Source organism: Companilactobacillus ginsenosidimutans (genome assembly GCF_001050475.1).
GTDB classification, from domain to species: Bacteria; Bacillota; Bacilli; order Lactobacillales; family Lactobacillaceae; genus Companilactobacillus; species Companilactobacillus ginsenosidimutans.
In genome coordinates this window covers 54481-285166 of record NZ_CP012034.1, presented here as the reverse complement: position 1 = coordinate 285166, position 230686 = coordinate 54481, and the positions used below count along the sequence as shown (strand labels likewise).

At 36.2% G+C, this 230686-nt stretch carries 250 protein-coding genes, 2 tRNA genes and 1 pseudogene (2 of these 253 running past the window's edge); 49 read left to right on the top strand and 204 right to left on the bottom strand.

Annotated elements, in window-relative coordinates; all coding sequences use genetic code 11:
- Window positions 1-1071: the 5' portion of a peptide chain release factor 1 gene (prfA, locus tag ABM34_RS01605; protein WP_048702662.1), read on the bottom strand. 27 nt of this gene lie to the left of the window's left edge; 1071 of the gene's 1098 nt are visible here — the first part of the coding sequence; it begins with the start codon at window positions 1069-1071; the stop codon falls past the left edge of the window.
- 14 nt (window positions 1072-1085) lie between these two features.
- Entirely contained in the window at window positions 1086-1667 is a 582-nt protein-coding gene (locus ABM34_RS01600) for a thymidine kinase (protein WP_048702661.1), read from the bottom strand.
- A gap of 147 nt (window positions 1668-1814) precedes the next feature.
- Between ABM34_RS01600 and ABM34_RS01595 the strand changes: the two genes are divergently transcribed.
- Window positions 1815-3152, top strand: a complete 1338-nt coding sequence (locus ABM34_RS01595) for a Mur ligase family protein (RefSeq protein WP_048702660.1) — start codon at window positions 1815-1817, stop codon at window positions 3150-3152.
- A gap of 365 nt (window positions 3153-3517) precedes the next feature.
- On the opposite strand, the gene ABM34_RS01590 is transcribed toward ABM34_RS01595, so the two are convergent.
- The 3 genes from ABM34_RS01590 to ABM34_RS01580 are packed head-to-tail and all read right to left on the bottom strand — an operon-like array spanning window position 3518 to window position 8159.
- On the bottom strand, window positions 3518-4486 hold the full coding sequence (locus ABM34_RS01590; protein ID WP_048702659.1) for a serine hydrolase domain-containing protein: 969 nt from the start codon (window positions 4484-4486) through the stop codon (window positions 3518-3520).
- Between the two features lie 60 nt (window positions 4487-4546).
- On the bottom strand, window positions 4547-6439 hold the full coding sequence (locus tag ABM34_RS01585; protein ID WP_048702658.1) for an ABC transporter ATP-binding protein: 1893 nt from the start codon (window positions 6437-6439) through the stop codon (window positions 4547-4549).
- Window positions 6432-8159 carry an ABC transporter ATP-binding protein gene (locus tag ABM34_RS01580; RefSeq protein WP_048702657.1) on the bottom strand — a complete coding sequence of 576 codons (1728 nt, stop codon included), beginning with the start codon at window positions 8157-8159 and terminating at the stop codon, window positions 6432-6434. The genes ABM34_RS01585 and ABM34_RS01580 overlap by 8 nt, the downstream gene beginning before the upstream one ends.
- A 100-nt stretch (window positions 8160-8259) precedes the next feature.
- Between ABM34_RS01580 and ABM34_RS01575 the strand changes: the two genes are divergently transcribed.
- The 3 genes from ABM34_RS01575 to ABM34_RS01565 all read left to right on the top strand — a co-directional run bounded on the left by ABM34_RS01575 (window position 8260) and on the right by ABM34_RS01565 (window position 9284).
- A complete protein-coding gene (locus tag ABM34_RS01575; protein ID WP_048702656.1) occupies window positions 8260-8934 on the top strand; it encodes a CPBP family intramembrane glutamic endopeptidase in 675 nt (224 codons plus the stop codon).
- Window positions 8934-9161 carry a hypothetical protein gene (locus tag ABM34_RS01570; protein WP_048702655.1) on the top strand — a complete coding sequence of 76 codons (228 nt, stop codon included), beginning with the start codon at window positions 8934-8936 and terminating at the stop codon, window positions 9159-9161. Before ABM34_RS01575 ends, ABM34_RS01570 begins: the two co-directional genes overlap by 1 nt.
- Window positions 9162-9211: 50 nt before the next feature.
- Window positions 9212-9284 (top strand) — tRNA-Glu (locus ABM34_RS01565).
- Between the two features lie 512 nt (window positions 9285-9796).
- On the opposite strand, the gene ABM34_RS13570 is transcribed toward ABM34_RS01565, so the two are convergent.
- The 30 genes from ABM34_RS13570 to ABM34_RS13025 form a co-directional block, all read right to left on the bottom strand.
- Window positions 9797-10147, bottom strand: coding sequence for a CsbD family protein (locus tag ABM34_RS13570; protein WP_417924677.1), 351 nt, complete (start codon window positions 10145-10147; stop codon window positions 9797-9799).
- Window positions 10148-10160: 13 nt separating this feature from the next.
- Complete coding sequence (locus ABM34_RS01555; RefSeq protein WP_029606488.1) at window positions 10161-10406, bottom strand: GlsB/YeaQ/YmgE family stress response membrane protein; 246 nt, start codon at window positions 10404-10406, stop codon at window positions 10161-10163.
- Between the two features lie 123 nt (window positions 10407-10529).
- Window positions 10530-11147 (bottom strand): restriction endonuclease subunit S, encoded by a 618-nt coding sequence (locus ABM34_RS01550; protein ID WP_048702654.1) that lies wholly within the window; start codon window positions 11145-11147, stop codon window positions 10530-10532.
- A 303-nt stretch (window positions 11148-11450) separates the two neighbouring features.
- A complete protein-coding gene (locus tag ABM34_RS01545) occupies window positions 11451-12611 on the bottom strand; it encodes a restriction endonuclease subunit S (protein ID WP_048702653.1) in 1161 nt (386 codons plus the stop codon).
- A gap of 269 nt (window positions 12612-12880) precedes the next feature.
- A complete protein-coding gene (locus ABM34_RS12900) occupies window positions 12881-13867 on the bottom strand; it encodes a peptidoglycan recognition protein family protein (protein WP_053084439.1) in 987 nt (328 codons plus the stop codon).
- Window positions 13868-13870: 3 nt separating this feature from the next.
- A complete protein-coding gene (locus tag ABM34_RS01535) occupies window positions 13871-14197 on the bottom strand; it encodes a hypothetical protein (RefSeq protein WP_048702652.1) in 327 nt (108 codons plus the stop codon).
- Window positions 14197-14493 (bottom strand): hypothetical protein, encoded by a 297-nt coding sequence (locus tag ABM34_RS01530; RefSeq protein ID WP_048702651.1) that lies wholly within the window; start codon window positions 14491-14493, stop codon window positions 14197-14199. The genes ABM34_RS01535 and ABM34_RS01530 overlap by 1 nt, the downstream gene beginning before the upstream one ends.
- Complete coding sequence (locus ABM34_RS01525) at window positions 14490-14876, bottom strand: hypothetical protein (protein ID WP_048702650.1); 387 nt, start codon at window positions 14874-14876, stop codon at window positions 14490-14492. Before ABM34_RS01525 ends, ABM34_RS01530 begins: the two co-directional genes overlap by 4 nt.
- A gap of 158 nt (window positions 14877-15034) precedes the next feature.
- A complete protein-coding gene (locus tag ABM34_RS01520) occupies window positions 15035-16573 on the bottom strand; it encodes a BppU family phage baseplate upper protein (RefSeq protein ID WP_048702649.1) in 1539 nt (512 codons plus the stop codon).
- Entirely contained in the window at window positions 16574-16831 is a 258-nt protein-coding gene (locus ABM34_RS13130; RefSeq protein ID WP_157023190.1) for a hypothetical protein, read from the bottom strand. It lies immediately after the preceding gene.
- 77 nt (window positions 16832-16908) lie between these two features.
- Window positions 16909-17658 carry an IS21-like element helper ATPase IstB gene (gene istB / locus ABM34_RS01515; protein WP_048702648.1) on the bottom strand — a complete coding sequence of 250 codons (750 nt, stop codon included), beginning with the start codon at window positions 17656-17658 and terminating at the stop codon, window positions 16909-16911.
- Window positions 17648-18889: an IS21 family transposase gene (gene istA / locus ABM34_RS01510; RefSeq protein ID WP_048702647.1), complete on the bottom strand. Its 1242-nt coding sequence runs from the start codon at window positions 18887-18889 to the stop codon at window positions 17648-17650. Before istA ends, istB begins: the two co-directional genes overlap by 11 nt.
- A gap of 264 nt (window positions 18890-19153) precedes the next feature.
- Window positions 19154-20137 (bottom strand): hypothetical protein, encoded by a 984-nt coding sequence (locus ABM34_RS01500; RefSeq protein WP_048702645.1) that lies wholly within the window; start codon window positions 20135-20137, stop codon window positions 19154-19156.
- Window positions 20134-21342, bottom strand: a complete 1209-nt coding sequence (locus ABM34_RS01495; protein ID WP_048702644.1) for a prophage endopeptidase tail family protein — start codon at window positions 21340-21342, stop codon at window positions 20134-20136. The genes ABM34_RS01500 and ABM34_RS01495 overlap by 4 nt, the downstream gene beginning before the upstream one ends.
- Window positions 21342-22181 (bottom strand): phage tail domain-containing protein, encoded by an 840-nt coding sequence (locus ABM34_RS01490; protein ID WP_048702643.1) that lies wholly within the window; start codon window positions 22179-22181, stop codon window positions 21342-21344. The genes ABM34_RS01495 and ABM34_RS01490 overlap by 1 nt, the downstream gene beginning before the upstream one ends.
- 2 nt (window positions 22182-22183) lie before the next feature.
- Window positions 22184-27199, bottom strand: coding sequence for a phage tail tape measure protein (locus ABM34_RS01485; RefSeq protein WP_048702642.1), 5016 nt, complete (start codon window positions 27197-27199; stop codon window positions 22184-22186).
- Window positions 27200-27430: a hypothetical protein gene (locus ABM34_RS01480; protein ID WP_048702641.1), complete on the bottom strand. Its 231-nt coding sequence runs from the start codon at window positions 27428-27430 to the stop codon at window positions 27200-27202.
- 14 nt (window positions 27431-27444) lie between these two features.
- Window positions 27445-27834, bottom strand: coding sequence for a hypothetical protein (locus ABM34_RS01475; RefSeq protein ID WP_048702640.1), 390 nt, complete (start codon window positions 27832-27834; stop codon window positions 27445-27447).
- 53 nt (window positions 27835-27887) lie between these two features.
- Window positions 27888-28541, bottom strand: coding sequence for a phage tail protein (locus ABM34_RS01470; protein ID WP_048702639.1), 654 nt, complete (start codon window positions 28539-28541; stop codon window positions 27888-27890).
- A gap of 1 nt (window position 28542) precedes the next feature.
- On the bottom strand, window positions 28543-28908 hold the full coding sequence (locus ABM34_RS01465; protein ID WP_048702638.1) for a DUF806 family protein: 366 nt from the start codon (window positions 28906-28908) through the stop codon (window positions 28543-28545).
- Window position 28909: 1 nt separating this feature from the next.
- Window positions 28910-29344, bottom strand: a complete 435-nt coding sequence (locus tag ABM34_RS01460; RefSeq protein WP_048702636.1) for an HK97 gp10 family phage protein — start codon at window positions 29342-29344, stop codon at window positions 28910-28912.
- Complete coding sequence (locus tag ABM34_RS01455) at window positions 29331-29684, bottom strand: phage head completion protein (protein WP_048702635.1); 354 nt, start codon at window positions 29682-29684, stop codon at window positions 29331-29333. Before ABM34_RS01455 ends, ABM34_RS01460 begins: the two co-directional genes overlap by 14 nt.
- Entirely contained in the window at window positions 29668-30015 is a 348-nt protein-coding gene (locus tag ABM34_RS01450; protein WP_048702634.1) for a head-tail connector protein, read from the bottom strand. Before ABM34_RS01450 ends, ABM34_RS01455 begins: the two co-directional genes overlap by 17 nt.
- A gap of 63 nt (window positions 30016-30078) precedes the next feature.
- Window positions 30079-31272 carry a phage major capsid protein gene (locus tag ABM34_RS01445; protein ID WP_048702633.1) on the bottom strand — a complete coding sequence of 398 codons (1194 nt, stop codon included), beginning with the start codon at window positions 31270-31272 and terminating at the stop codon, window positions 30079-30081.
- On the bottom strand, window positions 31262-31849 hold the full coding sequence (locus tag ABM34_RS01440) for an HK97 family phage prohead protease (protein ID WP_232298608.1): 588 nt from the start codon (window positions 31847-31849) through the stop codon (window positions 31262-31264). The genes ABM34_RS01445 and ABM34_RS01440 overlap by 11 nt, the downstream gene beginning before the upstream one ends.
- Window positions 31827-33026: a phage portal protein gene (locus ABM34_RS01435; RefSeq protein WP_048702631.1), complete on the bottom strand. Its 1200-nt coding sequence runs from the start codon at window positions 33024-33026 to the stop codon at window positions 31827-31829. Before ABM34_RS01435 ends, ABM34_RS01440 begins: the two co-directional genes overlap by 23 nt.
- A 222-nt stretch (window positions 33027-33248) precedes the next feature.
- Complete coding sequence (locus ABM34_RS01425) at window positions 33249-35117, bottom strand: terminase large subunit (protein ID WP_048702628.1); 1869 nt, start codon at window positions 35115-35117, stop codon at window positions 33249-33251.
- Between the two features lie 4 nt (window positions 35118-35121).
- Entirely contained in the window at window positions 35122-35604 is a 483-nt protein-coding gene (locus ABM34_RS01420) for a phage terminase small subunit P27 family (protein WP_048702627.1), read from the bottom strand.
- A 97-nt stretch (window positions 35605-35701) separates the two neighbouring features.
- A complete protein-coding gene (locus ABM34_RS01415) occupies window positions 35702-36223 on the bottom strand; it encodes an HNH endonuclease (protein ID WP_048702626.1) in 522 nt (173 codons plus the stop codon).
- Window positions 36198-36380 carry a hypothetical protein gene (locus ABM34_RS13025; RefSeq protein WP_083988242.1) on the bottom strand — a complete coding sequence of 61 codons (183 nt, stop codon included), beginning with the start codon at window positions 36378-36380 and terminating at the stop codon, window positions 36198-36200. The genes ABM34_RS01415 and ABM34_RS13025 overlap by 26 nt, the downstream gene beginning before the upstream one ends.
- A 378-nt stretch (window positions 36381-36758) precedes the next feature.
- On the opposite strand from ABM34_RS13025, the gene ABM34_RS13565 reads away from it, so the two are divergent.
- Window positions 36759-36842, top strand: a complete 84-nt coding sequence (locus tag ABM34_RS13565; protein WP_225418291.1) for a putative holin-like toxin — start codon at window positions 36759-36761, stop codon at window positions 36840-36842.
- Between the two features lie 732 nt (window positions 36843-37574).
- Here the strand turns inward: ABM34_RS13565 and ABM34_RS01405 are convergent.
- The 5 genes from ABM34_RS01405 to ABM34_RS01385 form a co-directional block, all read right to left on the bottom strand.
- On the bottom strand, window positions 37575-38009 hold the full coding sequence (locus tag ABM34_RS01405; protein WP_198141157.1) for a transcriptional regulator: 435 nt from the start codon (window positions 38007-38009) through the stop codon (window positions 37575-37577).
- Between the two features lie 69 nt (window positions 38010-38078).
- Window positions 38079-38297, bottom strand: coding sequence for a hypothetical protein (locus ABM34_RS01400; protein ID WP_157023184.1), 219 nt, complete (start codon window positions 38295-38297; stop codon window positions 38079-38081).
- A gap of 57 nt (window positions 38298-38354) precedes the next feature.
- Window positions 38355-38483, bottom strand: coding sequence for a hypothetical protein (locus tag ABM34_RS13470; protein ID WP_257719942.1), 129 nt, complete (start codon window positions 38481-38483; stop codon window positions 38355-38357).
- Between the two features lie 180 nt (window positions 38484-38663).
- Window positions 38664-39386, bottom strand: coding sequence for a nicotinamide riboside transporter PnuC (gene pnuC / locus ABM34_RS01390; protein ID WP_048702621.1), 723 nt, complete (start codon window positions 39384-39386; stop codon window positions 38664-38666).
- Window positions 39387-39494: 108 nt separating this feature from the next.
- Window positions 39495-40190, bottom strand: a complete 696-nt coding sequence (locus ABM34_RS01385) for an N-6 DNA methylase (protein ID WP_048702620.1) — start codon at window positions 40188-40190, stop codon at window positions 39495-39497.
- A gap of 268 nt (window positions 40191-40458) precedes the next feature.
- On the opposite strand from ABM34_RS01385, the gene ABM34_RS01375 reads away from it, so the two are divergent.
- Window positions 40459-40866 (top strand): hypothetical protein, encoded by a 408-nt coding sequence (locus ABM34_RS01375; RefSeq protein WP_048702618.1) that lies wholly within the window; start codon window positions 40459-40461, stop codon window positions 40864-40866.
- Window positions 40867-40932: 66 nt separating this feature from the next.
- Here the strand turns inward: ABM34_RS01375 and ABM34_RS01370 are convergent, their stop codons facing one another.
- The 16 genes from ABM34_RS01370 to ABM34_RS01305 all read right to left on the bottom strand — a co-directional run bounded on the left by ABM34_RS01370 (window position 40933) and on the right by ABM34_RS01305 (window position 48817).
- Window positions 40933-41271: a VRR-NUC domain-containing protein gene (locus ABM34_RS01370; protein WP_048702617.1), complete on the bottom strand. Its 339-nt coding sequence runs from the start codon at window positions 41269-41271 to the stop codon at window positions 40933-40935.
- Between the two features lie 273 nt (window positions 41272-41544).
- On the bottom strand, window positions 41545-42753 hold the full coding sequence (locus tag ABM34_RS01365; RefSeq protein ID WP_048706305.1) for a virulence-associated E family protein: 1209 nt from the start codon (window positions 42751-42753) through the stop codon (window positions 41545-41547).
- A gap of 22 nt (window positions 42754-42775) precedes the next feature.
- A complete protein-coding gene (locus ABM34_RS01360) occupies window positions 42776-43588 on the bottom strand; it encodes a bifunctional DNA primase/polymerase (RefSeq protein WP_048702616.1) in 813 nt (270 codons plus the stop codon).
- 65 nt (window positions 43589-43653) lie between these two features.
- A complete protein-coding gene (locus ABM34_RS01355; RefSeq protein ID WP_048702615.1) occupies window positions 43654-44229 on the bottom strand; it encodes a hypothetical protein in 576 nt (191 codons plus the stop codon).
- Window positions 44230-44231: 2 nt separating this feature from the next.
- The gene (locus ABM34_RS01350; RefSeq protein ID WP_048702614.1) at window positions 44232-44966 is read right to left on the bottom strand and encodes an AAA family ATPase; all 735 of its coding nucleotides are present in this window, start codon (window positions 44964-44966) and stop codon (window positions 44232-44234) included.
- The gene (locus ABM34_RS01345) at window positions 44967-45212 is read right to left on the bottom strand and encodes a hypothetical protein (protein ID WP_048702613.1); all 246 of its coding nucleotides are present in this window, start codon (window positions 45210-45212) and stop codon (window positions 44967-44969) included.
- The gene (locus ABM34_RS01340; protein ID WP_083988240.1) at window positions 45209-46579 is read right to left on the bottom strand and encodes a DEAD/DEAH box helicase; all 1371 of its coding nucleotides are present in this window, start codon (window positions 46577-46579) and stop codon (window positions 45209-45211) included. Before ABM34_RS01340 ends, ABM34_RS01345 begins: the two co-directional genes overlap by 4 nt.
- 3 nt (window positions 46580-46582) lie before the next feature.
- Window positions 46583-47062 carry a siphovirus Gp157 family protein gene (locus ABM34_RS01335; protein WP_048702611.1) on the bottom strand — a complete coding sequence of 160 codons (480 nt, stop codon included), beginning with the start codon at window positions 47060-47062 and terminating at the stop codon, window positions 46583-46585.
- 2 nt (window positions 47063-47064) lie between these two features.
- Complete coding sequence (locus ABM34_RS01330; RefSeq protein WP_048702610.1) at window positions 47065-47256, bottom strand: hypothetical protein; 192 nt, start codon at window positions 47254-47256, stop codon at window positions 47065-47067.
- Window positions 47257-47258: 2 nt separating this feature from the next.
- Complete coding sequence (locus ABM34_RS01325) at window positions 47259-47471, bottom strand: hypothetical protein (protein ID WP_048702608.1); 213 nt, start codon at window positions 47469-47471, stop codon at window positions 47259-47261.
- Window positions 47456-47632: a hypothetical protein gene (locus ABM34_RS13125; RefSeq protein WP_157023180.1), complete on the bottom strand. Its 177-nt coding sequence runs from the start codon at window positions 47630-47632 to the stop codon at window positions 47456-47458. Before ABM34_RS13125 ends, ABM34_RS01325 begins: the two co-directional genes overlap by 16 nt.
- A complete protein-coding gene (locus ABM34_RS01320) occupies window positions 47616-47822 on the bottom strand; it encodes a helix-turn-helix domain-containing protein (protein WP_048702607.1) in 207 nt (68 codons plus the stop codon). Before ABM34_RS01320 ends, ABM34_RS13125 begins: the two co-directional genes overlap by 17 nt.
- Window positions 47806-48111 (bottom strand): hypothetical protein, encoded by a 306-nt coding sequence (locus ABM34_RS01315; RefSeq protein ID WP_048702606.1) that lies wholly within the window; start codon window positions 48109-48111, stop codon window positions 47806-47808. The genes ABM34_RS01320 and ABM34_RS01315 overlap by 17 nt, the downstream gene beginning before the upstream one ends.
- A gap of 11 nt (window positions 48112-48122) precedes the next feature.
- On the bottom strand, window positions 48123-48248 hold the full coding sequence (locus tag ABM34_RS13465; protein ID WP_257719941.1) for a hypothetical protein: 126 nt from the start codon (window positions 48246-48248) through the stop codon (window positions 48123-48125).
- A gap of 12 nt (window positions 48249-48260) precedes the next feature.
- Window positions 48261-48602: a DUF771 domain-containing protein gene (locus ABM34_RS01310; protein WP_048702605.1), complete on the bottom strand. Its 342-nt coding sequence runs from the start codon at window positions 48600-48602 to the stop codon at window positions 48261-48263.
- An 11-nt stretch (window positions 48603-48613) separates the two neighbouring features.
- Window positions 48614-48817 (bottom strand): helix-turn-helix domain-containing protein, encoded by a 204-nt coding sequence (locus ABM34_RS01305; RefSeq protein WP_048702604.1) that lies wholly within the window; start codon window positions 48815-48817, stop codon window positions 48614-48616.
- A gap of 63 nt (window positions 48818-48880) precedes the next feature.
- Between ABM34_RS01305 and ABM34_RS01300 the strand changes: the two genes are divergently transcribed.
- Window positions 48881-49273 carry a DUF2513 domain-containing protein gene (locus tag ABM34_RS01300; protein ID WP_048702603.1) on the top strand — a complete coding sequence of 131 codons (393 nt, stop codon included), beginning with the start codon at window positions 48881-48883 and terminating at the stop codon, window positions 49271-49273.
- Window positions 49274-49506: 233 nt separating this feature from the next.
- Here the strand turns inward: ABM34_RS01300 and ABM34_RS01295 are convergent, their stop codons facing one another.
- Together ABM34_RS01295 and ABM34_RS01290 are read right to left on the bottom strand one after the other, a co-directional pair.
- The gene (locus ABM34_RS01295) at window positions 49507-50238 is read right to left on the bottom strand and encodes a phage antirepressor KilAC domain-containing protein (RefSeq protein ID WP_048702602.1); all 732 of its coding nucleotides are present in this window, start codon (window positions 50236-50238) and stop codon (window positions 49507-49509) included.
- A gap of 33 nt (window positions 50239-50271) precedes the next feature.
- Window positions 50272-50475: a helix-turn-helix domain-containing protein gene (locus tag ABM34_RS01290; RefSeq protein ID WP_048702601.1), complete on the bottom strand. Its 204-nt coding sequence runs from the start codon at window positions 50473-50475 to the stop codon at window positions 50272-50274.
- Between the two features lie 63 nt (window positions 50476-50538).
- Here ABM34_RS01290 and ABM34_RS01285 point away from each other — a divergent pair, with 63 nt between their 5' ends.
- Window positions 50539-50979: a hypothetical protein gene (locus ABM34_RS01285; RefSeq protein WP_048702600.1), complete on the top strand. Its 441-nt coding sequence runs from the start codon at window positions 50539-50541 to the stop codon at window positions 50977-50979.
- Here ABM34_RS01285 and ABM34_RS01280 read toward each other — a convergent pair.
- Window positions 50972-51151 carry a hypothetical protein gene (locus ABM34_RS01280; RefSeq protein WP_048702599.1) on the bottom strand — a complete coding sequence of 60 codons (180 nt, stop codon included), beginning with the start codon at window positions 51149-51151 and terminating at the stop codon, window positions 50972-50974. The genes ABM34_RS01285 and ABM34_RS01280 overlap by 8 nt on opposite strands.
- A gap of 257 nt (window positions 51152-51408) precedes the next feature.
- Here ABM34_RS01280 and ABM34_RS01275 point away from each other — a divergent pair, with 257 nt between their 5' ends.
- The 4 genes from ABM34_RS01275 to ABM34_RS01260 all read left to right on the top strand — a co-directional run bounded on the left by ABM34_RS01275 (window position 51409) and on the right by ABM34_RS01260 (window position 54575).
- Entirely contained in the window at window positions 51409-51744 is a 336-nt protein-coding gene (locus ABM34_RS01275) for a helix-turn-helix domain-containing protein (protein WP_048702598.1), read from the top strand.
- 3 nt (window positions 51745-51747) lie between these two features.
- On the top strand, window positions 51748-52146 hold the full coding sequence (locus ABM34_RS01270) for a M48 family metalloprotease (protein ID WP_048702597.1): 399 nt from the start codon (window positions 51748-51750) through the stop codon (window positions 52144-52146).
- 61 nt (window positions 52147-52207) lie between these two features.
- Complete coding sequence (locus ABM34_RS13380) at window positions 52208-53368, top strand: Ltp family lipoprotein (protein ID WP_232298606.1); 1161 nt, start codon at window positions 52208-52210, stop codon at window positions 53366-53368.
- 70 nt (window positions 53369-53438) lie between these two features.
- Window positions 53439-54575 (top strand): site-specific integrase, encoded by a 1137-nt coding sequence (locus ABM34_RS01260; protein ID WP_048702596.1) that lies wholly within the window; start codon window positions 53439-53441, stop codon window positions 54573-54575.
- Between the two features lie 147 nt (window positions 54576-54722).
- Here ABM34_RS01260 and ABM34_RS01255 read toward each other — a convergent pair whose 3' ends face one another.
- Together ABM34_RS01255 and ABM34_RS01250 are read right to left on the bottom strand one after the other, a co-directional pair.
- On the bottom strand, window positions 54723-55376 hold the full coding sequence (locus ABM34_RS01255) for a TVP38/TMEM64 family protein (protein ID WP_048702595.1): 654 nt from the start codon (window positions 55374-55376) through the stop codon (window positions 54723-54725).
- 93 nt (window positions 55377-55469) lie between these two features.
- Window positions 55470-55739 (bottom strand): hypothetical protein, encoded by a 270-nt coding sequence (locus tag ABM34_RS01250; protein WP_048702594.1) that lies wholly within the window; start codon window positions 55737-55739, stop codon window positions 55470-55472.
- An 805-nt stretch (window positions 55740-56544) separates the two neighbouring features.
- Between ABM34_RS01250 and ABM34_RS01245 the strand changes: the two genes are divergently transcribed.
- The 4 genes from ABM34_RS01245 to ABM34_RS01230 all read left to right on the top strand — a co-directional run bounded on the left by ABM34_RS01245 (window position 56545) and on the right by ABM34_RS01230 (window position 62782).
- Entirely contained in the window at window positions 56545-57831 is a 1287-nt protein-coding gene (locus tag ABM34_RS01245; protein WP_048702592.1) for a glycosyltransferase family 2 protein, read from the top strand.
- A gap of 16 nt (window positions 57832-57847) precedes the next feature.
- Window positions 57848-59584, top strand: a complete 1737-nt coding sequence (locus ABM34_RS01240; protein ID WP_048702591.1) for an ArnT family glycosyltransferase — start codon at window positions 57848-57850, stop codon at window positions 59582-59584.
- A gap of 312 nt (window positions 59585-59896) precedes the next feature.
- On the top strand, window positions 59897-61018 hold the full coding sequence (locus ABM34_RS01235) for a glycosyltransferase family 2 protein (protein WP_048702589.1): 1122 nt from the start codon (window positions 59897-59899) through the stop codon (window positions 61016-61018).
- A gap of 21 nt (window positions 61019-61039) precedes the next feature.
- The gene (locus ABM34_RS01230) at window positions 61040-62782 is read left to right on the top strand and encodes an ArnT family glycosyltransferase (RefSeq protein ID WP_048702588.1); all 1743 of its coding nucleotides are present in this window, start codon (window positions 61040-61042) and stop codon (window positions 62780-62782) included.
- A gap of 348 nt (window positions 62783-63130) precedes the next feature.
- On the opposite strand, the gene ABM34_RS01225 is transcribed toward ABM34_RS01230, so the two are convergent.
- Both ABM34_RS01225 and ABM34_RS01220 read right to left on the bottom strand, forming a co-directional pair.
- Complete coding sequence (locus ABM34_RS01225) at window positions 63131-63421, bottom strand: hypothetical protein (RefSeq protein WP_048702587.1); 291 nt, start codon at window positions 63419-63421, stop codon at window positions 63131-63133.
- A gap of 113 nt (window positions 63422-63534) precedes the next feature.
- On the bottom strand, window positions 63535-64647 hold the full coding sequence (locus tag ABM34_RS01220; RefSeq protein WP_232298605.1) for a serine hydrolase domain-containing protein: 1113 nt from the start codon (window positions 64645-64647) through the stop codon (window positions 63535-63537).
- Between the two features lie 267 nt (window positions 64648-64914).
- Between ABM34_RS01220 and ABM34_RS01215 the strand changes: the two genes are divergently transcribed.
- Both ABM34_RS01215 and htpX read left to right on the top strand, forming a co-directional pair.
- Window positions 64915-65466: a LemA family protein gene (locus ABM34_RS01215; protein ID WP_048702585.1), complete on the top strand. Its 552-nt coding sequence runs from the start codon at window positions 64915-64917 to the stop codon at window positions 65464-65466.
- Between the two features lie 13 nt (window positions 65467-65479).
- Window positions 65480-66388: a zinc metalloprotease HtpX gene (gene htpX / locus ABM34_RS01210; protein WP_048702584.1), complete on the top strand. Its 909-nt coding sequence runs from the start codon at window positions 65480-65482 to the stop codon at window positions 66386-66388.
- A 45-nt stretch (window positions 66389-66433) separates the two neighbouring features.
- On the opposite strand, the gene ABM34_RS01205 is transcribed toward htpX, so the two are convergent.
- Window positions 66434-67198: an NEAT domain-containing protein gene (locus ABM34_RS01205; protein ID WP_048702583.1), complete on the bottom strand. Its 765-nt coding sequence runs from the start codon at window positions 67196-67198 to the stop codon at window positions 66434-66436.
- A 208-nt stretch (window positions 67199-67406) separates the two neighbouring features.
- Window positions 67407-68762 carry an FAD-dependent oxidoreductase gene (locus tag ABM34_RS01200; protein WP_048702582.1) on the bottom strand — a complete coding sequence of 452 codons (1356 nt, stop codon included), beginning with the start codon at window positions 68760-68762 and terminating at the stop codon, window positions 67407-67409.
- A gap of 182 nt (window positions 68763-68944) precedes the next feature.
- Between ABM34_RS01200 and ABM34_RS01195 the strand changes: the two genes are divergently transcribed.
- On the top strand, window positions 68945-69745 hold the full coding sequence (locus tag ABM34_RS01195; RefSeq protein WP_048702580.1) for a DNA/RNA non-specific endonuclease: 801 nt from the start codon (window positions 68945-68947) through the stop codon (window positions 69743-69745).
- Between the two features lie 11 nt (window positions 69746-69756).
- Complete coding sequence (gene glyA / locus ABM34_RS01190) at window positions 69757-70986, top strand: serine hydroxymethyltransferase (RefSeq protein WP_048702579.1); 1230 nt, start codon at window positions 69757-69759, stop codon at window positions 70984-70986.
- A 49-nt stretch (window positions 70987-71035) separates the two neighbouring features.
- On the opposite strand, the gene yjeM is transcribed toward glyA, so the two are convergent.
- Genes yjeM through ABM34_RS01175 form a run of 3 tightly spaced genes read right to left on the bottom strand, consistent with a single transcriptional unit; the run spans window position 71036 to window position 74349 of the window.
- Window positions 71036-72550: a glutamate/gamma-aminobutyrate family transporter YjeM gene (gene yjeM / locus ABM34_RS01185; RefSeq protein WP_048702578.1), complete on the bottom strand. Its 1515-nt coding sequence runs from the start codon at window positions 72548-72550 to the stop codon at window positions 71036-71038.
- Window positions 72551-72582: 32 nt separating this feature from the next.
- Entirely contained in the window at window positions 72583-74013 is a 1431-nt protein-coding gene (locus ABM34_RS01180; protein WP_048702576.1) for a C69 family dipeptidase, read from the bottom strand.
- A gap of 9 nt (window positions 74014-74022) precedes the next feature.
- Window positions 74023-74349 carry a heavy metal-binding domain-containing protein gene (locus tag ABM34_RS01175; protein ID WP_048702575.1) on the bottom strand — a complete coding sequence of 109 codons (327 nt, stop codon included), beginning with the start codon at window positions 74347-74349 and terminating at the stop codon, window positions 74023-74025.
- Between the two features lie 135 nt (window positions 74350-74484).
- Between ABM34_RS01175 and ABM34_RS01170 the strand changes: the two genes are divergently transcribed.
- Window positions 74485-74556 (top strand) — tRNA-Gln (locus ABM34_RS01170).
- A gap of 117 nt (window positions 74557-74673) precedes the next feature.
- Here ABM34_RS01170 and ABM34_RS13460 read toward each other — a convergent pair.
- On the bottom strand, window positions 74674-74796 hold the full coding sequence (locus ABM34_RS13460) for a hypothetical protein (protein ID WP_257719940.1): 123 nt from the start codon (window positions 74794-74796) through the stop codon (window positions 74674-74676).
- Window positions 74797-75289: 493 nt separating this feature from the next.
- Between ABM34_RS13460 and ABM34_RS01165 the strand changes: the two genes are divergently transcribed.
- Complete coding sequence (locus tag ABM34_RS01165; RefSeq protein WP_048702574.1) at window positions 75290-76102, top strand: Cof-type HAD-IIB family hydrolase; 813 nt, start codon at window positions 75290-75292, stop codon at window positions 76100-76102.
- 37 nt (window positions 76103-76139) lie between these two features.
- Here ABM34_RS01165 and ABM34_RS01160 read toward each other — a convergent pair whose 3' ends face one another.
- From ABM34_RS01160 to ABM34_RS01115, 10 genes are all read right to left on the bottom strand, one after another.
- Window positions 76140-76748: a sugar O-acetyltransferase gene (locus ABM34_RS01160; protein ID WP_048706302.1), complete on the bottom strand. Its 609-nt coding sequence runs from the start codon at window positions 76746-76748 to the stop codon at window positions 76140-76142.
- Between the two features lie 47 nt (window positions 76749-76795).
- Window positions 76796-77032 carry a hypothetical protein gene (locus ABM34_RS01155; protein WP_048702573.1) on the bottom strand — a complete coding sequence of 79 codons (237 nt, stop codon included), beginning with the start codon at window positions 77030-77032 and terminating at the stop codon, window positions 76796-76798.
- A 207-nt stretch (window positions 77033-77239) separates the two neighbouring features.
- On the bottom strand, window positions 77240-77524 hold the full coding sequence (locus ABM34_RS01150; protein ID WP_048702572.1) for a hypothetical protein: 285 nt from the start codon (window positions 77522-77524) through the stop codon (window positions 77240-77242).
- A gap of 88 nt (window positions 77525-77612) precedes the next feature.
- On the bottom strand, window positions 77613-78035 hold the full coding sequence (locus tag ABM34_RS01145) for a nucleoside 2-deoxyribosyltransferase (protein ID WP_048702571.1): 423 nt from the start codon (window positions 78033-78035) through the stop codon (window positions 77613-77615).
- A gap of 81 nt (window positions 78036-78116) precedes the next feature.
- Window positions 78117-78575, bottom strand: coding sequence for a hypothetical protein (locus ABM34_RS01140; protein WP_048702569.1), 459 nt, complete (start codon window positions 78573-78575; stop codon window positions 78117-78119).
- 6 nt (window positions 78576-78581) lie between these two features.
- Complete coding sequence (locus ABM34_RS01135) at window positions 78582-79736, bottom strand: ABC transporter permease (protein ID WP_048702568.1); 1155 nt, start codon at window positions 79734-79736, stop codon at window positions 78582-78584.
- Window positions 79736-80419 carry an ABC transporter ATP-binding protein gene (locus tag ABM34_RS01130; RefSeq protein ID WP_048702566.1) on the bottom strand — a complete coding sequence of 228 codons (684 nt, stop codon included), beginning with the start codon at window positions 80417-80419 and terminating at the stop codon, window positions 79736-79738. Before ABM34_RS01130 ends, ABM34_RS01135 begins: the two co-directional genes overlap by 1 nt.
- Before the next feature lie 16 nt (window positions 80420-80435).
- The gene (locus tag ABM34_RS01125; RefSeq protein WP_048702564.1) at window positions 80436-81425 is read right to left on the bottom strand and encodes an efflux RND transporter periplasmic adaptor subunit; all 990 of its coding nucleotides are present in this window, start codon (window positions 81423-81425) and stop codon (window positions 80436-80438) included.
- Between the two features lie 182 nt (window positions 81426-81607).
- Complete coding sequence (locus ABM34_RS01120; protein ID WP_048702563.1) at window positions 81608-82090, bottom strand: GNAT family N-acetyltransferase; 483 nt, start codon at window positions 82088-82090, stop codon at window positions 81608-81610.
- A gap of 9 nt (window positions 82091-82099) precedes the next feature.
- On the bottom strand, window positions 82100-82837 hold the full coding sequence (locus ABM34_RS01115) for an NADPH-dependent oxidoreductase (protein ID WP_048702561.1): 738 nt from the start codon (window positions 82835-82837) through the stop codon (window positions 82100-82102).
- A 197-nt stretch (window positions 82838-83034) separates the two neighbouring features.
- Here ABM34_RS01115 and ABM34_RS01110 point away from each other — a divergent pair, with 197 nt between their 5' ends.
- Window positions 83035-83307 carry an ArsR/SmtB family transcription factor gene (locus ABM34_RS01110; RefSeq protein WP_417924667.1) on the top strand — a complete coding sequence of 91 codons (273 nt, stop codon included), beginning with the start codon at window positions 83035-83037 and terminating at the stop codon, window positions 83305-83307.
- Window positions 83297-83911, top strand: a complete 615-nt coding sequence (locus ABM34_RS01105) for a cation efflux transmembrane domain-containing protein (RefSeq protein ID WP_048702559.1) — start codon at window positions 83297-83299, stop codon at window positions 83909-83911. The genes ABM34_RS01110 and ABM34_RS01105 overlap by 11 nt, the downstream gene beginning before the upstream one ends.
- A 44-nt stretch (window positions 83912-83955) precedes the next feature.
- Here the strand turns inward: ABM34_RS01105 and ABM34_RS01100 are convergent, their stop codons facing one another.
- From ABM34_RS01100 to ABM34_RS01060, 9 genes are all read right to left on the bottom strand, one after another.
- A complete protein-coding gene (locus ABM34_RS01100; protein ID WP_048702558.1) occupies window positions 83956-84909 on the bottom strand; it encodes an aldo/keto reductase in 954 nt (317 codons plus the stop codon).
- 111 nt (window positions 84910-85020) lie between these two features.
- Window positions 85021-87018 (bottom strand): polyphosphate kinase 1, encoded by a 1998-nt coding sequence (gene ppk1 / locus ABM34_RS01095; protein WP_048702557.1) that lies wholly within the window; start codon window positions 87016-87018, stop codon window positions 85021-85023.
- On the bottom strand, window positions 87008-88381 hold the full coding sequence (locus ABM34_RS01090; RefSeq protein ID WP_048702556.1) for a DUF2252 domain-containing protein: 1374 nt from the start codon (window positions 88379-88381) through the stop codon (window positions 87008-87010). Before ABM34_RS01090 ends, ppk1 begins: the two co-directional genes overlap by 11 nt.
- Window positions 88382-88580: 199 nt before the next feature.
- A complete protein-coding gene (locus tag ABM34_RS01085) occupies window positions 88581-89297 on the bottom strand; it encodes a B3/B4 domain-containing protein (protein ID WP_048702555.1) in 717 nt (238 codons plus the stop codon).
- Window positions 89298-89308: 11 nt separating this feature from the next.
- A complete protein-coding gene (locus ABM34_RS01080; RefSeq protein ID WP_048702554.1) occupies window positions 89309-89803 on the bottom strand; it encodes a GNAT family N-acetyltransferase in 495 nt (164 codons plus the stop codon).
- A 2-nt stretch (window positions 89804-89805) separates the two neighbouring features.
- Complete coding sequence (locus ABM34_RS01075) at window positions 89806-90258, bottom strand: MarR family winged helix-turn-helix transcriptional regulator (protein ID WP_048702553.1); 453 nt, start codon at window positions 90256-90258, stop codon at window positions 89806-89808.
- Between the two features lie 100 nt (window positions 90259-90358).
- Window positions 90359-91027, bottom strand: coding sequence for a type 1 glutamine amidotransferase (locus ABM34_RS01070; protein ID WP_048702552.1), 669 nt, complete (start codon window positions 91025-91027; stop codon window positions 90359-90361).
- Window positions 91028-91038: 11 nt separating this feature from the next.
- Window positions 91039-91830 (bottom strand): hypothetical protein, encoded by a 792-nt coding sequence (locus ABM34_RS01065; RefSeq protein WP_232298603.1) that lies wholly within the window; start codon window positions 91828-91830, stop codon window positions 91039-91041.
- A gap of 3 nt (window positions 91831-91833) precedes the next feature.
- The gene (locus ABM34_RS01060; RefSeq protein ID WP_048702551.1) at window positions 91834-92301 is read right to left on the bottom strand and encodes a GyrI-like domain-containing protein; all 468 of its coding nucleotides are present in this window, start codon (window positions 92299-92301) and stop codon (window positions 91834-91836) included.
- Between the two features lie 257 nt (window positions 92302-92558).
- On the opposite strand from ABM34_RS01060, the gene ABM34_RS01055 reads away from it, so the two are divergent.
- The 3 genes from ABM34_RS01055 to ABM34_RS01045 all read left to right on the top strand — a co-directional run bounded on the left by ABM34_RS01055 (window position 92559) and on the right by ABM34_RS01045 (window position 95545).
- Complete coding sequence (locus ABM34_RS01055) at window positions 92559-93218, top strand: hypothetical protein (RefSeq protein ID WP_048702550.1); 660 nt, start codon at window positions 92559-92561, stop codon at window positions 93216-93218.
- A 213-nt stretch (window positions 93219-93431) separates the two neighbouring features.
- Window positions 93432-94367 carry a hypothetical protein gene (locus ABM34_RS01050; RefSeq protein WP_048702549.1) on the top strand — a complete coding sequence of 312 codons (936 nt, stop codon included), beginning with the start codon at window positions 93432-93434 and terminating at the stop codon, window positions 94365-94367.
- Window positions 94368-94384: 17 nt separating this feature from the next.
- Entirely contained in the window at window positions 94385-95545 is a 1161-nt protein-coding gene (locus tag ABM34_RS01045) for a hypothetical protein (RefSeq protein WP_048702548.1), read from the top strand.
- Between the two features lie 65 nt (window positions 95546-95610).
- On the opposite strand, the gene araA is transcribed toward ABM34_RS01045, so the two are convergent.
- From araA to ABM34_RS01020, 5 genes are all read right to left on the bottom strand, one after another.
- A complete protein-coding gene (gene araA, locus ABM34_RS01040) occupies window positions 95611-97035 on the bottom strand; it encodes an L-arabinose isomerase (protein ID WP_048702547.1) in 1425 nt (474 codons plus the stop codon).
- Window positions 97036-97062: 27 nt separating this feature from the next.
- Window positions 97063-97797 (bottom strand): L-ribulose-5-phosphate 4-epimerase, encoded by a 735-nt coding sequence (locus ABM34_RS01035; protein WP_048702545.1) that lies wholly within the window; start codon window positions 97795-97797, stop codon window positions 97063-97065.
- A gap of 12 nt (window positions 97798-97809) precedes the next feature.
- Window positions 97810-99411: a xylulokinase gene (locus ABM34_RS01030; protein WP_048702544.1), complete on the bottom strand. Its 1602-nt coding sequence runs from the start codon at window positions 99409-99411 to the stop codon at window positions 97810-97812.
- Window positions 99412-99434: 23 nt separating this feature from the next.
- Window positions 99435-100850 carry a sugar porter family MFS transporter gene (locus ABM34_RS01025; protein ID WP_048702543.1) on the bottom strand — a complete coding sequence of 472 codons (1416 nt, stop codon included), beginning with the start codon at window positions 100848-100850 and terminating at the stop codon, window positions 99435-99437.
- A gap of 208 nt (window positions 100851-101058) precedes the next feature.
- The gene (locus ABM34_RS01020) at window positions 101059-102138 is read right to left on the bottom strand and encodes a GntR family transcriptional regulator (RefSeq protein ID WP_083988236.1); all 1080 of its coding nucleotides are present in this window, start codon (window positions 102136-102138) and stop codon (window positions 101059-101061) included.
- 260 nt (window positions 102139-102398) lie between these two features.
- Here ABM34_RS01020 and ABM34_RS13560 point away from each other — a divergent pair, with 260 nt between their 5' ends.
- Window positions 102399-102485: a type I toxin-antitoxin system Fst family toxin gene (locus ABM34_RS13560; protein ID WP_417924666.1), complete on the top strand. Its 87-nt coding sequence runs from the start codon at window positions 102399-102401 to the stop codon at window positions 102483-102485.
- Window positions 102486-102805: 320 nt separating this feature from the next.
- On the opposite strand, the gene ABM34_RS01015 is transcribed toward ABM34_RS13560, so the two are convergent.
- On the bottom strand, window positions 102806-103747 hold the full coding sequence (locus ABM34_RS01015) for a LacI family DNA-binding transcriptional regulator (RefSeq protein WP_048702541.1): 942 nt from the start codon (window positions 103745-103747) through the stop codon (window positions 102806-102808).
- Between the two features lie 122 nt (window positions 103748-103869).
- Between ABM34_RS01015 and ABM34_RS01010 the strand changes: the two genes are divergently transcribed.
- Entirely contained in the window at window positions 103870-104238 is a 369-nt protein-coding gene (locus ABM34_RS01010; protein WP_048702540.1) for a VOC family protein, read from the top strand.
- Window positions 104239-104292: 54 nt separating this feature from the next.
- Here the strand turns inward: ABM34_RS01010 and ABM34_RS01005 are convergent, their stop codons facing one another.
- The gene (locus tag ABM34_RS01005; RefSeq protein WP_048702539.1) at window positions 104293-104850 is read right to left on the bottom strand and encodes a hypothetical protein; all 558 of its coding nucleotides are present in this window, start codon (window positions 104848-104850) and stop codon (window positions 104293-104295) included.
- A 173-nt stretch (window positions 104851-105023) separates the two neighbouring features.
- Here ABM34_RS01005 and ABM34_RS01000 point away from each other — a divergent pair, with 173 nt between their 5' ends.
- A complete protein-coding gene (locus tag ABM34_RS01000; RefSeq protein WP_083988235.1) occupies window positions 105024-105746 on the top strand; it encodes a VIT1/CCC1 transporter family protein in 723 nt (240 codons plus the stop codon).
- A 20-nt stretch (window positions 105747-105766) separates the two neighbouring features.
- Here ABM34_RS01000 and ABM34_RS00995 read toward each other — a convergent pair whose 3' ends face one another.
- The 5 genes from ABM34_RS00995 to ABM34_RS00975 all read right to left on the bottom strand — a co-directional run bounded on the left by ABM34_RS00995 (window position 105767) and on the right by ABM34_RS00975 (window position 109722).
- The gene (locus ABM34_RS00995; RefSeq protein WP_048702538.1) at window positions 105767-106168 is read right to left on the bottom strand and encodes a hypothetical protein; all 402 of its coding nucleotides are present in this window, start codon (window positions 106166-106168) and stop codon (window positions 105767-105769) included.
- A gap of 78 nt (window positions 106169-106246) precedes the next feature.
- Entirely contained in the window at window positions 106247-107137 is an 891-nt protein-coding gene (locus ABM34_RS00990) for a CAP domain-containing protein (protein WP_048702537.1), read from the bottom strand.
- Between the two features lie 69 nt (window positions 107138-107206).
- Window positions 107207-108271, bottom strand: coding sequence for a WxLIP family cell surface protein (locus ABM34_RS00985; protein WP_048702536.1), 1065 nt, complete (start codon window positions 108269-108271; stop codon window positions 107207-107209).
- Between the two features lie 80 nt (window positions 108272-108351).
- A complete protein-coding gene (locus tag ABM34_RS00980; RefSeq protein ID WP_048702535.1) occupies window positions 108352-108969 on the bottom strand; it encodes a WxL domain-containing protein in 618 nt (205 codons plus the stop codon).
- A 384-nt stretch (window positions 108970-109353) separates the two neighbouring features.
- Window positions 109354-109722 carry an iron chaperone gene (locus ABM34_RS00975; protein ID WP_048702534.1) on the bottom strand — a complete coding sequence of 123 codons (369 nt, stop codon included), beginning with the start codon at window positions 109720-109722 and terminating at the stop codon, window positions 109354-109356.
- A gap of 210 nt (window positions 109723-109932) precedes the next feature.
- Between ABM34_RS00975 and ABM34_RS00970 the strand changes: the two genes are divergently transcribed.
- Window positions 109933-110211, top strand: a complete 279-nt coding sequence (locus ABM34_RS00970; RefSeq protein WP_048702533.1) for a hypothetical protein — start codon at window positions 109933-109935, stop codon at window positions 110209-110211.
- Window positions 110212-110257: 46 nt separating this feature from the next.
- Here the strand turns inward: ABM34_RS00970 and ABM34_RS00965 are convergent, their stop codons facing one another.
- From ABM34_RS00965 to ABM34_RS00915, 11 genes are all read right to left on the bottom strand, one after another.
- Window positions 110258-111184 (bottom strand): alpha/beta hydrolase, encoded by a 927-nt coding sequence (locus ABM34_RS00965; protein WP_048702532.1) that lies wholly within the window; start codon window positions 111182-111184, stop codon window positions 110258-110260.
- 2 nt (window positions 111185-111186) lie between these two features.
- A complete protein-coding gene (locus ABM34_RS00960; RefSeq protein ID WP_470290495.1) occupies window positions 111187-111864 on the bottom strand; it encodes a DUF6198 family protein in 678 nt (225 codons plus the stop codon).
- A gap of 68 nt (window positions 111865-111932) precedes the next feature.
- Window positions 111933-112529: a TMEM175 family protein gene (locus tag ABM34_RS00955; protein ID WP_048702531.1), complete on the bottom strand. Its 597-nt coding sequence runs from the start codon at window positions 112527-112529 to the stop codon at window positions 111933-111935.
- Window positions 112530-112602: 73 nt separating this feature from the next.
- The gene (locus ABM34_RS00950) at window positions 112603-113556 is read right to left on the bottom strand and encodes a zinc-binding dehydrogenase (protein ID WP_048702530.1); all 954 of its coding nucleotides are present in this window, start codon (window positions 113554-113556) and stop codon (window positions 112603-112605) included.
- 15 nt (window positions 113557-113571) lie between these two features.
- Complete coding sequence (locus tag ABM34_RS12895) at window positions 113572-114432, bottom strand: NmrA family NAD(P)-binding protein (protein ID WP_053084437.1); 861 nt, start codon at window positions 114430-114432, stop codon at window positions 113572-113574.
- A gap of 86 nt (window positions 114433-114518) precedes the next feature.
- The gene (locus ABM34_RS00940; RefSeq protein WP_048702529.1) at window positions 114519-115064 is read right to left on the bottom strand and encodes an O-acetyl-ADP-ribose deacetylase; all 546 of its coding nucleotides are present in this window, start codon (window positions 115062-115064) and stop codon (window positions 114519-114521) included.
- 76 nt (window positions 115065-115140) lie between these two features.
- Window positions 115141-116250, bottom strand: coding sequence for an LTA synthase family protein (locus ABM34_RS00935; protein ID WP_417924665.1), 1110 nt, complete (start codon window positions 116248-116250; stop codon window positions 115141-115143).
- 180 nt (window positions 116251-116430) lie between these two features.
- Window positions 116431-116610 (bottom strand): hypothetical protein, encoded by a 180-nt coding sequence (locus ABM34_RS00930; RefSeq protein ID WP_048702527.1) that lies wholly within the window; start codon window positions 116608-116610, stop codon window positions 116431-116433.
- Window positions 116603-117292 (bottom strand): NAD(P)H-dependent oxidoreductase, encoded by a 690-nt coding sequence (locus tag ABM34_RS00925; protein ID WP_417924664.1) that lies wholly within the window; start codon window positions 117290-117292, stop codon window positions 116603-116605. Before ABM34_RS00925 ends, ABM34_RS00930 begins: the two co-directional genes overlap by 8 nt.
- Window positions 117293-117439: 147 nt before the next feature.
- A complete protein-coding gene (locus ABM34_RS00920) occupies window positions 117440-118768 on the bottom strand; it encodes an aspartate kinase (protein ID WP_048702524.1) in 1329 nt (442 codons plus the stop codon).
- Entirely contained in the window at window positions 118768-119979 is a 1212-nt protein-coding gene (locus tag ABM34_RS00915; protein WP_048702523.1) for a homoserine dehydrogenase, read from the bottom strand. The genes ABM34_RS00920 and ABM34_RS00915 overlap by 1 nt, the downstream gene beginning before the upstream one ends.
- A 110-nt stretch (window positions 119980-120089) precedes the next feature.
- On the opposite strand from ABM34_RS00915, the gene thrC reads away from it, so the two are divergent.
- Genes thrC through ABM34_RS00900 form a run of 3 tightly spaced genes read left to right on the top strand, consistent with a single transcriptional unit; the run spans window position 120090 to window position 122885 of the window.
- A complete protein-coding gene (thrC, locus tag ABM34_RS00910) occupies window positions 120090-121580 on the top strand; it encodes a threonine synthase (protein WP_048702520.1) in 1491 nt (496 codons plus the stop codon).
- Complete coding sequence (gene thrB, locus ABM34_RS00905) at window positions 121567-122448, top strand: homoserine kinase (protein ID WP_048702519.1); 882 nt, start codon at window positions 121567-121569, stop codon at window positions 122446-122448. The genes thrC and thrB overlap by 14 nt, the downstream gene beginning before the upstream one ends.
- A 2-nt stretch (window positions 122449-122450) precedes the next feature.
- Window positions 122451-122885: an ACT domain-containing protein gene (locus ABM34_RS00900; protein ID WP_048702518.1), complete on the top strand. Its 435-nt coding sequence runs from the start codon at window positions 122451-122453 to the stop codon at window positions 122883-122885.
- A 523-nt stretch (window positions 122886-123408) separates the two neighbouring features.
- On the opposite strand, the gene ABM34_RS13115 is transcribed toward ABM34_RS00900, so the two are convergent.
- Entirely contained in the window at window positions 123409-123561 is a 153-nt protein-coding gene (locus tag ABM34_RS13115; protein ID WP_157023174.1) for a hypothetical protein, read from the bottom strand.
- A gap of 502 nt (window positions 123562-124063) precedes the next feature.
- On the opposite strand from ABM34_RS13115, the gene ABM34_RS00890 reads away from it, so the two are divergent.
- Window positions 124064-125227, top strand: a complete 1164-nt coding sequence (locus tag ABM34_RS00890) for a cation:proton antiporter (RefSeq protein WP_053084436.1) — start codon at window positions 124064-124066, stop codon at window positions 125225-125227.
- Between the two features lie 81 nt (window positions 125228-125308).
- Window positions 125309-126265 (top strand): EamA family transporter, encoded by a 957-nt coding sequence (locus tag ABM34_RS00885; RefSeq protein ID WP_048702516.1) that lies wholly within the window; start codon window positions 125309-125311, stop codon window positions 126263-126265.
- Window positions 126266-126304: 39 nt separating this feature from the next.
- Here ABM34_RS00885 and ABM34_RS00880 read toward each other — a convergent pair whose 3' ends face one another.
- From ABM34_RS00880 to ABM34_RS00870, 3 genes are all read right to left on the bottom strand, one after another.
- The gene (locus ABM34_RS00880; RefSeq protein WP_048702515.1) at window positions 126305-126994 is read right to left on the bottom strand and encodes a GntR family transcriptional regulator; all 690 of its coding nucleotides are present in this window, start codon (window positions 126992-126994) and stop codon (window positions 126305-126307) included.
- A 141-nt stretch (window positions 126995-127135) separates the two neighbouring features.
- Window positions 127136-127798 (bottom strand): DPBB and LysM peptidoglycan-binding domain-containing protein, encoded by a 663-nt coding sequence (locus ABM34_RS00875; RefSeq protein WP_048702514.1) that lies wholly within the window; start codon window positions 127796-127798, stop codon window positions 127136-127138.
- A 262-nt stretch (window positions 127799-128060) separates the two neighbouring features.
- Window positions 128061-128771, bottom strand: a complete 711-nt coding sequence (locus ABM34_RS00870; protein ID WP_048702512.1) for a hypothetical protein — start codon at window positions 128769-128771, stop codon at window positions 128061-128063.
- Window positions 128772-128956: 185 nt separating this feature from the next.
- On the opposite strand from ABM34_RS00870, the gene ABM34_RS00865 reads away from it, so the two are divergent.
- A complete protein-coding gene (locus ABM34_RS00865) occupies window positions 128957-129427 on the top strand; it encodes a flavodoxin (protein ID WP_048702511.1) in 471 nt (156 codons plus the stop codon).
- Window positions 129428-129881: 454 nt separating this feature from the next.
- Here the strand turns inward: ABM34_RS00865 and ABM34_RS00860 are convergent, their stop codons facing one another.
- Window positions 129882-131864, bottom strand: coding sequence for a PTS sugar transporter subunit IIABC (locus ABM34_RS00860; RefSeq protein ID WP_048702510.1), 1983 nt, complete (start codon window positions 131862-131864; stop codon window positions 129882-129884).
- A gap of 236 nt (window positions 131865-132100) precedes the next feature.
- On the opposite strand from ABM34_RS00860, the gene ABM34_RS00855 reads away from it, so the two are divergent.
- Window positions 132101-134842, top strand: a complete 2742-nt coding sequence (locus ABM34_RS00855; protein ID WP_048702508.1) for a glycoside hydrolase family 65 protein — start codon at window positions 132101-132103, stop codon at window positions 134840-134842.
- Window positions 134843-135434: 592 nt separating this feature from the next.
- Here ABM34_RS00855 and ABM34_RS00850 read toward each other — a convergent pair.
- Window positions 135435-136223, bottom strand: a complete 789-nt coding sequence (locus tag ABM34_RS00850; RefSeq protein WP_048702506.1) for a Cof-type HAD-IIB family hydrolase — start codon at window positions 136221-136223, stop codon at window positions 135435-135437.
- A gap of 273 nt (window positions 136224-136496) precedes the next feature.
- Here ABM34_RS00850 and ABM34_RS00845 point away from each other — a divergent pair.
- Window positions 136497-137870: pseudogene (locus ABM34_RS00845) on the top strand (MATE family efflux transporter).
- A gap of 42 nt (window positions 137871-137912) precedes the next feature.
- Here ABM34_RS00845 and ABM34_RS00840 read toward each other — a convergent pair.
- The gene (locus tag ABM34_RS00840) at window positions 137913-138950 is read right to left on the bottom strand and encodes an alpha/beta hydrolase fold domain-containing protein (protein WP_048702505.1); all 1038 of its coding nucleotides are present in this window, start codon (window positions 138948-138950) and stop codon (window positions 137913-137915) included.
- 995 nt (window positions 138951-139945) lie between these two features.
- Here ABM34_RS00840 and ABM34_RS00830 point away from each other — a divergent pair.
- On the top strand, window positions 139946-141889 hold the full coding sequence (locus ABM34_RS00830; protein ID WP_048702503.1) for a PTS sucrose transporter subunit IIABC: 1944 nt from the start codon (window positions 139946-139948) through the stop codon (window positions 141887-141889).
- A 39-nt stretch (window positions 141890-141928) separates the two neighbouring features.
- Here ABM34_RS00830 and ABM34_RS00825 read toward each other — a convergent pair whose 3' ends face one another.
- From ABM34_RS00825 to ABM34_RS00540, 58 genes are all read right to left on the bottom strand, one after another.
- Entirely contained in the window at window positions 141929-143449 is a 1521-nt protein-coding gene (locus ABM34_RS00825; protein ID WP_157023172.1) for an ABC transporter permease/substrate-binding protein, read from the bottom strand.
- The gene (locus ABM34_RS00820; protein WP_048702502.1) at window positions 143442-144395 is read right to left on the bottom strand and encodes an ABC transporter ATP-binding protein; all 954 of its coding nucleotides are present in this window, start codon (window positions 144393-144395) and stop codon (window positions 143442-143444) included. Before ABM34_RS00820 ends, ABM34_RS00825 begins: the two co-directional genes overlap by 8 nt.
- A 196-nt stretch (window positions 144396-144591) precedes the next feature.
- On the bottom strand, window positions 144592-145161 hold the full coding sequence (locus tag ABM34_RS00815) for a cob(I)yrinic acid a,c-diamide adenosyltransferase (protein WP_048702501.1): 570 nt from the start codon (window positions 145159-145161) through the stop codon (window positions 144592-144594).
- Window positions 145162-145178: 17 nt separating this feature from the next.
- On the bottom strand, window positions 145179-145622 hold the full coding sequence (locus tag ABM34_RS00810) for a flavodoxin (protein ID WP_048702500.1): 444 nt from the start codon (window positions 145620-145622) through the stop codon (window positions 145179-145181).
- On the bottom strand, window positions 145615-146322 hold the full coding sequence (locus ABM34_RS00805; protein WP_048702499.1) for a uroporphyrinogen-III synthase: 708 nt from the start codon (window positions 146320-146322) through the stop codon (window positions 145615-145617). Before ABM34_RS00805 ends, ABM34_RS00810 begins: the two co-directional genes overlap by 8 nt.
- A 4-nt stretch (window positions 146323-146326) precedes the next feature.
- A complete protein-coding gene (locus tag ABM34_RS00800; protein ID WP_048702498.1) occupies window positions 146327-146929 on the bottom strand; it encodes a histidine phosphatase family protein in 603 nt (200 codons plus the stop codon).
- On the bottom strand, window positions 146926-147681 hold the full coding sequence (cobS, locus tag ABM34_RS00795) for an adenosylcobinamide-GDP ribazoletransferase (protein ID WP_048702497.1): 756 nt from the start codon (window positions 147679-147681) through the stop codon (window positions 146926-146928). The genes ABM34_RS00800 and cobS overlap by 4 nt, the downstream gene beginning before the upstream one ends.
- Window positions 147682-147691: 10 nt before the next feature.
- A complete protein-coding gene (gene cobU, locus ABM34_RS00790) occupies window positions 147692-148282 on the bottom strand; it encodes a bifunctional adenosylcobinamide kinase/adenosylcobinamide-phosphate guanylyltransferase (RefSeq protein WP_048702496.1) in 591 nt (196 codons plus the stop codon).
- A gap of 1 nt (window position 148283) precedes the next feature.
- Window positions 148284-149024: a hypothetical protein gene (locus tag ABM34_RS00785; RefSeq protein ID WP_048702495.1), complete on the bottom strand. Its 741-nt coding sequence runs from the start codon at window positions 149022-149024 to the stop codon at window positions 148284-148286.
- 9 nt (window positions 149025-149033) lie between these two features.
- Window positions 149034-150323 carry a glutamate-1-semialdehyde 2,1-aminomutase gene (gene hemL / locus ABM34_RS00780; RefSeq protein ID WP_048702494.1) on the bottom strand — a complete coding sequence of 430 codons (1290 nt, stop codon included), beginning with the start codon at window positions 150321-150323 and terminating at the stop codon, window positions 149034-149036.
- 15 nt (window positions 150324-150338) lie between these two features.
- Window positions 150339-151322, bottom strand: coding sequence for a porphobilinogen synthase (gene hemB, locus ABM34_RS00775; protein ID WP_048702493.1), 984 nt, complete (start codon window positions 151320-151322; stop codon window positions 150339-150341).
- Complete coding sequence (gene hemC, locus ABM34_RS00770) at window positions 151322-152260, bottom strand: hydroxymethylbilane synthase (protein ID WP_048702492.1); 939 nt, start codon at window positions 152258-152260, stop codon at window positions 151322-151324. Before hemC ends, hemB begins: the two co-directional genes overlap by 1 nt.
- A gap of 10 nt (window positions 152261-152270) precedes the next feature.
- A complete protein-coding gene (hemA, locus tag ABM34_RS00765) occupies window positions 152271-153533 on the bottom strand; it encodes a glutamyl-tRNA reductase (protein ID WP_048702490.1) in 1263 nt (420 codons plus the stop codon).
- 20 nt (window positions 153534-153553) lie between these two features.
- Entirely contained in the window at window positions 153554-153985 is a 432-nt protein-coding gene (locus ABM34_RS00760; protein WP_048702488.1) for a precorrin-2 dehydrogenase/sirohydrochlorin ferrochelatase family protein, read from the bottom strand.
- 2 nt (window positions 153986-153987) lie between these two features.
- Window positions 153988-155496 (bottom strand): cobyric acid synthase, encoded by a 1509-nt coding sequence (locus ABM34_RS00755; RefSeq protein ID WP_048702487.1) that lies wholly within the window; start codon window positions 155494-155496, stop codon window positions 153988-153990.
- Window positions 155493-156326 (bottom strand): energy-coupling factor ABC transporter ATP-binding protein, encoded by an 834-nt coding sequence (locus ABM34_RS00750; RefSeq protein WP_048702486.1) that lies wholly within the window; start codon window positions 156324-156326, stop codon window positions 155493-155495. Before ABM34_RS00750 ends, ABM34_RS00755 begins: the two co-directional genes overlap by 4 nt.
- 9 nt (window positions 156327-156335) lie before the next feature.
- A complete protein-coding gene (cbiQ, locus tag ABM34_RS00745; RefSeq protein WP_048702485.1) occupies window positions 156336-157016 on the bottom strand; it encodes a cobalt ECF transporter T component CbiQ in 681 nt (226 codons plus the stop codon).
- The gene (locus tag ABM34_RS00740) at window positions 157003-157335 is read right to left on the bottom strand and encodes an energy-coupling factor ABC transporter substrate-binding protein (RefSeq protein WP_048702483.1); all 333 of its coding nucleotides are present in this window, start codon (window positions 157333-157335) and stop codon (window positions 157003-157005) included. The genes cbiQ and ABM34_RS00740 overlap by 14 nt, the downstream gene beginning before the upstream one ends.
- Window positions 157325-158101 (bottom strand): energy-coupling factor ABC transporter permease, encoded by a 777-nt coding sequence (locus ABM34_RS00735; RefSeq protein ID WP_048702482.1) that lies wholly within the window; start codon window positions 158099-158101, stop codon window positions 157325-157327. Before ABM34_RS00735 ends, ABM34_RS00740 begins: the two co-directional genes overlap by 11 nt.
- Before the next feature lie 148 nt (window positions 158102-158249).
- Window positions 158250-158939, bottom strand: a complete 690-nt coding sequence (locus ABM34_RS00730; RefSeq protein ID WP_048702481.1) for a cobalt-factor II C(20)-methyltransferase — start codon at window positions 158937-158939, stop codon at window positions 158250-158252.
- Window positions 158932-159717 carry a sirohydrochlorin cobaltochelatase gene (locus ABM34_RS00725; protein WP_048702480.1) on the bottom strand — a complete coding sequence of 262 codons (786 nt, stop codon included), beginning with the start codon at window positions 159715-159717 and terminating at the stop codon, window positions 158932-158934. Before ABM34_RS00725 ends, ABM34_RS00730 begins: the two co-directional genes overlap by 8 nt.
- Window positions 159718-161115, bottom strand: a complete 1398-nt coding sequence (gene cobA / locus ABM34_RS00720) for a uroporphyrinogen-III C-methyltransferase (protein ID WP_048702478.1) — start codon at window positions 161113-161115, stop codon at window positions 159718-159720.
- Window positions 161112-161864, bottom strand: coding sequence for a precorrin-6A reductase (cobK, locus tag ABM34_RS00715; protein ID WP_048702477.1), 753 nt, complete (start codon window positions 161862-161864; stop codon window positions 161112-161114). Before cobK ends, cobA begins: the two co-directional genes overlap by 4 nt.
- 3 nt (window positions 161865-161867) lie before the next feature.
- The gene (gene cobJ, locus ABM34_RS00710) at window positions 161868-162599 is read right to left on the bottom strand and encodes a precorrin-3B C(17)-methyltransferase (RefSeq protein WP_048702476.1); all 732 of its coding nucleotides are present in this window, start codon (window positions 162597-162599) and stop codon (window positions 161868-161870) included.
- Between the two features lie 12 nt (window positions 162600-162611).
- Window positions 162612-163670, bottom strand: coding sequence for a cobalt-precorrin 5A hydrolase (locus ABM34_RS00705; protein WP_048702475.1), 1059 nt, complete (start codon window positions 163668-163670; stop codon window positions 162612-162614).
- Window positions 163657-164430, bottom strand: a complete 774-nt coding sequence (locus ABM34_RS00700; RefSeq protein ID WP_048702474.1) for a cobalt-precorrin-4 methyltransferase — start codon at window positions 164428-164430, stop codon at window positions 163657-163659. The genes ABM34_RS00705 and ABM34_RS00700 overlap by 14 nt, the downstream gene beginning before the upstream one ends.
- Window positions 164430-164996 carry a decarboxylating cobalt-precorrin-6B (C(15))-methyltransferase gene (locus tag ABM34_RS00695; RefSeq protein WP_048702472.1) on the bottom strand — a complete coding sequence of 189 codons (567 nt, stop codon included), beginning with the start codon at window positions 164994-164996 and terminating at the stop codon, window positions 164430-164432. The genes ABM34_RS00700 and ABM34_RS00695 overlap by 1 nt, the downstream gene beginning before the upstream one ends.
- On the bottom strand, window positions 164986-165588 hold the full coding sequence (locus ABM34_RS00690; RefSeq protein WP_048702471.1) for a cobalt-precorrin-7 (C(5))-methyltransferase: 603 nt from the start codon (window positions 165586-165588) through the stop codon (window positions 164986-164988). The genes ABM34_RS00695 and ABM34_RS00690 overlap by 11 nt, the downstream gene beginning before the upstream one ends.
- Window positions 165585-166718 carry a cobalt-precorrin-5B (C(1))-methyltransferase CbiD gene (gene cbiD / locus ABM34_RS00685; protein ID WP_048702470.1) on the bottom strand — a complete coding sequence of 378 codons (1134 nt, stop codon included), beginning with the start codon at window positions 166716-166718 and terminating at the stop codon, window positions 165585-165587. The genes ABM34_RS00690 and cbiD overlap by 4 nt, the downstream gene beginning before the upstream one ends.
- A gap of 4 nt (window positions 166719-166722) precedes the next feature.
- The gene (locus ABM34_RS00680; RefSeq protein ID WP_083988232.1) at window positions 166723-167382 is read right to left on the bottom strand and encodes a cobalt-precorrin-8 methylmutase; all 660 of its coding nucleotides are present in this window, start codon (window positions 167380-167382) and stop codon (window positions 166723-166725) included.
- 10 nt (window positions 167383-167392) lie between these two features.
- Window positions 167393-168346, bottom strand: a complete 954-nt coding sequence (gene cbiB, locus ABM34_RS00675) for an adenosylcobinamide-phosphate synthase CbiB (RefSeq protein WP_048702469.1) — start codon at window positions 168344-168346, stop codon at window positions 167393-167395.
- Entirely contained in the window at window positions 168347-169732 is a 1386-nt protein-coding gene (locus ABM34_RS00670; protein ID WP_048702468.1) for a cobyrinate a,c-diamide synthase, read from the bottom strand.
- 2 nt (window positions 169733-169734) lie between these two features.
- Window positions 169735-170802: a pyridoxal phosphate-dependent aminotransferase gene (locus ABM34_RS00665; protein ID WP_048702467.1), complete on the bottom strand. Its 1068-nt coding sequence runs from the start codon at window positions 170800-170802 to the stop codon at window positions 169735-169737.
- The gene (locus ABM34_RS00660) at window positions 170802-171320 is read right to left on the bottom strand and encodes an ECF transporter S component (RefSeq protein WP_048702466.1); all 519 of its coding nucleotides are present in this window, start codon (window positions 171318-171320) and stop codon (window positions 170802-170804) included. Before ABM34_RS00660 ends, ABM34_RS00665 begins: the two co-directional genes overlap by 1 nt.
- A gap of 21 nt (window positions 171321-171341) precedes the next feature.
- Entirely contained in the window at window positions 171342-171911 is a 570-nt protein-coding gene (locus ABM34_RS00655) for a cob(I)yrinic acid a,c-diamide adenosyltransferase (protein WP_048702465.1), read from the bottom strand.
- A 10-nt stretch (window positions 171912-171921) separates the two neighbouring features.
- Complete coding sequence (locus ABM34_RS00650) at window positions 171922-172701, bottom strand: inositol monophosphatase family protein (RefSeq protein WP_048702464.1); 780 nt, start codon at window positions 172699-172701, stop codon at window positions 171922-171924.
- Window positions 172698-173156 (bottom strand): EutP/PduV family microcompartment system protein, encoded by a 459-nt coding sequence (locus ABM34_RS00645; RefSeq protein WP_048702462.1) that lies wholly within the window; start codon window positions 173154-173156, stop codon window positions 172698-172700. Before ABM34_RS00645 ends, ABM34_RS00650 begins: the two co-directional genes overlap by 4 nt.
- Before the next feature lie 5 nt (window positions 173157-173161).
- Window positions 173162-173842 carry an ECF transporter S component gene (locus ABM34_RS00640; RefSeq protein WP_048702461.1) on the bottom strand — a complete coding sequence of 227 codons (681 nt, stop codon included), beginning with the start codon at window positions 173840-173842 and terminating at the stop codon, window positions 173162-173164.
- Window positions 173832-175475, bottom strand: coding sequence for an ABC transporter ATP-binding protein (locus ABM34_RS00635; RefSeq protein WP_048702460.1), 1644 nt, complete (start codon window positions 175473-175475; stop codon window positions 173832-173834). Before ABM34_RS00635 ends, ABM34_RS00640 begins: the two co-directional genes overlap by 11 nt.
- Window positions 175409-176341 carry an energy-coupling factor transporter transmembrane component T gene (locus ABM34_RS00630; RefSeq protein WP_048702459.1) on the bottom strand — a complete coding sequence of 311 codons (933 nt, stop codon included), beginning with the start codon at window positions 176339-176341 and terminating at the stop codon, window positions 175409-175411. The genes ABM34_RS00635 and ABM34_RS00630 overlap by 67 nt, the downstream gene beginning before the upstream one ends.
- Before the next feature lie 57 nt (window positions 176342-176398).
- Window positions 176399-176749 (bottom strand): BMC domain-containing protein, encoded by a 351-nt coding sequence (locus tag ABM34_RS00625; RefSeq protein WP_048702457.1) that lies wholly within the window; start codon window positions 176747-176749, stop codon window positions 176399-176401.
- Between the two features lie 14 nt (window positions 176750-176763).
- Window positions 176764-177939 carry an acetate/propionate family kinase gene (locus tag ABM34_RS00620; protein WP_048702455.1) on the bottom strand — a complete coding sequence of 392 codons (1176 nt, stop codon included), beginning with the start codon at window positions 177937-177939 and terminating at the stop codon, window positions 176764-176766.
- 28 nt (window positions 177940-177967) lie between these two features.
- Complete coding sequence (locus ABM34_RS00615) at window positions 177968-179095, bottom strand: 1-propanol dehydrogenase PduQ (protein WP_048702454.1); 1128 nt, start codon at window positions 179093-179095, stop codon at window positions 177968-177970.
- Window positions 179096-179108: 13 nt separating this feature from the next.
- Window positions 179109-180530 (bottom strand): aldehyde dehydrogenase family protein, encoded by a 1422-nt coding sequence (locus tag ABM34_RS00610; RefSeq protein ID WP_048702453.1) that lies wholly within the window; start codon window positions 180528-180530, stop codon window positions 179109-179111.
- Window positions 180530-181003 (bottom strand): GlcG/HbpS family heme-binding protein, encoded by a 474-nt coding sequence (locus ABM34_RS00605; RefSeq protein WP_048702452.1) that lies wholly within the window; start codon window positions 181001-181003, stop codon window positions 180530-180532. The genes ABM34_RS00610 and ABM34_RS00605 overlap by 1 nt, the downstream gene beginning before the upstream one ends.
- Before the next feature lie 2 nt (window positions 181004-181005).
- A complete protein-coding gene (locus ABM34_RS00600) occupies window positions 181006-181578 on the bottom strand; it encodes a cob(I)yrinic acid a,c-diamide adenosyltransferase (protein ID WP_048702451.1) in 573 nt (190 codons plus the stop codon).
- 11 nt (window positions 181579-181589) lie between these two features.
- Entirely contained in the window at window positions 181590-181865 is a 276-nt protein-coding gene (locus ABM34_RS00595) for a EutN/CcmL family microcompartment protein (protein WP_048702449.1), read from the bottom strand.
- On the bottom strand, window positions 181840-182355 hold the full coding sequence (gene pduM, locus ABM34_RS00590) for a PduM family microcompartment protein (protein ID WP_048702448.1): 516 nt from the start codon (window positions 182353-182355) through the stop codon (window positions 181840-181842). Before pduM ends, ABM34_RS00595 begins: the two co-directional genes overlap by 26 nt.
- A 29-nt stretch (window positions 182356-182384) precedes the next feature.
- Window positions 182385-183032, bottom strand: a complete 648-nt coding sequence (pduL, locus tag ABM34_RS00585) for a phosphate propanoyltransferase (RefSeq protein WP_048702447.1) — start codon at window positions 183030-183032, stop codon at window positions 182385-182387.
- Window positions 183033-183061: 29 nt separating this feature from the next.
- Complete coding sequence (locus ABM34_RS00580; protein ID WP_269464895.1) at window positions 183062-183340, bottom strand: BMC domain-containing protein; 279 nt, start codon at window positions 183338-183340, stop codon at window positions 183062-183064.
- 16 nt (window positions 183341-183356) lie between these two features.
- Window positions 183357-183800: a BMC domain-containing protein gene (locus tag ABM34_RS12985; RefSeq protein WP_064505390.1), complete on the bottom strand. Its 444-nt coding sequence runs from the start codon at window positions 183798-183800 to the stop codon at window positions 183357-183359.
- 3 nt (window positions 183801-183803) lie between these two features.
- Complete coding sequence (locus ABM34_RS00570; protein ID WP_053084435.1) at window positions 183804-184169, bottom strand: glycerol dehydratase reactivase beta/small subunit family protein; 366 nt, start codon at window positions 184167-184169, stop codon at window positions 183804-183806.
- A complete protein-coding gene (locus tag ABM34_RS00565) occupies window positions 184169-186001 on the bottom strand; it encodes a diol dehydratase reactivase subunit alpha (protein ID WP_048706284.1) in 1833 nt (610 codons plus the stop codon). The genes ABM34_RS00570 and ABM34_RS00565 overlap by 1 nt, the downstream gene beginning before the upstream one ends.
- 23 nt (window positions 186002-186024) lie before the next feature.
- The gene (locus ABM34_RS00560; protein WP_048702445.1) at window positions 186025-186558 is read right to left on the bottom strand and encodes a diol dehydratase small subunit; all 534 of its coding nucleotides are present in this window, start codon (window positions 186556-186558) and stop codon (window positions 186025-186027) included.
- A 17-nt stretch (window positions 186559-186575) separates the two neighbouring features.
- Window positions 186576-187289 (bottom strand): propanediol/glycerol family dehydratase medium subunit, encoded by a 714-nt coding sequence (locus tag ABM34_RS00555; protein WP_048702444.1) that lies wholly within the window; start codon window positions 187287-187289, stop codon window positions 186576-186578.
- A gap of 27 nt (window positions 187290-187316) precedes the next feature.
- A complete protein-coding gene (locus tag ABM34_RS00550) occupies window positions 187317-188981 on the bottom strand; it encodes a propanediol/glycerol family dehydratase large subunit (RefSeq protein ID WP_048702441.1) in 1665 nt (554 codons plus the stop codon).
- Between the two features lie 31 nt (window positions 188982-189012).
- Window positions 189013-189816 (bottom strand): propanediol utilization microcompartment protein PduB, encoded by an 804-nt coding sequence (pduB, locus tag ABM34_RS00545; protein WP_083988230.1) that lies wholly within the window; start codon window positions 189814-189816, stop codon window positions 189013-189015.
- Window positions 189817-189827: 11 nt separating this feature from the next.
- The gene (locus ABM34_RS00540) at window positions 189828-190115 is read right to left on the bottom strand and encodes a BMC domain-containing protein (protein ID WP_048702440.1); all 288 of its coding nucleotides are present in this window, start codon (window positions 190113-190115) and stop codon (window positions 189828-189830) included.
- Between the two features lie 397 nt (window positions 190116-190512).
- Here ABM34_RS00540 and ABM34_RS00535 point away from each other — a divergent pair, with 397 nt between their 5' ends.
- The 3 genes from ABM34_RS00535 to ABM34_RS00525 are packed head-to-tail and all read left to right on the top strand — an operon-like array spanning window position 190513 to window position 191814.
- The gene (locus ABM34_RS00535; RefSeq protein WP_048702439.1) at window positions 190513-191073 is read left to right on the top strand and encodes an NADPH-dependent FMN reductase; all 561 of its coding nucleotides are present in this window, start codon (window positions 190513-190515) and stop codon (window positions 191071-191073) included.
- Window positions 191066-191416 carry a BMC domain-containing protein gene (locus ABM34_RS00530; protein WP_048702437.1) on the top strand — a complete coding sequence of 117 codons (351 nt, stop codon included), beginning with the start codon at window positions 191066-191068 and terminating at the stop codon, window positions 191414-191416. The genes ABM34_RS00535 and ABM34_RS00530 overlap by 8 nt, the downstream gene beginning before the upstream one ends.
- 20 nt (window positions 191417-191436) lie before the next feature.
- On the top strand, window positions 191437-191814 hold the full coding sequence (locus ABM34_RS00525) for a DUF4430 domain-containing protein (protein WP_048702436.1): 378 nt from the start codon (window positions 191437-191439) through the stop codon (window positions 191812-191814).
- 47 nt (window positions 191815-191861) lie between these two features.
- On the opposite strand, the gene ABM34_RS00520 is transcribed toward ABM34_RS00525, so the two are convergent.
- On the bottom strand, window positions 191862-194132 hold the full coding sequence (locus ABM34_RS00520; RefSeq protein WP_198141154.1) for an ATP-binding cassette domain-containing protein: 2271 nt from the start codon (window positions 194130-194132) through the stop codon (window positions 191862-191864).
- A 515-nt stretch (window positions 194133-194647) separates the two neighbouring features.
- Window positions 194648-195991, bottom strand: coding sequence for an NCS2 family permease (locus tag ABM34_RS00515; protein ID WP_083988229.1), 1344 nt, complete (start codon window positions 195989-195991; stop codon window positions 194648-194650).
- 212 nt (window positions 195992-196203) lie between these two features.
- On the opposite strand from ABM34_RS00515, the gene add reads away from it, so the two are divergent.
- Entirely contained in the window at window positions 196204-197232 is a 1029-nt protein-coding gene (gene add, locus ABM34_RS00510) for an adenosine deaminase (protein WP_048702432.1), read from the top strand.
- A gap of 367 nt (window positions 197233-197599) precedes the next feature.
- Here the strand turns inward: add and ABM34_RS00505 are convergent, their stop codons facing one another.
- Both ABM34_RS00505 and ABM34_RS00500 read right to left on the bottom strand, forming a co-directional pair.
- A complete protein-coding gene (locus tag ABM34_RS00505; protein WP_048702430.1) occupies window positions 197600-199711 on the bottom strand; it encodes an ATP-dependent Clp protease ATP-binding subunit in 2112 nt (703 codons plus the stop codon).
- A gap of 13 nt (window positions 199712-199724) precedes the next feature.
- Window positions 199725-199946 (bottom strand): hypothetical protein, encoded by a 222-nt coding sequence (locus tag ABM34_RS00500; protein ID WP_048702429.1) that lies wholly within the window; start codon window positions 199944-199946, stop codon window positions 199725-199727.
- Between the two features lie 149 nt (window positions 199947-200095).
- Here ABM34_RS00500 and ABM34_RS00495 point away from each other — a divergent pair, with 149 nt between their 5' ends.
- A complete protein-coding gene (locus tag ABM34_RS00495) occupies window positions 200096-201808 on the top strand; it encodes a DUF6792 domain-containing protein (RefSeq protein WP_048702427.1) in 1713 nt (570 codons plus the stop codon).
- Between the two features lie 37 nt (window positions 201809-201845).
- On the opposite strand, the gene ABM34_RS00490 is transcribed toward ABM34_RS00495, so the two are convergent.
- From ABM34_RS00490 to ABM34_RS00470, 5 genes are all read right to left on the bottom strand, one after another.
- Entirely contained in the window at window positions 201846-202454 is a 609-nt protein-coding gene (locus tag ABM34_RS00490; protein ID WP_048702426.1) for a TetR/AcrR family transcriptional regulator, read from the bottom strand.
- 15 nt (window positions 202455-202469) lie between these two features.
- Entirely contained in the window at window positions 202470-203843 is a 1374-nt protein-coding gene (locus ABM34_RS00485) for an Nramp family divalent metal transporter (RefSeq protein ID WP_048702425.1), read from the bottom strand.
- A 256-nt stretch (window positions 203844-204099) separates the two neighbouring features.
- On the bottom strand, window positions 204100-204723 hold the full coding sequence (locus ABM34_RS00480; protein WP_053084434.1) for a L,D-transpeptidase: 624 nt from the start codon (window positions 204721-204723) through the stop codon (window positions 204100-204102).
- Window positions 204724-204941: 218 nt separating this feature from the next.
- A complete protein-coding gene (locus tag ABM34_RS00475; protein ID WP_048702423.1) occupies window positions 204942-206282 on the bottom strand; it encodes a glucose-6-phosphate isomerase in 1341 nt (446 codons plus the stop codon).
- Between the two features lie 49 nt (window positions 206283-206331).
- The gene (locus ABM34_RS00470) at window positions 206332-206961 is read right to left on the bottom strand and encodes a VanZ family protein (RefSeq protein ID WP_048702421.1); all 630 of its coding nucleotides are present in this window, start codon (window positions 206959-206961) and stop codon (window positions 206332-206334) included.
- 114 nt (window positions 206962-207075) lie between these two features.
- Between ABM34_RS00470 and ABM34_RS00465 the strand changes: the two genes are divergently transcribed.
- The gene (locus ABM34_RS00465) at window positions 207076-209223 is read left to right on the top strand and encodes an LTA synthase family protein (RefSeq protein ID WP_048702419.1); all 2148 of its coding nucleotides are present in this window, start codon (window positions 207076-207078) and stop codon (window positions 209221-209223) included.
- Between the two features lie 267 nt (window positions 209224-209490).
- Here the strand turns inward: ABM34_RS00465 and ABM34_RS00460 are convergent, their stop codons facing one another.
- Both ABM34_RS00460 and ABM34_RS00455 read right to left on the bottom strand, forming a co-directional pair.
- On the bottom strand, window positions 209491-210972 hold the full coding sequence (locus tag ABM34_RS00460) for a sensor histidine kinase (protein ID WP_048702417.1): 1482 nt from the start codon (window positions 210970-210972) through the stop codon (window positions 209491-209493).
- Between the two features lie 2 nt (window positions 210973-210974).
- Entirely contained in the window at window positions 210975-211724 is a 750-nt protein-coding gene (locus ABM34_RS00455) for a response regulator transcription factor (RefSeq protein WP_048702416.1), read from the bottom strand.
- Between the two features lie 97 nt (window positions 211725-211821).
- Between ABM34_RS00455 and ABM34_RS00450 the strand changes: the two genes are divergently transcribed.
- Complete coding sequence (locus ABM34_RS00450; RefSeq protein ID WP_048702415.1) at window positions 211822-212598, top strand: Cof-type HAD-IIB family hydrolase; 777 nt, start codon at window positions 211822-211824, stop codon at window positions 212596-212598.
- A gap of 35 nt (window positions 212599-212633) precedes the next feature.
- On the opposite strand, the gene ABM34_RS00445 is transcribed toward ABM34_RS00450, so the two are convergent.
- Together ABM34_RS00445 and ABM34_RS00440 are read right to left on the bottom strand one after the other, a co-directional pair.
- Window positions 212634-213629, bottom strand: a complete 996-nt coding sequence (locus tag ABM34_RS00445) for a zinc-binding alcohol dehydrogenase family protein (protein ID WP_048702413.1) — start codon at window positions 213627-213629, stop codon at window positions 212634-212636.
- Window positions 213630-213991: 362 nt separating this feature from the next.
- Complete coding sequence (locus ABM34_RS00440) at window positions 213992-214654, bottom strand: hydrolase (protein ID WP_232298601.1); 663 nt, start codon at window positions 214652-214654, stop codon at window positions 213992-213994.
- A gap of 388 nt (window positions 214655-215042) precedes the next feature.
- On the opposite strand from ABM34_RS00440, the gene ABM34_RS00435 reads away from it, so the two are divergent.
- Window positions 215043-215597: an NADPH-dependent FMN reductase gene (locus ABM34_RS00435; RefSeq protein ID WP_048702412.1), complete on the top strand. Its 555-nt coding sequence runs from the start codon at window positions 215043-215045 to the stop codon at window positions 215595-215597.
- 46 nt (window positions 215598-215643) lie between these two features.
- On the opposite strand, the gene ABM34_RS00430 is transcribed toward ABM34_RS00435, so the two are convergent.
- The 3 genes from ABM34_RS00430 to ABM34_RS00420 all read right to left on the bottom strand — a co-directional run bounded on the left by ABM34_RS00430 (window position 215644) and on the right by ABM34_RS00420 (window position 219785).
- The gene (locus tag ABM34_RS00430) at window positions 215644-218352 is read right to left on the bottom strand and encodes a glycoside hydrolase family 3 C-terminal domain-containing protein (protein WP_048702411.1); all 2709 of its coding nucleotides are present in this window, start codon (window positions 218350-218352) and stop codon (window positions 215644-215646) included.
- A gap of 123 nt (window positions 218353-218475) precedes the next feature.
- Entirely contained in the window at window positions 218476-219462 is a 987-nt protein-coding gene (locus ABM34_RS00425; RefSeq protein WP_048702410.1) for a 3-hydroxyacyl-CoA dehydrogenase, read from the bottom strand.
- A 125-nt stretch (window positions 219463-219587) separates the two neighbouring features.
- Complete coding sequence (locus ABM34_RS00420; protein WP_048702409.1) at window positions 219588-219785, bottom strand: hypothetical protein; 198 nt, start codon at window positions 219783-219785, stop codon at window positions 219588-219590.
- Between the two features lie 55 nt (window positions 219786-219840).
- Between ABM34_RS00420 and coaBC the strand changes: the two genes are divergently transcribed.
- Entirely contained in the window at window positions 219841-221043 is a 1203-nt protein-coding gene (gene coaBC / locus ABM34_RS00415; RefSeq protein WP_048702408.1) for a bifunctional phosphopantothenoylcysteine decarboxylase/phosphopantothenate--cysteine ligase CoaBC, read from the top strand.
- 29 nt (window positions 221044-221072) lie between these two features.
- Here the strand turns inward: coaBC and lpdD are convergent, their stop codons facing one another.
- From lpdD to ABM34_RS00355, 12 genes are all read right to left on the bottom strand, one after another.
- The gene (lpdD, locus tag ABM34_RS00410) at window positions 221073-221480 is read right to left on the bottom strand and encodes a prenylated flavin chaperone LpdD (RefSeq protein ID WP_048702406.1); all 408 of its coding nucleotides are present in this window, start codon (window positions 221478-221480) and stop codon (window positions 221073-221075) included.
- Window positions 221480-222055, bottom strand: coding sequence for a UbiX family flavin prenyltransferase (locus ABM34_RS00405; protein WP_048702405.1), 576 nt, complete (start codon window positions 222053-222055; stop codon window positions 221480-221482). Before ABM34_RS00405 ends, lpdD begins: the two co-directional genes overlap by 1 nt.
- Before the next feature lie 13 nt (window positions 222056-222068).
- Window positions 222069-223544 carry a UbiD family decarboxylase gene (locus ABM34_RS00400; protein WP_048702404.1) on the bottom strand — a complete coding sequence of 492 codons (1476 nt, stop codon included), beginning with the start codon at window positions 223542-223544 and terminating at the stop codon, window positions 222069-222071.
- Window positions 223545-223645: 101 nt separating this feature from the next.
- Complete coding sequence (locus ABM34_RS00395; RefSeq protein ID WP_048702403.1) at window positions 223646-224521, bottom strand: LysR family transcriptional regulator; 876 nt, start codon at window positions 224519-224521, stop codon at window positions 223646-223648.
- An 84-nt stretch (window positions 224522-224605) separates the two neighbouring features.
- Window positions 224606-224794, bottom strand: coding sequence for a PspC domain-containing protein (locus tag ABM34_RS00390; RefSeq protein ID WP_048702402.1), 189 nt, complete (start codon window positions 224792-224794; stop codon window positions 224606-224608).
- A 21-nt stretch (window positions 224795-224815) separates the two neighbouring features.
- On the bottom strand, window positions 224816-225010 hold the full coding sequence (locus tag ABM34_RS00385; RefSeq protein WP_048702401.1) for a PspC domain-containing protein: 195 nt from the start codon (window positions 225008-225010) through the stop codon (window positions 224816-224818).
- Between the two features lie 93 nt (window positions 225011-225103).
- Window positions 225104-225790, bottom strand: a complete 687-nt coding sequence (locus tag ABM34_RS00380; RefSeq protein ID WP_048702400.1) for a DUF4097 family beta strand repeat-containing protein — start codon at window positions 225788-225790, stop codon at window positions 225104-225106.
- Window positions 225791-225866: 76 nt separating this feature from the next.
- Window positions 225867-226433 carry a TetR/AcrR family transcriptional regulator gene (locus ABM34_RS00375; RefSeq protein ID WP_048702399.1) on the bottom strand — a complete coding sequence of 189 codons (567 nt, stop codon included), beginning with the start codon at window positions 226431-226433 and terminating at the stop codon, window positions 225867-225869.
- A gap of 427 nt (window positions 226434-226860) precedes the next feature.
- On the bottom strand, window positions 226861-227691 hold the full coding sequence (locus ABM34_RS00370) for a MetQ/NlpA family ABC transporter substrate-binding protein (RefSeq protein WP_048702397.1): 831 nt from the start codon (window positions 227689-227691) through the stop codon (window positions 226861-226863).
- Between the two features lie 136 nt (window positions 227692-227827).
- Complete coding sequence (locus ABM34_RS00365) at window positions 227828-228517, bottom strand: methionine ABC transporter permease (protein ID WP_048702396.1); 690 nt, start codon at window positions 228515-228517, stop codon at window positions 227828-227830.
- Between the two features lie 3 nt (window positions 228518-228520).
- Window positions 228521-229582 carry a methionine ABC transporter ATP-binding protein gene (locus ABM34_RS00360; RefSeq protein WP_048702395.1) on the bottom strand — a complete coding sequence of 354 codons (1062 nt, stop codon included), beginning with the start codon at window positions 229580-229582 and terminating at the stop codon, window positions 228521-228523.
- 4 nt (window positions 229583-229586) lie between these two features.
- Window positions 229587-230686: the 3' portion of a M20/M25/M40 family metallo-hydrolase gene (locus ABM34_RS00355; RefSeq protein WP_048702394.1), read on the bottom strand. The gene runs 238 nt beyond the window's last position; only the last 1100 of its 1338 coding nucleotides appear in the window; the start codon falls outside the window, past its right edge — the gene reads right to left on this strand; its stop codon occupies window positions 229587-229589.

Sequence of the window (230686 nt, the reverse complement as noted above, 5' to 3'; positions counted from 1 at the left end):
AATTTGCTCCAACTTCTTAGTTTGATCAAAAACAACTAGTGCATCGATGATTTCATCGAGCTCACCATTCATAATCCGATCCAACTTGTTTAAAGAAAGTCCAATACGGTGATCTGTTACTCGGTTTTGCGGGTAATTATAAGTACGAATACGCTCTGATCGGTCACCCGTACCAACAGCTGATTTACGTTGTTCATCATACTCACTTTGGTTTTCTGATTCATAATAATCATATACACGTGAACGCAAAATTTGCATAGCTTTCTCACGATTTTGTTGTTGTGAACGTTGATCCTGCATTGCAACAACGATCCCAGTTGGCAAGTGAGTCATACGTACAGCAGATGAAGTTTTATTAATATGTTGACCACCGGCACCTGATGAACGATAAACATCGACACGAATGTCTTTAGGATCAAGATCTAATTCAACCTCATCATACTCAGGCATAATTGCAACAGTAGCTGTTGAAGTGTGAACACGGCCAGCTGATTCTGTTGATGGAACTCTTTGAACACGATGAGCTCCATTTTCATACTTAAGCTTTGAATAAACTCGGTTACCAGTAATCATAACGGCAACGTCCTTATATCCACCGACCTCAGTCGCATTCTGGTCGATGATTTCAAAACTCCAGCCTTGTTTTTCAGCATATTTAGAATACATTCCCAACAAGTCTGCAGCAAACAAACTGGCTTCATCTCCACCAGCAGCACCACGAATTTCCATAATGATATTTTTGTCATCATTAGGATCCTTGGGCAACATTAAAATAGTGATATCGTGCTCAACTTTTTCAAGTTCTGCTTTTGATTCATTCAATTCGTCTTTTGCCAAAGCTTGCATTTCAGCATCGTCAGTTTCACGAAGAATTTCATCACTATCACTAATGCTTTGTTTTAATTCTTTATATTTCTTGAAAGCAGCAACGACATCTCTCATGTCGGCTTCTTCCTTAGATAATTTCATATATCGTTTAGTATCGTTGATAACTTCTGGATCACTCATTAATTCTTGTAATTCGCTGTATCTATCCAAAAGTCCTTCAAGTTGATCAAAAATTTTATCCACTTTAAGAATCCTTTCTAGTTATCTTTTACCATTGGAGGATGATTGTAATGGCGACGGCAAACTGGGTAGTAAGCTTCATTTCCACCAATTGCAATTTGATCTCCTTCATAGACTGGTTGTCCATCATGCATACGCATATTCATTGTAGCCTTTTTTTTGCAGAACCAGCAGATAGTTTTCATTTCTTCTAGTTTATCAGCATATAGTAGTAAATACTTCGATCCATCAAATAATTCATTACGAAAATCATTTTTAAGACCAAAAGCCATTACTGGTATACCTAAATCATCAACAACTTTCGTTGCTTGAATAACTTGTTGTTTAGTCAAAAATTGACATTCATCAATCAAGATACATGCTGCATCTGTATTCACATCTTTAACAATATCATAAAGATTTGAATCATGTTTTAAAGCAATCGCATCTGCTGACAGACCAATTCGACTCGAAATCTTACCTTCTCCAGATCTAGTATCTAGCACACTAGTCATCAAGATAACTGATTTACCCTGTTCTTTGTAGTTATGAGCAACCTTCAATATTTCTATTGACTTGCCACTGTTCATAGCACCAAATTTAAAAAATAATTGAGCCAAATTTACGCCTCCAAAAATATGTCCTTGAAGATTATACCCAAAACAAACGTTAATTAACACTAACTTTCTGTAAATTGAGGTCAAAATCGTCTAAAATATACTATATATATGCTAATATATTTTTAATAAATAAACTGAGGTTCACTAATGACACTTATATCTAGTTTCGCAACATTAACGGGAAAAACTTCCTATTTTATTTTGAGTAAACTTTTCAACGGTGGTTCTTCATACCCTGGAAAAATTGCTTACAAAATCGATCCCGATATTCTCGCTACTATTGGCAAGAATTATGAATTGATTATTGTCACAGGTACCAATGGTAAAACTTTAACCACTTCATTGATCAACAAAATGTTGGTCCAAAAGTATGACGATGTACTCACGAACCCAACAGGTTCAAACATGATTCAAGGTATTGTAACAAGTTTCATTACCCATCATAAAACTAGCAAGAAGCCTCTTGCAGTTCTGGAAGTTGATGAAGCAAATGTTGAAATTATTTGTCGATACATCAAGCCAAAATATTTTGTCCTAACAAACATTTTCCGTGACCAGATGGATCGCTATGGTGAAATTTATACTACCTATCAGAAAATCTTAAATGGTATCAAACTAGCCCCTGATGCAACCATCATTGCTAACGGTGATGCAGCTATTTTTTCATCAAAAGAATTACCTAATAAGGTTGTTTATTATGGTTTTACTGACAAAGGTTCGGAAGATATTGATATTAAAGCCCCAACCAATACAGATGGTGTTCTTTGTCCTAAATGTAATCACATTTTGCATTATCACAATATTTCTTATGCTAACCTTGGTAGTTATTTCTGTCCTAACTGTGGATTTAAACGTAACAAATTAACTTATCAAGTTACCGATATTTCAACCCTGTTGCCTAATAAAACAGAATTTGAAATCGACAATAACAAGTTTGAAATGAATATAGGTGGTAAATACAATATTTATAATGCTCTGGCGGCCTACGCTATTGCCTCAGAACTTGGAATAACAAAGGAACAAATTGCTAAAGCTTTCTCGTATGACGAAAAAGTTTTCGGTCGTCAAGAAACAATTAAGGTTGGCGACAAAGATGTGAACATCATTCTAGTTAAAAATCCTGTTGGTTTAAATCAAGTCATTGAAACCATTCTCAGTGACAAATCTGACTACAGTCTAGCTTTCTTATTGAATGCAAATTACGCTGATGGTATCGACACAAGTTGGATTTGGGATGCTAATTTCGAAGACTTCAACTTCGACAAGCTTCCACTGGTAATCACTGGTGGCAAGCGTGTCAAAGATGTTACTTATCGTTTCAAGATTGCTGGTCTAAATATGGACAAAAATGTTGAAACTGTTGAGATTGAGGATTTTGTTAAGCAGTTGCCTTCTATTCCTACTGAGAAGATTTATGTTTTGGCTACTTATACTGCGATGATATCATTGAGAAAAACGCTCAGTGATCAAAACTATATCAAGTAGACTTTGGGGTTTGCGTTCGATGCCGTCCTCCGTTAAGTTCCGCTGGGGCGTGGTCGCTGTGAACACGATTTCAAGCCTTCACAAGACCACTGAAGTCTTGAAACTCGGTTTTGTTCTAAACGAGCCCTTTGGCTCGCTAAGAACAATGCCACGGCTTGGCCCCCATCGGAACTTACCTGCGGACTGAACTAGTTTACTACTTGATTTGAAATTCCCCTCAACTATGCGTGCACTATTTCTTTTCTTGTAAGTCAAGATCTTAAAATAATTCAAATGAAGTTATTATCGATATAGGAATTGAAAGGGACAAATCTATTCTTTTGGAATGGATTTGTCCCTTTTTTGTTGAGCTTAAATTGGGTATTTTATTTATCATCTTCAAGAAATGAATTTAGTATTGTTTCTCTTCTTTCTAGAAAAATTTGGTTATGTTCTTTTGGATGTACTCGGTTGGTTAGCACTACCATTGCTGTCTGGCTTTTGCTGTCTAGGGCTATAAAATGACCTGTGTAGCCGGTGTGAAATAGGATGTGACCTGTTTCATCTGGTTTGATGTCCCAGCCTAGTGAGCGTCCTGGTGTTAGATTTGTGTAGTTTTTATATAATGGTTGGTATTTTGTCGTTAACATTATTTTTGCAAATTTCATTGTATCTGCTAGATTGGAGAACATTCCTGCTGATCCACAATGTTGGCCTAATTGTCTGGCTTTGGGGTCGTTTGGAATTCCTGTTAGTATTTGTCCATTTACTTTGTAAGTTGGCGTACAGCGGCTCTCTACTGGGTCAAACGTTGTGTCTTGCAGTTCCCATGGGTCTAATATTTGTTGCTCAATGGCTTTTTGCACTGGCTGCTTATAAATTTTCTCAATGATTAACCCTAATAGAATCATTCCTGTATCTGTGTATTTAACTTTTTTATCAAACGCACCTGTGACTGGTAGGTTCAATAACGCTTTTATTAACTCATCAGAATTCAACTGATCTCTGTTTGGAATATAACCATCAATGCCGGACGTATGAGTTAATAGGTGAAAAATTTCGACTCTGTGATCTTTGAACTCTGGTAGATATTTGTCAACTGGATCATGTAATTTCAATTTTTGTTCATCCATCAATTTCAAAATTAGTGGGACTGTTCCCATTATCTTGGTCAGAGATGCTAAGTCATATAATTCATCCCCTTGTAAACATTCTTTTTGGGGTTGCCATGATTTGTCTCCAATATAATTTGTTTCAATTGACTGTCCGTCAATGAATCCATAGCTTACTCCTGGTACTACTTGTTTATTCACCAAATTTCTAATTTGAGCATCTGTTTCTTCAAATTTTTTCATTATTAATTTTCTCCAACAAAAAAAGACATGCACTGCATGTCTTAAATTATACCAATTTATTTAAATTGCAACATTACCTGCGAATTGACTGTTGTAAAGATCGGCGTAGAATCCGTTCTTAGCCATCAATTCGTCATGGTTACCAGTTTCAACAATCGAGCCTTCATTCATAACGATAATTTTATCAGCGTCACGAATGGTCGAAAGTCTGTGGGCAACAACGAAACTAGTTCTATTTTGAAGAAGTCGTTCCATGGCATGCTGAATGTGGACTTCAGTTCTGGTATCAACAGATGATGTAGCTTCATCAAGGATAAGAATCTCTGGATCAGCTACAAACGCACGAGCAATTGTAATCAATTGACGTTGTCCTTGAGAAATATTTGAAGCTTCCTCATTAAGAACTGTGTCATATCCATCTGGTAATTGACGCACAAACGCATCCACATGGGCTGCTTTAGCTGCAGCATAGATTTCTTCTTCGGAAGCATCTTGATTACTATATTTCAAGTTATCATAGATTGTTCCAGTAAATAGCCATGTATCTTGGAGAACCATTGCATAGTGACTTCTGACATCTTCTCGACTCATATTTCTAATGTCACGGCCATCCAATTTAATCGAACCACCTTTGACATCGTAGAAACGTTCGAGCAAGTTGATGACGGTTGTCTTACCTGCTCCAGTTGGTCCAACGATAGCAATCATTTCACCTGGTTTAACTTCCAAATTGTAATCTTGCATCAACAATGGTTTACCTTCATAACCGAAGTCCATGTGATCCAAAATAACTTTCTTGTCAGTATCAATATCAGGTACATCAACTGAATCATTATTCATTTCAGGCTCATCAATTACTTCAAAAATACGTTCAGCAGAAGCAACTGTAGCTTGAATTGTGTTTGCCAAGTTAGCTAATTGCGTAATTGGTTGTGAAAATTGATTCATGTATTGCAAGAATGCTTGAATATTACCTAATGCAATACCACCATTGGCAACTTGAATACCACCAACCATTGCAATAAAGACATAACCCAGATTATTGATTAATGTCATCAATGGCATAATTATTCCTGAGATCAATTGAGCTTTCCATGATACCTTGTATAAGGTAGCATTTTCGGCGTCAAACTTTGCAAGAGCTTCTTTTTCATGATTGAAACTCTTAACAACAACATGTCCAGCATAATTTTCTTCAACTTGGTTATTTAACAAACCTAGTGACTTTTGTTGTCTAGCAAAGAATTTTTGTGATGAAGGTGCGACAAATCCAACGACGACTAAACTTAGTGGAATTGTTGCTAAGGCAATCAATGTCAGTTGCCAACTAATTGTTAGCATCATCCAGAGAACACCGAAGAAAGTTACCGTACTAGTAACAATCTGCGTGACACTTTGTTGCAAAGTACCCGCGATGTTATCCATATCATTAATTGCACGCGACATAATATCACCATTTGAATGTTCGTCATAATAACTGATCGGCAAACGTCTCATTTTTGATTTTAAGTCACGTCTTAACTTATAAACAGTACGCTGCGAGATACGTGTCATTACGAACTGTTGAATAAAACTAAATAGAGCTGATGCAAGATACATCAAGAATACAATTAAAATAATCTGTTTAATTTTATCAAAATCAATTGGGAACTGATCAACCTTAATACCAGCCTTTTGTTCAGCAACACCTTTCATAAAACCTTTGTAGATTTCAGTAGTTGCTTGACCAAGCACCTTAGGAGTCATAACAGAGAATAATGATGACAATATTGCCAAAATCAATACAATAATAACGCCCCAAATATAAGCTGACATATATGAAGCTAATCGTCGAACAGTTTTCCAGAAATTCTTTGGCTTGTCAGGTTTTGGACCCGCACCAGCAGGACCATGTCCATGACCGCCTGGTCCCATTTTTGGAGACTCAGTAGTAGTTTCTTTGTCTTTAGCCATTATTTGCCTCCCTTATCTGAGACTCAATAATTTCTTGATAAGTCTTGTTATTTTCCTTTAACTCATCATGAGTACCAAGACCTACCATATTACCATTATCAAGAACTAAAATATCGTCTGCATCGGCAACTGTCGAAATACGTTGACCAACAATAACAACGACACTTTCTTGAATTTTTTCATCAGCCTTAAGAGCTGTACGTAAGTTTAAGTCAGTCTTGAAATCAAGAGCTGAGAAAGAATCATCGAAGACATAAACTGATGCGTCTTTAACCAAAGCACGAGCGATAGCCAAACGTTGTTTTTGACCACCAGAGAAGTTATCCCCATCTTGCTCAACTTCAGCGTCCAGTTGTCCTTCAAGCTCTTTGACAAATCCGTCTGCTTGAGCAACTTCAAGTGCATGCCATATTTCATCGTCAGTAGCATCTGCCTTACCATAAAGCATATTGCTCTTGATTGTTCCTTTGAATAAAACAGCTTTCTGAGGAACCATAGATACTTGGCGATTAATATCCTCAGTGTTCAAGGCTTTGACGTCAGTTCCATTAATTCTTACGGTACCGGTTTCTGAATCGTAGAATCTTGGAATCAAATTAATCAAAGTACTCTTACCTGAACCAGTACCACCAATGATAGCAAGTGTTTGACCTTTTTCCATCTTAAAATTGATGTTAGTCAAAGCTAGCTTTTCAGCGCCCAAATATCTAAAGTTAACATCATTAAATTCAAGCGATGCATCACCTTTGATTTTTGCAGGTTTGGCAACTGTATCAATTTGGCTTTCTTTACTGAAAACTTCTTGGATACGTGCAGCTGAAGCTGAAGCACGTGGAATCAAAACAAATATTAATGATAGAATCATAAAACTCATCAATATTTGCATTGCATATGTCATGAAGGCAATCAAATTACCCACTTGCATAGTTTGTTGTGCAATATAATGTGATCCTAACCAAGTAATACCAATGTTGGTACCACTCATGATCAACGTAACAAATGGAACCATCATTGCAACAATTGTATAAACTTTGATAGCATTGTTAGTGTAATCATCATTAGCACCCTTAAAACGATTTTGTTCAAAGCTATCTTGTCTGAAAGCTCTTATGACACGGACACCTGTTAATCCTTCACGGAAAATCAAGTTCAATCTATCTGTCTTTTTCTGCATAGCTTTGAAAAGTGGAACAGCAAAGTACATAACTGTACCAACAACAATAACTAAAGCAGGAATAACAATAATGAAGATTTTTGTCATTTCGGCATTCTTTTGATAAGCCATGACCCCAGCACCAACTAACATAATTGGTGCCATAATCATCATTCTCAGCATCATGACAATAACATTTTGAATCTGCATAACATCATTAGTAGTTCTGGTTGTTAATGATGATGTGTCAAAAGCGTCAAATTCATCATGTGAGAAGAATAAAACTTTTCTAAATAAATCAGAACGTAATTTTTGTCCCAAACCTTGTGAGGCTTTGGAGGCCAAGTACACATTTCCAATCGAAGCAAGTACAGTTAATATAGAAATAAAAATCATTTTTATACCAGCTTGCACAATGTATCCGGTTTGTCCTTTTGCGATACCATTGTTAACGATATCAGATGTGATACTAGGCAAATATAGTGAGACAACAACTTGAACGATCATAAATAAAATCGAACCCGTTACTTGCCAAATATTTAGACGTCCTCGAACTATCTTAAACATTCATTCACTCCCTTTTCGAAGACCTAAAAGGCCATTCTAGTATTAAATCACTTATTGCGATAAAATTCTATATTAATAGAACAAATAAGGTGGACACTCATTGACTAATAAAAATATTCAACCTCAACCATTTACAAGTCTATTTCATATTATAGCCTTTATCATGCTATTTATTGTAGAGCAAATTCCATTATCAATATTAACTTTTACAAAATCTATGTTAGGGAAAAATTATGAGGCTTATCTAAAAATAGCTCCCATAATTTCACTTATATTAATGGCAGTCGCTGGTGCAATACTGTATTTGGTCTTCAAGCGCGCCCAAAAATTTGAAACTAAATCTTTCTCTACAAAAACTTGGATCACCATAATCATTGGAATCTTGGCTGCATTAGCAATCAATTATGGACTGCTACCTTTTATGCACGCACAAAATTCAAACGTGGATGCTTTAACTACCCTGGGACAAAATAGCAAAATATTATTAGTATTTTCAGTCTTAGTTATTTCACCAATTTTTGAAGAAATTTTATTTAGAGGAATCATGATGAACTGGTTCTTCAGTAATCGACCAATTATTTCTATGTTAATTAGTGGAGTTGTCTTTGGATTTGCTCACGCTCCATTTTCTCATAACATGGATTGGATATATGCACTTTCAAAAATACTTTTGGGTATCTTGCTTGCAGTCGTATATTATAGAACTAAAAATATTAAAGCTGATATAACAGTTCATTTCTTAAATAATTTCTTATCAATCGTGCTGGCCATCTAATGGATAATAATCAAAAAAAAGAATTAAATACTTCATTCAATAACACAATCCGAAACATCTTAGTTTATGCCATCTTAAGCATTGTCTTGCTAGCAACCGGAATGGTAACTCACTGGATAATCTTCGAGTATATCGCTTTGGCGGCAGTATTTATTACGATAATTTATGTCATTTACTTAGTATATTTATCCATACTTAAAATCAAGTTAAAAAATGGCCAAAAATAATATTGACACTTATCAACCTTTCAAGGTAAAATAAACGAGTATTGTTTGATTGCCCGTTGGTCAAATGGTTTAAGACGCCACCCTCTCAAGGTGGAGTTATGGGTTCGATTCCCATACGGGTGATATTTTAAGTATTTTATAACATTTTCATTTTTATAAAAGGGCTGTAAACGTTGAGTTTACGGCTTTTTTATTTTTTGCATATTCTAAAGCATTCTAGATTTTTATATAGTTGTCACACAAGTGTCACACAAATCACGCAAAAAAAAGACCCACACCTAAATTAATAGATGTGGTTTTTTATAATTGTTCAAATAAAAAAAGCCCGGCTTGACAACGGCACATGACAAGTTAGGCTTCTGAAATGGGCAAGACTACTGAGCGTTGTAGTCAAGAGATACGAAACATTCAAAACTTAATACAATTTTTTGTTACACATGGATTCGAGCTGTTCACACTTGGCATAGCTATCATTGCCGAGTTATTAATCGCAATTTTTATTCATTAGTCAGCAGTGCGGCAGATGTGGGATTGAGCCCCCGCATCTGCTTTTTTGTGTTTACACAATAACACATACTTTAATTTATATCCAATAAAAAACCACACCTAAATTAATAGATATGGTTAATTCAATATTACTTTTCAGACTTCTTGTTAATTTTTTCAGCAACCTTATCAACAATATTGTCGGTTTTTTCTTTGGCTTGTCCAACCTTTTCTTGAATCTTACCTTTTAGCTCTTTCTTATCATCGTCAGTTGCTTTTCCAACTGTCTCATTAGTTTTTCCTTTAATCATATCTTTTTTGCTATCAGTACTCATATTAACATCTCCTTTTGAATATATTCTTAATGAACCTTTTTTTTGCAATTCATCGCCAGCTTTATCAATACCTTTAGCAGCAACAATAGTTCCTCCTATAAGTACACCTCCGACGATCAATGTACTAACAGCCATGAAAGCAAAAACATTCTTTAATATACCCATGATATGATCCTCCTCAAGCTTTTTTTCTTACTACGAAGGATACAATCAATACAAGAATGATTGCTCCAATCAACGATGGAACGATTGCCATTCCTGCAAGTTGCGGACCCCATGATCCTAATATTCCTTCACCAATGAAGGATCCCACAATACCAGCTATTATGTTAGCAATCCACCCCATAGATTCTCCTCTATTGGTAACTGCGCCAGCGATTGCACCAATAACTGCACCTACTATTAGAACCCATAACCAATGCATAAAATCACTCCTTTTTATATTTATAACTTAGATGCTAATATATTGAGACTATTTTTGCAAATTATACACAAAAAAAGCCCACATCTAAATTAATAGATGTGGGTATTATTTTATTTATAGACCCTATACAAACATATTTTGTAAAAAGCCTTTTTTCTGTTTCTTAAGCAAGTCCAACTTACGTTGATGAAGGGTAATAGTGTCATCAAGTTGTTTGAAGAAGGTACCGATCTTTTGTTGTTCTTCAATACTTGGTACTGAGATAGGCATCTTAGCCATTTGTTTACCTGATACTTCTATAAATGTCGATCCAGCACCATTTATTTCACCGTAATGTTTTAATTCAGAAGTTCGAGAAAATATAAAATAGCTATTAAGCAAGTCTTTGTATGGAACAATTGATTGAAAGCCTTGATTAGTACACCCTTCTTTTGCAAGAATAGCAGTGTTTCCAATACCTGCACGTGATGTAAAGAGCACTGTTCCCACTGGTAATATATGAGCTGAACTTTTTTGTAAACCAAGTCCAGTGATCTTTTTTTGACTTTCATCGATATAAATCTGGTTACCGATTTCAACGGGTGAGTACCAATCAATATCACCGTTCCAGTATTCAGAAACATTAGTGCTTGGAGTTCCACCACCGATAATATCTGCGACTTCTCCCAACTTACGCTGTACCCAAGGATCAGTGAAGCCTTTAAATCTTAATTGCGGATATTTAGCTTGCTTATCCTTCATTATTTTTCCTCCGGTTTAATGTCTAAGGCAATTTGGATGATAAAATCCGTAGTGATTGCTTTTTGTGTAACTACTGCCTTAGCTCTGGCAAGCTAGCGAATTCGTCTTGGTTAGTAGTCACCGTCTTAAACAAATCAAGGATATCATAATTCCGTTAAAGGTGCTAAAGGCGCACTTACACATAGAATTTATTCTATGTTGTTTTAGACCCATTAAAAATCTGTATCAGAAGTCGCCGTTGGCGACAACAAAATCAAACTAATTTACCCAAGTTTTTGAGGGGTTATTTGATAGTTATAGCCCCTAAACAAACATCTTTTGTAGATACCCTTTTTTAAGTTCTTGGAGTTTTTCAAGCTTACGCTGATGAAGATCGATAGTGTCATCTAGCTGTTTAAAGAATGAACCTATTTTTTGTTGCTCTGAATTATTCTGAGGAATCGATAGTTTCAGTTCAGTCAACATGTCCATAACAATGTACGGAATATTTCCTGTACGAGCTTCCTGTTTTATTTTTTTAGGCAGCTTATTTCCAATTTCTGAAAATATAAAACTTCTATCTACTAGAAACTCTTGGAGCACATAAGTTCGTTGATAGGCATTGAACTTATTATCCGCTAAATGCATGTATCCAACTGTTGCTCCATTACCTGCAATTGTAATGGACGGTCCTTCAAACGCTGCTACATCGATCCTATATTTTTTAATTCCAGAAGTATAAAAATCATACTTGCCATTTTCAACCATTGCATTTGCATCTAATTTCCCGGTGCTTATTTTAGTAATATCTCCTAACTTACGCTGTTCCCAAGCGTCAGCAAACCCTGCAAATCTTAATCGTGGGAACTTGCTACCATTTTTAGGGAACAGTTTCTGCAAATAGCCCTGTTTAAGTTCCTTAAGCTTAGCTAACTTACGCTGATGAAGGGTGATGAGGTGGTCAAGTTGTTTGAAGAAGGTGCCGATTTTTTGTTGTTCATCTAAGTTAGGAACTAAAACTGATTGCTTCAAAAAATCCTTAGAGACCAAATTATTCATCATAGTCGCTTTTGTAGTAGACATTCTCAATTTTTGTCCCATAATATCTTCATAATGAATAAAATATTTCCAATAGTTCAAGTCATACTCCGATATAGGCCTAAAAACATCAAAAACATGAGAAACAATTCCGTCACCTATGGTATTTTCAACGAAGCGTCCATAAGCAAAGTTCTTGCTTTTATGGCCTTCAAAAGCAATATCACCTAGACGGAAAATGTTATACGTCTCCATATATTTTTCATCTGACTTCGAATCATTAGGTTTATAATACATATTTGCTACCGAAATTATTCGGTCTGATTCAAAAGATAAATCATTTTTTTCAATGACCTTCTTATACAAAGTCTTAAACGAACGCTGTACCCAAGGATCAGTGAAGCCTTTAAATCTTAATTGCGGATATTTAGCTTGCTTATCCTTCATTATTTTTCCTCCGGTTTAATGTCTAAGGCAATTTGGATGATAAAATCCGTAGTGATTGCTTTTTGTGTAACTACTGCCTTAGCTCTGGCAAGCTAGCGAATTCGTCTTGGTTAGTAGTCACCGTCTTAAACAAATCAAGGATATCATAATTCCGTTAAGAGGTCTAAAGGCACACTTATACCATATAAAAACAAATAGCCCCCAATATCTACATTATAGATATTGGAGGCTATTCTCTCAATGTTTTTGAGGGGTTATTTTGTAACCTTTTATCCCTTGAATCCAGAACCTTGCTGAAATTTAACTGGGATATATTCATCTGTGGATACTTGGTAGCACCAGCCAACGTTAGGTACCTTAAATAGTTCTTCACCGGTTGCCCATGAAGTGCCACCTTTAAATACTTGGTTGCTGTCTTTTATGCTTTGACCTTTAGAATTGTATGCATTAACTCCGTAACCGTCTAAATAGTTAATAACAATCTTGCCCGCCTTGTCAGTGACAGACTGTGGAATGTAAGTATCATTGCCGATTTTAAAGTATGCTTTTTTATCACGTACTAGAATATCAGCTGATTGCCATGCCGTGCCACTAAGGATATCAGTCCCAATATGAGGAACGCCTTTGCTACTTGTTGTGGTAAATGCTTTGAAGTAGTCAGCTGTCACAGTCACCACATTATTAATAGTGGCTTTCTTCTCTGGTTCGGGCTCGTCATCAAATCCGTTTGCAAGGTCATATGCTAACTGTGATTTAGTGATACCCATGCTTGCAAAGTAAGGATAAGGGTCAACGTGGTCGCCGCCAAAATTATTAGTTACCCATTGATGTGTCTTGATTCCATTGCCACCACTATCCAGAGTGAGTGGGATACCGTAAGCATTAGCGTAGTAGCGAGTTACTTCCACATACAACCGATAGGCTTCTCTAAATTGTTGCTTGTCTCCTGTTCTTGCAAACTCAATTTGTACGGGTGCATACGGGTTGGCTGTTAACGCTCCCCACGATACATAGCCTGGTTCACCAATTTGGTAAACTTGAGCCTTGCTATCCATATAACCTACGAAAAACTGGACGTAAGCATTGCCATAATTGTTGTGCATAAACTGTACTTCATGTAGTAACGCTTGTGGATCTCGCTTGTCGTTATTATTACCTGATTCGTGGAGGATAATAAAACGGTTAGAAGCTAGCCGTGTATCACCTTGGTAATCGCCTAGTGCGTATGTCTTATTAATGATATTAGGATTAAACATATTCTATCCTTTCATATCCAGATTTTTTTGTTCTTTAGTTGGTTTCCACTCGGTAGAATATCCACCAGCAACACCTTTGATACCAGTGAATAATCCTGCTGTGGAAGCACCAACTAGGAAACCAGCAAGGCAAGCCTTACCTAGTTCTTGCTCGTGGAAAATCAATCCAATAATCAATCCAGAAAAAATACCCACAGCCATTGCGATAAATGGCATGTAGGTATTTTTAATTTTAGTTTGTTTTAATGCTTGAGTAATTGCGTAAACAATCACCGCCATAATGACTAACTCCGCTGAGTTAATCAAGTTCATTCCCATAATATAATCCATTAATTTTCACTCTCCCAATCTTGAAATTTACTATTCAAGGCACTCATTTGCCTTGTTAGTTGATCAATGATTTTACTTTGTTCATCAATTTTCGCATTTAGTTTTATAACTTGTTCTTTCAACTCGTCCCGTTCATCAGTTATCTTATCTAATCTATCCCACATGATATCAGTGTGTTCAGCGTATACAGATTCATTTGAACTAGTGTTCTTTAACTTCTGTCCCCAAACACCAAACACACCCGACACGATAGCGCCACCGATAGCCGAGATAATAATCTTCAGCGTATCGTTCAATGTGATACGCCCCAAACGGATTCGACCATCACACGCAACACTATGAAACCTGTGATGATAGTTGTGTATCTGGGGATAGTAAAAGAACCAACTATATCATGTAGTAAAAAGATTATGAAATAGAAGGTCCAAATAAATAGAAGTGTAAATGTAACGACTGCCTTGTTTGCTTCCGTAAAGTGTTTGGACAATGATATGAGTGTGACATAGAATCCCACAATCATTAACACGATAGCAAACGGTGGGTCATCAACAAGTTTGACGAATACGGGCATGTGCGGAGGTTGATCAATAAAATTATTTTCTAACCCGAACAACATTCCTAGGATAAAAGTCTCCAATCCTGTGATAGTCCAGAACCTGTTCTCTCGCACGTATTTCATGTCGTCACCTTCTTTAGTAGACTTCTACAGAATCAATGAGTGGCAATACAGTGTAATTAGCAGAGCCCATATGTTGCCATAGATATCCATATCCAAACGTAATTTCTACGGTAATGTCTTCTAAAATGATCTATTTTTTCTTTCATATATGTCCACCGCTATACCACATCTTTTTGATTTACATATTCATTTGTAGAAATCCTTAAGCCATAAATGGTGTTACCATTATTATCAATACCACTAATAGAAGCGTCTACATGGAAAGTGCCACTAACTGATCTAGAAACATTTTGTAGACAATCATTATATAATCTTGGATTTGAGGCTGAAATAGTTACATCATTATAATTACCCTTGATAACTTTAGTCACATCATAACCTTTGATCCATTCATCAGTTGAAATTTGATAATAGTCTTCTCCGTTATAAGTTCCATAGTGTGACACCTGGAAATCTTGTCCTGCTGATATCGTTCTGCCAGGCACTCCTGATTTACTAATAACTTTTGAATCTCTAATAACACCAACTTTTTCCAGGTTAGAACTAGTTGCGTTTATTCCAGTAATAACAGTTGTACCAGTATTTCCTCCAGTATTTCCAGTTGTACCAGTATTTCCTCCACTACTTCCAGTTGTCGTATCACGACTATCAATATATTCATTTGTAGAAATTCTATATGCTGTAATATCTCCATAAGTCATAACCATATCAGCAGGATATGGGACCACAGTTAGAGATCTAGATACATCCTTGCCACAGCTATTATAAAGACGTGGTGATGTCGAAGAAGGTGTAACTGTAATAATCTTTGGTGTTACATACGTCACCTCATTTGAATACACCCATTCGTTTGTGGATACACGATAGACAGTTTTATTGTTTAAAATAGCTGAGATATCTGTTGCAAAATTTTCTCCACTATCTAAAGTACGTGAAACGGTCCCATTTCCAAGGTATGCAGTTACTGTACTTGGTATACCAACGAAAGAACCTGATGGTAATGACTGTTTATTAGTAACTTCTCCATCGCCGTTCAACTTCTTTAGCATTGCATCGATTTCATCTCTAGTATAATAATTTAATAATTGATCTTTAGTTACTATGTTATTCTTAGCAATCTGATCAGTAATATTATCAATTGCTTGTTTCAATCCATCATATTTATCAGTTGCTTCTTTTGAAATATCATTAAAGTAATTGATTGTATTTTTTACTTTTTCATCGACTTGAGAACTAAAAGGATCGCTGCCAATATTCAAATTATAAAAATCATTCGGTAAAACGTCTAAATTAAAATTGATTGTCGCAATAACTTGATCCTTGTTCTTAACCTCAATTACACAGCGTTTGTACTGTCCAGCAGTTGCCATCGCCTGTGAAGATAATGCAATCACAACTCTTCCTGCTTGCCACGTATCGCTTTGGTCTGCAGAAATTACTTTGATCTTATCTCCAGCATCTAAGCCATATAATGTTACAGATGAGTTATCCTTATCTAACTGATGAGGTTGGTTACCATCATAAAACCATAATTTCAATTGTGGACCATTTTCACCCTGTCTAAACCGCTTATTGAATGAATATGTAACTAGATCTACTTTATTTAAATCAATTTTGATATATCCATCTTTAGTGATATCAGGAGTTACTGGCAACCAAGTATCTTGATCCAAGATATCTTTAATATTTTCGTCCATTTATTTTTCCTCCTTGTAAATAAAAAGACTGGTATCAAGTTCGTTAATAAAATCATCAACGGCTTGCCAGTCCTTATTAAATATTTCTATATATGTTTTGTTTAATTCTAACTGCTTAGGTATTTCTAGATAAATATGTTTGAACTCATCATGAGTCACTAAATTAGCAACTCCTGCTTCGTTTAACATATCTATAGTGTTGTTCAATACTTCATTTAATAATTGATAATTATCATATGAATTATTGTATAATTTCACATCATCAAAACTATTTGTCAATAGCGGAATAAAAATGCAGGTTTATAGCGGTTAAAAATGTAGGTTTTTAGCGGTTTTTATTTCTTGATTAAATCGTTGTTTCTAAGACGATATGATTTACCTGTAATCTTGATGATTTGTGCATGATGCACTAATCTATCAAGAATTGCCGAAGCAGTTACTGTATCTTGGAGAATATCCCCCCAACTAGACAAGCTGGCATTGCTAGTAATAATTGTAGAATGTCGTTCATATCTATTGTTGATGAGCTGAAAGAGTAAATTGGCTTCTTGCTTTTCAATTGGTAAGTAACCAAGTTCATCAATTATTAAAAGCTCATAATTTGAATATCTTCTTATTTGTCTATCCAAGGTTCCCTTGTCATAGGCTTTTTTTAGTTTCAACAAGAGGTCATTACAATTGATGAATAAAGTTCTTATATCCTGTCTACATGCAGATACCCCAATGGCAGTTGCTAGATGAGTTTTCCCAACACCCGGAGAACCGAGAAATATCAAATTATCATGTCGCTCCATGAAGCCCATATTTTGAAACTCTCTAATTTGAACTTCATTGATGCTTGTTTGAAATCCAAAATCAAATTCTTCAATGGACTTTTTGACGGGAAAACGTGCTTTCTTGATAATCGAATCGATATGCTTTCTTTCATTGGCATGTATCTCTTCGTCAGTTAGCTTCAATAGTGATTCTGTTAGTGGTACAGTTTTATGGCCAGTTTCATCGAGGTACTCTGGCAGGTAGTTACACATATTGTTCAAACCAAGTTCTTGTAGATTATTCATTAATTCATGGTAGTTATCGCGCATTGTTGTTACCTCCAAATTCAATTGCATCATATTGAACCAAGTTATTCTCGATGTAGTTTCTTATCTCATCTTCAGATTTGTTTTTCTTAAGGTCAGATTGAAGAATCTCAATTGTATCTTCTTGTGTATAGTTGAATTTGTTTGAGGTTATCAAGTGCGATTTTATTAATGCTCCGTTATAATATATTTGTAATTGATCCCCATTATCGGATAAGCGAACTTCGACTGTCTTACCGATATATTGGGTGCTAACGGAATACTTACATTTACGAAATTGGACCATTGATTCAGAAGATACGATACGGGTAATATCGTCTTCGAAGTATGGATTAAGTAGGTCTGATGGTAGTTTATGTAAGTATTCTTTTTCTTTGTCATTCCATAGATCTATCGGTTTAATATCTGTCGCTTGTGAGATGTCATTGTTCAAACTATTCATAGTTTCATCAACTAACTTGATAACGTCATCATCAGTTTCAAACTCATAATTAAAAGCACGTAATCTCTCAGTTGTTCTAGCTAGTGCCTCGACACATCCTTTAGTTTGAGGTCTGAATGGTCGACAAGCAATTGGCTTGAAGCCTGCGTCTTTGGTAAAAGCAAGAAATCTAGAATTGAAGATGGTTTTATGATACTGACTCTTAGAATGGTCCACAACAATCTTCATATTGTCGAACCATATTTCTTTTGGAATGCCTCCAGTGTATTTAAAAGCTTCATTAAGACATTCGAACAAAGTATCCTGATTACGTTCAAAAGTGAGCGTCATGAATTTCATCTTTGAGAAGGGAAGAACATATAGAAAGATATTAAACTTGTGTGGCTTTCCAAATTTATCATAGAGAACCATATTTTCTTTCCAATCAACCTGAGCGGATAATGCAGGGGAATGTGTCACACGAATCGTGGCTTTCTTTGATCTCTTCCTTTTGAAGTCATGACAATAATCCTTAACCAAAGTGTATTTACCGGGATAACCTTGAGTTTGTATAAATTTGAAGATTGCCATCGCACTACATCCAAGTTCTAATTTGTCATCAATTATTGCAGTGTATGGATCTAACTTACTTTTTCGCTTCTTTACCATTTTGTTTGGTGGATTAGAAGCCTCGAGGTAAGCTTTTTTTATTGTTCGATAATCGGCATTGTAAGTACGGCCTAAAGCAGTGAAGTTAGGTTTAATATTTTCATTCACGTAGAACTCCATCCTTTCGCGAATATCATTTCTCATCAAATTGACCTCCAGGATCTTGATAAGAAAATGATACTAAAAAATGTAGGTAAACCGACAGTTTTAAACCGGCGATTACCTACATTTTATTACCGCTATTAACACTATTAACTAACTTTTTAAAGCTTGGTGTATAACTTCTATCAGTCATATATAAACTCTGCAATAACTTATATGCATTGCTAATATTATTAGAAATCTTGGTAAAGTTTTCATCATTATCATTTAGAAAATTAATATATGAGGTGTCTTCAGTAATTTTTATCATGCTGTGTAATAACTCCCGCAAATATTATAAGTTCTAGTTGCATCAAAAAGATCAATAGACCTAAGATAAAATTTTTTGCTATCCATAACAAATGATCCAGTTTGATCAGATCCTAACGACGAATCAAATCCTTGCCCAGTAAAAATAATTGCCTTATTTCTTGAAAACATAGATAGATCAGGCAAATATCCTTTCGGAATCTCAAAGATATCCTGTGCATATGTAATAGCTGAACTAATTAATACCTGAAAAACCACTAGCTTATCAAATTTCGTTAAGGTTGCTTGCCCTTTCCAACCGTTTAAGAAACTTTTTATAACAGTTGTTTCAGGGCTAGAACCACCTTTGCTCATTATTGCAGAATCAGTTTCGGTTTTTGTATAGTAATTATCTAATTTATCAGTAATAGCATCATTTATAGCATCAATCGTTTCAACTTTTGTAAGATATTGGCTTAGATCTGTAGTATTCTCATTTGATTGAGCAATTTTATTATCAACAGTAGCTTTGTCATAATAATTACTCATATCAGGTTTATACGCTGCGATTGCATCAGTTATTGCTTTCTTCATTTCCTCAGTAGTTGAGTAATTGGAGAAATCTACAGAAGAAATTTGTTTAATTAGTTCATCCACATTAGCTTTTGTGTAGTAGTTTGATAAATCTGCTTTTGGAATTTTATCGATGATACTGTCAATTTGTTCTTTGGTATAGTAATCGCTTAAATCGGTTCCTGTTGCCATAAGCTCTTTAACTTCCTCCTTCGTATAATAATCTTTTAAGGAATTCTTGATCGAATCAGAAAGTAATTGTTTAATTTCTTCCTTAGTAAAATAATCAGTGAGGTCAATATTTGTACTAGTGCCTTTAATTAGATTGTTTACGAACTTAGTCAGCCCTTCAACAGAATCATCATCGGCATGAGTTTTTGCATATGCCCGATTACCTTCAAAATCAGAGAGCTGCATTATTTTTGTCATTTAACCTCACCTACTTCCCATAACTTATTACTTTGATTATTTCCATTTGAATTATTCGTAATGTTACTAATCTTAGAATCAATTAAATTAGTAATTGTGTTTTTGGTACTATTTTCAAGATCAAAGTAAGTCTGAACCGTATTGTTAAAAGTAATCTGCTTGACCTGCTCAAAGTTGAGTAAGGCCTTTTTTATTCCCACAACTGTAACATTAGTATCTAAGTTCAACGGTTGAACTTTTAACAGAACACTTTCACCTTTAAAAAAATCATCGTCTCCATAATAGGTAGAAGTTAATGTGATCGCTGGTTCAGATTTCATCTGCGATAATGCTGATTTCTTAGCATCATCAGCGTTCTGTGATTTGTCGTCATTGATATCTTCTCCAGCTTTTTCTCCGAAACGAGCAATAGAATCCTCATCTCGCACTTCAAATGGTGGGAAAATATACTCTGGTTTACTTTCTGTAGTATCAGAATCGTTTTTCTTTGTGTCATCAGATTTAGTTGTTGAGTCATCCGAACTATTATCTGAAGTGTCAGTTTTAGTGGCTTCTTTTTGACTTGGATATACCATTGCAATGTTTTGTAACTCCGTAGTATCCGCAGATAATTTAACATCTGATGTATCGTGATAGTAATGAATTACTCTACCGTTATCCTTTTTAAATTCAGATTCAGACCATATATCAATATGCCGATTATCAAATGTATAAACCGACCCTTTCCATGAATCAGTAATTTTACTCAGCACATCTTTTAAGGAACATTTACCCATATTGTCAAATTGAACTGGCTGAAAATCTCCATGAATTTCATAGGTGAATCCACCGGTCTTTTGACCATTCTTAGTGACATAATCAAATAATCCTTTAGGTGTAAAACCAAATGAACCGTCCATACTTTCGTTGGTTCTAACATAGGTGCATTCATAACCAATGTGTGTGGCTTTAACATCTATAGTATGTGTTGAACCTGATAGTGTTGGTTCAGATGTTTTAATCACGAATTCTTGACCATCTGCGATTATATGATTCTCGTTAGTAAGTAGGCTAAAAGCTAACGAGTGATCATCAAAAGCTGTAAATGACAATTCATAGTTGCTATTTTTTTCCCAATCAATGATAAAAGTTTCAGGTTCGATACAATTATTCAGTAATTCTTCATACTTACCGGTACGTTCTTTAACTATTATTTTTTCGGTCATTAGAAATATAAGAACGGAAAACTAAATGTTATATCTGGATTGTCTAACCCAGATACAGTGAAATGATTATTTCCCTTGACCAGACTGATTGTTCCGTGGTCAGTGTCAATGCCACAAGAAGTATCATCTAAAAATGGATTGATACCATTAATAGTCAGCGTTTGGCCATCCGTTAATCCTTTCTTATAAGTAAAAGTTTCATTCGAAGTAGTATTAGTTAAAACCACATTATTTCCTGTACCGGTAATTTTAATCACTAGATCATGTCGTTGCTCCAAAGGCTGGATATCAACATCACTTGGATTATAAACATTAAAGTCATTAGATTTAAAATGATATGAGTAATCTTTGTCTCTTGGAAGATTTAACCCTATTTGGTAATTTCCATTGAATTTAAATATCTCATCTGAATTAACAATTGATTGTCTAAAACCTGACAAATTATTAAATGTGACTGAAAAACTCTTTTCTGCATAGTCCACTCTTGTCATCGTAAATGGTTGTGGATAGCAATAAACCACCAAAGCAGGGCTTACCGAACTCCGTAATCTCATTACCGCACGACTTGAAAATAGATCATAAATTTTATGTTCTAAAAGATCGAGCTCATATGCATTTCGAGCATTTATTAAAAAATCAGCTTGAACAGTTGTGGCATCGTAAGTAATGGCGCCTTGTTGTATCTGACCATCAATACCTGTTGGAGTATATGTATTCATCTTGGGTTTAGGAGTGCCATTAACCAAATTTAAAAAGGCAAACTGATGATTAGCAGTAATAGCTATCTCCGGTTCGCCTTGTTTTTTTATGTATAATGTCTGCATATTAGATACTTGCATAATTAATAGCCCGCCTGAAAGTCATGCATTCTTTTTGAACCTGCCATTTGTTGTAAAAAGCTGTCCATTCCTGAACCGCCGTTACCATTGCTAGAAACGATTGCAGAAAGAATATTTTTCAATAATGAATTCTGTTCTTGTGTAGCCATTAATTGGGACTGCATCGTGTCATTTAACTCATTGTTTTGATTTTCAGTGTTGGGTGTTGACTGACCTCCATTCATATATTGATTTGCTTTAACCATTAAATCTAAAGCTCTTTGCTTTCTATTCAGTGGGATAACTACTTCAGGCCCAGCCTCGCCAACGATTGCTTTGGTTTCTGAGGGAACGAAACCACCATTTGCCATACGCCTGTGACCTTGAGGTCCAGAATGCAACCAATCAATTTTAGATACACCCCAAATACTTGTTGGACCAATAGAACTTTGCCATGCACTGTTATTGAAGAATGCAAGCAACTGATCAAAAGGATTCATAATATTATGGTGTCCTTTGACAGCATAGTAGTTGAATGTTGGTGGCGTATATTGCAAAATACCGCGGGCTTCATTACCTCCAGAGTTAACATCATGAATTTGTTGAACGATATTACGACCACCAGACTCTGACTGGATAACTGCTTGCAACATCTTAATGAACGAAGCACTCGGGCTAACTTTCATCATTGCTGCTGCCGCCATAATCATTTTAGGATCATAATTACCACCCATTGAGAAATCTAGGTTCTCTAGTTGCTTTTTAAAAGGTCCAGAAATTGATTTCAGGAATCCATTTGATAACGCATTACCGAAGTTTACATTAAATTGACTTCCTGAGAACTTAGCTTTATCAAAGAAGCTCTTCTTTAGTAGTGGCATTGGGTCCTTTTTGATTTCATCTAAATGATCCAATAGGTACGACATCATATCTCCGGTTGCATCACCTTTACCATTGGCATGATGTGGAAGTGAATTAACCATGCTAAGAAATTGCTGAGACATACCATGTGGCATGATTGAAGTATCAGGGCTCAAATATCTTACTTCTTCTCCACCTAACCCAACAGGATAAATACCGTGTTCTTTGTCGTGCGCTAATTCAAATCCTTCTTCACCAACAACAGCAAGTCCACCAGGAGTTCCTGAAGTACCTGTTGCATATCTTGCAAGTGACAACGATTTGCCACCAAAGTCCTTGATGACAGTGTTAATTCCACCAATACCTTTGTTAATTTGATCAATGACTTTAGACATTTGTTTTGAAGCAATACCAGGTAGCTGATTAAATCCACCCTTAAATGAATTAACGACTTTATTCAACCAGCTCTTCCACTCGCTCATAAACGAATTTGTAAAGTTCTTCTCTCTTGACTTCAATTTGTTTGTATCGCTGTTAAACGTTTTAACAATAGTAGACATACGATTCTTTAAATTACTATTTGCACTCTTCCAAACATTATTCCAACTCTTTTGGAATGTTCTATCAAAAGATTTAAGACTCTTCTCAATACTCTTAGTTGACTTGTTGAAATTAGAAGCAAATGTGTTCTTCTTGGTGGCCTTGTTTGCTGTATCAATTTGCTTCTTTAGTACAGTTCCAATATTTGTTTTATTAAGAGTTTTTGTTAATGAAGTAAAATCCTTTTCTAATTTTCTAAAGGGGTTTGATTTACCATAGCTTTTAAGAAATTTATTGAGAGTGTTGAATGCTTTACCAACCTTATTAATTGGTTTTTCGAATTTAGTCCAACTTGGAATACTCTTCTTGATACTCTTGTCCAAATCCTTAATCTGCTCAGCTAATTTATTTTTCTTGAGATTCTTACTCATTTTATTCAAGTAATCATCTAATTTACTTTTCTTAACTGTACTTTCAAGTTTTGGTAAATCCTTATTCAGAGCAGCAAAGGCGTCTTTTTTGTTCATTGACTTACTAAATGAAGCGAGCGTCTTGAATGCTTTTCCAATATTGTTGATTGGTTTAGCTAACTTATCCCAATTTTTCGTCGACCCTTTAATGTTCTTGCTAATAGCCGTCAACTCTTTGTTGGGGTTATTTTTCTTCAAGAATTTCTTGAGGCCACTTAATGCCGTCTCATATTTCTTAATAGCAGGAACCATATCTTTAACATTCTTAATATCTTTTTTAGATACATGTGTGGTTGCAACATTCTCAATGGCTTCTTTGGTAGAAGTTTTGGAAGATTTAGATTTTCCACTCTTATAATCCTTAATCTTCTTATCCCATTTATCAAAAATTGCTTTTTGCTTCTCAAAATTCTTGGCAGCGTCTGCATCTGCCTTCTTTTGATCAAAGTGATTTTCAAGTAAATTACCAAAGTCCGCTTTTTTATTGGTGTTGTCCAAGTTTTCTTTGGCGTTCTCACGTTGCTGTTTCATGTATTCTAAGGATTTACTGTCGTAAAAGGTTCCATTTTTAAGCAAATTACTAATGCTAGGTGCAGCATGTTTTCCAATCTGGTCTCCAAGTTGTGAACCAATCATTGCTCCTGCAGGTCCACCCAGAACAGCTCCTATCCCGGTTCCAAGGGCTGTACCAATTGCACCACCGGTTGATTGAATACGTTCCTTAGGATTCTTGGCGTTTATTGCTTTAACAACATCAAATCCTACTTCCACGGCGCTCATACCTAAAGCAAACTTACCCATAGTAGATTTTCCCATAGCCATGATATTAGAACCCATCTGACTTGAAGAAAGCTTTGTAGAAAGTTTGTTGTTGAAACTTGTTGCGGTATTATCCGCTAAATTGCTTGCTTCAATTGGTAAGTCACTTTTTTTCAAAGATCCAGACAGTTTACTGAACAATCCAGTTATTTCGTTTAGTTTTAATGCAAAGTTGGACATTTTATTTACGGCCCATATAGCTGCAATCGACCCGCCAATTACCTCAACAGCATTCTTATGCTTTGCCAGATTAGTAACAAATTCATTCATAACATGTAAAGGATCTTTGGCTTTTTTCCCATTAGAAGAGACAAGGCCAAAAGCACCACCAATTACTTTTAATGTTCCAGCAAAAGTATTCCAAGCACCTTTAGCCAAATATCCAACGATTTTCCCTGTACTAGTTACGATTCCTTGAACATCTTCATGATGTTGACCTAAATAACCAAAAAAGGCCGCAACATTATCAGTCAAATGACCGACAGTTTTTCCAATTCCTTGAATATCTTTTTCAAATTCTTTTGAACCAGCACCTTTAGCGAGTTTATCGCCAATTTGAGTGATCGCAGGAAGAGCGTTAGAGGCGATTGTCATAGTAATAGAATCAAATGCTTGCTTTAATCTATTTAATGCAACTTTACCAGTCTTACTATTCTTTTCAGCCAACTTAGCTACATAGTTATTTTTTGATGACTCTTCAACTTTTTTATTCAACTCGCCTAGCTGCTTGGCATTATCAGCTAAAATCAATCCAGCTTGTTGTCCTGTTGTACCAAAAATACTGTGGAATAAATCGACTTTACTTTGTTTACTCATTCCTTGTGTATGTTCATTGAGCAGACCGAAAATGTCAGTCATCGACTTGAGCTTTCCATCTTGTCCTACGAAATCCTTGGTACTCAATCCCATCTGACCTAAAGCATCAGAAGCACCCTTAGTTGGAGAAATAAGACTATTAATTGCTTTTCTTAATCCGGTACCGGCCTTATCTGCTTCAAGACCATTATTACTTAAAATACCCATAGCACTTGAAGTTTCGGCTAAACTAAATCCTGCTTGATGAGCCGTTGATCCTACATAAGACATTCCAATTCCTAAATCAGAGAAATTGGTAGCTGTCATATCAGCAGCATATGCAAGATCATTAACCGCTGTCTTGGTATTCTTAATCATCCCTTTTGTGGAATCAGTTCTCATACCAAATGCTTCTAAAGTTTGCGAAGATACTTTTACAACGTCAGCAAAATCATCACCGGATGCAACAGAAGCTTGTAGTTCAGAGCGCATTGCTCCTAGTGCTTGTTTTGAGTCATAACCACGTTTTACAAGATCTTGATATCCTAAAGCAATTTCATTTTGAGATTTACCGTATTTCAGCGCATATTGCTGACCATCTTTTTGCATCTCAGCAACGTTTCTTGTAACTTCACTAACTTTTTCTCCACCAGTTACAAGTAAATTGCTAGTAACCTTAGTGGTATTTTGTAGTTCAGTAGCGTTTCGTGCTCCGCTTGCTAATGCAGCACCCAAAGCCGTACCCGCAAGTGTTGCAGTTAAGGCAAGATTCTTCAAATGAGAAGCTGTTTTTTTAATGGAGTCCCGAGTCATTGATAGAACTTGCTTACTTTTACCAACATTCTCTCTGAAACCAACAAAGTGTGTGCCAGCAATTCCCAATTGAGTGCCTAACTCACGATATCTTGAATTACTTCTACCTATTTCAGCACCAAGCTCATTGACACGAGTCTGTTGCTGTGAAAATTCTTTTGACGTTGATCCACTATACTTCTTAACGTTTTGAAGTTGTTTGGATTCTTTTTCATATAATGAATTTAATTCAGTAATTCGTTTCTTGAGAGCTTCTCTTTCAGTTGAATTGGCTTTGATACTTTGGCCTTCAGCTTTGTACTTTTCGATTAGACTATCCGTAACTGATTTAGTACGTTCAAGAGCATCTTTTTGTTTCATGATTCCTTGATTGTATAAGTCTAAAACGTTCTTAGCGCGTTCTTGTTGCTGAGACATGTTGCTCATTTGTCGAGTCGCATTGTTAATTTTACTGGCCAAATCGGAATACTTTTTAGACCCTTCAGATGTGGAGGTGTCCAAAAGCTTCATTTCATCTTTAAGTCTATTGATATAATTCTTCTGGCCTTCAATGGAACGATTAAGCCCGTCAACCTTTGACTTATATGCATTTTGGTAGTCGCCATTAGCTCTCAAAACTGCTTCATTTGCCTTCCACTCTGAAGTGAGTGCACGGACTTGGTCCTTCAACGACTTGATTGAGCCTTCCGACTGAATGGTATCAATATGAATACCAGTGTTTAATTGCATATCTTTTGCCATTTATTTTCCTCCCTTCTGAAAAATTGATGCAATCCCACCCGTTCGAATGAAATCGCCTAAATTCATTTGTCCAACGTCATTATTTGGATTTTCATTTTTTCTTTTTTCACTCATAACTTCTACAAGCAAAAAATAAGGCTGAGACTCGACAGTTTCGATGTCCCAACCCATGTTCTCCATTAAGCCTCGTTCAAAATCTAAGAATTCATTTAAAACCTCTGAAGGAGCCACATAATCTGACTCTTTTACTTTTTTGGGTCTGTATCATCATTAGTAATTAGATTTGAAATCTTAGCAGTAGTCGCAGCTACTTCTTCATTTGATAATTCTTCTAACTTTGTGAATTCAGCATCACTTAAATTCAAAGTTTCTTGAATGAACTCTAAACTTGCATTTATTTGTTCAATAGAAATATCTGTTAGACTTGCAGTCGCATCAACAATTGCTGAATAGTTATCTTCATTGCCAAGATCTGAATCTGCTAATTCTTTGTATTCATTCATTTTTACATGTGACTGTTTTTGTGTAAGTACGTCTTTCTTTTGAAATTCCAATGCTAGTCTGAAATTCTTGACTGACTTCTTAATAATGCGTTTCTTTCCTAAAAATGTAATTGTTGCTTGTGTCTTTGACATATTCTCTCCTTATCGTCTCACGTCTATCGTCTCTGTCTTTTTTTAGTTAATCACTATTTATTTGTTGGGGTATTTGAATCAGTACTTGGTAATGTCTTTGGTGAACTTGTAGCACCACCATCAGGGTTAGTTACCTTTTGGCCAAATACATCCATTTCATACTTATCAATATCAAAATCATCATCTTCAATAGCTTCAACATATGTTTTGCCATCGTTTCTGTCTACTGCAGTAAATGTTAAATTGTCTTGCGAATAAACAGTTGTATTTGTGTTTGTCTTTGGATCAACGTTACCTAAACTAAATCTTCCTTTGAGAAGTGCGATTCTAGCCTTGGCTTTTTCATTTTGTGCATCATGTGAAATCAGTTCAAATACACAATAAGGTGCTTCTGTGTCTGATGAAATTGTTTGATATCCATCTTTTGTATCCATTCCAAGAATTTTTGCACGAACAATTTTATCCATTGTATTTGCTACAAAGGCAACTGAGATATTTCCTGTACCTTTTCCTGGAGTCTTCCAAACTTGGTCCGATCCATTGATTGGAGTTGTAGTAGGTGCAATGTTTGTGATAGATGCACTAACCGTTGAACCAAAAGTTTTGCTATCTGGTCCGATATCAAAAATATTTTCTGGTTTGATTGTTTCATCATCAATCGCGTTATAAATACCAATTCTTACTCTTTCAAAACCTGATAATGCCATATTAAATTTCCTCCGTATGTTCGTATTTCATAGTTCTACTAAAAGCTCCCGTCACCGGATCAATATCTGGATAAGAGTCTATTTGGTAGAAGTATTGTTTTTCCAATATTTGATTAATTTTGTTTTGTGTATTTTCGTCATCCGTATCACCACGATAAAAAATTTGTATTTCTATCATTTGATCCTTAGCTGTACTGATATCACTTGCACGATTTGTAAAGATATCATGTATTTCAGATACTAGGACGACTGTGTTTTCAACATCCACATATTGTTGCGGAATGTTTTGAGCAAAAAAATTGGATGAATCAATTTTTAATTCATCCGAGTTTTTTTTTAATATATCTAAAATCACATTTGAGACCATGTTAATCTCCATTTAATTGTCTATAGACTTTCGCCTCAGCTTCTAAAACATCATTCTTACTCTCTTCAATTGAATGTTCTTGAAAATGAAGTCCTGGAATGTACTTAGTACTATGAGAATTTTTACCTTTCCCACCATGAGCCATATAGCCATCATTTAAAAATCGTGCTATATAGCCAGGATTTTCTTTATCATTCTTGAATCCAACAAAAGTGGCACCATCTTCAGATTTATATCTCATTGAAATCGATTTAGACAAATCTATCTTGGTATCTCTTGAATGTTTTCCCTTATGAAGAGAATTGTTCATATTTTTTGTAAGCAGTTGTTTATAAACTTCTGCACCCGCCTTTGTCATTGCTTTCTTTTGAGTTTCAGTTGGAATTAATTTACCTAGCTCGTTGTCTAACTGTTCTAAGCCTTCAACTAAATCCAATTTTGTCATCTCTTTTCAGACTGATAAGGTCATACGCATCAGCAATATTTTCAGAATCTGGGTTATAGTCTGTTATTTGATAACTCTGATGGTCTAATACTGCGTACTTAGCACCATTTAATCCCTTTGCTTGGTGACGTACGATTACTATTACATCGAAACTATCAGGGGTTCCAAGCAATGTGACTTTTTGATTCATAGTAAGTGTATATATACCACACCAAATGGTGTTGATAGGGGTTAATACTGGTTTGTTTGTATGCTGTGCAGTTTCTTTATTTCCTACACCACATAAGGAAAGACGTTTATTAAGACGGCTGAAATTAATTCTTTGAACCATTTACGCCACCTCGTTGCTCTAAATCAATATACTTGCCTCTAAGTTGTCCAATGATCGAATAGCTGACCAAGTCGACTTCACTGACTGCGTTTCCTACAATTGCCGAACGATAAGTATAATAAGAGCTTGCAATTGCAATAACTACCATTTCAAATTGATCTTTAATGTCGGCAAGCTCATAAAATCCTGTCATAATGCCATCATCATAACCAATAGCACCAATCACATAAGATTTGGCAGCGGAAATATTTCTCTTTAAAATTTCGTCATCTTCGTCTCCATCAACACGTAAACTGAGCTTAAGCGTTTGTAATAACTTATCGTCATTCATGAAGTGACCTCCTATTCAGCCTTAATAGTTGTTTCTTTATCATTTGATGTTAAAGAAATCTCACTAGGCTTTACTGGGTGTTGGAGTTGTTGTTCCAGCCAAAGTTAATAAGAAAGCACCTTCTGAATCAGTAACTTCCGTATCAAAACGAATATTACCGGCAAGAATTTGGCCGTATGTTGGATTATCTTGCCAACGAATAGTATTTTGATTTCTGTCAAAGAATGTAATAGCACGTGGGTCACCAATCCAAGCAATGGCATCACCAGATTTTCCAAGCAATGTATCAGGAATACGAACTAGGTCTAATCCTAATAACATTTTGCCTGTTCCTTGAGCAATATTATCTTGTAGTAAGTAATGACCTTGCTTGTCTTTTAATGTATCAACGGCTTGAATAAAGCTTGAAGTAGCGACAATCTTAGGCATATAAGCTGGGTCGAGCTTTACATTGAGAATTTCTTTAATTGAGTCTGTAATGTCATCTTTTGATGAAAGTGAAACAGGTGTAGCTGTCTTCATCTTTTCAGCAATTGCTTGATTAGTAGTATTCAAGATTTGTTTTTGGATATATTGACCAATAAGACCAGCAACATCAAAGTCTGTATCATCAATCATTTCTTGAGAGATTGGCAATTGTCCACGATATGTAGCTACCTTATAATCGATTGACTTGAAAGTTGGATTGGCTAGTGTTGGATTTTGTTCCAATTCTTCAACAGTATGGAATACGGCATCAACTTTATCCTGTACTGGATATGTTCCAGAAGCAGTTGTTACTGAGGTATTTTGTACAAATTGTCTCAAATCATATTGTGTTTGAACTGGTTGTTTGGGGTCATAAACAATATCCTTGGGAACGATAACTTCATTACCAACTTCTTTAACACCATCACGTTTTTCACCACGTGAATGAACATAGGCGTTTAGTGCTGAACGTACTTCTTCTTGTGGCTTAACAGTGATCTTGTTTCTTACTTCTTTATTTTGAAATGTCTTTTCTGGCATTGATCTTTTATCCTCTTTCTTTTTATCACCTTCATCAGATGATTTATCTTCATCCTCTGAATCTTTCTTATCATCATCGTTATTCTTAGTAATCATGTTCTTAGCACGTTCGATTTCTTTGGAATTTTCAAAATCTTTAGTAAGGCTTCTGATCTCTTCCATTTTTTTATCTTTTTCTTCTTGTGGTGCATCGCTTCTGATGAATTTTTCTGCTTCATCAATTTTTGTTTGAATTTCTTTAATATCCATATAATTTACTCCTTAATTTGATGAGTTCTAATTCAGAACCCAATGATTTAATTTCTTGTTGCTTAAATTTATCTAAAGAACGTTTTGATACAGTAGTTTCTTGATAGGCAGGCATTGGTGTAATAGACAATTCAAATAGATCATCAATCTCAGTAATGTGTCTAATAGCGGTGTCAGAAGTAGTATTTTGCCAGCTGTCATTTCTAATGGTGAATCCAAATGAGCAACCTTTTAAATTACCGTTTCTAACATTTTCTGAAACATCATTACCAAGCGTCGTATCAGGAATTTGGGCATTAAAAAACAGCCCTCTATCATCTACTTGAAGTGATAAAGTGCTGCTATCTGTTCTTGCTAAAATGTTGTCCCAATTGTGGTTATAAAGTAATTGAACCTTACTTAAATCAACACCATCTAATGCTGACCTATCAACATATTCAATAAATCCGCCTAAGTCTTCACTTGGTTGGTCAAATATAATTGCATAACCTGATAAATTATTACCATTACTCTCGGCACGCTTTTCAAGCTTAAAATCACTATTATTGGCTACTCTAATTTCCTTGATTTTGTTCACTATCATCACCACCCTTCTCAGTTACCGTTGTCTTTGTCACAACGGGTGGTAAAGGATTATCAGTTTCATTCATTGCCTCTACCGTCAATAAATCTGAATTGCTCTTAAGTAAAATATTTTGAGCGAGTTCCGAACTTATAACACCGTTCTTTACAAGATTGGATACTCTATTTTCCACTTGTTGGCCATCAATGTCAGATACTTGGTTAATATCGTAATCAATATTTCCGTTAAGTTTTAAACTGAGCTCAGATTGAACACCCCTTATATACCTACCGATAGTTTGTGAGTACTGAATAGCAACTTGTTCAATATTTGAATGTTCACTTTCTGTACCTAAATAATCTTGGGGAACTCCATATACTTTGGCAATCTGATCACCAGTCCAATCTGTAGAAGAAAGAAGCTTAGATATATCCTTATTAATTTCTAAAGATTGGTAATCTTCCAAAGCATCTAAAACGATTGTATGTCCGTTTTTAGATGTCTCTTCAAATTTATTCCTTACACTATTTCTAATTTTAGGGTTGCTTAAATCTCCACGGTTTAGTTTCAAAATACCCGATATATTAAGACCATTTTTCATCGCGTCTAAAGCTAGTCCCTTATTAGCATCTTGTAATTGAAGTTCCTTAGATAAAGCACTCAAGGGGGAGATTCCAACTAATCCCCCGTCAATACTCATGGTCTTCAAATGAATGATCTGTGAACTGGGAACATTATTCATATCTGGTTCTTGAGTATCAGGAAATGTTAAATCATAAGTTAAGTTCTCACCATCACCCGACTTGTAAATATTAACTTGAGATGGTTTCAGATACTCTAGATGGTCACTTCTGTTAGATTTATCACCCCAAATGTAGGCATAAGAATTTCCTGTTAGAAGCATTTGTGCATACATTGATCGCCAAAAAGCAAAGCTATTAGTTAAATGACTGGGATTAGTTAATACTTTTTTAGTAAAGCTATTATCCGTTTGAAAATGTACACTCGCCATATCTTCAGAAAGCTTATTTACAACCGCAAATACATCTGAGTATTTCAATGCTTTAGTAGCTGACACATAACCAGAGTTAAATACTAGCTGACCATTTCTCAATGAATAACCTAATTCATAATCTCCACTCCCCAACATCTGGTAAGGCTTACTTGTGGGTCTTAATGATCTGAATAACATGTGCTCACTTCCTTTCTACCGTTATTAAAATCATTTTTGGGGTTTATTTAATATGTAAGTGACTACGAACAAGCTACCAGCCACAACATAATTACCAATTAGACTTCCAAAATGATAAGAATTTACATCGATAATCACTAAAGCCAATAAAAAAAGCACGGTGTCTATGTTTGATAGAAACCAATGCTTCAAATTATTTAATATTTTCTTCATGTTGTTCTCCTAAAAACCAAAATCATCCGATTCCAAATAATCCTGGATTGCTTGGTCACTATATTTGCTAAGTGGATCATCACGGTCACGCATATCATTAAAGTAATACATTGCCTGATACATTGCGTCGATCAAAGCATCAACCACATCAATTTTCATTGATTGTTTTGATTTACCAATCTCCATACCAGCCTTATTTTCACCAACTTCCGCATTCAGAAGGGCCTTTTTCATGATCTCATCATCTAAATGTGTCACATTTCTGTGGAAAAAACTATCTTGAATATATTTGATAGATTCAGAAAGGTTATAACTAGTTTGTCTCAAAGGTTCAATCGGCCAATCAGTCTCATCATTTAGTGTTTGAATAAAATTATTAGTTCTCAATGCATCATAACCAAAGAACTTAACATTTAAATCCCTCTCTTGAACGTAATTAAGTAACCAATTGTATACTTGATCAAGATTAATTAGTCCACGCTCATTATTAGTGATTGTAGCGAACCCTAAATCTGCAAACTTTCGATATTCAATGCCATCAGATTTTTCTTTAGCCTCAATGGAACCAAGTAATTTCCAAGGAACAAAGGAATGTTGTTCAATGTGAAATAGGTTTTGTCCATTCGACCGATATGGATATATAAAGGCAAGAGCTGTGTTATCTGAAGTTAAACTGGCATCAAATCCAATATATACATCTCTACCATTAATATCAAAATCATCAATAATAGTTGAATCCCAATCTTCATTATCAATGTATGAATTAACCTTATGATCCAGCCAAATATTTAAATTTTTGTTTGCAAAACTAAATTCTTGTGAGTTGATACGTTTAATGTCTAATTCTCGCTGCAAACCAGAAATAAGCCCATCATGTTTATCTGGTAAATCCAGCAATGGATTACTCTTTACCCAGGTTTCAGGTTTATTGATTTCATCTTCACTATCCTGAGACCAAATAAGGGCCAATTGATGGTCGCCTTCTCGCTTATCATCTTGTTCCATAGCACGAATAACAACGTCTTCTTCTTGTTTGAAGGGAACAGTCGAGTCGGGGTAAGCAGTAGAAATTTGAATAAATTGAGAATTAGGTGTGTTAATTTGACCAGAAGTAATTTTGTCGGTTACCACGCTATGATTAGTTTCGCCAGCCTCATCGAATATAGCTGATAAGAAGTGATAACTATCAAACTTGCCTGACTCAGCAGACAATTGTAATAATCGATTATTCGTATTTCTTTGAATAACCCGATTAAACTGTACGTCCATGTCAGTTTTCTTCTTATATTCTTTAAATACTGGATTAGTAGTGGTCAATTGATTCATCATGGTTGAAATATAACCGTAGATTTTTTTGGCTTGCTCGGTAATGTTACTTGTAACCATTAGGTCTTGGTTATTCTTTCCGCTGGCCTCGATTAAATATGCATAACAAGCAATTATCGCACAAAGATAGGTTTTTCCTTGTGCTCTAGCAACAGACACTATGACTGAACTGTATCGCTTGTTCTTATTACTATCTCTCCAACCAAATATTTGACATAAGATAAAATTCTGCCAAGCCATTAATGCGACAGGCTTACCTGTATCGACATTGGGACAAATTTTTGCAAAGTTCATTACCTGCTTACACTTTGTCAAATCATAATAAAAAGGGAAATCAGACGTATTATTTTCAACACGTTTGAGATCCCTTAAATGTCTGTAACAAGCTAATTTAATATTATAACCAGTAGTCCTCTTACCGTTTAAAACTTCGAAACAGTATTTTGTTCCTTCATCTTGATATTTCTTCTGTATATCTGTGAAGTCATCATTGGAGTACTGCTTCAATAATTGTTTTTCTTTGTCGCTCTGTCTTAATTTTGTTAAGTCCATAACATTAACCACCAAACGCCTTCATCGCTTCATTAATATCTATATTGTTATCCGATTCCGTATTAGCGTTCTGTGAACGTGAATTATAATCGATACCTAAAATCATGCCTAGTGATCTTAAATTTTTTGTAGCTGTATCAGCAACGTTAACGGCTGGATTCTTTTTCAAATTCCCATTTGAATCCTCATATACACTTCCATATTTCTTTATAGCATTAACTGCATCACGATGTTCTTGATATTGCATACAAAACAATTCAAAGTTAGTACTGTCTAAGGATGTAACCATACCTACCTTATTTAATTCAGGAGCCAACTCTTTCCATAATTGTTTTGCATATTTCGGCAAGTGTGCAGGTGGTTTTTCATCAAGCTCATTTAATTTCTTATTTGCCTCTATTAGGGCCTCTTTATTCTTGTTCTGCTCTGGATGCTTTGGATCTACTACTGCTAAATTGCGCTTCCGCCCTGCATTTGGTTGCTTCATATCATCACCTCCTAGGTAAAAACTTTTGATTTTGGGGTTATTTTTTTAGCTCATGCCCACTGTGCGAGCTGTCTCCCTTGCGACAGTAGGCCGGGGGCTATTTTGAAAAATTGGGTAAGTCAGAAATATTTTTCAATAAAATATCTTTTTTAACTTTTTGCTTATCATTTCTATAACCAGTCTTATAAAATCCTTGTTCCCATTCCGTCTTTCGTCTATGGCATGAATAACAAATCGTTGACAGATTATCCACATCCGTTATCAAATCTGGAGCAACTTGACCAGGAACAATGTGATCTACCGTCTTGCTTGGTCTAATGATGCCGAACCTTAGGCAATACTGGCATAAGTAATTGTCCCTCGTTAATACATACTCACGTATCTTCTTCCATTGCTTTGAATGATAGAACGACTCACGTTGTCTTCGTTCTTCTGATTGACTACGTACTTGCTTGTTATAAGACTTGGTATGTCTCTTGATATGTTTACGTTGTTCTTCCTTACGTTGCTCATAGAGTTGTATATCGCTCTTATGGGCATCACAGAATACTTGTTCACGTGGTACTAATGTATGGCAACCAAGATGTTTACATCTACTCATCAACATTGGCAATACCATTGATGACACCAACAATAAGACTTAACACTACTTTAAGTATGATTGGTAAGAAGACTAACCACCATGACCACGTGATGAATGATAGCAGCTTAGCAACCACAAAGATGAGAGTGAGTAGTTCTAAAAAACCTATGTGCGATGTATTGTTATTATTCATATTATTTTCTGTCCTTTACAAATTGTTTATAATATGTGATTCCCTGATATGTATAAAAGATTGATGAAACAACAGCAATCAAAATAAATAAGATCTTCCCAATTATGCTATCTGTAGTTAGATAAAACATAAGAATCATTAACAAAGAAAGAGCCGAGCATATTACTGCCATTATAAAAAATTTTTTACTATCCATACTGTTTCCTCCAATAAAAAAGCACCGCTATAATTAGCGATGCAAAATAAAAAGCACTACCGGTTAAAGTAATGCTCTATGATATAATTTCGCTGTAGCAAGTTAAGATGGTGGCTAATCTTCATATAAAAATGAGGTGATGCCTATGATTAATAGTGAGTGTTACCTTGAGAAAGGTTAATATGAGCGTGTATCAAGCTTTAATGTTGATGATTTCATTTTCAACATTAACAGTTATCATACTAAAATTTAATCAAAAAAAATAACCGTCTCTTAACTTTGACAGGTTAAACAGTTATTTTTAGTTATACCTAAGTCACCGTCTTTAACGGGCTACCAGCCAATACCTATTCCACTAGGTGTTGGCTTTTTATTTACAACATTATTATGTAGTAAAGCAATAAATTAATCAAGTAATTTGGGTATTAATATCATAGGGTAAATAAAAAGCCACCCCCGTTAAGAGTGACTTAGTTAATACCGTGGCTACCACCACCACGGTTAATATTGGGATGGCAGGAATCGAGCCTGCATACTTGCTAGCGTATAGTATATCCACACCACTGGATACATCCCACCGAGGAGGATTCTATGATTAAGGGATGGATACACTCCCGGTATGTATATCCAATGAGGATCAGTGGAATCGAACCACTGTCGTACGCCAGTATCCCCACAATGCCACGCCGTTATCATAAGCAGGCATTAATAGCGTTGAGCTAGATTATTACGTGTTTACTCACGTTGTCGTTTTTTTAAAGATCGTTCTGCAGTTAGAGACAGGCTGTCTTTGTGTTAAATATTTTATTTTTTATTTTGGTTTTATAGACTATCCTTGTCTAGATCTGTTTCTTCGACTCTCTACTGATTAACATTCTGCATGCCTTTATTGAATCGTCGTAGTTAATATATATGAGAAGAAAGCCAGTATTTCGCTAACTTTCTATACTACTAATTTAACTCTTAAATAGGGTCTGTGCGTACGCAATTAGTACGGTTTAATAGGGATCATATAGTCCCATTTCTTTTGCAATTCTTCTAATCAATTTAGACTTCTTTTGGAATGCTTGAGTACGTCCGCAATATATTAGCTCGTCTTCAATCAATCCATCCATTTGATACTTTGGATGTTCCTTGAAATATAATTCTTCAGCAATGACATTAGTGTCGGCATCGCTATCAGCTAAGCTGATTTCTACTGCTTCTTGCTCACGTTCCAAGGCTTTTAGTTGCTTGTCCTCGTCAATAGTAATAAGCATCTGTTCTTGTGGCTTAGAAATCTTAGATGACTTGCCACCGCCTACATTTTCATCTTCTGACTTGGTTGGAAACATTAATTCTTCTCTTCTATCATGGATATATCTATCCATCTTAGGATAGTCACGTAAAATTTCTTCAATTCGTTTCTTCGTTCCTGATCTAATGATGCTCACCCTTCCTATTATTAACGCTCGAATTTCACTTAATCTGCTTGGAAAGACCAATTATTTTGCTTTCATTCATTAGTCTTCTACCCTTTCTAGCATTGGTTCGTATGCCGGATTAATTTCTAACCACTCCTCTTTGGTCTTTTTCTCTGCAGATGACTTAAGGTCTCCCCAGCGTAAATTGTCCTGTAATGCAGTGCAATAAATATACTGGCCTGCAGCTTTATCATGGACAACATATTTATTCTCTGGAAAAATAGCAGTTCCCATTACCGCGTTATTAATATCTGCCATGAAATCAAATTCGTCTTCATGTTCAATTATGATATATTTTGCCCACAAGTTTTCGAATTAACCGTTACCAGTTCCTACGTTTAACATATCCCGTATTGCATTCATTGGACTAAAATAATACACCCTAAGTTCTTTTAATTCTTTTAGTTCTTCTGCCGTGTAATCTAGCTTTAATTTATATTTCATTGTTATCCTCCAATCCATCTAGTGTCAGGATATGTAACCAAAATTCTGGGCGTATACAATCCTCGGTTAATTCGATTGGTCTACCAACTAATGTATAACCCGTGTTTAAATGTTCAGCAATACTCTTTGTCAATGAGGATTTTCCTGAACCAATCACCCCTGCTAACGCTATCACGGGCATTAAGCCTTTCTCTCATGGAACCATTTTGAACTTGTAAATGCGACCAAATCATTTAGCAAGTATAGAATATAAGTAAACATCAATACCCAGACTGCATGACCATGGAGAGCCGTTTGAATCCAAAGAGCTATTGACATTAATCCTTGGGCTAACCAGAAATAATATGTAGCTCTAAACTTCTTAAGAGTCAATACTGCACCTGTTAAACCAATTGTAGCTGCGATTGCATCTAATACGGCTTGTGGTGATTGTAATAGTGTGTCAATTCCATAGGTTATAAGTAAGAAGGCTAAAAAGATTAAACTTGTCAACAGCAGATCATGTCGTTTCATCTTACGCGGTTGAAATTCTGTCTTATTCCAACTGAATGAGAACATAATAGGCAAATCTAAAAGCATAACATAAAATGCTTGCATAATAATATCGGAATAGTTACCCGTTACGGACGCTACATAGATTAACATGATAGCCGATACGAACCCGAGAATGCCGTTGATAGGTTTGCCGTTTGTAATTGCAACTGTACATGTAAATCCGATAACACCAGCAACAGTTGAAGTAATGGCTAATTCATTTACTCCACCCATAAAACCTACTGTGATTAAGAAGATCCACCCAATAATTAAAAGGATATAACTCGGCTTACTCCAACCACTCATTTGCTGTTTATACCAACTTGGTTTTAATACGTGACTTGCATTTGATAGTCTAAAATTATTCATTTTCTTCCTCCACTTTATCGTCTTCTACGTCTTCCATAAATGGCAAAAATCTTGGGTCAATAGCTGTAACTCTAATTATCATTGGTTCGTTCATCATTATTCTCCTTATTATTTGAAAGATGATCGTTGCTTAATTGACTTGATAGTTCTTTCATCAAATACCTCCTCTAGGGTGTTCTCGATATGTTCTGGGTATCGTTCATCACTCCAACTATTTATTTTGAATTCATTTTTGACCATGTCAGAATACGGCATGATATTGATATCACTGAAAGCCAGTGCATCATCTTTAATGTTTTGGATAAAGAAAACTCCCTTACAATTTTCTCTGGATAGGCTATCTATTTGAATCACCGTGGCGTTCATTCCTCGAATCGCCATATTGAATAATAGAAATGGAATGGCTCTATCTGATAATTCTTCTAACGTATGGTAGTGTTCGCTGGGCTTGTAATCCCATGGCAATTGTTTGGTACACATCTGATAATAGTGATCAATAACAATACCGCCAGTTCCTGCAGCTGGTTCGAAATACATATCAGAATCATCATTGTCAGTTAGTTTGTTTATTAGCTTAGAAATACTTTGTGGTGTAAAATCCTGTTTCTTTTTCTTGCGGTCTGCTGCCTCATCTTGGAAGTACATATGAAACCAATCAAAGCTCATATCAGTTTCATAAGCTAAAAATGATTTAAACAGCTCGGTACGTTTAGTCTTGTCCAGCATAATAGACAAAAATTTTTCTGGTGCTTTCCACGAATCATCAACGCCTATTAGTTCGTTGATAGTGTCCGTTTTTAACATTCGCTACCCCCTAAAATTTCCCGTATAATTTCGTTACGTTGTTCTGCCGTTAGTTCTCTTTTGGCAGCTTTAAATATTTGTGGTGTCTCTCCGTAATGTTTGCTCATCCACACAATCGTGCTCTCAATTGAACAGCCATGGCATTCAAACATGTATTGCATATAGTTTTTGTAGACTTGTTTATCATTCACTGAAACCATATCCCACCAACTCTCTTTTTATTTTTTGTGTCATGTATAATAAGTCTAAAAACTTATCAGAGGTAAAAATGGAAAACTCAAAATTTTACGTTAAAAGAATATTGTCATACGTATATCTTCAACCTGAGAAATCAGTCTCTTCAATCAAAGTATTAAATAAATTTAAAACACTTAACATTGACCAGTTAAATTCGATATTAAAAGATATGAAAAATGACGGTTATATTGAATTTGATGATGGAACACCAATGTATGAGGTCGGTAAAGTTGATGACGATAAAAATAATAAAACTACTAACATCTCAAGCGAAAAGCACCACATAATATTGACATTAGAAGGTCAACAAATTGCCGAAGAAAGAAAATATCTTGCAATAAAGACATTAAGGCAAATGGTTCTTCATCCTATAATCAACAGCATCATTTCTACTATCATCGGTATTATAATCGGCTGGTTAGTTCGCCCTTTATTCTAAGTACATAAATAGCCAATAATTGCACCAAGTACAACGATAGTTATTAAATATATAAAATTACTTCTGTTAATACCCATACCCCACCAACTCCTCATCAATAATTTTTAATGCATCTTCTGGACTTCGAGCTATGCCGTGAATAATACCGTGATTGGTTAGCATGTAATGAAACTGCTTTTGATCTTCACGAGCCCGTCCGTTTTTATTTTTAACTTCTATGTAAAATACTTCGCCGTTGTTAAATTTAAATCCATATAAATCGGGGTGCCCTTGTGGCAGTCCCGTATCAAAATACCTACCCGTGTCAGTTCTGACCTTACCCACGTTTGTTCTAAAAATCATACAATCATGAGCGCCCACAGCTACACGGATATCATTTTGAATCGCTGCTTCTGATTTAGTCATTAATGTTCCTTTTCTTTAGTGCTTAATTAAGCACTAACTTAGCACTAAATTAAGCACTAACTTTCTTTACTGCCCCAAGGGATTAACCTCGTTTTTAAGCACTAAGCACTAAAAATTTCCTACCCCTGTATAGGGTATATATAGGGTACCCTAAATAATAATAATAATAATTAGTGCTTGTAGTGCTTAATGTTCTCTATATAGCTTGGTACTGTAGGGGTTTGGACTTAGCACTAAGACGTTTTTTAGTGCTTAGTTAGTGCTTTTTAGTGCTTAATTTTTGCGGTAACCCCTTTTTGGAGATGTTATGTACTTCCATCCCTCTTTGTTATCCATCACGTACTTTATCTTTTTAGATAATCTACGATTCTTGACAAGATTGTCTTCACCTAAATATTTACCGATTTGTTTGCTACTTACGAATTTTTCGGGATAGCTCTCCAAAAATTCTTCAATCTGTGCTTCTACTTCATCCACATACATAAATTCTTTACGGTGCTTAGACAGGATAGCTTCTTGTGTCTTAGTTAATCCAAATGTAAATCCATGCTGATAATATGAAACAAATTCGCCCCATAATTGATTGATAAGATCATCGTTCAAATCATCGAACGGGGTCTTTTTTTGTCTACTTGCATTAACTTTGACAGGAAGAAATCTACGCTCACCTGTTCGATCTTTCAGATATGTCATTTCATTGGTAGTTCTTGCTAGAACAAAGTTCTTGTCATATCGAATTGACTCGTGACCGTATGGCGGTCTGTATTCTAATTCTTGTGCTGATACAAATTTTTTCAGTGCTTCGAAACTACTGCTATTCGTGGCAGTCATTTCATCATCGTTAGCGATCAATGAACGTAACATGACACTGAAATTATCCTTGTCCTTAAAATCGGTGAACTGGTCTGTGTACCATTCGCGGGCCATCTTCTTCAAAAAGGTTGTTTTTCCTGCTCCCTGTCCACCTACTAAATCAAGCACGAAATCGAATTTCGTTTCAGGTTCGTATACTTTTGATACGGCACCAGTGAAAAAAATCTTAGTAATCAATGTTGTAACGTCTGATTTTTCAACTCCCAGAAAATCTGGGAGTAAATCGGCTACACGTTCTTTTCCATCCCACTCCGTATATACGAAGTCGAAATAATCACGTACAGGATTGTATCGCCTTTTACGGGCGTCGTTCGTGATGGCCATCTGTAGAAGATTGCGATTGAAAAATAAATCGTACTTGTCCTCAATGTACCTAAGAACTGATGGATCGTAGTCATCAAGCATTTGACCTTTATCAATGCTAAGTTCTGGGACGTCTTTAACTACTCCGATTTCATGAGTGAAGTCATTGAATGCAAACAATGCTCTTAACGTCTTATCGTGTTCTAGTATCAAACCAATGTTTTTGAGACTGTTAGTCTTGATTTTTCCATCTTTGTTCAATGAAAAATTTAATGGCATCTCAACGACTTTTTGACTTCTCTGCATTTCCTGCAGTTTTTTTGCGTTCTCACTTAAATTGTTGCTCAATGTTGTGTACGTCCTCCCTTCTTCTGATTTCTTTTTTTACCATTGACTCGAATGTTCTTTCAAACTCGTTGGGCGATAATGATTTTTCAGTATTGTCATTAGCCAATAACGCAAGCTGGTGGGCTGTTTCTACTTCTACATTCCGATACAGCAGGCCACCTATGAAACTTGCTAGGGCGTTGTTCCTGCCGCCCGTTTCGCCAAGTCCGTTTACGATCTCTTCAAACAATTCAGATGTTGCGGTTTTATCTGTTGAATACGTTTGTCCGTTGTACCGTTGCTTGCCTGCTGGCTTGCAATTAATTAATTCAATTAATTCACGGCTAGGCGTCACAATTGGGTTATGGTTCAACCATTCGTATTGCTTGCCCTTGTGAACGCTTGGAGCTATAACAATGTAGTTATTAACATGTGCCTTGACGTCAACGCCTGGTAACCAGCCTATGTTTTGAGATACTTCAATATCGTTACGTTTGAAATAAATCAACTGCCTGCCACCGCTTGCTGTTCTCTGCTCTAACGTTGGTATTAACAAATCTTTGTGTTCGTATTCATCAATAGACTTAAAACCGTCATGACCGTGTGCATCAGCTGTATCGATATCGATAACGAAAAAATCAGTTGTTCGTATCGCAATCTGTGCAAACGGGTATTTCTTCCACAGCTCTCGAATCTCTGGTTCAGTCAATGCAGGTTGATCAGCGAACTTTATCAATGGTTTTTTGTTTAACATAGGGAGTACGCTCAAACCCTTGTGAGCATAAGCCACTGCATAATTAACTAAATTTTTCATGTTTCATCCCCGCTTGGGCATTCCACCCATTTGGCATGTTTAAGTGATACTGCACTGATTAACTGCTAGAATGGACGTTCGCCATTCTTATCGATGGGTGCATCTGCATCTGTTGGAGCTGGTGCATTTCCAAATGGTAAATCTTCATCTTTAATTTCAGGAGCCGTCTCTTCAAATGGGTCTTCTTTAACTTCTTCAAATTCATAAGTCTTGTATGGATATGCAGGATTGTTCTTGTTTTCTTTAAGAGTTAGATCCATATTGAATTGTTTGCCTTCACCTTTTTGGAACTCGTTAACCATTTCTTGAATGTCATCCCATGCTTCGTCCGATAGTGCTACGCCTAGCACTGCTGCCAAACTCGCAATTGTTTTAATATTTCTATCAATAATGAAATCTGGTAAAGGTTCACCATTTCTCTTTGTTTCATCTAAACTAACGTTGATAAATTCATTTTGCCCACTGTGTTCCCCTTCAATTACTTGTGCTCTAACTGATAATTGACCAAATTTAGAAGGTGAAATTGCTTCTGTTAGCATGTGATACTTGCCTGCTGGTAGTCCTTCGTATCCATTGATTTTGTCATTCTTTGGGTCAAATCCTTGTGCTTCTAGTGCGTTCTTTCTATCTCTTAAACTCATATTTATTTACCATCCTTATTATTTGTTTGTGTTTGTGCGGGCATGTCTTTGACTAATGCTCCTGGTATTGCTGATAAAATTCTTAAAATCTGTGGATCATCAATTTCAGATTGTTTGTACTTGCGTCTTATATCAGTAACTGTTTGAATGTATCGAGTACCTAAGTGTTGAGTACGAATAACAATGTCACAGTTACCATTTACCACGTTGTAATACTTATCTTTCAACGCTGGTGCGGGTACTGGGTTATCGTTCGAGTCGGTTCTCATTACTTCACGGCTGATATAAACAACGTTCATTTTTAATGCCTTTAGATCGATAACCAATTCTTGAAGCATTGAGTTAAACATTGAATAGCCTTTACCGTACGGAATATCAGACAACGATTTAACATTGTTCTCCATGCATATTGCTTGCTCAATCAATACAGTCACATCTTCAATAACATCAATGACTACTGTCTTGAATGAATGCTGTTCCGTCCGCAAAGCTAAAATATATTTATCTAAAATATCAATGACTGATTCTGTGATCTTTCCTTGTGCGTTAACTTTGTTTTGCAATGCAATAGTAGGACGAGTACCAGAATTCTTTTCATTACCGTCAGTACTAAATACGATAGAGTCTGGAAAGTATGAAGCTAGGTAACTCTTACCAGACATGGTTGCACCCCAGATAAAGAAATTTCTAGGCGTGTTGTGTGGTTGGTGCGGTTCGTTCTTTGGTAGTATAGTCATTTATTTCCTCCTAATTGAATATTCATATAGTAATTTCAAGAGTTCTTTTTCATCTCTTCCAACGCCGTTAAACATCGTATTTATACGGCAATTAAGCATTAACGAAACCTTTGCAATTGGAAGTGGCGAATGACCTTTGTAAACCCACAATTGTTGATTTGGTCTTTCCGTATTACTTGTTCCATATTCGGTCCTGTACCCAAGGTTTTCTATATTCTCAATTAACGCTTCTGTACTACGCATCATTTGATAAATCCTCTTTTCTTTCCGTAGTAATAAATCCATCCTTTTTTGTAATTCTTGAATTCAGCAAATGCTTTTATCTCTGCCATATTCTTCAATTGGTTTGGCGTCTTATCTGCTACTTTGGCAGCTAGATTGTTGTTCATGATCATATGGGCTTTTCTTAACCGTTCCTCTTTAACTTTTTCAAGTTTGGCATCTTCTACTACTTCTAATTCCTTTTCCTCGGTCAATTCAGCACCACAGAAAGGACATTTATCACCCTTGCGGTAAAACGTCATGAAACACTTTGGACATACCGTCACTGATTTAACATCACTGCGGTCATTGCTACGGTTCGTTTTTTTTGAACCCTCAAGTTTCCATTCACGGTTTTCCGTAGGAAGTCCAAACCTATTCACATTGCCAACGTGGTCGATAATGATAGCTGTCTTGCCTTCACGTGGATTCATGCACCGCATAGCGAATTGCAGGTACAACGATAGTGACTGTGTGGGACGTAGCATAATTACACAATCCACGTTTGGAAGGTCAAGCCCTTCGGTAAATAATTCAGCATTGGTTACAACCTGTATCTTTCCGTTTCGATAATCTTGAATTATCTGGTCTCGCTCGTCCTTTGGTGTTTTACCACTGACTGAACGGGCTGTTATCCCATGATTATTTAATTCTTTCGCTAATCGTTCAGCACTAGCCACGTTGTAGGCATATGCAATAGCCTGTTTGTCGCCTGCTAGTTTCTGAAATGTCTTCACGGCGTTTCCATACACCTTAGGTTTGAACGCCTTAGCGATAGATTTTTCATCAAATTCACCGTTGCGCTTTACTTTCAGCTGATCAACATCCAATTGTTTTGGTGCATAATAATCGACTGGTGCCAGGAAACCATCACTGATCAAGTCTTTAATGGTATTGCCAAGTATCAAATCGTCAGCCACATCATCAAACCCGCTACCATCCAAACGGTAAGGCGTGGCAGTAAAAAGTAATTTCAATGCATTAGGAAACGTATCAAGTATTCTCATGTAGCTTTTAGCTTTAACGTGGTGCCCTTCATCAACAAAAATTATTGATGGTGGTTTTAACTTGTCTACGTGTCTTGTTATGGTTTGTACCATTCCAATTTTCGCCAATGGCATGTTCACGCCTTGTTGTTTGAATGTAGATATCACTTGGTCAACGATCTCTTTACGGTGGACAACAAACAAAATACGGTTACCCTTGTCTGTTGCACGGCGAGCGATTTCAGCCATGATTACCGTTTTACCCGTTCTTGGCGGTTGCTGAACGATTATGGAACGATTACCACGGTCGAAAGACTTATAAATATTGCTTATCGTTTTGAGCTGGTACGGTCTTAACTCAAACAATATTTATCTAATCCTTACAGACGAGCTAGTTTTCAATTCAGCACCTGGCACGTCTTTCCCTTCCTTTAAAAGTGACGAAATTCTTTTCTTATCCATAACCTGTTTGGTTTCAAATAGATAAGCGGGAATGTCATGCTCATCCACAATGCTTACTGAAGGATTGTTTTTCTGAATGTAGATAGTAAACTCTGGAGTTTTGATCTTAGGCGTGGAAGTTTCTTCCATAGCAATTTGCAAGTTCTCCTTTAGTCGCTTGCGATTGTTTGCAATGACATGAGCCCGTGCATTAAGGCGTTGTGCTTCTTCTTTTAGTGCAACTTCGTCCTTTGCCAGTTCCTTATCTACCTTTGCGTATCCGACAGCTTTGTCTTCAATGGCATCAGTGATACTGTCCATTGTGTCGTGATACAGTGTTGGATCTGAATCCTCTGCATACTCTAGTAATTTTTTATAATTACCAGTTAATTCATATAATGTGGCCATTTTTATCTCTCCTTGATTTCAACATGTTCGATTGAATATTCAACAAATCGATTAATAATTTGCCGAATTGGCATACCCGTTTCGGCCTTCAATTCAACAATTTTTTTATAGAGATCACTATCAATAAATACCGGTTTTGAATAATTTTCTTGTGCCTTTGGTTGTTTTTCTAATACTAATTTTTCTTCCTTCATATTTAACGTTCCTCCGTGTTATACTGTGAATGTATATTTATTTTATTTGTGTCCGTCCCCATTGCCGTGGTGATGGACTTTTTTATTTGGTGCAACTCGTTAGCTTGTTGAATGTACTCTGCTTTGTTCCGCTTCGTAGGCATCCAGTTATAAGCGTGTCTAGCTTTGTAGAATTCAATAGCTTTATCGATCAATACATCTAATTCATGTTCCATTGCTTTAACTCCTCCTTAGTACGGTTCATCTCGTCCACAAGTTTGAAATAATCGTGGACAACAGTACCGTATGTTAGTTTTTTCTTAACGATCCTGTCCCTAAATTCTTCCCATTGACATTTTGCATAATAGGCATCCGTCAACTTATCTATTGCGTTCATCTCTATAACCTCCTAAATATTCCATTGATACATCAAAAATCATTGCAAGCGTGTGGAAGTCATCAATCAACATTGGTACATCTCCACGCTCCCAGCCATGAATTGTGGAAGGACTGACATGAAAATATTCAGCTAATTGTTTCTGCTTTATAGATTGTTCTCTTCTTAGTTCTTTAATCCTGTTGTTCATTACCATCACCTCTCTCTGGTCTAGTTAGTGAACCGTATCGTGTTTCATCTTGTAGCCATTCATCAAAACCTGGCATAATAATCACATCCTTTGGTATAATTTTTAGGTGTTTATTTTTTAACAAAATTACTGAATATTCATGTGGCATGCTGACTGGTTCACCGTGTTTTTTTACTAGTTCCCAATCGCGATATTCCCCACATTCAATAATCTCTGGACTAAAAGTCAACATCATTTCTAGATGTCTAACTTTCTTTTTTAATTCTTTAATTTCATCTTCAGAATTCATGTTTTCACCTCCTAGAATCCAAAAATATGTTTCTTAATGTTTTCCCACGTTTTGTATTTAGTAAATAAGTACGTGATCAGACCAGTCAATACTCCAGTAAAAACTGGTAACCACACGATTATTGGTATAGAAATCATTACTTTGTCCTCCTATTGATTTATTTCAGCAAAGTGTTCCTTCATGAATTTTCTAAATCTACCAGGTTCAAAACTCCAATAACGACCGTTGTATTTCTCACCGTCCACAGGATCGTTCGATGAATAATGAACACAGCCTCCGAATTCAGTTGAAAGCTCTTTTTTATATCTAGGAACAAACAAAACTTTCTCTTTGAACCAATTGATATCGTGGTGGTAATGGTCCTTTAAATCTTTTGGAGTCCACCAGTAATCGTCATCTTTGAGTGCTTGATATTCTTCGAAATCAGCTTTACTGATGATCACTTTATCTTCTGGTATTTCCATTACTACAGTTGCCGTTATTTTTTGCATGTTCATACCTCCTACATTCCAAGAATTTTTTCAATTTGCTTTCGTAATTCTCTAGATTTAGGTGTCATGTCACCTTTGATTGCTCTATTGAGTTGTTGAGGATTAGCATTAATTTGTTCTGCAAGTTCTCGTTGTGTAATATGATTTTTAATAAGTGCAATCTTGATTGAACTTTCTAATTCATACGCAACTTCTGCAATTTTTTCTTCTGGCATACGATCAACTCCTTTCTATTGATATAATTTAATCAATCCATATATATTCGAGGTGAAATTATAATGCGTTTAAACCAGGATTGTGTTCGTGACGTTATGCTTTATATTGAAGATAAAGCTGTTTTTGGAAAATTCTTGTTCCTAGACGAATTTCTAGAAGCAAGTGAATTATCCAACTACGAGAAGGATACAATTAAATATGTTCTTGCTAAGTTAGACGAAACCAATTACTTAAAGTCATCTATTCAATGGGTGAACGGTGACATTTATTCATTTAGTACTGGCATGATTACTTGGAATGGTCATAAATTTTTAGACACAATTCGTGATAATAAGGTATGGAGTAAAACTAAATCCATCACCAAAGATTTCGCGTCTGTTTCTATTTCTTTGATTGAAAACATAGGATCAAAAGTTATTGCCGAGATGATTTTGAATCAAATGGGTAATCCTTAACTAGAAACACCCGACCGTCTATATATATGAATACTTTTTTTGAAGGCTTACATCCCGCTCGTTGTAGGTCTTCTTTTACGTTGTTCTTCTTCCATAAAACCAAAGACAAGTCGTTAGTATGACCGACGCTCAGCGGTATCCATTGGTTGAAAAAATTTTTATAAAAGTAAATGAAATCGTATCTTTTCACTGATAGGTCACCTGCTCCATCCATTAATTTGTTCATCAAACGTCTATAAGATTTTTAACTGCTGATCTGCAAGAAATTTATTTACGAAGTATTGTTGTCCTTTACCGGTAACCTTAGGTGTTTTAGTAACGACAGTTACCCCATCACCGTTAACGTGGCTCGATTCCTTGATCTTGAACAATCCCATTTCCATCGATTTTTGAGTTGGAGAATTATAATCTGCGCCTTTACGCTTGATTAAGTACCCGTTATCTCTCATCCATTGGAATAAACGTCTTGCACCTGTATCAACGCCATTTCCTTTGATGATTTTGGCAAGATCACCAACTAAGATAGTGGTATGTGATGTTGCTACCGAATCTGCAAATATCGCTTTGGGTTTCATTAGTTCAAGCTGTTCTTGTTGGTCGGCTGCTAACCGTAAAGCTTCGGCCATTGTTGACGGAACTTTAAAACCGCCAGTTTTTATTTGATCCTCCATCTTGTTAAAAGCTTCAATATATCGCATTTTGAATTTAAGAGCTTTCTTGCCTGTGAATCCCATTGCTAGCAATGTAAAACCATCTCGGCTCATGTAAATTACGCGGTATGGTTGTCTATTTTGAGGATGAATATATGTATCTTCATAAAATAGGTCTGCCCAATTTTCGGCCACCCCCTCTTTTAAGTTGTCGATCGCCTTTAATACATGCTTGTGGCTTTTATCAAACGTTTCCGCAACTTGTAAACTGCTAGTCACTGCTTGCTGATCTTTCATAATTACTAAGTTGTTCATTTCATTCATCTCCTTTTTTTATATTCGTACTGCCTATATACCGAGGACTTTTTCAATTTGCTCACGTAACTCACGTGACTTGGGTGTCATGTCGCCTTTAATAGCTCTATTCAATTGTTGTGGATTAGCATGAATTAGTTCGGCTAATTCTTTTTGAGTCATATCTCGATTCAATAATTCAACTTTGATTGATCGTTCAATGTCATATGCTACCTTTGCGAATTGTTCTTCTGGCATAAAAAAACATCTCCTTTCTGTTGTTATACTTTAGTTATCCCAAAATATTAGAGGTGAAATAATATGGATAAGATATTAACTGAGAAACAGTCTCAGATTTTTATATATGGTCTTTCATGGATTCAGAAAAATTCCAAATCCGATATAGAATTCGATCAGAGAAAAATTGTCTTTTGTTCAGAAGGCTTTGAGAATCGAGAAAACTCAAAAGCAGTGAATGAAACTAAAGGAAAACTTTTTGTTGCAGATTGGATTAAAAATATTAACAGCAGTAACTTTCCAGAACTGAATAGGTCCTTTAAGGAAAGTTTTGATCCGTTTGGTTTTAATGATGTTTCCGCGAATTATCCAGTTGTCTTTGAGAAGTTAAACAATTTGGTAAAAACATTAGACGACCCTTCAATCGATCCTTTTGTGACAAATATTGAATTCCTTGATATGCCTAAAACCGTTTTCAAGTTTTATGATTATCTCGGCACTATGCGTCCGGTTGGAATTATTTAGTTTTAAAAATAGGATTCAGATGTTGTAGTCTTTCTAAATCTTTTTGAAGTTCAGCAGAATCTTGCTGAGCTTTTTTTATTAGATCCATAAATTCGTTTCCATTTTGTAAAGCAATTTCCATTGATGCTCTTCCATATATGGAACTTTCTAAAGTAAATTCTTCATCATTCATATCTTTCACCTCCTCTTTGTTATTTGTTCATCAAGTTGTTGACCTTAATTAGCACAGGTGCTAATATGAAGACATACTAAATAAGCAATGAAAGACCTACTACTACCGCAATTCTCGCCAAAGTATTGTATCGGTGGTTGTCTGTTTTTGTTGCTCAATTACTTGATGAATTAATTATTGCGCACAAATGCTAATTTTACAAGTGTATTTACGCATTTGTGCTAATTAAATTCGTCAAACTTACGGAGAACATTGTTATGACAACGTTTGAACGAATTAAAAAAGTTTCAAAAGAACAGGGGTATTCCCTAACAAAACTAAATGACAAAGCTGGCTTAGGCACAAATTCCATATATCATTGGAAAACTAAAACGCCTAGTACTGAAAGCCTATCTAAGGTTGCTAATGTTTTACACGTATCTGTAGACTACCTATTGGGTAAAACGGATGATCCGGATATTAACGCTAAATCTAAAAAAGTAGATATTAAAGATGCTATGCAAGATGACTACACTATCATGAGCTATGGTGGTAGAGAAATACCACCGGAGGAATTAGAAATGATTAGACGTATCTTAGATGGGGGAAAATAATATATGAGTGATGTTACAACTTACTTACTGAATTACGCACTAGATAATCACATAGGATTCGAATTACTTAATGGAATAGATTCTGATTGGCCTTCCTTAGCTATACCAGAACGTAACATGATGTTTATTAATACGAATTGGTACAAGCAAGAGGAACTACCAATGGTGGTAGCTCATGAGATTGGTCATATGCTTAATGGTGATTCTTGCTATATGTATGACAAGTCTGGTGTGGGGAAAATTAATGCTGAAAGTGCTGCTAATAAAGTAGCCATAGATTTACTACTACAATATTGTAAAGATTATGATATCCACTTCAATAGCTATATTATGTTTCTACAGCAATTCTGTATTCCTCTAAGATATGAATATATAGTAAAGAAGAAAATGGTAATGAATTAGCTTTTAATACATCCCTTCTGATACGCTTATACTGATTAAATATATATTTATGGAGGAAATTATGAGTTTAAATATATTTGGAATGATACTTGATGTTGCTATCATTGCTATTCTTGCTTATGCACTTTTAAAATTTTACAAAGGATTAAACAACAATAAAATACCGTTTGTTGCTTTAGTAATTATTTCAATCATCTTGATTGTCCCGTTGTTCAAAGGAATTACAGCCAATGCAGAAGAGATTATTAATCCAAAGCCATTCTTATCTGTAGATACTAAACATATAAAATTGACCGGAACTAGTCAAAAAGGAATATTAACCGGCAAAACACTTTCGAATGCAATGGTCACGCTAAAGGATACTTACGGAGTCGATAAGAATATAAACGTAAAAGCAGATAATAAGGGTAATTTTACAGCTAAAAATTTAGACAATAATACTGATTATAAAATTGTATCTTCAAAAAATGGTAAAAAGTCAAATTCAGTAAAAGTTTCGGTAAGTGATATACCTGATTCTGCGTATACAAAGTTCCATATAAAAAATGCTAACGATGTGGGAACACTTACTTTAAATAATGGTAATGATAATACTGTTTCAGTGAGTGGAACTGCCTCACCACATTCAACTATTAAAATTACTGATCCTGATATGAACTATTCTGTAGTTAAAACTTTACATGTAAAATCTGATGGTAAATGGGCTACTACTTTAAATGGGCCTGGTACAGGGGAAAATGATAAAAAAGAAAAGGAATATGATTTTTCTGCAAGAGTGAAAAATAGAGCTACTAAAAATGATGACTCTATTTTTATTGAAAATCCTAATCATGAAAAGAAGAAAGACATTAAATCTAATACAGCAAAAAGTTCAGATTCTGAAACAAATGATTCATCTTCATCAAATGGTAAAGTTCCTACAGAATACAAGTTAGCACTACGCCGTGCTAATAGATATGCTAAAGTTATGAATATGTCACAACAAGGAATTTATGACCAGCTTACTTCACAGTTCGGTGATGGTTTTTCAGCTGAAGCTGCACAATATGCGGTTGATAATGTAAAGGTTAATTGGGATGAAAATGCTTTAAAAAAAGCTAAAGATTATCAAGACAAAATGAGCATGTCACCTAACGATATTCAAGAACAATTAACATCTCAATATGGTGAAGAATTTACTCAAGAGCAGGCTGACTATGCAATCCAGCATTTAAACGATTAATTAATTACAAAAGTGAATCCAAGTCTCACCGTAGGCTTATTTATTTTTACCAAAATTAGGAGGTGTGATTATGCAACTATATAAACGAAAAGCAAAATGGTCTTATCGGGTTTGGTATCGGGATGAGAATGGTAAAAAGCATTCAACATCAAAAAGTGGATTCGGTACAAAAAAAGAAGCCCAAAAAGCAGGCGAGGAAATTGAACTTAAAGGGTTACAATCTGGTATAACATCAAAAGAAAATGTTACTTTTTCCGATTATGCTTGGCACTGGATCAAGATCTACAAGAAAGATCATATAACACCCCACAGTTATTATATTTATAGTCAAATACCTAAATTAATCAATAAGACATTTCATGAAACAAAACTAAAAGATATTTCAAAAATGAATTATCAAACCATGCTTAACGAGTATGGAAAGGATCATGTTCGCGAAAGCGTATCAAAACTTAATAGTATAATTCGTGCAATGGTAAAGGACGCCGTAGAAGAGCGAATAATATACAGTGACTTTACGTACAATGTTAGTATAAGTTCACAGATTAAAAGTAAAAAACCTGATGCAAAATACATCAACGAAGATGAAGCCAAACGATTAAAAGAAAATTGCATGAAAAATTTAAACATGCATGCAATTGTCAATTACGAAATCATATTTGCGCTGCTAACTGGTTGTCGTATTGGTGAAGTATCTGGATTGACCTGGGACAATGTTCACTTTCGTAAGCAAACGGTATTCATTGAGCATGGCTTCAACTACGATCAAACTCAAACATTTAAAAAAACAAAAACAGAAACCTCAGAGCGAGAAATTAAAATATCCACAGAATTGATTTCTATACTTAAAAAATTAAAAAAGCAACAGCAGGAGCTTTTCATTAAACAAGGATATCGAGATGAGCGTAATTTAGTATTCCTAAATAGTAATCACAAAATAATTTCAGATAACGCAGCTAATAAAGCTCTTAGAGGCAAGCTAAGCAGTCCTGATGTTAATGCTGACAATATCATTACTTTTCATGGATTAAGGCACACACATGCTTCAATTTTGATTTCACACGGTGTTGATGTGTCTTATGTATCACAAAGATTAGGACACAAGAATATAGCAATCACGCTTAACACCTATTCTCACTTACTTCAAAAAGCAAAATTACAACAAGAAGAAAAAGCACTTAATGTATTAACGGAAAATTTGGGGTAATGTATAACGTCACACAAATGTCACACAAGCTGATTAGAAATACCGTAATATCAGTATTTACAGCCCCCTTAACATTCCCATACGGGTGATAAGTATCAAATCAATTAACTAAAAAGCGCCGTAAACATTGAGTTTACGGTGCTTTTTTTAATCACTAATTTTTTTAGTAACAAAATACACTATTGCTAACATGACAGCAATTACAATAACCAATAGTGCCAGTATCGTAAAATGACTTTCAATCAGTGCATTACCACCATAGGAATAAATAATTGCCATAGGAATACTGCCGAGTATAGTTGCAGTCAATAATTCATGCTTCTTTAGTTTCATATCGGTAGCCGTTAAGCTGATAACTGAGGTAGGAATCATGGGAATCATATAACCTATAATCACACCTAGCATAGGATACTTAATTCGACGAATCATTTTGACAATTCTAGGAGTATTCTTAGCATCAACTTTTTCATGAAGATAGGTAAAAATTCTTTGCGCTATCAAATTTCCCAGGACAATCCCCACTGAATTAATGATTGATCCGATTATCCCTCCAAAAACTACTCCTGTTAAAATTTCGACGACGGATACGGGAACTCCTGGTATTATGGAAAACCCAGCTAGAACAATCGTCAATAATATGGCATCAGTTGGAGTTTGTTCTCTTAATTCATTCAAAAAATCTAATCTGTTAAAAGCCGTCATGGCCGACCGAATTGTTTTGAATTCTCTCACACAAATAATAAGTACCAAAATTGCTAAGATAATTCCAATAATGATTCTTAGTTTTTTTGATTTTGTCATCAGTCGGCCCCCCTTCTAACGATATGTTTAATCATATAACTAAAAAAGCGCACACGAAAGTGTACGCTGAATTATTATCATATTAATAATCAATTAGCCAACATTATCCATATCATATGTGGCAATTGGTAAATTATTCATGCAAGTATGCATAAACCTTTTCAATTCTTGATCACTCAATAAGTTCATAACAAATATTTTGTGTGACTTCTTACAACAAATCATCTTGCCGGAACTTTGCTCGATATACATTGTCACAGTGGATCTATCAGTATTTCTAACCACTTGAAGCCTCAAGAATTTATCTTGGTTATAGTTTTTCGTAAATGCTTTCACGAATTGATCAGATTCTCTCATCATCATCGTCCTACTCCTTTATCCAAAGTTTTCGGTTTGAAATTATTGTTTTCTTTCACCTAAGTAAATAATATTATTAAATTTATTTACACTCTAATAATATGATATCTATAAGATTTATTTTATTCATTTTTCGTAAAAATAACTTGTATAAAATCGTGAATTTAAATCATGGCGTATATTCAGTTTCAAAATCTCAAATCTCATTAATAAACACCAATTTATCATTCCCAGTAAAAAGTATTAACCAAAAATAGTAATCTCATTCAATCAATAACGACTATTATTCAAGGTGTTCTCAGGAAGATCAGGAAATTCCCTTTCTCAAAACAACACTTTTTCAAGTTTGATCCATACTGAGAGCATTATTAAGAATTTGTTTGTAATTTCAAAATATTATTTCATGTGTTTCTCCCCAAAATACATTTTCTAGTCCTCTTATCAAAGAGGGCATTTTTTATTGGAAATTTTTTCTCTAAACTTCATATCGGTAAATTAACAAAATAAGCACCCATAACCTTACAAACAATTAATTGCGGATGGAAATTAATTTTCCTTCGACATCTGCAGTGAACATCCTCGAAATAACGGTCAAAATCAAAGCAATATTAAAACATAACCACCCCAAATACAAATATAATCAATTAACAAAAATAAACTTACAATAATATTCATTTTTAATAAACCCAACTTATTAATTTCAAAACTTTTTTACCTTCAATCGAATATAGAATGAGTTCAATCCTAAGTTCTGTATAAAAAATTTGAATTAGGATTAAATAAAAATCTTATACATATAATACTGAGGGTGATGAAAATCATACTTTTTACTAAAATTCTTTTATTGGTTTCACTAGTTACTTTCTTGTCTTACTTGTTATGGTTCTCAGTCTTCTACCTCGAACGTGTTAAAAACGTCAAATGTGATGTTGATCAAACACCATATGACTTATTCATCATGATTCCTCTACTAGACGAAGAAGATACCGTTCCAAGTTACGTTAAAACTATGATTCTTGAATTAAATAAACTTCAAGACAACATTAGTACGAACATTGTCCTCATAAACGATGGTTCGACTGATGATACTTTGAACAGACTTCATAAAGTGCAACAAGATGTTTATAGTCCAAATACTAAGGTTTATGTACTCAACCGTGAACTTCCTCATGCACGTGAAGGTAAAGGCAGTGCATTAAATTATGGAATCGACTTCATCACTAAGTTGCCTTCCAGTTATGACTCACAGCATACAATTGTCGGAATTGTCGACGCTGATGGATTCATTTCGGCAGAGCATATGAAGATGGTTATTGGAGCATTCCAAAATAATCACGTTGGAATGGTTCAAACAGCCGTTTCGATGAACAACACTTCTCACAATTGGTTATCCAAGATGCAAGACATGGAATTTCTTGGAGCCAATTCGTTCATGCAAGAAAGTCGTAACAAATTAGGTCAAGCGATTGCTTGTGGGAATGGACAATTCACAACACTAAAAATGGCAGACTCAGTTCGTTGGGGTAATTCTCTACTTGAGGATTTCGAATTTACAATTAGAGGACTACTCAAAGGATTCAAAACAATTTTTATCTCACAAGCGATTGTTTATCAGGAAGCTGTTAGAAAAGCACATCCCTTATTCAAACAACGTATCCGCTGGTGCCAAGGCTCAATGCAATGTTGGATCAAATATTCTGGAAAAATTTTAAAATCACCATTTATAAAAAATACTATCAAAATGGACATGTTATTATTCTTAACTCTTCCATTTTTCAGTATGGTTCTAAATGTCGCAAACAGTTTTTCTGCAATTCTACAATTCAACAATATATTCAATCAAAAACCATTGCCTGTGGTAATCGTATTTCTAACCGTTTTATTATTTACACTTTTTGTCTGGTTACTTATGGCATTGGAATATCACCAAAATACTGACCGGTTCTCACTCTTTCGGTGCGTAATCAGATCCTGGGAATGTATTATTTACAATTACATTCTTTCATTCATTCCCTACTTCGCATTCACATACCTAATGATGGGTAGAGTAAAGTGGGACAAAACTTCTCATGGTCAGACCGTAAAAGCATCAAATTAGACTGGAGGTAGAATTTATGAACCGTCCAGAAGCTCACTATCCACATAATGTAAATTCAAGATACAAACGTTATCGTTTTCGTAAACGGACCGTCCGCAACAGATTAATAAGTCCCTTAGGAATACCACAAAAACGAACTACAATAAATATTCCAGGAACAAATAAGAAGAGTAGAACACAAACAAAAGAACAGTCAATTCCATTGGTTCGTAGCAATAGTTTGGTTCAATCTCTGAAATTAATTGCGCAATCAATTAGTATCATTTCATCTATTGCACTGTTGATTTTGATGTCAATTGCAGTTTGGTCAACGAATACTTATATAACTAAAAATTACTGGGTCATCGTTTCCTTTGTACTTATCACACTGGGATTATTCGTAGGATCATATCTACTTTCTAACCGTATCCGAAAACAATCCTTTGTTATATTTGTAAGTGTATTACTAATTATTGCGTTACTAAAAATAGTATTTATTAGTATGTATGCATTACATCCCACTTCAGATTTCTTTAATTATCACTATTTTGCATTCGTCAAAGCCTCAGGACTAGATTGGTCTAAGAAATTGATTGGGACTAACTTATATTTCCCACATGTTTTAAACATTGCAATGCTCTTTTCAATCCCCTACTCCATCGTAGGAACGAACTTTGTAACATCACAAATTTTAAATATTGTCTTAACCTTGTTTGATGCAATTCTAATTTACAAATTAGGAACAAAAATTTTCAATCAGCAAGCTGGAATTTTTGCGGGATTAATCTTTTCTCTAATACCTGCTTACTTCCTATATTCAACCTTAAATGGCGCCGAACCAATGTTTATCACCGCATTCCTAGGTATGATGTGTGCATTCATCACCTTCATACAGCACGACAACGGCACTACGACAGGTGAATGGGTAGCAAGTTTTCGTAACTTAGCAATTCTCTCAATTATCACTTACATGATACGTCCGACAATTGGAATTTGGATAGTCGCAGGATTGATTTACTTATTCTTCATTAGATATCCCTACAAATTGGATAGAAAATTTAAATTCAAACGACTCGCCTACTTCGTGGGATTTGCAGCAGTATTTATGTTGTTCAGTATCTTTTCAACTAGCTTATTCTCACAAATGTACAAACTGCCTTTCTTGAACAATTCAGTTAATGACAGATACAGTTTAGCAACGGGAACTTCAGTTTCAACCCACGGCCAATATAATGGAAAGTATTACAACAAGTTAAGTAATGATTTGAAGGAATCAACCTCCACAGCTGAACTAAATAAAAAAGCAACCACCGATATGAACAAGCAAGTTAAAGCCAACGTGACTCAGTTAAATAAGTCTAACGGATGGTTGCCATTTTTAAGCGATAAATATGCTGCATTTTCAAATGAGAACTACGGCTACAATTGGATCTTATTCAATACTTGGAATAAGAATCCATATAAAAAAGCCTATATGTCGAGCAGAAATGCTTTAGTTGCATTCTCATCTATTTTCTTAGAATTTATGATTATCATAAGCATAGTAATTATGAGTTTGATTTTATTCTTCAGAAGGAAAATTGAAAATCGTATGCAGACTATCAATCATATTTTCTACTTGTCCCTTCTATTAGATGGATTTATCCTGGGATCAATGTTATTCGAAGTCCAAGGTAGATACCATGTAATTCTTTACATACCTCTGGTACTCATCCTAGGTGCTGGAGCCAAAATTCTGGGCGAACGTAGAAAGAAATTAACAGTTTTACTATAATAAAAATGCTTCGATTTGAGAAAATCAAATCGAAGCATTTTTTTACTGTAATTTTTTTGTATATAATAACAATTTATTTTGTAAAAAGGTATAGTTAATTCTTCACTCTAAGAGTAAAATAATAACGATGAATTATCATGTGATATATCAATTTTTAAGGGGGTAAAAATAATAGTGATCTTTACAAATGTTCTACTCATCCTCTCCTTAACGACATTTGTTTGTTACCTATTATGGTTTTTCATTTTTAACTTTGAAAGAGTCAGGAATGTAAATAGTACTAAACGTGAGACTCGATATAATTTGTTCATAATGGTTCCATTATTGAATGAAGAAAACACCATATTTTCCTACGTCAACAATTTAATTAATGAGTTGAACAACATCGATCAAACTATCACACCAAACATCGTTTTAATTGACGATGCATCTACAGATAATACCTTGGGCAACCTTCACACCATCCGTGAAGCGACCATGGGCATTCGCACAAACGTTTACGTCTTAGCAAGACAGTTTCCAAATGCACAACAAGGTAAAGGTGCTTCACTAAACTACGGTTTAGATTATATTTCAAATCTACCAAACCAGATGGATGAACAACACACCATCATTGGAATTATCGACGCTGACGGGTTTATGTCAGCCAAAGATATGACCGATATTATTGGTACTTTTGAAAACAACGATGTGGCCATGGTTCAAAGCGCTGTCGGAATGAATAGACGCGAATATAACTGGTGGTCAAAAATGCAAGACACCGAATTTTTAGGTGCCAACTCTTTCATGCAAGAAAGTAGAAATCGTTTGGGTCAAGCCATTGCCAGTGGTAATGGCCAATTTTTAACTTTAGAAATGGCACAGTCTGTCCGTTGGGGAAACTCGTTACTTGAGGACTTTGAGTTTACGGTTAGAGGATTATTCAAAGACTACCGAGCAATATTTTTGCCATCTGCAATTGTTTATCAGGAAGCGGTAAATAGTTTTAAACCACTGCTCCGACAAAGAATTAGATGGTGTCAAGGATCTATGCAATGCTTTGTCAAATACTTGAGCCGTATCATACATGCACCCAACATAAATACTGGTGTAAAAATCGACTTGTCATTATTCTTGATACTACCATTTTTTAGTATGCTACTTAACTTCGCCAACATCTCATCAATCGCAGTCCAACTTGGAAACGTGTTTTTGAGAAAATCAGTTCCAGTTATGATTGTTTTTTCAATCGTTATTGTCTTCACTCTCATTATCTGGTTAATAATGGCTGTTGAGTACTATCAAAATTCACATGGCCTGTCGCTAACTCGCTGTATTTTTCGTGCATGGCAATGTATTTTATACAACATCATTTTATCTTTTATTCCATACGTTGCTTTTGCTTACATGATTACTGGAAAGAATTCATGGGTAAAAACAGTCCATGGTCAATAACTGCCACAGGGGGTGAGATTTATGAACAACCAGTTCAATCAATACTCACGTACTAACCGCCAACTCACTCGCGAGAGTTCTAGAAAACATTATCGTCATCAAAGAAACAGTTCAGTAAGTGCTGCATTATCACCAGGTTTTGGAATTAATACCCGCAGTGGTAAACACCAAAGCAATTCCGCCCCAACCAGGGAAAGTCTGCATATCCACTTTTTTGAAGATGCAACCAGGGATCAAATTAAAAAAATAGGACAGTACGTTGCTATTTTGGTTTCAATCTTCTTGTTAATATTTATGGTAGTTGCTAGTTGGAAAGGTTCTGATATGACAGGCCATTTAGGACTACCTATTTTCACAATGACCTTAGTCAGTGTCTTATTATTTGGATTTTCATATTTAACAGCATCTTACATGAGCAACAAATCATTTGTCTTTTTAGTTTTAGTTCTTTTAGCAATAGAATTGGTAAAAGTTTTCATTGTTCTAACCTATCAAATTGGACCAACTTCTGATTATTGGAATTATCATTATTTAGCTTACGCCAGAGCTTCAGGAATACCTTGGACTCGGCATTTAGTGGGAATTAATTCATCTTGGCCACACGTTCTAAATATCGCCTTCCTATATTCAATTCCTTATTCATTAATTGGGACTAACTTTGTAACCTCACAATTAATCAACATCGCTTTTACCTTTTTTGACGCACTACTTATTTATAAATTGTCCGCGTCAATAATTAATAAACAAGCAGGAATCTTTTCTGCTTTAATTTTCTCATTGATACCTGCCTATTTTATGTACAGTATCCTGAATGGTGCAGAACCAATGTTTCTAACCTTCGTACTAGGCCTGCTTGTTTCGTTTGACACTTTCATGAAACGCGATGAGTACACGACTAATCAAAGATGGCTGACCAATACATTAACAATGTTTATCTTAGCGATACTGGCATACATGGTACGACCTACAATCGCAATTTGGCTCGTTGCAGGATTACTCTTCTTGCTATTTAGACGAGATACAAGAAGAGTGTCACCGACTTTGCGTCTAAAGAGATATTCATTTTTCTTAGGATTCATGGCCGTTTTCTTTATTTTTAGCTCACTATCAGCAAATGTCTATTCAGGACTTTATGGAATGCAAATTGGTTCTAACAATAACTTGAATAAGTACAGTTTGGCGACGGGAACCTCTCCTTCAACCGATGGTGCGTACAATAAAGAAATATACGGAATCATGGAAAAGAATTATAAAAAATACCCTGATCCACATCAGATGGAAACCCATATCAACGCAGATTTGAATCGTCAAATCAATCAAAATGTTAGTACCCTGAATCATAGTGGTCATTGGGGAATTTTCTTAGATCAAAAATACACGGCTTTCTCAGCTGAAAACTACGGCTATAATTGGCTTTTGTACAATACTGCCAAAGGGAATAAACATACAGGCAATTTCTATTCAATGAAACAGTCACTAGTAACCCTTTCAGTTATTTTCTTTGAATTCATACTAGTACTTTGCATAATAACTATGAGTTTTATCTTATTGTTTGCGCCAATTATCCCAGATTCGGTAGCAATGCAAAACAAATTGTTCTACCTCTCATTATTGCTAGACGGATTTATTATTGGATCAATGATTTTTGAAGTCCAAGGTCGATACCACACAATCTTATATCTTCCACTAGTTTTGATTTTGGGATTAGGAATCAAGCTGCTTACCGAACGAGGTCATAAGCTGAACTTAAACTTAACGATTTAGTGTGAATAATACGCAATTGCGCTCTTTTAGGATAATTCATTTTCTCATGGAAACTTCGTAGATATATTGAATTGCAGAATTAATTGATTATACAAAAACTCCCCTGTCCATGTACATGAATAGGGGAGTTTTTGTGTTGGTAAAAAGGTATAACCTGTACTACCTAAAACTATGATTCTTTGATAAATGAATCTCATTTATCTATAACCATTATCGCTATTTTAGAAATATATGTCTACATTTTTAGCCTACTTTTAAATAAAATAATTTAAATATAATGAAAACGTAACAAAAAATATAAACAATGTTATAAACCTTATTATAGCGGGAATGATAACGCTATTTTATTCAAAATTTTACATAATTTGTGTCAAGTTCACTTGATTTTTCGCGAATGTAATATCCATCGAACGGCAATTTTTTAGAAGCTTCACTCAAAATCCCATCCACCGTGTTTGTGTTCATTGGTGAAATAGAATAAATCTTTTTGAATTCGTTATGAATTCCGCCATTTTGTTTAATAAATATTGAAGATTGATCCAAAGAATCGTTATTTACTACTTCCAGACTATTAAAAGTAGTCGCATCGTAGCCTTTTTTGAATTCAGAAATAAAATCGTTAAGTATCACCTTGTTCATAAATAACACCCCTATCAAAAATTATTATACGAACATACGTTTGCTTAATCAAACAAAAATCGAACATTACTTAAAATGATACTCAAGAAATCTTCAAATGTAAATTCAATTTTTTAATCAGTTAAGACCATTGAATAAATCTGTCTTGCCATTGGTTTGATATTATTTGCAAGTCGCTGATAGTTGCTCATCACTACAACCGCAGTCTTTCCATCATCTGAAATATGAATTACCGATTGATATCCATAACCCCATCCATTTGATTGGTGACTGTTATGATTATTATAAAATCCACCACCGTAAGTACTGATACTACCGGGGGTGAAGAGCACATCACGTGATTCCTTTGTTAAGAATTTTCCTGATACCAAATATTTTTCAGCCTTGTATAAATCTTCTGGTGACATAAATACTTGACCAGTACCCATTTCGTCTCTAGTCTCCCAAGGTTGAGTCATATAAGGATTGTTGTAATTTAGTCTTGGTGAAAGTGGATCGCGATTTGTATACCCTTGAGCTTTTTCAACTCCGTGACTAGGTCCGAATGCAAATACTGTGTGTTTTAAATGAAGCTTATCAATATATTCCTTAGTGAATACGTGTTTATAAGTCTTATGTGTAACCATTTCGACAATTCTGGCCAAAAATACGAAGTTGATTGGTGAATATTGCCACTTGTTCAACATCGATTTTGAAAAAGTAACCTCATGTGTATCAAAATCGACCAAACGGTCATCAGGCATTACACTTGATGGTCCATCATTTGGTAAGACCAATCCAGACGTCATATCCAACATCATTCTCAAAGTTATTTGGTTACTACCAGGTACTTCAGGTAAAAATTTTGATAGTTTATCATCCAAGCTTAATTTATGTTCTTGAACTAATTTCATAATTAGTCCTGCGGTTAAGCTTTTCTGAATGGAATCAATTTCATATGCCTTATTCTGACGGTTCTTTAGCTGTTCTTTATAATTAGCATCACCGACATTTTTCGAATAAATGGTCTTTCCACCTTTGACTACAAAAATTGATCCGCAAAAGTTATTCTTCTGGAGCATTCCATCAATCTCACTATCAAAATCAACTTGATCATTGTCGACAATCTCTGGTTGTCCAGACAGTTCAGTAGACGAGTCTGCCAAAACATTTTGTTGAACTATAAATGGCATTAATACGATTAATACACTCACTAATACTGAAGTAACTCTTATACTTTTTTTCATAACCAACACCCTTAGCTATAAAATTTTCTCGTGTCAAATAATAATGATACTTGAATAAAAATCATACTATAACTATCCTCTTTGATTAGATTGTATCTTGCTTGGAAATTTTATTTGAATTAATTTTCGATAGTTTTTTCATCATAAAATAAAACAAAATATTTATAACTAAAAATGGGAAATTATTTTTTAACTGCTCAAGACAGTTTTGATATTAAATTTAGGTTATATGGTAAAATGAATGCAACAAATTCAAAGGAGAATACAATGACCGCAACAATAATAATTATTGTTATATTAGTTTTACTAATCATCGCCTATGTATCAATGTACAACGGTTTGGTTAGATATCGTAACCGTGCCAAAGAATTCAGTTCACAGATTGATGTACAACTCAAACGTCGTACTGACTTGATTCCTAACCTTGTCGAAACTGTCAAAGGTTATGCAGCTCATGAAAAAGATACATTGAATAAAGTTGTTCAATCAAGAAACCAAGTTGTCAGCGCCAACTCACAACAAGAAAAAGCTGCTGCAGACAACGCATTAACTGGTGCTTTGAGACAAGTTTTTGCCCTATCTGAAAGTTATCCTGATTTGAAGGCTAACCAAGAATTCCAAAGTTTGATGGAAGAATTATCTAACACAGAGAACAAGATTTCATATGCTCGTCAAGCTTATAATAGTCAAGTTCAACAATATGACACAGCAATTGAAACTTTCCCACGTAACATCGTTGCTGGAATTCACAAGTTCCAAGCAATCGACTTCATTTCAGTTCCTGAAACTGAAAAAGAAGCTCCAAAAGTTAAGTTTTAAGTAGGAGAAAACCATGCTCTACCAGCAAATTGATAGCAATAAACGAAAAACATTTTTCATCTTTGCAATTTTCTTCGTAGTCCTTGCTGCATTAGGTAGTTTCATTGGGTATTTCTTTGTTGACAATATTTGGTACGGGATTATTTTTTCCTTAGTAGTTGCGTTGATTTATGCTTTAGTCACCTATTTTCAATCGACAAGTATTGTCATGTCGATGAACAATGCTAGAAAAATTAATTCCGCAGATGAAGCTCCAAAACTTTGGCATATTGTCGAAGATATGTCGATGGTTGCGGACATCCCTTTACCCGATATTTATATTATTGAAGATGACAGTCCAAATGCATTTGCAACTGGACGTGACCCTCAGCATGCCGCGGTGGCAGTTACTCGTGGATTATACAATATGATGGATCGTGAAGAACTTGAAGGTGTAATGGCACATGAAATTTCTCACGTTAAAAATTTTGATATCAGAGTTTCAACCATTTCTGTTGCACTTTCATCTGCAATCATTTTAATTTGTACATTGGTTGGTAATGCCTATCGTTTTGTTCTCCCATTTACTGACGACCGAGACCGTGGAAGTAGCTGGGTAGCAATTCGATTGGTCCTCTGGTTGGTTGGATTGGTCTTCATGATAATTGGACCTATCATTGCCAATTTGGTGCAATTAGCCATTTCTAGAAACCGAGAATACCTTGCAGACGTATCCGGTGCCAACTTAACTCAGAATCCGCAAGGATTAATTGACGCACTGACAAAATTAAAATATTACGACCAACCTATGAAAAAGGTAGACGATGCCAGTGCAGCTTTATACTTCAATGATCCAAAAAAGAAGAAAGATTTTGCCGACTGGTTCGATACCCATCCACCTTTGGATAAACGAATCGCCAGATTGAAAAAAGCTTTTGAGTAAAAAAATAAGTTTCTGTCCCTCAATTATAAGAGACAGAAACTTTTTTTATGCTTTATTTCGTGAACGATAATAAACAACTGCAGCAATCGCAACTACAAGAACTACAACACCTGAAGCAATTTCAATGTAATGTGCTTTGTTATTCGATTTCTTTTTAGCCTTATCTGGATAGATAACCGAAGAACCTGCGTTGGAATCTTTCTCTTTCTTCGGTGAATCTTTCTTATTTAGTTTAACTGGTTTCTTAATAGTAACCTTCTTCTCATCAGCATCTGCCTTTGTTGCATCTCCAGCATCTTTGTTATCAGCCGGTTGATTCCCATCAGCAGAAGCATTTCCAACATTGTTTGCATCAGCATTAGGCTGGTTAGCACCTTGCCCGCTATCTAATGCAGGAACATTTAGAAACTTCAGATAAACTAATGCATCCATATTAACGTTAGCTACCTTTACATCCAGGTGCATTGTAACTGGTATTAATTTACTCAAATTTGTGGTAGAAAATTTAAAACTGGCACCATGAGCATTATTAACAATTTGCCCATCCCCATTATTGATACTAGTATATGTCACCGGATGTGATCCAATCCAAGCCGGAACGGATGATGACATTGAAACATAATATTTTCCATCTTGAATTATTACATTAGCTGGCTTATCCATATACTGGTCAGCATGGCTAGTCTGTCCATTAGGCTGTAAAACTTGATATTGTAGTGACACCGCATCAGCCCTTCCAACAAAAACTAGACTGCTGATAAAAATAAGTGACGCTGCCAACAATGCAGATAGCAGTCCCTTTTTATTCATAATATTTATCCCTCTTAAAATAACTAATAAACTTATTTTACTAGAGTAATCCCTATTGTGAAAGTGCATTCACTCGTTAAATTTATAATTAAGCATAAAAAAAGAAGTTGAAAATATATTTTCAACTTCTGAACTTCCTATCATGTAAGGCCTTATCGAGTCATTTAAGTCATATGAGATTCATTTATCAATTAAATAAATTCGATAATTATTTATTTTCTTCTTCGACTGCTTTTTGTGCAGCAACATTAATAATATTCCATGGACGATCAAATCCTGGTTGGAAGAAGAAATCGGCATATTCGAGATCTTCGATTGTCAATTTAGCTTGAATAGCTACGGAAATAGCATTGATATTAGCTGTTACATCGGCTTTTGACATAATTTGAGCACCAACAATTTGATGATTTTCAGCATTATAAGTCAATTTGAAGTAAACAGTCGTATTCTCGGCTTCTGGAACGAATTTAGGTCTATATAAATCAGTAACGAAAACTGATTTCACATTAGCTTTATAAGCTTCTGCAGTTGCATCTTTAATTCCAGTTGACGCAAATTTATAATCAAATACAGTTAAAGCTGATGAACCAGAAATTCCGGGGAATTTTCTCGTTGGCTTTTCGATATTTAACGCAGCGATGCGACCTTGTCTACGTGCGTTCGTTGCTAATGAAATATGAGCTTCCCCATCAGTAGGTAAGAATTTAATATGAGTGGCATCACCAACAGCAAAAATATCTTTTTGACTTGTTTGCATATAATCGTCAGTTGAAATAGTGCCATCGTCATTTAATTGAAGAATTCCGCGCAACCACTTTGTATTTGGACGAATACCGGCTGCTTCAACAACTAAGTCAGCATCATAAGTACCCTTATCTGTTTCAACTTGTGCAACTTTGCCATCTTTACCAATAAACTTCTTAACACTTTCACCGACTGCTAAATTAACTCCATGATCTTGCATATTCTTGGCAAGAATATCAGTAAATTCTGGATCAAGATAAGTGCCCAATACTCTAGGCAAAATATCAATAACAGTTACATTCATACCTGCTTTTGCAAATACTTCGGTAGCTTCGTTACCAATATATCCAGAACCAATTACGACAACATTATTGATTGTTGGATCAACGGTTCTAGCCTTTAATCTAATTGCCCAATCGCGACCACGCATGGCATAAATATTTTGCAAGTCGCTACCTTCAACTGGAATCTGAGTTGGCACTGCACCAGCACTCAATACTAATTTGTCATATTTTTCTGTACGTGAAGAATTGTCAATTTGGTTAACAACCGTTACTTCGTGTTTATCTGGATCTATTTCAGTGATCTCTTGTTGCAAGAATACTGAAACACCCTTCTTTTCCATTTCTTCTGGTGTAGCATAACTAACACTATTCACCTTTTTAACTTTACCCTCTAGATACAATTGCATACCACAAGATAAGAATGACAAGAAGTCACCTTTCTCATACCACTGAATTTCTGTATCGGGATTTTTTTTGAGAAGTCCTTCGACCGTTTCGTACCCACCGTGAGATGAACCTACTACAATAACTTTCATATTGAAACCTCCTCGTATTTATAATTCAATCATAACTTTAAAAATATATTATTTCAAGCAAGTTGAATGCGAACGTATGGTCGTAATGTGATAAAATTGTTTTTGTTAAACATGTGGATATCAAGCATATATGAGGTATTCACATGACAATCTTGGTAAAATAACAGAGGGAGAAGTATCACATGTATATGTTAGCGTTAATCGTTTTAGGTATTATTATTTTACTTGCCACTTTTATGACAAAACCAAAAAAGCGTCAACGTAAAAAATTATTCACACTCGGAATTTTATTGGTGGTTGTTGGAGGTTCTGGAACTTATGAATCATACCAAAATAAGTCAAACAGTGATCAACAACAAGCTACCTCTTCCAATGTTAAATCAAACTCCCAGCTTGCTGATTTAAAATACAATGGAACACAAGAGGTAGAAGTAAATAATAATCAACCAACATTCTCACAACAGGACCTCAGTGTTCAAAAAGGCGCCTGGCAAAGCTTTGAAAATTTGGATAACTATAATCGTGCGATCCGAGCTGATGCACTGTTGAATAAAAGCTTGATGCCAACTGCTAAAAGAGAGCCACTGTATGTCAATCCAACTGGCTGGCATAACAAGAAGATTCATGGTGGATGGCTTTATAATCGTTCTCATTTGATTGGTTATCAACTTACCGGTCAAAACAACAATCCGAAGAATTTGATGACTGGAACACGTTCATTAAACGCTCCGGAAATGCTCAAGCATGAAGATGATATAGCATATTATTTGAAACAAAATCCAAGTAATTTTATTCGTTATCGAGTTCAACCTATTTATCGAGGAAACGAACTTTTAGCCCGAGGTGTTCAGATGATGGGGGAATCTATGGATACAAATGGTAACGTGGATAAACAAATATATTTTAATGTATACATTTTCAATGTTGAGAAAGGCGTCAATATAAACTATGCTGATGGTACAAGTGTTGTAAATAATAATTAAGGAGTGATTCAATGAAATACAGTAATGGTGATAAAGAAGTTTTTGATCTAATCCAAAAGGAAGAGAATCGTCAAAACCGTAACATCGAACTTATTGCATCTGAAAACATTGTTTCTGACAATGTAAGAAAAGCTCAAGGTTCCGTCTTAACTAACAAATATGCTGAAGGTTATCCTGGACACCGTTATTATGGTGGATGTGAATACATCGACCAAATCGAACAAATTGCGATTGACCGTGCCAAAAAACTATTCAATGCTGAATATGTTAACGTTCAACCCCACTCAGGTTCACAAGCTAATGCCGCTGCTTACCAAGCTGTTTTAAAGCCCGGTGACACAGTATTAGGTATGGATTTAAATGCCGGTGGTCACTTAACTCACGGATCACGAGTTAACTTCTCAGGTAAAATGTACGATTTCCATTCATACGGAGTTAACGATGAAGGATTCATCGATTACGATGATGTCCAAAAAATTGCTGAAGAAGTTAAGCCAAAGCTTATCGTTGCTGGCGCTTCAGCTTACAGTAGAATTATCGATTTCGATAAGTTCCGTAAAATTGCAGATTCAGTAGATGCTTTACTTATGGTCGATATGGCTCATATTGCTGGACTTGTTGCTGTTGGTCTACACCCAACTCCAATTGGTGTTGCTGATATTGTTACTACGACTACTCACAAAACTCTACGTGGACCTCGTGGTGGTATGATTTTTGCTAAACCAGAACTTGGTAAGAAGATTAATTCTGCCATCTTCCCTGGTACACAAGGTGGACCATTGGAACATGTTATTGCTGCTAAAGCAGTTGCCTTTGGTGAAGATTTACAACCCGAATACAAGACATACATGGAGCAAGTAAAGAAAAATGCTGCAGCAATGTCTGAAGTTATCAACAACGCTGATGACCTTTCAGTACTAACTGGCGGTACAGATAATCACTTGTTAAATGTTGTTCTTACTGAAACAGATATGAATGGTATGGAAGTTCAAAATCTTCTTGACTCGATTCATATCACTACTAACAAAGAAGCAATTCCTAATGACCCATTGCCACCAAAATACACATCTGGTTTACGTTTAGGTACACCTGCAATTACTTCACGTGGTTTTGATGAAGATGACTCTAGAGAAGTAGCTAGCATCATTGTCGAAGCTATTAAGTATCATGATGATGCTGATAAGCTTAAAGAACTTGACGATCGTACAAAAGCTCTAACAGATAAACATCCAATTAACTAATCACTCTAATCAAAAAGCCTTCAATCCAAAACGGATTGAAGGCTTTTTTCTAATTCAAATTCTTATTACGTTGTTTTCGTGCATATGCCCCATAAAGAATTAAAGCAATTGCACCGAATGCTACTGGTCCAAGAATTGTCCAGAAAGCATCCATATATTGATGTTCAATAATTGGTTCTAATAGCGTAAAGATAATTGCAAACAATACTACTAGGAATACCAAGATTGAAGTTGCCCACATAAACTTTTTATTTTTAAAGAATTGATATGGTTTTTCAATATCATCGTTAATACTAAAGAATGGAAATGCACCAACTAAGAATAAATATGGAACACTTGTGGCAACATTAGCCATCAAGGTCAAAATACCATACAAGTTCTTAGCATTACGGCCACCAAGAAAATCAACAGCTAAAATGATCACGATAACAAAAATAGCTTGCATCCACATAGCATTTGCTGGCATTCCCTTGTCATTTAATTTAGTAACACGCTTAGGCCAAAAATCCTTAGGAGTTCCCAGAATAAATGATTTGAGTGGTGAATAAATTAATACAAAGAAGGCACCCATGTATAGAATAAACATATCTAACGCAGTAAATCTTGCTAACCAGGCACCCAATACAGTAGCTGCTGAAGCACTCATACCGATGTGTGTTCCGAATGTATAACCAAGATTACTCATCATAACATAAGTAATATTACCTAAGTTAACACCGCTCTTACCGATTACGTCGTGCCAGTTAGCACTAATTCCCCAGAATAAAATTGTCAAAGAATACAAGACAGCAATAATTCCGGCGGAAATTAAAATACCACGTGGAAAATCACGTTTAGGATTCTTCATACTATCCGTGACACCACCCATGGATTCCATACCACCATATGCAAAGATTGCATAAACGATAAATGAAACCATTCCTATTGGTGACGAAAACTCTGGATTAGCTGATTGAACAAAAGTGCTAATACCATGAACAGGTTCTGCCATGTGAAAACCTGATAAGAAAATCATGGCAATACTAAGTCCAAAGAAAATAACATTTAAAATAATCATCATTGTTCCACCAAGTGATGAAATTTTAGAAATCTTATCCATACCTAGTGATGCAGTAAATGTAACAAAGATAATCCACAAAACAGCAAGTAAACCGATAGTTTGAGTTGATGTCAAGCTACCTAAATGCCAGCTCTGTGTCGTATCATGTCCAGCAAAAAATGTAGACATTGGAATCCAAACTTTTGAAGCGGTTGAAACTAACCAAACTTCCCATGAAGCTAACCAAATGAATGTCCCTGTGAAAGCTAATCTTGCGCCAACGGCACCTTCGATCCAAGAGTAAATACCACCCTTAGCTTCATTAAACGCAGAACCATATTCTGCCATCATAAATCCAACTGGCAGGAAGAAGAACACTGCCGCAAATAAATACCAAATAATACTTGCTAATCCCATTTGCTCATAAGCAACTGTAGTGTTAGCAAAACCAAATACTGACGTAAAAATCATCATGATCAGACCGACCATTGTGATGGTTTTTTTCGTCGAATTACTGTCATTCATAATTCAAAATTCCCCTATTCCCTCTTACAATATTATAAATTCATATCCGTTTTAAAATTCAATGATGAAAAATCGGTTGAGCTAGTAATCAGTTTGGCGATTAACTCCTTATATGAAGTTAATGCAGTTTCTGCCATTTTATTAGAAGCATCAGTTAAAAACTGTGGTAGTTGTTCTTCATCTTGACCTAATGCCTTAATATCAAAATCACGCAACATTTGACGTAATGTGATATTAATATTCTTTTGTGTATCTTGATACATCTTACCTAGTTCTTGATAATGGCCATCCAGCAATATACCAGCTAATTTGTATGTCCAATAAGCTGATTTGTCATCATATGGAAGTCCACCGATTTTGTACTCTTCAGGAGTATCATTTATTCCCATATAAAATGGCACATAAATACTTTGAGAAGAAACGCCCATAGAAAGCCACTGGATACATGCAATCTCTGGTTTCAAATCAGGTCTGGTTTGTAAAACATGCGATTCTTGAGTTTTTGCAAGGCTAATTGGACGATAACGTTTATTATTCTCAGACTTATTCAATGGATCAAATTCAGTACCTTGAAAATGCGAACTCAGATAATATTGGACATCATCAATACTCAACAATCGATTAGGTTTCTTGATAAATGAAAGCTCTTGGCTCTCAGGACTTTCGTCAGTCTTCCCTGAAAATTCTTGTTGCCCCCACCAAACTCGTGGTGTGCTATAAATAGCATCCGACATATCACTTGTTCCAAATATTTTTCTAAAGTTAAATCCTTCCGGATTTGGATTCAAATTATAATCATTAACAAATTCCTGAATATCACTTTTGAACATGAAATTATCTGTATCAGAAAAATCTATTTCTTGAATCGCCAATTGATTTGCGACAACAGCATAGCAGTCGTCAGGAATTCGTTGAGCAACCCAATAATGGCCAGAGCCATTTTCAAAATACCAAACTTCATTTTGATCAGAGAACAAAACACCGTTTGTTTCCGAAGTACCATGTTTTTCAACAATTTCGCCTAAACGCTTAACACCCTCACGTGCAGTCTTAACGTATGGCAACACCACAGTCAACATTGCCTCTTCACTAACCCCATTCTCAACTAAAGGATCAACTCCAAGAACAGTCTGATTGGAATATGCACTCTCAGTTGCACTCATTCCAACTCCATATTCGTTATATCCGTCCTCTTCAAATAATCCTTCCTCATCGGTCCACTCAGGAGTAGCAGTGTACTTATATCTAACGTCAGGAAGCTTCATTTCAAATCCATTATCTTTTGAAACAAATTTTTGATGTTCAGTAAACTTTTCAAATTCATGGACAACAAAGTGCTTTGGCCAAGATGGCTTCGCATCTTCATTGCGGCCAATCATTGTTGATCCACCAATAGAGGCCTTTTTACCAACTAAAATACTCGTACAAGCAGATAATGAATTCTTGTTATATTCTAATGTCATATTTTCACCTTACTTAAATTTTACAGCGGTACCATATGCAGCAACTGTTTCCATATCTTGACTAATAGAATCTGAATCAAATCTCATCATGACAACAGCATCAGCACCCATTTTCTCAGCATTTTCACGCAACCGACTAATGGCAATATCCCTAGCCTCTGTAAGTAGCTCCGTGTACGCCTTGATCTCGCCACCGACAATGTTCTTAAAACTAGCGCCAATATTTCTAACTACATTTTTAGATTGCGTAGTTAATCCAAATACTTCGCCAATAATTTCATAATCTCTACCCGGTATATTTTCAGTAGTAGAAACTAAAATTTTATTCTCATCCACGACATCACCTCATAATAGTTAATAACTCCAGTAAATAACATACCACACTGAAAACGCATAAAGTCATTGATTAAAGTTATTTAAGCTTGACATGGCCTTTTATTTTGAATACAATTTTTAAGTATTATTCATTAATGGGCAATCGCCAAACGGTAAGGCAGCGGACTCTGAATCCGCAATTTGTAGGTTCGAACCCTACTTGCCCAATTAATATGATGAAAAAAATGAATTTAACCACTGATAAGTTTATCAGTGGTTTTTTTTATTTACGCAAAATAAAAAAGCCACCGAATCGATCAGTGACCAAATTTATCTAATTATATTTTATAGGAACACTCCAGCTACTGAACCTAGTAATGATTCTACAAAGTATAGTGGGTTTGTAATTGAAATTGAATTAAATGGTGCGCCTGTTTCACTTGAAATTGTTGCTCCGTTATTATTCATATTTAATCCTCCATGGTTAAAATTTAAATAAATTATACCATAAATATCGCATATAAAATGATTTATTTGTAAACGATTACATTTTGTGCTTCTTCTACACAAAAAGCCCCTCGTATATCGAAGGGCTTTTTTGTAACTACCGGGAGTAAATTGTATTCTCTGATTGTAGTTCAGCCAGGACTATCTTCTGTTTTACGTCGATTTCCTTTACTGCTGGTTTGAATATATTTCTAATCATCGCGATGAGTTTCATGATCTCATATCCTTTCGGTGGGTACTATAAATCATCAAACTATCGCTCATTCAATAAAATAATATATCATATACCAATTAATATATTTGTGAATATTGCCTCTTTTGATAGTTTGTAGTCAAATTATACAGCATGCTATCAAATTTTAGCAAAACATTTTTTCAATAATAACTATGTTTTTTGAGACATATCATTTTGTATGGATTACACTATTTTATAAAGTATATTTTGGAGGAACTTATGACTTATAAGCTGATTGCACTGGACATGGATGATACTTTACTTACTACTCAGAAATCAATTTCAGATAAAAACAAGCAAATGATTAAACAAGCTCTGGCTAGAGGAATTAAAGTGGTTCTATGTTCCGGAAGAACACACAATGCTGTTATCGATTATACGAATCAACTCGGGATTACCGGCAAAGATCAATATATGATTACTAATGGTGGAGCAATTATAGAAAATATGGATCAAGAAATTTTATTTGAAAATTCATTGAGTAATGCTTTCTACCGTCGATTCGTTTCTTTCGTTAAGGAACATCATCTTCATTACAATGTAGTCGACAATCAAGCTAAAACATACACAAGTCCTGAAGAATGGTTTGATAAATATACGATTACCCAAGCATTCGAAAATGACGGTGGTCTCTACATCCGCGAACCTGATCAGCTACCCAATGATTTTGAAATTGTTAAAGCTATCATTAATGGCAATGAAGCAGAGCTTGATAACATTTCTCCCCTAGTTCATGAAACTTTTGATGATGAATATTTCGTTGTGAGAACAGGTGTTGGCTTCCTTGAAATCTTTCCAAAGGATGTCAATAAAGGAAATGCCGTTAAACATCTTGCAAGCATTTTAAATATTAGCCTAGATGAGATTATGGCGATGGGAGATCGTGATAACGATATTCCAATGCTTAAAGTAGCTGGAAAAGGTGTCGCTATGGCAAACGCCCAACCCGGCGTCAAAGCAGTTGCCGACCATGTAACAACCGACAACAATCATGATGGCGTAGGAAACGCCATTGAAAAATTCGCACTATAAAAATATGGTGTCACCTCAATAATGAGATGACACCATTTTAATTTTCAAAATATTGTTTCTTCTTATTCTCCCAATATGCCTTGTCTTCTTCATTTATCTCACGAAGCACATGGCAAGGGTTACCGACAGCAACAACATTATCAGGAATACTGTGTGTGATAATTGATCCTGATCCAATGACAACATTATCACCAATAGTTACTCCAGGATTAATAACTGCATTTCCACCGATCCAAACATTATTTCCAATAGTTATCGGTTGGCTGTATTCAAGTTGTTCATTTCGTACCGTGGCATCAATCGGATGACCAGCAGTGTAAATACTAACACGAGGTCCAAACATCACATTGTCTCCAATTTTCACCGGACAATCGTCAACAAATATCGCATCAAAGTTTGCGTAAAAGTTATCACCAATCGAAGTATTTAGTCCATAATCAGCATGAAATGGTGGCTCAATATAAACATTTTTACCAACCTCACCAATTAGCTCACGCAAAATTTTATCCCGAACATCCAATCCATCTTCCGTAGTAGCATTAAACAAACGATTCAGCTTACGGGCCCGCTTAGAGTCAGCATCCAGCTGAGCATCAGCAGCAATATACAAATCACCAGCAAGCATCTTTTCTTTCTGAGATCTAATAATAATTCCCCTCAATCAAAAAGGCTTCTACCGTGAGGTAAAAGTCTTTATTTTTTAATTAATTTAAAGATAAACGATATCAAAATATATGACAGAGTGAACCCACAAATAAATAGTGAGAAGAATGCCAAGAACCAGCTACCGTAAAGAGCGGCGTTAATTAAAACCTGACTATTGGCAATCACAAAAATCATCGCGATACTAAAACTCAACAAAATGTTGAGAATATTGTCGTTAACATAATTCAATAATTCTTTTTTCAAATCAAAACATTTAGCTTTCAATAAAAACACCCCACCTCACAACTTATTTATTAATGGTAGTGTATCACTTTCATAGGTAAAAATATAATAAAAATGAAAGAGGTTACAAAAATGTTAGATAAAATTATAATAAAAATGAAAGAGGTTACAAAAATGTTAGATAAAATTATTTGTAGGATCAGATTAATGATTGGATCCAACACGAAGTGTGGCAGTGAACCACTCTACCTAAGCCCTGACAGCTTCAATAACACCATCCTTAAAAAACTGAGCCTCACCAAAACCGCTATCCAAAAACACAAAATGCTTCCCAGCAAAATCAAAACTAATCCGACTATCAAATGCTCCACCTTGAGATAAATGTGAGACTTCCGACAACGGAATTTCCTCACGAATAGTTTTGTGCCAACCATTCATAAATGACAACGACAAAACACCATCGCTGAATTTGTATGATGCATATCCGTTAATTAGTTTGTCATTTTCATCAATAATTTGAATGTATGAGAACATAATAATCACTTTCCTTTTCCCTTATTTCTTAACAACATCAGTGTATTGTATGAAACGGGTTTTATAGCAAGTGATAATTTCAAATTAATTAATATTTCTTTCCAGAGAACTTAGAATCAAGTATTTGAATGGCATCATGATAAGTTGAATAATTATTAATATCCAAGAAATAATCCGATCCGGAAATCATGGCAGACAAATGACTCTTGTCATCATTATGCAAAATCACTACTGGTTTGTGTAGCTTCTCAGCATACGCCAATTCATAACCTACTCCGAGACTTGGATTTGTTGTATCAGCAACCATGACATCTGCCTCTTCAAGCCAAGCTATGTCTCGATCACGAATTTCCTTGTCGCTTAATTTTGTCTCACCTTCGGCAGTCAAATCTGTATTTCCGACATGTTCGGTCAATACATCATTGTCCTTCTTTAAGAACTTAATGATTTTTTTGTAGGTCTTGTCTTCATCTCTACCACCACGAATCGACGCTGCAAAATATATCTTCATGTTGTCTACCTCTTTTCACACATATTATACAAGTTATCCAATTAAAAACACCCCACGGAAATTTTTCCGTAGGATGTTTTTTTAAAATAGTGCAAGTACAAATAAGATAACTGTCCAAACACTAATATTTATTTTTGATTGACGACTGATTTCTAATGAAGTCCAGTTGATCCAACCTATTAATCCAAATTGAATTACACCGATTAATACATTAGCCAATGTATTTGTAACAGCTTGTGTTGATAACATAACGATTGTTTGTAAGATTGTTCCAATTGCAAAAGTGATTGCAATATTAACAATCAAAGTTTGATTGTAATCAACCGTTTCTTTTTTCAGAATCAACTTGTATACATAATACACAATTGCCAAATAAATTGCTGCAGCAACTAATGCTAAAAAGATTACCAAGAACTTGTTCATCTTTTCAAATCCAGTTGAAAGCACTAAGTTACAATATACCGCAGTAAATTGTGTAATCAATGCAATCAAGATAACGCCAATTAATGAGCTTCTCTTAACTTTATATAAAATTCCCATATGTGGTTACTCCTCTTTTAATAATCCAACTAGCGGTGATTTAGCAGCCTTATTTGATGGAATAAATCCAAACAACAACCCAACTGCACTTGAAACTATTAACGCTAATAAAATTGAATAAATTGTTATCACGGCCTTAAATGGCAAGAATGCATTAATGACCAGTACTGCCAAGTAACCAATGATGATTCCAAGAATCCCACCAATTACACATAAAACAATACTTTCAGTTAAAAATTGATTTCTAATATTATTACAAGTTGCACCAAACGCACGTCTAATACCAATTTCATTACGACGTTCAGAAACAGTGATATACATAACATTCATAACACCAATACCAGCAATCAATAATGAAATACCAGCAACAAGAGCGACAAAGTAAGTGATACTGTTCAACACTTTCGAGAATTCTTTCATACTCTTAGTAGGATCAACAATTCCATACTTACCTTGATGCTTGAATTCACCGTTGGCCTTGATTTTCTTCAAAGCAGCCTTGCCAACTTTTTTCTTGTTTTGACCATTTTCGAGCGTCAACTTAGCTAGATTCTTACTATTTTGAGAGTTGAAAATTCGGTTGTATGTACCCTTGGACATATAAACATTAGCATCATACTCATCCGCACCAAATGTCCCAGAAACAGTATAAACATCTTGACCGATGGTAACTGGTTTATTAATTGCCGAATCGCCGCCGAACAACTTTTTCGCCATTCTATTTGATAGCAAAATGTTTGTGGAATTAGTATCTGAAATTAGCGCATTCTTCTTTGAAGATGAAACTTTAGTTTTATCCTTAATCGAAGTAATCTCAGTTGATGCTTTCTTGTTTCGATAAGTTAGCTTTCCGGTAGTTGAATCACTATAGCTAGAAAGCTTAACGCTAGTCACACCAGGAACATCTTGTAATAAAGATGCATCCCCTTGCGTAAATCCATCTTTACTATTTGCATCATCAGATGAACTTGTATATGAAAGTGTAACTTTGTTTGAAGCATTATCCTTACCTAGACTCTTCGTAATACTTTGAGTGAATCCATCACCAACAGCTAGAATACAAATAACACTGGCGATACCAATGATAATTCCTAACATAGTCAGTAAATTACGATTCTTGTTTTTCCTAATTGAACGTAAAGCAATAGTTAGGTTTTCCATTAGCTATGCACCACGTCTTCCCCGTCATTGTACAAGTGACCATCATTTATATGGACGGTGCGCATCGCAAAATTAGCGACATCCTTATCATGAGTAACCATAATAATTGTAGTATCAAACGTTTCATTTAAATGCGTAAATATTTTCATTATTTCTAAGCTTGTTTTCGAGTCCAGAGCACCAGTTGGTTCGTCAGCAATAATAATACTTGGATTATTAACGATGGCACGCGCAATTGCGACTCTTTGTTGTTGACCACCAGATAACTCAGATGGCAAACTATTTTCTTTTCCCTGAAGTCCGACTTGTTCTATGACTTCATTGATAACATTCTTACGATCGGTAATAGTCTTATTCTTACTATAAATCAATGGAATCTCAATATTTTCGTATACTGTATACGATTTTAACAACTTGAAATTTTGAAATACGAAACCAATTTCATCCCCACGAACTTGAGACAACGTATCGTCATCTTTGTTCTTATAGTTTTCATTGGAGAGGAAATAGTCACCAGAATAATCATTATCTAGCAATCCTAAAATATTTATCAAAGTAGATTTACCAGATCCAGATGGACCCATGATTGCTAAAAACTCACCATCGGCAACATCTAAATTAACATCGGTTAGGGCTTGAAAATTGTTGGCGTAGGTTTTACCTACATTCTTAACTCTAAGCATAGATTCTCCCCCACTTCTATCTTAAGACGAGTTTCTGTCCGGCTTTAATACCAGAATGTGTGTAATAGAAATCTCCACTCTTATTCAAATCGAGATAAACTTTCTTTCTAACATCGCCATTCAATACTAAAACATAATCTTCGTCATGTACGGCATCCTTAGGAATCTTATATCCCTTTGAAGTACCCTTAATTTGAACGTGCATACCAAATGTTAGGTTTTGATCAGATGTAACTTCAAAGTGATAGTAGGAAACTGATGAGGTAGAAGTATATGGTGCTTTATCAACACCTGTAACTGTTCCATACATCTTGCTACCGTTATTCTTGAATACTTGGACATCGTCATTGTTTTTGACTGATGTCAATTCAAATTCATTAACGTTACCCAAAATAACTGGTTTGCCATAGACGGCGTAGTTGCCTTGTGAATCTTTAATTAAGGTACCAGAAATTGGAGCTGTAACTGTACGGTTAGCTTCAGCATTCAATTCAGCCAATTTACTTTGATCACTACTGATTTGAGAGTTGTTTGAAGCAATTTGTGCACTGTTATCTGTGCCAGTACTTACAGGCATTGGAGTTGTATCAGTTGAGTCAGTTAAACCATCAGAACTAAGTGAACTAGAACTCATTGAGCTAGTTGAACTAGCACTTTGAAGTGATGCGTTTGTTGCTGTTAGTTGTTGAATTTCAGCATTAACAGCACTGATTTGAGCTGACATATCTTTGTTAAATGTAAAGATAGTTTGTCCCTTTGTAACTTTTTGACCATTTTTCATTGGCTGTGAAGTCAGTGTCTCTTGACTCAATGGCTTGTCGCTGACACTTTGTTTCTCGTCAGGTGAAACTATACCACTGTAATATTGTTCCTCGCGGGATTGTACTGTGTAAGTCTTATATTCAACTTGTCCATTTTTGCCGTTGAATAATGAAACGACAACAATTGCTAGAACAAGAAAAAGTGTGCAGACACCCCAAATTGCGTAATCAATTTTTTTACTCATAATTTTCCCCATATCTTAAAATCTAAAAAGTCATGTATTCATTATATAGTTATTTGTTACTGATGTATCTATGAATTCGATTACAATTAAAACTTTCTCAACAAATACAGTTTTACGCTAATGACACAAAAAATAATTGAACAAATTGGCAAACAAAAAGGCTGACAATGATTGCCAACCTATCAAATGTATTTTTCCATATTATACCAAGTCTCGTTTGCATGATTTGAATCTGCAATTCCTCTATTTACAAAGCCATTCTTTTCGTAAAACGGTATTCGATCTTGCAAACAAGTCAGTGCGATACTTACACGTCCAGCAAGCTTTGTCTTTTTCTCAAATTCATCTAACAATTTACTGCCAATCCCCTGGCCACGAGACTCTGGTGAGACGGCAATTGTTAAAATCATTTGATGACCACCGTTTTTGGGATTCTGGGGAACATCTTCGTACATCCAATCTTCTATCAGACTTTCATTCGTTACTGGTCCACAGATGAATCCGACAAGTTTGCCATATTGTCGAGCAACTAGAAAGCTGTCGGGAATTTGTTTAATCCGTTGAGAATAACTTTCCTCTGTGCCTGCCTCTGCTTTATTAAATCCAGCACGTTCGATATCCATAATTTCTCTTAGATCACTCATTTTTACTTGTTCAAAATTCATAAATTACCTCTATTTTAATGCGAATCCCTGTCTCTTAAGAAATTCACCAACCTCTGGACGGCGAACTTCTTCAAAGAAGTTGACATTCTTACTCGTCCAGTTTGCTGCTTGAGCATTGCTATCGCGATTAGCATAGTATTCCTCAATTTGCTTGTCATAGCCTTCTATATCGGCAAATTTATGGACATCGTATTTATTAACACTGACTTGGTTTTCGAGTGGCATTCTAGGTTTTACTTGATTCTTATGGTTAGGAATACCGATTGTCATACCAAAGACAGGAAATGTGTATTTGGGTAAATTCAAAAGTTCAGCAATTCGGGCGACATCGTTCCTAACTCCACCGATGTAACAAATCCCAAGATCCATCGACTCAGCAGCAACTGCCATATCCTCTCCCGCAATGGTTGCATCGACAGTTGCAACTGTTAGTGCCTCCATATTTTCAATCCCCTTAAGAGATTTCCCGGCATTTTGAAGCATGATTGATTGACGGTACAAGTCAGCAACAAATACATAAAACACACCAGTTTTTTTAACATAAGCTGCACTATTAGTGATATCAGCAATTTCATTTTTAATTTCTTTATCAGATACTTCTATTATAGAGAAAGCTTGCACAAAGTTTGATGAAGAACCACTTTGAGCTGCTCTCAATAATTGTTGTTTTGTATCAGAACTCAACGCCTGATCTTTAAAATCACGAACCGAAACGTGTTGTTCCATGTTATGAATGGTTGTATTCACTGCTATTCCTCATTTCAAAATTTTAACGTAAAATTAGCTTACATCAACTTTGAAAAAAAATTAAGCGATAACTGTTTTAAATTTTCGAAACATATGATAATGTATTCATATGATATTTACATCATATGTTCTGGAGGCTAGTTTTGGACAATGTTAAATTAATTAATCAGGACTTATTGGTTGAATCCCAGAAAATCATGAAGGTCTTGAACAACCCCACAAGATTTCAAATGTTAAACGTTCTAGAACAACAAGAAATGAGTGTCACTGACTTGGTTGAACTACTCGGCATGGAACAATCAGCAGTTTCTCACCAATTGGCAATGCTGAGAGAATATCAATTAGTCAGTACGAATCGAATTGGTAAATCCAATTACTATAAATTAAATGACCCACATATTCTAGATGTTATTAATGAAACACTAGAGCATGCGGATCACGTCATGAGAGGTAAAAAACATGGTGAATAACCCCACACTTATCAGTCGCAGTTTGCGCATCGAATATTTTTCAACTGCATGGATGGCATTTGAATTTGCAGTTGGATTCTCATCAGGAATAGCTGCCGGTTCAATCTTGCTAATTGCATTTGGAATGGATAGCTTTTTAGAAATCATTGCCGGAAGTACATTAATTTGGCGACTGAGAAAAGAAGCCAATCATGCTTCCAAAGAGGAAATAGAAAAAACCGAGCGAATTTCATCCTTAATCGTCGGCTCTGTATTACTACTATTATCAGTTTATGTTGTTTCCGTTTCAATTTACAACTTAATCAATCATCAAGTAGCTGACACCAGTATTCCCGGGATGTTAATTGCAATCGCTTCTGTAATATTAATGCCAATTCTTACTTTGAAAAAACGTAGCCTTGGTAAACAAATTAATTCGGAAGCATTAATTGAAGATGGTATGTGTAATATAACATGTGCTTACATGGCGGCCACAGTTTTGGTGGGAGTCATTGTAACAGCACTATTTGGACTTTGGCGGATCGACTCCGTAGCTGCACTAGTATTGGTATACTTTATCGCAACTGAGGGCTGGGAATCATTGCAAAATGGATTAAAAAAATAGTTTCGCCGTCAAAAAAAGATTATCCAAACGGATAATCTTTTTTGTTATGGCAATGTATTACCTGCTGCAAAGTATACGTCGTACCATTCTTGCTTTGTGAGTTCTACATCAGCACCCTTGGCGCTATCAACGATGTGCTCTGGATTCATAGTACCAATGATAACTTGCATATTAGCTGGATGTCTCAAAATCCACGCTGCAGCAATACCATTCTTGCTGACACCATACTTATTGGCCAATTCATCTAGCTTTTTGTTAAGCTCAGGGAATTTGTCATTGCCGATAAATGTTCCTTCAAACATACCATATTGGAATGGTGACCACGTTTGAATTGTGATGCCCTTACGTCTTGAATACTCAAGAATACCACCGTCATGATCAATCGAACGTTCATCAGTCATGTTTGCATGAATTCCTGAATCAACCATTCCAGTGTGCATGATACTAAATTGTAATTGATTGATTAACAATTTCTGGTCAAGGTTCTCTTGCAAAAATTCAAATTGTTGTGGATTAAAGTTTGATACTCCAAAGTGTCTTACTTTTCCGGCAGTCTGCAATTCATCAAAAGCTTCAGCCACTTCTTCAGGTTCCATTAAGGGATCTGGGCGATGAAGAAGAAACGCGTCTAGGTAGTCAACTTGCATTCTTTCCAAAATACCATCAACTGCCTCTAGAATATGTTTCTTACCAAAATCATATCTTTTGCCAAAAACAAAACTTCCATGACTTCTTTCAGGATCAAAAACAATTCCACCTTTAGACTGGATAAATAATTTATCACGTGATACATCAGATTTCTTCAATGCCTCACCGAATACTTTTTCTGAATTACCCATTCCATATATATCTGCGGAATCAATATAATTAATTCCAGAATCAAATGCTGTATTTAGGGACTTTGTAGCATCTTCGACAGACAAAGCTTCCATTCTCATGATTCCGAGAGCAACGGCTGAAGTTTTCCAATTTGTGTTTCCAATATTTACCTGTTTCATTTGTAAGCTTCCTTTCATTAATACTTTTATATTAGTTCTATTCAACTAAATAAAGCGAATAATAAGCAACAAAAAGAGCTGAGAATTTTTCTCGGCTCTTCATTTTTAAAACTATTTAGAATATTTGCTCCACTTAAGTCGTTTCAACCATGTTTGTTGAGCTGAAATACCAAATGTCTTACGTTTCTTGAAATATTCACCATTACTATTTAAGTAATACGAATTTTCAGTATCGCGTTGGTACATTTTAATAATCTTAAGCAGTTTTTCTTTAGACTTTTTATCAACAATTGGCACGGCTACTTCGACCCTTCGATCAAGATTTCTAGTCATCATATCCGCTGAAGAAATCCAAACATCGGTCTGACTGTCGCCATATTGGAACTTGAAAATACGACTGTGTTCCAATAATTCACCAACAATACTTTTTACAACGATGTCTTCTTTTTCACCACATAGACCAAGCTTCAATGAACATGGACCTCTGACAATTAATCTAAATGGCAATCCTAATCGAGCTGCGCTATAAATTGCATTTATGATATCGATGTCGGTCAAGCCATTAACCTTCATAAATACTTCACCCTTACCGACACGCAAATATTCTTTTGTAGCGCGTTTGATATTATTCAAAATCATCGGTTTCAATTGATTAGGTGAAGTTACGAATAAATCATAATCTACTTCTTTATGCGTTTCTAATCGTTCAAAGAAGTTAGCTGCATCATTAACATAGGTTGGATCACTAGTGAAGTATGCAATATCTGAGAAAATATTTGCCGTCACTCCATTATAGTTACCCGTTCCAATTTGAACATATCCAACATCATTAGCGCCTTGAAGCACTAGACAAACTTTTGAGTGAACCTTGTTTAAACGGTCACCATAGAGAACATGAACTCCGGCTGACTTCAAAAGTTCCGAAACAAGTAAATTATGTTCTTCATCAAATCTAGCTCTCAATTCAACGACAGCTGTAACGTTAATACCCTTAGCTGCAGCTTTTTGAAGTAACTTGACTAATTGAGAGTTCTTCTCGGTCCGGTAAATCGTCATAGAAATATCAGTGGTCTTTGGATCATTGACCGCGGTTTCCAGATAATTTAAATAAGTTTTGTAAGAGTCATAAGGATATTCGAGCAACATTGGAGTTTTATCCAAGTATTCAAGAATATTCTTTGAGTCCTTCCACTGACGTTGTCTGAATGGAGGGAAAATCAAATTAGCTCGATTCTTGTAACGTTTGAATAATCCATCCAAATATTTCAGATCAACTGGACCAGGAATCTTGTAGACACTTTTCTTGCTGATTTCAAATAATTGAGCAAAATAACTTCTACCACGTGGTCCATCACACATAAACTCAACTCGAGTAATCTTACGAGGATCACGAGCATTTAAGTACTCAGTCATTTTCTTCAAATATTCAGCATCCGTTAACTGCTCGTCTAAGAAGTCATATTTCTTATTCTTGTCATATGTAACTCTAAAAACATAGCACTTCAGAACATCATACTTGCGAAAAATATCTTCAGCGACATTTAAAATCACATCTTCAAGCAAGATATAATGATTGTCGACACCAGTAGCAACTAGTCGATCAAATTCGTCTGGAATTGGGAACGTATAAGTGTGACCTTGTGACTGCATCAAAATATTTAAATTGTGACGGAATTTATGTAAGTTAGAAAAGTTTTCAACAACTAACTCATCTGCAATATTCTCGCGATAATAATCCGTAACATATTGTTTCTCAAAATCACTGAGGTCTTCAAATTTCATAACTTCAAAAATATTCTTATCTTTACATTTTTCAAGCAATAATGAATAAGCTTCATATTGTTTGGTAAGATTGCGGATATTGAATTCGTGTACTAAACTCAGAACCTCCGTGCCGGTTAACCCCGTTCTTTTTTCAATTTTCTTGCTACCAATCATGCTATGGATGTTGTGCATACGAACTCGGAAAAATTCATCAAGGTTGTTCGTCGCAATTGATAAAAACCTTAGCTTTTCAAGGATTGGTACGTTGGGATTGTATGCTTGATCGATTACTCGATTATCAAACAATAACCAACTTAAATCCCTATTATAATATTTACTTTTCATCTCTTAGATCCTTTTCGAAAGACTCAAAATCATATTCCACTTGTTTAACATAACTATTGGTAAAATTCATAAGCGAATTAGCAATATCTGCATATTCTTCTCCAAAACCAATAATTAGTGGAAAGTTTGGTGAATGTGAATGTGCTCTGGCTAACAAGATGACACAAACTTTTACATAGTCTTTGAAAGATTCAAAATCCAATTTATCTAAATTAATTGAAGACTTCATATCCTTGAATTGACGCATGTAGAAACTGTACTTCTTCGTATCGAAGGCACCCAAAAATGGATCAGATGCACTTTGCAAGATCAACTGACTGTCTACAATATTTTGTCCCTGACTAACGTCCTTGTCAGAATACAACTCATCATTATTGTAAATTGGTAGAGCCTGTTTTGCTTGAAGTACCAAGTAGTTTGAATCTAAATCCTGAAGTAAAATCAAATAACATAGAGTACCTACGCTACCTACTCCAACACTGTGGCGAACAACGTCAATGATATTAAAATCCTCAAGAAATAATCTAACATCACTACGTGCATTCTTCTTGTAACTCTTAAAGCCATCAACAACATTCTTGAAGTCCTTCTCACTGATGTGTTGTGTTACAGGTTTGTTCTCAACAAAACGACGTTCCCCGGCGTCATTAAGCTCGGTATACTTCTCAATGACTAATTTTGAGTTACTCTTTTGAGCCTTTTTAATACTTTTTGCAATCACCTTATTAAAGGACTCTTGGAAGTACTCTTCATTATCTTTTAATTTACCAAAGATTTCGGTAATATTTTGGAGCGTATTTGGTAAAATAAAACGTTTCATTTCGGAAATTTTTGTCATGTGTTTTAGTGTATCGAAATAAGTATCAACGACATCCAACAAAAATTCCTGGATATCACTTTCGTCAAAACCATGATCTCTTGATACTAAAAGTGCACTGACTAGTAGTCGCTTCAAATCATATTCCCAGTGGCCAAGATGAGCCTCATCAAAATCATTCATGTCGAATAATAATTGACCTTCTGATGAACCATAAAAACCAAAGTTTCCAATATGGGCATCCCCACCAACTAAAACTTTGATACCACTATTTTCATGACGTGACATGTCATAATGCATCACATCAACTGTTCCTCGTAAGAACGCAAATAAAGAACCGGACATTCGCTCTCTTTTTACAGCTAGCAATTCTGGTACCAATAATTTGTTCTTGATGTTCAAAATCTTGTGGATATTTCTTTTCTTTGGCTCAAATTGATTAAAGGCATCTGAGACAGTGGTGGCAAAGAAACGCCCCTTAATAATTAATTGCTCAGTGCTTTTAAATGCGTCAGTGTCCTGAAAAGTATATGGTGTCTGGCTCATACCCTCATCTCCTTGTAATCATTATACAATAGCTTAGGAAGATAACTATCTAGTTTAGTCATTTTTCTGCTATTAAAGTTTGCTATATTTGAATATATTTATTAAGCGTGTCTAAAATACATAATGCAATAAAAGAATATAACTCTTCTCAAAAAAATAACGTATCGTTCAGATACGTTATTTTCGTTATTTGTTATTATTATTTTTCAATTATTTCAGTTGCATTATCTATAGTAAGTTTACCAATTTCACCATCAACTTTGAAGTAATCTTTGCATAGATTTTTTAATTCAATGACAGCTTCATCAGCACGTTTAGCTTGTTCGTCATTAATTCCTTCAATTACCATGACTGCATTAGTAGTATCTTCAGTTAACATCGTACGTTGAGCCTCACGCCAGTTCATACAGCGACAAACAGCGCCAGTCTTATCGTAATAAATAATCTCGCCTTCAAGTGCTGGAGAATCCTCGTCGTCACCAAGTGGACGAAAACCTTCGCCCCCTTTTGCCATGCCAAGATGTAAATCACCATCCATTTTATCAACGTTCTCACCACCGCAAGGCATAGCGTATTTCAAAGAAACACTGTTGTATATGTCCACTAACGGATTAATTGGTGAAAATGTTTTACCTTGGGAAACTCTCTTTAGTAGAGCTTCAATCGAGGAACGAGCACCCTTCTTTGTCTTAAATTTACGAAGCGCCTCACGCCATTGATCTATAACCGGATTCAATCGGAATGTTTCATCCGTCAAAAACTTCTTAGATTCTTCAGTAGCATCGTCTAATAACTTTTGAAAATATGGATCATCATCTTCATTAACGTGGTTATCGATGCCTTCCAACCTTAAAATACTAATTTGTCCTTGTGGAAATAAGTCCCAAAATTCTTTGTCAATTACAATATTTTTCATGTTTTTCTCCATTAAAGTTTTTTCGTTAAAATATAATCAGTTTGCGGATCATCACCCAAATTAAAAATATGCTGGCTAATTCGCTCGAATCCCATCTTTTTATAGAAAGCTTTAGCATTTTCATTGTGCTCCCAAACACCCAAATTGATGTGGTCACAATGGTTTAATTTTGCTGCAGAAATGGCATGATCTAACAATATTTTTCCAAGTCCATATTTCTGAAAAGTTTTCTCAACATAAATTCGTTCAAGAACAAATTCGCCATCTTTGTAATTCTCTTTTAAATAGCCCGCAATATCTCCGTCAACTTTTGCTAAATAAAATTGAGAATTAATGTCATCCAGTTCCTTTAACAAAGTCTCTTGACTATATGCATCTTCCAAAAACTTGTTCATATTCTCTTTTGTATTGTACTCATCAAATGTGTCTGAAAAAGTCTGACGTGACACACGTTGAAGTGTCTTCAAATCATCTTTATCACACGCAACAATTTCGATTTTATTCATAATTAATAATTCCTCTTTGATCCGCCTTTGACTAATTTCCAGTCGTCATCAACGTTATTAGCAACACGTTCCATTAGCTCAAAAAGTTGATCCTGCTCAGCTTTGGAAAAGCCTCTCATTGCAACTGAGTTTGAATATCTTTCTTCACGCTGCAAAACTGGATAAACTGCTTCGCCCTTCTCAGTTGGATATATCATCTTGATTTTACGATTGATATGATCACTTCTACGTTCAATCAATCCTTTTAGTTCCAATTTTTGAATCGAACGTGCCGCAGTCGTCTTATCCACCTTGAGCATGTTAGCTAGTCGTTCCAAGATAATCCCTGGTGACTCGCATATCCTTACCAAATATAAATACTGACCTCGGCTGAGATCCATTTCCTTGAATTCAATATTTGCAATCGAGTCTAAAGCTCTTGATACTACACCTATTGGTCTCAAAATATCTTTCAATTTCGCACTCCTATCAAGCAATGACAATATAATAATTCTAGTTAGTTGCAATTGCAACTAAAATATAAATAAAAAAATAAGCTCGTAATTTGAGCTTATCTCAGGCTGTAATGTAGTCCAAAATTTTGAACAGTACAGTTTTGTTTTCAAGTGGCACTTTTTGATTAAGAACATCATCTTTAGACTGTCCAAAAACTGAATCGGTCAAATATGGATAATCGTTAACCACCATTTCACGCACGTTATCTTCCAAAGATTCAAGATGAAACTGTAATCCAACGACTTTATGATTCAATTCAAAGCCTTGATTCTTCAAACCTTCACTAGAAAATAACAGATTTGCATCCTTTGGCAGATTGAACATCTCTTCATGCCAATGAAGCACGTTCATACTTTTTGGAAGTCCAGAAATCACATCACTTTCAAGTGTAACTATTCCCCAACCGACTTCTTTTACAGGTGATTTACCAACTGTGTACCCTAAAGCCTTCGTAATTTGTTGTGCTCCAAAACATGCACCAAAAATTGGTTTGTTTTGCTTGATCAATTCACGAATCAAATCACGTTCAGCTAATACGTATTGATCATCATCATTAGGACTGCATGGCCCACCAAGAATTATTAATAAATCAGTTTCATCGGCAGTTGGCAAAATGCCATTGAAAAATCTTGGATGGTACGTGTAAACCTCATGTCCACCACGATGTGCCCATTCGGAAATAGCTCCAGGTCCTTCATCTGGAGTGTGTTGCAAAATATTAATACGCATATTCTCAACTCCTATATAATTCCGATAATTTTAATTACTACCATTGATATTAGTATATAAATTAAAGCTTGAACTAAAAATAATAATGAAAAAACTATTACGACAGATATTAATGAGACCATTTGAGCTTTCAAGTTTAAGAAAACCATGACGATGGAAACAATTGCTAAGACAATCATCCATGGTGTAACACCCTTAGTTACTGTACTGAGATCTTCGCTACTCAGGTCATATCCCGTACTTGCAATCATGACTGAGAGAACGAAATAAAGAATAATCATCGGCCATGATGCATTTGAAAAGACATTCGTAAAATTACTTATGACCGCTGACACAATCGTTGAGAGTGAGTTGAATTCAAAATCACCTGTTGTTTTTAAAACTGACGCAAAATTTAAAGTATTGTGCAATAACACTTTTTGTAAAAGGTAGAGGGCTATTGAACACATGTAATATGGTGCGAGTCCGATGAAAAAGTTCCCTAGTCTTTGATATACGTTGTGGTCGTTCCAGGTGTGTTCGACTGATCCGAGTGTCCCACTTTCTGCATAATGGAAATTTAATAATTGCATGTGTGTTACGCGGTGGCCAAATAGGAATGCAAACGATGCGTGGCCAAACTCATGTATTGCTACTCCTAGGCCACCAACTGCAAGTTGACTGTTTGGGCCAAGATCTGACACGAGCATGGACTTTGAAACATGACCTAACCATGAGGCTATTAACGCTGTTACGTAAGGCACGGCAGACATTGTTAGCATAAATCCGATTATCCACTTGAAGTAGTTATTCCATAAGTCCACTGACTATACCTCTTTTATTTGAATGTTATTTTTAGGAATGAGAATATTAAATTTTGAATAATCAGGGGTCATTTCGTAGTATTCCTCAATGTTGATTGCAACATCTCTCATTTCAGATTGATCAGCGATCTCCCTGCCATGTTCTTGCCAAATATTTTCTTGTAAGGTTTGGATGGATGTTGGTAACTTGCCTTCTCCAGAAAATTTACAGTATTCGCTACTATCAATCTCGAAATGGCTTAATCCGTCTATGGGATTGTCACCTTCTACTCCGATAATATAAGTAAATTCGTTTGGTTTCATGATGCTAATTCCAAAAAAGTGTGGCTTAGTTTCACTACTAGCTTCATACATTTGGTCAAGTTTTCCTGACTTAGTAGTTTCTTCCCACAGCTTTGAAATACCACTTCTTCCGGAATTTAAAATAGATGATTCTCCATTAAATGAAATAGTTCTCTTTTCAATATCCATAATCCACCTCTGCTAATGCCTAATTATAACAAAACTCTTAACAATAACAGAATTATTGAGCAATGCAATAGAAATTTTTCACAGAAAATGATAAACTATACTTAACGAAAAAATTAGGCAAAACTAAAATTATTAAAGAAAGCGAGTAATAAATGAAGAAGATACCCCTTATACTGACATTATTATTAACCATAATCACAATTTCAGCCTGTACCCAAAAGACAAGCTCGGAAAATGCTGCGTCCAAGAGTGAGTCGGTGATTGAATCCAAACCTCAAACAAACATTTCTGAGCGGGAAATTAATAATAATAAAATCAATTGGGATAAGGGTACCAGTTCTCTAAAAGTAGTCAAAGACAAATCAACCATTACTGATTTGGCCTCATTCCCCACTTCTCTCGACAAATTAAAAAAAGATAATGATTACGTTATCCAAGGTACAATTATCGATTTAGATGAAATGACAGATTACAACGAAAACGCTATGACCAAAGCTACTATATTAGTAGATAACGTAATCAGTGGTGGAAATGGAATCCAGGATCACACAATAAAAGTAGTGTTCACCGGCGGTGTAACCGAAAACAGCAAATCCCAACAAGTCTACGTCAATCGAGTTGACGCTCCAATCCCGGAAATTGGTTCAAAAATAATTACTGGTATTCGTACCAATCGCAGTCAAGACACGACTGATAAAAAATATGCTAAATATTTAAAAACTAATAAACTTGGCGGATCTGATACATTCAAAATCTCCGTTCCAGAATACAATATTTGGGTCAAAAATGACGGAGAAAAGAAGTATTCATTAAATAATCCAGAACTTAATGGCAAGAAAACATCTGACTCAAATAAAGAAATCGCTGACAAATTACAAAAGCTTACCGATATCTTGAATGATAAATATAATAAATAGTTTGTAACATATTTTTGTAAATTATTAGTCTAATAAATATAAAGCAGTTCATTCTAAAATAATAGAATGAACTGCTTTTTTGATTGTGTGGATGATATTTTTTTATGTTGAATTGGTGGTGTTCAAAGGAAAACGATTTATTTACTATAGAAAGTAATGCCAACATGAAAAATCTCACGTAAAAAAATCCGAATTGAAGGGATTAATCGTTTAATGAAAATTGCAGCCAACATTTTTACGACAATTTTTGGAGTTCTTCTAGTTGTTACTATTCTTAATAACGACACTTCATATGCTGTTAGTAATACAACTAATTTAAACAATAGAAATGTATTGCTGAAAAAATCCGATTTACGAACAAAAAACAACTCCAACCTTAGTTTGAAAGTACCAATTAATTTTCAAAGTTCCTCTCCTAAGTTATCCAAAGCATGGGAATTACCTGGTCTTTTTAGCAAACCTACTCCAAACCAGCCTGGAATCAGCCAAAAGGACAAAACAATCAATCCTATGCATGAACCTTCAATTCCACCATTCAATGTGCTTGGTTGGTATTTTAAAGCAGGATTCGCATTACAGCCAAGACAAATATATCACGTGCATATTGGTGATACATTTAAAATACGTACAATAATTGCAAAAAATAGTTTAAGTTTTATCGATACACGTTATCAGTGGTATCAGAGTGGAGACAATCAAATCTGGACCCCGATTCATGGAGCAAATCAGACAGATTATACATCAACCGCACAATCTGTCGGCTCTATGAATTATCAATTAACTGCTCAAGTGTGGCCTATGATGTTCAACTCCCTAATTTATTCAAAAATGGCAACTGTATACTTTGAACCAGATCCTATTCCAGCTACTGGAATCAGCAACACTACCACAGATTCCCATAATTTATACATTGATGATGAATTTAACAACCAATCAACTCTTGTGAAAGCCCATGCATTACCCGACAATTCAACTAGCGAAGTGACGTATGAATCTCTTAATCCTGATATTGCAACTGTAAATCCATTTTCAGGTGAAGTGTTTCCAAATAAGATAAAAAGTCCGGAAAAGCCACAATCCAGGCAAAGGTATCAAACTCAGGTTCAAAAACACCAACAGAAAATAATAATGAATACCACAGCTCAGTAATAATTAATGTTGGACATATGCTGACAGGTCCGGAGCAAACTTATTCAGGTGACTACGCTAAATATACTCTGAACGGTGATTTTGACAAATCGAAATACAAAATAGAATGGCATGGTATCAATGGAATTGTTCCACAAAGCGAATTAGGAAATGACTTAAAAAATTACGTAATTAAAAAAACAAAGATAGAAGATGATGGTAAAGAGATTTACGCAACAATTTCAGAAATTAACCCAAAACCACAATATGACCATTTACATAATCTCATTCCACCTCACGAAATTGTTACAAACCATGTTACTTTACACGTTAACAAATCCGCACCATTATTAAGCACAGATCACTTCATAAGAGAAAAGCCAAAATCGGATGGCGTAAATGAACTTACTTATCATGGTTCAAAACACCTTTGGCATGAACTTCACGTAATAAATTCAACTTCAAATGAATATGAGCCTGAAAACGGATGGACTGGCAAATTGTATTATTATTTAAGTAAAAATGAAAAAGTTGAAAATGTTTATAACATTGATGGTTTCACTAAGACAAAATTGGACTTCGATTCTCTCACTTTTGACAAGGCAAAAATAACATTACAAATTAATAATCTTAAACTTTCAAAAAAAGAATTATTGCAAATACAAATTCAAACAAGAGTTATAAACACGGATCAACCAACATTTAATTACTCGCCAGAATTAATTATCCCGACACCAGGTAACTCTGAATCGAATTTTACACAAAGATTTCAGGAAAACCGCGTTATCTTTAGTAACGGAAATTTAAAAATTTCTCCGTCGGAAATACATTTTGGAAAAATAAACTTAATTGAACCCACAATGATAGCACCTGATGAACACAATAGTTCAAATTTTGCTGATATTAAGGACACTAGGGTAAATAAAAGCGCTGTAAATATTTCTATTAAAGCTGATCCAAAATTCTATGATAAATTTGAAACCTACTTTGTCCAAAGCTTTCAACTAATTTTATTGGAAAATATGCCAATAGATTTATCAGAAAATTACACCGTCATTTCAAGTAAAGACGGTGATCAAATTAATTCTATTCCATGGTCAAGATTTGAACATTTAAGACTTTTTATCACAGATGGAAATATTCCCACTAATACATACCACACAACAATTACTTGGACTTATGGAAACGCTCCGTTATAAAACATTTAATTAACAAAAAAACTCACAAAATCAAATCCATGATTTTGTGAGTTTTTACCTTTTTCCTATTTAATATCTACATAAGTTAATCCAAACATCTTACTCAAGTCTGTAAGTTGTTCTGAATCAACGGCAAATGACAATACTGTATGGTGTCCACCACCGAGTGTTAACCAGCCTTCAGCACCTTTCTTCCAACCTTGTTTTGGTGTCCAAAGTTGTTTGGCTACTGGTAGGTATGGTGTCTCTTTTTCTGGTTTATTTCCGGATACATCGTATGACATTAGTTTGAATTCGTCACCGAAATCGGCCATTGTTACGTCAACTGCATCCCCTGTTGAACCTGTGAATACTAGTCTTGCTGGATCGTCTTTTCCACCGATGTCTAATGGGTGTACTTCAACTCTTGGTTTATCTGAAGCGATTGTTGGATCAACTTCTAGCATGTGTGAGCCGAGGATTGCTTCGTGTCCTTTACGTAGATCTAATGTGTAATCTTCCATGAATCCTGTTTGTTTGTTGTGGGCAATAATCTTCATCAAACGGTCTAAGGCAGCTGTCTTCCAGTCACCTTCACCGGCAAATCCATATCCTTCTGCCATCAACATTTGTACGGCTAGACCAGGTAATTGTTCTAGTCCACGTAAATCTTCGAAGTTAGTTGTGAATGCTGTGTATCCACGATCATCCATAAATTTCTTAATTCCGAAGTATTCACGAATTTGATATTTAGTATTGTGTTCGAACTTCTCGTCTCCATTATCTCCTGGGACAAAGTCATATTCCTTTTGAAGTTCGGCATATTTTGCGTCAATATCTGATTCAGAAACAGCGTCAACTTCGTCAGCTAATTCACCGATACTCCAGTAATCAACTGTCCAACCAAATTTAATTTGAGCTTCAATTTTATCACCATCAGTAACAGCAACATTACGCATCTTACCGGCAAATGAAACAACTTTGATATCGAATGATTCATTGTAACCAACTGCAACATCCATCCATTTAGCAATTTGTTTTTGAATGTCACCATCACCCCAGTATCCTGAGATAATCTTGTTATTCATACGTAAACGAGCATTGATAAAGGCATATTCACGGTCACCATGAGCTGATTGGTTCAAGTTCATGTAGTCGAGATCAATTGTGTCGTAAGGAATGTAATTCAATTTTTGAGTTGCTAAATGCAGCAATGGCTTTTGAAGTAATTTTGTACCACGGATCCAGTTTTTAGCTGGTGAGAATGTGTGCATCCATGTGATTACACCGGCAACTTTATCGTTGTAGTTAACTTCCTTCATAACCTTTGTAATGTTTTCAGCTGTTGTGGCAACCAACTTGAACTTAATAGAATATGGAAGTTGATTTGATGCATTTAATTGGTCAACAATTTCTTTTGCATCTGCTTCAACTTGTTTCAATGTTTCTGGTCCGTATAAAAATTGACTTCCTGTAATAAACCAAAATTCGTAATCTTGCATTTTTTTCATGATAAATTTCTCCCTCAAATTGTCTGTTTAATTTTCGACGTGTTCCGCATGTTCTTGTGACTTGGCATTATCTTGACCATAGTATGCATTCTTACCATGTTTACGGTAGTAATGCTTATCTAGCAAGTATTGTGGTACTCGGATATTGTCGCGAGTTAATTGTAATGCGTGGTAACTAATTTCTGCGGCTACTTCGAGAACCTTGGCGTTGTAGACTGCCTTGTCTGGAGTCTTACCCCAGGCAAATGGTCCGTGTTGACTTACTAAGACCGCTGGAACAGCATCGTGATCGATATTACGTTCGTTAAATGTTTTCACGATGACCTTTCCGGTATTTTCTTCGTAGGCATCTTCAATTTCTTGTTTGGTTAAAGGATCTGAAACGGGAACATCTCCGTAGAAAGTATCGGCATGAGTAGTACTTGCAGCTGGAATATCCATATTGGCTGAAGCAAATGACACTGCCCATGGTGAATGTGTATGAACGATTCCACCAATATCTGGGAATTCGTTGTACAAAACAGTATGAGTTGGTGTATCACTTGATGGATTCATTTCACCTTCAACAACTTCACCGTCAAGGTTAACAACTACCATGTCTGAAGGCTTCAATGAGCCATATTCAACACCTGAAGGCTTGATAACAAACATTCCCTTATCACGATCAATACCTGAGACATTTCCCCAAGTAAATGTGACCAAGTCTAGCTCTGGTAAACGCATATTTGCGTCATATACTTCTTGTTTTAATTTCTCTAACATACATATACCCTCTTAATCTTTAATCGTATTTCCGGCTTCAGCTTCAAATGGAAGTCCAGCAACATATTTCTCAGTAAATTTCTCATAACCTTTCACACCTTCAAGTTCAGGGCTTAAAGTCATGCTTTCTGGATTTTCGAAAACGTTGTGATCTAGATAATCATTCAAGTTTTGAACTTTATTATCCTTTGCATATAAGGCAAGAACTGCCATTCCCCAAGGGCCACCCTCACCAGCGTTTTCCATTACAGTGATAGGAATATTAAGAGCATTTGCTAAAACTTGTTGAGCCATAACTTGAGTTCTGAACAAGCCACCTTGAGCAATCATGACATCAGTACTGATATGTTCTTGTTCACTCAAGATATTCATACCAATCTTCAATGGAGCAAAGGCTGCGTACAATTGAGTCAAAATAAAGTTTGGAAGATTGAATTTGCTATTCGGCGTTCTAACGAATAATGGACGTCCAGCTTTAATATCTGTGATGTTTTCACCTGATTGGTAACTGTAATTAATTAAGCCACCAGCATCTGGATCTGATTTCGTAGCTTCAAGGAATAAGGCTTCATACAATTTGTCGGGTGTTAAGTTAACTCCCAATCTTGTAGCAAACTCGTTGAACAACCCCGCCCAGGCGTTAATATCTGATGAACAGTTATTAACGTGAACCATGGCAACTGGTGAGCCATCTGGTGTCATAACGATATCTATATCACGATGAACACTCTTTAAAGGTTTTTCTAAAACAACCATTGAGAAAGCCGATGTCCCGACGGAAATATTTCCGGTACGCTTTCTAACGGAATTTGTTCCGACCATTCCAGTTCCAGCATCCCCTTCAGGAGGTGCCATGACACTACCAGCTTGCAAATTGCCAGTTGTGTCTAACAATTTTGCTCCGGCGTCAGTCAATGTTCCGGCAATTTCACCAGCTTTTTCAACCTTAGGAAGAATGTCAGTAATATTCCAATCAAACTTTTTAACATTATCCAAATTACTAAACTTGTTAAGCATTTCTTCATTATAAGTACCAGTTGTCTGATCAATTGGGAATGCTCCAGAAGCATCGCCAATTCCAAGGACCTTGGCACCAGACAATTTCCAAGTAACATATCCGGCAAGTGTCGTAATAAAATCGATGTCTTTAACATGCTTTTCATCATTCAAAATAGCTTGATAAAGATGTGCAACACACCAACGCTGTGGAATATTGAAATCAAATTCCTTAGTTAATTGCTCAGCAGCATCAGCTGTAATATTGTTACGCCATGTTCTGAATGGAACCAATAGCTTATCTGATTTGTCGAAGGCTAAGTATCCGTGCATCATGGCACTTATCCCGATTGATTCAATATTTTTCAATGGATGATGATACTTGCTTTGAACTTCTGCTGCCATTTGAGAATAGCTGGTTTGGATACCTTGCCAAACTTGATCAATTGGGTAAGTCCAAATTCCGTTATCAAATTGATTTTCCCAAGTGTAACTACCTGAGGCGATGGTATTAAAATCTTCTGTTACTAATACTGCTTTGATTCTCGTTGAACCAAGTTCGATTCCTAGAGAAACATTACCTTTTTCAACTGCATTAGATATTTCTACTAAGTTCATCGAAATCTCTCCGTTTCAATTAATTAATCTTGAACTGTTGTTTCTTCAACAGATTCAATTTTTTTATCGTGACGATTTGTACCTTGCTCTTCAATTTCTTCTAGTGTGTGACCCTTTGTTTCAGGAACTCTAGTTCTAATGAATAGGACACCGAGTAAACAAATCACACCAAAGATTGCGAAAACAGCTTCTTGTGGCATTGTTGCTGTCATAATTGGGAACATTAATCCAACTAAGAATGAACCAATCCAGTTAAATGATGATGCAACACCTGATGCACGTCCACGGATTGCCAGTGGGAAGATTTCTCCGACGATAACCCATGTTAGAGGTGCCCAAGTGAATGAGTAAAAAGCTACATAGATACATAAGAAAACAACAATCATAATTGGATTCATATTTGGTATTAACATATTTAAAATTGCAGGAAGGATAAATGAAAGTCCCATAACTGTTCCACCGAGTGTTAACAATGTACGACGGTTGAATTTGTCAGCAATCACTAAGAATAATAGTGACCCAAGAACTAACAAAATACCTTGAATAATTGGCCACATCAACGCTGAACTTGCGGCACTACCAGTTGCCTTTTCAACGATTAATGGAATGTAGTAGAAAATTGCATTTGCACCTTGGAATTGTTGGAAGGCTGCGACACCAACACCAGCAATGACCAAGTAACGATATTTTCCACTGAGTAAATCTTTAATAGATGAATTCTTTTGTGCATTATCTTCGTCACTGGCAGTTTCTTGAATTGTCTTCAATTCTGCTTCAACTTCGTCAGCAGGACGAATGAATGATAATACTTGTTTAGCTTCATCCACTTTATTGCTTTTAACTAAGAAACGTGGTGATTCAGGAAGTTTCAAAACACCGAAGAATAGAATGATTGCTGGAACTGCAGCTAAACCTAACATCAATCTCCAAGCAAATTGTTCAGGTAAACCTTTTAGCAAGTAATCCATAATGTAAGAAAGTAACATTCCTGAACAAATCATTGTCTGGTTAATACCTGACAAACGACCTCTTAATCTGGCAGGTGACATTTCTGACATATAGGCTGGAACTAATGCTGATGCAGCACCAACAGCCAAACCTAGGAACATTCTGACGGCAATTAAATAATACTGGCCATCATTTGGAGCAAATCCAGAGAGGATCGATCCTACCGCGAAAACTAATGATGAGATTAAAATCATCTTTCTACGGCCTAACTTGTCCGACATACTTCCGGCAAGTGCACCACCAAAGATGGCACCGAACATAACAGCTGAAGTAATCCATCCGACTATTCCAGCTTGATTTTGTAAACCCCAATCGTGTTGCAAGAAAGGCAATGCCCCTGTCATAACACCGATGTCGTAACCGAATAATATTCCACCAAATGATCCAAAGAAATATATGAAACCACTTGGAATTTTTTTAACCTTATCCATCAGTTTCTCTCCTCAAAAAGCATAATTATTTGAAAGCACTTTCATAAGCTCAAAAACATCATATGACATTTGTACGTATAAATCAAGATACATTTTTCACATTATTATTATTTGTACGTATCAATATTGCTTGCAAATCTATTTACGATAACGTTTTCACGACAAAAAAACACCTGAAAAAAATTTTTTCAGGTGTTTAAATTTATATTTATTTATTGGCTGTCGATTCACGTAGAATCAATTGTGGGTCATATTTGATTGATTCAGGTTGGTGATCACCGTTCATGATATCAAACAGCATTTTAGCTGCATCTCGCCCCATCTTTTCCTTTGGATGTTCAACGGTACTAAGCTTTGGTGAAAGATATTGTGACAACTGATAATTATCAAAAGCAATCACTGATATATCTTCTGGAACTCTCATTTTGAGTGACCGAATCAGATCAATTATCTTGATAGCAAGTTGATCATTGTAACAAACAATTGCAGTTGGATGGTCTTCCCTGCGCAAAATACGTTCAATCTTAGTAAATACAGAATGCATATTATCAGATGTTTGGTACATAACAATTTCGCTTAAATAGGAGAATTTGCTGTGTTCTTGATATGACTTCACATAGCCGTTCATACGGTGAACTCCCTGGCCATCATCAATCTTAAAGATGCCAAGAATTTGTTCGTGTCCTAAATTAAACAGCGCATCGGTAACAACTTTCCCAGCTGAAACATCATTCATCTCAATATAAGGGAAATCTAAATCAGCATAATGTGAATTAATGAATATAGTTGGCAATCCAGATGTCTTAATTTGTTCGAACAAGTCCTTATTGGGATCACCAAGTGCACTTTGAGTAGGCTCAATAATTAGTCCTGAAAGATTGTTATCAAGCATTTTCTTGATACTTGCACGTTCCTTTTCCGGATCATTTTGAGTGTTACTAATTAAGACGGAATAACCTTCACCAGATACAAATCGATCAATACCGGTAATAATATTGGGGAAGATATAATCTGCAATGTGAGTTGTGATAACACCAATTTGTTTTTGTTCAAACGTCTGAGGTTCTTGTTGTTTTTGCCAATCGTCAACAAACATCCCTCCACCTTGGATTGTGAAGATATAATGTTCCGCTTCCAAATCACTGATAGCACGCCGGATAGTATAACGACTGACCTGGTAGGTTTTCATCATAGATGATTCGGTTGGTAATTTATCATTGAATGTATAAAACCCAGACAAAATCTTCTCTTTGAGATCTTGTTTCACCATTTCATATTTAGTCTCCAAATAAATCACCTTCCAAACAAATTTTATTTATATGGTCATTTTAGCATTTTTTTGTTCGGTAAACATACCAATTATTAAAATTTGTACGGACAAATGTTAAAAACAGTTAATCATTAAAGTATTATGTTGATTTATTGTTTAATTTATTTTGTATTAATATATACCGCCGGAATAAAATCTATTTGTACTTTACTTTAACTCTAGATGATACAATTAAGTGTTGCTGTTATAAGTCTGGCAATAGTTTGGAGGTGATAATAATGTTGCTCTCCGTTCTATGCTCGATATTTGCAGGGTGTATTGTGGCCCTATTCAGTTATTGGTTGAATAACCGGAAAAGCAAATGATTTTCAAAAACTCAACTGTAACAAAAAAGCCTCGGTACACAACTACCGGGGCTTTTTCAATACGTAAGTGTTCTCCGTCCTTACAAATTCAATATACCACATGAATCTATATAATTACACTCCAAATAAATTAAAACTGAATAATAAATCGTGAAAGGATTCGAACTATCTTGTCTTCCTCACTTGTTGCAGCATCAAAGGTAATATTCAGCTGAAAAAAAATCTCGGTAGCTACATACCGGGGCTTTTTTTGTGGATGTTGTTAATCTCTATACCACTGATAAACATACCACATGAATACATTTTAGAATACGACAACTCTATTTACGATTAATAAATTTTGAGGGTATACAAACTATCTTATCTTCCCCACTGGTGGCAACATCAAACGCTGCAGATCCAACTTTAGTCAATTGATGATCAATAGTTGAAAACTTTAATATTTGGCTTGGCAGCTGATTTTCTTGACCCATGAACGGAGGGACCTGCAACTGGTTATCAAGATAATATTGTCTTAAGCCCGTGGCGATATCATCGCTGTTTGCAAAAACAAAGTCAGGCTTTTCGCTACACTTATTGTAATATTCACCAGCTTGATAACCATTGTCATAAGTCGTCACATCATTAACAATTAACTTTGAATCTGGCATTTCACCGAATACTTGTTTATACGCGCGAATAGTTTTCTCACTAGTTGCACTGACGTGATAATCCCTATTCTGCATAATTCCAATTTTCTTATATCCTTGCTCCTTGACCCAACTCAATGCTTTTACATAAGTCGAAACTCGTGCGGTGTATGCGGCGGGAATTTTAACATTATTAGGGTTCTGACAACAGACTATTTGCCCATATTTCAAATACTTTGCTATTTCCTCCAGTGGCAAACCATGCGATGTGAAAATTAAAGCATCAAATGCTTTCCTTCGCAGCTGTTCTAAAAATTCTAGTTCCTTATTCTTATCATAATTTGATAGCAAAATAAGAACTCGATATCCCTGCTTATAAGCTTCTGCCATAATTCCATTCAATACTTGATTGAAATACGCGTGTTTGGTATATGGTAAAACTACTCCAATATTGTATGTTTTCCCTCGGCTTAAGTCTCTAGCAACATCATTTGGAACGTAGTCCATTTGTTTAATAACAGCCTCAATTTTTTCACGTGCATCATCAGATACGTAATTCTTTCGATTCAATACTCGAGAAACTGTTGAAACTGAAAAGCCTGACAATTTTGCTATATCATGAATATTTGTCATCTTGGACCTCCAAATAACTATCTTAATACCAATGTATCACAGTTCAATATATCTCCTAAAACGGGTTTCAGGTCAACCAATATTATTGTATTATTAATTCAAAATGTGAATGGAGTATGACTATGATCAAAAAATTTGAATTGATGCTATATGTTAATGATGTTGAGAAAGTCTCTAAGTTCTGGCAAGACGCACTTAATGCTAAGGAACTTGCCAAGAGTCCACCACCCGATGGTAGTAGCACGGTGAAACACTCAGTTTTAGATCAAGTAAATATCAACTTGTTCAACATCGACTTCATAAAAAAATATTCTCCAATGGTTTCACTTGAATTCCCTTCTATCATGTTAATGGCTGATGATTTGGAAAACCTTCATGAACAAATTAGTAAGTATTCGAGTGAAGTGTCAGACATTTCTGAACAAAGCGGAATGACAACATTCAACTTTGCCGACCCTGAGAATAATCACATTGCGATTGGTAAAATTTAATTTCATCAAAAAAAGGTGCCCGGGAAACTCAAAATTTCCAGGCACTTTTTCATATTAATATCTCAACCACAAATCATATTCTTGTTTAATTGACTGGTTCAAAAATGAATTCACACTGTCATCTACACCATTCTTCAGTGACCATTTAATAAATGTCATCACATTCATTGCATAAACCTGTTTAACGAAATCTACTGGCAAATCGTTCATTGGATTGGCATTCAATTGATTATCTATTGATGAACTAATAATCTTCTTAAATTCGGTTTCCAAGTCGGTAACGTTAGTATGTACATCTAATAACATTAGAATTTCAGCAGAATCTTGATTTAAGTACTCTATCAAATCTTTCAACGAATTCTCATTTTGAAATGATTCAACTTTTTCTGACATACCCTCAGTAAATATTTGTGTATAATATTTGTTTTCTTTAGTCAGTAAATCATATTTATCAACATAATGCTGATAAAAAGTTGAACGACCAATCAACGATTTGGCACAAATTTGTTTAACATTTATCTTGTCAAAGTCTTCCGTTTCTAGCAAATCATAAAATGAGTCTTTTATTAGATTCGTTGTTTTGATAACTCTCAAATCACTTGTATTCGTCATGGTATCCCTCAATTTTCTAATAATTTATCTAATTTCTTATGTTTTATATAGATATATTCTATTAATTTATAAAAAGTGTTCAAAAAATGTATTTTTATTCACAAATGTCCCTTGTTATGAGTATATCCAAAGTTATACTAAACGTAAATATTATAGGCGGGGGTAATAGTTTTATGAAAACTTTTTCTACTTCTGAAGATCAGTCACTGTCTCAGCGACTAATCCAGAAATTTCATTTATCAGAACAACTAAACATCATCCGTGCTGGGGTTTTAGGTGCAAATGATGGAATCGTTTCTGTCGCTGGTATCGTAATCGGTGTGGCTGGAGCCCAACAAAGTACAGCGGCATTATTTATCGCCGGAATTTCGGGAATGTTCGCCGGTGCCCTTTCAATGGGTGGTGGCGAATATGTTTCAGTCAGCACACAGCGTGATACACAAAAAACTATGACACGCATGCAAGATGAGTCCATCCAACGAAATTACGAGGGTGAATTGAACGGATTAGCTCATCACTACGAATCTGAAGGCTTAACACCAGCGCTTGCCAAAAAAGTCGCTGTTCAATTAATGGAAAACGATGCACTGAATGTCACATTGAAGTCAAAATGTAATATCGAGTTACAGCACTACTTCAATCCCTGGCACGCAGCTATTTCATCATTCTTATCATTTATTTTAGGATCATTACTGCCATTATTATCAATTACATTCATTCCATATCCATACAAAGTTCCCGGAACAATCGCCGCTGTAATATGCGCACTAACTTTTACGGGTTATGCCAGTGCAACACTTGGAAATTCTGACCGAATAAAAGGTGTCCTGCGAAACCTTTTAGTGGGAATTGGAACTATGACCGTCACCTATTTAATTGGTGGATCATTAGGTTAAAAAAACGAGCTGAGATTTAATTATCTCAACTCGTTTTTGTGCTTACTGATAAAAACACTATTTTGAATAATTAAGAATAACAGCACAATCATATTTAGCGGGATAAATACCAATAAAACAATTCTCGAAAAATCCATTGAAGAACTAGACATAATATTTTTCAATAAAATTGGCAACATCACAGCTACTTCCATGAATATGCTAAATGATAATACAGCAAAACTGCTGGTTCTACGCTCAAATATTGATGCAATTATGAATGGTGCATAGAGCATCATCAAGACAAATGTGAAAACAATCAGTAGTACTAAGCTTCCTGTTACCTGCATTCCACCCTTTGCCTGGTCAATGCTTGAAATAAATAGTGCAACTATCAACAATAAATAGCTGGCACTTAAAGCGATAATGTTTTTTAATCTCATTTTGAATTCTCCTTAAACATATTTTACCTGTCTTGAGGATAGTAAAAAAGACCGATTTCTTTGAAGTCGGTCTTTTACTTAAATATTTTGAATGTTTGCGTGATTAATTGGTGCCCATTCACTCGTTGATACACGATACCAATTATTTCCATATTGATCTGTGAAAACTTGGTCGGTGTACCAACCTGAATTTGGAGCTAAAGCACGATTAGATTTTTTACCACCAGATGGACTGCTATAAAGTGGTGTCAACGCAGTTGTTGTCACAACAGAATTGATTTTCTTTGCTCCATTAAAAATACCTGAATTGGTATTAGCCGTTGTAGAACTTGTCTGATGATAAGTTGAAGGATATTGATTACTCAAACCTTGCATTCTAGTGTAATCAGAATAAGCTTTTGCTCCATTGTAATTATCACCAACTTCAGTAGTTGTTGATCCGAAATCTTGTGCATAGAATAAATATCCATTTGATGGGTTTACTGATACTGCCACTCCGACATGTTTGAAATATGGATTCAACATGTTTTTACGGTGACCATAGGTTGCGACACCAGAATCATCGTACAAGTCCTCGATAATTTGCTTGGCAATTTCTGTTGGATCAGTAATTCTTGAATTGTACCAGTAACCAATATTTTCACCAGCAACACCAACATATGGTGCACCACTTTGATAATTGTAACCAGCGTGTTCATCCAGTGAATTTATATTGGCTAAATGATCAGCACGGCTTTGTGCCATCTTAGTTAATTCATAAACACCTGAAAGTGATCCAAGATTATTTTGACCACGTAGATTATTAAGCTCGGTTTTTATAGCTTTAGTAACAGCCTCTGTTTGAGAATTAGTTGCTGCTTGAGCAGTTTCAACTGGGCTTACATCCAACATTACGTTTGAAGAAACAACTGGAGTACCCAATAACAAAATAGCTGAAGCAAGAACAGCAAATTTAATCCGCTTTTTCATGATTTATCCCCTATAAATATTGATAAATAAATCATAACATTAATTAAAAAGTTTTTTCAAAACAATTCATTAATGACGGCGTCCACTACGCTGTAGTTTGAAGTTCCAAATTAATAACGCAATAATTGCTAATGCAGCAATCACAGCAAGTGTAACAATTAATCTATAGTTTGGTTGAGTTCTGGATACTGGTGCTTGTGCAGCAACCTTCTTCAACTTCTTTGACTCAGATGGAGTTATTGTAAAGTTCTTCGCCAAATTCCACTTCTGAGTTTTATTGTCTCCATTGGCAGCAATTCTCATAGTATATTTACCAGGTTTCAACGATTGATTTGCCGTATTAACTGGTAAGTTGAAATTGGAATTAGGAGCAATGGTTAAATTCTTTTTATCAGCTTCAATAATCTTTGTGGATCCATTTTGATCAGTAATTGATGCCTTAACCTCGCCTTCGTTAATCAAGGTTGGGGTATCATTTTGAAGCTGTGCAGCAACATCAACCTGACCATTATATTTACTTACATGTGCTTTAGTTAATTTCAAATCCGGCTTTACAGTATCAGTGTTTCTCTGAATTTGGAGGCCTAAAATATAAGCAAATTGATTTTGAACTGACAATTTTTGACCAGGAATAATTTTCGGCTTTTTTACTTGATTTTCCTGCATGACTCTAATTCCACCAAGTACCATTCCTTTAAAATTGGAATGTGGTACGTTCATTTTGAGAGTTACCTCCTTAGTGGAATTTGCCGGCACAGTAACTTTCTCAGGTGCAGGAAAAATCGATTCAATATCTAGTTGTAACGAAGAATCTGGTTTTAATCCGTGCTGAGAATAATCGACAATCCCATTATTGTTTGTGGTAGCTCGATTTACCTCGACCACATAAGAATGATCTTTGGAATCGGTATTATTTATTTTAATTTTCAAATCTTGTGAAGTTCCTGGCCTTACTTTCAAGTCAAAAAAAGAAACTTGTTTATTAATTTGATTATCAGGGATTTCGGCTTGAACAGTGTACTTTGCACCTTTGTTGGAATCAGTACTTGCCGCACTTACTTTTTTTGGACTACTGAATAGCGCTAAAAAAATAAATAAAACCCCAAAAATCCACAATGTCCATTTTCTTTTCATAATATTATCTCCATTTATTGAATAGAAAAAAAGGGAATCTCAAGTCTTAAAAGCTTGAAATTACCCCTCATTTCAAATAATTAGGTAGCTGGAGTTGTTGCACTCGATGATGTACTTGCCAATGTCCAAGTGATTGTTGATTCATATGTTCCTGGTAAGATTGTTTGTGCTGGAACAGCTAATGTAGCGGCGGTAGGTGAATAAGTATAGTCAAATTCACCAACACCTATTGGACTTGTTGAAGTTGATGTTGCTGACTCTACTTCAGCTGCTGTTCCCGAAATGGCCGCACTTCCGGCCATTGTTGGATTATCTGCGGTAGGTGAATTTGTGTCTGACTTAAATACGCCAGATCCACCACTTGTCAAAGTAAGCGCTGCGTTAGTTAATGTGAACGCACCCGAAGTAAACGGTGATGCACTTGCTGTAACAGACCATGTTCCAACAACACCAGGATTTGAAACACCCAATCCACTTGGTGATTGTGATGAGGTGTAGGTTGCTGCAGCCGTAGAAATTGTATTCGTGTTACCAAATACAAACGATGGTGCAGTTTCAAGTGCTAATGTACCAGGGGTTAAAGGTGTACTTGCAGTAGTTGTCGTGGTATCAGCCGCGCCAGCAATTCCAATGCCAGCGGTACTTGCAGCCATCAACAATGCACTAACGGCAGCTCCTGTTCTAATTAATTTTTTCATAGTAAAATCCTCTTGTTCCCTTGCCGACAAAAACGATTCCCCAGACGGTTCGGGACTTTCATTTAATGCCCATAAGGTTCGTTTAACTGTTAGAGGTTAATCTGATAAGTCGTTTGGGCTGTGATTCATGGCTTCTCAAAGTTGAGAGATTTATGAACCTCAACAGATGTTAATTGTGAAAGGTAGGATTGCATTCATACCTATTCACACCCTAATTTATAGAATCATCTAGTAATAAATTCAATGAAAAAGCACTATATTTCACATATAAAATAAACGTTTTCCAAATACAAATAAGCAATAGTAAAAACAAAAAAATATCGTATAAATTCACCAGTTTTATCTGATAATTTATACGATATTGTCAATTCTATTTATACGATATTAACGCCAAAATGTTGTAACTTCCATTTTATCCTTAATATTGAATTCTATAATACTTTTCAAGACCTCTTTGTGGACTTCTTGATCATTTCCAATTCTGAACATTTGCTTGCCATATGTGTAACCAACCTGATCTAATTGCGATTTGAACGTGTCTAGACACTGACCTTCAGGAGCAACCGATATGTGATTTTTTGAAACACTAAACCCGATGATAAAAGTTCCATGATCAGTAAACATAGGCTGATTCCAGGCTACTCGTGTTTCTAGATTGGGAAACTCTTTGTGAATCCATTTAAGAATACCAACTAGTCTTTTTTTCTGGTCATTCTCATCCAATTTCGATAAATAATCAGCAAATTCGTCCATAATTAACTCCTAAATTTTTCTCAAGTATAGCATATAATTAGTTATTATTTGGAAACGTTTTTATTAAACAAATTTAGCGCAAATCGGTTGAATACCTCATGATTTTTTTGTATATTTAATTTGAAAATGTCAAATATATATTGAACATTTTGCTATCATTTTTAATATACATATTGCAACATTTTTATATATCTTGTTGGAGGTTTCCCCATGAGAAAGAAGAATAGATTAGAACTCTTAAACTTGATTGATGATGTAATGTCAGACACTGAGGGTACTTCTTTGATCCCAGTGCTTGAAGCATTCCGTACAAAAATTATTGCTGGATACGACAATGGTGCTTTGCTCGATAAAATGTACTACAATATCCAACATATTTCTCTAAAAGATCGAAACGTTAACTCAGATAGAATTTATGATTTATTGCAATTTATCGACAAGAGTAATGTCTGGCATGATTTAGGCAAGCACCTTGTTAAATCTAGATAGTAACTCAAAAAACCGCTAATTCAAATAATTGGATTAACGGTTTTTTTTATAATTCTGACTGGCTTTCAAGTGAACCTTGTCCTTGCCAGTCTAATTGTTTTTCTAACCAGTCAATAATGTAATCAGCAATTTGTGGTTGATACCATTCAGACGTTCCATGTCCTGCACCGTGAACGACTGCATGAACAACTGAATTACCTTTTTCATCAAGAGCTGCGGCCATGTAATCTGCTTGTTTTTGAGAGACGATGACATCTTTATCACCATGCATTAATAGGAATGGTGGCAACCCTTCTTTAACATAACTCAAAGGACTAGCCTCTCTGGCACGTTCAGGATTGTCACAAATGCTGGCACTCAAATCGGTACCAAATGAAATCCCGTTTACCAACAAAGCTTCTGGTGAAGTTGTTCCTGCATGGAAATCTTCTGCACCATCAATTCCATCCCCAATTCTCAATAAATCAGAGAACCCATAGAGTGAAACTACAGCTTTAACTTTAGTTTGATCAACGTTCATTCTTGTTGGAAGTAAGTCTGAGCTTTCAGACGTTGCGCCTAAAAATTGTGACAAGTATCCACCGGCTGAATCACCTAATACAGCGATTCTAGTCGTATCAATATTGTACAAATCGGCATTGTCATACAAGTATTTCAAAGCGTTCTTGGCATCCAAAACTAGTGATGGAAATTGATCAGGAATTACTCGATATTCGGCTGCAGCAACAACCATCCCCACTTCAGCAAGTTTGGACCTTAATTGAATAAACTTATGATAATTTGCTTTCGTGAAACCGCCACCTGGGAAATATAATACTGCTGGCTTTTTTTGTTTGGTACGTGGAACCAAAATTGACATCTTCAAGTCTCGAACATCGATTCCCAAATTAACTTGCGAATATGTGACATCTTGATGTTCATCAATTTGTGGAACTGACATTTCAACATTTTCAAATCTGACTTCTTTATCCATAATTAGCTCCTGTTCTGAAATTTAACTGTAAAGTTATGCTTCAAACCTGGCCAGATGTATTTATCAGCCGTAGCAATTAATATCCCGTTGAAAATAATTGAGAATAACGTTGCAATATTAATTGAATAAATTTGGTGTGTGTAAATAAATGAGATCAACACCACAATGATCGGTGGAATAAAATCAATTACTTGAGATAAGGTCGCATTTCCCTTCAAATAATGAAATCTGAGGATGTTGGTTGTGTCGTCATTAGGGTGCATGATGATATTTGCCCGCTGATACAGTGATATTGCGATACAGAAGAAAACTATCCCTAAGATAGCGAAAAAGCCTCTAGCGACGATATTATAGTGTGGCATCCCTAGTTGATCAAAAATCCAAGTGAAAATATCGATGAAATATCCATAAAATAATACGAAGATAATTTGACCGACGAATCGTTTAATATCAATCTTGTGAATCAAAATTTGATTAGTCAAAGCATTTATTACACCAATAATTATCAACAAAACACCCGTATCGATGCCTAACCACTGATGCATATTAACGGCAGATGCTGTCCAAATACCACTACCCATATTTGATGAAATGCAAAGACCGTTGCCTAAAGCATTTAGAATTAAGCCTAAGACTAAGCCAATCAATCTAACTCCATATGAATTTTTGATATATCTCACTCCTAACTCTACTCATTTTACACACAATAAAAGTTCATTTTCAAAGAAAAATGAACTTTTATTTCGGATTAAAATAATTTATCACTATCTTTGTTGAATCTGGATCCGACAAAAATAATTTGAATTAATACCAATGCAAGTTGCAATGCTGGTATAAATATTAACGTTAGAACTAAAAGCACCAAATGGATTAATAGTGTTTTCCAATTGGTCATAAAACGGTAAATTCTCATACTGCGAATACTCTTGGCAATTTCAGGATGGCCAGCTTTCTCATTATCAGCAGCAATATAGTAAGTCAACAATGCATAAGTAATTGACCACAACGTGTAAATAATTGCATAAAAAATTTGTGGACCTCGTGAATTGATATGTTCACCAACCCAAGCCGTTGCGACTGGCAAAAATGAAGTCGCAAACATCCAGGCAATATTAGTCCAGAAAACCCGTTGAGTAACCAGTTTGGTTTTTGAAAACATGTAGTGATGATTATACCAAGCAGTTCCAATAAAGAAATAACCGATGGCATAAGAAACAATAAACGGAATGTCCGGAATAATTGCGCTAAGTTTGGTTGATTCAGGAACTTTAAATTCCAAAATCATGATGGTTAAAATAATTGCTATGATGGCATCTGTAAATGCCTCAACCCTACCTTTGTTCATATAAAAAATCCCCTTTGATTTTCTTGAAATAATTATATATATAATTATTAGAAAATAAAAGAGGATAGTTTTTTTATACTAATACAACAACTTTACCAATGCTTTGACCACTTTCGAGATAAGCATGAGCAGCATCAACTTCTGATAATTTATAAACCTTAGTAGGTGTTACATCAACATGCTTATCTTCAATGATATTGAGCATATCTTGTAACCAGCTTAACTTAACATCCCCAGATAAAAATGAAGTTAAATAACGACCAGTAGGAATATCTGTAATTGGATCAAAATCAGGAACAGTCCATTCCCCGCCGAGTTCACCAGTTGAACTGAGAATTCCGTTGACTGCCAACATACTCATCGAATCTCTGAGTGCTTGGGGTCCGATTAAATCAAGAATCTTGTCGAATTGTAAATCAGTCTGAATCGAACCATTTTTATCTTCGACAACATCGTCATAACCTTTGGATTTCATCAAATCGGTTTTTCCAAGATTACGAGTTGTACCAGTTACATGAATGTCTCGGTCAATAGCTTTAGCAAGTTTTGTTGCAGCCACACCAACACCACTAGTACCGCCACGAATCAACAGCGAATCGCCTTGTGTCAATTTCAAACCAGTCAAAGCACCATAGGCTGTGTAATAAGTTTCAGGAATAGCAGCGAGGTCTTTCCAACTCAAATTAGAGTTAATGGGATAGATTTGTTCATTTGGTAGCAATGTATATTCAGCATATCCACCATCAAAGGCACGTCCCATTTCGCCCATCAATGACATAACAGCTTGCCCTTTTGGCAAATGCTCAGAGTCTGTAGATTCTGCAATCTCGCCAACACATTCAATTCCCAAAATACGAGGAAATTTGACCGATGGTGAATCACCTTTTCTAGTAAAAATTTCTGAGTGATTAATACCAAAGCCCTTGACCTTGACCAAACTCCATCCAGGTTTAACTTCTGGAGTTGGTACATCTTTGTATTCTAAAACTTCCGGTCCACCCGGATTAGTAACAACAACTGCTTTCATAATAATCCCTCACTTTTATTTAGAATATTTCGACTTCAAAAATACCTTCAAATCGGTAGCTGGTTTTCCCATGATTATTTGATAATCGTCACTAACAATATTGAGAAAACCTTTGCCACCTGCATCATACATTGATGATAGCATGTGGCCTTCACCACCTTCATTGTAAGTATCAGAAAATTCTTGAAGAGTCATAGGTTGATAGCCAATTTCACTTCCTGAAATTTCAGACAACACCTTAGCTAATTCAGGCATAGTGTAATTTCTTGATTGTGATAACGTATAAATTCTTCCTGGAACTCGTAATTTAGATGTTGTGGCGACCTTCGCGAAAGCCTTGGCACTGTCTTCCAATGAAATAAATGATAATGCTTCATCACCCATAGGATAAATAACATTTTTACGCTCAATCAATTCTGGCAAATAAGGTACCAATGGATCAGCGTACAAAGCATTACGAATGATAGTGTAATTCAAATCAGTTTCCGCAAATCTTCGTGGCAAGTATCCGTAAAATGCCGACAAGTCGAAAGGATTGTTTACTTGGTCAGCAATGAATCCCATAGCAATAACATGACCAACTTGAGCGTGCTCGGCAGCAGTAATAACTTTTTCCAACTCACCAATACGGCTGTAGCTAGTGTGACTCTTACTTGGAACGTAAATGAAGACATCAGTCCCTGCAAGTAATTCTTCAAGACTTTCCTCGTCAAAAAAATCGAATCCTTTAACATTAAAGCCTTGCTCGACCAACTTTTTAGCCTTGCTGACCGTATGTACGCCAACGTGAATATCTGATGCTGGAACTAATTTTGCAAGTTCCTGTAGGATTTGTGATCCCAGATGACCAGTACCACCAGTAATAGCATATTTCAAAACAATCCCTCCTCTGTGTTGTTGTCTAAATTAACATTTAAATACTGTTGTATCAACTATCTTATACAAAAAAAGTGCCATTGGCACTAATATTTTAATTTATTCAAATAATCATTTGAACCATGATAGTTTTCGACGTAATCGGAATATGAGTCGTAAACACGATTATCAAAGCAGGTTAATAAGATATCCATGTCGTAGTCGTCGTTGTCAGCTAACCAATTACTTACAGTCGTCAAAGCGACAATAGCAGCTTCTGGCAATGGATAACCGTAGACACCCGTTGAAATTGCTGAAAAAGCAACACGATGCAAATCGTTTTCTTTAGCGACTAATAAAGAATTACGGTAACAATTTTCCAACATACGTTTATCATCAACTGCGCCCGAATAAACTGGTCCAACCGTGTGGATGACATACTTTGATGGTAAGTTGTAACCCTTAGTAATCTTAGCTTCTCCAGTTTCACAACCATTCAAAGTTTTACATTCTTCCAATAATTGTGGGCCGGCTGCACGATGAATTGCGCCGTCAACTCCACCACCACCAAGTAATGACTTGTTAGCAGCATTAACAATTGCATCATAAGAAACTTGCGTAATATCTCTAATTTCAAATTTTAAACTACTCATACTCTCATCTCCCATTTACTATTATTTTAATACTTTTCTATAACAAAAAACGAGTCTATTTAGACTCGTTTAATTACTATTTGGTAAAACCATCTTGTAGACTATAGCCTTTGCCAACAGTTAAATCATACTGAATCAACTTATAATCATTCAAAAGCTCTTTTTGTTTAGAAGTTAAATTATGATAACTAACTTTCTTACCAGTTTTCTTGTTCACATAAAGACTCTCAGAACCACCAACTGTGCACTTTGACATAGCAGGAGTATCCTCTTGAATTCTCGTCAACATCGCATAAAATGGCGTAACCTTTTGCCCCATCTGCTTGTATGCCAAAGGAATAAATCCATTGGGATCGGTAATAGCAGTGCTATCGCTCATCTTTTTAGTAGCATTATCGTGATTAATCGCGTATTTATTACTGAAAATAAAGTAATCAGTTTCATGTTCAACCACATTATTTTTAGAAATATCATTTCCATCATAAATGCCTGGCAAGTGGTCACCATAAAATACAACCGTAATGGGTTTCTGGATTTTATTAATATTTTCAATAAAACTTTGCGTTGCAGAATCTGTCAGATTGAGACCTCTAGCAAAATTTTTCAACTGACGTTTATTTTTCGTACTAGTAGCAGAACCCCCGACTTCAAATTTATTATCAGGATAATCATAATCATATGACATGTGATTTTGCATCGTTACCAAACTAATGAATTGGCCACCTTTGTGCTGATCAACCTGCCACAAAGCGTCTTTATAGGCGGAATCATCACTAATATAAGTCCCACCATTAACGGAATCGGTGTATTTCAATGCCAAATTTCCCGATGTGGTACTGTTCCTGAATGTTTGAAAGCCGAATTTCTGATAAACACTTGCACGATTATAAAATGTACCAATATACGGATGAATCGCATTTTTATACTTAAATTGATTGGTAATATTCTCTGGCTTGTCCTGTTTTTGAACTAGTTGAACATATGGAGATTGAAATGACTTCGAAAATTGATTGAATGCCAATCCAGTGAATGACATATACTCCATATTGGCAGTTCCCCCACCATAGCCGGAACTAAGCATCAATCCAGAAGTATTATCCTGTTTGATTTTTCGAACATCAGGTATTGGATCGTCATTCATCTTCACATTTGGAACACGCGCGGGAGATGGAGGAAGGAAATAGATTTTGGCTCAGTGGTGGGGTTATTCTTAGTGCGCGAAGCACACTTAGAATAAAATCGAGCTTGGAGATGATTGCGTTCTTTGCAATTAGCTTCAAGTCGATTCACCACGTTCCAGCCAAAAAATCTATTTCCTTCCGGAATCGACAGTGAACCGCAAATCAAACCAAATTCCTGCAGAGACTCACCAGGTGGAATGATCCCACAGCCTCCCATCCAGCTCACTTTGAATCTGTTCAGACCGCTTCTGTTGTTCCTTAATAACCGACTGCAAAGCAAACAAAAACGCACGATCCTCATAAGCAGGCTGTTGCTTAGCAAGAGCCTTAACTTGTTCAACTAACCAAATATTTTGATTACTCAAGACTATCGTCCTCCCCTTCTTTAATCATCTTCAAAGTGTCATTCAATTGATCCAAATTCTCAATCTGTTGTTGATAAGTATCCAAAATCAATTTTCCTGAAGTTTGACTATCTTCGGGAAGATTATCAACAAATGACTTAAGTCGCTTCTCAAACCAAGCTTGACGGTTATTCAATGAATCGGGGTAATCTTGACTGAGATATCTTTGATAATCCATCAACAACTGCATTTGTTGATTTTCAGTTTTATACCAATACTGATCAACTAATAGATAAGGTAATACTTTCATATGTGACCGTCTTGCGAAAGCTCGATATGGTGCTAAAACATCATCAAGAGTGATGTCTTCAATTCCACCAATCTTAAAATCTTTGGCCGGTAATCCTGTTGTCACGACAATACCTAATTCTTTGCCTTCAAGATGAAATTGTCCATCCCCATAAACAAAGTTACGACTCATTACTGTATCCAGCCACTTCTTAAATCCAGCCGGTGCGGCGTACCAATACAGTGGAAATTGGAAAATAACTCGGTCAGCTGACTCAAGCAGTTTTCTTTCTAAATCTACTTCAATACTTTTCAAACCTTCAACGTGATGCCAAATTGCATCAGTTAATTCAGATCCCTTTTTCAAAAATTGTTGGGTCTGTGAATTGCTTATATCTGGGTGTGAAACTACGATTAACGTTTTGATATGATCACCTTCAACATTCTTATTATCTTCAGAATACCAGTCTGTATGTCGAGATACAAAAAAACAAAATCCAAGCTGGATTTTGTCTACTGGAGTACTTTATATAGAAATTTTGGGGAGGAATAAAGTGTAATTCTATGCAGAAATTTTGCGATATCCGCGAAACATGGCTTCACGATAAATCTTCGCAATTGTCTTTTCGTAATCCTCATTGGATACACCGAAGACAACCTTGATGTCGCTACCTTCTTGAATTACTAAACGGACGTTTATCAAACTGTTGTCTAGATAGTCCAAAATTTTACCTGCGATGGCTGGACGTTTACTGAGTTCTAATGAAACTGCAGCAACAAGTGCGATATCTTGATTTACTTCAACTGAGTCTAATCCGCATGTGTTCTTAAGCTTCAAAACGATAGATTCAAGTTTGTTAGAAATATCTGCTTGTTGAAACAAGAAACTGAATGAGTCGTTTCCTGAAGGAACATAGTTGATTGAGATATGGAATTTTTGGAGGACTGCCAATACTTTTTGGAGTACTTCGATATGTTTATTAAGTTGATACTTTTTAATAGTAATAACTGTGTAATTTTTCTTTCCAGCAATACCTGTGATGAATTGGTCATCAAGGCGTTTGTCTGCTGAATCTACAACTAGTGTTCCACCCTCTTCAGGATGGTTTGTATTCAAAATTTTTGTAGGGATTTGTTTTTCACGGACAGGGCGAACTGCTTCTTCTTGGAAAACTCCGAATCCCATATATGTTAATTCTTGAAGCTCATCATATGTGAGAACGTCAATTTTCTTTGAATGGTCAACAATTCTTGGGTCTGCCATGAGAATTCCGGAAACATCTGTCCAGTTTTCGTAAAGGTTGGCATCTAATAATTTAGCTAAGATTGAACCAGAAATGTCACTACCACCACGAGGCATCAAGTGAATTGATCCATCGAGATTAGCACCATAAAATCCTGGGACAACTATTTGTTGGTATTTTTCATAGATTGAGTTCAAACGCACAGCTGACTCTTGATAATCAAAGTTATCTTCATCAAAAATCATAATATCTTTGGCATCGACAAAGTGATAGCCGAGGTAGTTTGCCATAAGTTTTGCTGTTAAATATTCACCCCGTGAAACCAGGTAGTCGTGTGAACATTCGTTTAAATTAGATTTAATTTCGTCTAAATCTTGTTCAATGTTGACGTCAAGATTCAAATCGTCACGAATCTTGAGAATGCGGGCACTAATGTGTCCGAAAATCGGTTGGTAGTCAATACCTTGTTTCAAAGCATCTTCAACCTTGATCAACATGTCTGTTACTTTGACAGGTTCAGCAGAACTTTTACCTGCTGCACTGACAACAACAACTTGTCGATCAGAATCACTATTAATTATATTTTTTACTTTTCTGAATTGGTTAGCGTCTGCTACTGAGCTACCCCCAAATTTTGCTACTTTCATTATGCGACAGCCTCCTGACTGCGAATGCTTCCTTTACTTGCTAAGCTACTATTGCTCGGTAAGCTAACCATAAATGATGAATCATCGACGTTTAATACGTCTTTCATGATTTCATGCATTTTTCCTACTGGGATTTGGTGAATCAGAAGGTATTCTCCTTCTTGTGTTGGTGCATATTCTGCGAATAGAGATTCAATATCAGCTTTTGAACGAACTAGGTAATCACCACTTGTAAGTTCAGGGCTGTACTCCATCTTTTGATCAAAATTACGTTTAAGGTGATCTTTTTCTTCTACAATATCTAAAATATCTTGAACAACGGCATTGGCTGTTGGGAACATCCCTGCACCTTGTCCGTAAAAGTCCAACTTACCAATCGTGTCACCGTTGAGTGAAATCAAATTGTAGTTGTCCGGTGTGTTTGCTTCCAATGTATGATTCAAGAATAATTTTGGTTCAACGACATAATCGAATTTGTTGCCTTGTTGATGTGTTGTACCAATCAACTTAACTGAGTAACCATTTTTTTCGAAAAATTTAACATCGTTTTTCTTGATATTTCTAATTCCAAAGATAGGAAGCTTGCTGCGATCTTTGATGTTAATGTTGTATGCAATGTCTGCACTGATACAAAGTTTGTTAGCAACGTCGATACCATCGATATCGGCACTTGGGTCAGCTTCGGCATATCCTAATTTTTGAGCTTGCTTCAATACTTCAGCAAATGATTGTCCATTACGTGTCATTTGGTCAAGAATGAAATTGCTTGTTCCATTGAAGATACCAGAAATTGAATTTACACTGTCAATACGAAGTGCTTTTTCCAATCCTTGAATCCAAGGAATACCGCCACCAACTGAAGCTTCAAAGTAAAATTTAACGTTGTTTTCGTTAGCTGCGTCTGTAAATTCTTTAAGATAAACAGCAATAACTGCTTTGTTTGCTGTGATAACGTGTTTACCATGTTGTAAGGCTGAAAGAATAAATTCATGGGCTGGTTCGATACCACCAAGAGCTTCAACGACAACATCTGTATTCTTGTCGTTCATGATTTCATCTATATCATCCGTCATTTCTGGTAGCACACGTTTCTTGTTTTTACGGATAAAAATGTGACTAACAGAGAGGTTTTGGGTTTGAACATTAGCCTTCTTAACTATTTCATATACGCCTTTTCCTACTGTTCCGAATCCTAAAATTGCGATTTTCATAGGTTTTAACCTCCTGTTAAAATTAATTGTGTTCATAAATCGTAAACACTTGTTTTTGAATTAAAAACAGGTTAACATATAGACATTCGAAATGCAAGGAGTTATAACTGATGAATAATAATTACACAAGTACAAGAGATAAGAATATAAGTATTTCAGCCAAGAATGCCATCAAAAAGGGATTTGCGGATGACGGTGGCTTGTTTGTATATCCAGAATTAAGCCAACTAAAGATCGACATTAATAAGTTGAATAATTTAAATTATCAACAAATAGCCGAAATAGTTTTGGAAAAACTTTTACCCGACTTCTCTATAGAAGAAATCAAAAACAGTATCGATCAAGCATATAGTATTAGTTTTGATACCACCGATATAACTCCCGTTGTAAATGTAGACAACTTCCACGTCTTGGAACTATTCCACGGACCAACAAGTGCCTTTAAAGACGTTGGTTTACAAATGTTGCCTCAACTAATGAAACATGTTTTAGATGAAGATAATAAAGTTATGATTTTAACTGCTACAAGTGGTGACACTGGAAAAGCTGCACTTGAAGGATTCAAGAATCTCGAGAAAATGAGCATCACAGTCTTCTACCCACACAACGGTGTCAGCAAGATTCAAAAGCTTCAAATGCAAACAACTAACGGTGAAAATACTGAAATCACAGCCATTGAGGGAAACTTCGACGATGCTCAAAGTAATGTTAAAAAGATTTTCAATGATCAAGAACTCAAGAAAGAACTTGGACCAAAAGTTAGCCTTTCTTCAGCCAACTCAATTAATATCGGTCGTTTGATTCCACAAGTTGTTTATTATTTTGACTCTTATATGCAACTGGTCAAAAATGGTTCGATTAATATAGGAGAAAAAGTAAACTTTACTGTTCCAACTGGAAACTTCGGCGACGTCCTCGCCGGCTTCTACGCCAAACAAATGGGCTTACCTGTTAATAAGTTCGTTGTCGCAAGTAATGAAAATAACGTCTTAACAAAATTTTTCCAAAGTGGTGTTTATGACCGCAATATGCCTTTCTTCCAAACTGTTGCGCCTAGTATGGATATCCAAATCTCGAGTAATTTCGAGCGTTTGCTCTACTACAAGAGTGGTGAGGATACTGGATATGTTAAGGGGTTGATGGACGAGCTGGAAAGTTCTGGCCGCTACCAAGTTTCTGATGAGGTGCTTGCTAGTATCAAGGAGGACTTCTTCTGTGGCTTTAGTACGGATGACGAGATTGAGGATTCGATTTCAGAGGTTTACAAGAAAGATAATTATTTGATGGATCCACACACTGCGGTTGGTTACAAGGTTATGCGTGACTATCAAAAGACTGGTGATGATACGCCGATGATTTTATTGAGTACTGCTAGTCCTTACAAGTTTGTCCGTGTGGTTGCGAAATCTATTTTGGATGATGTTCCTGAAGATGATTTCGAGGTTATGCAAAAGTTAAATAAGGTGACAAATATTGCTATTCCTAAGAATTTGGCTAACGTTTGGAACCTACCTATTCTTCACGACGATGTGATTGAAAAGGATCAAATGAGAGATTATGTGAAATCGAAAGTCGAGGAAGAGTTTTATGATAAGGATTAAAGTACCTGCCACAAGTGCAAACATTGGTGTCGGATTTGACTGTATGGGATTAGCCGTTTCACTATATTCCAACGTTGATTTCGAACCTAGCAAGAAGAAATTAGAAATTTACGGTTGTCCTGAAGAATTCCGCAACGAAAACAATTTAGTTTACAAAGCTTTCGTCAACACATGCGATTTCTTAAATGAACCGGTACCAAATGTTAGAATTACGATTGAAAATAACATTCCAGTCGCCCGTGGGCTTGGAAGCTCTGCGTTTTGTATCGTGGCTGGTATCAAAGGTGCTAACGATTGGTTCGATGCTCCACTCAGCAACGATGAAATTCTGGACTTAGCAACGAATATGGAAGGACACCCTGACAACGTCTCTCCTGCGATTTACGGCAAACTGGGTGTTTCATTCATCGATGAGAACAAAGACGTACAGACAGTTCATTTCAACGTAAATCCATCGCTTAGATTTGTCACAATGATTCCCAACTACGAAGTCAGCACTGATAAAGCTAGAGAAATCCTTCCAACGGAAATGAGCTATTCAGAGGCAATTTATCAAGTTGGACACGCCGTTGCCCTTTCAAAAGCAATGGAATTAGGAAACTTGAAATTGATTCGAGAATGTATCATCGACAAGATGCATGAACCCTACCGTTCAAAACTTATTCCGGACTATGAAAATGCCAAGAATATTTGTGAAAAAGCAAATGGTACAATGTATATCAGCGGAAGTGGCTCAACGATGATGGCAATCGTAGATAATGAAAAGAATGCTGAAAAAATCGTTGAGAACACAAAAAAAGACTTCCCAGATTGGAAAGTCTATCACCTAAATGTTGATACAAAGGGAGCAATTAGCGAGGTAATTTAAAATTGGAAAAATACTATATTGTTGACGGCTCGATCCTACCCGAATCATTCGATAAAGTCATCCGAGCAAGAAAATTAATCGAAAGTGGTAAAATCCATCAAGTCAGCGAAGCTGTAAAACAAGTTGGGATTAGTCGTGGAACGTATTACAAGTACAAAGATCTAGTCTTCCTACCAGAAGAAAATATGACAACCAGAAAAGCTTTGATCTCATTGATGCTAGAACATGAGCAAGGTTTACTTTCAAAAGTTTTAGTTCTGTTGTCAGATTCAAATGCCAGTGTGCTGACGATTAATCAAAACATCCCTATTCATGATTTGGCTAGTGTTGTGCTTTCTTTTGATATTAGTCATTTGAAGGGTACGATTGATGATTTGCTTGATGATTTGAAGCAGTTTGATGGGATTAGTAATGTGCAATTGATTTCGATTGAATAGGTTTTATAAGGTTTTATGCATAGAGTTCACTTGAAGTTATTTGTTTAGTTCTTTAGTTCTTTAGTTCTTTAGTTTGGTCCAGCCTTTGGCTGGGCTTTTTTTGGTTGTGGTTCACTGCCACCTTCCGGGAGGGATTATACAACGCTGGAACGCCATGGACATCAGTTTGAGCTTTTTTCAAAGACCGAAAAAATCTCAAACCTGAGTCTTTTCCTAACCCGGAGACATCCCCGGCTAAGGAAAACTTCATGGCTGAGCATTGTATAATCCCTCCCTCCAGGTTGTTTTGGATCAAAACTATCTTTTTTGTGGGTGGGCGGAAACTTGCAGTCTAAGTGATTTACCTGAGTGTTGTTCCTTGGCAATTACTGCACTATCCAGAATCAAAAAATTCAAAAGCAAGAATGCAAAATAATAATCTTTTAGCCTTTGCAAGTCTAATAGATACTGGTTGTCTTTATTTATTAAATTTTTGTGAGTGTTACGTTATAAAACTCATTGTATTAGATAGGCAATTTAGAACCTATTTTGGCCAAGCAATATACATTGCTAAAATCACTCCAAATGTTCCTACCAGATAACACATTCTTGCCATTGTGCTTTTCTTAATGTGGGTACCGGTGACTAAAAATACTAGTCCAACTATAAAAGCCACAACCATGAAAACAAAATCCATAGCTATCCTCCGTTTCGTAATTGATATATAAATTATCTTTTGCTATAAAGCTCTCAATTCTATAAATCAGTTGTAATTATTATTTATACTACTGTGAACTGATTCTGGATGTTCACCACATCACCAGTCGCAGGAGCTGAGAAATATTTATAGGCAGTGAAAGTGGTGTTAGAACGGACGATTCACCCGTTCTTACAGCACCGGGCGAGTTTGAAGACTTTCGCGAACTTCGAAAGGCTCCAAACCGAGGGGCGAGACCTTGGCTCGACCCGGTCCGCACAGCCAATAAATATTTCTCAGCTCCGGAGACGGCATACTTAGAGCACTTCTGCACTAAAGAACTTATGCACTTATGCACTTATGCACTTAATATTATTCTTCAAATTACAATAACGAATAAATGTGAACGAACCTTGAACAACCTGTGCATTTTTCGCATAAGTTTGGTTTATCAAACAAACTGTTATAAACTTTAGACGTTTACATCGAGAGGATAATAATTATGGAACAATTTTCGTTATTAATTACATTATTCGCAGCGCTAGTAACACCACTAATTCTAGCCCGCTTCAAAATCACACAAATGCCAAGTGCCATTTCCGAAATCATCATGGGAATAATCATCGGAAAAACAGGACTAAATCTTGTTCAACCTGATATGACCCTAAAATACCTAGCAAACTTAGGTGTCATCATGTTGATTTTCCTAGGTGGTATGGAGATTGATTTTACATTGTTCGAGAAAAAGGAGAAACTCAATAAAGAGCTATCTCCTTTAAGTATTGCTTCGGTGGCATTCTTAAGTATTTTAGTCATGTCGCTAGCTTTAAGTGCGATTCTTTATACTACTGGTATTTTTGATAACTTTATCTTAGCAACAATTCTATTCTGTACGATTGCAATGGGTGTTTTGATATCACTGCTCAAAGAGTCAGGACTACTTGAAAAGGAATACGGACAAACAATCTTACTAACGGCTGTTTTGGGTGAATTTATTCCCCTACTTGCTTTAACGATTTATTCTGCAATTATGCAAAAGAATTATATTTCAGCATTCGGATTGCCAGTCATTTTCTTAATAGCAATTTTCTTACTATACAGATTTAAGCCTGTTTATAAATTCTTTGATCAAATTGATAAATCTACTACTCAATTAGATATTCGTTTAGCGTTCTTTCTTATTTTTGCTTTGGTAACATTTGCTGAACAAATTGGTGCTGAGAGTATTCTAGGTGCTTTCCTTGCTGGTGCAGTTATGAAGCTTTTGCAACCTAAAGAAGAAACTCAAGAGAAATTGAGTTCTATGGGATATGGATTTTTCATACCTATTTTCTTCATCGTCACCGGGGTTAATTTGAATCTACGTGAGTTATTTGCTAATCCAAAAGCATTAACACTCATTCCAGTATTCTTGATAGCCTTCTTCTTATCAAAAGCTATCGTTTACTTTGTTTTCAAGCCAAGATTTGGAAAAAGATTGGCAAAGGCAGCCTCTGTTTTGACTGCCACTACTATTACTTTAGTTTTGCCCATTTTGGAAGTTGGAAAAAGCTTGAAGATCATCACTGAAACTCAGGCTGGAGCAATTACCTTAGCCGCAATTATCACATGTTTAGTTTGTCCAATTGTCTTCAATAGAACGATCAACGGACATAAGGCGGCCTAGTTAAAAAATATATTTACGTTTCATTGGAATTGATGTATACAATATGCATCATTCAAAATATTGAGATTGGGGATCAACCTTTTGGATGAGAAAGCTTTAACGCCGATTTCTTCTGCTAAACATTTGCGAAATAAGGGGATTATTCTTTCGTTAACTAGTCAAATACTTTGGGGAACAACTGGTAATGTTGCACAATATTTGTTCAGCACCACCCATATCACAGTTAACTGGATCATTAGTTTTAGAATGATTCTGGCTGGATTTATTCTTCTGGGATTTACTTGGATGACGAAAGGATTAAAGTACACTACTGCAGTTTGGCACGGGAAAAAGAGCGCAATTTCACTTCTGATTTTTAGTATTTTCGGAATGCTAGGAATTCAATTAACTTATTTTATGACAATTAAATATTCTAATGCGGCAACGGCAACTATTTTACAGTTTACATCGCCGGTTGTAATCATTGCCTACGTTGCTATTCGACATCGAAAATGGCCGTCATTTTTGGAAATGATTACGGTACTATTCGCAGTTGTGGGAACATTCTTGCTAATTACCCAAGGTGATTTGAGTACCTTGAGCGTTCCATTAACTGCACTTATCTGGGGACTCTTGTTAGCAGCGTCTAATTCACTATACATATTGATGCCAATAAAATTATTACATGATTTTGGTACCCTACCCATTGTCGCCTGGGCATTTTTTATTGGTGGAGTCATAATGAATTTTGTACAGCCAGCATGGGTTGGTGGGCCTCCTGTTTCATGGGCCAACTTCTGGATACTTCTGTTCATGGTTGTTCCGGCAACAGTTTTCGCATACATGATGGAATTATTAAGTATTCCGTTACTTCCACCTGTAACGATTTCGTTACTCCAGGCTGCTGAACCTATCTCAGCAACTTTGATTGCGGTATTTTTCATGGGCGTTAGTTTCAACTGGATTGGTGTCATTGGTATTGTTTTGGTTATCGGAACTGTCTTTGTTGAGGCAATTCCATATCATAAGAAACCAGTTATTAAACCAAAGAATGGTTGATGAACATTGCATACAAAACACAAAGAGGACTGATTTACATCAGTCCTCTTTTTCTTGCTCTTGATATGTATTAAATAATCGCATGGTCGTTAGCCAATCCTTAGTCATGGCAGCACTTGCTCTAGTGGCATTATGTTCCACTAGTGCTTTTAATAATGGATCATGTTGACTGGAAATATTTTTAGGTTGTGAAGTCGAATTGCCAAGCTTATTTATTAAATAGACTTCGTAACGATTGATATGTGCATATAACATTTCCGAAAATTGTGTCTCATATTCATTGTCAGCAATCTTCAAAATTTCTTGATGAAATGCTCGATCAGCTTTCAAAATTGTTTGGATCTTTGAATCATTGATTGCTGCACGATATTTTTTCTCAAGTGTGGCAATTTTTCTCAGACCATCTTCGTCAATTTTTGAGGCTGCTTGATTAGCAGCTAATCCTTCTATTACTGCCATTGGTTCAAACAAAGTTGAAATATCTTCATTATTGATTGGTGAAACTCTCGTAACTTTACCTGATGCCATGATGACAAATCCGTCTTGATTTAGCTTCAATAAAGCTTCTCTGATTGGTGCTCGACTAACTGAAATTGCTGCAGCCAACTCTACTTCAGCTAATTTCTCTCCTGGATTAAGCTCCCCTTGAATAATCCATTCTTTAATTTGATTATAAGCACGATCTTTTGCCGTTTGTTTTTCAAAAGGCTTTGATGTTGGTATTGGCATAATGATTCCCCCGTAACTATTGCATACAGTATATCATTGAACAAGTGATAAATAAGTTAAGCTTTTTTAAAGAAATAGTTAAAATGCACAAAAAAACCACATCTTTTTTGGATGTGGTCATCTGTGTTGAGTTTCTAAAAATTATCCTAATACTTGAACAGTTGCTGATGTAATTCCGTATGAAGGAATTGCGTTATTAGGCATAGCAACGTCTAATTGATATGGGTTGCTGTATGCAAAGTATCCTGTATCATTAACAGTTCTTGTTAATTGTGTACCATCAGCTAATGTGATAAGTAATCTTGTTCCCTTAGGGAAGATTGATAAGTTGGCAGCAACACCACCATAACCCATGCTTGAACCTAATACGGCTGGATCATAGAAACTGATCTTGAATGTTCCTGCTGATTGAGATGTGCTTGGAGCATATGTTTGAGCACTTTGTGTTTGGGCTGGTTGTTGTGCTTGTTCTTGTTGAACTGGTTGTGCTTCCTCTTGTACTGGAGCTTCTTCAACTGGTGCTTGTGTAGCTTGAACGTTTTGTTCTACTGCTGTTGTTGTTGGAAGTGTAACGATATCTCCAGGGAAGATAAGGTCAAATCCACCAACTACGCGGCCATTTGCTTGTTCCAATTCAGGAATTGTAACACCATTTGCGGCTGCGATACTTTTGTATGTGTCACCTGCAACTACAGATACGTGATTTGCATCAAGGGCGATTGCAGCCTGTGATGTACTTGTTTTGATACCGAAGGCTGTCAAAGCCATTGCACTTACAAATGCGAGTGATAATACTTTTTTCATAGATTTAATAACATCCTTACTTTTTTGATTAGCTCTTAGCTATGAGAGTAACTATAGCAGGTGAATGTTACAGCTCTACAGTTCTGATATTACAGTTAATGCTTATTATGTAACCTTAGTAATGTTATTGAAATCTAATTTCTCAAAACGGCTTAATGTCGGCTTTAACTGCCGTACCTTATTTTATTATTATGAAAATATGAAAATAAAAAAGCCCTAATATCGGGCTTTTACTGTATTATTACTAGTATTTTCAGAAAAATTAAGAGTTTTTTGGGTAAAATTTAGCTAATTCGTATGCCATATGGATCAATTCAAATGAGTGTTCGTTTTGTAAATTGGCAAAACTGAAGTCACCGGAGTTCAACTTCATCAATTCCATTATGTCTTGAAAGGCAATAGCCACTTGGTAATAATACATATTACCGACTGGCTCAAATCTGATGGTAACTTTATTTTTTGACCAAATTGGCGGTTCAGTTGGTAATTCATTTAACTTCTCAATGAATTTTGCATCGTCTTTATTCCAACTGGCAACACCATAATCTGCCTGGTTTATCTTGCCATTAAATCCCACACCATAGGCAACAGCCATTCCCAAAATCCAAGTCATCTTCTCAGGCATCATCAACTTTCGAGATAATGCGGCGACCAGATAAAGGGCGCTGACATATGGAGAATGAGCGTCACTCCCCTTTTTGTCTAAATCGTCCATAATTGTAAATGCATTGTCGAGATACATATTTTTCTCTTTTTGAGATCCGACTAACTGGTCAAGAGTCTCCTGCTCGAAAGTTTCGATCATTCCATGTTCTATCCATTCGCGAGTATTCTCGTCTTCTTTTCCAGTCATACTCATCAACATGGCATCTTTATCATTCTTTAGTAATTCAAGGACTTGCTGTGCATCATTGGTCCAAGGTAAAGCAAGCTCATCTTTTTTCATTACTGAATAGTAAGTAGTTTCTTGCATATTAGTCACTTCGTTTACAACTTGATTTTTTCTATACTTATAATATAGACCTTCGACTAGGCTTTAATGCAAGTAAATTTTTGAAAAAAGTTGTTAGTAGTGTACTTGAATGGATTCTGAAGAGTTCTACAATAGAGATGTAATCACTCATTTATGAATGATTAGTATTATTTAGGAGGGATTTTATGGCAAACGAAAGTGTCGTAGTATATTACTCCAACTCAGGCATTACCAAAAAAGCAGCTGAAAAGATTGCTTACAAGACTGATTCAGATATGATGGGTATTCATCCAAAGGATGCATTCCCTACTGACTACCAAGCCTTAACCGATTTTGTACAAGAAGAAATCGCTGATAATAAATTACCCGAATTGGACAAGAAATATGATGTATCGAAGTATTCAACTATTTTTCTTGGATTTCCAACATGGTATGAGCGTCCACCTTTATTAATTGATGAGTTTTTGAAGAAAACTAAGATTGCTAAAAAGGATATTATTCCTTTTACTACTAGTGGTTCTAGTTCGATTGATGTTAGTGTGCCTTTTATTGAGAAGATTTGTCGTAAACGTGGTGCTGTGCTTGTTGATGGGTTTACGGCTAATGATTCTTCAGATGTGGAGAAGTTCTTAAACGATTATTTGGAAAAGGAGTAATTGTTGGTGGTTCAATTCCGTTCTCCGGGTCGGCGTATTGCGGCCTGGAACGTACTGGGCACAATTTGAAGCCACTTCATAGTTCGAAGTGTCTCCAAACTTGGCCTTTTGGGTAAGTTGGGATAATTCCCCAACTAACCAAAATTTCAGTACTGAGGCCGAATACGCCGACCCTGCGAACTGAGTTTTATGCATACTCATTTATTTGTGGGGGTGGTGTTGTGGACTGGTTTTATCTGAGGTTCACTTCTAATCTCCATTAAACATTTAGAACCTAAATCAAGACCTTTTTTTAAGGTAAAGTACATTATGAAGTTCGGGACAGATTTCCAAAGACAATAAATCCGCTTCGAACTTTTTTTCTTGTTTCTTCTATATAAAGTAGTAAATCAAATTATGGTACAAAAAAATCGTCTTGCTTTCGCATTGACGATTTTTTTGAATCTATTGTTACTTATTTACTTACAGCTGGTTCACGGCTTCCTAATCTTACTTTTTCTACTGTGTGTACTTTTTGTTCAAGGTCATCTTCCTTGAATCCGAAGAAGTATGTCATTGTGAAGGAAACTATTAATGCGGCTGCTGATGCTATTAGGTATCCTGTGAAGCTTGAGTCTATTCCTTTTGGATTGATGAATGAGGCGAATCCGATTAGTGATCCGGCGAAGCCCCACATGTCAACGTGTAGTAGTCCTGTTAATAATCCACCTACGGCACCACCGATGTTGGCTGTCCAAAAGACTCTTCCGTATTTCAAGTTAATACCATACATTGCTGGTTCTGTAATTCCAGCGAAGGCTGAAAGTGTTGCGGCACCAGCAATTTGTTTGATTGCTAGGTTTTTCTTTGTTTTGAAGAATACTGCCATTACGGCGGCACCTTGGGCAACCATTGTTGCTGAAACGATGGCATTCAATGCTGAGTGTCCATCTGTTGCTATTTGGTTGGCAACGACTGGAATAACTGCCCAGTGTAGTCCGAAGATAACCAAGCATTGATAGAATCCACCGATTATTAATCCTGATAGTGCGGGACTGAAGCTTAGTAATGCCACGATTCCACTTGCTAGAAGTGAACTTAAGAATGTGATAACTGGTCCAACGATTACTAAGATAACTGCACTGACTACGAATACTTCAATTAATGGACTGACGATCATTCTGATTGAAGCTGAAATATATTTTTTCAACCATGGTTCAATTAATGAAGCTAGCCATGCGGCGGCAATCATTGGGAAAATTGAATATGTGTAATTTGCGACATGAATTGGAATACCAAAGAAGTTGGCATTAATTGTCATTTGACTACTTGCAGTTTTTGTTGCTAATTGTACTAATGTTGGATATGCAAGTACACCACCGATAACTGCAACGATGATCTGATTTGCACCTAAACGTTTTGCTGCGGTATATCCAACTAGTATAGGTAAGAAGTAGAATACTGAATCACCCATTGCGTTGATGATCATGTATGTATTACTTGTTGCTGATAGTGCGTGGAATGATACGAATAATGAAACTAATCCTTTTAGAATACCTGCAGCAGCAAGTAATCCGATGATTGGCATCATACTTGCGGTGATAACACCAATTAATGAACTGAAATAAAATTTAGTTTTTGGCCAAACACCCTTAGGTGCTTTACGCTTTGGTCCCTTTGGTGCTTCACCTTCGCCACCAAATCCTGGTCCTAATACTTTAACAACGGCATCGAATGCTTCTTCAACCTTTGGTCCTATAACTACTTGATATTGGCCTCCGGCTCTAGCTACTTCTAGAACACCATTTAGATTCTTGATTACATCGTCATTTGCCTTTTTATCATCTTTTAAATAAAAACGCACACGTGTAATACAGTGGATTACGCTGTCAACATTCTCAGCTCCACCAACATTTTTGACAATCTCTTTTGCAAGATCATCAAAATTAACTTTTCCACCTTTTGGTTCAGGTTGTTTAGCTGCTTCTTCGTCACCCATCATTTCGATTGTGGCAACTTGGGCCCCTACCATATTGTTTCCGACATCTGGCGTTACAGATTTTACCATCTTAGCAGAGTTGGTAATTGCTACGATAATATCTGTTGGTTTGCCGGCTTTCTTGATAGCATCAATATCCATTGTTGCCATCTTTTGTCCGGCGCTAACTATATCACCTTCATGGACATTGATTTCAAATGGCTCACCATTTAATTCAACAGTATCAACACCCATATGTATCAAGACCTCAAGCCCATTATTACCAGCAATTCCGATCGCATGCTTTGTTGGAGCAACTAGCATGATCTTACCTGCTAATGGAGCTTCAATCTTTGTATCTGTTGGAATGACGCCAAACCCGTCACCCATTGCCTTTTCGGAAAACATTGGATCATTGACATCAGTAATGTCTACAACCTTACCACTGGCAGGCGACAGAAGTATTTCGTCGTTTTTCATTAATAACACCCCCAAGTCCTGTATAAGACCGTTTTAGTATATCGCTTACATTTATAATTCTATATCAATGTAAGCGCTATTTGTTTCAGATTCAACAAATATTTTATACTTAATTTAGTTATTTTAAGTAGAAATATCGTTATATAGTTAATATCAAAATATTATTAATATAAACAATGGAATCAAATTGCTTATTTGGTATTGGAACTTTAAACTGGAATTGGGAGGTAATATTAATGAAACCGCTATATCTTACTGTTACTGATAAACACATTAGATATTCTTATGAGGATTCTGATGACGAATCTACTATTAATAAGACATACAATATCAACTCTGCCAGAACTTTAGGTGAAAACTTAGATAACTTTAAACTCAAGTTACCAAAGGACTTTGATGTTGTCGTAATTCTTAATCCAATTGATGTTGAATTACGTGATACTATCGTAAGCTGTGGTAATCAACCTATTGACATGGGATTAACAATGGAGAATTTACTCCACATCCCTACAGTTGGTGTGCATGACGTAGCAAGATTAGGTTTACAACAAGCTGTTTCGACTGAAATCGAGCATGCAGGTTGGCATTTGGAATATTACGGTTCATATTCAGGCAAACGTCAATATGGGCAAGAATCTATGCAAACCATTGGTAATGGATACTTTGGTTTACGTGGATCTTATGTAGAATCCAGAGCAAATGATAATTATTACCCTGGTACTTATGTTGCTGGTGTTTTTGACCAACTAACTACCAACATCAACAATCGTGATATCGTAAATGAAGATTTGGTCAATTTACCAAATGCTCAATTTATGACATTTAGTATTGATGACAGTGACCCATTTGAACTATCGCCAGACGTGATTGACAACGTTTATCGTTCACTTGATATGAGAACGGGTGTCTTCACAATTACAATGTTGATTTCTCTACCAAATGGTAAAAAGATCAAAGTCACTACTAAAAAAGCAGCTGATATGAAAAATTATCACAGCTACTCATTACAATATACTGTCCAACCACTCAATTTCTCTGGTGAAATGAAGATTTATTCAGAGATTGATGGTTCTGTTGAAAATACCAATGTCGAAAGATATCGTGCATTTAATGGTAAACACATCGTCGTTGATGACACTAAAGTCGATGGTGACCGTGCCCTACTTTTAGCACACACTAAGAATTCTAATGTAAATATTGCTGTCGGGACTAGAATTCAATGCCCTAACATCGATGGTACAGAATTAAATTCAAATAGATTCCAAGAGAAGATTTCTCAATCAATTGGTTTCCACGTGGTTGAAGGAAGATCATACACAGTTGAGAAAACTGTCAGCATTTACACTTCATTAGAAACCGATTCTTCACTGGAATTTGCTGTTAATGATCACGCTTATCACAAGAACTTTGCTGATGCTGTTGCTAACTCAATGAAATGTTGGCAAAAGATTTGGAGTAGCGAGGATATCCAATTGAGTGGTGACATTACTGCTCAAAAATTGATTCGTCTAAACGAGTTTGACACGACTGTTTCTGCACAACAACATGTCAACCAGCACCTTGATGCATCCGTTGGTGCACGTGGTCTAAACGGTGAAGCTTACCGTGGTCATATTTTCTGGGATGAAGTATTTATACTTCCATATTACACAATGCACTATCCAGATTTAACCAAGTCATTATTGATGTATCGTTATAATCGTTTAGGTGCTGCCAAGAAATATGCTGCTGAAAATGGGTATAAAGGTGCCATGTATCCTTGGCAAAGTGCGATGTATGGTGATGAACAGTCACAATCAATGCACTTAAATCCAATTACTAATCAATGGGATCCAGATAATTCAAGAAAGCAACGTCACGTTTCTTTAGCAATTGCTTACAATATTTGGAACTATTACAACATGACTCAAGACGATGACTTTATTAACAAATATGGTCTCGAAATGATGTTGAACATTGCCAAGCTTTGGATCAGTATGGCTGAATATGATTCTAAAACGAAGAAATATACAATTGAAAATGTTATGGGTCCAGATGAGTTCCACGAAGGTTATCCAGATGCCAAAGAATCTGGTTTGAAAAATAATGCTTACACAAACATTATGACCAGTTGGCTCTTCAGCAAGATTACCTATCTTCTTAACAAAGAACCACAAGCTAATATTGATGAAAACTTGAAACGTGCTGACTTTACTCAAGATGATATCGACAGTATGGATGGCATTGGTCATGATTTGAAGTTGGAATTCAACAAAGACGGAATTCTTGGTCAATTCGAAGGCTACTTCAAACTTAAAGACATTGACTTTGATTACTACAGACGTCAATACGGTGACATTTCGAGAATGGACCGTATTCTTAAAGCCGAAGGCGATTCACCTGATCAATATCAATTAGCAAAACAGGCTGATGCATTGATGGGATTGTATAACCTACGTGAAAGTACATTCATGGGAATTTTGAAGGATATGGGATACCCTGTTGAAAATCCAGAAAAATTCATTAAAGACAATGTCAACTTTTACCTACAAAGAACTACTCATGGTTCAACTCTTTCAAGAATCGTCTACTCGATGTTGGCTCTGAAGGTTAATGACAAAGAGTTGTCATGGAAGTTGTTCTACCAGGCATTAACGAGTGATTACTATGATATTCAAGGTGGTACGACTGCTGAAGGTATTCACCTAGGTGTTATGGGTGCAACTTTGAATGTTATCACTTCATACTTTGCCGGTGTCGACTTCAGAGGTGATGAGTTGGAAGTTGACCCTAACTTCCCTGATACTTGGAACACATTACAATTCAACTTCTTGTTTAGAAATATCCACTACTACTTCACAGTTTCAACTGATACGATTATTGTTAAAGCTGACCAGGATTCTCATATCCTTGTTCAAGGCGAGCAAATTGCATTGAATGCCGATGAAGAGAAAACTATTAATTATAATACTGGTAAGAAATTGGATTTTGCTAAATAGAGTAAAAACTGGAAAGATGTCTCGATTGAGATGTCTTTTTTTAATTAAAAAAGGTACAGTGCAAATTTTTGGTTTGTACTGTACCTATTATTTTTTATGTATTACTGGTCGATTCACTCGGGTCTTGCTTAAACGCGCAAATTGACATTGAAGACTGCACACAAGGCTGAAAAGACTGCGGGGGGATTTCGCCCCCACTTTAGTTGTGCTAAACATGCTGTAACGCTTTGCTTTAGTTTTGCTTAAACGCGCAAATTGACATTGAAGACTGCACACAAGGCTGAAAAGACTGCGGGGGGATTTCGCCCCCACTTTAGTTGTGCTAAACATGCTGTAACACTTTGCTTTAGTTTTGCGTAAACGCACAAATAAACACTGGATACTGCATATAAGCCGGACAAAGCTGCGGGGTGTTACGCACCCACTTTAGTTGTGCTAAACATGCTGTAACGCTTTGCTTTAGTTTTGCTTAAACGCGCAAATTGACATTGAAGACTGCACACAAGGCTGAAAAGACTGCGGGGGGATTTCGCCCCCTCCGTCTTTTCTGTCTTGTGCTCCGTCTTCAGGGCATGTCAATTTGCGCTCTGCTTTATATTAATTTCAACTCTCTCAACTCGAAATAAACTCCGCTGTGATTATTGTCTTCTTTTGTGATATACTTTGCGTTTGATTTTGCTACTGTTAGTCCATTTCTCATTGCTACTGGATTATCTACTTCTTTGAACATTGGGATGTCGTTGTTTCCATCTCCGAAGGCGTATGTTGGTAGACCTTCTAGGCCTGCGTGTTTGATTAGGCTTCTTATTCCGGCCGCTTTTGAGACTCCATTTAATACTACGTCTAAGCCTCTGGGATTATTTCGGTAAAAGGTTAAATCACTGCCGAATATTTCTTCGTATTTGGCTTGATGATCATTTTCACCTACTGGTGTATATACGAACGTAAAGTTTATTACATTATTTTTATAAAAATCTGGGTCGATTACTTCTTTTAGACCTAAAGCTTTATAATTGTCGGTTACCATCTGATTGCCACCTGTTACTGCACAACCTACGTTGTTGTAAAATGCTACTTCTTCATTAAAGTGGCTAGCAAATTGGACGATATTAGCGTTTATTTTTTGTGGGATTTCTTGGACATCGATTGCTTTTCCTTCGTAAACTACATAACTTCCGTTTGCGGTAATAAAGGAGTCAAACTTTCCTTTGTCGATTAAATCCTGAATTTCAAATTGATTTCTGCCTGTATCAATGACAGGCAAATAGTCATTTTCCCTGAGTAGGTCTAACGATAGCAAATTTCGATCAGATACATTTTTATCGTCGTCAAACAAAGTTCCATCTAAATCAAAAAAGACGACTCCCTTATAGCTTTTCATAATGTCATCCCTTTCTGATTAGGTTAAATGATTTGTGTTTGTGATAATTTAAAAAAATTATCCCATTCCCCTGCTTATGTTTTAGCATGAATCGGGACAAATTTCACTATTAACGCTCCCTTTAACCTTAACAGATATTTTTCTTAAAATCTTGATAATTAAAATAAATATTTTTAATTTCTTGTCTTAATTCTATTATTCAATACAATTTACAGCAAGTTTCATCAAACTAGTGTTAAAATATTCGAATGAAAAATGAAAGGAGGCTAGTCGATGATTGATCTAACAACTGGAAGACCTATGAAAGCTATCTTTTTATATACGATTCCGCTATTATTAGGAAATTTCTTCCAACAGTTTTACAGTTTCATTGATACATTAATTGTTGGTAAAACAATTAGTGTTGATGCTTTGGCTGCTGTCGGTGCCACCGGTGGACTGACTGCACTGGTAATTTGATTTGCACAAGGTATAACCAGTGGGCTGGCGATTTTGACCGCGCAAAGATACGGTGCTGGTGATATGCAAGGCGTTCGGAAAAGTTTTGCTTCTGGTATCATTATTTACCTTGGTATTACTGTAGTTTTCACGGTAATCGCCGTAATAATCGCCTATCCATTACTTGTAGTTATGCAAACACCCAAGGAATTGATACATGATTCATTCATTTTCCTTGAAATGATTTTTGCCGGAATATTCTCATTTGTTGGTTTCGACTTTTTAGGAAATACAATGCGTGCACTAGGAAATACTCGTGTTCCACTGTTCTTCTTAATCGTAAGCACTATCTTAAATATTGTGTTAGAACTTATTTTTATTTTAGTATTCCACATGGGCGTCGCCGGTGCTGGTTTAGCTACTGTTACCGCACAAACAATTACTCTAATTACTTTATATGTATATATTCGTGCTAAAATACCATATTTGATTTTGAGTCGAAATGACTTTGTGATTGATAAAGCTGAAATCAAGCACTTACTCGGTATTAGTATGCCAATGGGATTTCAATCATCGATTATTGCTATCGGTGCTATCATCCTCCAATTCATGCTAAATACTTTAGGTGCATCAGCAGTTGCAGCTTACACAGTCGCAGGTAGAATTGAACAGATTGCTACACTTCCTGCCATGAGTTTCGGTATCTCGTTGGTAAACTACACTGCCCAAAATCTTGGAGCAAAAAAATATTCAAGGATTCTCAAAGGTGTCAAAGATGGAATAGTTTTATCCGTTGGATCGAGTGCCACAATTGGTATCTTACTTGTCTTCTTTGGAAAAGATATTTCCAAACTATTCATGAGTGGTTACCAACCAAAGATTCTTAACTTAGTTCAAACATATTTCAACTTCAACGGAACAATGTATTTTGTACTATCAATTCTCTTTATCGTCAGATATACATTGCAAGGATTGGGTAATCAAAAGGCCCCAACCATTGCAGGTATTGCTGAATTGATTATGCGTATCTTCGCTAGTGTTGTTCTTATTAAAGCATTCGGATTCTTAGGAGCAGCAATGGCCAACCCTCTTGCTTGGATTGGTTCAACATTAGTTCTTGTTGGAACATGGAACTTAACTATGAAAGAATTGCGTAAACAAAGAACTCAATTGCACGACAGAGTTGAAGAAATTGAAGCTAAAAATTAAATGTACACAAAGAGAGATTGGATAAAATTCCAATCTCTTTTTTTATGCATGCAAAACGGCTTCCTTTAAAGCATCTTCACTAGCGGCAGATTTACCAATTAAGTTCAAGAAAGCATGTCCCATTCCACCGTATCTAATGAAAGTAACATCTCCACCAGCAGTTCCAACCTCTTCAGCAAATGATTCAGCTTGAAGTCTGAATGGATCAAACTCACCAATTAGAATTGTTACTCGCTTGAATAAAGTCGGATCCGCATATAATGGCGAAATAATTGGCGAATGCAAATTAACATCTCTACCATTCAAATAAAATCCTGTCATGATTCTATCAAGTTGCTTAAATTGCACATAATTAGCATGCAAATATTTTCGCTCACTAGGAATAATTGAAATTTTTTTGTCATCCCAGAGTGGTCCTTCAAGATTGGAACCATGAATTACAGTCGGATAAAATAAGATATGATTATCAATATCACAGACACCCAACTCATGAGCTAATTGACTGACACCAAGCGCAATTGAAGCACCGGCCGAATCCCCAGCAATAGTGATATTATCATTATCCCTAGTGACATCTGCAACCACAGCCAAACAATCAAGAATTGAAGAAGGAAATGGATGCTCAGGACAACGACCATAATCAACACTATAAATGATACCGTCAAAAGTTTTAGCCATAATTCTAAGCGGAATCTCAGTATCCTCAGCGTTTCCACCGTAATAAGCACCACCATGGACATAAACTAAAATTTTATTCGAATCTTCATTACCCTTTTTGAAAATTTTTAAGTAATGAACGGCCCGACCCATTTCCCGAGTTTCTTCATCGGTAACTTCAATATCATCAAAGTTAATTTGAGCATCGATATCAGCATGTGAACCAGCACGTAAACTCTTCAAATCCTTCGACATAACCGGGTTATCGCCCAGCTTTTTAACACTTTGAAGAACATTTGGATCATAAGTATGTGCATCCAAACGATCTTTGACAATGATTTTCACTCCATTGATATGTGGTATGTCTACGGGACCAATTTTATGAAGACGATGCAGTTCGGTTGAGTATTCGGTATCTAGCATGTTCATCTCTCCTTTTGTTGATATCTCAATTTAATTATTTATTTATTACTTTGAACAATTTCAATTATATTGTGATTTTGAGATGTATGCGGGTTAACAATCCTAAAGAAATTTGGTCAAAAATGAGTTGGTTTTAGTAGATGGTTCACTTCCGCCTTCCGGTAAAGTTCGGCGGGGGCCGTGGTCGCTGTGAACACGATTCCGAGCTTTTTCACGGACCGAAAAATCTCGGAACTCGGTTTTCATGTAAGCCTGCCCTTTGGCAGGCAAACATGAACGCCACGGCTCGGGCCCCCGCCGAACTTTACCTCCAGGCTGGATCTGAGGCTAACTCATTTTCTTGTATGGAAAACAAGCACCATTTGCTTTTTGAAGTTACTTTTAAATAGTAAATTCAAAGACAAAAACGGTGTTTCACTGATATCTTACAAATTATCAAGATGATTTAAATGGATTATTGGAGTGAACTGGTTTACCAACTTAGCACGAAGTGCGGCAGTGAACCTCACCACACACAAGAAGAAGATTTTTGATCCTCCCCAGTTCGCAGGTCAAGTGCTCTGGGGGGGCAGCCGTGGCGTTTGTCTTTGATTGCCATCGGGCAATCTTAGACAAAATGCGAGTCTTTAGATTTTTCGGGTTGTGACATCCTTATTGTTCGTAGGCGTAGCCAACTTTATGACTGTTGCGCATGAGCTTTAGCTCATACGTTCCCTTAAATCGCATCACAGCGTTCCCATCCTCCCAGAGAACTTGACCGGAGAACGACAGTGAACATCAAAAAACTGCATCCTATACTAAAAAATTCTTTGATTTCCAATCATTAAACCTGTAAATAAAATAAAAAAGTAATACGATAAAATAAGAGTAAAAAAACAATACAATTTTAGAAAGATAAATTAATTAACTGTGACAAAAAACTATCAAATTAATTTGATATTATTAATTTAATTGATAACAGTATTAATTATTTTCATTAATTAGGGAGGTTGACTATGGACTATAGCAAAGTTGCTGACACGATTATTTCTGCTATTGGCAAGAATAACTTTGTTGCCGCATCCCACTGTGCCACTAGATTACGTCTTATTGTCCAAGATGTATCTAAAATTAATCAAGAAAAACTGGACGCATGTCCGGATATTAAGGGAACTGTTTATATTGATGGCCAATATCAAATCATTATTGGTCCGGGACGGGTTGAGCAAGTTTATAGTCAGCTCATCAAAAAGACTCATCTAAAGGAAATGTCTCCAGATGAGATCAAAGAAATTAAGGTTGATAATAAAAAACCAAATATTATTGTTTCGTTTACTAAGTTAATGGCAGATATTTTTATTCCACTCATTCCTGCTATCGTTTCTGGTGGTTTACTACTTTCACTATTTACATTATTGACCGTACGTAACTTATTTGGTGCTAATTCTGTTGTCGACACTTTTCCGCAAATCAAGGGAATTGTTGGTTACATGCAATTAATTGGTATGACCCCTTATGTTTTCCTACCTGCACTGGTTGGATTTACTGCTACCAAGCGATTTGGTGGTAGTGCTTATATTGGTGCCATTATTGGTATGGCGATGATTATGCCGCATCTCTTGAACGGATCTGATTTAACCATGTTCATGAGTTCTGGTAAAATGACTTATTCAAATTTACTAGGCTCGTCATTTAAGCAAGTTGAATATCAAGGTCAAGTCTTTCCAGCAATCGTTATTTCCTGGGTTGCTGCTAATGCTGAAAAACTTCTAAAGAAAATTATGCCGAACTCAATGAATTATATTTTTACACCTATGATTACAATTTTTGTTGTTGGTGCTATTGCTTTCGCGGCTGTTGGTCCACTTATTACCAATCTATCTAACATCATTTTGCAAGGTGCCGTTGCAGTTTATAACTTCTCAGGATTTATTGGATCAGCAATACTCGGAATACTATATCCATTACTTGTAATCACCGGACTCCAGCAAAGTTTGCCAGCGATTGAAACTCAGATTTTATCCAATGCTAATCTAGGTGGTGACTTTATTTTCCCTATCGTCACAATTGCAAACTTGGCTCAAGCTGGTGCTTGTCTTTCAGTTCTATTCCTTTCCAAAAGTAAGAAACAACGTGGAGTTGCCACATCGTCTGGAATCTCCGCTTTAATGGGCATTACCGAACCTGCCATCTTCGGTGTTAATTTAAAGATGCGCTACCCCTTCTATTGCGGAATGATTGCCTCTGGTATTGCAGGTATCTTTATAGGATTAAATGACGTTGTCGGTAATACACTAGGTGTTACTGGAATTATTGGTTTCTTGTCAGTACCAACTGATTCGTATATTCCATTCATTCTATGTAGTTTATTCAGTATGGTACTTGGATTTGCAATTACCCTTATTTACGGAAAAATAACTGAATTAAGTAAAAAAGACGAATTGCACAAAGTTTCAAATGCCATGCTTGGTGCTCAAACTATTATCACACCAGTATCTGGTAATGTTATCTCACTGTCAGATACAAATGACGATGTCTTCTCAGCTGAGTTAATGGGTAAAGGAGCTGCAATTGAACCTACTGACGGTAATGTCTATGCTGTCGCTGATGGTACTGTAACAGTTGCCTACCCTACAAAACACGCTTACGGTATGAAAACAAAAGCTGGTGCCGAGGTGCTCATTCACATTGGTATCAATACTGTTAACTTAAAAGGTAAGTATTTCACTTCAAATGTTAAGCAAGGTGACATCGTCAAAAAGGGTGACGTTCTAGGAACATTTGATGTCGATGAAATTAAGTCAGCTGGATATGATCCAACTGTTATGCTTGTCATTACCAATACAAATGAATTTTCAGACATAGTTAAAATTGCTACCAAAGTTTCCAAAGGCGACAAGATCCTGGAGCTCACACCTCCAGATACAGCAGTTGCTGGACAACTTGTCGAACAATCTTAAGACACGCAAAAAGCGATACCCTTTCGGATATCACTTTTTTTATTTGTCTAATAATTTATGCTCAACTAAATAATCATGTGCAACTGTTTTAGCTTTCTTGTGTTGGAAAGTTACTTGGTAATTCATTTTCTGCATATCTTTAGTCGAAATCTTACCTGATAACTTATCCAAAGCTTTCTTCATATCTGGGTGTTCTTTTAGTGCTTTATTACGTACTAGGGGTGCTCCTTGATATGGTGGGAAGAAATGTTTATCGTCTTGAAGTACGACTAAATGATACTTCTGAACTTGTGGATCAGTTGTGTAACCATCTACCAAGTTGACTTTGCCTGAGGCGATTGCCTTATAACGAATACTTGGTTGCATGGTATTAGTATCGGCAAAATCAATATTGTACTGTTTCTTGATCCCCGGATAACCATCTTTTTGGTTGAAAAAGTCGATATCAAATCCAGCTTTTACTTGATCCTGGACAGCTCTCAAGTCAGAAATCTTCTTGAGATTATACTTCTTGGCAAAATCTTTTGAGACAACTAGTGCATAACCATTTTGATACTTCATTGGTGATAAGTAATCTAGGTTATCCTGCTGCTTTAGCATTGTTTTACCTTGCTGATAAATCTTGGTTGGATTCTTGCCATAATTTTGAGCTTTGACCAGTGTCTCCATGACAGTACCAGTAAATTCTGGATAAACATCGATTTGACCAGCTTTTAACGCCTTATATAAGAAATTAGTAGTACCAAAGTTAGCCTTCAATTCAACTTTTTGCTTGGGATTTTCTTGTTGAATCAAGTCTTTATACATGTTGATTAAAATCTCTGGTTCACTACCCATTTTACCTGCAATGGTAATTGTAGATAGTGGTTTACTAACTGAGGAATAAATCCCCCAGCCACCAAAAAGCACTAGCAAAGTGGCAAAGACGTACATAATTTTTTTAAATGATAATTTACCAATGAACCGAATTAATGCAGAGAAAATCAATGCTAATGCTGCTGACAAAACAGCACCAATTATTAGTAAGGCATTGTTGTTGGTTTCAATTCCCAATAAGATATATGTACCTAGACCGCCGGCACCAATTAAAGCTGCAAGAGTTGCCGTACCAATAATCATGACCATGGCAATTCTCAATCCTGAAACAATTAGTGGCATTGCTAAAGGCAATTCAATTCTTGTCAGTCTTCGATATTTCGACAAACCAAATGCATAGGCTGCCTCTTCTAAACTTGGATCAATCGAGGTGAAACCAGTGTAAGTATTTTGGAAAATCGGCATAACCGCGTAGACAACTAATGCAATTACTGCAGGAACTGTTCCGATACCTACAAACGGAATCAAAATTCCTAACAGTGCCAAACTGGGAATCGTCTGAAAAATACTAGTAATTTGTAATACTACTTCAGCTACCTTTTTGTATCTTCTCAAATATATTGCTAAAGGAATCGCTATTACAGCAGCAATTAATAATGAGATCAGTGAGATACTTAAATGTTGCCCAACTGAATTCAAGATATCTTGGTGCTGTGTTTTGAGGATATTCATCAAATTATTCAACGGCAGCCTCCTTGTTCTCGATGAAATCTAAGACATCATCGAGCTTGAGGATATAGTTTGCATCGTGAAATTCGACTGTCACTCTTTCATGCTTTCGCAAAGTAGCAATTAGTTCCGGTATTTCAGAGTCAAATTCGACTCTCGTTGCATTGCTAGGATTGTCCACCTTTTGACCATAACCTTGAATAATAATTTTACCCACAGTGGCAACCTCTTGATCTTGCACTTTTTCAAAAAAGCTTTCGACAAATTCATTGGCTGGTTTGTTCATTATTTCTTCTTGAGTCCCAACCTGCTGTAATTCACCATCTTTGATCACGGCAATTCTAGAACCTAGTCGCAATGCCTCTCTCATATCATGAGTAACGAAAACAATCGTCATATTGTAGTCAGCTTTCGAATGTAAATCCAAAAGGATGTCCTGCAATTGAGTTCTTGAAATTGGATCAAGTGCACTGAACGCTTCGTCCATTAAGATAATGTTTGGATTCGTGGCAAGTGCTCTAACAATACCAACCCGCTGCTGTTCGCCACCAGACAATTCATCTGGCATTCTAGTTGCGTATAAATCCGGATCCAAGCCAACTTGATTCAATAAATCTCTGGCACGAGCAATACGTTTTTCCTTAGGAACTTTCAATTCCTCCAGCTGAATGCCAATATTTTCTTGAATATTTAAGTTTGGAAATAGTGCAATGTTCTGTAATACATAGCCCATTCCTAAACGTAATTGTTGTAAGTCATAGTCGTTTATATTCTTACCATCGATTTCAATTTTCCCCGAAGTCGGTTTAATCAATTGATTTATCATTTTGACAGAAGTAGTTTTTCCACTACCACTGGGACCGACAAGCACGAAAAGCTCGCCGGCGTTGATGGTCAAGTCTAAGTCTTTCAAGACTGTCTGATCACCGTATACCTTAGTGACATCCTCGAATTTAATCATTTTAATCCCCTCAGAATTAATTGATACCTGAAACGAATATTTAATAAAGTAAATTAATAGTAACATACTGGTTTATCAGATTCATTTATAGACTCTTGAAATGTCAATCCATATTAGACTATAACTTCTATGACTCTGTTACGAGCTGACTAATAAAAAAGGAAACAAGCTAATTATGCCTTTCTCCTTTTGATTCTTATCTGAATACTGGTTTACTGTTACGATATTGAATATCTTCGACACCATCTAATACATTGGCGTATCTAGCAGCGGCAAAGAAGTAATCTGACAGTCTATTGATAAATTTCAAGACATAATCGTTAATAGGTTCGTCTTGAATCAATGAAACAATTTGTCTTTCAGCTCTTCTAGTTACAGTTCTTGTGTAGTGCAATGATGAAGCTGTTTTCGATCCACCAGGTAGAATGAACTTCTGCGTCTTGGGTACTTTTTCGGTATATTCATCGATTTTCTTTTCCAACCAATCAACATATTTGTGATCTTCTGTAAAAATAAATTCATGCTTTGTATCATTTTGTGAAATGGCTAAGTCAGTTCCACAGTCAAATAACAATTGTTGAATCTCAGTTAGTTCTTCAGCAAATACCTTTGTTTTATCACTTAAATTGGCGATATCCATACCAACTAGTGAGTTCAATTCATCAACTGAACCATAGGCAGTAACACGTTTGTCAGATTTAAACATGACGTCGTTTCCGATAATTCTAGTCTTACCTTTATCACCAGTTCTTGTATATATTTTCATTGATTTGCCTCGCAATATTATAATTTTGTTGATATTTCTTTCGCTACTTTAGCAATATTCATAATATCATACTCATCAGGTTCTAACTCAATTTTAAGACAATCGGTTGCTAACTTTGCACCCGTGGAAGCAAATTGTTTGTCGAATTTATCAACGGCAACATTATAAAACTTTCCATAGTATGTATCTCCAGACCCTAGGACGGTATAATATTTTCCGGTCAAATCTGTATCTGCTAGGTCTTCAAAAAAGTCCATTCCCTCTTCAGGCAATGCACCTTCATCATAGGTATATACACAGACAATACAAATATCATAATCTTGAAAATCAGATGGATCAGTCTGGCTCATCTCCGTTTCCACAGCATCGACTCCGAGTTCATCAAGCTGATCAGCCAAAATGTCGGCGACCATTTGATTATTTCCTGTAATTGTTGCATAAACGATCAGTGCTTTAGCCATTTATATTACCCTCCCTAGTCATTTTCAAGACAACCTGTTTCAAGACATTACGTTCGTGAGCAGGAGCGTACGCATCAAATCCTAGACTTTGCATCACCTTTTGAGTAGATGGTCCTAAAGTGTAGTATTTAGCAGACATAAATTGCATCGGGATAATTTCTTCGATTTCTTCAAAACGATAAAATGCCGAAGGACTCGTTATCAAAACCTTTGTAAAATCAGAACTACCAATTTTTCTTAGTGCTTTATCACGGTCCACATCTGTCCAAACATTTTTATATGCAAGAATATTATTAACATGCGCATTAACAAACAAATCAGCAGCAAGGTTACTTTTTAAAAATACAAGTTCGTTTTGACTGGTGAATTCATCGTCAAGCTTCTTAATTAATGATTGCCTATTTTCTACGTCAGAAATAATTAGGTTAGTAAAATGAAAGCTTCTTAACAGTTTAGCTGCTTTATCGCTCAGCACCGCAACTCGCTTATCGGTCGATATATCAGATTTTAACAATGCTTGTATTGCCAACATACTGGTGACAACGATGCAATCGGACTGGTCAATAGTTTTGTAGTCCGACTTGGTCCATTGTTGATACTCTATACGCTTCAATGGCAAAAAAAGCGGACTCCATTTATCGAGACCCGCTAACATTTGTTCATCAAATTTGTCTTCTGGATAAGTAATCAATGTTGCCATTAAATCACCCTACATTTCTTTGAATTAGCTTAAAATTTTGTCCGTCATCACTACTGAATTCGGTGTAATATCCGGCATCAAAGTGAATATTCCAAAATTCATGAGTGTCATTCAATAAGTATTGGTCAATCACTCGCAAGACACCGAGATGAGCAACCACTAAAATAGTTTGATAATCATTTTTAATACTATCATCAATAATTTGATTAATAGCTTTTTTTACATGATCAGAAAACTGATAAAAGTCCTGAGCTTCAGGTGGAATATAGTCAAAAGGTTGATTCAACCACTTCTGCCATTCGATCGGATAGGCCGCCTCTATCTCATTAGCATCTAGACCCTCCCATTTACCAAAACCTTTTTCGTTTAGATCAGGGAGTTGAATTACCTGAGTGTTCCCTGACAGACATGGTTTGATAGTTTGGAGTGTGCGAATTAAGCCACTGCAATATCCAATATCAAATTGCCACTTATTATTTTTTAACGTTGACGCCAAGTGATTAGCTTGATAAAGACCTTTTTGGTCAAGTTTTACATCGGAAGTTCCATAAAACTTTTTTTGTAAATTCCACTCTGTTTCACCGTGTCTAGCTAAAACTAATTTCATAGTTTTACCACCGCGGCGAAGATTATTAGAAATATTGCTTGGCAGATGCTGGCATAGGCACCTAAAGTGTCACCTGTGAATCCACCTAATTGCTTGTTGATCCAATGTTTATACACCAGTACGAATAATGCAGCCGCTACATATGCTATTAAGCCTTTCCAATTAAGGGCTAGAAAAATAACAATAACTGCAAAAATTTGACTACCAATAGCACGCCATGGAGCGATTTCTCCCCAACTTTTTAACAGGCCCTTTTCTTTCTTAGAATTAGTAATTCTAAGAAAGATAAGTGAAATACCAGTCTTGGTATTCATAATTGTGATTGCCGCGAGAAAGACATTTTGCAAAACACTTAAATGACCACTTATAAAATAAGTTGTGCCTATCATGATGAGATAATAATAAATTAATGCTAATGCACCCATCGTACCCAAACGACTGTCTTTCATTATTTCGTACATTTTTTCTTTGTTGCGAGAACTGAACATCCCATCAGCGGTGTCAGCTAAGGCATCAAGATGAAATCCACCAGTAATCATTCCATCAATAACTAAGAGAAATATCCAGCAAAGCCATGTTGGGAAAGCAAAGCTTAATCCCCAGAATACCAATGCTTCTAAGGCTCCTAATATTAGTCCGAAAAGCGTTAAGTATTGAATTCCCTTGTTAAATTTTTCTTGAGGTTCATCAATCGGTACAGGAATTGGAATTCGAGTAAAAAATTGTCCATATAAAATCAACGATGTTATCAAAGCCTTACCTCTACTTAATTTTTTTCGGAATACCACTGACAACAAACCAAACTTCATCTGCACAACTGGCAATTAGTTTGTTGGCATCTCCATAAATATCTCGTAATACACGTGATAGCTTGTTTGCAGGAACTATCCCTAACCCTACTTCATTAGTTACAACAACTAACGTCTTGTTGCGACGGCTATTAATTTCAATGATATTGTTCCACTGTTGCATGATAAGGCCGGAAACAATATCTATGTCTTTACTAGTCATATTTTCTACATAATCATCAAAATCCTTTGGATGATCCTCAACTTGAAGATTCACCCAGTCGAAAAATAAATTAGTAATCATATTGGTTGCATCGTCCAACAAAAAATATTCAATTTTCGAATTATCCATATAATGAGCAATGTGATGATATCTTTCTTCGGTTGTCCAAATATCAGAACGACGCTCTTGATGCCTGTGAATTCTGTCAGTCATTTCAGCATCAGAAAGATTGACCATTCCAGTTGCTATGTAACAAACTTCTTGATCACGACTATATAAATTTTCGGCAAACTCTGATTTGCCACTTCGAGAGCCACCGGTAACCATAATTAAATGTTCCATATTATTTCCTCAACCATGCGACATGTTTCAAATCTGGATTGAAACTAGAAAAACTTTTTTCAAGTGACTCATCGACAGCAACTAATAAAACTGTCGACGGACCGGCAGTCTTATTTATTTCGTCATGATCTATGTGTGAATCCAGTTCGAGCTTTGAATCATGAGTTTCAGTTAACACGCCAAGCTCATATTCGATTCCCTTTGACCCTACTGGAATCATATCTACTACGGAATTATTCTTTCTCAAATCAATGGCATCTCTAACTGGAAAAATTGAATGTAGATTAGCTAATACTTCATTACCCATATATGGATTTCCCAATTGAAATACCGAAAGATTTTTAAATGTTGATGGACTCTTATGACGAGCACGGCCAACCACGGTCACACTCACACTAGTCATTTGAATATCGAGGTTATCTTCTGTACTACCATTTATCGCAATATCAGGAAAGCCCATTTCAACCATGTCTTTTTTCATCTGAGCAATAATTCTCTTCCCAGTCGGATTGTATTCAACACTCAATGTGTCGACAACTGTCATAGGTTCGGCTCCATATGAAATCAGTTCCAGCATAGCTGTTCGTAACGTTAGTGAGACTGATATTTCTGGTGAACATTTGACGATGTCATATTCACGATTACCAAATCCAGCGCTGACATCACAGCTTACTACGATATCTTCTTGATCAGAAATAGGTGTAATAGTTAAATCTCGATATTGATGGCTTATTGTGGTCATAATTCCCTCTTATTTTTGGACATTAGCAAAAGCATCACTGAACACTTCAATTGTTTTATCAATATCAGCATCAGTATGTTTTGTTGAAATAAAGCTTGTTTCATAAGGTGATGGTGCAAGGTAAATTCCACGTTTAATGACATATTGGAAAAATCTTGTGAAGTACTCTTTGTCAGACTTTTGTACATCATCAAAGTTTTCAACTGGACCATTATTGAAGAAGTAGCCCCACATTGTACCGCGGTGGCGAATTGTAAATGGAACTCCATTTTTGTCTGCGGCTGCTTTAAGAGCCGTACATAATCTGTCTAATTTTGCTGACATGTCAGCGTATTTTTCTTCATTGAGTTGTTCCAAAGTCTTGATACCAGCCATCATAGCTAATGGGTTACCTGATAATGTTCCTGCGTGGTAAACCTTGCCATCAGGAGTAATATTCTTCATGATTTCACGTTTTCCCCCAAAAGTTCCAACTGGTAGTCCACCACCAATAACTTTCCCTAAAGTAGTCAAGTCTGGAGTGATGCCATACAAGTGTTGTGCACCCTTCATGTCACATCTGAATCCACTCATAACTTCATCAAAGATTAGCACTGAGCCATAATCTTCAGTCAATTTACGTAGTGTCTTCAAGAATGATTCGTGACCAGGAACAAATCCCATATTACCGGCAACTGGCTCAACGATAACACCAGCAATTTCGTCACCATGACGTTTGAATAAGTCTGTAATAGCGGCTTCATCATTATATGGAACTGTATATGTTTCGAGAGCAACGTTCTTTGGTACACCAGGAGAAGTATTGATATCAAATGTAGCCATACCAGAACCGGCATCAACTAGTAATGAGTCAGAGTGACCATGATAACAACCGATAAATTTAACAATTTTGTCGCGCTTAGTGTATCCACGAGCAAGTCGAACTGCACTCATAGTGGCTTCAGTACCTGAAGAAACCATGCGCATCATTTCCATTGAAGGAACAAATTTTTGAACTAACTTAGCAATCTTTGTTTCCAATAATGTTGGAGCTCCAAAACTTGTTCCTTTGTCGATTGTATCTTTCAATGCAGCAATAACTGTATCGTCAGCGTGTCCAAGAATTAATGGTCCCCATGACAAAACATAATCAATGTATGAATTTCCATCGATGTCATAGAGATTTTGATTTTTACCTCGTTCGATAAAAATTGGATCCATGTCAACGTTCTTATATGCACGGACTGGACTATTAACCCCACCTGGCATTAATTTAACAGCTTCTTTGTAAGCTGCAATTGAATTTTCAAAACTAGTCATTATTATCCCCCAAAATTATTTTTGATTATCTAAGTAGTTAGCAAAGTCTTTTGCAAAGTAAGTGATGATTAAATCAGCACCGGCACGTTTCATTGAAGTTAGTGTTTCATAAACGACACTTTGTTCATCAATCCAACCATTTTGTGCAGCAGCCTTAATCATTGAGTATTCACCTGAAACGTTGTAAGCAACTAATGGTAACTTAGTTTGATCTTTAACTTCACGCATAACATCCAAAAATGCCATTGAAGGTTTAACCATTACAAAGTCAGCACCTTCATTTTCGTCACTAATTGTTTCACGCATAGCATCCAAGCGATTAGCAGGATCCATTTGGTATGACTTTCTGTCACCAAATTTAGGTGAGGAATTTGCGGCATCACGGAATGGGCCATAGAAACTTGAAGCATATTTAACAGCGTATGACATGATAGGAACATTAATTAGGTTTTCGTTATCTAGTCCTTCACGAATTGCAGCAACATATCCATCCATTGCATTTGATGGTGCAATAATGTCAGCACCAGCTTTAGCTTGACTAACAGCAGTTCTAGCAATGTACTTGAGAGATTCATCATTTTGGACATATCCATCGCGGACAATTCCACAGTGACCTGTTGATGTATATTCACACATACAGCAGTCAGCAATGACAATTAAATCGGGATAATTTTTCTTAATTAGACGTGTAGCTTGTTGAACGATACCATCGTCACTCCAAGCACCAGTTCCGAATTCATCCTTATCTTCATCTTTTGGAAGACCAAACAAGATGATTGCTTGAATTCCATCATCAACAATTTCCTTGATTTCATCTAAGACCGAATCCATACCAAAGTGGAATACTCCTGGCATTGATGAAATTTCAGTTTTGCCATTCAATCCATCTTCAATAAATACAGGTTGAATCAAATCAGTTTTTAAAACATGAGTTTCTCTTACCAAATCACGCATAGCAGCGCTTGTTCTTAGACGACGGTGACGATCAAATTTAATCATTAGTTATTACTTCCTTCTATTTCTTTAATAATTTTTGTTGCCCCACTATTCAGCAATTCCTGTGCAACTTCATTGCCTAAATCGTTACTCTCAGAAACTGGCTTTGTAGCAGTCGTTTCATACCATTCAGATCCATCATAAGATGAAATCATTGCATGTAAGGTGACGTTTGAACCATCGACATGCGCATAACTTCCAACTGGGAAATTACAACTTCCACCAAAGGCTGCCAAAAGTTGTCGTTCCAACTTAACTGATAATCTCGTGTCAACATCATCAATGGATTTAATAATGCCATTTATCACTTCATCATCAGCTCGGGATTCTAACGCCAAAGCACCTTGCCCAGATGCAGGTAATATTTGGTCATGCAAGCTGAATGTATGATGACTACCAATATCAACTTGCAAACGGTTCTTACCGGCCTCAGCAACTATGACACCAAACAGATTAAGCTCATCAATTTTACGGATTCGTGTGTCTAAGTTTCCTCGAATTGGAACAACTTCAATATCAGACCTCAGATGATGGAGTTGAGCTGTCCTGCGTATACTGCTTGTGCCAATCTTGGCGCCCTTAGGAATATCTGCGATTGAGTGAAGTTCTTTTGTTGTAATCAAACAATCAAATGGAGAATCACGTTTAGGAATTCCCGATAATAACAAGCCTTCAGGAGTAGTTGGTAACAAGTCTTTTAAACTATGAACCGCAATATCAATTTTTCCATCAATCAATGATTGCTCAATTTCTTTAACGAACAAACCTTTTCCACCAATCATTTTAATATCAGTGGAATAATTTTTATCCCCTTCAGTCGTGATGTAGCACAATTCAAACTGTTTATCGGGATATTTTTTTTGCAACATGTTGATTACTAATTTTGTCTGACAAACTGCTAGCTTACTTTTGCGGGTTCCAACTTTTATTGTGTTTTCCAAAGCATTCTCCTTATGCATCTAGTTTAAAAATCACTTTTAATAAGTCTAAATATTTGTCAGCATCTTCAGAAGTTGAAATCTCTTTGATTTCTTTAATTGGCTCTTTCAACATCTGATTGACGATACTTTTCATATGTTTTCTAATTACCTTTTGTTCATGCTCATCTAAATCAGGCAATTTCTTCAACAAGCTGTCGTAGACATTTGATTGAATATCAACTGCCTGTTCACGCAATTGTCTAATGACCGGAACAACATTAAGTTTCTTCTGCCATAAAAAGTAATCCTCAACTTCATCGGGAACGTGCTGTTTTACTTCGTTGACCAGATGCATTTTCTCATCATGATTATCAGTAACAATTTTTGCCAATCCATCCATGTCAAAGTAATCGCAATTACTAATTTCTCTGAATGTACTTAAATTACGAGGCACACCAAGATCAACAAAAGTTATGTTGTTCAACTTCTCTTTGTTTTGATTAACCCATTCGGTTGAAAAAATAGGTTGTTTAACGGAAACAGCTGAAATAACAGCGTCCGAGTTGGTCAGTATATCTGGCAACTTGTCGAGTGGTTTAACTGCTACATCTAAGTCCATCTCATCAACGACTTTTTCAGCGCGAGAAACAGTTCTATTGACTAGAATAGTTTTCCCAAAGCCCATGGTTGATGTATTTAACAAGGCTTGTTGACTCATGGTCCCCGCTCCGATTATCGTCAGAGTTTTATCATCGAGTGTTTGTAAGTTTTCTTTTATCTGATGAATTCCCGCTTGAGTTGATGTTTCGGCATGCTCATTTATTTTGTATTCAGAATGTGTCCATTTTGCAAAGGTGATAACTTGTTGGAATAAATGATTGAACAAGACACCGACTGTATCAGCTTTTTGAGCAGTGAAGAAGGCATTTTTTACTTGGCCTAATATTTGGGCTTCGCCGACGTCTGGTGAATCTAAACCTGAAGCAACTTCAAATAAGTGACGAAGAGCTTTCTCGCCTGTTCTTAAAACTAAATAATCTGCTAATTGATCCATGTCAAAATCAAACCAATTTGATAGGAAGCGCTTGATGTAATACCGACTTGTGTGAACTTGATCGACAACTGCATAAATCTCAGTTCTTTCACAAGTAGATAAGATTACATCTTCAAGAATACTCTTCTCATCTGATAAAGCTTGATGAGCTTTTTCGAGTTCTTCCTTATCAAAAGTGATTTGTTCACGTAAATCAATTGGCATAGTTCTATAATCTATTCCCACGCAAACTATAAACATATTTATACTTCCAATACTGTTTAATTATTTCGTAACCATTCTTCTAATGCACGACGTTTTTGTTTTGTGGCAAACGGGTCCTTCCCATTGCTCGAAATTGAATAAACAAATCCGTCTTGTTCAACAGTTGAAACATTATAAAAATCTGAATTTTTTTTATTGCTTGTATTATTAACCAATTGATTAGCTGTAGCATCTTGATAGACTGCTTGATTTACTTCTGCATCATCTGTGCAGGCTAATATCAAGTCAGCATCTCGAATTAATGATTTTTTGTATCGAGATTCAACCCAATTAATTTTGTCTAAATCAAATCTGGAATCAATTTCAGGACTAATAACTGTCAGTTTGGGATTATCATTAATTAATTTTTTATATTTTCTAAAGGCAACTTTACCCCCACCAACAATTGTTACTGGACGATTGGTCAAATTAACCATAATTGGATACATAGTTATTCCACCTTTTCAGACGCATCCATAATTTCCAGAATGCGGTCAACATCAACGTTTTCAGTGAAAATTTTTGCTAATTCATCATATTGAGTTTCCTTGAAATCCTTCAATGAACCAACAATGTTCTTCAATGGTCCCAAGCCTTTGCTCTCACGAATCTGATTTAGGTAACCTCTGGTCCATTCGGGATTGTCGAAAATTCCATGAAGATAAGTACCGTAAACAGTCTTGTCATCATTTACAGCGCCATCCATATGATCGGTCTCATTACCATTTGTTTGATAAATATGAGCTAGTGGTTGAGTCCCCTCATCAAGAACTGTGCGCCCCATATGAATTTCATAGCCGTCAAGTTTAAGGTCACCAATAGTAGCTTTTGACTGAGTTGTCGTCTTGGTGTCTTCATAATAAGTTGTTGTATTTAGTAATCCAAGGCCAGCTTGTTCTTCGATATCTGACTCAACTTCATTAGCATCAATCAATTTTTTACCAAGAATCTGGTAGCCACCACAAACACCAAAAATGAAAGTTCCTCGACTGTGTAAAGCTTGGATGGCTGTGTCAAATTTTGTTTCTTTCAAGAAAGCTAAATCTTCATTAGTATTTTTACTTCCCGGAATAATGACCAAATCTGGTGTTCCAAGTTCATTGGCATTCGTAGCATATCGAACTGATACATCTGGATGCATTGCCAGACTGTTAAAGTCAGTGAAATTAGAAATCTTAGGCAGCACAACAACTACGATGTCCAAATCTTTTGAGACGTCCATTACTTTATTCTTGCGCGTTAAAGCAACACTATCTTCATCATCTATTTGAACAGATGAATATGGCATTACACCAAGAACTGGAACACCGGTAAGATCTTCAATCATGTCATTCCCGTTTTGAAGTAGTGAAACGTCTCCACGGAATTTGTTAATAATAATTCCTTTAATTCTATTTTGGTGCTTTTTAGGCAACAGTTTTATTGTTCCATAAATAGATGCAAAAACGCCACCTTTATCGATGTCAGCAACTAAAATTACAGGTGCGTCAGCAATATCTGCCATACCCATATTAACGAAATCGCGTTTATTTAAATTAATTTCAGCTGGACTACCGGCACCTTCAAGAATTACATCATCATATTCATTAGCTAGACTATTGTATGTATCAGTAACCTCACCACGAAGTTGTGGCTTGAATTCTTGATATTGTGCAGCACTCATGTCGCCAAGCACCTTTCCATTAACAACAACTTGTGAATCACTGTCGGTTGAAGGTTTTAACAAGATAGGATTCATTCTGACATCTGGCAAAATTCCGGAAGCTTCAGCTTGAAATACTTGAGCACGTCCCATTTCTTGTCCATCAGCAGTAATATATGAATTTAATGCCATATTTTGTGACTTGAAAGGAACGACTTTATCGCCTCTTTGAGCCAAATAACGACAAAGAGCAGCAACCATCCAGCTCTTACCTGAATCTGATGCTGTTCCTTGAAACATTATTGATTTTGCAGTCATAGTTTTTCTCCATATCCTGAAACATAATTCTTCAAATTTGTGTCTGCATACATTTGAGCTTGATTCTCATATAGAGGAAATCCAAGTTCACGATGCAACCTAACAATGTAAGGAACCTCTAATTTTGCTTCTTGAATTGCTTTATCGTCCTCAAAAACTTGTTCTTTCTTGCCTTCGGTAATGACCTTACCGTGACTAAGAACATAGAAATAATCACAAACCTCATACATAAAATTCATGTCATGGCTGGAAATAATTAAATGCTCGCCATCATTTAACATTTGTATGATTAAATCTTTCATACGTTCTTTACCATCAAAATCGAGTCCAGCTGTAGGTTCATCCATCAGAATCCATTTCGGCTTCATAACTAGAATCCCTGCAATAGCAACTCGTTTCTTTTGACCACCGCTCAAATATTGAACTGGTCGATCTCGTAAATCTTCAATATCTAAACTCTTAAATACCCAATCTAATCGTTCTTGAATAGTTTGTTCGTCTAATTTTAAATTACGTAAAACAAAAGCTACATCTTCTTGAACATTGGGATAAAAAATTTGATTGTCTGAATTTTGAAAAACCATGCCAATCTGCGTTCTCAGATGTCTAAGGCTCTTGTTGTTGTACTTCAGCTGTTTTCCATCAAAGAAAACATTTCCAGAAGTTGGTTTCTCAAGGCCAACAATATTTTTAAATAACGTTGACTTACCAGAACCATTTGGACCAACAAGTCCAATCGCCTGCCCAAACTTTCCGAAATCAATATTAATATCTTCAAGTTGTAGGGATTTACTGTCATATCCGAAATTCAAATGTTCCAACTTAATCATTTATTAACCTCATTTCAGATCAAAATCCCCGTTGAACAATTTCATCTCTAGGCTGTTTTGCATTGCTTCATATTTGATCATAACTTGCATAAAGAGCATCTTTAACAAAATGGAGACTGATTCAAGTGAATTCTTAAATCCCGAATAGCCTAGTCTCAGTTGTTGAGCATGAAATATTCGCATACATTCATCTAAGAAAATAAAGATGAAACGGTAAATCAACATTGTTTGTTCAACAAATAATTTTGGCAAATGTAACTGCAGCAATACTTTCATCAACTGCTGAAATGGAGTAGTTAGTGCCAAGAAATATGTACACACGATTGCTGTGAGTGCTTGAACCCCAAGCACCAATCCTTGATGCAGTGTAACTTTCGAAATACCTAAGTATGAGGAACCTACTGGAATTGACCAGAACATTACGCTTTGTTTAGCGGCAACTGTGACCACAATTCCAATAATACTAAGGATTAGAAATGGCAGGATTGGATAAAACCATTTCAAATATCGATGAACCGATACTTCGGTCACATAGATTGTGATAGTTGAAATTACTAACATTGTTAAAAATTTTAGCCAGATTATTGGTTGAAATGCTCCAACCAGACCGATAATGAATACCAGAATTTTCCACCATGCGTTATAAGTTGCGATTCGATTTTCATAGGCATATTTATCAATCACTAACATGATTTGACGTCTCTTCTTCAGCTAGTTGTTCAGCTTCACGTTGTGATTTGTTCTTACCACGAGCATATCCAAAAATATACGCAATGATACCAGTTCCCAAACTTCCTTGAAGTGTAAAGAGTAACGTTTCAATCTCACCAGATGGTGGTGTCCAGAGTGGATGTGCCCAAACTTTATAACTAGGGTCATTCTTTTTAATTTGTTCCGTACCTTTATCATCACTACCACCAAAGTGACCACTTTGAACAAATATCAATGGACCAGTGACGAGTAAAATCACTAATATTATCAAAATAATATTTTGCTTCTTATTTTTCATATAGTAATGTGCCCTCCTCTGACCAAAGCTTATTGCTGACGATCAAGTTGTAAACGATAACCGTTAGTAATCCTTCAGCAATTGCTAGAGGAATTTGCGTGACAGCGTAAATACCCATGAATTTCAACCAGGCACCCCAAAACCCATGATTTGGATCAGGAAAGACGATTGCCAACTGACTAGCTGTTGTCACGTAGGTGGATATATCGGCAAAAAATGCACAAAGAAAAATACTGATTTTTTTATTAACGTGTAATCTCTTACAAATAATTAACACGACGTAGCCGATAATTGGCCCAACTATAGTCATTGAAAATGCATTAGCACCTAAGGTTGTAAGTCCACCGTGAGCTAGCAACAGCGCTTGAAATAACAACACGATGACACCCATAATTACTAATACTCCAGGCCCAAACATTACAGTTCCCAAACCAACACCTGTTGGATGTGAAGACGAACCAGTTACTGATGGAAGCTTCAGTGAAGAGAGCACAAACACAAAAGCCCCACACAAGGCAAACATTAACTTCGTATTCTTCTGTCTGCTATCTTGTGTGATTTTTTTCAATCTATAAAGACCGTAAATAAAAAATGGAGCACTAACTGCATACCAGAAAATACACCATTTAGGGGGTAACATACCTTCCATGATATGCATGGCATAGACTGTTCCAGGTGCAATAGCAAAGCCGACAGCCATAACCAACATACATTGGACGGTAAAATCTTTGCTTAAAACTCCGATGCGACTAAAAACTTTTCTCATACATGTACCCTCAAATTGTGATTTTTTGAACACTTTATTAGTATGATTTAAAATTTTCGATATTACCAGAATATTAAGCTGATAAAGCTATAAAGTAAAAATATTAAACAAAAGGTTGATAATGCTTTCACATTTTAGTGAAAACGTTTTACTTTTTTATAATCATAGTCGAAAAATATGGAATTTCCGCTTGTTTTGTCAATTCTGAAACTTGGATAATATTTTCGTTTTCCATTGAAGCATTTGAAATGATTGTGGCATTATTTAACAAGCTTTTTTGATTTAATAAATCAAAAATCTCATCAAATTTTGCTGAAATCTTCATAATTACAATATTTTGATTATCGTCAATGAATTTGCTGATAACTTCTGTTGGTTTTGTTGCAGGTATTACAGTTAAGCTCTCTTCATCTAACATCAGTGGTTGTTTTAACGTAGCAGCAATTTGTGAAAAAGATGAAATACCAGCAACAATTTCAATCTCAATTTGAGATTCAACCAATTTTTGAATGTAGCTAAAAGTACTGTAAACAGATGGATCACCTAGAGTTAACATCCCAACATTTTTGCCAGACTTAACATCGGCAATTACTTCATCAGCCACTAATTGCCAACTTTTTTGACGCTCATCAGCATCTTTGGTCATTGGAAATTTGCGTTCTTTAATTTCAAGTGAGTCGTCAACAAAGGGTGTAGCAATCCTTAAAGCTGTACTCTTCATCCCTTTACGCGCAATCGGCGTATAGAGAATATCGAGTTCTTTGATTGCTTTAGTTGCTTTAACAGTCATCAAGTCACTGTCACCAGGGCCAACGCCGATTCCAAAAAATTTAGTCATTCTCAACACCTCTGATTGCATGACGCAAGTGTTTAGCAAATTGATTTTGAATGAATTCTGATTCACCTAAACCTACTAAATGAGTCTCAGTCGTGAATCCCTCTTTTTGTAAAATTGAATTCCATGAATGTTCATTATCTGAAGCCATATCTTTATTTGCGTGATTTCCAGCAACTAGCATGAATGGATATAAATGAACTTTTTTGATGCCATCTTGTTTCATGCGAGCCATTTCCATTTTTAGGTCAGACAAACTTTCAACAGTTCCTAGATAGTTGCGAGTTCCCATTAACATGTGATCTAAACAACCATACGCTGTAAAGGCAATATCCGTTGCTGTTCCATGTCCCATGAATAAGACACCTTCATCAGGTGCTAAAGATTTCATTCCAATCAAATAATCTTTGACACCACGATAATCAACTAAACTTGTCAATAGTGGTTTACCAATCACAAATTTTTCGAAGTCGTCTGCATATGATTTCAACGATTTAACGATCAAATGATATTCATGTCCAGGAATGATGTGGAGTGATTGAACGTACAATTCTTGATATCCAAGTGAGCGAATCTTCTCAATTGCAACCTGTGGTGTATCGATTGAAATGCCTTCATTTTCTTTAATCCGTTTCAATACAATGTTTGAGGTAAAGGCACGGAAAACATCAGCGTCTGGGAATTTCTTAGCAATTGCATTCTCAGTTGCCTCAATCGTCTTTTTACGAGTGTCAGCGTATGTCGTCCCGAAGCTGACAACTAAAATGGCAGTTTTTTTCATTTAAATTTTTCCTTCCAAAAGGTCATTAATAACTTCATTTGTTTTTGGTGTAACAAGTTTTACGTTGGTGAAACCCTGACTCAATAACAATTCTTGAACAGACTCACCCATTGCGAGAGCCTTAATTGATTTAATCGACTCAGCTTGTTCAACATCAATACTGTCCATCAAATCAGTCACAGCAACCTTGCTAATAAATAACATTTCTGTATAAGTGTCGAAATCTAAGTTGTTATTGGATGAAGTATTTCGTTGATAAATTTTGAAAAAGTTATCTTTTCCAAGGTTGTGTGAACCAGCTCCTCCGATGATTGCCACATTATCGAGCACTGCTAGTTCTTCTGCATCAATAACATCGTCGACAATAATTCCGGTATCCTTGATCATTTTGGCAAGCTTTGTTGACTTGACCAAAAGTCGAGTGTCCCCTATTGTTCTGATATCACGATTCTTCTCATTTAATTCATCGATGAATGTTTCAAAACTTGGAAAGTTTTCGAAGAAAATATTTTCATAATTCAAAATCTTTCCAATATCAAATATAGTCTTTTCATTGGTTCCACGACGATATGTGACAACACTAGCGCCATTATCACGAAGACCATTAATCAGTCGTTTTGAACCATTATCTGCTACTAATATTCTTTTACCGAAAAGTGGTAATACTGTATTGATTTCGTCGTGTAACTTCACGACATCCCCAACAGCGATGATACTTGGCGAACCAATTCCGGATTTCTGAACTTTTGCTTGGATATTATCCAAGTTTCCAGTCAAATCTCTTTGGCGCCACTGACTAGCCCACTGAATAATTGCTACAGGTGTATCTGCAGATTTCTCATTTTTTAAAAGTTGTCCGACAATCAAATCAAGATTTTCCATTCCCATCAAGAAAATCAGAGTTCCTTCTTGATGTGCAATGTTAGGCCAATCTAAACTGCCATTTTCTTTTTTTAAATGAGCGGAAATAACGTGGAAACTTGAAGCATAATCTCGATGAGTTACAGGAATTCCAGCAGCAGCTAATCCAGCAATTGCACTAGTTAAACCAGGTACAATTTCAAAATTTATTCCATTTACCTTCAAGAATTGTGCTTCTTCACCACCACGTCCGAGGACAAACGGATCTCCAGCTTTTAGACGAACAACTTTTTTCTCTTCAAGGGAAAAATCAACTAACATCTGATTGATTTGAGACTGCTTAACTTTATGATGATGAGGTAATTTACCAACATTTATTAGTTCAGCGTCTGAACTAGCATACGACAAAATAGAGGGATCAATTAGTCGATCAAACATGACTACATCAGCCTCTTGGATTCTTCTTTTGCCTTTAATAGTTAGCAGTTCTGGATTACCAGGACCTGCTCCAACTAGTGAAACTAAGCCATTACTCATGCTAGTTCCTCCATTTTCGTTTTTAAATCAGCCAGATTGTCAACTTCTACCGGATAATCTAGCTTAGGACGCTTGATGATATAACAAGGAATATTCAAATCTTGGCAAGCCTCAATTTTTTCATTAATACCACCCTGTTTGCCGCTCTCTTTAGTAACCAAAGCTGTCGCATTAGCGTGTTTGAGTAGTTCAATATTCAAACTTTTTTCAAAAGGACCGCGCATCCCATCAATTCGATCTGCTGGAACATTTAACCTCGTCAACTTTTCCATCACACGAGTAACAGGAAGCACTCTGACGTGAATTCGGTCAACCCCTAGTCTATCGATATAGTCCCCAATAGTATTGCTACCAGTAGTGAGATAAACGTTGCCAGTAGTCTTATTCAATGCATTACAAACTTGATCAATATCCTCCATCAAGACAATATTTTTGTCATTCTCATAAGTATTTTGACGCTCGAAGCGAATGTACTTGATACCTGTTTGATTGACAGCATCCATAGCATTTTGCGATGCAACTTTGGCAAATGGATGTGTGGCGTCAAGAATTAAATTGATGTCATTATTGTGAATGAATTCAACCAATTGATTAGTATCCATGGCGGCAACATTTACCTTATCATGATGTTTCAACGCTAAGTCAGCACCGTATTGTGAGACAACTGAAATAATAAAATCAACGTGACTCTCCTCCAAAAAATCAGCTATTTGTAGGCTTTCAGTAGTTCCACCCATCATTAAAATCATAAATTATAGCCTCTTTTCATAACCTCTAGGAGTAATCATTTTTCCATGTGATTCATAAGTATGTTTGTTTCCAACAATAACAATTGTTGTCATATTAATTTCAGTTTCATCTAAATCCTTGATAGTTGTGATTTTTTCAATCTCGTTCTCACGTGCGACGTCTTTACCAATACCAACCACTGTATCTTCGGACTTGTATTTAGTAATGATATTCAAGGCCTCACGTAACAATGTTGGACGTTCACGACTACGAGGGTTGTACAAACATATAACGAAATCAGATTTAGCAGCAGCGTCAATTCTGTCTTGGATAACATCCCAAGGAGTCATATGATCACTTAAACTAATGTGACAAAAATCGTTCATTAATGGCGCACCAAGTTGAGCGGCAGCTGCGATACTGGCAGTTACACCAGGAATAATTTTTACTTTAATATCACTATCACGCTTATCGACTAATTCTAAGATCAGTCCAGCCATACCATAAATTCCGGCATCCCCACTCGAGATAATTGCGACATCTTGCCCCTTCTCAGCTTCATCAATAGCTTTTTCACAGCGTTCAATTTCTCCACGCATACCATTACTAATAGTTGGTTTGTCACCAATCATGTCAGCAACGATAGCCAAATATGTTTTATAACCGACGATAACTTGAGCTTTATCGATGGCGTCAATAGCTTCTTGAGTCATTAATTCTCTTGATCCTGGTCCAATTCCAATAACGTATAACATATGATTCCTCCATTATTTATGGCTCAAGGCCATGGTGATTTCTTTTCCTTTAAATTGTTCAATTGAAACGACATTTCCACTGACAAAATTAGCTGACGACGAAGCCACATTTCCAACACCAACTGTTTTTTTAACAAACTCTGAAGATGGATAATTAATATCCACTTCGGATAATTCCTCAGCTGAATGAAATTCAGTTTCGGCATGTAATGTGTTGGCAAGATATTGAATAGCAGCTTCATTTTGTTTGACATCTATTGAAGCGATAACTGCAATTGAATCCCACGCTAAATGATGCATGCTCATAAATAATGCAAAATTTGTCTGCATCATTTCATAAGTAACATTCTTACGACAACCAACACCTAAAGCGTTCAACTTAGGAACGACATGAATAACATTGTCGTGTTTCTCAAAGTCGGTTTGATCTGAAACTATGACAATTGGTGCGTCATCAGATTCAGAAATTTCATCTTTAGGTATCTTTGTAAAGCCATTCAAAGTTGGAATTTCATTTAAGAAATAGTCTTCAACATACAAATATACTTTTTCGTGTTCAGCCAGTTTGCGATTAATTAGTTTGGTATTTTCTTTAAAATTGGGATACCAGGCATTAAGTCGTTTGGCCAACACATCGATTGAAGCCACCTTCTCAGTGTCCGTTGCCGTTGTTATTACTGGATCAGCACCTAATTGTTCAGAAAGTTGAGTCGTCCATTCATTGGCTCCACCAACGTGTCCTGACAATAAACTGATTACGTGCTTACCTAATTCATCGATTACTAAAACAGCTGGATCGGTCGTCTTGTCTTCTATGACTGGGGAAATTGTTCTAACTGCAATTCCCGTTGCCATAATTAAAATTAGACAGTCCATTTCTGTAAATAAGTTTTGAACAGTTGTTGTAAACTCACCTTTTTCGATTGAGACATCGACATTGGCATCAGCAATTCTTGATGGTGCGTAGAGTAAGACATCATGATCTGACAAAACTTTTTTCACAGAGGCACCTAGTTTAGTGCCTGTATTTGTAATTGATACTATTGCAATTTTTGATTTATTTTGTGACATCTTTCTTACCTTTTCTAAAGCCAGTAGTAAAGGTTGGGTCGTAGAGATGTGAGTAATTGTACTCGTCACCGAGGAACTCGCCGACCATAATTAGAGCAGTTCTAGTGATGTGAGCTTCTTTAACCTTGTCGCCAATATCTGCTAGCGTACCTTCAACAATTTTCTCATCTGGCCAAGTTGCTTTATAAATTACGGCAGCTGGTGTTGATTCTGGATAACCACCTTCAAGCAATTCACGGACAACTTTTCGGACACCTTGAACTGAAAGGAAAATTATCATTGATGTTTGATGTTTAGCAAATGACTGAATTGATTCTTTTTCTGGGACAGGAGTACGTCCAGACATTCTGGTAATAACGACACTTTGCGAAATCTTTGGAACAGTGTACTCAACACCCATTTGTGAGGCAGCTCCAAGAAATGAACTTACACCGGGTACGAAATCAAACGGTATGTCCTTTTTCTTCATTTCTTCAATTTGTTCACGGACTGAACCGTAAATTGAAAAGTCCCCAGTTTGTAAACGAACAACATCTTTACCTGCTTTTACAGATATATCCATGCGGTCAATGATTTCTGGTAGATCCATCTCAGCACTGTTGTAAATTTCTGCATCTTTTTTGCAATAGTCTAATAATTGCTTATTTACCAGTGAACCAGCGTAAATCACGACGTCTGCTGATTGTAATTTCTTGTAACCTTTTAAAGTGATTAAATCTGGATCTCCAGGACCCGCTCCTACAAAACTTACAATTGCCATTAGTTGTTTTCTCCCTTTTGTGCACTAATTATGATAGTTGGATTTTGTGGCTTGAAGTAGTGCCCTTTGCCAAGTTGATGCCATTTTGAAACAGCAACTTGGATGACATCTAAATCGATGAATTCTGATTTTTCCAAATACTGGATAGCTTCAAATGCGTTCTCGTTCAATATGAAATTCAAAACAAGCATCCCTTGATCATTCAAATGTTGATATGAATAATCAATTATCTTGGGAAGCTCACCACCAGATCCCCCAACAAATATTCCATCAAACTTTTTATTAGGTAAATCTGCTGGAGCATTCCCAACTTTCAAATCAATGTTTTGGATCCCGAAATGATTGATATTTTTTTGATTAATATCAATTGCATCGAGATTCTTTTCTAAAGCTGTTATTTGTAAATCTGGATATTCGAGAGCCGCTTGCATACTGACACTACCAGTTCCCGAACCAATATCTAAAAACGTCTTCTTGCCTTGTAATTGCAGTTTATCAAGACTAATGCTTCTAACTTCTGCTTTAGTCATTGGCACCTTTGTGCGAATAAATAAGTCATCCTTCATCGGTAATCAACACCACATTCATTTTGTATTTTCGATTCTTAATATCTTTTTCATTTGTTTTAGTAATAGTTTCGCCAAGGTAGCTTAAATTCTCACCAATAAAAATTGTTCGATGTTGTTGCCGTTGCTTGATCTCTTGGGCAATTTGATATGGTCCGATCTTGTCATCTGTCACCATGCAAATTGTTTTATGTTGCAGTAAAAAATCGAAATCAGGTATCCGACCATGGCTACTAGTTAAATAGCTATCATTCATCGGAATACCTACCCGGTTGAACAAATATTGAATTGAGCTAATTCCGGGAATTACTTCAACTTCTTGATTGTCGATCTCACGCTTGATCCAATTGGCAATGCCGTATAAATATGGGTCACCTGATGCAAGCAGCACAATATTTTGGTCAATATTTTTAAGTAAGAAATCTTTGAGCACCATCAATTTAGGCAATACCATTTTCTTAGCATCATCGATTTGAAAAAGTTCTAATTGTCTCTGACTACCAATCACTAAATCAGCATCCTCAACAACTCGAGAAACTTTGTTTATCATTAAATCTTCTGACCCTGGTCCAATACCGGCAACTGTAATCATTTCCAGTTCTCCTTAATATTCTCCAGACTGTCAGTAGCTGCTAGAAATTTTTGACCAGAGAAAATTACTGCATCAATTTCAACTTGTGGTTGTCTATGTGCTAGTAATTTCTCAGAACGATACTTAATTCGATCAACAATTTGTTGATAAACTTTTTGATAGCCAGCTTTGTCGATATAGTCAACCATTGAGATAGTCGTCAGACTGTTATAAACATCGTTGATTAATTGTTGAGGTGCTCCTAACAAAGCCAGATTTGCGACCATTATTTCTGCCCTGGCATCGGCATCTTTACTGTGTGTTGAAAAGATGCCACCAGCTACTTTGATAAACTTGCCTAAGTCACCAACCATTAAGACACGTTTAAATCCTAGACGCTGAACTTCATGCAGCACATAACCAACGAAGTTACTCATCTGAACTTGTTTATCTAGTGGTAGTCCGAGCACATTTTTAGTGAAATCTTCGCCATAGTTTCCCGGTGTCAAAATGATTTCATCATCGCCGCGTTCTCGATGAATATTCATTTCGATGGAAATTGAATGCTTCCAACTCTCTTCAGACATTGGTGTGACGATACCGCTTGTTCCTAAAATCGAAACGCCACCAACAATTCCCAATTTGGGATTGTAAGTTAATTTTGCAATATCAACACCTTCTGGCGCCGAGATAACGACATCAGCACCACGGTTTTCTCCGAGAATGTCTCGAACTGACTGCTTAATCATCTTTCGTGGAACTGGATTGATAGCTGCCATCCCTGGAGGGTTAGCCAAGCCTTTTTGAGTGACTCGACCAATACCTACGCCACCATCTAAAGTGACTTGATTATCATCCCTCAGATTGACTGTGGAATAGACAATCATTCCATGAGTTGCATCTTGGTCATCACCACCATCTTTTTTAATCCCGACTTTGGCTTTGTTTTCATCGAACTCAACACTTTCCAGTTGAAATTCAGCCTCTTGTCCATTGGCAGCATTAACAGTAATTTCCTCAAGTGGACTTTGGGTTAACAAAATTTTTAAAGCAGCGACTGAAGCAGCGGTAGCAGTTGTTCCCGTAGTAAAACCTTTTCGAAGGCGCTTACCGTTATAGTAAACGTAAACTTGTTCATTTTTTTCAACCATAAGACTAGTCTCCTTCGATAATATCTAGGTTGTACAAAATTGCATTAACTAATGCTGCAGCTAGGTTACTTCCACCTTTTCGATCAATATTTACGATTGATGGAATTTCACTTTCATCCAGAGCAACTTTACTTTCTTTAGCCTCAACGAAACCTACTGGGACACCGATAACAACTTTTGCATCTAGCTTACCTGCTTGTTGCATATCAATGATCTTATACAATGCTGTTGGAGCATTGCCGACAACAAACATTTTTTCAGTATCATCCTGTGCTGCTAACTTAATAGCTGCCATCGAACGAGTAATACCTCGGTCCGCTGCCAGTTTGAAGGTTGCTGGTTCAGCAATCAGACAATGATATTGAACGCCTAATTCTTCGAGCTTACGTTTATTGATTCCCGATAGCGCCATCGTTGTGTCAGTGTAAATTACACCTTGATGAGTTAAAACATGTTTAACTTTTTTGATTGCATCCCCTGTGAAACTCAATGTATCCAAGTAATCGAAATCGGCGGTTGTGTGAATTGCACGTTTGATAATGGCTGCTTCAATCTCAGAATTAAATTTATAATCAGGACGAGTTTCATTGATCTCGTCTTGAATCATTTCAAAACTTTTATCAGTTATTTTGTTGGGAATTTTAATGTATTTTCTATCTTTCAAAGTTATTCTCCTAAACGAAAATTAATCTTATTGCACAAAATACAACTAATGTAATACAAGCGGTAACATATAAAATCTGAATGGTCTTTCGTATATCAGCAACTGTGGCAGTCTTACCTGAATCGTTACCAATATAAGGTTTATCAACCACATCACCAAAATACACATGCGGACCTCCAAGCTGCAGATCAAGTGCACCTGCGACTACAGATTCAGGATATGCACTGTTTGGTGAGCGATGCTTATTGTGATCACGTTTTCCAACTTGCCAGGCCTCTTTAAAATTGAGTCTCATGACAAATGTTGTGAAGGTCATTAATACCCAGGTCAGACGTGCAGGAATGAAATTAAACACATCATCAATTTTGGCAGATGCTTCACCGATATTTTTAAAGCGCTTGTTCTTATAACCAACCATCGAATCCAATGTATTGACTGCCTTATAAATCATTGCCAGAACCGGACCGCCAATCAACAAATAAAATAAGGGAGCAATCACACCATCACTGGTATTCTCAGCAATTGTTTCAATGGTAGCTTTGGAAATTTCTTCCTCATCTAAATCATCAGTTGTTCGACCAACTATCATTGAAAGCTGGTGGCGAGCTGTTTTGATGTCTTCCTTTTTTAGTGACTTGATTATTTTCCTACCTTCAAATGCCAGTCCTTTAACCGACAAAGTTGTGTAAGCAAGATAAGTTCCAATAATCATATAGACCCAATAATTGAAATGAGCCAGATACATGATTAACCCCGTCACTAAACCAGTAACACCAACAACAGTGATCCAGAGGCAAATTCCCAGTTGAAACTGAACTTTTTCCGGATATTCATTGGATTCAATTTTTCTATCCAAATGGTCAATGAACTTACCAATCAATTTGACAGGATGTGGCCAACTGTATGGATCCCCCAAAATCAGATCGAGTATGAATCCGAAAATCGTCATCAAAATGATATTCATTTATAGGACTCCCATCGACTTAAAAATTGCCTTAGCTAACTCAACACTTTGGTAAAAATGAATGTGTAAGTAACTAGCAAACGTGTGCTTGTATTGATAACCACCAACCCAAGTACTGGCAAGTACGCCATCACGATATTTTTCCATCGTCAAAATTGTTTTCAATGACTCGGGCGAGTTTGGTTCGAAAGTCGAATGGTGAAATTCATGACCATATACAGTGGAACCCTTAATTCCGATGAAACAGTCTTGTTCAGGTATTGCCTGACAATATCCAAATTTTCTCAGTCGTTTAGTCATATGGCTTGAACCATCAAAAATTCCAGCCATTTCATGTCGACTACCATCTTCATTGTTCAAGTCTTTACCCAAATACATCAATCCACCACATTCAGCAAAAATAGGCTTACCAGCATTTGAGAAGTCACGAATTTGTTGCTTCATCGAAGTATTGTCGGCTAACTGTTGCGATTTTTCTTCAGGATATCCACCACCCAGCCATAACGCATCTACATCGGGCAAAGATTTGTCAGCAACTGGACTGAATGGGACAAGTTTTACTCCAAGATTTTCCAGCAATTCTAAATTATCTCGATAATAGAAATTAAAAGCTTCGTCCTTAGCAATTCCTATGGAAATTTTGTTGGGATGAAGCTTATTTATTTCATTTTCAAATGTACCTTGATACTCGAGTTTACTGGAACTAGCAAGTTTTAAAATGGCGTCTAAATCAATCGTTTCAGAAACGATTTTTGATAATCCTTGAATCTTTTTATCAACTGAATCGACTTCATCATCAGGTACTAGTCCCAATTGTCTTGAAGGTAATTCAAGTTCTTTATTAAATTTCATGTATCCAAGTACTGGAGTATTAGGGCAATAACGATTAACAGCAGCTTTGATTAAGTTAAAGTGATTTTCACTCATAACATTATTGATGATTACGCCAGCAATATTTACTTCCGAATCAAAGTCCACAAAACCCTTAACCACGGCCGCAGTTGAGGTTGAAATAGATTTTCCACTGACAATTAAAATCACTGGTAAGTCTAATTTTTTTGCCATAGAGGCTGTTGAATGAGCATCCTTATCGCTGCCTAATCCATCGTATAAACCCATAACGCCTTCGACGATACCAAGATCGATATCCTGAGTATCTTTTTCAAACAAATACTTCAAGGTATCATCGTCAGGAATTAAATAATCATCGACGTTACGTGATGCATGGCCAGAAACACGACTATGAAATTTCGTATCAACATAGTCAGGACCGACTTTGTAAGGCTGGACTGAATACCCGCGTTGCACTAACGCTGAAATAATTCCTAGCGTTGCACTAGTTTTACCAACACCACTCGTTGCCCCTGCAATTAAAAATTTCTTCATAGTTAACTCCTAAATAGATCTTGTAATTGTCTAACTAATTGCTGATTTTCTTCATGAGATTTCACAGCAATTCGATAGTAACCATTTTCTAAGCCGAGATAGTTGTCACAATTTCGGATTAAAATACCCTTATTAAGCAACTCTTTGTATAAATCAACGGAATCACATTTCAATAAGTAATAGTTAACTGCAGAGGGATACATCTTAATTTGAGAAATGTTAGATAATTCCGATTCTAAATATGACTTTTCGGCTGACAACCAATTTGCAGTAGCTTTGGCATATTCATTATCATTAAACACTTCAGGTCCTAATTCAGCAGCAAATGTGTTGACCGACCAAGGTTCACAGTAATCCACTAAAGTATTTAGAAATTGTTTATTTGGCAACAAAGCCATACCTAAACGTAAGCCTGGAATTGCAAAATATTTTGTTAAAGATTTGATAATTACAACATTGTCGTCTTCGTCAATTTTATCGACAAAAGTGTAATCAGATTTCTTGGCAATAAATTCGTTGAAAGCTTCATCAACAATCAACCAAATACCGCGATCCTGGCAATAATGTGCTAAGTGGTCGATGGCAAATTTACTGACCAACGTTCCACTTGGATTATTTGGATTACATAGACAAATCGTATCGATTTCGTGATGATTATTTAAGTAGTCGATAAATTTGTTCATATCTAAGTTAAAATCATTTTCTTCTTGAAGATAATAATGAAGTACTTCCGCCCCACTTTTAGAAAATGCATGCTCGTACTCTCCAAAAGTTGGTGCCAACAATAAAGCATGTTTTGATTCCAAGATTTCAATGATATTAAAAATCAAATCAACTGAACCATTACCGACCCATATTTTCTCAGGATCATAATTATAGAGATCACCCAAATCTTTACGCAAATTCTTATATTCGACATCTGGATAGTAAATCAAGTTTGGAAGTGACTTTTTTATACTACTAATTAGTGTTTCTGGAACGCCCAAGGGATTAATATTTGCACTAAAATCAACAATTGGAACTGTTGAAGATAGCTCTCGACCGTATCCTCCATGCTTAACTTGAGACATTATTTTTTGTCCTCACTTTTGAAAATATCCAAAATTCTTGGGAAACGTTTCTTCAATAAAATGAATACTACTTCAGCCAAAATAATGTTGACGATTGCTGCAATTGTGAGTGGAGTAAAGTAAACATAAACTGCTTGTTTTAAAATTGGGTATAACAAAACTAATTCCAAAGGAACGTTTAATGCGTATGCTACAACATCGGAAAGAATAATATATTTCCAATCCAATGCACGTTTACCACGACGAATTAATGCATAAACTGCCATTGTTACCATCATGCAAAAACCAATTATTAAATGAACTGGTAAAGTTAATGGAAATCCTGATAAAAGCGCTGACACTAAATGTCCAAATAATCCTAGAAAGGCACCAGCAACAGGTCCTAATGCTAAGGCTCCAAAAAAGGCTGGAAATGAATCTAAGGCTACTGAACCCATTATTTTGATATTGGCACCTACGATACATAAAGCTAAAATAATTGCGGTAAAAGTTAATTTCTTAATACGTGTGTTGTTCATATGGTGCTCCCCTAAAATTTATTATCTAAAAATAATTTTACTGTTACGATATTCAACTTCATCGCTGCCCTCTAAGACATTCGCATAACGTGACAAAGTGAAAAAACAATCTGACAATCGATTAATGAATTTTAAAACCTCTTCGTTGATAGGTTCATCTTGCATCAAATCAACAATTGAACGCTCCGCTCTTCTGGTGACAGTTCGATCAACATGGAGATTCGATGCCGTCTTACATCCCCCTGGCAATATGAACTTCTGAACTTTCGGTAATTCTTTTGTATATTCATCAATTCTCGATTCCAACCACTCAGTTGCGTGGTTGTCTGCAGTGAAAACAAAAGGCCGCTTAGTCTGAGTTGGCGACTTAGCTAAATCAGACCCGCAGTCAAATAGTAGCTGTTGTATCTCGAATAATTCTTCACGAAATACCATTGTTTTTTCAGATAAATCAGAAATTGTTAAACCTACAAAAGAATTCAATTCATCGATTGTTCCATATGATTCAACTCTTTTGTCTGACTTATATAGGACATCGTGTTCAATAATTCTCGTCTTACCTTTATCGCCTGTTCGGGTGTAGATTTTCATATTTGGACTCCTAATAAGCTTGAATTTTTCTAATATCACGATAAGTTTGTGGATTAGCAACCATAATGTGGTTCACTTTGGCAAGGTTGATTGAATTACCATTAACACTACTAATTCTGTAACCTAGTGCTTGAACTAAAACATTCCCAGCAGCTATATCCCAAGGATTTAATGAAGCTAAATATGCGATATGTTTACCAGTAATTACTTCGACAAACTCTAATCCGGCACTACCCATAACTCTGATTCCAGCACTGTTCTTGGCAATTCGAATTTCTTCGAAGGCATTCTTCAAGAATTGACGCCAAGAAACACCAACCAATCCCTCTCTTAAAGGTAAGTCGACAGCAGGATTTAATTTAGTGTCATTACAATAGACACCAGTTTCCATTCCACCCCAGTACAACTCATTATTCATAACGTCCATAATACCGGCACACAGGGGCTCCCCGTCGTAATAAACACCAATCATAATTGCAAAACAATCGTGCTTTTTAACCAAGTTAAGTGTTCCATCAATTGGATCAACGAAAAATACTAATCCATTATTGATTTGGGAATAATCTTTTTCCTTTTTCTCTTCACCAATTATTAGTGATTCTGGATACTTATCGGAAATATTTTTGTCGAGCATTTGTTCAACTGCGTCATCAATACTAGTAACTAAGTCATATTCACCTGACTTAGAACGAATATCATTAATAGAATTTAGATGCTCATGGACATATTTATTTGCCGACAAAATCCAAGTTGTGATGTCATTCAATACGTCTTTTTCTGTCGGTTTCATTTTTTAACCACATCCTCTTTCAAGTAATCAATTAAAGCTTGAATCTCATTTTCTGGAGATGGATCCTCCACATTGGAAATATAAAAAATCTTATGAGCGCCTGCTAATATCAACTGATTCTTGGCAAACTCGATATCAGAATCCTTTTCTGCCAAATCAATTTTGGTGACAACACCAATTGATGGTTTTAAAAACATCTGTGCGAATCCCGGAGAAAATACCTGGCGGTGGTCAATAACACTTTGCATCATTACCACGACATCAGAAGCATTTGCGGTCACATTCAAGGCTGAGTACATACGGCGATGCTCAGTAAACTCACCTGGTGAGTCAATCAAGTTATTAAAATATTCAATTGCCTGAGTTTTATCGTAACTACGCTTCTCATTCATCATTACTTGTTTGAAAGTAGTTTTACCGCAGCCCACGGCACCAACCAAAAATGCTTTTTTCATATTTCTCACTCCTGCTGATTATTAAATAAATCATACTTAGCCCGGTATCTTTGAAAGATCTTCATCCAGGCTTTTCCTAATAGCAGTAACAAAACTGCTGTAAATATTGCATGTGTGACATCAAACGGAAAACTAGCAACTAATGCGGCTATTGAACTTTTGGGTGTAATCGGTTTCACAAAGCCTAAAATAAAATAGATATCCATTATCCAGCCATACAAGAATCCAGATACAAATCCCCACGCTGTTATTACCCAAATAGAGACTTTTTTATTCGCCATTAAACCGGAAATAATTCCGACAATTCCCAGTGAAAACATTTGCCAAGGAGTCCATGCTCCCTGTCCAAAATACATATTTGAAGCCAAGGCAATAATCGTTCCCATTAGAAATCCTGTTTCAGGACCACTGACCAGTGCTCCCAGAATCAAAATGAATAATTCCGGTTTCATTGAAGAAAACGCCGCTAAAACGACTCGTCCAGCAACGGCCAAGGCACAAATTATTGCGATGAATACAACCTCACGAGAATTCTTCCCCGACTTCTCAAATTTCCAAAAGTAGACTCCCATTGTTACGAACAATAATACAAACGACAGTAGTAAATAATTTTTACTACCCAAAGCATCTAATAGCACCAAAATAACAATTGATGCAACTAATAATAGCCATAACTTACGATTCATTTTTAACAATATCCTCCCATATCAAAGCTTGCGCAAATTGATCTCGCGTCGCCTTGTTGATTTCAGTCGTGTAGAAATATTTATTTGGAAAGAACTCGATTGGTGGATCGAAAGTTCCCAATCTACCATCAAACATTAACGAAACAAAGTCGAAATATTTACTAGAAAACAAAACATCATGGGTACTAGCTAATATCGTTCCACCTTGTTCCTGATAGTTGCGAAGCATTTTTGCAACTTGTTGTTTCATATTAGGGTCTAACCCTTTAGTCGGCTCATCCAAAATGAGTAATTCCGGATTCTTAATTAATCCAATTACTAATGCTAAATATTCTTGTTGTCCACCACTGATATCATAGGGACTAACATTTTTAATTTCTGTAAGTTGAAATTTTTCAAGATATTGATTAACTAAATCATCATTAACTTGTTCATTTGATTGTTGTAACTGATAAGAAATCTCTTCTTGAACACTATCTGTAACAAACAAAAGTGAGGGATTCTGAGGTAAGATAAACAACTTATCAAAGAATTTTTGACCCATCTTGTTTGTCTTACGACCTTCAATAAAAACTGTGCCACTCAACTGCTCTAGTTGTTTGGTAATAACACGCAACAAGGTTGTTTTACCGACACCATTGGGTCCAAGAATCGCATAAGACTTTCCCTTTTTCAGATTGAAAGTAATATCATCCAAAATGTTTCGGGCATTAAACTCAAATCTAAATGTCAGACGTTTAACACTTAGTTCATCAGTTTCAGAAGAACTACCTTTTCTCGAAATATGGTCTTCATACTTCAGATAATCCGATTGTTGCTGAATTATCTGATTCATTCTTCTGTTAGTTAGCGGAAGTTTTACATTTGGAAAAACTTCATCAAGCTGGCTTTCTAAAAATAATCTGTCAGTTTGAGGAAGATAATTTTTGAAATCAGGCTCCGTAAATAATTTTCTCAATGCAGAGTCAGTTTTTTCATCCATGCCAATACTTCCGTTATCAACCAGTACCACACGATTCACGAAAAATACCGCCTGCTCAATAGAATGCTCAACCAAGATAATTGTGATGTTCAAATCGCTATTGATTTTTTCCACCATTCGCAAAAATTTCTCTGACGTAATTGGATCGAGCTGTGACGTGGGTTCGTCCAACAACAAAATATCTGGATTAAGAATTAATGCTGAAGCTAAATTAATGATTTGTTTTTGACCACCGGACAATTGATCTTCCTTAAGGTCCATTAAGTCGACGATGTCAAAGTAACTGGCAATTTCAGCAATTTTCGAATGGATTTGATCTGCATCTACTCCCATATTTTCCAAAACAAAATGGAACTCATCTCGCGCAGTTTCCGTGACCATTTGATTATCGACAAACTGCGAAATATATGCGACGTGACTAAAATCATTGTCATTTTCACCGCCAAACAACGTCAATTTACCATCTACCGACTTTCCTAAAGCTAATTCTGGTTTAAGTTGTCGAAGTAAAGTACTTTTGCCACTACCAGTTTTCCCAATGATAAGTGCAAAGTCACCCTTATTTATGGTCAAATTGACATTTTTTAACGATACTTTTGAGCTGTTGGAGTACTTGAAACTGTAGTTCTCGAAACGAACGATTTCCACCATAAGTAATGAAACTCTCCTATCATTATTGGATACAAGATTGCGATGAGGTTAAGCAAGATAATAATTCCTATTAACCAAGTAAATTGGAAATCAACATTGCCAGATCCAAAATCAACTTGCCCAATACCTTGAGTAATCATCACAATATTAAAAATAATAGAAATTGTGACGATTGTTCTCAAAATGAAGTCGCTTAACTTATTGTTCTCATGCACAAAACTTTGTCTCCTTTGATTGTACCCTTTACTGATAAGTGAGTCAGACATGTTCATGAAGTTAGCAATCGACTTATTTAAGACAATTTCATTCATATACATGCCTTGTTTAATTCTCTGAATGAAACCGCTATTCCTTGTAGGAGAACTGTTACGGAATTTATATAGTTGTCTGACATCATTGAATATTCCCATGATTTTAGGGATAAATTTGACCGTTAAGATAAAAATAATGGCTATACTTTTGAAAACATTAGACAAGATTTCGAAAATCAATTTTGTATGCGTTAACGCATCATAGATATAAAACGACCACAAAATGTTCATGAATGAAATTCCCAGGATAAATGCGTTCGTAAGTGACTGAGTTGAAACTACAATTAAAGGCAATTTCAGTAACACAGTCGTTCCATTTTGATTAATGAATAAATTGAACAACATCGTCAATAAGAAAATTAAAAACGAGCCCTTCATGAAGTTGGCAAATTTTTCTTTTCTAACTAACCAACTTGTAAACAGTAAGCATATTAAAATGCCGATTGTTATATATGGATTATTGAAGATTAAAGCAATGAAAATGATGTTGACTAAATACATTAAAATAGTCAGGTTATTGACACTCAAAGTGAAATTTTTGATTAGTTTGTTCATAATTTTCCCCAGAAAAAAATAAAAGGGCACACTGAAATAGTGTGACCATTTTATTTTTTATGATTTTGTTATTTCAGGGATATCGAACCCTAGATTTTGATGTAATGCATCGATACCTTTTTTCAAGGCAGACTCAACCGAGCTGACATCCCCAGTTAAAACAACCGAACCACTAAAACGGTCGATAAAAGCAATTTTAACATCTCCTGCTTTGCTGGCAATATCAGAAATGATAGCTGCCGCTTCAGGTGGCGTTATGGTAATTATACCAATAGAAATATCAGTTTCATCGATTCCAATACTTCTTAAGATTTTTGTATCAGGCATAGCGATAACATGAGCTAATGTAATCTGTTTTCCTGGTACTGATTCTTGTATAACTCTTCTCAATCCGTTGTGTTCTGCCATTTTATTCATCCTAATTAAACTAATCTAAATACGTCTCGAGCAATAACAATCTCTTCATCAGTTGGGATGACCGCAACGTTGACTTTGCTTTCATCAGAACTAATTACGATTTCGTTAGTATCATTTCGTCCATCATCAATTTCAGCACCAACATAGTGGAAGTTCTCCATGACAGCTTTTCTAATTGAAGCATCATGTTCACCGACTCCGGCTGTAAACACGATAGTATCAACGCCATCTAGTTCCGCAATGTATTGACCAATATAAATTTGAATACGATGAACGAATGCTTTAATTGCCATTTGGGCACGCTTGTTGCCCTCTTTGGCTGCCTTCTCGACATCACGAAGGTCGTTTGACACTCCTGAGACACCAAGTAAACCAGATTTCTTATTCAACAGATCTGTAATCTGCTGTGTGCTTAACCCTTCATTTTCCTGAAGGAAGGGAATGATTTGTGGGTCAATGTCACCGGAACGAGTTCCCATAATTAATCCAGCTAGTGGTGAGAATCCCATTGAATTATCGATAGTTTTTCCATCTTTAATCGCTGAGATACTTGCGCCACTTCCGATGTGACAACTAATAATCTTTGAATCTGCATTAGGGAACAAATCTTGAACTTGTTCAGTAATGTAAAGATGACTAGGTCCATGGAAACCAAAACGTTTAATACCATATTTTTGGTAATATTCGTAAGGCAAGGCATAAAGTGCATTTTCTGGAGGAATGGTTGAATTAAACGCTGTATCAAAAACCGCCACTTGTGGTGTGTTAGGTAACAACTTGTCAAACGCTTTGATACCTAATAAGTTGACTGGATTATGTAATGGTGAGAGCACAGAGTATTCATCGATAGTCTTTTCAACATCATCATCAACGATGACTGATTTTTCGTATTTTTCCCCACCATTGGAAATACGATGTCCGACACCTTTAATCTCGTTCAAATCTGCAACAATCTTGTTATTAATCAAACTATCAATAACTAGATGGACAGCTTCTTCATGATTTGGAATACTCTTAGTAATCTTTTTCTTTTGATCACGGAATGACTCTTCAAAAACGGCATCATCATGTCCGATCTTGTCGACCATACCTTTTGTAATTACATTTTCCTCGGGCATTTCATACAATTTGAACTTTAAAGATGAGCTCCCAGAATTAATTGATAAAATTTTTGATACCATATTATCCCATCCACTTCTAAAAATTTAACTAGCCAATAACTTTTTCATAAATTGCACGTAAATCATCATCGCTAGGAACGACTGGATTACCTGGGAAGGTACCATCTTTCTTAGCATATTTAATAATTCTGTCAGTTTCTTTGACAGCTTCATTATGATCGACACCAAAAGCACGTAATGATTTAGGACAATTCATCTCCATCATCATTTGGTGAATGGTTCTTTCAATCTTTCTAACAGCAACTTTATCACCAACACCGTTACTTACTAAACCACACTTACGTGCAGCAGCAGCATACTTGTGAAGAGCAAGGTCACTGTTAGCAGCGTTATATTCTACGACATATGGAAGTGTCATTGCACATGCTAGACCATGTGGAACGTGGAATGTTGCACCCAATTGGTGAGCAATTGAGTGGGCAATTCCTAATCCAGCCGCATTAAATGCCATACCGGCAGCTGTTGAAGCTTCATGAACAGTCTTTCTCAATTCATAGTTCTTAGGTTGTTTCATAACAACTTCCACTAAGTCATCAAAAATTACGCTCATAGCTTTTTCAGCAAATGCATCTGTGAACAAGTCACTATCTTTAGCTACTAATGATTCAAGTGAGTGTGTTAGAACATCCAAACCTGAATATGCAGCAACTGAAGCTGGTGCGCTCATTACTAATTCAGGATACAACAATGAAATATCAGGAATTAAGTAATCGTCCATAATTGGGAACTTAACATTATTTTTTTCATCTGTAATAACAGCCGTATTAGTAACTTCTGAACCAGTACCACTTGTTGTAGGGATACCGATAAAGCAACCAACTTTAGAGTTAGCAACTTTTTCACCAAAGAAACGAATTGCTTTAGCTGTATCGATGGCAGAACCACCACCAACAGCGATAATTACAGTTGGTTTGACTTTATCAAACACACGGACACCAGCAATAATATTTGTTAGTGGAGGGTTTGGTTTAACATCAGAAAATACTTCAACGTGGTTATTTGCATGAACATGACTACGAATTTTATTCAGCTCATCACTACCATCAAGGAATGGATCGCAAACCATAAGGATTGTTTGATCTTTAATGGCGTCGAGAGTATCGAGGCTATCTTTACCACTAATTACATGTGGTTTTAAACTAAAATCTACTACCATTATTTACACTCCTTTAGTTCCATGATTTTAATGAGAATGCTTGTGGTGAATTCAATCTGCGACGACGTGTAAATGACTTAGCAGTTGTTGTACCTTCACCAGTTGGTGTGGCGATTGTAAGTGCAGAAGCACCTGTATATCCAACACCAGTACCTGAATATGTAGGACCATTAACAACAAAGATTGATGTGTTCATACGGTGAGCAGCTTTGTTAATTTGGATCAAGTTGTTTGAGTGGATTGATGCTGTATGGTGATTTCCACCTTCAACATATACGGCAGTCTTCAATGCACTGTCGAAATCTGGACAACATACAACTGGAATGATTGGCATTAACATTTCTGTCAATGTAAATGGATGATCTTTGTCAGCTTCTAAGATGATAATCTTTGGTGTTCCAGTATATGAAATGTGAGCAGCGTCAAGGATAAATGTTGCATCCTTACCGATATACTTACGATCTGGAGTACCGTTATCTTGAATCGTCATATCAACAAGGTGATCGATATCTGACTTGCTTGTAACAAGGAAAGCACCTTCATCTTGCATCTTCTTGATCAATTCGTCTTTAACAGGCTTTTCAACGACAACTTCTTTTTCAGCAGTACATAGAATATCGTTATCAAATGCGGCTGAATCTACAATGTTGTGTGCAGCTAATGAAACATCAGCAGTAGCATCAACAATTGCAGGAGGATTACCAGCACCAGCACCAATTGCCTTCTTACCACTTGTCATGGCTTGATGTACAACGGCTGGACCACCAGTAACTGACAATGCAGCAATATCAGGATGTTCCATCATTCTTTGAACAGCTTGGATAGTTGGTTCTTTGATACCAACAACTAAGTTCTTAAGACCAGTTGCTTGATATACAAATTCATTCAACTTCTCGATTGTCCAACGAGTAATGTTCTTTGCACCAGGGTGAGCACCAAAGTATACAGTGTTACCACCGGCAAGCATCATAATTCCGTTAGCAATAACTGTTTCTGAAGGGTTAGTACTTGGTCCAACAGCACCAATAACACCATAAGGTGCATATTCGTACATGATCAAACCACCATCACCAGTTTCTGCTTCTGGTTCAAGAATTTCAGGACCAGGTGTGTTGTACAAAGCATTGTTTAGTTTAGCAATCTTTGCATCAACAGTACCCATACCTGTTTCTTCTTTAATTTGTTTTGCCATCCATTCAATATATGGCTTGAAACCTGTTTTAATAGCGTCAATAACTTTATTTCTTGTCTCAATTGAGGCATCAATATATGAATCTTCTGCAGCCTTTGCAGCTGCGATAGCATCGTCAACGTTATCAAAAATACCATTTTCGCCTGAATCAGCAGCACCAGTTGTTGTGCTTGAACTTGAATTACTTGCGTTTTGAAGTTCTTCACTTAGGATGCTTCTAATTTTTTCTTCTAAATTATCCATTATTTAAGTCCTTCCAAAATATAGTTGACGATTGTCATACTTACTGCTTGATCTTCTTCAACAGCACCGCCACTTACACCCACTGAACCAATGAGTTGGTTATTTACGATAATAGGATTTCCACCAGCAAATGAAGCTAGTTTACCATCCAACATGCCACCCATTTGATACAAAGGTGCACCTGGTTGAATCTGATCACTAATATCTTTCGTAGGCATCTTCATGGAAACAGCTGACCATGCTTTTTTAGGAGCAAGTTCTAAACTGACCATGTTTGCATTTGGCATATGATACATGAGAATTGGTTGAGCATATGCATCTGTGATACACATTGTCACACCAACATCCATTTCATTTGCCTTTTTTTCTCCGGCATCTAGGGCATTTTGAAGATTATGTCTCTCAAAAGCTGAAGTGCCATCAGCATTTTTAATTGAACTTTGCATTTTTACAAAAATGTTTTCTGGTGTCATCGTTAATTCACTTCTTTCTTATAAATATCAAGAACTTTATCAACTAAGCCTTCTAAATGATCAACATAATCTTCGTCTCTGGCCAAGATGTATAGAAAATCTGATAAACGGTTCACGTACTTCAAGACATCGGGACGAATCGTAACTTCTTCGTGAAGATGGTCGATCAATCTCTCAGCTCTACGACATACAGAACGTGATAAATGCAAATGTGCTCCGGCAACACTACGACCGGGTAAAATGAATTCGTGTATTACTGGCAATTTTGCAGTGTATTCATCAATAACATTTTCAAGTAGTTTTGTATCGTCAGCCCCTATGCTCTTACTATTTTTGTAAAAGTTTGCGGCATCTTCGTTGGCCAATTCACCCGCAACGATAAAAAGATTGTTTTGAATCGTATCAAGAAGTTCTATGTTTTTTGGATCTTTACAAAACTTTTGTGCAACGCTGATTTGAGTATTCAATTCATCAACGGTTCCATATGTTTCAACTCTTAATGAGTATTTCTCAACACGTGTACCGTCATAAAGAGAAGTCTTACCTTTGTCACCTTTTTTTGTATAAATTCCCATAATCTGTTCCTCTACTTATCAAACCTATCGATTATTCCTACAATTGCAGAATCACTGGCTTCATTTCTGACTGGGCCATTCTTTGTATCTGAAATTCTTGCAGCTGCACCTCTTACCAATAGAACAGCTTCACCAATACCAGCTCCGACAGTGTCAATTGACACCTCTTCACAACGTACTGGATTTTTTGAACTATCAATCGGTTGAACTATCATTAGTTTCTTACCGATCAATGACTGGGCTTTTTGAGTAGAAACTACACTACCAACCACAATTCCCATGTACATTTTCTTCAATCCTTTCCACTGTCTCTATTTTTCTTGTATATAATTCTTCTTTTGCATAGTCCGTAATTAGTTGATGTTGACCTTTCAACAAGTAACTACCAGGCTCTAAAAACATTACATCGTTTCTAGTGATAGCTGACCTTTGAATAGCACTAACTAATTTGTCATCTTTACTGTAAAAAGTAAACGGTGTTCGGACTAACAAGTTCCAAGGTAACAACTGCAAATTTGAAAATCCGAGTTTCATTTCAAATTCAGCATCGTAGCTTAATCCCTTCTGAATCCAATCGACCCATGGATTTTTCAAATTGAAATCATTCAAATCACGAACGAATGACAAATCCAATGACGATATGATAGTTTTTTTATTTACCAAGAAAACTTCAGCATCAGGAACTTTACCTGTGCTTTCAACCTTGAAAGTATTATGTGATCTTGTTTCGATGACTTTCATAACAGCGTCAATAAGTTTCTCTTGATCGTTTATCATCTTACAGGTCACCATCCTTTCTTAAAGGTCTATTTATCTTGATCATCAGTAATGATGTATGCCTTAGTATCTGCTTGTACATTTGCAGCATTTGCTTCATCAGTATCGATGTGCATTTCAGTAACGAAATCTTTTCTAGGTCTAGCAACAACATCTTCAAAAATTGTCTTACGATCTTGTGATCTAATTTCAACTTTGACGATGTCACCGTATTTAAGACCATACTTGTCAGCATCAGCCAAACTCATGTGGATGTGACGCTTTGCAGCAATTACACCTTGAACTTGAATTTCAGCGTTTGGTGATTTAACAGTAATTGATGGAGTACCATCAAGATTACCTGATAAACGAATAGGAGCATCGATATTCAATTCACGAGCTTCTGTACGTGAAATTTCAACTTGTGAGTGGCTTCTTGCTGGTCCAAGAAGTCTTACATGACTAACTTGGAAACCGTTAGGTCCGATAAGATCAACAGTTTGCTTTGCAGCAAAGTCAGCAGGTTGTTTCAATTGACGATACAATTCAAACTTTTGACCTGGGAATAAAGTTGCAAAATCTTCTTCTGATAAGTGAATATGATGGTTTGAAACACCAATTGGAATTCCACCATCGTCATTATTTAATTCCTCGCTAATGATTCGGCGAATCATTGTGCGTAGTTGTTCGTCATTCATTCGTGTTCCTCCACTCTTTTAATTACAGATTATTTGTTGTTAGGTAAGATTTTTTCAACATCTGCGTGTGGACGAGGGATTACGTAACTTGATACAACTTCTCCGACTTCTTCGGCTGATGATGTACCTGCGTCAACGGCTGCTTTAACGGCACCAACGTCACCACGAACGATAACTGTTACTAAACCTGAACCAATTTTTTCGTATCCTTCAAGAGATACATTAGCTGCCTTAACCATTGCATCGGCTGCTTCAATAGCACCTACTAAACCTTTTGTTTCGATCATTCCTAAAGCGTTATTCATAATAATTTCCTCCGAAATTTTATTTTTTCTTGTTGTTTGTGTTATTAGTTCTTGTGTTTCTAGTACTTCTTGTACGTCTAGTTGTTGCTGGTTTTGTTGAATTTGTTTGGTCTTTTGTTTCTGCTTTTTCAGTCTTATCTGATTCGGCTTCCTCTTCAGTTTCTGTTTCTGGGGCAACAGGTGCACCAGTATTTGCATAACTGAATTCAGCTAAATCACCAGCTGGTCTGGCAATAACTCTAGAAGAAACGAAGTTTCCAACTTTTTGCGCTGCATCCTCACCAGCTTGTACACTGGCATTTACAGCACCAACATCTCCTGTGACATAAACTGTCATCCAACCGTCTCCTCTAGCACGTTCAACTTTTTGAATTTGAACATCAGCGGTTTTAACCATTGAATCGGCAATGTACACAGCTGTTGAATAACCAACAACTTCGACTAACCCAAGGGATTCACTCATTTTTTATTCACCCTTTTCTTCTATGTCTTTAAATGGAATACCTTTTACTAATCGTGCGGCGTTCGTACCTAGATGATTAATACTTTCTTGCTTACTGATTGACACTTTAAAAAGTGGTTCAGCAGCAGGAAGGTTTTTTTGATGCAAATATGCATATTGATCATCATAAGCAAGACCGACGCCCAATTTTGAAGATAATGCAGCTTGATACGCTTTCTCGACTGTTGTCATGCTTGAAAGATTATTGATATCGGAATCGTTGATTTCACGGAAAGGAATTCCTTCCTCTTCGATTCCATACAGGGCTGTTTGAAATTTTTCTGAATCACTAGCTTTCGCAATAAAAATGGCTGGTTTGTTAATTTCCATTATTTATTCCTCAAACTTTCCGCATACGATAAGATCAATCCAGTGGCAACCGCGTTACGTGGGCCTTCAATTGCACGAATGTTTCCACGTCCAGCAACCAAGTTGTAATGTGACAATTCATCAGTTACTAATTGTGGGATTTCAAAGTCAAGAGCTGATCCCCCAACGATTACAACAAATGGAATATCACGAATATTTCCAGTTGGTGAAACGTGTTTCAATGCTCGAATAGCATTTTCAACGAATACACGTTTCTTAGCTGTTTGTCTGATTGTCTTGATTTTTTCAATATTTAGATCTCCAGGTACTGGTACAAAACCATCTGGTTTAACGACGACTGTCTTGGCAAATAAATTACCAGGTAGAGCCTTATCAAAGAACTGAACACTTCCGTCTTCGTGGCGGATGAAGAAGAGACTTTCAACTTTTGCTAATGGATATTTTTTAATATCTTCTGCCAAGTAAATGTCATCTAGTCCAAGTTCAGAATTGATGATCATTGAGACCATGTCTCCTGCACCAGCTAAGTGAATCGCAACCGACTCACCATCGGGATTAATTATTGAAGCATCTGTCGAACCAGCACCCAAGTCCAAAATGGCCATTGGGGCAGATGTTCCGGGTGTTGTTAAAGCACCTAGAATGGCTGATTGAGCTTCCGCACCACCAATTTCAACGTGAACACCAAAAGCCTTTTCCATCTCATCAGCTATCATAGACATCTGAAGATGATCGGATTTTACCATTGATGCAATTCCAACTGCTTGTTCCATTGAGAACTCACCAGCTAGACCACCTTTAACATTGATTGGAACTGAAGTATTAACTGCTAATAAATCTTGGATATCAATTTGATCCATTTGCTTATCAGTTAACTTCGCCATTGTTTCACGAACACGTTCAAGCATTCCACCGATATTAGTTCCAGCTTCACCAGTAACGTTATCGATTTGATCAAAGGATGAAACGACATCCATGATCTTGTCAGCCCCACCGGATAAACCAACTTTCTTAGGCATTGGTTTACCATGGATAGTGATTGAACCAGCTGGAATGACTCTTTCTTTAACGTCACCTTTTGGAGTTTTAATAACAACGGCTGATCTGTTACCAATTAAGGCACGAGATACAGGAACGATGTTCTTTGTTTCTTCAGAATTTAGGTTGAAGACAGTTGCAATACCATAAGGGTTTGATAATTGTGAAATAACCTTACCCTTGTCGGCAACTTCAACTGCTGACAACATATTTACCGGTATCTTATCGATGAAGGCAACCTCATCAACAATCGGAATGGTTTTGTCTAATCGATTATCAACTAGTACACCATCATCTGATTGAAGAATTGCGGCTTTAATGCTGTATCCATGTTTCCAATATGTATTGATTAACTTGGCAACATCCCCGAAATCTAATTCTTTCGGAACGATAACAACATAATCTTTATTACTGTCACCATTATCAACCAAATCGCGAATATCAATTGTGTAACCAATTCCTACACCGACACCACCTGGTGTCTTAGGATTGTGACCAATCATTGTTGATTCAGTAATAACAGTTTCAGTGATTGTCTCCATAGCAACATCCCCGATAACAGGCGTTGCTTCGTTGATTCTTATCAAATCAACTTGATCAATCGTGATATCACTTTTATCAAGTAATCCACTAATTGAGTTTCTAATTCCCATCATGTTCTGCTTGGTACCTTTGATACCAGTAGTCTCTGCAATATTGGAATTAATGAAATTGATAGACCCATCGTTTGAAATTTCAGCTAGAACAACTTCGGTAGATGAATTACCTATGTCGACTCCAATTACTCTTTCCAAATTATCATCCAACTAGCGTTAAACTAGTTGTCTCCTTTGAGCTTCTTGCGCTTTTTGTATTCTGTCGCAGCTTCACGAACGAAGTTAGCACAAATTTTTGCGTTGTACTTGTTTTCAAGTTCGTCGGCCATGTCTAACAATTCTTGTTCTGAAGAACGATATGGTCTTAATGAACCATACATTTCCAAAACACGTTCATCAGGAATAGCTGTTAGTTCAGAAGCACGATCAAAGTTGCTTTGAATTGATGGTCTACCAGCACTCGCAGCAATTTGACCTTGAGCTTTCAACGTAGCTGGTGAAATACGTAAGTCTTCTGGTTTAAGTTGACCGTTAATAGCGGCTTCCAAAGTAACTTCCTTAACGTTTTTACCTGTTGGGGCATTAACTAAGTCAGGGTGTTTTTGGAAAAATGGGTAATCCGCAGCAGTCATAGTCTTACCAGCAGTTGCAGTTCCGGCTGATTGAGAATTTGATGTTGTATTTGATGAGTTGTTAGCTTGTTCTTCTTGAACGTTGTTAACAATTTTACTAATTAAATCATTTATTTCTGTCATTTATACCACCTGATAGATTAGTCGAAGTTGACTTCGATTTCGTCTGGTCCCTTTCCAGTGACAACATATTTAGTTTCCTTAATATGCATCAAAGCTGATTTAGCTTGATACTTAACACGTGCCATCTGATCATTAACAGTTGGAACAGGTGAAGGTGATTCACCTTTGGCATATCTAGCAGCATTTGCACCAATAGCACGATAAGTATCAAGGTCAATAACTGGTGCTTGTGGGAACAATTCAAGGTTTGATAATGGTTCCAAATCCTTTTGGTGAATAATTGTTGTACCCTTTGATTGAATAGCAATAGCAACACCTGAACCTGAGTACTTGTCACCTTCAGCACCGGCAAATGAAACATCGGCAGTACGGTAAACTTTGATAACTCGAGCCTTTAGTCCTTGCTCTTCAATTCCGGCAGTAACTTGACGAAGAATATCCTTGTGCTTGATACCCTTCAAGTTTTCTGTCATATGTTCAGCAAATCCAGGTAAAACAGCGATAACAACTTCATCTGATGAAGTACCCTTCTTAGCTGGACCAACATGCTTGAACCAATCTAGCTTAAGAGGTGCATCTGTACCTGGTGCTGGCTTAGTTGCTGTAGCAGTTGAAGCAGAATTGTTTGATGAACTACTACCAAAATCAACTTTCTTTTCTGATGATTTTGTTTCTGTAATAACTTGACGAATTATTTCTCTAAGTAATTTCTCATTGATTTCTTCACTCATAATTTGGACCTCCCTCCATACTATCTTTTAAACATCTGCTGGATTAATTGCCATTGGAATATCGATGATCTTGCTCCATAGCTCGTCATCAATATGATATCCAGTACCAGGACCGTTGTAGTCATTTGTATTATTTACAGCTGAGATAACGTTCCAATCCTTATCAAAGATAGCTGAAGTTTGTAGGAAGTCACCGGCAATTCTTTGTTGTAACAAGTTAAGAACAGCTTGTGCAACGTCAGTGAATCCACCATTGTAAAGGCCTTTGATGATATCGATACCAGTTACTCCACGATCCATAAGATCTTGAGCAGCTTTCATATCTTCAACCATGTTACGGTCAGGCATATCTTTTGAACTGAATGCATATGTTGCAGCTTCGACTTCTTCGTCTGTGATCTCAGGAAGATCTAATGACTTGAATACAGCTTGCAATGCTTTAGCAGCTTTATTTCTAGCCTTGATGATATCTTCTTCCTTAGCAGGAATTAGTCCACCATTAACTTTCAAATCACGTTGCATAGCATAGTAGTCATCATAGTCAGTAGCATCCATGTTTGAACCAGCAAAAGTATTATCGTAGTTAGGAACAGTTGAATAGCCTGATGAAATGTAATCAGTTCCGGCAAGGAATTGACCCAATAATCTTTCAGTTCTACGAATGTCTGAATGTGAGAATGCTTGGTCATTACCAGAAGCACATTCGATATCCATTGCCATACATAGAAGGTTTTCACCTAGAACTTCACGAATACCTGAAGGAACGGCACCTGGGATACCGATACATGAAACAGCACCATTTTGAAGACCTTGAACACCACAACCTTTTGTGATGAAAATACAACGAGCTTCAAGATATAGCATTGATTTCTTTTCAGCATATCCCATCATAACTTCTGAACCTGAACCAGATGTGAAACGCATCTTAAGTCCACGTGATGCATAACATGATGCTAAGAATCCTTTAGACCAAGGTGTATCATCACCATCGGTAAATACTTGTTCAGTACCATAAACGGAAATTGTTTCGGCATATGCAGTGAAACCACGCATACCTAAACTCAACTCCTCTGATTCCTCAACTGAACATTGTGATAGAACACCAGGACGTCCAGTTTGGGCACCGACCATGATTGAAATGGCATTAAGTGGAGCATAACGAGCAACAGCAGTTGTTGTTTCTTGTTCTGGGAATCCTCTTAATGCAGCATCAGCAGCATCAGCAGCAATTAAAACAGGGTTATCACGAATGTTTGTAACGTGTCCTTGTGTTGCTGGTGTCTTACGTGGACGCATCTTTTGTGTTGCCATCATCATTTCAACGAAATTTAATTGTTCAATTACTTCGGCAGCCTTTGCAGGTGTAAAACCGGTAGTAATAGGAATGATCTTGTCACGAGTTACATTAGGATCACAAAGCATGTTTGCAATCTTTTGTGAATCCATAGCAAGAACTTTTTCAGTTGTGTCCTTGTTGATTGAGTGTTTAGCAATGAAAGAATCGATTAAATCGAAGTCTTCCTTTTTCTTACCATCCAATTCAACAATTTCACCATTTTCAATTTTTACGCTAGGCTTTGGATCATAAGGTCCGTCCATTGCAACGAAACCTTCTTCAGGCCATTCATCAACAAATCCATCTTCATGAACTGGTCTTTTTTCCAATTCCTCAAATCTCTTTTGTCTCTTCAAATTATCCACCTCACGTCTGGATATCTCTTTATTAGATGTATGAAGGGTAATCATTAGTTGGTGTACCACCGAGTTGTGTTAGTAATTTAATACCAACTTCACGGGCAGAAAGAACTGCTTGTCTAACAGCTCCTGACTCACCAGAAATGTGTAAAATACCTTCGTTTGAAAAACTTGTTCCGTGTGCTGGAGAAGCAAATGAAAGTGCATCTACATTAGCTGCTTTCATAGCTACATCGGCCATAACAACACCGATACCAGCTGGTGCACCTGCAATTAGTCCATATGCTTTACCTTCAGGAGCACCGAAGGCTAGATTACATACTTGACTTGCACGTGCTGTATATTGGAGTTCCAAGTGACCTGCAGGAGTGTTATAAACATCCCCGAAGTGCTTTGGAACATTTTCCAATGCAATGTTGACAGCTTGACGAACGTCAGAGACATCGTCACCACCAACAAGGATTAAGGAACCATGTCCTGCTCCACCTTTTGTATCACGAGGCATTTGAACACTAATAGCTTCAGTATTAGTACCCTTAACTGCCTCATCCATTGACATAATTTGTGGTCCGCCACCAGTTCTGGCGGATAGGATTCCAATTGATCTATATGGATGTTCAACATGCAAATTCTTTAGTAATTCAGGATCAACATTTGCAATTGCCATTCCAATAGTGTCACCAATTGGAGCTATTCCGATAAATTCTGTTACTCCATTAATAGATGAACTCAAGCGACTCACACCTACTTTCTGTTTGTTATCAACTACATTATTTCTTAAGACCTGAGCTAGAACTTTTTCCACTAATTCGTTTTCATCAGGTTTCTGCATGAGTTAGTCTCCTACTTCTTTGCAGTTTCTAATGCAATTAGCTTATCAACGTCTTCATGTGGTCTTGGAATTACATAATTTGATGTAACTTCACCAATGTTTTCAGCTGCTGAAACTCCGGCATCAACTGATGCGTTAACAGCACCAACATCACCACGAACCATGATTGTAACTAGTCCATGTCCAACTTTTTGCTCACCAACAAGTGTTACGTTAGCTGCTTTAAGCATTGCATCCGCTGCTTCAATAGCTGGGACCAATCCTCTCGTTTCTACCAAACCTAAGGCTTCGAGTGCCATAATTAGTACCTCCATTAATTAAAAATTGAATACCCTTGTAGTATAAGATAGATTTAGTGAAAAAGTTGTTACTTTTTTAACAAGGACACAATATTAGAAATCAATTATATTTTGAATTCACAATAAAAAAATTGATAGATAAGCGTTTTCATGCCCTTTTATCACATGTTTCACAATGGTTAAGCAGGCAATATTCCGCTAGATAATGAAAACCCTTGCAAAAATGTTATTTTTTTGCACTTTTTTGTTGTTTTATGGCTGTTAATCCTATTACAGCGGGATTGGTAAACTATCAAAAAAGAAAACTGATTTCCAATATTGCCAAAGCTAACCAATAATGTGACACTTAATATAATAATGTGAAGTGACAAACAATTTAGGAGTGATAGATGTGTCGATGAAGATTGTCGCCTTCTGTGGAAGCAGTAAACCAGGTTCATATAATCAGAATTTAATAAAATATCTTCGTAAAAAGTACATAAATGAAATGAATATTCAAATTTTAGATATTGATGATTTGCCATTTTTGAAATTTATGAAGTATGAAGATCTTCCTTCTAAAGTCAAATATGTTTGTGAGAGCGTAAAAGCTTCTGATGGAATTGTCATTGCAACTCCAGAGATCAATCACGGCATGACTGCTAATATCAAAAACGTGATTGACTGGTGCTCAATGTTTCCACCTCTTCTATATCACAAGCCTATTATGTTAATGGGAGCATCGACCGGTCCACTTGGTACCGTTCGCGCTCAAATGCAATTGAGAGAGGTTCTAGAGTCTCCTATGATAGATGCTCATGTCACTCACTCAACTGAATGTTTAGTTGTAAATGCTCAAGACAAGTTTGACGAGCATGGAAATCTCAACAATCAAAAATCAATTGATGTTATGGAAGAGCAGTATCAGGAATTCGCGAAACTAGTAAATGAAAGAAATAAGGAATTAGCTCATGAATGATGAAAAATTTCCCGAAAGAATAATCCAAGAATATGTCCCTGGTAAACAGATTACTTTGGCACATATCATTGCAAATCCTAATCAGGATCTATACGAAAAATTAGGTGTGCTCGATACAACCGACCCTATTGGGATTATCACATTAACTCCTGCTGAATCAACCATAATTGCCGGGGATATTGCAATTAAATCCGGTGACGTTAAAGTCGCTTTTTTGGATAGATTCAGTGGTTCATTATTCCTTGTGGGCAGAATTGACGACTTGCAAACTTCCCTGCAAAGTGTCCTCGATTATTTTGAAAATCGACTGAAATTTAGTGTTACAATGATTACCAGAAGTTAGCAAAAACCGAGGGGGAAAACATGAAAAAACTAGCTACTTTATTTGCCGCAATTTTGATGCTTATCGGAATTGCCGCACCTGCCACAGTTCAAGCAAAGAGTTCAAACAACAGCATTAAGGTGACTTACGTGTTGAAGAAGAACAAGAAACAAATTGCTAAGAAAACTGTTAAGCTTAAGAAAAACCAATCAGTTATGAAAGGTTTGAAAAAAGCCTGGAAAGTCGATGAAAAAGGCGGATTCGTCTCAGGAATCGATGGACACAAACAAAACGATAAAAAGAGTATGTATTGGACTTACACCGTTAACGGAAAAGACGTTAATGTAACTGCCAATAAGAAGAAATTACATGACAAAGATAAGGTTCAATTCAAACTATCTAAATATGTAGCTAAATAAAAAAATAACCTGACGACTTATTAAAAGTTGTCAGGTTATTTTTTTGCTTAATTTTCGTTTATCCATTGTTTCAATGATACACCGGTTCTTGATTGTACAACATTAATCGAATCTTTTGGTGTACCAGTATATTGAATTTTACCGCCATACCGACCTGCATCTGGTCCAACATCAATCAACCAGTCAGATTGCCCAATTACAGCAAGGTTGTGTTCAATGATAATTAGTGAATTACCAGCTTGAACCAGTTCATTAAACAATTTGAGTAACTGCATAGTATCTTTCAAATGTAATCCAGCCGTTGGCTCATCAAGCAAGTAAATTGTACCTTTCTTGCCTAGCTCGACAGCGAGTTTAAGGCGTTGAAGTTCACCGCCTGATAAAGTTGTCAGTGGTTGTGCCAGTGTTAAGTAACCCAGTCCTACACGATCAAGATTAGTTAATTTATCAGCTAGCTTAGGAGTCTCTTTAAAAAATTCAGTTGAATCTTTAACTGACATCTGCAGTACTTCTGCAATATTTTTTCCTTGATATGAATATTGCAAAGCTTCCTCACTATATCTTTTACCATGGCAAAGTTCACAAGTTTGTACAACCGGATCCATGAATGCCATGTTCGTGATGGTAACACCTTTACCCTTGCAACGCGGACAAGCACCTTTACCATTGTAACTAAATAAACTGGTCCCAACTCGGTCGTTACTGTCACTGAATAACTTACGAATATCATCAAGAATTCCTAAATAAGTAGCCGGTGTTGAACGAATATTTATTCCAACTGGTGCTTGAGCCAAGTCTATGTAGTCTTCCTTGAGTTGACGCTTCAGTGCCGTTACTAAAGATGACTTACCTGAACCAGCAACACCTGAGATTACTGTCATTATCCCAAGTGGAACATCTACATCAACATTTTGTAAATTATTGACGGTGATGTTTCGAAGATTCAGAAAGTCTTTGGGCTGGCGGTTTTTACCCCATTGATGCTTTTTGCGTAACCAAGTACCGGTTAACGAATCTGACTTCAGTAATTCTTGATAAGTACCAGTGAAGGTAACCGTTCCACCCCCACTTCCAGCCAGTGGTCCCATCTCAACAACATAATCAGCAAAATCAATCATTGCGGGATTATGTTCAACAATCAAAATTGTATTGCCTTTGTCTTTCAATTTTGTGAGTGCATGTTTAATCAATTGAATATCGTGAGGGTGAAGTCCAACACTGGGCTCATCCAAAATATACACCATATCAACCAACGCACTTGTAAGGTATTTGGCAATCTTAATACGTTGAGCCTCCCCACCAGAAAGTGAGCTAGTACCACGATCAAGAGTCAAATATCCTAAACCAATATCAATCAATGACTGAATTTTTGTAGTTAACTCACGAACAATATCTGTTGCCAAAGGTTCAGTGATTCCCTTCAAAAACTTCAAAACATGCGTCAAATCCATTGAAGTTACTTCAGCAATATTTTTCCCGTTAATATGATTAGTTAAAACTTCTGGCTTCAAACGAGTTCCATGACATGCTGGACAAGGCTTTCTAGTAACAATTTCAGCAATCGCCTCACGGTGATGTTCGGCTTCTTTTTTTCCAATAATTGAACGATGAATTCTTGGAACTATTCCCTCGTATAATGCTGTTCTAGGAAAATTTGGCCCTGGGTGTTTAAGGTTTTGTTGAGGAGCGTGCATTAACATCTCATACTCTTCATCAGAATAATCTTTGATTGGTTTATCATTATCGAATAAACCGCTTGTTGCATAGCGTTTCCAACGCCAAGTATCTGGACCGAAGCTGACAAAAGTTATTGCCCCTTGGTTCAAGGATTTCTCTGGATCAATCAGTTTGGTTTCATCAATATCATCAACATATCCCAAACCCTGACAAGATGGACACATCCCTTGTGGGAGATTAAATGAGAATGTATCCGAATAGCCTATGAAAGGTTTACCTATTCTGGAGAATAACAATCTAACCAACGAATAAATCCCCGTATATGTTGCTAAAGTTGAACGAGCATTTTTACCTAATCGCTTTTGTTCAATAACAATTGCAACCGGTAAATGCTCGATATCTTGAACATGAGGTTGTCCAAATTTTGGCAAATACTGCTGTGTAAAACTTGGGAAGGTTTCATTCAATTCTCGTCTTGATGCAGCAGCAATTGTATCGAAAACTAATGAAGATTTTCCTGAGCCTGATAGTCCTACGAAAACAGTAGTTTCGTATTTCGGAACTTTTAGACTTACGTGTTTTAGGTTATTTTGTGTGGCGTCATTTATTTCTATGAATCCTTTGGTGAATTGTTGTGGCATCGCCATTCTCCCTTTTGATTACTGTAAATCGAGCTTAACATATGGTGAAAAGATGTGCACGCTAGGAGGGTGTGATGTTCACTTTCGTTCTCCGGTCAGGTTCCGCGGGGGCCGTGGTCGCTGTGGCCCGATTTAATTGAACGTATGAGCTAAAGCTCATGCGCAACAGTTATAAAGTTGGCTGTGCCAACAAACGACCAAGGATGCCTCAGTGCGGTATCCAGAAGCGGGCTTATTGTAAACGAGCCCTTTGGCTCGTCAACAATAAACTCACGGCTTGGGCCCCCGCGGAACCTGACCTCCGAACTGTGTTAACAATTAGCTTCAAGTTTTAATGGATACAGTAGTCGCTACCAGTCAGCAATTATCTTTATCAAAGAAAATGCATGGCTAATTTATTTTTTTCCAAAATATTCATTCCTATTATAAAATTTCCGCAAAAAAACTCCATATAAATGAATGATTGAAAAAATCATCAAGCTATATGGAGTTTTGTATGTTTGTACTTGTTAATATTATTTTGGTAATACGTTTATTACATAAAGGAGTAAAAGGAATACGAAGAACAATACGTACATGACTGGATTAATTTCTTTTCTTCTTCCTGCGGCAATCATTGTTAATGGATATGCTATGAAGCCGAAAGCTATTCCGTATGAAATGTTGTATGTTAGTGGCATTCCGACAATTGTTAGGAATGCTGGCATTGCTATTTCAAATTTTTCCCAATTGATGTATTTCATTGATTGGGCCATTAATATTCCGACGATGATAAGGACTGGTGCTGTTACGTTGGTTGTAACTACGGATAACAGTGGTGAGAAGAACATTGCTAGTGCAAACATTATTCCGACTGTTAGTGATGTTAGCCCGGTTCTACCACCGATTGCAATTCCGGCTGATGATTCAACATATGCTGCTGTTGGTGTTGTACCCATGAATGATCCACCCAACATAGAAATTGAATCTGCCATCAATGCTCGTCCAATTCTTGGCATTTTGTTGTTTTTCATAAATCCGGCTTGCTCAGCTAATCCAATCATTGTTCCGGCTGTATCAAAGAACGCTACTAATAGGAAAATTAAGACTACTGCCCACAACTGTGGTTGCTTAATATCACCTAAGTGAGCAACTGCCACACCAAAAGTTGGTTTCAAACTTGGAATTGTTGACACTACGTGTGTTGGTAATGGAATTAATTTGGTAACTAATCCTAAAATAGTTGTTAATACCATACCGATAAAGATTGATGCTGGAACCTTTCTGGCCATTAAGATACCTGTTACTAATAGTCCAAAAATTGTTAACCATGTTGTTGGTACTGTAAATGAACCCATTGTTACTAATGTCGATTTACTTGCAGTGATTAATCCACCACCTTGAAGTCCAACAAAGGCAATGAAAATACCGATACCTGCTGCGACCGCTAACTTCAAATCATGTGGGATTGAATCAATAACGATTTCACGGATTTTTAAGACTGAAATAATTAAGAAAATAACACTGGAGACTAATACTCCTGCCATAGCTGTTTGCCATGGAATACCCATTGCTAAAACAACTGAATAAGTGAAGAATGCATTATCCCCAAGTCCTGGAGCAATTGCGATTGGATAATTTGCTAGAAGTGCCATCAATACTGAACCAAGAATGGCAGAAAGTGCTGTCGCTGTGAAGACAGCCCCTTTGTCCATTCCAGCCTCACCCAGCACTTGTGGGTTAACAAACAAAATGTATGCCATTGATACAAAGGTTGTTAGTCCAGCAAGAATTTCACGTTTTACTGTACTTCCGTTCTCATTTATATGAAACAAACGTTCAACAAAGCTAAGATCCTTGTTGTTATTTGATAAATCCAAAATATATTCGCCCCTTAAATATTACTTTTAGAATAACCACAGTATGACAAAAACTAATAATTTTTGCAAGAAAAACCGAAATAAAGTGTATGAAAATTTAGATAATGTTCGGAAATATTTATATTTTTGTTAATAATAAGCTTGCCTTTTTTGACTAATACATTTACTCTATTGGTTAACAAATCAGTAATCTATAAATGGAGAGTGTAAATATGTTGCCAAAAAAGATTTCTCGCGAATTTATTGATGGTTTACCAAAGTCCGAACTTCACGTTCACTTGGAAGGTACCCTTGAGCCTGAGTTAAAATTGAAGCTTGCTCAAAAAAATAACATTAATATTGGTCAAGAAACTATCGAAGATGTTGAAGCTACTTATCACTATGATGATTTAGCATCATTTTTAGCAGTATATTATCCAGGAATGGATGTACTTCAAACAACTGACGACTTCTATGAACTGGCAATGTCATACTTAAACAAAGCTAAATCTCAAGGTGTTAGACACGTTGAAATGTTTTTCGATCCACAAGCACACGTCGTTCGTGGAGTACCTTTAAACTGTGTAATGGAAGGCTTTTATCAAGCATGCGTCGATGCAAGAGCTATGAACATTGACGCGCATTTAATCATGTGCTTCCTGCGTGACATGTCAGCACGCTCAGCCATTGATTTACTCAACGCAGCCAAACCTTATAGAAGCAAAATTTTAGGAATAGGCTTAGATTCAGACGAACATCACAATCCACCATTAAAATTCATGTTGCCGTTCAGCATGGCAGTTGAACAAGGCTATCACATTACAATGCATGCAGATGTAGACCAAGTAGATTCAATTGATCACATCAAACAAGCCCTAGAAATTATCAATGTCGAAAGACTAGATCACGGAACAAACATAGTCGAAGACAAAGACATGGTAGACTGGGTAAATCACTTACATCTCGGCCTAACATCATGCCCACTATCAAACAAATTAATCACCGACAACGACTTAAAAGGTGATGAAATCCTAGACCTACTAGACGAAGGAGTAAAAATTTCAATAAACTCCGACGACCCAGCCTACTTCGGAGGCTACATAGCTGATAACTACGAAGCACTAGTAAAAGAATATAAAGTAACTCCAGAACAAGTAGTACAGTTAGCAAAGAATTCATTCGAAACAGCCTGGCTAAGCGAAAAGCAAAAGGAAATGTACCTAGAAGAAATCGACAAATACGTTGAAGATTTCCAAGATTAATTAGAAAAAATTCCAAAACAATACAAAAAAAGATGGTCGAAAACCAAAATGTTTTCGATCATCTTTTATTTTGTTTAGGGAAATTTCTAACATAATTCATACTAGCGAATAGATCACTACATCTACATTCCTCACCCAAAATGAAGTTTGCGTTAACCCTAAAATAATACTTCAATCCAGATGGAGAAGGAAAATCGATTTTGGCTAAATGGCTAAATTATTCTTAGTCGGGCGAACTTCCCGGCTTAGAATAAGGCACAGTTTGAAGACTTTTCGTACTTTGAAAAAGCTCCAAATGCGCCAGCCATGTTCCAGCCAAAAAATCGATTTTCCTTCGGAATCGGCATATTTATACTATAAAGTCCCCTTACTTAGCACCAACTTCAGCAGCATTCTTACTAATAACAACACTACCATCAACCAAATCAGCTCTAAGATTCTTAACATCAAGATTATCAAGATAGAATTCGGCAACCTTGTCACGAATCTGTTGCTCGATCACACGACGTAATGGACGTGCACCCATAGCTTCATCGTATCCTTCATCAATCAACCATTCCTTGGCTTCAGGACTGATGGTTAATGTGATACCCTTCTTGGCCAAGTTCTTGTTTACATCATCAATTAACAAATCAACAATTTGATTCAAATCGTCTTTTGATAAATGACTGAACTCAACGATTCCGTTGAATCTGTTCAAAAATTCTGGACGGAAGTATGGAGCTAATTTGTCCATTAATTTCTCGTCTTTATTACTATCATTACCGAATCCAGCATTTGATGTAGCAATAACAATGGTGTTCTTGAAATCAACCACATTGCCTTGTCCATCAGTTAAACGACCGTCATCCATGACTTGCAATAGCAACGTAAGAACTTGAGGATTTGCCTTTTCAATTTCGTCCAAAAGAACGATTGAATAAGGATTACGTCTTACTTGTTCAGTTAAGGTATTACCGTTATCTTCATACCCTACATATCCAGCTGAAGTACCAATCAACTTAGAAACAGCTGTCAAATCCGAATATTCTGACATATCCAAACGGATAATAGCATTCTTATTTCCAAACATATCACTAGCTAATTGCTTAACTAATTCAGTTTTACCGACACCAGTTGGTCCGACAAATAGGAAACTTCCGATTGGACGGTTACCTTCGTCAAATCCAGCACGGTTACGACGAATTGCTCTAACAACCATATCGACAGCTTCATCTTGTCCAATGACTTTGTTCTTAAGTCTGTTACCCATATCCTTCAGTCTTTCAATATCAGAAGTGCCCATTTGAGATACAGGAACACCAGTCAATCTTTGAACTGATTCAGCAATGTCGTTGACAGTGGCAACAGTTTCTTCAGGTTCAGCTTCACCGTTATTTAACTTATTGTTGATATCTTCAATTTGTTTCTTTAGTTTCGATGCTTTTTCAAAGTCCTCATTCTTGGCAGCTTGTTCCTTATCAGATTCAGCTTTCTTCAAATCTTTTTCAAGACTGACTTTATCTGTTACAGGATGTTTAGCTGCCAAATGAGCCGCTGTCATGTCAATCAAGTCAATTGCCTTATCAGGTAATGATCTTTGAGGAATATATTGAACTGAATAGTCCACAGCAGCTTGTAAAACATTATCAGGTAATTTTACATGATGGTGTTGTTCGTATGCACTACGCAATCCCTGTAAGATAGCGAATGAAGCTTCTTTACTAGGTTCATTGATTGTTACATCGTTAAATCTTCTAGCCAAAGCCCCATCTTTCATAATTGTATTACGATATTCGTCTTGTGTCGTAGCACCGATAATGGACAGATCACCACGACTCAACGCTGGCTTAATAATGTCTGCCAAACCTTTGCTACCTGATTCTCCACCGGCAGCACCAGTTCCGATAATTTTATGAATTTCATCAAAGAACAAGACGACATTACCTGCTTTTTGAACTTCTTTAATTAAATTTTGGACGTTCTCTTCAAATGAACCACGATATTGTGTACCGGCTTCAAGTGATGATAAATCAACAGAGATTATTTCCTTATCTTTGATAGCTTCAGGAACATCCCCTTTAACAATAGCTTGTGCCAAGCCTTCTACAACAGCTGTCTTACCTACACCAGCATCACCAACTAAGATAGGGTTATTCTTCGTACGTCTACTTAATATTTCAGCAGTTTCTTGAATTTCCTTATCACGTCCGATAACTGGATCAAGTAATCCATCACGAGCTTCTTGTGTTAAATTACGACCAAGTTTACCTAAAATACCTTTTTGATCTGTTTGTTGTTCGTTATTTTGAACGGGAACTTCTTTACCAGCTGTTCTCGCCTTTTGATACTCTGCTAATTCCTCAGGTGTTAACTCTTTACCGTTAACATAGTACTTTGTTCCAGTACCGCCTTGAGTGTTTGAACCCATTAATCTGTTAAAAATTTCGTCCATATCATTGTCTGAAAATGGATCGTTATCCCAAAATGATCTAGCCATAAAAATGCCCCTTTCACTTCAGATAGTGCATCTCCAACTCGCGCAATACACGCCACATTTCGACGTCTTGAGCCTTGGCGATCGCATCTATATCTCGTATGTTTAATGATGTCGCGGAAGATTGCTTCTTATTAAAGGACTTGTGAAGAGTCGTATATCCGTAACCACTTTTCTTTGAAATTACGTATATCGATAAATTCTTGTCCTGTAAGTATGATTTGATATCTATTTCCATGATGCTTTCCTCCACAAATAATAGTATAGCACATCTGTGATATATTACAAGTGTGACATACCACAAATGTGAAATAATTTAGATAAACCCATTATAGCGTTTTTTGGTAGAATAAGGGTAACGAATATTTTCCGATCGATGGTGCAGATATGAAAGAATTACTACAGACATTAGATAAACTTGCAAAAATTTATGAGCAATTTGACTTACTTGATTTCCGTGCTCATAAAGTAATACCACTTACTTTTAATAAAAAAGACAGCAAGAAGTTATTGCCACAAAATAAACGACTTTATTTTAGTTATCAATATCTTGATTCCGAGAAAACTCGGTTAACCAATTTGGCACTAAACCAAATTATTGATTTAAAAGATGACTCTTTCAAAGCAAATCCAGAATTGCACCCAAAGCTAATTGATAAAGCTCTAAAACTAAAAAACATTGACGAGACTCACAAAACTAATGCCCCAAACATGCCCCGTCGTAATCGTAAAATCAACAAATTAAAACAATTAATAGCATTGATTGATGATGAAAATTTGACGCTATGTAGAGGGTACTTAACCCAGATTCAGGTTTTGATTCATTCGCACATTCCTCAGCTGTCACCACAAAGAAATCATCCCTATGCAGAACAAGAGTTGCTCAATAACTTAGATTTCAGAACCGACTTAATGCAATTCGATTACGATCGTTATTTATATGAAGACTTCGAACCAGAAAGCTTTTTAAGATACCTAATTTACGGTCACGTCCAACGAATTCCCTCTTATGTAAAATCTTTCGATGCTAGGGATTTCGTCCCTGAGGCAGAAGAATGTGGATTTTCGGGTATCGCTTATCTAATCACCATTGATGGTATTAGTGAATGTTATGTGACATTCAAAGGTACTGAAGCTGATATGGATTATACCGAGCGTTCTCGAACGAAACGAATGGAAAAGTTTATTCTCGAAGGTTACAAAGATTGGAACTACAACGTTAATGCTATCCTAGTTGGTAACACTTTAGGATTAGACCAAATGAATGCAGCTGAAAAATTCATGACTTACCTTGAGGATGCAGTCCCTGAGGGTTGTAAGATGTATGGCTTGGGACATTCCCTCGGTGGACATTTTGTCCAAACCTTACAACTTGTTTCCAATTGTTTTGATAAAGGATATACGTTAAACTCTGCACCAGTCCAATTAAAGCAAGTTCAGCTAATCAAACCTGATTTAATTCCTGATAAGGATTGGAAACATCTATTTACAATTACTAAAGATAAGACCATTACTTCAGATCTAAACAAAGAAATCCAAAAACTATTGCCAAGACTTTATCCCGAAATTATCAATGAAAGTTTTGAACAAGATTTGACTCAGGTCTTCTACGAGCTGCCCTATACAATCTGGGTTGGTCAGAAATGGGAGTTTAACTTTAGTGAATGGAAATATCCATTTAAAATTCATCCTAGACAATATATGGATCTACCAGAAATCAACTCCTATCAGCGTTTATTCGAAGAATTCTTCGCCAGAACTCAAAATGCAACAACTGGACGACAAATAATGCGAACGGGTATAAGTTTTGCCTGGGATCGCATGCAACAACTGCGAAGGGACATCGATAAGCCAGAAACTGCGCGATACTTTTTCGATTATTCGAATTATCTTTATCAATCCGGAATTTTCAAGGACGAGCCAAAAGATGTCTCGAAATATTTCAATGAAGACACCGAGTCTAGTATTTGGAAAAGTTCACGCCGTGAGTGGCCTTTTTTAAGAAGTCTTAATCGAGATATGTTGGAACTATCGATTTATTTCCATATTATTTATGGATCTAAACACTTTTTGAAAAAGAATCCCCGTAAAAAAATATAAGCATACAAAAAGAGAGCTTGAAAACCCAAGCTCTCTTTTAGTCTGAAATTAATGATAAGAATAAATGCAACTTTGCATTTACACGTTTGATAACTTTATCACTGATACGTTTTTGATTTCTTATAATCAACTCGTCATAAACTGACTTTTGAATGATAGAAATAATTATCTCAGCCAAATTTTCAAATTCTGCACGATCCAAAACTCCAAATCTATCAAGAATCTTCAATCCATCAGCAAGATTCTTAACGTTTTGATCCATCATTTCTGAAATCCACTCTGACTGTTCTTCAGTGAGAATGTTGCGTTCGCGAATAGTAATTAAAAAGGATTGATAATTGTTTTTCTTATTAAAAATTGCAGCAATTTTCGAATTGAAATCTATCAGCCTATCCTCTAAATCCTCGATTGATTCTAGATTACTAAAATTGGCATGGATAATTCCAATTCTGCTAATAGTACCTTCTTTAACAATTGTATCTAGAATTTCACGCTTACCATTTGGAAAATAGTAATAAAGTGAACCATCTGAGATACCAACACTTTTATTTATTTCTCTTGTGGTCGTTGCCTCATAGCCCTTTTTGTAAAACATACCTTGAGCTACGTTTAAAATATCATTTTTTTTCGCATCACTTTTTTTCATAATAGCTCCTCACAATCACATAATTCCTATTGTTTGAAGGATTAGATAAATATTCAAGCCAATCAAAACAATCGTTGCAAACCAAGCACAATAATTAACCCACTTACGATTGGAGAACTCACCCATAATTTTTTTATCGCTAGTGAATATAACTAGCGGAATGATGGCAAATGGCAAAGCGACACTCAAGAATACCTGTGAGAATGTTAACAGATTTTCAATTTTCGCTTCATTACCGTGATAATAAATGGCGAAAATCAAAACAGGTGTGACTGACAATAATCTTGTCAAAAGTCTTTGAGCCCATAGTGGCATCTTCAGTCTGATGAAACCTTCCATAATAATTTGACCTGAAAGAGTTCCGGTGATTGTCGAACTTTGACCAGACGATAGTAATGCTATGGCGAAAAGCATACTTAGAATAGGACTGGCAATTGCGCCGACGATTTCTTTATTATTTAAGGCATTGAACAAATCAACGAATCTACCAAGTGAACTGTTTGTTCCGAAGAACAATGCAGCGCCTAAAATCAACAATAAACTGTTAACAATGAAAGCGATGAATAATTGAACATTTGAGTCAATAGTTGAAAACTTCAAAGCTTTAGCAACATCTTTTCGGTCCTCACGATTAACTCTTCTTGTTTGCGAAATTGATGATCCTAAGTACAGATCATGTGGCATAACAGTCGCACCAACAATACCTAATGATAAGTAGAGCATTGAATGATTGCTGAAGATTTGTGGTGTTGGAACGTAGCCCTTTAGGATTCCATTCATACTTGGTTTTGCCAATATAACTTCATACAAGAATACAAATAGAATGACAGTAACCAATGTTGCGACGATAGCTTCAATTTTTCTAAAGCCTAACTTCATTAAAACAAGTAGGAGCAAAACATCCGCTGCAGTTATGATGATACCCATGATTAATGGAATATTAAAAATCAACTCTAGCGCGATACCTGAACCAATAATTTCGGCAATATCCGTTGCCATGATAGCAAGTTCAGCGACAATCCAGAGGAATATACCAGTCCTCTTGGAAGTTCTCTCTCGAGTTAATTGTGCCAAATCTTTTCCCGAAACAATTCCTAATCTTGAGGCCATTGACTGAAGCAGCATGGCAATCAAACTTGAGATTAAGATAACTGATAGCAATTTGTATTTAAATTGTGAACCACCAGCGATTGATGTAATCCAGTTACCTGGATCCATATATCCCACAGCTATTAAAGCTCCGGGACCTGTATAGGACATTAGCGTTTTCCAGAAACCGGAGTTTGGTGGGACAACGATACTACCATTTACTTCATCAAGACTTTTTGATGATGTTTGATCAAGTCCTGAATCATTTTTTGTTGATGCAATTTTGTCAATTCCTGACATAATTGAACCTCTTTTCTATTGGATTAGAAATTCGGCGACTCCATAATTATTGCTTATGATGTAATCTCCGCATGTCTGGGGAAATTGAGCGTACGCTTAAATCATGCATCCAGCTATTAACTGCATATTTCAATGAATAAGTTGAGCGTGCGCTCAATTAACCATAGATATAATATCACTATTTTCATAAAAATACAGTAATTTACATATAAAATAAAAAATAGTTTTGACAGTATTTGCCAAAACTATTTTTTGATTATTCAACGATTACTTTCATACCACTTGGTACGGTGCTATTGATCCATTTTGCATCGGGAATCGTTAGTCTGACACAGCCGTGACTTGATGGAGTCCCCAGCTTCTCAGCTTCACTTTCGACGTAATTTCCCTCTTTATCAGTTGGAACTGAATGGAATAAATAAACACCCCAGTCTTTAAATGAAGTCCAATAGTTAGCACCTTCATCAGATTCAGCATTGTAAAAATGATCCCCACGGTTTTGAATCTCAAAAGTCCCCTTTGGAGTTTCGGAGCCCTTCTCACCAGTCGCAGCCTTCATTGTGTACAAGATGTCTTTGCCATTCTGAATATATACTTTCTGATCATCTAGTGACACTCGAATAAAAGCATCTTTAAATTTTGTTAAATCTGGATAATCTTTTTTCTCTGAAGGATGTTTCCATTCATCTTTTACTGAAGATTTCTGTTCATTAGTTGAGTCTGTAGCAGCAGAAACTTTCTCGACATGATTATTTGAATCTTTTTGTGTTTCGGCAACATTGTTAGATACAGTTTGAACACCTGAATACATTGTATAACCAACGATTGAAACGGCAAACATTACAACAATTGCCAACAAAAGCCCCTTAATTGATCGCATTAATTCTCCCCCAGAATTAAAGAATACAGCTTCAACTGCATTCATATTTGAATATTACATGTTTAATACTCTACCGCAGTGAAAACCTCTCGTCAATTTTCTGTAAGTATTAATTGTTATCGAAATAAAATTAAATAATATATTAATATTCAAATTGGGTAAAAAAAAGGATGAGAGCCAAATGGCTTTCATCCTTTTCGATAACAATAATCTTTAAATTATAGTCTCTTGTTTAATTCTTTACCAAGTTCTTCAAATCCTGGTTTACCAAGCAATCCGAACATGTTCTTCTTATATGCTTCAACACCTGGTTGGTTGAATGGGTTAATACCATTCAAGTAACCTGAGACTGCTACAGCTGCTTCGAAGAAGTAAATTAAGTATCCTAATGTGAAGGCATCTTGTTCTGGAATGTGAACACTCATAACAGGAACGCCACCATCAGTATGTGCTAAGACAACACCTTCGTAAGCACGTTTGTTAGCAAAGTCCATTGTCTTTCCTTCAAGATACTTCAAACCATCAAGGTCTTTTTCTTCTGAAGGGATTTCAAGATCATGTCTAGGCTTGTCAATCATAACAACTGTTTCCATCAAGTTACGACGACCTTCTTGAATATATTGACCTAATGAGTGAAGGTCTGTTGAGAAGTTTGCTGATGAAGGGTAAATACCTTTTTGGTCTTTACCTTCTGATTCACCCATTAATTGCTTCCACCATTCACCTAAGTATTGTAGGTTTGGTTCATAGTTTTCAAGTAATTCTGTTGTGTAACCCTTACGGTATAAAATATTTCTTAATGCTGCATATTTATATGCTTCATTTTTCTTAATATCTGAATCTGAGTAATCAGTACGTGCAGATGCTGCACCTTCCATCAACTTATCAATGTCAATACCAGCAACTGCAATTGGCAATAATCCAACAGCTGATAGAACTGAGTAACGTCCACCTAAGTCATCAGGAACGACAAACTCTTCGTAACCTTCTGCATCTGATTCACTCTTCAACGCACCTTTAGCACGGTCTGTTGTAGCAAAAATACGTTCTTTTGCTCCTTCTTTACCATACTTTTCAACCAATTTAGCCTTCAAAATTCTGAAAGCAATTGAAGGTTCTGTAGTTGTACCAGATTTTGAAATAACGTTAATACTGAAATCACGATCTCCAATAACGTCAATTAAGTCTGACAAATAGTTTGGAGAGATTGAGTTACCTGCAAAATAAACTTCTGGAACATCACGATTATTCTTAACGTTGTAGAATGATGAACTCAAGAAATCAATTGCCATACGTGCACCAAGATATGAACCACCAATACCAATTCCAACAAACACTTCTGAGTTTGATTGAATCTTCTTAGCAGCTTTCTTAATACGTGCAAATTCATCTTTATCATAATCTACAGGTAAGTCGAGAAAACCACGAAAGTCGTTACCGGCACCAGTACCTTTACGTAATTCTGTGTCAGCTGCAGTAACCATTGCTTGCATTTCGTCAAGCTCATTGTCATGGACAAACTTGCCTAATTTTGAATCATCAAATTTAATATGTGTCATTTCTTCTCTTCTCCTCCAAGTCTCTAAAATCTAGATTAATCATTTTTCATCATAATTTCAATTCTTTTATACGTTTTTTCACAATATTACAAATAAAATATAACAGAAAACCGATTGCAGTACCAATTGTATTAGATATAACATCATCAATATCCGTTACTCCGGTACTCAAAACGAACTGAAGAGCCTCAATAGAGACTGATACTAAAGCACCTATTAAAACTACTCGTCCAAATCCACGATTTTTTTTACCCAAAGAAGGTTTAAATATTCCCATTGGGATAAACCAAACAATATTTCCAAATAAGTTATAGAAGAAGTCCAACCTAGATTGTCCTCTCAACAACTTAAACGTTTCTACTAGTGGAACAAAATTAATCTCCGACAGTGGACGGTGCCAAAAGAATTTGAAGTCCCAAAGGAAATAACCGTCTCGAAATACAGTTAAGAAGAATAATAGGAATACATAAAACGCAAATACGGCTAACCAGAATTCGTGATTCCAACTTATTTTCTTCCTTCGGATTTTTACCCAAAGTATCCTTAAGAAGATGAAGATTAAAGTGTATAATATGGCTTTATCCACACCAAAAAAAGATAGCCGAATCAACGGAAAATGATTTATTCTTGCTGAATATAAATTTGATATATAGTTGTATAGCGGTCCTAAAAATATCATAATTCTCATTCTCTCAAATTTTTTTCTTCATAACGTATTATACTTATCATTAAGCATTTTTCTGAGAAATAATTCAATATATAAAGTAATTTTAAATACTAAAAGGAATTAATAATGAATAAACTCAAAAAGTTTTTAAACACACGCCTCGGCTTTATGTCCTTACTAATATTCTTCCTATGGATAAAGTCTGTTATCGCGTACTACATTGATTTTTCACTAGGAATTGCCGATGTGATTCAACACATCATTTTAATCATCAACCCCATCGCTACATCTATTATATTACTCGGAATAGCGTTATACATCTACCGTCCCAAAGCCTCTTACATCGTTATGGGAGTGATTTATTTCCTAGAATCCGCCCTTCTGTATGGGAACATACTTTACTACCGACAATTCACCGATTTCCTATCTGTAAATACGATCACTGGTGCCGGAAAAGTTTCCAAGGGATTAGGTGCGAGTGCCGCCAACATGGCTAGTCCGCACGACATAATTTATTGGGTAGACTTCATTATTATTGCAATATTGTTTATTACACATTTTATTAAGATTGATAAACGATTATTCAGAAAACTTAACGCATTTGCGGTGACAATGTTAGGTCTAATGTTCTTCTCACTCAATTTAATGCTTGCTGAATGTAATCGACCTCAATTATTAGGTAGAACTTTTGATCGTGCTTACATCGTTAAATATCTAGGTTTTAATTCATACCTTGGTTATGACTCCATCAAAACCGCCCAAAACAGTCAAGTTCGTTCAACAGCAGTTGGAACCGATATGGACAATGTTCTGCAATATACTTCTGATCATTATGCATCCCCAGATCCAACTTACTTTGGCAAGGCTAAAGGAAAAAATATCATCATCATTCATCTGGAAAGTTTTCAACAGTTCCTTATGGGTATGAAGGTAAATGGTCAGGAAGTTACCCCATTCTTAAATAGCTTGTACAACGATAAAAATACGATGTCCTATGATAATTTTTATCACGAAGTTGGTCAAGGTAAGACTAGTGATGCTGAAACGATGTTGGAATCCGGATTGTATGGATTACCTGAAGGCTCGTTTTTCACTAGCCTTGGAACTAGTAACACCTTCCAAGCTGCACCAGCGATACTCGGTCAAAAGGATGGCTACACCAGTGCTGTTTTCCATGGAAACATTGGTAGTTTTTGGAGTAGAAATGATGTCTATAAAAATATGGGCTATAATTATTTCTTCGATGAATCATATTTCAATCAAAAAACTGATAATGCCAGCATGGAATACGGTATGAAAGATAAATTGATGTTGTCCGAAAGTGCTAAATATTTGGAACAACTTCAACAACCGTTTTACGCAAAATTCATTACTGTTACCAACCACTACCCATTCTCACTACCTGAAGAAGATATGAGTAATGATGGATTCACTAAGCCAGATACAAATGACAATGTAGTAAATGGCTACTTTGAAACAGCTCATTATTTAGACAGTTCAATGCAAGAATTTTTCCAATATCTAAAAGACAGTGGTCTGTATGACAATTCAATGATTGTGTTATATGGGGATCATTACGGCTTGTCCAACAGTCAAAACCCCGACTTAGCGCCATTACTGGGCTACAATGCTGATGATTGGAATAACTTCAATAATTCTCAACTTCAGCGAGTTCCCTTTATGATTCATATGAAAGGACTCAAAGGTGGAGTAAACCATACTTATGGTGGTGAGATTGATGTTCTCCCTACTATCCTTCACCTTGCTGGAATTAATACTAAACAATACATTCAAGTTGGTACTGACTTGCTTTCAAAGAGCCACAGTCAAATTGTTGCCTTTAGAAACAAAAATTTTGTTACACCAAACTACACCGTTTTGAAAAACTCTAATGGTGGTCATGATGTTTATAACAACCGAACTGGCGAACTGGTAGATTTATCAACTGATCCTGCACTTTCAGCTAAAGTTGATAAGTGGCAAGATGCGGTCAATCAAAAGCTGCAGATTTCAGACACAGTTAATAATAAGAACTTATTGAGATTTTACACTCCTACCGGATTTATGCCGGTCGATCCTAAGCAATACAGTTATCAAAATCAAATCAATCAATTGATTAATACTCGTAATAAGCTTGGTTTGAAATCTACTAGTATTTACTCCAAGAACGATAATCAAACTACTACTAGTTATTATCGGACTGATGCTCCTGAACTTGGAGGGGATCGTAGTTCAATTGATAGTTGGGGTTATGTAAAAGCAAACTCGAAGTAGGTTTGTTTGTTTGTGGTTTACTGCCGTCCTCCGGGACAAATCATACAACGCTGGAACGCCATGGACATCAGTTATTCTCGTAATTGGTAAGTGACATTTTTTCTCGTCGTAATAAATTTGCTTGGAACCTTATCGTTTTGATGGGGTTCTTTTTTTGATTAATCGAAGACTTTTGTGTTGGCATACAAAAGTACCCAAATCATTTCTTTTAGATCAACTGTTGTGTATAGATTTCCAGACCAAAAAAACCACCTTTTCAGGTGGTTTTTATTTTTGGTTCTTCTTTTCATACCCTTCATCGTAAAGGTAAACCATGAATGTGCTTCCTACTCCTAGTTTACTTCCCACTTTGATTTCTCCTCCATGGTTTTCTACTAGTTGGTGGACGATTGATAATCCTAGGCCTGACTCTCCGTACTTGCGGTTTTTTCTGGATGGGTCGGCTTTGTAGTATCTGTCCCAGATGTTCTTGACTTGGTCGTCTGACATTCCGATTCCTGTGTCTTGGATTTTGAATAGTGAGGCGTGTTTGTCTTCGTCTCTGTATCCTCTGACGACTATGTCTCCATTATTTGTAAATTGGATTGAGTTTTGGATTATGTTGAACATTATTTGCGTGAATCTATCATAATCCGCAAAGGTACTGAGTTCCGTTTCTGGTGTTTCCAATTTCAAGGTGTCATTGGATTCTTCAGCTTTCTTTTGGAGCTGTGAAACGATATCTCTTAGTGGCGCATTTGCATCGAAAACTCGTTTTGCTAAAGTTATTTGATTGGTCCTTATCTTTTCGTAATCTAGGTTCTCGTTGACTAACCTGATTAAACGATTGGTTTCGTTTCTCATTAGTTCGATGCTTTGTCCTTTTGATTCTTCTGGAATTGCATCGTATGCTAACCCTTCTAATAGTCCATTAATGGTCGTTAGAGGCGTTCTCATCTCATGAGATGCATTGGCCATAAATTCTTTACGACGTTGTTCCTGACGCTTAATTTCTGTATCTGAAGCCTCTAGAGACTTAACCATGGTATTGAAGTCTTCTGCCAGGTCATCCAGCTCATCCCGATTTTTGCTGTCGATATGAACTGAGAAGTCATTGTTAGCAACTCTTCTTGTCGCTGAACGTAGCCTATTTATTCGGTTAACTTGATATCTCGACAATAGGAAACTCAATATTATTGCTGCTAAAAGCGAAATTAATAAGGCTATATAAAGTCGATTATTAATTTCACCAATGTTTGTCTGCAATTGACTGACATCAGATCCTGCCCATACAGCGGCAACTAATTTACCCTGATGGAACCATGGAGTTAAAACATATACGTGATTAACATTATTATTCGAACTCAAATTAGGGTTACCGTCTTCACCAATATTGCGTTGAATATTCCGGACGGTTTTACCCTGTTTAAGCTTATTCCAATACTTTGCCTTCAAATGAGTTTTGATTTGGCCTGGCATAGTTGGATAAACTTGATTATTTGAGCTGTCGAAGATGGCAAATTGAACATCACGATCAGACAAAACTTGTTCTACCATGTTGATATTGTCGTCTGTAATATTGTGAATTTTACCATTTGAATCGGTAGTCAAAGCAATTTTTTCAAGATTACCAGCGTAACCTTCTAGATCTCGATATGTACGATTATATTCCCAAGTCGTTGACGTACTTGTTACGGTGTACAAAATAATACCTAAAGTCGTCAAAATAACAACTAAGAAACTCAGCATGTTTTGGTAGATTAATTTCATTGTTACTTGGCCTTTGCGTCAGTATCATCAAATTTGTATCCGACACCCCAAACAGTTTCGATAACTTGAGGTCCAACTTTTTCGATTTTTTGACGAAGCTTTTTGATGTGAGCATCAACAGTTCTTTCTTCACCAAAATAATCGTAGTCCCAAACTTGTTCGAGTAATTGCTCACGTGAGAATACTCGTTTAGGCTTACTTGCTAGTGTTTTTAACAAATCAAATTCCTTGGGTGTTAAATCTGGAATCTCATTTCCATCTAAATAAGCTTCACGAGTGTCAGCATTAAGTTGGAAAAATCCGGTATCAATATCAAATTTCTCATTGGTATCATCATCATTTTCAGCTGCAAAAACACCATTTTTTGAAGCTTCTTCAGCAATATTTTCGCTACGACGGTGAATTGCTTTGATTCTAGCAATTAATGTAATTGGACTAAATGGCTTAGTTACATAGTCATCGGCACCAAACTCGAGTCCAAGAACTTGATCACTTTCGCTATCACGGGCAGTTAACATGATTATTGGAACGGTTTTTGAAACAGCTCTAATTTCTTTGGCGACTTCCATTCCGTCCTTGCCTGGCAAGTTTAAATCAAGGGTAATCATATCCCACTCATCAGGTGATTCATTAAATTTATCGACGGCTTCATTTCCATCATAAGCAAATGTGGCATCCCAATTTTCTTTTTGGAAAAACATACTCATCATTTCGGAAACAGACTTATTATCTTCAATCATTAATATTTTCATGTACTCTCTCCATTCACATTTCAGAAATACCCTATCTCATTTTGGTAAAAGTTGTTAAGATGTAATAAGACAAATTTTAAATAGGTTGGTGAATCCTTTGCAAAAAAATTATTTAGGAACCGTGTTTTTCGACTTAGACGGTACATTAATGAATGCACAATCGCAAATCGACGATTCCGTTGCAAAAGCCGTTCATGAATTACACGATAACGGCTATCTTCCAGTAATCAGTACTGGTCGTGCAACAAACGAGCTTGAACATGTGCTAGGACCTACTGGTATTGATTCTTATATTACTTTAAATGGTGCTTATATTAAATCAGAAAATCAAGTTATTTACGAAAGTGAACTCGATGATCAAACTATTGAATCAGTAATTGATGCCGCAAATAACTTTGGCGACACAATTGCTATTCATACTCCTGATGTTACCAAACTTTATAAGTATGAACCAATCGTTACTGAATTTTATAAATCGGTTCATATTGAACAACCTGAGGTTGACCCAGACTTTTACAAGAAAAATAGTATCCCAATGATTATTGTTGTTTCTCATGAAGGTCCAGAACGCTATCAAAAACTTTTCCCAGATTTGAATTTCTTCAAAACTGGTAAATACTCAATTGACGTTGTTAAAAAAGACGTTTCAAAAATGCATGGTATCAAACATATGTTAGCTGGTCTAGATTTGGAAGATAAGCCTGTCTATGTATTCGGTGATGGTGCAAACGATGTTCCAATGTTCAAATTTGCAGATCACGCAATTGCTATGGGCAATGGTATTGACGAAGTTAAAGAACTAGCTGAATTCATAACAACAGCGAATACTGACAATGGAATCGTCAACGGACTAAAACATTTCGATTTAATCTAGGAAGTTCAAGACTTAGTCTTGAACTTTTTTGTTGCTTATTTTAGAACAACAGCCTTCCCCATCATGTGTCCAGCTTCAACCAATTCTGTCGCCTGTTTGATATTGTCCACGTTCAATCCATGAAAAATTTTTGTAGTAGTAGATGTAATTGTACCGTCATCTAATCCATCTGCGAGTCGTTTGAGATATTCACCTTGTTCTGACATTTCATCCATTTTGTAGAAAGCTTTGGTGAACATCCACTCCCACTTGAAGTCTGCTGATTTTTGTTTGAAGGCTCCAATTTTCGATTCATTTAGATTTGTGATAGTTGCAAATGTTCCAAATGGTTTAATTAAACTGACTATTTCTGACCAGTGTGGATCATTGTCACTCAGTCCAATGATGTAATCAACATTTTCAAATCCAAGTGTTTGAACTTGAGAAATTAAATCTTGGTGATGATTAACTACAAAGTCAGCGCCTAGATTTTTAACCCAGTTAACTTTTTCATCAGTTGAAGCTGTGGCAATTACTTTTAGCCCCGCCTGATGAGCTAACTGAATTGCTATTGAACCCACTCCACCGGCACCATTGATGATCAATACAGTTTTATTGCTATTATTTTGTGTTGGATGGATTTGTAATTTCTCATAAAGTAATTCACTGGCAGTTAGTGTTACTAATGGCATTGCCACGCTATGTGCGATGTCTGTTTTCTTTGGAGCAATAGCTGCTATTCGCTCATCTACTAGTTCATATTCTTGATAACTGCCGTCTCTGGTATAATCTCCGGCATAAAATACTATGTCATCTTTTTTGAATTTTGTTACTTTTGAGCCTACTTCGGTTACTTTTCCGTAGCCATCGTAGCCAAGTATTTTGGGACCTGTCAGTCCATCTTTGATATTTTTTCTTGTCGCTATGTCTACCGGATTTATTGAAATTCCTTGTACTTCTACGCAAATATCGTGTGGTTGTGGTGTTGGAATTCCTTCGTCAAATTCTGCTAGGCTGTTTAGGGTTGAATCGGTTACTCCAAATGTTTTCATGTGTTTGAGCTCCCTTTTTTTCGTTGGTTCTATTTTACAACAAATCTGGATGCAAAAAAGGAATCTAACTTTTTGGTTAGATTCCTTTTTTGGTTATGATTGTTTTTTTGGTGGTTAAGGGCAAGTGCTCACGTTGGTAATTTCCACTCCGCTGTTTGCTCCGGGGAAATTTACCTGCTACCGACTTGGGTTGTTAACCGATGTATTTTTATAGTCGAAACGAGTTCCGAAAGCCAAAAGTCTCCGCTTAGCTTCGAGCATCGATGGATGCATAAACCGCATCAATCGCTCCTCTTCGCTATGCTCAACTTTTCCCGGCTTTTTCCACTCTCTGTGTAGCTCGCCGTCAGTTCCCTGCTTTTTTAGCCAATAATCTCCACAGTGGCGCTTGTAATACCGTATGAAGGCACCATGCTGTTCGGCATCGCTACATCAATTTGTTGTGGGTTTGAATAAGCAAATGTACCTGTATCATTAACTGTCTTATACCAAACTTCACCTTGAGCTGTTGTAATCTTAATACGTGTTCCTCTAGGCAAGACGCTGAGGTTGGCGGCTACTCCGTCATATCCCATGCTTGAGCCTAATGATGCTGGATCGTAAAAGCTTACTTTGAATGTTCCTACGTTTTGAGTGGCTGGTTGTGCAGCTGCTTGTACTTGTAGTGTTGCTACTGGTTCTTGTTGAACTGGTTGAGCAACTGGTTCTGGTTGTACTTCTTGTACTGGTGCTGCTACGGGTTTTGGTTCTGCCTTTTTGAGTGCTTCCATAGCGTTATCTTTTTCACTACCCTTAATTCCAGGAATTACTTCCTTGTCCCCTGGCAATGAAATCTTTTTGTTTAATTTGAGTTCGTGCTTATTAGCGTTTAAATGGTTACCCTTAATTGCATCTGAAATACTTACAGTATTTTCGACGTTATTATCGTCATTTGTGTCAGCATATACGTTAACTGAATATCCCATGAAACTAACTAACATTAATCCGGTAAAAAATAAGGTTTCTAATTTAAATTTCTTAATCAACTAATCCCTCCGATGTGTTTGAACAACATTGAGAACTATACAAGATTTATATGTCAGTAATATTACGAGAATAATAAAAAACATTGCGTAGGGATTAGTTTTGTAACATTGATGTAATGTGACTCATTTATTTAAAATAATAATCGTGCTTTTTAATTTTTTAAAATTTTATAGGACAAATATCCTATTTTCCTAGTTCAAGTTTTATTCAAATATGACTTAGTTGGCTCAAATGTGACCACGTGGGACTTTCCTCTTGAGTTTCATATACAAAATATTAGTTTCAATAATATGATTACAATTATTTTTGGATTTACGAGAACAATCTTTTGTCAAAAAAATTTATTTATGCTAATTTGAAATTAAGCTAATAAATGGAGGAATTTACATGTCAAAAAAAATTGCAGTTTTAGTAGGTAGTTTAAGAAAAGGATCATTTTCAAAGCAGATTGCTAAGAATTTGATGGGACTTTTCCCAGAGGGTTACGAAACAGAAGTTATCGAAACTGGTAATCTTCCACTTTACAACGAGGATATTGATACTGAAGATAGTACTCCAGCAGAATATACAGACTTCAGAAATAAACTTAAGGATGTTGACGGTGTGCTATTCGTTACTCCTGAATACAACCGTTCTGTTCCAGCTAACTTGAAGAACGCTATTGATGTTGGTTCACGTCCTTATGGTCAAAGTATGTGGGATGGTGTTCCAGCTGCTATTGTCAGTGTTTCTCCTGGCGCTATTAGTGGATTTGGTGCTAACCACCACCTTCGCCAATCACTTGTATTCTTAAATATGCCTGTTGTTCAACAACCTGAAGCATATATTGGTAACGTAACTAACTTACTAGATGACAATGGTAATGTTGATGACAGAACTAAAGGATTCCTAAAGAGTATTGATGACGCATTAGTTGATCTAATTGGTCGTTACTCTAAATAATTTTCTAACTTAAAAGGCAGTATCCTCACGGATACCGCCTTTTTTGCTATTTACTTATAAAATAATTTTGTAAATCCATTTTGAAATTATATGGCACTGCTGCTTCGCCAATTAGTTTTGAAAATCTGTCTGTCTTAATAATAGTAGAAAGTATGTTCTTGACTGATTTTTGAAGATCACCAATGTAGAGATTATTATTGTCCTTCCAATACCCTGATACGATTAAGCAGTGATTATCAATTATTTGAGCAACTCCAGTATAAATCATATCGGTGATATCATCTGTCAATTTATCACTATTTTTGAGATCGATTTTAACTACTTCATCTCCTGCTTCATCGGGAACGAAATCATTCCAAAGCTCTGTCGTAATTTCTGAGAAGGTGGCAATATCAAACGATTTGCGACTCTTGACCATTCCATTTTTGTCGAACTCTGGAGCAAGATTGCCGATAGCAGCAAGTAATTTATCTTGTGAAGAACCCGGCATGATCAAGTCATTTCCAGCATACATACTTTTTACAGGGTCAGCTAAACTGTACCAATCGGTCATAACTAATCCTTCAAACTTCCACTCATCACGCAAAATATTGGTAATTGATTCGAAATTTTCACCAGCAAAAGTTCCATTTAATTTGTTATATGAAGTCATCACGGCCATTGGCTGTGCACATTCAACGGTAATTTGAAAATTCTTCAAATAAATTTCACGTAAAGCTTGTTCACCAATAATGCTGTTTCCGGTATTGCGTAGTGTTTCTTGATTATTGCCTAGGAAGTGCTTGATTGTCACACCTATTCCAGGATTTTCTTGAACTCCTAACGCTTCTGCGGCTGAAATTGTTCCAGACAATACTGGGTCTTCCGCAAAATATTCGAAATTCCTTCCGCCAAGCGGATTTCTATGAATATTCATACCTGGTGCAAGCCACATTGTAACTCCAAACTCTTTCATCTCAACGCCAATTGCGTGTCCGACTTTTCGAACAAGCTCTTGATCCCAAGTTTGAGCTAATAAAGTTCCAATTGGCCAAGCTGTTGCATATTGGTGCTTTGTCTTACCATCAGCTTCAAAAGTCTTGGTCAATCTTAAACCAGCAGGTCCATCAGCATTAATTGTCGTTGGTATTCCAAAGTCTAAGCTTTCAACTGTTTGTCCAGCAGCGCCTGGTACTTCTTGAGCACCATTTCCGACGATGCTTCCACTTTGTTCAGGTGTTACTATTCCCTCAACTAGGTTAATTAAAGTTTTGTCAGGAATGCGTGCAACCAACTGATTCATTGAAATTTTTCCGTTAAACACGTCAACTAATTTTGGATTAACAGCCGGATTAACTCGACTGACCGTTTGATTAAGGTCATTTCCGGGTAATTCTCTTTCATGATCAATATAAGTTGTTACGTCATGTTCGTCAGAATATTTAATCTTCTCAGTTTCTGGGAAATTAACAGCTTTCAATAAGAAGAAAGGAACCTTATCAGTGCGTTTAAATTCGACGTTATTACTCCTTAAAATAGTTGGATCACTATCAGGAACTAACTTGTGATCAAATTGTTTGAGAATAACCTCTTCGTCTAGCTTGAATTCACCAATTACTTTAGTATTTTTAGAACTATTTCCCAGACGTATTACGTATACACCTGGAACCAAAACAGAAACAGCCCGTTTGTCATCATAACTTGCTAAATTTTTAACTGGCACAGAAAGATGCATTTCTTGTTCCTCACCAGGATACAAATTTCTGGTTTTAGCATAACCTTGTAAGCTCTGGTATGGAGTTGGAATATCAGTTTGCGGATTTGAAATATATAGTTGAACAACTTCAGAGCCATGATAGGTTTCACCAATATTTTGAACTTGTAAATCCACATCAATGTTCTTCTCATCAGCTCGGACTTTCGTAGTCTGAATGAAGAATTTTGTATAGCTCAGTCCAAATCCAAATTCATACCTGGGAGTAATACCAAAACTATCGAAATAGCGATAACCGACATAAATACCTTCCTGATAATTAGGATTCTTTTGGCCAAAACTATTTGATGAGTAATAATCTTTAAAATCTTTTGCCCAAGTATCAGTCAGCTTACCACTTGGTGTTGTCGTTCCATCAAGTATGTCAGCAATTGCTAAACCAGCCTGCATTCCCGGTTGTGAGACCAGCAATACACTATTGAGTAATGGACATTTTTCAATAAATGATGTGTCGATAACTCCACCGACATTTAGCAAAACTACGCTGTTTTCGTAAAATTGACTCATTTCTTGGATATTAGAAATTTCATTTTCAGTTAATTGAAAATCTCCAGGTTCATTCTTACGATCTTGTCCTTCACCAGAGCTTCTCGAAATAACATAAATCCCGGTTGGAGCTGATTGAAATTCACTGATTTGTGGATCATCCATAGAAAATACAGGTGCAAGAATTGCTAAGGGATTATCTTTATATTTTTCCCAATATTCCTGTCTACCCTTCTTATATGCCTTTTTAAATCTGTTCAACCAGCCCAAAGTTGTAATCTTGAAACCCTTTTGTGTCAATCCTGATTCAATATTGATAATTCGACGTTGATTAACATCCCCAGAGCCAGTTCCACCTTTATAAGTTTCGAATGCTCCGCTTCCATATAATGCAATCTTTTTATTTTTTAAAGGAAGAATATTACCTTTATTCTGTAATAAAACCATCCCTTGTTCTGCTACTTTTTGAGATAACTTTGCATTAGTTAACTCTCGTTGTGACATTTCGCTTTCCATCTAATAATCTCTCCTTTGGTGGAAATTGTTTCTATTACAATTTTACACTTAATAGCACAAAAAAAAGAAACAATGACCGGATTTATCAGTCATTATTTCTATTTCTTCTATTATATTAATTTTCTATTCCAAAAAGTCAGGTTGTAAATATGCTGGATTTGGATATTTATAAAATCCTTCACCAGTTGCAACTCCCATTTTACCTTTATCGATATAATCATTTTTAATCATATCAGCAAGTTCCTTGTATTCTGGATCAGTTTGAGCAGCATTTGCTGTGATATCATATGCAGTCTTCAATCCAACGATATCAAGAATTCCAAATGGTCCAAATGGAGCCTTTGTAGCTAACATCCAAGTTTTATCGATTGTTTCGATATCAGCAACACCCTTAGCTAATAACATTTGTGCAGCATCCAAAAGTGGAACCAATAAGGTATTCAAAACATAACCTGGTTGTTCTTTCTTCAGCTTGATTGGAATCATACCGATTCCTTTAGCAAATTCAACGACTTCTTCATAGACATCTTTATCTGTCCACTTTGTACCCATAATTTCAGCGGTATTGTTTTTCCAAATTTCATTAGCAAAGTGAAGTGCCAAGAATTTCTCTGGTCTGCCAGTTAACTCAGCAAACTGACTTGGAAGAAGTGTTGAAGTATTTGTTGCAAATATAGTTTTTTCATCGGCAACCGATGCTAGTTGTTTATAATAACTTTCCTTGATATCAAGTCTTTCTGGGATAGCTTCGATTACTAAATCGGCACCTTTGACTGCCACCCCTAAATCAGTTGAGTAGTTCATACTTGCAGGAACTGATTCTGCGTTTTTAGTCGATGTTGAAAGATCTCGAATCAAAGTATCTTTCAAATTAGGTAAAATGGTACTCTCATAAACTCCTGGTTTCAAAAAGACATTCAGATGGTCAGCTTGGCCTTGAACTTCATTTTTGTAAGTCTCAACTAACCCGAGCATCCGATCTTTAGCCTTTGAGATTACTTCATCATTAATATCATAAATTGTTACGTTGTAGCCTCTAAAAGCTGTTTGGAATGCAATTTGGGATCCGAGAACACCGCTACCTGCGATTACGACGTTTTTAATAGACATAAATACATCCTCCAATTTAAAACAATTTATTTGCTTGTAAGCACTTACAGTCTATCTGATATCTTGAAGTTTAAGCAAACAAAAAGCCCTCCATTAAGATGGAAGACTGAGAATGTCCTATAAAATTATTCTTTCTTTTTAAAGATTGTTTTATTTAGTACGCGACTAATAATAAATACCAAAGCAATTACGATGATTGCAATGATAATTTCACTTACCCAGAAATTAAGATTTAATGAATGTGCAAAAAATTTTAAAACAGGGTCATTGATGGCTAGAAACAAAATAATTGTTATAATTATGTAAATGGTCGATTTATTCATGAATTGACCTCCTATTACAATTATTATAGCAATTATCAATTTACGGGGTGAAATAATGTTGAAGTCAAAACACATTGCTGTTTATGTCACAGGTGGCATCGCAGCATACAAATCTTTATCAGTCGTTCGTGAGTTAATTAAGCAAGACGCTGAAGTTAGAGTCATTATGACTGACTCGGCTCAACAATTTGTCACACCACTGACCTTTGCCACACTCAGCAAACACCCAGTTTTGACTAATAATTTCAAAGCTGAATCTGCAGAAGATGACTTTATTCCTCACATCAAAATTGCCCGATGGACTGACTTAGCAATCGTGGTACCCGCAACAGCTGATATAATTGCAAAGATGGCTAATGGAATCGCCGACGACATCGTTACCACCTCATTGATGGCAACGGATGCTCCAAAAATTGTCTTCCCAACCATGAACACCAGCATGTGGAACTACCCACCTGTTCAAAAAAATCTGGATACGTTGCAAAGTATCGGTATCCAAGTTGTCCAACCTGATACCGGATTTCTTGCCGAAGGCGAAACTGGAAAAGGCCGGTTAGTCGATCTTCCTGAAATAATGAAAGCTATTAATGATCAATTATCAGTTGATAAACCACTTCAAAATACGAGTGTTATTGTCACTGCTGGTGGAACTAAAGAACCTATTGACCCAGTGAGATTTATTGGCAACAATTCCTCAGGAAAAATGGGGATTGCTATGGCTGAATCCGCGGCAAAACGTGGCGCAGATGTAACTTTACTTTCGACCGTTAACTATACAAGTAAATATCAAAATTTGCAGGTTATCAATGTAACTAGTGCCAACGATATTTTGAACAAATTGGAAACTCTTTTTCCTGAAAATGATGTCCTAATAATGGCTGCCGCAATTGCTGATTTTAAACCAGTAACCGTTGCAGATCAAAAAATCAAAAAGACTGATGATCAACCAACTTATTCAATAAAGCTTGTTAAAAATCCAGATATTCTCAAGACAATTGCTTCAAATAAAACTAATCAATTTGTCGTCGGATTCGCTGCCGAAACTGAAAACTTAATTCCGTATGCAGAAAGAAAACTTCAGCAGAAAAACGCTGATGTTATTTTAGCTAATGATGTCAGTAAAAAAGATGCTGGATTCAACGTTGATACTAATCGAATCACCTTAGTATCAAAAGATGAAGATCCTGACAGCTGGCCACTTATGAGTAAAAAAGATGTTGCAGATAAATTCTGGGACTATTATCAAAATTTGAACTAGCAAAAAGGAAGCACAAATGTGCCTCCTTTTTATTTTGGCTGTTCATTATCTGAATAATAAACAGGCTCAGGAATATTAAAATCAGTTTGCACTAACCAATCACTAATTTGATTACCTAAATTTTTCGCCATTACACCTGACATCATAATTTGCTTCTTCGAGATGTGATTTACGTGTACCCCAGCTGTGATAGTACAACTACCTGGTAAATTATTTTGAATTTTTTTGGCAATTCGTTCAGCCAATACATCGTCTTTGTGGAAACGACCATCATGACTTGGATAGCGAATAGTCTGAATTTCAGTATTCGAGGTCAATGTTGTAACCGTCCCAATATGGGGACTATCTCCACCAGTAATTTCAATCAATAAATCTTTGCCAATATTTGATACATCAGCCGACATTGTATGGTCTTCTTGAGTGACTTGAAATTTCATCAAATGCCCTCCCATCGACCACCAGCATCGTTTTCTATTCCAAGTGCATCCATAACTTTCATGGATTGATGGTCAACAATATCTTGAATTGTTTGAGGATGATTATAAAAAGACGGAATTGGTGGAATCATTTGGACGCCCATTTTTGAAAGCTTAGTCATGTTTTCCAGATGAATTGTATTTAGAGGCGTTTCCCTTGGCACCATGATCATTTTACGCTGTTCCTTCAGCGTCACATCGGCTGCTCGAGAAATCAAATTATCACCAAGCCCAACTGAAATACTCGCAATTGTTTTCATACTTGCTGGTACAATCACCATCGCATCCACCAAGAAAGAACCACTGGCGACTTTAGCCCCTAAATCTGAATCATTATAAGTGAAGTCCAACAAATTATTCACATCTTGCAAGGAATAATCAGTTTCAAGTTGGAGATTCTTCTTTGCCCAAGCACTCATTATTCCATGGGTCTCAACATTAGGAATTGACTTCAGCTTTTTCATCAAGCCAATTGCATAGATAGTCCCAGAAGCACCTGTCACCGCAATGATAATTTTCTTCTTATGATCAGACATTAAATCATCCCTTCTACTTCAAAAATTTTTTCCAATCATCGACTTTCTTAAATTGTGCACGAACGAATTTGTCCTTCATATCAAATGGTACGGTACCGTCAAGAACAGTCTTCGAACTCATTCCACGGACACGAATTGATTTTGGATCATAACCGGGAAGTTCTGATGGATCCAACGGATGATTTCTCATGCCAGGTAGCACTATGATGTCCTGGTCACCTTGAAACCTTGTATTCAAAGTCCAAATAACATCGTTCATATCAAAAATATCTACATCTTCGTCGACTAATATTACTGTCTTCAATTCTTTGAATGCTGAAAAAGCTAGCAACGCTGCTTGTCTTTGAATACCTTCGTCAGCTTCATCCTCCTTGTGTATTTGCATAATGGTCATCAATTTTCCACCACCCGCAGGAGGATTATAAACATTAGTAACTTTTCCTGGAATAGCCTTATCAACCAATTCAAGAATACTTGCTTCGGTTGGAATCCCCGCCATTGAAACGTGTTCTTCACTTGGTCCAATCGTTGTTTGCATAATTGGATTATCTTTTCTGTGAGTTATAGCTTTTACCTTAACTACGTTGACCGCAGGATTTGCATCCCCATCGTAGCCGGGAAATTCAGGCATTGCTTTACCAGTGTTAGTATTAATATCTTCTTGCATAGTTTGATTAGGCATAATTTCAGCTTCGACTACAAATTCAGACCGGGCAATCGCAGTTTCGTCGACAGAAACGCCATCAACTAATTCCACAGGTTGTTGACGCAAGGCACCGGCAATTGACAACTCATTGTATCCAAGTGGAGTTGTAGGTGGCTCAAATGTTGCACCAATGGTAATGGCTGGATCCAAACCGATATTAATTGTAATTGGCATTGGTTTATTTAATTTTTCAAATTGTTTTTGGAAATTGCCAATATGACGTCCTCCTGGCATAATGTACATCCCAATTGTGTCTTTATCTTCCAAAACCATGCGGTGAATAGTAACGTCACTCATTGTTTTATCGGGGCTAGAACCGTGTACCAATCCGACGGTAATATATGGACCGGCGTCATATTCAGTATTTGTTGGAGCCGCCAATAATTTTCTGATATCAAAATCCTTATCAGTTGATAAATGGACAACTTCTTGAGCAGGAGCTTTATCCTTAGAAACTTTGACAGGTTGAACTGGATTATCAACGGAATCCTTCAACATGTGTCCAAGTGTTTTGTAGTCGTGATGCAAAATCTTTCCGACACGTTTTCTGCTAGCCATCGCACCAATGAATACTCTAGTACCGGCGAACCCTTTTACATTGTTGAACATCATCGCTGGACCTTCGGCAGTTGGTCTTTCGACTGTACCACCAGCGCCAATGTAACGGTAGACACCTGAAAGCTCAGCATCTGGATCAACCTCAACATCCGTCTCGTGATATTGACCAGGAATTTGTTTCAACTCTTCAATAACTTTTCTTAAATCATATGGCTGTTCAGACATATAACTACCTCCCCGATTAACTTACAAATTAAGAATACTTTGGTGAGATAGTCGATTCAATTCAAAAAAATAGCAGAGTTATTCCAAGATGGAATACTCCACTATCGATTATTTTTAACATAGTTCCAAAACACATCACTTGCGGTGCTACTATGGTCTTTCTTACGAACAAAACACAACTCGTTATTTGTCGACTCTTTAAGTGGAATAACGACGAGGTTGTCTTTGTCGAAACCTTGAGCAGTTTTGCTCATCATTATTGAGATACCCATATTTTTAGCAACCATCCCCATAATTAAATCAGCCCGAACTCCTTGGTAAGAAATGTTTGGAACAAATCCTGAGTCCTCACACATGTTAATGACGGGCTGTAACAAATTAGTTGAATCCCCCAACTGTAAAAAGTTCTCTTGCTTTAACTCTTTTAAACTAATCACTTTCCGATTGGCCAGCTGATGATTTTTAGGAAGAACCACTGAAAAATCATCATTTTCCATCACAATGCTTTCAAGAGTATCATCCTTAAAATCAAAAGTTCTCGTAAAAATGATTTCACATTTATTTTGAATTAATGAATCCATCAACTGATTGCTCTCTTCTTCCTTAAGTGCAACATGAATTTCGGAATGTTCCTTCAAAAAATTGCTGAGCAATACAAAACTATCATAGTTTGGCATTGTAGGAATGGTATGCAATTCGATGGTTAAATTTTGTGCATCCCGATAATCGTTCAATTTAACTTGCATCGCATCATAATCATTTAAAATTTTCCTAGCGTACGGAATTATTAGTGTACCTTCAGTAGTTAACCCAATTTTCCTGTGAGCACGAGTAAACAATGTCACGTTCAATTCTTTTTCCAAAGCTAATATCTGCTTGGAAACGTTGCCCTGAGTAGTATATAATCGTTCCGCAGTTTCAGAATAATTTAATGTTTTGGCTAAATCTAAGAAAACTTTCAACTTGCGTAGATCCATAATATCACCTGCTATTCCGTTTCAGAATACAATACTCAGGTGAAAATAAAAAGCCCACATCATAACGGTGTGGGCAAATTATTGTTAGTCTGGATTTTCCATTAATAACCAAAGTAGTAAGTAAACTGGAATTCCAGCAAACCATGAAGTCAATGTAAGCAAGACATAAATGATACGTCCAAGTGTTGGATTCCAGTCATACTTTTCACAAAATCCGGCTATAACTCCGCCGAATACTTGATTTGTTCTCGATCTTTTTACTGGTATATGCATAATAATTTCTCCTCTTATTCCTTACTCAGGATTTTCCATTAATAACCAAAGTAGTAAATAAACGATGACACCGAGACCCGTCGTGAATAGTGCTAAAGATAAAACGAAGTAAACTATTCTGGCGATTCCCACGTTCCAGCCATAGTGTTCGGCAAATCCACCAATAACACCAGCCAATAATTTATTCTTCTCAGATCTCTTAATTGGAATATGCATTTTTATTTCCCCTTTGTTATTTCTATATTTATATAGTAACTAATTATTTAATGATAGTACATCTTATTTGCTTACATCAACCTTACGATTTTGTCACTTGACGGTCGAAATTTTAACTTGTCCTGAACCACTATTAATCTGCAATTGTTTTGTCGAATTATCGGTATATGTATGTTTTGATGAGGCTTTCTTCCTTCCGTTTAATTCAAAATTACCTGACTTGACGGATACCTTTAGACCAGGAGTATTAATATTCTTCAAGTTAGTAGTCCCATTCTTTTTGTTGATACTTCCGCCAGTTGGTAAATTAAGATTATTTGCCAAGGTAGTGCCATTTTGATGGTCAACAGATAAGTTGTTCACCTTCAATGAATTCAAATTCAATGTTCCATTTAATTGATTAATTTTTATCTGATTCATATTTTGAGCATTCTTTACTCTAATCAAAATTGATGCTGACTTACCAATTTCCAATTGATGTTTACCGTAATTTTGCTCCAAAATCGAGACTTGGTTATCTTTTGAATCAATCTTATATTGACCAACAACTTTATTTTTGATGATTACTTCAGACTTATTACCTTTTTCAATCGTGACCTTTGCTGTTCTCACTTTGATATCAACTGAGTTCAATTCATTTGGCAATTCAATTGATTGATCCGAAACTTTTTTGATGGACAACGTATTTAAATTTGCTCTCATTCCTGCTGCTTGAATTCCAAAAACTGCCACAACGATAACGATAAGAACAACTAAAACTATTAATAATATCTTTTTCATAAAACTCTCTCCTTAATTATGAATGAATACATTTCATATTCATTCATTCCTGGTTAAAGAAATAACTTGCTCGAAGTCATTTCAAAACAACTTTTAAAATACCTTCAATCAAGTCATCTAACAATTGTTGATAATTATCTGTCTGAATTTCACTCTGATGAAAATCCAAGATAGTTAATGCATCAAACAAACTTACAATTCGTTCCTTACTCATACCTGGCTTAACAATATCCTCATCAACCCACTTATCAATCAATTTCATCAAAGTAGAATAAATCAAACTATCTTCAACTGCGTTGGTATTTTGCTTAGCAATAAGTGAATTGAGTTTTGGATTAGAAAACCATTCTTGTAATATTCGATTATTACTTGAAAGCTTGAATATTTGCTCAATAATTTCTCGAATTAATTTTACCGGATCTTCATCTAAATCAATTTTAGCCAAGATTTGCGCTTTGATATCTTCATTTTCCTTGTTATAAATTTGTACGAAGATATCCTCTTTTGTATTGAAGTATAAGTAAAACGATCCTACTGCTACTCCAGCTATTGCGGCTATGTCTGCCACACTGGTATCTTTGAATCCTCTTTCTAAGAATAGTACGTGTGCTGCGTCGAAGATTCTATCTTTCTTATCGTCCATTCTGTCATCCCCAAACAAATTAAGATGTTGAATGAATTATAATCACATTCATTCATTAGGTCAAGATGTATTTACTAAAAAATACGGGTGTTGCGCTGAACTGCCGATTCCGGAAGCAAATAGATTTTTTGGCTGGAACGCTACAGAGCCATTTGAAGCCAATTCAAAGACCGAATTGTCTCCAAACTGACTCTTTCACTAAGCAGACTTCGTCTGCAAAGTGAACTTTGGTAGCTGAGCCAAAATCTATTTTCTCCCTCCATCTAGTTCTGCGCCAACACTCATTTTTATTAAAATTATTCTTTTTTGTTTGTTCTACCACCTATTTTTTCATTAATTAAACACTTTTAATTTACAGTGATTACTTTGAAATTAGTTCAAAAACACAAAAACAGCGTGGACGGATTCCACGCTATTTCTCTTGTTTCTATTGTAAAATCTTGTAATTCCATGCTGGTGATTCGAAATCGCTATAGTATTTCTTGATCAATTTGGCTATGTCATCTGATTCATATGCTTTTACAATTTTCTTGTAAGTTGGATTGTCTTTGTCTTTAGCATTTGCTGAAATGACGTTTACGTATGGCTTTGATTTTGCTGTTACTTTTTCTTCGTAAATTGATGATTTTGGATTTAATTTTGCATCACTTGCGACTCCACTATTAACAACTGCGGCTGTGACATCATTTAATGATCTTGCTGTTTGGCCTGCATCTAGTTGAGAAATTTTTAATTTCTTTGGATTTGAAGTGATATCTTTGACTGTTGGTAATTTTGTATCGTTGATTTTGATGAGTCCGGCACTTTCTAGTAATTGAAGTGCACGTCCTTCGTTTGTTGCATCGTTTGGAATTGAAACTTTGTCACCTTTTTTTAGTTGACTTATATTTTTAATTTTCTTTGAATATAGGGCCATTGGAGCAATTGCTGTTTGTCCGATTGAAACTATGTTTGTGTGATGAGTCTTGTTCCAGTTATCCATGAAGTAAACTGTTTGGAAAGCATTTAAGTCAATTTCATGTTGATCTAATGCTGTATTCGGTTGTGTGTAGTCACTGAATTCGACGATTTTAATGTTGATGCCGTCTTTTTTTACTTTTTCTCCAACTGCTTTCCAGATTCGATCATCCGAACCAGTAATCCCAATCTTTACTGTTTGTTCATGACTGGCTGCTGAACTCTTTCCACAACCTACTAAAATAATTACTGACAATGCAGCGAATAATCCTACCACTAGACGTTTAATTTGCTTATTCATTTTTATAATCCTCCCCAGAATTAAAAAATCGCTTCTATTTTTTATAGAAGCGACTGTTTTTGGCCAGCAAAATAGGGAAATACCGCTCCCCCATTTCAGGCACAACAATTACTTCCCTATTTATAATGCTTAAGTTTTAATGCTCTAATTTTCTTACTGCGAAATCTCCTAAACCTTGGATTACAAAAACTAATACCAAGATTAGTAACATGGAGACGATGGTTACGTCATTTTCGAATCTTTGATACCCAACGGAAATGGCCATGTTACCTAGGCCACCACCACCAACGGCTCCGGCCATGGCAGTTAATCCAATTAAACTAATAGTTGTTAAGGTTCCGGAACGAATCAATTCTGGAAGTCCCTCTTTTAAATAAACTCTAAAAATAATTTTCATTGGTGAAAGTCCGATTGATTCAGCAGCTTCGACGACTCCTCGATCAACTTCAACTAAAGCCAATTGAACTTGTCTGGCGAAGAAAGGCGCTGTACCAATTACTAACGGAACTAAGGCACCTTCAGGTCCGATTGTTTGGCCAACAATCAATTTTGTAAATGGTCCAATAACGGCCAATAAGATAATAAATGGAATTGAACGGAACAGGTTAACTAGCTTATCAATAATTTGGTAAGCAACTTTGTTAGGTGTGATTCCGTCTTCTGCGGTTGTAACTAAGGCAATTCCTAAAATAATACCAATAACTCCAGCAAATACTGCACTGACGAATGTCATGTAAAGTGTTTGCCAAATTGCTGTAACGAATCCGTTATCCCCATACCAGTTAGCAACAACGTTAGGAAAAACTGTATTTAAAAAGTTTGACATGGACTATTCACCCTCGCTTTCTGAAAGATCAATTTCTTTAACGTTGATCTTCAAATCATTCAAATATTGAATTGCTTCTTTAACTTTATCGTCGTCACCGCTTAAAGCTAACAGCATAATACCGATTGTTGTTCCAGATAATCTTTCCATATTACTGAAAAGAATACTTGCTGAAACGTTGAATCTCTTATACAAACCAACCACGATTGGTTCATTGGTGACATCACCAGTAAACTTCAATTCAATCAAGCTACCAGTCAAATCATTTACGATTCCACTAGACTTAATTTCATCCAGTGCTGACTTGATTTGTGTAGAAGTATCAACAAAGTCTTTCGTAAGTTTCTTTTGTGGTTTACCAAAAATTGTAAGCAAATCGCCCTCTTCAATGAGTTTACCTTGTTCCATAACGGCGACACGGTTACAAATTTGCTTGATGGCATCCATTTCGTGAGTGATGATAACGACTGTAATACCAAGCTGTTTGTTCAAACGATCAAGTAAGTCGAGGATTTCTGTAGTTGTCTTAGGATCCAACGCACTTGTTGCCTCATCAGAAATTAAGATTTCAGGATCATTGGCTAAAGCACGAGCAATACCAACACGTTGTTTTTGCCCACCGGATAATTGTGATGGATAGTTATTTGCACGATCAGAAAGGCCAACCAAGTCCAACAAATGTTCAACTTTCTTTTTACGATCTGCTTTAGAAAGTTTTGAGTCACGTAATGGAAAATCGATATTCCCGTAAACTGTCAATGAATTCATCAAATTAAAATGTTGGAAAATCATTCCGATGTTTTTACGTGCCGTACGCAATTCTTTGGCACTCAAGCTGAGCATGTTCTGGTTATTGACGATGACCTCACCAGAAGTTGGTCTTTGTAATAAGTTGATAACACGAACTAAAGTACTTTTACCGGCACCTGAGTAACCAATAATACCGAAGACATCCCCTTTTTGTACATCAATAGAGATATCTTTTACAGCTTCGATGGTTTTACCTTCACTAGTGAAAGTAACATCGATATCCTTTAGTTGAATTATTCCGTTTTGTTCTGCCATTGAATTACTCCTTCGCTATTTTTCCTAGAAATTCATCAAAGAAATCGATAAAGTCTAAATAATCTTGAATTCTAATATTCTCAGTTGGTGCATGGTTCCCAGCTTTTGAATAGCTGACACCACATGAAACGATTGGTGCTTCAGCGTACTTGTTAACTAAATACATTGGTCCAGTACCTGGACTTGATGGCAAGGCTTCAACCTTATCCTCACCACCATAAAATTCTTTAGCTGTGTCAATTAAAGTATTAACGATTGGACTATCAAGGTCCCAACGATAAGCTTTTTCACCTAACAGATATGAAACTTTAACATCGGTAAATCCTTGATCATTTAAATATTTGGTCAACTTAGCAAACAAATCCTTTGGATCTTGGTCAGGTACTAATCTGAATTCCAATTTTGCTTTAGCAGTCTTTGGAGTAACGGTTTTAACACCTTCACCTTCCCAACCACTGCTAATTCCTTCTATATTAATAGTTGGACTAAAAGTCAAATTGTAGTTAACTGATTTGTTATCCAGTAATGGGACTGTTAATCCCCATTTAGCTTTGAGATCAGGTGTAATTGTCTTTTCCACCAAATCTTTTTCACGTTGCGTAAGTTCTTTAACATCATCATAAAATCCTGGAACAAGAATCTTGCCACTTGGATCTCTAAGGGCATTTAAAGTCTGAGCTAATCTCCAAGTTGCACTGTCGACAACTGCAGCAAATGATGAATGCAGGTCAATGTCAGCTGAATTTGCTTCAAGTTCAAAACACAAGACACCTTTAGTTCCACCATTTAAACTGAATTGCTCATGTTCATTCTTAAATCCCGACTCCCAAATAACTAAGTCAGCTGAAAGTTTGTCATGATAGATTTTCAAATAATCCTCTAAATGTTGAGAAGCAACCTCTTCAGCACCTTCAACTAAAAATTTAACGTTACAAGGTAAGTCACCATGTTCTTGACGATAAATATTTAAGGCAGCCAGACGACTAATCAAGTCACCTTTACAATCTGAGGCTCCACGTCCGATAAATTTATCAGCAGTGACTTTGAGTTCAAAAGGATCTGATTTCCAAAGTTCCAAAGGCTCTTCAGGTTGAACATCATAGT

Coding starts and splice junctions, on each gene's coding strand:
- ABM34_RS01595 (WP_048702660.1), top strand. CDS start 1,815: ATGACACTTATATCTAGTTTCGCAACATTAACGGGAAAAACTTCCTAT.
- ABM34_RS01590 (WP_048702659.1), bottom strand. CDS start 4,486: ATGAAAAAATTTGAAGAAACAGATGCTCAAATTAGAAATTTGGTGAAT.
- ABM34_RS01585 (WP_048702658.1), bottom strand. CDS start 6,439: ATGGCTAAAGACAAAGAAACTACTACTGAGTCTCCAAAAATGGGACCA.
- ABM34_RS01580 (WP_048702657.1), bottom strand. CDS start 8,159: ATGTTTAAGATAGTTCGAGGACGTCTAAATATTTGGCAAGTAACGGGT.
- ABM34_RS01570 (WP_048702655.1), top strand. CDS start 8,934: ATGGATAATAATCAAAAAAAAGAATTAAATACTTCATTCAATAACACA.
- ABM34_RS13570 (WP_417924677.1), bottom strand. CDS start 10,147: ATGGGTATATTAAAGAATGTTTTTGCTTTCATGGCTGTTAGTACATTG.
- ABM34_RS01555 (WP_029606488.1), bottom strand. CDS start 10,406: ATGCATTGGTTATGGGTTCTAATAGTAGGTGCAGTTATTGGTGCAATC.
- ABM34_RS01550 (WP_048702654.1), bottom strand. CDS start 11,147: ATGAAGGATAAGCAAGCTAAATATCCGCAATTAAGATTTAAAGGCTTC.
- ABM34_RS01545 (WP_048702653.1), bottom strand. CDS start 12,611: ATGAAGGATAAGCAAGCTAAATATCCGCAATTAAGATTTAAAGGCTTC.
- ABM34_RS12900 (WP_053084439.1), bottom strand. CDS start 13,867: ATGTTTAATCCTAATATCATTAATAAGACATACGCACTAGGCGATTAC.
- ABM34_RS01535 (WP_048702652.1), bottom strand. CDS start 14,197: ATGGATTATATTATGGGAATGAACTTGATTAACTCAGCGGAGTTAGTC.
- ABM34_RS01525 (WP_048702650.1), bottom strand. CDS start 14,876: ATGAAATACGTGCGAGAGAACAGGTTCTGGACTATCACAGGATTGGAG.
- ABM34_RS01520 (WP_048702649.1), bottom strand. CDS start 16,573: ATGGACGAAAATATTAAAGATATCTTGGATCAAGATACTTGGTTGCCA.
- istB (WP_048702648.1), bottom strand. CDS start 17,658: ATGCGCGATAACTACCATGAATTAATGAATAATCTACAAGAACTTGGT.
- istA (WP_048702647.1), bottom strand. CDS start 18,889: ATGAGAAATGATATTCGCGAAAGGATGGAGTTCTACGTGAATGAAAAT.
- ABM34_RS01500 (WP_048702645.1), bottom strand. CDS start 20,137: ATGACAAAAATAATGCAGCTCTCTGATTTTGAAGGTAATCGGGCATAT.
- ABM34_RS01495 (WP_048702644.1), bottom strand. CDS start 21,342: ATGACCGAAAAAATAATAGTTAAAGAACGTACCGGTAAGTATGAAGAA.
- ABM34_RS01490 (WP_048702643.1), bottom strand. CDS start 22,181: ATGCAAGTATCTAATATGCAGACATTATACATAAAAAAACAAGGCGAA.
- ABM34_RS01485 (WP_048702642.1), bottom strand. CDS start 27,199: ATGGCAAAAGATATGCAATTAAACACTGGTATTCATATTGATACCATT.
- ABM34_RS01475 (WP_048702640.1), bottom strand. CDS start 27,834: ATGTCAAAGACACAAGCAACAATTACATTTTTAGGAAAGAAACGCATT.
- ABM34_RS01470 (WP_048702639.1), bottom strand. CDS start 28,541: ATGGCATTATCAGGTTTTGAAAGAGTAAGAATTGGTATTTATAACGCG.
- ABM34_RS01465 (WP_048702638.1), bottom strand. CDS start 28,908: ATGGTCTCAAATGTGATTTTAGATATATTAAAAAAAAACTCGGATGAA.
- ABM34_RS01455 (WP_048702635.1), bottom strand. CDS start 29,684: ATGGTTCAAAGAATTAATTTCAGCCGTCTTAATAAACGTCTTTCCTTA.
- ABM34_RS01450 (WP_048702634.1), bottom strand. CDS start 30,015: ATGAATGACGATAAGTTATTACAAACGCTTAAGCTCAGTTTACGTGTT.
- ABM34_RS01445 (WP_048702633.1), bottom strand. CDS start 31,272: ATGGATATTAAAGAAATTCAAACAAAAATTGATGAAGCAGAAAAATTC.
- ABM34_RS01435 (WP_048702631.1), bottom strand. CDS start 33,026: ATGTTATTCAGATCATTAAGACCCACAAGTAAGCCTTACCAGATGTTG.
- ABM34_RS01425 (WP_048702628.1), bottom strand. CDS start 35,117: ATGGACTTAACAAAATTAAGACAGAGCGACAAAGAAAAACAATTATTG.
- ABM34_RS01420 (WP_048702627.1), bottom strand. CDS start 35,604: ATGAAGCAACCAAATGCAGGGCGGAAGCGCAATTTAGCAGTAGTAGAT.
- ABM34_RS01415 (WP_048702626.1), bottom strand. CDS start 36,223: ATGGTATTGCCAATGTTGATGAGTAGATGTAAACATCTTGGTTGCCAT.
- ABM34_RS13025 (WP_083988242.1), bottom strand. CDS start 36,380: ATGAATAATAACAATACATCGCACATAGGTTTTTTAGAACTACTCACT.
- ABM34_RS13565 (WP_225418291.1), top strand. CDS start 36,759: ATGAGCGTGTATCAAGCTTTAATGTTGATGATTTCATTTTCAACATTA.
- ABM34_RS01400 (WP_157023184.1), bottom strand. CDS start 38,297: ATGGCAGATATTAATAACGCGGTAATGGGAACTGCTATTTTTCCAGAG.
- ABM34_RS13470 (WP_257719942.1), bottom strand. CDS start 38,483: ATGAAATATAAATTAAAGCTAGATTACACGGCAGAAGAACTAAAAGAA.
- pnuC (WP_048702621.1), bottom strand. CDS start 39,386: ATGAATAATTTTAGACTATCAAATGCAAGTCACGTATTAAAACCAAGT.
- ABM34_RS01385 (WP_048702620.1), bottom strand. CDS start 40,190: ATGTTAAAAACGGACACTATCAACGAACTAATAGGCGTTGATGATTCG.
- ABM34_RS01375 (WP_048702618.1), top strand. CDS start 40,459: ATGGAAAACTCAAAATTTTACGTTAAAAGAATATTGTCATACGTATAT.
- ABM34_RS01370 (WP_048702617.1), bottom strand. CDS start 41,271: ATGACTAAATCAGAAGCAGCGATTCAAAATGATATCCGTGTAGCTGTG.
- ABM34_RS01365 (WP_048706305.1), bottom strand. CDS start 42,753: ATGCAGAGAAGTCAAAAAGTCGTTGAGATGCCATTAAATTTTTCATTG.
- ABM34_RS01360 (WP_048702616.1), bottom strand. CDS start 43,588: ATGAAAAATTTAGTTAATTATGCAGTGGCTTATGCTCACAAGGGTTTG.
- ABM34_RS01355 (WP_048702615.1), bottom strand. CDS start 44,229: ATGAGTTTAAGAGATAGAAAGAACGCACTAGAAGCACAAGGATTTGAC.
- ABM34_RS01350 (WP_048702614.1), bottom strand. CDS start 44,966: ATGACTATACTACCAAAGAACGAACCGCACCAACCACACAACACGCCT.
- ABM34_RS01345 (WP_048702613.1), bottom strand. CDS start 45,212: ATGATGCGTAGTACAGAAGCGTTAATTGAGAATATAGAAAACCTTGGG.
- ABM34_RS01335 (WP_048702611.1), bottom strand. CDS start 47,062: ATGGCCACATTATATGAATTAACTGGTAATTATAAAAAATTACTAGAG.
- ABM34_RS01330 (WP_048702610.1), bottom strand. CDS start 47,256: ATGAAGGAAGAAAAATTAGTATTAGAAAAACAACCAAAGGCACAAGAA.
- ABM34_RS01325 (WP_048702608.1), bottom strand. CDS start 47,471: ATGGAACATGAATTAGATGTATTGATCGATAAAGCTATTGAATTCTAC.
- ABM34_RS13125 (WP_157023180.1), bottom strand. CDS start 47,632: ATGAACGCAATAGATAAGTTGACGGATGCCTATTATGCAAAATGTCAA.
- ABM34_RS01320 (WP_048702607.1), bottom strand. CDS start 47,822: ATGAACAACAGGATTAAAGAACTAAGAAGAGAACAATCTATAAAGCAG.
- ABM34_RS01315 (WP_048702606.1), bottom strand. CDS start 48,111: ATGAATTCTGAAGATGAAATTAAAGAATTAAAAAAGAAAGTTAGACAT.
- ABM34_RS13465 (WP_257719941.1), bottom strand. CDS start 48,248: ATGATTTCTATACCAATAATCGTGTGGTTACCAGTTTTTACTGGAGTA.
- ABM34_RS01310 (WP_048702605.1), bottom strand. CDS start 48,602: ATGCAAAAAATAACGGCAACTGTAGTAATGGAAATACCAGAAGATAAA.
- ABM34_RS01305 (WP_048702604.1), bottom strand. CDS start 48,817: ATGCCAGAAGAAAAAATTGCAGAAGTTGCGTATGAATTAGAAAGTTCA.
- ABM34_RS01300 (WP_048702603.1), top strand. CDS start 48,881: ATGCGTTTAAACCAGGATTGTGTTCGTGACGTTATGCTTTATATTGAA.
- ABM34_RS01295 (WP_048702602.1), bottom strand. CDS start 50,238: ATGAACAACTTAGTAATTATGAAAGATCAGCAAGCAGTGACTAGCAGT.
- ABM34_RS01290 (WP_048702601.1), bottom strand. CDS start 50,475: ATGCCAGAAGAACAATTCGCAAAGGTAGCATATGACATTGAACGATCA.
- ABM34_RS01285 (WP_048702600.1), top strand. CDS start 50,539: ATGGATAAGATATTAACTGAGAAACAGTCTCAGATTTTTATATATGGT.
- ABM34_RS01280 (WP_048702599.1), bottom strand. CDS start 51,151: ATGAATGATGAAGAATTTACTTTAGAAAGTTCCATATATGGAAGAGCA.
- ABM34_RS01275 (WP_048702598.1), top strand. CDS start 51,409: ATGACAACGTTTGAACGAATTAAAAAAGTTTCAAAAGAACAGGGGTAT.
- ABM34_RS01270 (WP_048702597.1), top strand. CDS start 51,748: ATGAGTGATGTTACAACTTACTTACTGAATTACGCACTAGATAATCAC.
- ABM34_RS13380 (WP_232298606.1), top strand. CDS start 52,208: ATGAGTTTAAATATATTTGGAATGATACTTGATGTTGCTATCATTGCT.
- ABM34_RS01260 (WP_048702596.1), top strand. CDS start 53,439: ATGCAACTATATAAACGAAAAGCAAAATGGTCTTATCGGGTTTGGTAT.
- ABM34_RS01255 (WP_048702595.1), bottom strand. CDS start 55,376: ATGACAAAATCAAAAAAACTAAGAATCATTATTGGAATTATCTTAGCA.
- ABM34_RS01250 (WP_048702594.1), bottom strand. CDS start 55,739: ATGATGATGAGAGAATCTGATCAATTCGTGAAAGCATTTACGAAAAAC.
- ABM34_RS01245 (WP_048702592.1), top strand. CDS start 56,545: ATGAAAATCATACTTTTTACTAAAATTCTTTTATTGGTTTCACTAGTT.
- ABM34_RS01240 (WP_048702591.1), top strand. CDS start 57,848: ATGAACCGTCCAGAAGCTCACTATCCACATAATGTAAATTCAAGATAC.
- ABM34_RS01235 (WP_048702589.1), top strand. CDS start 59,897: ATGGTTCCATTATTGAATGAAGAAAACACCATATTTTCCTACGTCAAC.
- ABM34_RS01230 (WP_048702588.1), top strand. CDS start 61,040: ATGAACAACCAGTTCAATCAATACTCACGTACTAACCGCCAACTCACT.
- ABM34_RS01225 (WP_048702587.1), bottom strand. CDS start 63,421: ATGAACAAGGTGATACTTAACGATTTTATTTCTGAATTCAAAAAAGGC.
- ABM34_RS01220 (WP_232298605.1), bottom strand. CDS start 64,647: ATGAAAAAAAGTATAAGAGTTACTTCAGTATTAGTGAGTGTATTAATC.
- ABM34_RS01215 (WP_048702585.1), top strand. CDS start 64,915: ATGACCGCAACAATAATAATTATTGTTATATTAGTTTTACTAATCATC.
- htpX (WP_048702584.1), top strand. CDS start 65,480: ATGCTCTACCAGCAAATTGATAGCAATAAACGAAAAACATTTTTCATC.
- ABM34_RS01205 (WP_048702583.1), bottom strand. CDS start 67,198: ATGAATAAAAAGGGACTGCTATCTGCATTGTTGGCAGCGTCACTTATT.
- ABM34_RS01200 (WP_048702582.1), bottom strand. CDS start 68,762: ATGAAAGTTATTGTAGTAGGTTCATCTCACGGTGGGTACGAAACGGTC.
- ABM34_RS01195 (WP_048702580.1), top strand. CDS start 68,945: ATGTATATGTTAGCGTTAATCGTTTTAGGTATTATTATTTTACTTGCC.
- glyA (WP_048702579.1), top strand. CDS start 69,757: ATGAAATACAGTAATGGTGATAAAGAAGTTTTTGATCTAATCCAAAAG.
- yjeM (WP_048702578.1), bottom strand. CDS start 72,550: ATGAATGACAGTAATTCGACGAAAAAAACCATCACAATGGTCGGTCTG.
- ABM34_RS01180 (WP_048702576.1), bottom strand. CDS start 74,013: ATGACATTAGAATATAACAAGAATTCATTATCTGCTTGTACGAGTATT.
- ABM34_RS13460 (WP_257719940.1), bottom strand. CDS start 74,796: ATGAATAATAACGGAGCAACAATTTCAAGTGAAACAGGCGCACCATTT.
- ABM34_RS01165 (WP_048702574.1), top strand. CDS start 75,290: ATGACTTATAAGCTGATTGCACTGGACATGGATGATACTTTACTTACT.
- ABM34_RS01150 (WP_048702572.1), bottom strand. CDS start 77,524: ATGTTCTCATACATTCAAATTATTGATGAAAATGACAAACTAATTAAC.
- ABM34_RS01145 (WP_048702571.1), bottom strand. CDS start 78,035: ATGAAGATATATTTTGCAGCGTCGATTCGTGGTGGTAGAGATGAAGAC.
- ABM34_RS01140 (WP_048702569.1), bottom strand. CDS start 78,575: ATGGGAATTTTATATAAAGTTAAGAGAAGCTCATTAATTGGCGTTATC.
- ABM34_RS01135 (WP_048702568.1), bottom strand. CDS start 79,736: ATGGAAAACCTAACTATTGCTTTACGTTCAATTAGGAAAAACAAGAAT.
- ABM34_RS01130 (WP_048702566.1), bottom strand. CDS start 80,419: ATGCTTAGAGTTAAGAATGTAGGTAAAACCTACGCCAACAATTTTCAA.
- ABM34_RS01125 (WP_048702564.1), bottom strand. CDS start 81,425: ATGAGTAAAAAAATTGATTACGCAATTTGGGGTGTCTGCACACTTTTT.
- ABM34_RS01120 (WP_048702563.1), bottom strand. CDS start 82,090: ATGAATTTTGAACAAGTAAAAATGAGTGATCTAAGAGAAATTATGGAT.
- ABM34_RS01110 (WP_417924667.1), top strand. CDS start 83,035: ATGAAGGTCTTGAACAACCCCACAAGATTTCAAATGTTAAACGTTCTA.
- ABM34_RS01105 (WP_048702559.1), top strand. CDS start 83,297: ATGGTGAATAACCCCACACTTATCAGTCGCAGTTTGCGCATCGAATAT.
- ABM34_RS01100 (WP_048702558.1), bottom strand. CDS start 84,909: ATGAAACAGGTAAATATTGGAAACACAAATTGGAAAACTTCAGCCGTT.
- ppk1 (WP_048702557.1), bottom strand. CDS start 87,018: ATGAAAAGTAAATATTATAATAGGGATTTAAGTTGGTTATTGTTTGAT.
- ABM34_RS01090 (WP_048702556.1), bottom strand. CDS start 88,381: ATGAGCCAGACACCATATACTTTTCAGGACACTGACGCATTTAAAAGC.
- ABM34_RS01085 (WP_048702555.1), bottom strand. CDS start 89,297: ATGAAAAATATTGTAATTGACAAAGAATTTTGGGACTTATTTCCACAA.
- ABM34_RS01080 (WP_048702554.1), bottom strand. CDS start 89,803: ATGAATAAAATCGAAATTGTTGCGTGTGATAAAGATGATTTGAAGACA.
- ABM34_RS01070 (WP_048702552.1), bottom strand. CDS start 91,027: ATGCGTATTAATATTTTGCAACACACTCCAGATGAAGGACCTGGAGCT.
- ABM34_RS01060 (WP_048702551.1), bottom strand. CDS start 92,301: ATGGATATTGAAAAGAGAACTATTTCATTTAATGGAGAATCATCTATT.
- ABM34_RS01050 (WP_048702549.1), top strand. CDS start 93,432: ATGAAAATTGCAGCCAACATTTTTACGACAATTTTTGGAGTTCTTCTA.
- ABM34_RS01045 (WP_048702548.1), top strand. CDS start 94,385: ATGCTGACAGGTCCGGAGCAAACTTATTCAGGTGACTACGCTAAATAT.
- araA (WP_048702547.1), bottom strand. CDS start 97,035: ATGAAAAAAATGCAAGATTACGAATTTTGGTTTATTACAGGAAGTCAA.
- ABM34_RS01035 (WP_048702545.1), bottom strand. CDS start 97,797: ATGTTAGAGAAATTAAAACAAGAAGTATATGACGCAAATATGCGTTTA.
- ABM34_RS01030 (WP_048702544.1), bottom strand. CDS start 99,411: ATGAACTTAGTAGAAATATCTAATGCAGTTGAAAAAGGTAATGTTTCT.
- ABM34_RS01025 (WP_048702543.1), bottom strand. CDS start 100,850: ATGGATAAGGTTAAAAAAATTCCAAGTGGTTTCATATATTTCTTTGGA.
- ABM34_RS13560 (WP_417924666.1), top strand. CDS start 102,399: ATGTTGCTCTCCGTTCTATGCTCGATATTTGCAGGGTGTATTGTGGCC.
- ABM34_RS01015 (WP_048702541.1), bottom strand. CDS start 103,747: ATGACAAATATTCATGATATAGCAAAATTGTCAGGCTTTTCAGTTTCA.
- ABM34_RS01010 (WP_048702540.1), top strand. CDS start 103,870: ATGATCAAAAAATTTGAATTGATGCTATATGTTAATGATGTTGAGAAA.
- ABM34_RS01005 (WP_048702539.1), bottom strand. CDS start 104,850: ATGACGAATACAAGTGATTTGAGAGTTATCAAAACAACGAATCTAATA.
- ABM34_RS01000 (WP_083988235.1), top strand. CDS start 105,024: ATGAAAACTTTTTCTACTTCTGAAGATCAGTCACTGTCTCAGCGACTA.
- ABM34_RS00995 (WP_048702538.1), bottom strand. CDS start 106,168: ATGAGATTAAAAAACATTATCGCTTTAAGTGCCAGCTATTTATTGTTG.
- ABM34_RS00990 (WP_048702537.1), bottom strand. CDS start 107,137: ATGAAAAAGCGGATTAAATTTGCTGTTCTTGCTTCAGCTATTTTGTTA.
- ABM34_RS00985 (WP_048702536.1), bottom strand. CDS start 108,271: ATGAAAAGAAAATGGACATTGTGGATTTTTGGGGTTTTATTTATTTTT.
- ABM34_RS00980 (WP_048702535.1), bottom strand. CDS start 108,969: ATGAAAAAATTAATTAGAACAGGAGCTGCCGTTAGTGCATTGTTGATG.
- ABM34_RS00975 (WP_048702534.1), bottom strand. CDS start 109,722: ATGGACGAATTTGCTGATTATTTATCGAAATTGGATGAGAATGACCAG.
- ABM34_RS00970 (WP_048702533.1), top strand. CDS start 109,933: ATGAGAAAGAAGAATAGATTAGAACTCTTAAACTTGATTGATGATGTA.
- ABM34_RS00965 (WP_048702532.1), bottom strand. CDS start 111,184: ATGGATAAAGAAGTCAGATTTGAAAATGTTGAAATGTCAGTTCCACAA.
- ABM34_RS00955 (WP_048702531.1), bottom strand. CDS start 112,529: ATGAACAAAGGTAGGGTTGAGGCATTTACAGATGCCATCATAGCAATT.
- ABM34_RS00950 (WP_048702530.1), bottom strand. CDS start 113,556: ATGAAAGCAGTTGTTGTTACTAATCCGGGTGGACCGGAAGTTTTAGAA.
- ABM34_RS00940 (WP_048702529.1), bottom strand. CDS start 115,064: ATGAGTAGTTTAAAATTTGAAATTAGAGATATTACGCAAGTTTCTTAT.
- ABM34_RS00920 (WP_048702524.1), bottom strand. CDS start 118,768: ATGAAAGTAGCAAAATTTGGGGGTAGCTCAGTAGCAGACGCTAACCAA.
- ABM34_RS00915 (WP_048702523.1), bottom strand. CDS start 119,979: ATGAAAATCGCAATTTTAGGATTCGGAACAGTAGGAAAAGGCGTATAT.
- thrC (WP_048702520.1), top strand. CDS start 120,090: ATGAATAATAATTACACAAGTACAAGAGATAAGAATATAAGTATTTCA.
- thrB (WP_048702519.1), top strand. CDS start 121,567: ATGATAAGGATTAAAGTACCTGCCACAAGTGCAAACATTGGTGTCGGA.
- ABM34_RS13115 (WP_157023174.1), bottom strand. CDS start 123,561: ATGGATTTTGTTTTCATGGTTGTGGCTTTTATAGTTGGACTAGTATTT.
- ABM34_RS00890 (WP_053084436.1), top strand. CDS start 124,064: ATGGAACAATTTTCGTTATTAATTACATTATTCGCAGCGCTAGTAACA.
- ABM34_RS00880 (WP_048702515.1), bottom strand. CDS start 126,994: ATGCCAATACCAACATCAAAGCCTTTTGAAAAACAAACGGCAAAAGAT.
- ABM34_RS00875 (WP_048702514.1), bottom strand. CDS start 127,798: ATGAAAAAAGTATTATCACTCGCATTTGTAAGTGCAATGGCTTTGACA.
- ABM34_RS00870 (WP_048702512.1), bottom strand. CDS start 128,771: ATGCAAGAAACTACTTACTATTCAGTAATGAAAAAAGATGAGCTTGCT.
- ABM34_RS00865 (WP_048702511.1), top strand. CDS start 128,957: ATGGCAAACGAAAGTGTCGTAGTATATTACTCCAACTCAGGCATTACC.
- ABM34_RS00860 (WP_048702510.1), bottom strand. CDS start 131,864: ATGAAAAACGACGAAATACTTCTGTCGCCTGCCAGTGGTAAGGTTGTA.
- ABM34_RS00855 (WP_048702508.1), top strand. CDS start 132,101: ATGAAACCGCTATATCTTACTGTTACTGATAAACACATTAGATATTCT.
- ABM34_RS00850 (WP_048702506.1), bottom strand. CDS start 136,223: ATGAAAAGCTATAAGGGAGTCGTCTTTTTTGATTTAGATGGAACTTTG.
- ABM34_RS00840 (WP_048702505.1), bottom strand. CDS start 138,950: ATGCTAGATACCGAATACTCAACCGAACTGCATCGTCTTCATAAAATT.
- ABM34_RS00830 (WP_048702503.1), top strand. CDS start 139,946: ATGGACTATAGCAAAGTTGCTGACACGATTATTTCTGCTATTGGCAAG.
- ABM34_RS00820 (WP_048702502.1), bottom strand. CDS start 144,395: ATGATTAAATTCGAGGATGTCACTAAGGTATACGGTGATCAGACAGTC.
- ABM34_RS00815 (WP_048702501.1), bottom strand. CDS start 145,161: ATGAAAATATATACAAGAACTGGTGATAAAGGTAAGACTAGAATTATC.
- ABM34_RS00810 (WP_048702500.1), bottom strand. CDS start 145,622: ATGGCTAAAGCACTGATCGTTTATGCAACAATTACAGGAAATAATCAA.
- ABM34_RS00805 (WP_048702499.1), bottom strand. CDS start 146,322: ATGGCAACATTGATTACTTATCCAGAAGACAAATTTGATGAACAAATG.
- ABM34_RS00800 (WP_048702498.1), bottom strand. CDS start 146,929: ATGAAATTAGTTTTAGCTAGACACGGTGAAACAGAGTGGAATTTACAA.
- cobU (WP_048702496.1), bottom strand. CDS start 148,282: ATGGAACATTTAATTATGGTTACCGGTGGCTCTCGAAGTGGCAAATCA.
- ABM34_RS00785 (WP_048702495.1), bottom strand. CDS start 149,024: ATGACCACAATAAGCCATCAATATCGAGATTTAACTATTACACCTATT.
- hemL (WP_048702494.1), bottom strand. CDS start 150,323: ATGACTAGTTTTGAAAATTCAATTGCAGCTTACAAAGAAGCTGTTAAA.
- hemB (WP_048702493.1), bottom strand. CDS start 151,322: ATGATTAAATTTGATCGTCACCGTCGTCTAAGAACAAGCGCTGCTATG.
- hemA (WP_048702490.1), bottom strand. CDS start 153,533: ATGTTTATAGTTTGCGTGGGAATAGATTATAGAACTATGCCAATTGAT.
- ABM34_RS00760 (WP_048702488.1), bottom strand. CDS start 153,985: ATGTATCCAATTATGGTTAATTTGACCAATCGTCCAGTAACAATTGTT.
- ABM34_RS00755 (WP_048702487.1), bottom strand. CDS start 155,496: ATGACTGCAAAATCAATAATGTTTCAAGGAACAGCATCAGATTCAGGT.
- ABM34_RS00750 (WP_048702486.1), bottom strand. CDS start 156,326: ATGATTAAGTTGGAACATTTGAATTTCGGATATGACAGTAAATCCCTA.
- cbiQ (WP_048702485.1), bottom strand. CDS start 157,016: ATGTTAGTGATTGATAAATATGCCTATGAAAATCGAATCGCAACTTAT.
- ABM34_RS00740 (WP_048702483.1), bottom strand. CDS start 157,335: ATGAAAAATAAGAAGCAAAATATTATTTTGATAATATTAGTGATTTTA.
- ABM34_RS00735 (WP_048702482.1), bottom strand. CDS start 158,101: ATGAGAAAAGTTTTTAGTCGCATCGGAGTTTTAAGCAAAGATTTTACC.
- ABM34_RS00730 (WP_048702481.1), bottom strand. CDS start 158,939: ATGACTAAATTTTTTGGAATCGGCGTTGGCCCTGGTGACAGTGACTTG.
- ABM34_RS00725 (WP_048702480.1), bottom strand. CDS start 159,717: ATGAAAAAAACTGCCATTTTAGTTGTCAGCTTCGGGACGACATACGCT.
- cobA (WP_048702478.1), bottom strand. CDS start 161,115: ATGAGTAATGGCTTAGTTTCACTAGTTGGAGCAGGTCCTGGTAATCCA.
- cobK (WP_048702477.1), bottom strand. CDS start 161,864: ATGATTTTAATGATGGGTGGAACTACTGAAAGCCTACAAATAGCTGAT.
- cobJ (WP_048702476.1), bottom strand. CDS start 162,599: ATGTTATACGTTATTGGAATTGGACCAGGATCAAGAGAATTAATGACT.
- ABM34_RS00705 (WP_048702475.1), bottom strand. CDS start 163,670: ATGTCACAAAATAAATCAAAAATTGCAATAGTATCAATTACAAATACA.
- ABM34_RS00700 (WP_048702474.1), bottom strand. CDS start 164,430: ATGGCAATTGTAAGTTTTGTAGGAGCGGGTCCTGGAGATCCAGATTTA.
- ABM34_RS00695 (WP_048702472.1), bottom strand. CDS start 164,996: ATGAAGGATGACTTATTTATTCGCACAAAGGTGCCAATGACTAAAGCA.
- ABM34_RS00690 (WP_048702471.1), bottom strand. CDS start 165,588: ATGATTACAGTTGCCGGTATTGGACCAGGGTCAGAAGATTTAATGATA.
- cbiD (WP_048702470.1), bottom strand. CDS start 166,718: ATGGTTGAAAAAAATGAACAAGTTTACGTTTACTATAACGGTAAGCGC.
- cbiB (WP_048702469.1), bottom strand. CDS start 168,346: ATGAATATCATTTTGATGACGATTTTCGGATTCATACTCGATCTGATT.
- ABM34_RS00670 (WP_048702468.1), bottom strand. CDS start 169,732: ATGAAGAAATTTTTAATTGCAGGGGCAACGAGTGGTGTTGGTAAAACT.
- ABM34_RS00665 (WP_048702467.1), bottom strand. CDS start 170,802: ATGTCTCAAGTTAAGCATGGAGGATACGGTCGAGAGCTATCTTCAACA.
- ABM34_RS00660 (WP_048702466.1), bottom strand. CDS start 171,320: ATGAACAACACACGTATTAAGAAATTAACTTTTACCGCAATTATTTTA.
- ABM34_RS00655 (WP_048702465.1), bottom strand. CDS start 171,911: ATGAAAATCTACACCCGAACAGGCGATAAAGGTAAGACGAGAATTATT.
- ABM34_RS00650 (WP_048702464.1), bottom strand. CDS start 172,701: ATGAAACCGACAGAAAAAGACGTATTGAATGACATCACAACTTGGATT.
- ABM34_RS00645 (WP_048702462.1), bottom strand. CDS start 173,156: ATGAAAAAAGCATTTTTGGTTGGTGCCGTGGGCTGCGGTAAAACTACT.
- ABM34_RS00640 (WP_048702461.1), bottom strand. CDS start 173,842: ATGAATCGTAAGTTATGGCTATTATTAGTTGCATCAATTGTTATTTTG.
- ABM34_RS00635 (WP_048702460.1), bottom strand. CDS start 175,475: ATGGTGGAAATCGTTCGTTTCGAGAACTACAGTTTCAAGTACTCCAAC.
- ABM34_RS00630 (WP_048702459.1), bottom strand. CDS start 176,341: ATGAACAAACTAATCAAAAATTTCACTTTGAGTGTCAATAACCTGACT.
- ABM34_RS00625 (WP_048702457.1), bottom strand. CDS start 176,749: ATGGCAGAACACAACGGATTGAGAAGAGTTATACAAGAATCAGTACCA.
- ABM34_RS00620 (WP_048702455.1), bottom strand. CDS start 177,939: ATGGTATCAAAAATTTTATCAATTAATTCTGGGAGCTCATCTTTAAAG.
- ABM34_RS00615 (WP_048702454.1), bottom strand. CDS start 179,095: ATGGTAGTAGATTTTAGTTTAAAACCACATGTAATTAGTGGTAAAGAT.
- ABM34_RS00610 (WP_048702453.1), bottom strand. CDS start 180,530: ATGGATAATTTAGAAGAAAAAATTAGAAGCATCCTAAGTGAAGAACTT.
- ABM34_RS00605 (WP_048702452.1), bottom strand. CDS start 181,003: ATGACACCAGAAAACATTTTTGTAAAAATGCAAAGTTCAATTAAAAAT.
- ABM34_RS00600 (WP_048702451.1), bottom strand. CDS start 181,578: ATGGGAATTTATACAAAAAAAGGTGACAAAGGTAAGACTTCTCTTTAT.
- ABM34_RS00595 (WP_048702449.1), bottom strand. CDS start 181,865: ATGTACATGGGAATTGTGGTTGGTAGTGTAGTTTCTACTCAAAAAGCC.
- pduM (WP_048702448.1), bottom strand. CDS start 182,355: ATGATAAACGATCAAGAGAAACTTATTGACGCTGTTATGAAAGTCATC.
- pduL (WP_048702447.1), bottom strand. CDS start 183,032: ATGAATGACGAACAACTACGCACAATGATTCGCCGAATCATTAGCGAG.
- ABM34_RS12985 (WP_064505390.1), bottom strand. CDS start 183,800: ATGAGTGAATCCCTTGGGTTAGTCGAAGTTGTTGGTTATTCAACAGCT.
- ABM34_RS00570 (WP_053084435.1), bottom strand. CDS start 184,169: ATGGAAATTAACAAACCAGCCATTTTTATTGCGAAAGCTAGTGATTCA.
- ABM34_RS00560 (WP_048702445.1), bottom strand. CDS start 186,558: ATGACAGAAATAAATGATTTAATTAGTAAAATTGTTAACAACGTTCAA.
- ABM34_RS00555 (WP_048702444.1), bottom strand. CDS start 187,289: ATGAGTGAAGAAATCAATGAGAAATTACTTAGAGAAATAATTCGTCAA.
- pduB (WP_083988230.1), bottom strand. CDS start 189,816: ATGCAGAAACCTGATGAAAACGAATTAGTGGAAAAAGTTCTAGCTCAG.
- ABM34_RS00540 (WP_048702440.1), bottom strand. CDS start 190,115: ATGGCACTCGAAGCCTTAGGTTTGGTAGAAACGAGAGGATTGGTCCCA.
- ABM34_RS00535 (WP_048702439.1), top strand. CDS start 190,513: ATGAAGATTGTCGCCTTCTGTGGAAGCAGTAAACCAGGTTCATATAAT.
- ABM34_RS00530 (WP_048702437.1), top strand. CDS start 191,066: ATGAATGATGAAAAATTTCCCGAAAGAATAATCCAAGAATATGTCCCT.
- ABM34_RS00525 (WP_048702436.1), top strand. CDS start 191,437: ATGAAAAAACTAGCTACTTTATTTGCCGCAATTTTGATGCTTATCGGA.
- ABM34_RS00520 (WP_198141154.1), bottom strand. CDS start 194,132: ATGCCACAACAATTCACCAAAGGATTCATAGAAATAAATGACGCCACA.
- add (WP_048702432.1), top strand. CDS start 196,204: ATGTTGCCAAAAAAGATTTCTCGCGAATTTATTGATGGTTTACCAAAG.
- ABM34_RS00505 (WP_048702430.1), bottom strand. CDS start 199,711: ATGGCTAGATCATTTTGGGATAACGATCCATTTTCAGACAATGATATG.
- ABM34_RS00500 (WP_048702429.1), bottom strand. CDS start 199,946: ATGGAAATAGATATCAAATCATACTTACAGGACAAGAATTTATCGATA.
- ABM34_RS00495 (WP_048702427.1), top strand. CDS start 200,096: ATGAAAGAATTACTACAGACATTAGATAAACTTGCAAAAATTTATGAG.
- ABM34_RS00490 (WP_048702426.1), bottom strand. CDS start 202,454: ATGAAAAAAAGTGATGCGAAAAAAAATGATATTTTAAACGTAGCTCAA.
- ABM34_RS00485 (WP_048702425.1), bottom strand. CDS start 203,843: ATGTCAGGAATTGACAAAATTGCATCAACAAAAAATGATTCAGGACTT.
- ABM34_RS00480 (WP_053084434.1), bottom strand. CDS start 204,723: ATGCGATCAATTAAGGGGCTTTTGTTGGCAATTGTTGTAATGTTTGCC.
- ABM34_RS00475 (WP_048702423.1), bottom strand. CDS start 206,282: ATGACACATATTAAATTTGATGATTCAAAATTAGGCAAGTTTGTCCAT.
- ABM34_RS00470 (WP_048702421.1), bottom strand. CDS start 206,961: ATGATATTTTTAGGACCGCTATACAACTATATATCAAATTTATATTCA.
- ABM34_RS00465 (WP_048702419.1), top strand. CDS start 207,076: ATGAATAAACTCAAAAAGTTTTTAAACACACGCCTCGGCTTTATGTCC.
- ABM34_RS00460 (WP_048702417.1), bottom strand. CDS start 210,972: ATGAAATTAATCTACCAAAACATGCTGAGTTTCTTAGTTGTTATTTTG.
- ABM34_RS00455 (WP_048702416.1), bottom strand. CDS start 211,724: ATGAAAATATTAATGATTGAAGATAATAAGTCTGTTTCCGAAATGATG.
- ABM34_RS00445 (WP_048702413.1), bottom strand. CDS start 213,629: ATGAAAACATTTGGAGTAACCGATTCAACCCTAAACAGCCTAGCAGAA.
- ABM34_RS00435 (WP_048702412.1), top strand. CDS start 215,043: ATGTCAAAAAAAATTGCAGTTTTAGTAGGTAGTTTAAGAAAAGGATCA.
- ABM34_RS00430 (WP_048702411.1), bottom strand. CDS start 218,352: ATGGAAAGCGAAATGTCACAACGAGAGTTAACTAATGCAAAGTTATCT.
- ABM34_RS00425 (WP_048702410.1), bottom strand. CDS start 219,462: ATGTCTATTAAAAACGTCGTAATCGCAGGTAGCGGTGTTCTCGGATCC.
- ABM34_RS00420 (WP_048702409.1), bottom strand. CDS start 219,785: ATGAATAAATCGACCATTTACATAATTATAACAATTATTTTGTTTCTA.
- coaBC (WP_048702408.1), top strand. CDS start 219,841: ATGTTGAAGTCAAAACACATTGCTGTTTATGTCACAGGTGGCATCGCA.
- lpdD (WP_048702406.1), bottom strand. CDS start 221,480: ATGAAATTTCAAGTCACTCAAGAAGACCATACAATGTCGGCTGATGTA.
- ABM34_RS00405 (WP_048702405.1), bottom strand. CDS start 222,055: ATGTCTGATCATAAGAAGAAAATTATCATTGCGGTGACAGGTGCTTCT.
- ABM34_RS00400 (WP_048702404.1), bottom strand. CDS start 223,544: ATGTCTGAACAGCCATATGATTTAAGAAAAGTTATTGAAGAGTTGAAA.
- ABM34_RS00395 (WP_048702403.1), bottom strand. CDS start 224,521: ATGGATCTACGCAAGTTGAAAGTTTTCTTAGATTTAGCCAAAACATTA.
- ABM34_RS00390 (WP_048702402.1), bottom strand. CDS start 224,794: ATGCATATACCAGTAAAAAGATCGAGAACAAATCAAGTATTCGGCGGA.
- ABM34_RS00385 (WP_048702401.1), bottom strand. CDS start 225,010: ATGCATATTCCAATTAAGAGATCTGAGAAGAATAAATTATTGGCTGGT.
- ABM34_RS00380 (WP_048702400.1), bottom strand. CDS start 225,790: ATGAAAAAGATATTATTAATAGTTTTAGTTGTTCTTATCGTTATCGTT.
- ABM34_RS00375 (WP_048702399.1), bottom strand. CDS start 226,433: ATGGACGATAAGAAAGATAGAATCTTCGACGCAGCACACGTACTATTC.
- ABM34_RS00370 (WP_048702397.1), bottom strand. CDS start 227,691: ATGAATAAGCAAATTAAACGTCTAGTGGTAGGATTATTCGCTGCATTG.
- ABM34_RS00365 (WP_048702396.1), bottom strand. CDS start 228,517: ATGTCAAACTTTTTAAATACAGTTTTTCCTAACGTTGTTGCTAACTGG.
- ABM34_RS00360 (WP_048702395.1), bottom strand. CDS start 229,582: ATGGCAGAACAAAACGGAATAATTCAACTAAAGGATATCGATGTTACT.